At 70.0% G+C, this 227,727-nt stretch carries 194 protein-coding genes and 17 pseudogenes (1 of these 211 only partly in view); 109 read left to right on the forward strand and 102 right to left on the reverse strand.

The genetic code is table 11. From position 1 onward, the window contains the following. Positions 1-359, reverse strand: partial view of a CU044_5270 family protein gene (locus tag ACQF4J_RS05675; RefSeq protein ID WP_427164836.1) — the 5' portion only. It extends 787 nt beyond the left edge of the window; the window shows 359 of its 1,146 coding nt (coding positions 1-359); its start codon is at positions 357-359; its stop codon lies off the left edge, out of view. Continuing rightward, positions 352-900, reverse strand: a complete 549-nt coding sequence (locus ACQF4J_RS05680) for an RNA polymerase sigma factor (RefSeq protein WP_351584990.1) — start codon at positions 898-900, stop codon at positions 352-354. Before ACQF4J_RS05680 ends, ACQF4J_RS05675 begins: the two co-directional genes overlap by 8 nt. Positions 901-1,005: 105 nt before the next feature. Between ACQF4J_RS05680 and ctaD the strand changes: the two genes are divergently transcribed. Beyond that, positions 1,006-2,622 carry a cytochrome c oxidase subunit I gene (gene ctaD, locus ACQF4J_RS05685; protein WP_427164838.1) on the forward strand — a complete coding sequence of 539 codons (1,617 nt, stop codon included), beginning with the start codon at positions 1,006-1,008 and terminating at the stop codon, positions 2,620-2,622. Next, positions 2,619-2,954, forward strand: coding sequence for a hypothetical protein (locus ACQF4J_RS05690; RefSeq protein WP_427164840.1), 336 nt, complete (start codon positions 2,619-2,621; stop codon positions 2,952-2,954). Before ctaD ends, ACQF4J_RS05690 begins: the two co-directional genes overlap by 4 nt. Positions 2,955-2,960: 6 nt before the next feature. On the opposite strand, the gene ACQF4J_RS05695 is transcribed toward ACQF4J_RS05690, so the two are convergent. Next, positions 2,961-4,916 (reverse strand): ricin-type beta-trefoil lectin domain protein, encoded by a 1,956-nt coding sequence (locus ACQF4J_RS05695; protein WP_427164842.1) that lies wholly within the window; start codon positions 4,914-4,916, stop codon positions 2,961-2,963. Between the two features lie 209 nt (positions 4,917-5,125). Between ACQF4J_RS05695 and ACQF4J_RS05700 the strand changes: the two genes are divergently transcribed. Further along, the gene (locus ACQF4J_RS05700; protein WP_351584931.1) at positions 5,126-6,343 is read left to right on the forward strand and encodes a glycosyltransferase; all 1,218 of its coding nucleotides are present in this window, start codon (positions 5,126-5,128) and stop codon (positions 6,341-6,343) included. Positions 6,344-6,375: 32 nt separating this feature from the next. On the opposite strand, the gene ACQF4J_RS05705 is transcribed toward ACQF4J_RS05700, so the two are convergent. After that, positions 6,376-7,038, reverse strand: coding sequence for a TetR/AcrR family transcriptional regulator (locus ACQF4J_RS05705; protein WP_351584922.1), 663 nt, complete (start codon positions 7,036-7,038; stop codon positions 6,376-6,378). A 177-nt stretch (positions 7,039-7,215) separates the two neighbouring features. On the opposite strand from ACQF4J_RS05705, the gene ACQF4J_RS05710 reads away from it, so the two are divergent. From ACQF4J_RS05710 to ACQF4J_RS05745, 8 genes and pseudogenes are all read left to right on the forward strand, one after another. Beyond that, positions 7,216-8,463, forward strand: a complete 1,248-nt coding sequence (locus tag ACQF4J_RS05710) for a YncE family protein (RefSeq protein WP_351584920.1) — start codon at positions 7,216-7,218, stop codon at positions 8,461-8,463. A gap of 277 nt (positions 8,464-8,740) precedes the next feature. Then, positions 8,741-9,591 (forward strand): annotated as a pseudogene (gene tgmB / locus ACQF4J_RS05715) (ATP-grasp ribosomal peptide maturase); the annotation flags it as partial. A gap of 271 nt (positions 9,592-9,862) precedes the next feature. Further along, positions 9,863-10,141 carry a hypothetical protein gene (locus tag ACQF4J_RS05720; protein WP_427168568.1) on the forward strand — a complete coding sequence of 93 codons (279 nt, stop codon included), beginning with the start codon at positions 9,863-9,865 and terminating at the stop codon, positions 10,139-10,141. Beyond that, on the forward strand, positions 10,023-10,703 hold the full coding sequence (locus ACQF4J_RS05725; RefSeq protein ID WP_427168569.1) for a hypothetical protein: 681 nt from the start codon (positions 10,023-10,025) through the stop codon (positions 10,701-10,703). Before ACQF4J_RS05720 ends, ACQF4J_RS05725 begins: the two co-directional genes overlap by 119 nt. 286 nt (positions 10,704-10,989) lie before the next feature. Beyond that, positions 10,990-11,790: an aminoglycoside phosphotransferase gene (locus ACQF4J_RS05730; protein WP_427164845.1), complete on the forward strand. Its 801-nt coding sequence runs from the start codon at positions 10,990-10,992 to the stop codon at positions 11,788-11,790. Between the two features lie 541 nt (positions 11,791-12,331). Then, complete coding sequence (locus tag ACQF4J_RS05735) at positions 12,332-14,140, forward strand: NUDIX hydrolase (protein WP_427164847.1); 1,809 nt, start codon at positions 12,332-12,334, stop codon at positions 14,138-14,140. Between the two features lie 64 nt (positions 14,141-14,204). Beyond that, the gene (gene fxlM, locus ACQF4J_RS05740) at positions 14,205-16,562 is read left to right on the forward strand and encodes a methyltransferase, FxLD system (protein ID WP_427164849.1); all 2,358 of its coding nucleotides are present in this window, start codon (positions 14,205-14,207) and stop codon (positions 16,560-16,562) included. Positions 16,563-16,645: 83 nt separating this feature from the next. Further along, on the forward strand, positions 16,646-17,488 hold the full coding sequence (locus tag ACQF4J_RS05745) for a MazG-like family protein (RefSeq protein ID WP_427164851.1): 843 nt from the start codon (positions 16,646-16,648) through the stop codon (positions 17,486-17,488). Between the two features lie 175 nt (positions 17,489-17,663). Here the strand turns inward: ACQF4J_RS05745 and aspA are convergent, their stop codons facing one another. Beyond that, complete coding sequence (aspA, locus tag ACQF4J_RS05750; RefSeq protein WP_427164853.1) at positions 17,664-19,088, reverse strand: aspartate ammonia-lyase; 1,425 nt, start codon at positions 19,086-19,088, stop codon at positions 17,664-17,666. A 213-nt stretch (positions 19,089-19,301) separates the two neighbouring features. Here aspA and ACQF4J_RS05755 point away from each other — a divergent pair, with 213 nt between their 5' ends. Genes ACQF4J_RS05755 through ACQF4J_RS05765 form a run of 3 tightly spaced genes read left to right on the forward strand, consistent with a single transcriptional unit; the run spans position 19,302 to position 22,018 of the window. Next, the gene (locus ACQF4J_RS05755; protein WP_351579920.1) at positions 19,302-20,588 is read left to right on the forward strand and encodes a dicarboxylate/amino acid:cation symporter; all 1,287 of its coding nucleotides are present in this window, start codon (positions 19,302-19,304) and stop codon (positions 20,586-20,588) included. Next, on the forward strand, positions 20,585-21,307 hold the full coding sequence (locus ACQF4J_RS05760) for an aspartate/glutamate racemase family protein (protein WP_351579923.1): 723 nt from the start codon (positions 20,585-20,587) through the stop codon (positions 21,305-21,307). Before ACQF4J_RS05755 ends, ACQF4J_RS05760 begins: the two co-directional genes overlap by 4 nt. Positions 21,308-21,346: 39 nt before the next feature. Continuing rightward, entirely contained in the window at positions 21,347-22,018 is a 672-nt protein-coding gene (locus ACQF4J_RS05765; protein ID WP_351579926.1) for a GntR family transcriptional regulator, read from the forward strand. A 370-nt stretch (positions 22,019-22,388) separates the two neighbouring features. Here the strand turns inward: ACQF4J_RS05765 and ACQF4J_RS05770 are convergent, their stop codons facing one another. Next, positions 22,389-23,642: an IS701 family transposase gene (locus ACQF4J_RS05770; protein WP_351806977.1), complete on the reverse strand. Its 1,254-nt coding sequence runs from the start codon at positions 23,640-23,642 to the stop codon at positions 22,389-22,391. 62 nt (positions 23,643-23,704) lie between these two features. Next, a pseudogene (locus ACQF4J_RS05775) lies at positions 23,705-24,512 on the reverse strand (IS5 family transposase). Positions 24,513-25,105: 593 nt separating this feature from the next. Between ACQF4J_RS05775 and ACQF4J_RS05780 the strand changes: the two are divergent. From ACQF4J_RS05780 to ACQF4J_RS05805, 6 genes are all read left to right on the forward strand, one after another. Further along, a complete protein-coding gene (locus ACQF4J_RS05780) occupies positions 25,106-25,699 on the forward strand; it encodes a TetR/AcrR family transcriptional regulator (protein ID WP_351579929.1) in 594 nt (197 codons plus the stop codon). An 88-nt stretch (positions 25,700-25,787) separates the two neighbouring features. Then, complete coding sequence (locus ACQF4J_RS05785; RefSeq protein WP_351579932.1) at positions 25,788-26,477, forward strand: type 1 glutamine amidotransferase domain-containing protein; 690 nt, start codon at positions 25,788-25,790, stop codon at positions 26,475-26,477. Continuing rightward, a complete protein-coding gene (locus tag ACQF4J_RS05790; RefSeq protein WP_427164857.1) occupies positions 26,474-26,779 on the forward strand; it encodes a DUF1330 domain-containing protein in 306 nt (101 codons plus the stop codon). Before ACQF4J_RS05785 ends, ACQF4J_RS05790 begins: the two co-directional genes overlap by 4 nt. Positions 26,780-27,304: 525 nt before the next feature. Then, a complete protein-coding gene (locus ACQF4J_RS05795; protein ID WP_427164859.1) occupies positions 27,305-28,501 on the forward strand; it encodes a YbfB/YjiJ family MFS transporter in 1,197 nt (398 codons plus the stop codon). Positions 28,502-28,605: 104 nt separating this feature from the next. Beyond that, positions 28,606-29,064 (forward strand): GlcG/HbpS family heme-binding protein, encoded by a 459-nt coding sequence (locus ACQF4J_RS05800; protein ID WP_427164861.1) that lies wholly within the window; start codon positions 28,606-28,608, stop codon positions 29,062-29,064. 143 nt (positions 29,065-29,207) lie between these two features. After that, on the forward strand, positions 29,208-29,381 hold the full coding sequence (locus tag ACQF4J_RS05805) for an SDR family NAD(P)-dependent oxidoreductase (RefSeq protein ID WP_427164863.1): 174 nt from the start codon (positions 29,208-29,210) through the stop codon (positions 29,379-29,381). Here the strand turns inward: ACQF4J_RS05805 and ACQF4J_RS05810 are convergent. The 3 genes and pseudogenes from ACQF4J_RS05810 to ACQF4J_RS05820 form a co-directional block, all read right to left on the reverse strand. After that, complete coding sequence (locus ACQF4J_RS05810) at positions 29,363-29,632, reverse strand: dihydrofolate reductase family protein (RefSeq protein ID WP_427164865.1); 270 nt, start codon at positions 29,630-29,632, stop codon at positions 29,363-29,365. The two genes, ACQF4J_RS05805 and ACQF4J_RS05810, sit on opposite strands and share 19 nt — an antisense overlap. A 99-nt stretch (positions 29,633-29,731) precedes the next feature. Next, positions 29,732-30,892, reverse strand: coding sequence for an IS30 family transposase (locus ACQF4J_RS05815; RefSeq protein WP_427164867.1), 1,161 nt, complete (start codon positions 30,890-30,892; stop codon positions 29,732-29,734). A gap of 52 nt (positions 30,893-30,944) precedes the next feature. Further along, positions 30,945-31,487: pseudogene (locus ACQF4J_RS05820) on the reverse strand (transposase); the annotation flags it as partial. Between the two features lie 120 nt (positions 31,488-31,607). Here ACQF4J_RS05820 and ACQF4J_RS05825 point away from each other — a divergent pair. Continuing rightward, positions 31,608-32,413, forward strand: a protein-coding gene (locus ACQF4J_RS05825) for an IS5 family transposase (RefSeq protein WP_427168570.1) whose coding sequence is annotated in 2 segments (ribosomal slippage) — positions 31,608-31,941 and positions 31,941-32,413 — 807 coding nt in all. Because the reading frame shifts where the segments join, the coding sequence is not laid out codon by codon here. A gap of 42 nt (positions 32,414-32,455) precedes the next feature. Here the strand turns inward: ACQF4J_RS05825 and ACQF4J_RS05830 are convergent. The 3 genes and pseudogenes from ACQF4J_RS05830 to ACQF4J_RS05840 all read right to left on the reverse strand — a co-directional run. Continuing rightward, entirely contained in the window at positions 32,456-32,983 is a 528-nt protein-coding gene (locus ACQF4J_RS05830; protein WP_427164869.1) for a hypothetical protein, read from the reverse strand. Next, positions 32,983-33,879, reverse strand: a complete 897-nt coding sequence (locus ACQF4J_RS05835) for a hypothetical protein (RefSeq protein ID WP_351574957.1) — start codon at positions 33,877-33,879, stop codon at positions 32,983-32,985. Before ACQF4J_RS05835 ends, ACQF4J_RS05830 begins: the two co-directional genes overlap by 1 nt. Positions 33,880-34,238: 359 nt before the next feature. Beyond that, positions 34,239-34,424, reverse strand: a pseudogene (locus tag ACQF4J_RS05840) (flavoprotein); the annotation flags it as partial. A gap of 65 nt (positions 34,425-34,489) precedes the next feature. Between ACQF4J_RS05840 and ACQF4J_RS05845 the strand changes: the two are divergent. The 4 genes from ACQF4J_RS05845 (at position 34,490) to ACQF4J_RS05860 (ending at position 37,717) form a co-directional block, all read left to right on the forward strand. Beyond that, positions 34,490-34,864: an acyl carrier protein gene (locus ACQF4J_RS05845; RefSeq protein ID WP_427164871.1), complete on the forward strand. Its 375-nt coding sequence runs from the start codon at positions 34,490-34,492 to the stop codon at positions 34,862-34,864. Between the two features lie 81 nt (positions 34,865-34,945). After that, positions 34,946-35,668 carry a hypothetical protein gene (locus ACQF4J_RS05850; RefSeq protein ID WP_427164873.1) on the forward strand — a complete coding sequence of 241 codons (723 nt, stop codon included), beginning with the start codon at positions 34,946-34,948 and terminating at the stop codon, positions 35,666-35,668. Between the two features lie 433 nt (positions 35,669-36,101). Beyond that, entirely contained in the window at positions 36,102-36,986 is an 885-nt protein-coding gene (locus ACQF4J_RS05855) for an ArsR family transcriptional regulator (protein ID WP_351574966.1), read from the forward strand. Between the two features lie 353 nt (positions 36,987-37,339). Further along, complete coding sequence (locus ACQF4J_RS05860) at positions 37,340-37,717, forward strand: hypothetical protein (RefSeq protein WP_351574969.1); 378 nt, start codon at positions 37,340-37,342, stop codon at positions 37,715-37,717. Between the two features lie 167 nt (positions 37,718-37,884). Here the strand turns inward: ACQF4J_RS05860 and ACQF4J_RS05865 are convergent, their stop codons facing one another. Continuing rightward, positions 37,885-38,835 (reverse strand): hypothetical protein, encoded by a 951-nt coding sequence (locus tag ACQF4J_RS05865; protein WP_427164876.1) that lies wholly within the window; start codon positions 38,833-38,835, stop codon positions 37,885-37,887. Between the two features lie 188 nt (positions 38,836-39,023). Next, positions 39,024-40,478 (reverse strand): amino acid permease, encoded by a 1,455-nt coding sequence (locus tag ACQF4J_RS05870; protein ID WP_351804417.1) that lies wholly within the window; start codon positions 40,476-40,478, stop codon positions 39,024-39,026. 503 nt (positions 40,479-40,981) lie between these two features. Between ACQF4J_RS05870 and ACQF4J_RS05875 the strand changes: the two genes are divergently transcribed. The 3 genes and pseudogenes from ACQF4J_RS05875 to ACQF4J_RS05885 all read left to right on the forward strand — a co-directional run bounded on the left by ACQF4J_RS05875 (position 40,982) and on the right by ACQF4J_RS05885 (position 45,655). Further along, positions 40,982-41,485, forward strand: coding sequence for a transposase (locus tag ACQF4J_RS05875; RefSeq protein ID WP_427164878.1), 504 nt, complete (start codon positions 40,982-40,984; stop codon positions 41,483-41,485). Positions 41,486-42,877: 1,392 nt separating this feature from the next. Next, positions 42,878-45,310 carry a SpoIIE family protein phosphatase gene (locus tag ACQF4J_RS05880; RefSeq protein ID WP_427164880.1) on the forward strand — a complete coding sequence of 811 codons (2,433 nt, stop codon included), beginning with the start codon at positions 42,878-42,880 and terminating at the stop codon, positions 45,308-45,310. 87 nt (positions 45,311-45,397) lie between these two features. Continuing rightward, positions 45,398-45,655 (forward strand): annotated as a pseudogene (locus ACQF4J_RS05885) (DUF5302 domain-containing protein). On the opposite strand, the pseudogene ACQF4J_RS05890 reads toward ACQF4J_RS05885, so the two are convergent. Beyond that, a pseudogene (locus ACQF4J_RS05890) lies at positions 45,611-46,042 on the reverse strand (transposase); the annotation flags it as partial. The pseudogenes ACQF4J_RS05885 and ACQF4J_RS05890 overlap by 45 nt on opposite strands. A 47-nt stretch (positions 46,043-46,089) precedes the next feature. Between ACQF4J_RS05890 and ACQF4J_RS05895 the strand changes: the two are divergent. Then, a complete protein-coding gene (locus tag ACQF4J_RS05895; protein ID WP_427164882.1) occupies positions 46,090-48,174 on the forward strand; it encodes an ISAzo13 family transposase in 2,085 nt (694 codons plus the stop codon). A gap of 15 nt (positions 48,175-48,189) precedes the next feature. Here ACQF4J_RS05895 and ACQF4J_RS05900 read toward each other — a convergent pair. Continuing rightward, positions 48,190-48,378 (reverse strand): annotated as a pseudogene (locus ACQF4J_RS05900) (transposase); the annotation flags it as partial. 212 nt (positions 48,379-48,590) lie between these two features. Here ACQF4J_RS05900 and ACQF4J_RS05905 point away from each other — a divergent pair. From ACQF4J_RS05905 to ACQF4J_RS05915, 3 genes and pseudogenes are all read left to right on the forward strand, one after another. Beyond that, positions 48,591-50,528 (forward strand): diguanylate cyclase domain-containing protein, encoded by a 1,938-nt coding sequence (locus ACQF4J_RS05905; protein WP_427164884.1) that lies wholly within the window; start codon positions 48,591-48,593, stop codon positions 50,526-50,528. A 111-nt stretch (positions 50,529-50,639) separates the two neighbouring features. Next, entirely contained in the window at positions 50,640-51,071 is a 432-nt protein-coding gene (locus ACQF4J_RS05910; protein ID WP_351804412.1) for a Uma2 family endonuclease, read from the forward strand. 337 nt (positions 51,072-51,408) lie between these two features. Continuing rightward, positions 51,409-51,658 (forward strand): annotated as a pseudogene (locus ACQF4J_RS05915) (ATP-binding protein); the annotation flags it as partial. Between the two features lie 128 nt (positions 51,659-51,786). Here the strand turns inward: ACQF4J_RS05915 and ACQF4J_RS05920 are convergent. After that, positions 51,787-52,155 (reverse strand): VOC family protein, encoded by a 369-nt coding sequence (locus ACQF4J_RS05920; protein ID WP_351574990.1) that lies wholly within the window; start codon positions 52,153-52,155, stop codon positions 51,787-51,789. A gap of 63 nt (positions 52,156-52,218) precedes the next feature. Here ACQF4J_RS05920 and ACQF4J_RS05925 point away from each other — a divergent pair, with 63 nt between their 5' ends. After that, positions 52,219-52,677, forward strand: a complete 459-nt coding sequence (locus ACQF4J_RS05925) for a MarR family winged helix-turn-helix transcriptional regulator (protein ID WP_427164887.1) — start codon at positions 52,219-52,221, stop codon at positions 52,675-52,677. Between the two features lie 212 nt (positions 52,678-52,889). Next, positions 52,890-53,099, forward strand: a pseudogene (locus tag ACQF4J_RS05930) (alcohol dehydrogenase catalytic domain-containing protein); the annotation flags it as partial. A 30-nt stretch (positions 53,100-53,129) separates the two neighbouring features. Here ACQF4J_RS05930 and ACQF4J_RS05935 read toward each other — a convergent pair. Together ACQF4J_RS05935 and ACQF4J_RS05940 are read right to left on the reverse strand one after the other, a co-directional pair. Then, complete coding sequence (locus tag ACQF4J_RS05935; RefSeq protein ID WP_351574996.1) at positions 53,130-53,489, reverse strand: DoxX family protein; 360 nt, start codon at positions 53,487-53,489, stop codon at positions 53,130-53,132. Positions 53,490-53,650: 161 nt separating this feature from the next. Next, the gene (locus tag ACQF4J_RS05940) at positions 53,651-54,145 is read right to left on the reverse strand and encodes a cupin domain-containing protein (protein ID WP_351804408.1); all 495 of its coding nucleotides are present in this window, start codon (positions 54,143-54,145) and stop codon (positions 53,651-53,653) included. Positions 54,146-54,226: 81 nt separating this feature from the next. Here ACQF4J_RS05940 and ACQF4J_RS05945 point away from each other — a divergent pair, with 81 nt between their 5' ends. Together ACQF4J_RS05945 and ACQF4J_RS05950 are read left to right on the forward strand one after the other, a co-directional pair. Further along, on the forward strand, positions 54,227-55,078 hold the full coding sequence (locus ACQF4J_RS05945; protein WP_351804406.1) for a LysR family transcriptional regulator: 852 nt from the start codon (positions 54,227-54,229) through the stop codon (positions 55,076-55,078). 302 nt (positions 55,079-55,380) lie between these two features. After that, positions 55,381-56,805, forward strand: a pseudogene (locus ACQF4J_RS05950) (ISL3 family transposase); the annotation flags it as partial. Here the strand turns inward: ACQF4J_RS05950 and ACQF4J_RS05955 are convergent. Next, complete coding sequence (locus tag ACQF4J_RS05955) at positions 56,692-56,949, reverse strand: hypothetical protein (protein WP_427164890.1); 258 nt, start codon at positions 56,947-56,949, stop codon at positions 56,692-56,694. The pseudogene ACQF4J_RS05950 and the gene ACQF4J_RS05955 sit on opposite strands and share 114 nt — an antisense overlap. Before the next feature lie 67 nt (positions 56,950-57,016). On the opposite strand from ACQF4J_RS05955, the pseudogene ACQF4J_RS05960 reads away from it, so the two are divergent. After that, positions 57,017-57,430, forward strand: a pseudogene (locus tag ACQF4J_RS05960) (pentapeptide repeat-containing protein); the annotation flags it as partial. Between the two features lie 82 nt (positions 57,431-57,512). Here ACQF4J_RS05960 and ACQF4J_RS05965 read toward each other — a convergent pair. The 8 genes from ACQF4J_RS05965 to ACQF4J_RS06000 all read right to left on the reverse strand — a co-directional run bounded on the left by ACQF4J_RS05965 (position 57,513) and on the right by ACQF4J_RS06000 (position 63,140). Beyond that, positions 57,513-57,722 carry a hypothetical protein gene (locus ACQF4J_RS05965; protein WP_427164892.1) on the reverse strand — a complete coding sequence of 70 codons (210 nt, stop codon included), beginning with the start codon at positions 57,720-57,722 and terminating at the stop codon, positions 57,513-57,515. Positions 57,723-57,991: 269 nt separating this feature from the next. Then, a complete protein-coding gene (locus ACQF4J_RS05970) occupies positions 57,992-58,666 on the reverse strand; it encodes a GntR family transcriptional regulator (protein WP_351575010.1) in 675 nt (224 codons plus the stop codon). Positions 58,667-58,751: 85 nt separating this feature from the next. Then, the gene (locus ACQF4J_RS05975) at positions 58,752-59,423 is read right to left on the reverse strand and encodes an RraA family protein (protein ID WP_340384459.1); all 672 of its coding nucleotides are present in this window, start codon (positions 59,421-59,423) and stop codon (positions 58,752-58,754) included. A gap of 10 nt (positions 59,424-59,433) precedes the next feature. Next, entirely contained in the window at positions 59,434-60,123 is a 690-nt protein-coding gene (locus ACQF4J_RS05980) for an RraA family protein (RefSeq protein ID WP_351575013.1), read from the reverse strand. After that, positions 60,120-61,103 carry a hypothetical protein gene (locus ACQF4J_RS05985; protein WP_351575016.1) on the reverse strand — a complete coding sequence of 328 codons (984 nt, stop codon included), beginning with the start codon at positions 61,101-61,103 and terminating at the stop codon, positions 60,120-60,122. Before ACQF4J_RS05985 ends, ACQF4J_RS05980 begins: the two co-directional genes overlap by 4 nt. Beyond that, complete coding sequence (locus ACQF4J_RS05990) at positions 61,103-62,086, reverse strand: amidohydrolase family protein (RefSeq protein WP_427164896.1); 984 nt, start codon at positions 62,084-62,086, stop codon at positions 61,103-61,105. Before ACQF4J_RS05990 ends, ACQF4J_RS05985 begins: the two co-directional genes overlap by 1 nt. Beyond that, complete coding sequence (locus ACQF4J_RS05995) at positions 62,083-62,499, reverse strand: RidA family protein (protein WP_351575022.1); 417 nt, start codon at positions 62,497-62,499, stop codon at positions 62,083-62,085. Before ACQF4J_RS05995 ends, ACQF4J_RS05990 begins: the two co-directional genes overlap by 4 nt. A 20-nt stretch (positions 62,500-62,519) precedes the next feature. Beyond that, positions 62,520-63,140, reverse strand: coding sequence for an RraA family protein (locus tag ACQF4J_RS06000; protein WP_351575025.1), 621 nt, complete (start codon positions 63,138-63,140; stop codon positions 62,520-62,522). A 168-nt stretch (positions 63,141-63,308) separates the two neighbouring features. On the opposite strand from ACQF4J_RS06000, the gene ACQF4J_RS06005 reads away from it, so the two are divergent. The 5 genes from ACQF4J_RS06005 (at position 63,309) to ACQF4J_RS06025 (ending at position 67,391) form a co-directional block, all read left to right on the forward strand. Next, complete coding sequence (locus ACQF4J_RS06005) at positions 63,309-65,093, forward strand: FAD-dependent monooxygenase (protein ID WP_427164899.1); 1,785 nt, start codon at positions 63,309-63,311, stop codon at positions 65,091-65,093. Positions 65,094-65,135: 42 nt separating this feature from the next. Further along, positions 65,136-65,474, forward strand: coding sequence for an AMP-binding enzyme (locus tag ACQF4J_RS06010; RefSeq protein WP_427164901.1), 339 nt, complete (start codon positions 65,136-65,138; stop codon positions 65,472-65,474). Positions 65,475-65,476: 2 nt separating this feature from the next. Beyond that, the gene (locus ACQF4J_RS06015) at positions 65,477-66,343 is read left to right on the forward strand and encodes an alpha/beta fold hydrolase (protein ID WP_427164903.1); all 867 of its coding nucleotides are present in this window, start codon (positions 65,477-65,479) and stop codon (positions 66,341-66,343) included. 159 nt (positions 66,344-66,502) lie between these two features. After that, the gene (locus ACQF4J_RS06020) at positions 66,503-66,799 is read left to right on the forward strand and encodes a family 1 glycosylhydrolase (RefSeq protein ID WP_427164905.1); all 297 of its coding nucleotides are present in this window, start codon (positions 66,503-66,505) and stop codon (positions 66,797-66,799) included. Between the two features lie 31 nt (positions 66,800-66,830). Next, complete coding sequence (locus tag ACQF4J_RS06025) at positions 66,831-67,391, forward strand: CAT RNA binding domain-containing protein (protein WP_351575037.1); 561 nt, start codon at positions 66,831-66,833, stop codon at positions 67,389-67,391. Positions 67,392-67,400: 9 nt separating this feature from the next. Here the strand turns inward: ACQF4J_RS06025 and ACQF4J_RS06030 are convergent, their stop codons facing one another. Both ACQF4J_RS06030 and ACQF4J_RS06035 read right to left on the reverse strand, forming a co-directional pair. Beyond that, positions 67,401-67,637, reverse strand: coding sequence for a transposase (locus ACQF4J_RS06030; RefSeq protein WP_351804394.1), 237 nt, complete (start codon positions 67,635-67,637; stop codon positions 67,401-67,403). Between the two features lie 197 nt (positions 67,638-67,834). Continuing rightward, complete coding sequence (locus tag ACQF4J_RS06035) at positions 67,835-68,773, reverse strand: AraC family transcriptional regulator (protein ID WP_351575043.1); 939 nt, start codon at positions 68,771-68,773, stop codon at positions 67,835-67,837. Between the two features lie 115 nt (positions 68,774-68,888). On the opposite strand from ACQF4J_RS06035, the gene ACQF4J_RS06040 reads away from it, so the two are divergent. The 4 genes from ACQF4J_RS06040 (at position 68,889) to ACQF4J_RS06055 (ending at position 73,257) form a co-directional block, all read left to right on the forward strand. Continuing rightward, positions 68,889-69,917 carry an aldo/keto reductase gene (locus ACQF4J_RS06040; RefSeq protein ID WP_351575046.1) on the forward strand — a complete coding sequence of 343 codons (1,029 nt, stop codon included), beginning with the start codon at positions 68,889-68,891 and terminating at the stop codon, positions 69,915-69,917. A 251-nt stretch (positions 69,918-70,168) separates the two neighbouring features. Then, positions 70,169-71,311: an ABC transporter substrate-binding protein gene (locus ACQF4J_RS06045; protein WP_427164909.1), complete on the forward strand. Its 1,143-nt coding sequence runs from the start codon at positions 70,169-70,171 to the stop codon at positions 71,309-71,311. Positions 71,312-71,404: 93 nt separating this feature from the next. After that, positions 71,405-72,598 (forward strand): histidine kinase, encoded by a 1,194-nt coding sequence (locus ACQF4J_RS06050; protein WP_427164911.1) that lies wholly within the window; start codon positions 71,405-71,407, stop codon positions 72,596-72,598. Then, entirely contained in the window at positions 72,595-73,257 is a 663-nt protein-coding gene (locus tag ACQF4J_RS06055) for a response regulator (protein WP_427164913.1), read from the forward strand. Before ACQF4J_RS06050 ends, ACQF4J_RS06055 begins: the two co-directional genes overlap by 4 nt. 118 nt (positions 73,258-73,375) lie before the next feature. On the opposite strand, the gene ACQF4J_RS06060 is transcribed toward ACQF4J_RS06055, so the two are convergent. The 3 genes from ACQF4J_RS06060 to ACQF4J_RS06070 form a co-directional block, all read right to left on the reverse strand. After that, positions 73,376-73,705, reverse strand: coding sequence for a barstar family protein (locus ACQF4J_RS06060; RefSeq protein ID WP_351575058.1), 330 nt, complete (start codon positions 73,703-73,705; stop codon positions 73,376-73,378). A gap of 255 nt (positions 73,706-73,960) precedes the next feature. Continuing rightward, positions 73,961-75,406 carry a GntP family permease gene (locus tag ACQF4J_RS06065; protein WP_427164916.1) on the reverse strand — a complete coding sequence of 482 codons (1,446 nt, stop codon included), beginning with the start codon at positions 75,404-75,406 and terminating at the stop codon, positions 73,961-73,963. A gap of 102 nt (positions 75,407-75,508) precedes the next feature. Then, positions 75,509-76,495: a Bug family tripartite tricarboxylate transporter substrate binding protein gene (locus tag ACQF4J_RS06070; protein WP_427164918.1), complete on the reverse strand. Its 987-nt coding sequence runs from the start codon at positions 76,493-76,495 to the stop codon at positions 75,509-75,511. Positions 76,496-76,593: 98 nt separating this feature from the next. On the opposite strand from ACQF4J_RS06070, the gene ACQF4J_RS06075 reads away from it, so the two are divergent. Both ACQF4J_RS06075 and ACQF4J_RS06080 read left to right on the forward strand, forming a co-directional pair. Next, positions 76,594-78,243: an ATP-binding protein gene (locus ACQF4J_RS06075; protein ID WP_427164920.1), complete on the forward strand. Its 1,650-nt coding sequence runs from the start codon at positions 76,594-76,596 to the stop codon at positions 78,241-78,243. After that, positions 78,240-78,932, forward strand: coding sequence for a response regulator (locus tag ACQF4J_RS06080; RefSeq protein WP_351804379.1), 693 nt, complete (start codon positions 78,240-78,242; stop codon positions 78,930-78,932). The genes ACQF4J_RS06075 and ACQF4J_RS06080 overlap by 4 nt, the downstream gene beginning before the upstream one ends. A 336-nt stretch (positions 78,933-79,268) precedes the next feature. Here the strand turns inward: ACQF4J_RS06080 and ACQF4J_RS06085 are convergent, their stop codons facing one another. From ACQF4J_RS06085 to ACQF4J_RS06120, 8 genes are all read right to left on the reverse strand, one after another. Continuing rightward, the gene (locus ACQF4J_RS06085; protein WP_351575071.1) at positions 79,269-79,904 is read right to left on the reverse strand and encodes a LutC/YkgG family protein; all 636 of its coding nucleotides are present in this window, start codon (positions 79,902-79,904) and stop codon (positions 79,269-79,271) included. Beyond that, positions 79,901-81,385 (reverse strand): LutB/LldF family L-lactate oxidation iron-sulfur protein, encoded by a 1,485-nt coding sequence (locus ACQF4J_RS06090; protein ID WP_427164923.1) that lies wholly within the window; start codon positions 81,383-81,385, stop codon positions 79,901-79,903. Before ACQF4J_RS06090 ends, ACQF4J_RS06085 begins: the two co-directional genes overlap by 4 nt. Next, positions 81,382-82,122, reverse strand: a complete 741-nt coding sequence (locus ACQF4J_RS06095; protein ID WP_427164925.1) for a (Fe-S)-binding protein — start codon at positions 82,120-82,122, stop codon at positions 81,382-81,384. The genes ACQF4J_RS06090 and ACQF4J_RS06095 overlap by 4 nt, the downstream gene beginning before the upstream one ends. Next, a complete protein-coding gene (locus ACQF4J_RS06100) occupies positions 82,113-83,009 on the reverse strand; it encodes an amidohydrolase family protein (RefSeq protein WP_351575080.1) in 897 nt (298 codons plus the stop codon). The genes ACQF4J_RS06095 and ACQF4J_RS06100 overlap by 10 nt, the downstream gene beginning before the upstream one ends. Positions 83,010-83,020: 11 nt before the next feature. Beyond that, positions 83,021-84,028, reverse strand: a complete 1,008-nt coding sequence (locus ACQF4J_RS06105; protein WP_351575082.1) for an aldo/keto reductase — start codon at positions 84,026-84,028, stop codon at positions 83,021-83,023. Then, positions 84,025-84,783: an SDR family NAD(P)-dependent oxidoreductase gene (locus tag ACQF4J_RS06110; RefSeq protein WP_351575150.1), complete on the reverse strand. Its 759-nt coding sequence runs from the start codon at positions 84,781-84,783 to the stop codon at positions 84,025-84,027. The genes ACQF4J_RS06105 and ACQF4J_RS06110 overlap by 4 nt, the downstream gene beginning before the upstream one ends. 29 nt (positions 84,784-84,812) lie before the next feature. Continuing rightward, a complete protein-coding gene (locus ACQF4J_RS06115) occupies positions 84,813-85,664 on the reverse strand; it encodes a fumarylacetoacetate hydrolase family protein (protein WP_427164929.1) in 852 nt (283 codons plus the stop codon). Between the two features lie 460 nt (positions 85,665-86,124). Further along, positions 86,125-87,240 (reverse strand): enolase C-terminal domain-like protein, encoded by a 1,116-nt coding sequence (locus ACQF4J_RS06120; protein WP_427164931.1) that lies wholly within the window; start codon positions 87,238-87,240, stop codon positions 86,125-86,127. Between the two features lie 127 nt (positions 87,241-87,367). Between ACQF4J_RS06120 and ACQF4J_RS06125 the strand changes: the two genes are divergently transcribed. The 4 genes from ACQF4J_RS06125 to ACQF4J_RS06140 all read left to right on the forward strand — a co-directional run bounded on the left by ACQF4J_RS06125 (position 87,368) and on the right by ACQF4J_RS06140 (position 97,048). Next, positions 87,368-88,132: a FadR/GntR family transcriptional regulator gene (locus ACQF4J_RS06125; protein ID WP_427164933.1), complete on the forward strand. Its 765-nt coding sequence runs from the start codon at positions 87,368-87,370 to the stop codon at positions 88,130-88,132. 229 nt (positions 88,133-88,361) lie between these two features. Next, complete coding sequence (locus ACQF4J_RS06130) at positions 88,362-91,520, forward strand: DUF1349 domain-containing protein (RefSeq protein ID WP_427164935.1); 3,159 nt, start codon at positions 88,362-88,364, stop codon at positions 91,518-91,520. A gap of 344 nt (positions 91,521-91,864) precedes the next feature. Then, on the forward strand, positions 91,865-94,975 hold the full coding sequence (locus ACQF4J_RS06135; protein ID WP_427164937.1) for an RICIN domain-containing protein: 3,111 nt from the start codon (positions 91,865-91,867) through the stop codon (positions 94,973-94,975). 21 nt (positions 94,976-94,996) lie between these two features. Further along, positions 94,997-97,048 carry a family 43 glycosylhydrolase gene (locus ACQF4J_RS06140; RefSeq protein WP_351575100.1) on the forward strand — a complete coding sequence of 684 codons (2,052 nt, stop codon included), beginning with the start codon at positions 94,997-94,999 and terminating at the stop codon, positions 97,046-97,048. 218 nt (positions 97,049-97,266) lie between these two features. Here the strand turns inward: ACQF4J_RS06140 and ACQF4J_RS06145 are convergent, their stop codons facing one another. Continuing rightward, on the reverse strand, positions 97,267-100,449 hold the full coding sequence (locus tag ACQF4J_RS06145; protein WP_427164940.1) for a right-handed parallel beta-helix repeat-containing protein: 3,183 nt from the start codon (positions 100,447-100,449) through the stop codon (positions 97,267-97,269). A 343-nt stretch (positions 100,450-100,792) separates the two neighbouring features. On the opposite strand from ACQF4J_RS06145, the gene ACQF4J_RS06150 reads away from it, so the two are divergent. Further along, positions 100,793-100,924 carry a GntR family transcriptional regulator gene (locus ACQF4J_RS06150; RefSeq protein WP_351804362.1) on the forward strand — a complete coding sequence of 44 codons (132 nt, stop codon included), beginning with the start codon at positions 100,793-100,795 and terminating at the stop codon, positions 100,922-100,924. Here ACQF4J_RS06150 and ACQF4J_RS06155 read toward each other — a convergent pair. The 9 genes from ACQF4J_RS06155 to ACQF4J_RS06195 form a co-directional block, all read right to left on the reverse strand. After that, complete coding sequence (locus tag ACQF4J_RS06155; protein WP_427164942.1) at positions 100,869-101,138, reverse strand: hypothetical protein; 270 nt, start codon at positions 101,136-101,138, stop codon at positions 100,869-100,871. The genes ACQF4J_RS06150 and ACQF4J_RS06155 overlap by 56 nt on opposite strands. Continuing rightward, on the reverse strand, positions 101,135-101,896 hold the full coding sequence (locus tag ACQF4J_RS06160; protein ID WP_351804358.1) for an SDR family NAD(P)-dependent oxidoreductase: 762 nt from the start codon (positions 101,894-101,896) through the stop codon (positions 101,135-101,137). The genes ACQF4J_RS06155 and ACQF4J_RS06160 overlap by 4 nt, the downstream gene beginning before the upstream one ends. Further along, positions 101,893-102,945: a zinc-dependent alcohol dehydrogenase gene (locus tag ACQF4J_RS06165; RefSeq protein WP_427164945.1), complete on the reverse strand. Its 1,053-nt coding sequence runs from the start codon at positions 102,943-102,945 to the stop codon at positions 101,893-101,895. The genes ACQF4J_RS06160 and ACQF4J_RS06165 overlap by 4 nt, the downstream gene beginning before the upstream one ends. A 115-nt stretch (positions 102,946-103,060) precedes the next feature. After that, the gene (locus ACQF4J_RS06170; RefSeq protein WP_351804352.1) at positions 103,061-103,981 is read right to left on the reverse strand and encodes an amidohydrolase family protein; all 921 of its coding nucleotides are present in this window, start codon (positions 103,979-103,981) and stop codon (positions 103,061-103,063) included. A 38-nt stretch (positions 103,982-104,019) separates the two neighbouring features. Continuing rightward, positions 104,020-104,367: an L-rhamnose mutarotase gene (locus ACQF4J_RS06175; protein WP_427164947.1), complete on the reverse strand. Its 348-nt coding sequence runs from the start codon at positions 104,365-104,367 to the stop codon at positions 104,020-104,022. Further along, complete coding sequence (locus ACQF4J_RS06180; RefSeq protein WP_427164949.1) at positions 104,364-106,376, reverse strand: hypothetical protein; 2,013 nt, start codon at positions 106,374-106,376, stop codon at positions 104,364-104,366. The genes ACQF4J_RS06175 and ACQF4J_RS06180 overlap by 4 nt, the downstream gene beginning before the upstream one ends. A gap of 62 nt (positions 106,377-106,438) precedes the next feature. Next, positions 106,439-107,347: a carbohydrate ABC transporter permease gene (locus ACQF4J_RS06185; RefSeq protein ID WP_351575120.1), complete on the reverse strand. Its 909-nt coding sequence runs from the start codon at positions 107,345-107,347 to the stop codon at positions 106,439-106,441. A gap of 55 nt (positions 107,348-107,402) precedes the next feature. Then, positions 107,403-108,317, reverse strand: a complete 915-nt coding sequence (locus ACQF4J_RS06190) for a carbohydrate ABC transporter permease (RefSeq protein ID WP_351575123.1) — start codon at positions 108,315-108,317, stop codon at positions 107,403-107,405. Then, entirely contained in the window at positions 108,314-109,678 is a 1,365-nt protein-coding gene (locus ACQF4J_RS06195; protein ID WP_351804343.1) for an ABC transporter substrate-binding protein, read from the reverse strand. The genes ACQF4J_RS06190 and ACQF4J_RS06195 overlap by 4 nt, the downstream gene beginning before the upstream one ends. A 187-nt stretch (positions 109,679-109,865) precedes the next feature. On the opposite strand from ACQF4J_RS06195, the gene ACQF4J_RS06200 reads away from it, so the two are divergent. The 4 genes from ACQF4J_RS06200 (at position 109,866) to ACQF4J_RS06215 (ending at position 114,652) form a co-directional block, all read left to right on the forward strand. Then, the gene (locus tag ACQF4J_RS06200; RefSeq protein ID WP_351575136.1) at positions 109,866-110,633 is read left to right on the forward strand and encodes a FadR/GntR family transcriptional regulator; all 768 of its coding nucleotides are present in this window, start codon (positions 109,866-109,868) and stop codon (positions 110,631-110,633) included. Between the two features lie 455 nt (positions 110,634-111,088). Further along, positions 111,089-111,478: a hypothetical protein gene (locus ACQF4J_RS06205; RefSeq protein WP_427164953.1), complete on the forward strand. Its 390-nt coding sequence runs from the start codon at positions 111,089-111,091 to the stop codon at positions 111,476-111,478. A 15-nt stretch (positions 111,479-111,493) separates the two neighbouring features. Next, positions 111,494-111,832 carry a hypothetical protein gene (locus ACQF4J_RS06210; RefSeq protein WP_351575142.1) on the forward strand — a complete coding sequence of 113 codons (339 nt, stop codon included), beginning with the start codon at positions 111,494-111,496 and terminating at the stop codon, positions 111,830-111,832. Between the two features lie 756 nt (positions 111,833-112,588). Continuing rightward, positions 112,589-114,652, forward strand: a complete 2,064-nt coding sequence (locus ACQF4J_RS06215; protein WP_427164955.1) for an alpha-L-fucosidase — start codon at positions 112,589-112,591, stop codon at positions 114,650-114,652. Positions 114,653-114,860: 208 nt separating this feature from the next. Here ACQF4J_RS06215 and ACQF4J_RS06220 read toward each other — a convergent pair. The 3 genes and pseudogenes from ACQF4J_RS06220 to ACQF4J_RS06230 all read right to left on the reverse strand — a co-directional run. Next, positions 114,861-115,193, reverse strand: a pseudogene (locus tag ACQF4J_RS06220) (cyclic nucleotide-binding protein); the annotation flags it as partial. A 302-nt stretch (positions 115,194-115,495) separates the two neighbouring features. Further along, complete coding sequence (locus tag ACQF4J_RS06225; RefSeq protein ID WP_351579905.1) at positions 115,496-118,189, reverse strand: RICIN domain-containing protein; 2,694 nt, start codon at positions 118,187-118,189, stop codon at positions 115,496-115,498. 610 nt (positions 118,190-118,799) lie between these two features. Beyond that, complete coding sequence (locus tag ACQF4J_RS06230; protein ID WP_427164957.1) at positions 118,800-119,063, reverse strand: transposase; 264 nt, start codon at positions 119,061-119,063, stop codon at positions 118,800-118,802. A 397-nt stretch (positions 119,064-119,460) separates the two neighbouring features. Between ACQF4J_RS06230 and ACQF4J_RS06235 the strand changes: the two genes are divergently transcribed. The 7 genes from ACQF4J_RS06235 to ACQF4J_RS06265 all read left to right on the forward strand — a co-directional run bounded on the left by ACQF4J_RS06235 (position 119,461) and on the right by ACQF4J_RS06265 (position 125,780). Next, a complete protein-coding gene (locus ACQF4J_RS06235) occupies positions 119,461-119,967 on the forward strand; it encodes a flavin reductase family protein (protein WP_351804333.1) in 507 nt (168 codons plus the stop codon). A gap of 88 nt (positions 119,968-120,055) precedes the next feature. Further along, positions 120,056-120,817, forward strand: a complete 762-nt coding sequence (locus ACQF4J_RS06240; protein ID WP_351579900.1) for an IclR family transcriptional regulator — start codon at positions 120,056-120,058, stop codon at positions 120,815-120,817. Positions 120,818-120,924: 107 nt separating this feature from the next. After that, positions 120,925-121,995 carry an LLM class flavin-dependent oxidoreductase gene (locus ACQF4J_RS06245; RefSeq protein WP_351579897.1) on the forward strand — a complete coding sequence of 357 codons (1,071 nt, stop codon included), beginning with the start codon at positions 120,925-120,927 and terminating at the stop codon, positions 121,993-121,995. 14 nt (positions 121,996-122,009) lie between these two features. Then, positions 122,010-123,365: a carboxylesterase family protein gene (locus ACQF4J_RS06250; protein ID WP_427168571.1), complete on the forward strand. Its 1,356-nt coding sequence runs from the start codon at positions 122,010-122,012 to the stop codon at positions 123,363-123,365. Between the two features lie 170 nt (positions 123,366-123,535). Next, positions 123,536-124,291 carry an SDR family oxidoreductase gene (locus tag ACQF4J_RS06255; RefSeq protein ID WP_351579891.1) on the forward strand — a complete coding sequence of 252 codons (756 nt, stop codon included), beginning with the start codon at positions 123,536-123,538 and terminating at the stop codon, positions 124,289-124,291. Between the two features lie 83 nt (positions 124,292-124,374). Further along, positions 124,375-125,022, forward strand: coding sequence for a TetR/AcrR family transcriptional regulator (locus tag ACQF4J_RS06260; protein ID WP_427164961.1), 648 nt, complete (start codon positions 124,375-124,377; stop codon positions 125,020-125,022). A gap of 263 nt (positions 125,023-125,285) precedes the next feature. Then, positions 125,286-125,780 carry a GNAT family N-acetyltransferase gene (locus ACQF4J_RS06265; RefSeq protein ID WP_351804327.1) on the forward strand — a complete coding sequence of 165 codons (495 nt, stop codon included), beginning with the start codon at positions 125,286-125,288 and terminating at the stop codon, positions 125,778-125,780. A 33-nt stretch (positions 125,781-125,813) separates the two neighbouring features. Here the strand turns inward: ACQF4J_RS06265 and ACQF4J_RS06270 are convergent. Both ACQF4J_RS06270 and ACQF4J_RS06275 read right to left on the reverse strand, forming a co-directional pair. Further along, a pseudogene (locus tag ACQF4J_RS06270) lies at positions 125,814-126,947 on the reverse strand (IS630 family transposase). Between the two features lie 83 nt (positions 126,948-127,030). Next, positions 127,031-127,399: a PASTA domain-containing protein gene (locus tag ACQF4J_RS06275; protein ID WP_351579885.1), complete on the reverse strand. Its 369-nt coding sequence runs from the start codon at positions 127,397-127,399 to the stop codon at positions 127,031-127,033. Between the two features lie 185 nt (positions 127,400-127,584). On the opposite strand from ACQF4J_RS06275, the gene ACQF4J_RS06280 reads away from it, so the two are divergent. Continuing rightward, positions 127,585-128,517 (forward strand): aminoglycoside phosphotransferase family protein, encoded by a 933-nt coding sequence (locus ACQF4J_RS06280; protein ID WP_351579882.1) that lies wholly within the window; start codon positions 127,585-127,587, stop codon positions 128,515-128,517. A gap of 286 nt (positions 128,518-128,803) precedes the next feature. On the opposite strand, the gene ACQF4J_RS06285 is transcribed toward ACQF4J_RS06280, so the two are convergent. Both ACQF4J_RS06285 and ACQF4J_RS06290 read right to left on the reverse strand, forming a co-directional pair. After that, positions 128,804-130,498: a sensor histidine kinase gene (locus ACQF4J_RS06285; protein ID WP_427164964.1), complete on the reverse strand. Its 1,695-nt coding sequence runs from the start codon at positions 130,496-130,498 to the stop codon at positions 128,804-128,806. Then, positions 130,492-131,178, reverse strand: a complete 687-nt coding sequence (locus ACQF4J_RS06290) for a response regulator transcription factor (RefSeq protein WP_427164966.1) — start codon at positions 131,176-131,178, stop codon at positions 130,492-130,494. The genes ACQF4J_RS06285 and ACQF4J_RS06290 overlap by 7 nt, the downstream gene beginning before the upstream one ends. Positions 131,179-131,384: 206 nt before the next feature. Here ACQF4J_RS06290 and ACQF4J_RS06295 point away from each other — a divergent pair, with 206 nt between their 5' ends. From ACQF4J_RS06295 to ACQF4J_RS06305, 3 genes are all read left to right on the forward strand, one after another. After that, positions 131,385-131,894 carry a hypothetical protein gene (locus ACQF4J_RS06295; RefSeq protein ID WP_351804319.1) on the forward strand — a complete coding sequence of 170 codons (510 nt, stop codon included), beginning with the start codon at positions 131,385-131,387 and terminating at the stop codon, positions 131,892-131,894. Positions 131,895-132,354: 460 nt separating this feature from the next. Next, positions 132,355-132,885, forward strand: coding sequence for a SigE family RNA polymerase sigma factor (locus tag ACQF4J_RS06300; protein ID WP_427168572.1), 531 nt, complete (start codon positions 132,355-132,357; stop codon positions 132,883-132,885). Between the two features lie 688 nt (positions 132,886-133,573). Beyond that, positions 133,574-133,897 carry an integrase core domain-containing protein gene (locus tag ACQF4J_RS06305; RefSeq protein WP_427164969.1) on the forward strand — a complete coding sequence of 108 codons (324 nt, stop codon included), beginning with the start codon at positions 133,574-133,576 and terminating at the stop codon, positions 133,895-133,897. A 511-nt stretch (positions 133,898-134,408) separates the two neighbouring features. Here the strand turns inward: ACQF4J_RS06305 and ACQF4J_RS06310 are convergent. The 4 genes and pseudogenes from ACQF4J_RS06310 to ACQF4J_RS06325 all read right to left on the reverse strand — a co-directional run bounded on the left by ACQF4J_RS06310 (position 134,409) and on the right by ACQF4J_RS06325 (position 137,074). Continuing rightward, positions 134,409-135,062, reverse strand: coding sequence for a hypothetical protein (locus ACQF4J_RS06310; RefSeq protein WP_427164971.1), 654 nt, complete (start codon positions 135,060-135,062; stop codon positions 134,409-134,411). Between the two features lie 107 nt (positions 135,063-135,169). After that, positions 135,170-135,343: pseudogene (locus ACQF4J_RS06315) on the reverse strand (IS701 family transposase); the annotation flags it as partial. Positions 135,344-135,404: 61 nt separating this feature from the next. Then, complete coding sequence (locus ACQF4J_RS06320) at positions 135,405-135,842, reverse strand: hypothetical protein (protein WP_427164973.1); 438 nt, start codon at positions 135,840-135,842, stop codon at positions 135,405-135,407. Between the two features lie 221 nt (positions 135,843-136,063). Beyond that, positions 136,064-137,074, reverse strand: coding sequence for an aldo/keto reductase (locus tag ACQF4J_RS06325; RefSeq protein WP_351804313.1), 1,011 nt, complete (start codon positions 137,072-137,074; stop codon positions 136,064-136,066). Positions 137,075-137,589: 515 nt separating this feature from the next. Between ACQF4J_RS06325 and ACQF4J_RS06330 the strand changes: the two genes are divergently transcribed. After that, complete coding sequence (locus tag ACQF4J_RS06330; protein WP_427164975.1) at positions 137,590-138,366, forward strand: hypothetical protein; 777 nt, start codon at positions 137,590-137,592, stop codon at positions 138,364-138,366. A 283-nt stretch (positions 138,367-138,649) separates the two neighbouring features. Here the strand turns inward: ACQF4J_RS06330 and ACQF4J_RS06335 are convergent, their stop codons facing one another. The 8 genes from ACQF4J_RS06335 to ACQF4J_RS06370 all read right to left on the reverse strand — a co-directional run bounded on the left by ACQF4J_RS06335 (position 138,650) and on the right by ACQF4J_RS06370 (position 145,604). Next, positions 138,650-139,246: a hypothetical protein gene (locus tag ACQF4J_RS06335; protein WP_427164977.1), complete on the reverse strand. Its 597-nt coding sequence runs from the start codon at positions 139,244-139,246 to the stop codon at positions 138,650-138,652. Continuing rightward, positions 139,243-140,553, reverse strand: coding sequence for a hypothetical protein (locus ACQF4J_RS06340; protein WP_427164979.1), 1,311 nt, complete (start codon positions 140,551-140,553; stop codon positions 139,243-139,245). Before ACQF4J_RS06340 ends, ACQF4J_RS06335 begins: the two co-directional genes overlap by 4 nt. Then, entirely contained in the window at positions 140,550-141,344 is a 795-nt protein-coding gene (locus ACQF4J_RS06345) for an ABC transporter ATP-binding protein (protein WP_427164981.1), read from the reverse strand. The genes ACQF4J_RS06340 and ACQF4J_RS06345 overlap by 4 nt, the downstream gene beginning before the upstream one ends. A 49-nt stretch (positions 141,345-141,393) precedes the next feature. After that, positions 141,394-142,194 (reverse strand): hypothetical protein, encoded by an 801-nt coding sequence (locus tag ACQF4J_RS06350; RefSeq protein WP_427164983.1) that lies wholly within the window; start codon positions 142,192-142,194, stop codon positions 141,394-141,396. Beyond that, positions 142,191-142,730 carry an RNA polymerase sigma factor gene (locus ACQF4J_RS06355; protein ID WP_427164985.1) on the reverse strand — a complete coding sequence of 180 codons (540 nt, stop codon included), beginning with the start codon at positions 142,728-142,730 and terminating at the stop codon, positions 142,191-142,193. The genes ACQF4J_RS06350 and ACQF4J_RS06355 overlap by 4 nt, the downstream gene beginning before the upstream one ends. Positions 142,731-143,574: 844 nt before the next feature. Then, the gene (locus ACQF4J_RS06360) at positions 143,575-144,009 is read right to left on the reverse strand and encodes a hypothetical protein (RefSeq protein ID WP_351579834.1); all 435 of its coding nucleotides are present in this window, start codon (positions 144,007-144,009) and stop codon (positions 143,575-143,577) included. Positions 144,010-144,602: 593 nt separating this feature from the next. Next, complete coding sequence (locus tag ACQF4J_RS06365) at positions 144,603-145,436, reverse strand: serine hydrolase domain-containing protein (RefSeq protein ID WP_427164988.1); 834 nt, start codon at positions 145,434-145,436, stop codon at positions 144,603-144,605. 12 nt (positions 145,437-145,448) lie between these two features. Continuing rightward, positions 145,449-145,604: a hypothetical protein gene (locus ACQF4J_RS06370; RefSeq protein ID WP_427164990.1), complete on the reverse strand. Its 156-nt coding sequence runs from the start codon at positions 145,602-145,604 to the stop codon at positions 145,449-145,451. A gap of 202 nt (positions 145,605-145,806) precedes the next feature. Here ACQF4J_RS06370 and ACQF4J_RS06375 point away from each other — a divergent pair, with 202 nt between their 5' ends. Then, positions 145,807-146,061: a type II toxin-antitoxin system VapC family toxin gene (locus tag ACQF4J_RS06375; protein WP_427164992.1), complete on the forward strand. Its 255-nt coding sequence runs from the start codon at positions 145,807-145,809 to the stop codon at positions 146,059-146,061. Between the two features lie 424 nt (positions 146,062-146,485). After that, positions 146,486-147,235: pseudogene (locus ACQF4J_RS06380) on the forward strand (MFS transporter); the annotation flags it as partial. Between the two features lie 83 nt (positions 147,236-147,318). Here the strand turns inward: ACQF4J_RS06380 and ACQF4J_RS06385 are convergent. Continuing rightward, the gene (locus tag ACQF4J_RS06385) at positions 147,319-149,178 is read right to left on the reverse strand and encodes an endoglycosylceramidase (protein WP_427164994.1); all 1,860 of its coding nucleotides are present in this window, start codon (positions 149,176-149,178) and stop codon (positions 147,319-147,321) included. A 93-nt stretch (positions 149,179-149,271) separates the two neighbouring features. Beyond that, entirely contained in the window at positions 149,272-151,263 is a 1,992-nt protein-coding gene (locus ACQF4J_RS06390) for a GTP-binding protein (protein WP_427164996.1), read from the reverse strand. Between the two features lie 261 nt (positions 151,264-151,524). Between ACQF4J_RS06390 and ACQF4J_RS06395 the strand changes: the two genes are divergently transcribed. From ACQF4J_RS06395 to ACQF4J_RS06425, 7 genes are read left to right on the forward strand one after another with little or no spacing between them, the layout of a single operon-like run. Further along, positions 151,525-151,995: a (2Fe-2S)-binding protein gene (locus ACQF4J_RS06395; protein WP_351579820.1), complete on the forward strand. Its 471-nt coding sequence runs from the start codon at positions 151,525-151,527 to the stop codon at positions 151,993-151,995. Continuing rightward, the gene (locus ACQF4J_RS06400) at positions 151,992-154,364 is read left to right on the forward strand and encodes a xanthine dehydrogenase family protein molybdopterin-binding subunit (RefSeq protein WP_351579817.1); all 2,373 of its coding nucleotides are present in this window, start codon (positions 151,992-151,994) and stop codon (positions 154,362-154,364) included. Before ACQF4J_RS06395 ends, ACQF4J_RS06400 begins: the two co-directional genes overlap by 4 nt. Further along, positions 154,361-155,215 carry an FAD binding domain-containing protein gene (locus ACQF4J_RS06405; protein WP_351579809.1) on the forward strand — a complete coding sequence of 285 codons (855 nt, stop codon included), beginning with the start codon at positions 154,361-154,363 and terminating at the stop codon, positions 155,213-155,215. Before ACQF4J_RS06400 ends, ACQF4J_RS06405 begins: the two co-directional genes overlap by 4 nt. Before the next feature lie 24 nt (positions 155,216-155,239). Then, positions 155,240-156,115: an AAA family ATPase gene (locus ACQF4J_RS06410; RefSeq protein WP_351579806.1), complete on the forward strand. Its 876-nt coding sequence runs from the start codon at positions 155,240-155,242 to the stop codon at positions 156,113-156,115. 5 nt (positions 156,116-156,120) lie between these two features. Beyond that, positions 156,121-157,299, forward strand: a complete 1,179-nt coding sequence (locus ACQF4J_RS06415) for a vWA domain-containing protein (RefSeq protein WP_427164999.1) — start codon at positions 156,121-156,123, stop codon at positions 157,297-157,299. After that, on the forward strand, positions 157,292-158,392 hold the full coding sequence (locus ACQF4J_RS06420) for an XdhC family protein (protein ID WP_427165001.1): 1,101 nt from the start codon (positions 157,292-157,294) through the stop codon (positions 158,390-158,392). The genes ACQF4J_RS06415 and ACQF4J_RS06420 overlap by 8 nt, the downstream gene beginning before the upstream one ends. An 18-nt stretch (positions 158,393-158,410) precedes the next feature. After that, on the forward strand, positions 158,411-159,016 hold the full coding sequence (locus ACQF4J_RS06425) for an SRPBCC family protein (RefSeq protein ID WP_427165003.1): 606 nt from the start codon (positions 158,411-158,413) through the stop codon (positions 159,014-159,016). 195 nt (positions 159,017-159,211) lie between these two features. On the opposite strand, the gene ACQF4J_RS06430 is transcribed toward ACQF4J_RS06425, so the two are convergent. After that, complete coding sequence (locus ACQF4J_RS06430; protein WP_427165005.1) at positions 159,212-159,607, reverse strand: hypothetical protein; 396 nt, start codon at positions 159,605-159,607, stop codon at positions 159,212-159,214. Between the two features lie 102 nt (positions 159,608-159,709). Continuing rightward, the gene (locus ACQF4J_RS06435) at positions 159,710-160,210 is read right to left on the reverse strand and encodes a metallophosphoesterase family protein (RefSeq protein WP_351579791.1); all 501 of its coding nucleotides are present in this window, start codon (positions 160,208-160,210) and stop codon (positions 159,710-159,712) included. A gap of 193 nt (positions 160,211-160,403) precedes the next feature. Here ACQF4J_RS06435 and ACQF4J_RS06440 point away from each other — a divergent pair, with 193 nt between their 5' ends. After that, entirely contained in the window at positions 160,404-162,359 is a 1,956-nt protein-coding gene (locus ACQF4J_RS06440) for a glycosyltransferase family 2 protein (protein WP_427165007.1), read from the forward strand. 4 nt (positions 162,360-162,363) lie between these two features. Further along, positions 162,364-162,972 (forward strand): dTDP-4-dehydrorhamnose 3,5-epimerase, encoded by a 609-nt coding sequence (rfbC, locus tag ACQF4J_RS06445; protein ID WP_351579785.1) that lies wholly within the window; start codon positions 162,364-162,366, stop codon positions 162,970-162,972. Here rfbC and ACQF4J_RS06450 read toward each other — a convergent pair. The 7 genes from ACQF4J_RS06450 to ACQF4J_RS06480 all read right to left on the reverse strand — a co-directional run bounded on the left by ACQF4J_RS06450 (position 162,962) and on the right by ACQF4J_RS06480 (position 168,924). Continuing rightward, entirely contained in the window at positions 162,962-163,765 is an 804-nt protein-coding gene (locus ACQF4J_RS06450; protein WP_351579782.1) for a class I SAM-dependent methyltransferase, read from the reverse strand. The genes rfbC and ACQF4J_RS06450 overlap by 11 nt on opposite strands. Next, on the reverse strand, positions 163,762-164,634 hold the full coding sequence (rfbD, locus tag ACQF4J_RS06455) for a dTDP-4-dehydrorhamnose reductase (RefSeq protein WP_351579779.1): 873 nt from the start codon (positions 164,632-164,634) through the stop codon (positions 163,762-163,764). The genes ACQF4J_RS06450 and rfbD overlap by 4 nt, the downstream gene beginning before the upstream one ends. Further along, the gene (gene rfbB, locus ACQF4J_RS06460; RefSeq protein ID WP_351579776.1) at positions 164,631-165,599 is read right to left on the reverse strand and encodes a dTDP-glucose 4,6-dehydratase; all 969 of its coding nucleotides are present in this window, start codon (positions 165,597-165,599) and stop codon (positions 164,631-164,633) included. The genes rfbD and rfbB overlap by 4 nt, the downstream gene beginning before the upstream one ends. After that, positions 165,596-166,663, reverse strand: a complete 1,068-nt coding sequence (locus ACQF4J_RS06465; protein ID WP_351579773.1) for a glucose-1-phosphate thymidylyltransferase — start codon at positions 166,661-166,663, stop codon at positions 165,596-165,598. The genes rfbB and ACQF4J_RS06465 overlap by 4 nt, the downstream gene beginning before the upstream one ends. A gap of 128 nt (positions 166,664-166,791) precedes the next feature. Then, the gene (locus ACQF4J_RS06470) at positions 166,792-166,971 is read right to left on the reverse strand and encodes a hypothetical protein (protein ID WP_351579770.1); all 180 of its coding nucleotides are present in this window, start codon (positions 166,969-166,971) and stop codon (positions 166,792-166,794) included. A gap of 491 nt (positions 166,972-167,462) precedes the next feature. After that, positions 167,463-167,882: a CBS domain-containing protein gene (locus ACQF4J_RS06475; protein ID WP_351579767.1), complete on the reverse strand. Its 420-nt coding sequence runs from the start codon at positions 167,880-167,882 to the stop codon at positions 167,463-167,465. A 73-nt stretch (positions 167,883-167,955) separates the two neighbouring features. Next, positions 167,956-168,924, reverse strand: coding sequence for an alpha/beta hydrolase (locus ACQF4J_RS06480; RefSeq protein WP_427165030.1), 969 nt, complete (start codon positions 168,922-168,924; stop codon positions 167,956-167,958). A gap of 199 nt (positions 168,925-169,123) precedes the next feature. Here ACQF4J_RS06480 and ACQF4J_RS06485 point away from each other — a divergent pair, with 199 nt between their 5' ends. Then, complete coding sequence (locus ACQF4J_RS06485) at positions 169,124-169,579, forward strand: MarR family winged helix-turn-helix transcriptional regulator (protein ID WP_351581450.1); 456 nt, start codon at positions 169,124-169,126, stop codon at positions 169,577-169,579. Here the strand turns inward: ACQF4J_RS06485 and ACQF4J_RS06490 are convergent. Then, on the reverse strand, positions 169,566-172,025 hold the full coding sequence (locus tag ACQF4J_RS06490) for a SpoIIE family protein phosphatase (protein WP_427165032.1): 2,460 nt from the start codon (positions 172,023-172,025) through the stop codon (positions 169,566-169,568). The two genes, ACQF4J_RS06485 and ACQF4J_RS06490, sit on opposite strands and share 14 nt — an antisense overlap. A 187-nt stretch (positions 172,026-172,212) precedes the next feature. On the opposite strand from ACQF4J_RS06490, the gene lanKC reads away from it, so the two are divergent. The 4 genes and pseudogenes from lanKC (at position 172,213) to ACQF4J_RS06510 (ending at position 179,120) form a co-directional block, all read left to right on the forward strand. Next, positions 172,213-174,777 (forward strand): class III lanthionine synthetase LanKC, encoded by a 2,565-nt coding sequence (gene lanKC / locus ACQF4J_RS06495; protein ID WP_427165034.1) that lies wholly within the window; start codon positions 172,213-172,215, stop codon positions 174,775-174,777. 75 nt (positions 174,778-174,852) lie between these two features. Beyond that, complete coding sequence (locus tag ACQF4J_RS06500; RefSeq protein WP_030937754.1) at positions 174,853-174,969, forward strand: SapB/AmfS family lanthipeptide; 117 nt, start codon at positions 174,853-174,855, stop codon at positions 174,967-174,969. Between the two features lie 108 nt (positions 174,970-175,077). Further along, positions 175,078-176,778 (forward strand): annotated as a pseudogene (locus tag ACQF4J_RS06505) (ABC transporter ATP-binding protein); the annotation flags it as partial. Between the two features lie 467 nt (positions 176,779-177,245). Further along, complete coding sequence (locus tag ACQF4J_RS06510) at positions 177,246-179,120, forward strand: ATP-binding cassette domain-containing protein (RefSeq protein ID WP_427165037.1); 1,875 nt, start codon at positions 177,246-177,248, stop codon at positions 179,118-179,120. Here the strand turns inward: ACQF4J_RS06510 and ACQF4J_RS06515 are convergent. Both ACQF4J_RS06515 and ACQF4J_RS06520 read right to left on the reverse strand, forming a co-directional pair. After that, positions 179,043-179,567: pseudogene (locus tag ACQF4J_RS06515) on the reverse strand (LuxR C-terminal-related transcriptional regulator); the annotation flags it as partial. The gene ACQF4J_RS06510 and the pseudogene ACQF4J_RS06515 sit on opposite strands and share 78 nt — an antisense overlap. 551 nt (positions 179,568-180,118) lie before the next feature. Next, positions 180,119-181,573, reverse strand: coding sequence for a S1 family peptidase (locus ACQF4J_RS06520; protein ID WP_351805759.1), 1,455 nt, complete (start codon positions 181,571-181,573; stop codon positions 180,119-180,121). A 191-nt stretch (positions 181,574-181,764) separates the two neighbouring features. Between ACQF4J_RS06520 and ACQF4J_RS06525 the strand changes: the two genes are divergently transcribed. The 5 genes from ACQF4J_RS06525 to ACQF4J_RS06545 all read left to right on the forward strand — a co-directional run bounded on the left by ACQF4J_RS06525 (position 181,765) and on the right by ACQF4J_RS06545 (position 188,837). Continuing rightward, entirely contained in the window at positions 181,765-182,178 is a 414-nt protein-coding gene (locus tag ACQF4J_RS06525) for a PaaI family thioesterase (RefSeq protein ID WP_351581438.1), read from the forward strand. A gap of 479 nt (positions 182,179-182,657) precedes the next feature. Beyond that, complete coding sequence (locus ACQF4J_RS06530; RefSeq protein ID WP_058921350.1) at positions 182,658-182,873, forward strand: hypothetical protein; 216 nt, start codon at positions 182,658-182,660, stop codon at positions 182,871-182,873. 120 nt (positions 182,874-182,993) lie between these two features. Further along, positions 182,994-183,800 carry an HlyD family efflux transporter periplasmic adaptor subunit gene (locus ACQF4J_RS06535; protein WP_427165040.1) on the forward strand — a complete coding sequence of 269 codons (807 nt, stop codon included), beginning with the start codon at positions 182,994-182,996 and terminating at the stop codon, positions 183,798-183,800. After that, positions 183,797-186,019 (forward strand): NHLP family bacteriocin export ABC transporter peptidase/permease/ATPase subunit, encoded by a 2,223-nt coding sequence (locus ACQF4J_RS06540; protein WP_427165042.1) that lies wholly within the window; start codon positions 183,797-183,799, stop codon positions 186,017-186,019. The genes ACQF4J_RS06535 and ACQF4J_RS06540 overlap by 4 nt, the downstream gene beginning before the upstream one ends. Before the next feature lies 1 nt (position 186,020). Beyond that, a complete protein-coding gene (locus tag ACQF4J_RS06545) occupies positions 186,021-188,837 on the forward strand; it encodes an NHLP bacteriocin export ABC transporter permease/ATPase subunit (RefSeq protein WP_351805752.1) in 2,817 nt (938 codons plus the stop codon). A 7-nt stretch (positions 188,838-188,844) separates the two neighbouring features. On the opposite strand, the gene ACQF4J_RS06550 is transcribed toward ACQF4J_RS06545, so the two are convergent. Beyond that, positions 188,845-189,372 (reverse strand): SRPBCC family protein, encoded by a 528-nt coding sequence (locus ACQF4J_RS06550; RefSeq protein ID WP_427165045.1) that lies wholly within the window; start codon positions 189,370-189,372, stop codon positions 188,845-188,847. A gap of 187 nt (positions 189,373-189,559) precedes the next feature. Here ACQF4J_RS06550 and ACQF4J_RS06555 point away from each other — a divergent pair, with 187 nt between their 5' ends. The 7 genes from ACQF4J_RS06555 (at position 189,560) to ACQF4J_RS06585 (ending at position 194,896) form a co-directional block, all read left to right on the forward strand. Beyond that, positions 189,560-191,062: an MFS transporter gene (locus ACQF4J_RS06555; RefSeq protein WP_427165047.1), complete on the forward strand. Its 1,503-nt coding sequence runs from the start codon at positions 189,560-189,562 to the stop codon at positions 191,060-191,062. Between the two features lie 154 nt (positions 191,063-191,216). Continuing rightward, positions 191,217-192,224: a Ppx/GppA family phosphatase gene (locus ACQF4J_RS06560; protein ID WP_427165049.1), complete on the forward strand. Its 1,008-nt coding sequence runs from the start codon at positions 191,217-191,219 to the stop codon at positions 192,222-192,224. 15 nt (positions 192,225-192,239) lie between these two features. Continuing rightward, on the forward strand, positions 192,240-192,410 hold the full coding sequence (locus tag ACQF4J_RS06565; RefSeq protein WP_351805748.1) for a hypothetical protein: 171 nt from the start codon (positions 192,240-192,242) through the stop codon (positions 192,408-192,410). A gap of 97 nt (positions 192,411-192,507) precedes the next feature. Further along, a complete protein-coding gene (locus tag ACQF4J_RS06570) occupies positions 192,508-193,521 on the forward strand; it encodes an iron-containing redox enzyme family protein (RefSeq protein WP_351581451.1) in 1,014 nt (337 codons plus the stop codon). Between the two features lie 21 nt (positions 193,522-193,542). Next, a complete protein-coding gene (locus ACQF4J_RS06575) occupies positions 193,543-194,196 on the forward strand; it encodes a HemK2/MTQ2 family protein methyltransferase (RefSeq protein ID WP_427165051.1) in 654 nt (217 codons plus the stop codon). Beyond that, a complete protein-coding gene (locus ACQF4J_RS06580) occupies positions 194,177-194,374 on the forward strand; it encodes a CDGSH iron-sulfur domain-containing protein (RefSeq protein WP_351581421.1) in 198 nt (65 codons plus the stop codon). The genes ACQF4J_RS06575 and ACQF4J_RS06580 overlap by 20 nt, the downstream gene beginning before the upstream one ends. A gap of 144 nt (positions 194,375-194,518) precedes the next feature. Further along, positions 194,519-194,896 carry an STAS domain-containing protein gene (locus ACQF4J_RS06585; RefSeq protein WP_351581420.1) on the forward strand — a complete coding sequence of 126 codons (378 nt, stop codon included), beginning with the start codon at positions 194,519-194,521 and terminating at the stop codon, positions 194,894-194,896. A 136-nt stretch (positions 194,897-195,032) separates the two neighbouring features. Here ACQF4J_RS06585 and ACQF4J_RS06590 read toward each other — a convergent pair whose 3' ends face one another. Then, positions 195,033-195,452 carry a subtilase-type protease inhibitor gene (locus ACQF4J_RS06590; RefSeq protein ID WP_351581418.1) on the reverse strand — a complete coding sequence of 140 codons (420 nt, stop codon included), beginning with the start codon at positions 195,450-195,452 and terminating at the stop codon, positions 195,033-195,035. Between the two features lie 325 nt (positions 195,453-195,777). Between ACQF4J_RS06590 and ACQF4J_RS06595 the strand changes: the two genes are divergently transcribed. Continuing rightward, on the forward strand, positions 195,778-196,335 hold the full coding sequence (locus ACQF4J_RS06595) for a hypothetical protein (protein ID WP_427165054.1): 558 nt from the start codon (positions 195,778-195,780) through the stop codon (positions 196,333-196,335). Positions 196,336-196,622: 287 nt separating this feature from the next. Beyond that, complete coding sequence (locus tag ACQF4J_RS06600; RefSeq protein ID WP_427165056.1) at positions 196,623-197,792, forward strand: lactate 2-monooxygenase; 1,170 nt, start codon at positions 196,623-196,625, stop codon at positions 197,790-197,792. Positions 197,793-197,907: 115 nt separating this feature from the next. Here ACQF4J_RS06600 and ACQF4J_RS06605 read toward each other — a convergent pair whose 3' ends face one another. From ACQF4J_RS06605 to ACQF4J_RS06615, 3 genes are all read right to left on the reverse strand, one after another. After that, positions 197,908-199,509 carry an RICIN domain-containing protein gene (locus ACQF4J_RS06605; RefSeq protein WP_351805744.1) on the reverse strand — a complete coding sequence of 534 codons (1,602 nt, stop codon included), beginning with the start codon at positions 199,507-199,509 and terminating at the stop codon, positions 197,908-197,910. A gap of 481 nt (positions 199,510-199,990) precedes the next feature. Continuing rightward, positions 199,991-200,368: a toxin Doc gene (locus ACQF4J_RS06610; RefSeq protein ID WP_142145486.1), complete on the reverse strand. Its 378-nt coding sequence runs from the start codon at positions 200,366-200,368 to the stop codon at positions 199,991-199,993. A 3-nt stretch (positions 200,369-200,371) separates the two neighbouring features. Beyond that, positions 200,372-200,617, reverse strand: a complete 246-nt coding sequence (locus tag ACQF4J_RS06615) for a hypothetical protein (RefSeq protein ID WP_249840694.1) — start codon at positions 200,615-200,617, stop codon at positions 200,372-200,374. A 146-nt stretch (positions 200,618-200,763) separates the two neighbouring features. On the opposite strand from ACQF4J_RS06615, the gene ACQF4J_RS06620 reads away from it, so the two are divergent. Beyond that, positions 200,764-201,255 carry a methylated-DNA--[protein]-cysteine S-methyltransferase gene (locus ACQF4J_RS06620; RefSeq protein ID WP_351581410.1) on the forward strand — a complete coding sequence of 164 codons (492 nt, stop codon included), beginning with the start codon at positions 200,764-200,766 and terminating at the stop codon, positions 201,253-201,255. Between the two features lie 78 nt (positions 201,256-201,333). On the opposite strand, the gene ACQF4J_RS06625 is transcribed toward ACQF4J_RS06620, so the two are convergent. Continuing rightward, a complete protein-coding gene (locus tag ACQF4J_RS06625) occupies positions 201,334-201,945 on the reverse strand; it encodes a hemerythrin domain-containing protein (protein WP_427165060.1) in 612 nt (203 codons plus the stop codon). 170 nt (positions 201,946-202,115) lie between these two features. Here ACQF4J_RS06625 and sigJ point away from each other — a divergent pair, with 170 nt between their 5' ends. Both sigJ and ACQF4J_RS06635 read left to right on the forward strand, forming a co-directional pair. Next, the gene (gene sigJ, locus ACQF4J_RS06630; RefSeq protein WP_427165062.1) at positions 202,116-203,027 is read left to right on the forward strand and encodes an RNA polymerase sigma factor SigJ; all 912 of its coding nucleotides are present in this window, start codon (positions 202,116-202,118) and stop codon (positions 203,025-203,027) included. Beyond that, positions 203,024-204,496, forward strand: a complete 1,473-nt coding sequence (locus tag ACQF4J_RS06635) for a cytochrome b (protein ID WP_427165064.1) — start codon at positions 203,024-203,026, stop codon at positions 204,494-204,496. Before sigJ ends, ACQF4J_RS06635 begins: the two co-directional genes overlap by 4 nt. 6 nt (positions 204,497-204,502) lie before the next feature. On the opposite strand, the gene ACQF4J_RS06640 is transcribed toward ACQF4J_RS06635, so the two are convergent. Together ACQF4J_RS06640 and ACQF4J_RS06645 are read right to left on the reverse strand one after the other, a co-directional pair. After that, positions 204,503-206,746: a glycoside hydrolase family 9 protein gene (locus ACQF4J_RS06640; protein WP_427165066.1), complete on the reverse strand. Its 2,244-nt coding sequence runs from the start codon at positions 206,744-206,746 to the stop codon at positions 204,503-204,505. Between the two features lie 156 nt (positions 206,747-206,902). Further along, positions 206,903-210,001 (reverse strand): glycoside hydrolase family 2 TIM barrel-domain containing protein, encoded by a 3,099-nt coding sequence (locus ACQF4J_RS06645; protein ID WP_427165068.1) that lies wholly within the window; start codon positions 209,999-210,001, stop codon positions 206,903-206,905. 254 nt (positions 210,002-210,255) lie between these two features. Between ACQF4J_RS06645 and ACQF4J_RS06650 the strand changes: the two genes are divergently transcribed. Further along, positions 210,256-212,628, forward strand: a complete 2,373-nt coding sequence (locus tag ACQF4J_RS06650; protein ID WP_351805734.1) for a SpoIIE family protein phosphatase — start codon at positions 210,256-210,258, stop codon at positions 212,626-212,628. Positions 212,629-212,660: 32 nt separating this feature from the next. On the opposite strand, the gene ACQF4J_RS06655 is transcribed toward ACQF4J_RS06650, so the two are convergent. Then, positions 212,661-213,230: an RNA polymerase sigma factor gene (locus ACQF4J_RS06655; protein WP_351580608.1), complete on the reverse strand. Its 570-nt coding sequence runs from the start codon at positions 213,228-213,230 to the stop codon at positions 212,661-212,663. A 19-nt stretch (positions 213,231-213,249) separates the two neighbouring features. Here ACQF4J_RS06655 and ACQF4J_RS06660 point away from each other — a divergent pair, with 19 nt between their 5' ends. The 3 genes from ACQF4J_RS06660 (at position 213,250) to ACQF4J_RS06670 (ending at position 216,772) form a co-directional block, all read left to right on the forward strand. Further along, the gene (locus tag ACQF4J_RS06660) at positions 213,250-214,620 is read left to right on the forward strand and encodes a serine/threonine-protein kinase (protein ID WP_427165071.1); all 1,371 of its coding nucleotides are present in this window, start codon (positions 213,250-213,252) and stop codon (positions 214,618-214,620) included. Between the two features lie 127 nt (positions 214,621-214,747). Further along, on the forward strand, positions 214,748-215,437 hold the full coding sequence (locus ACQF4J_RS06665) for a DUF4232 domain-containing protein (protein WP_427165073.1): 690 nt from the start codon (positions 214,748-214,750) through the stop codon (positions 215,435-215,437). 81 nt (positions 215,438-215,518) lie between these two features. Then, complete coding sequence (locus ACQF4J_RS06670) at positions 215,519-216,772, forward strand: arsenic transporter (protein WP_427168573.1); 1,254 nt, start codon at positions 215,519-215,521, stop codon at positions 216,770-216,772. 16 nt (positions 216,773-216,788) lie between these two features. Here ACQF4J_RS06670 and ACQF4J_RS06675 read toward each other — a convergent pair whose 3' ends face one another. Both ACQF4J_RS06675 and ACQF4J_RS06680 read right to left on the reverse strand, forming a co-directional pair. Then, positions 216,789-218,678 carry a ricin-type beta-trefoil lectin domain protein gene (locus ACQF4J_RS06675; RefSeq protein ID WP_427165075.1) on the reverse strand — a complete coding sequence of 630 codons (1,890 nt, stop codon included), beginning with the start codon at positions 218,676-218,678 and terminating at the stop codon, positions 216,789-216,791. 394 nt (positions 218,679-219,072) lie between these two features. Beyond that, a complete protein-coding gene (locus tag ACQF4J_RS06680; protein ID WP_351805726.1) occupies positions 219,073-219,972 on the reverse strand; it encodes a helix-turn-helix domain-containing protein in 900 nt (299 codons plus the stop codon). Positions 219,973-220,041: 69 nt separating this feature from the next. On the opposite strand from ACQF4J_RS06680, the gene ACQF4J_RS06685 reads away from it, so the two are divergent. Beyond that, complete coding sequence (locus tag ACQF4J_RS06685; RefSeq protein WP_351580623.1) at positions 220,042-220,860, forward strand: phytanoyl-CoA dioxygenase family protein; 819 nt, start codon at positions 220,042-220,044, stop codon at positions 220,858-220,860. Positions 220,861-220,986: 126 nt separating this feature from the next. Here ACQF4J_RS06685 and ACQF4J_RS06690 read toward each other — a convergent pair whose 3' ends face one another. The 3 genes from ACQF4J_RS06690 to ACQF4J_RS06700 form a co-directional block, all read right to left on the reverse strand. Further along, on the reverse strand, positions 220,987-221,958 hold the full coding sequence (locus tag ACQF4J_RS06690) for an aldo/keto reductase (protein ID WP_351580626.1): 972 nt from the start codon (positions 221,956-221,958) through the stop codon (positions 220,987-220,989). Between the two features lie 77 nt (positions 221,959-222,035). Then, positions 222,036-222,569: a flavoprotein gene (locus tag ACQF4J_RS06695; RefSeq protein ID WP_427165078.1), complete on the reverse strand. Its 534-nt coding sequence runs from the start codon at positions 222,567-222,569 to the stop codon at positions 222,036-222,038. Positions 222,570-222,612: 43 nt separating this feature from the next. After that, complete coding sequence (locus tag ACQF4J_RS06700; protein WP_351580632.1) at positions 222,613-223,071, reverse strand: nuclear transport factor 2 family protein; 459 nt, start codon at positions 223,069-223,071, stop codon at positions 222,613-222,615. 116 nt (positions 223,072-223,187) lie between these two features. Between ACQF4J_RS06700 and ACQF4J_RS06705 the strand changes: the two genes are divergently transcribed. Next, a complete protein-coding gene (locus ACQF4J_RS06705) occupies positions 223,188-223,748 on the forward strand; it encodes a TetR/AcrR family transcriptional regulator (protein ID WP_351805767.1) in 561 nt (186 codons plus the stop codon). Positions 223,749-224,457: 709 nt separating this feature from the next. Here the strand turns inward: ACQF4J_RS06705 and ACQF4J_RS06710 are convergent. Together ACQF4J_RS06710 and ACQF4J_RS06715 are read right to left on the reverse strand one after the other, a co-directional pair. After that, positions 224,458-224,652: a ferredoxin gene (locus tag ACQF4J_RS06710; RefSeq protein WP_427165081.1), complete on the reverse strand. Its 195-nt coding sequence runs from the start codon at positions 224,650-224,652 to the stop codon at positions 224,458-224,460. 13 nt (positions 224,653-224,665) lie between these two features. Continuing rightward, the gene (locus ACQF4J_RS06715; RefSeq protein WP_427165083.1) at positions 224,666-225,865 is read right to left on the reverse strand and encodes a cytochrome P450; all 1,200 of its coding nucleotides are present in this window, start codon (positions 225,863-225,865) and stop codon (positions 224,666-224,668) included. A 260-nt stretch (positions 225,866-226,125) separates the two neighbouring features. Here ACQF4J_RS06715 and ACQF4J_RS06720 point away from each other — a divergent pair, with 260 nt between their 5' ends. Then, the gene (locus ACQF4J_RS06720) at positions 226,126-226,578 is read left to right on the forward strand and encodes a nitroreductase family deazaflavin-dependent oxidoreductase (protein WP_351580641.1); all 453 of its coding nucleotides are present in this window, start codon (positions 226,126-226,128) and stop codon (positions 226,576-226,578) included. A gap of 133 nt (positions 226,579-226,711) precedes the next feature. Here ACQF4J_RS06720 and ACQF4J_RS06725 read toward each other — a convergent pair whose 3' ends face one another. Then, positions 226,712-227,632, reverse strand: a complete 921-nt coding sequence (locus ACQF4J_RS06725; RefSeq protein WP_427168574.1) for a cation diffusion facilitator family transporter — start codon at positions 227,630-227,632, stop codon at positions 226,712-226,714. Positions 227,633-227,727: the final 95 nt, after the last annotated feature.

Consider the following 227,727-nt stretch of genomic DNA (forward strand, 5'->3'; position numbering starts at 1 on the left):
CAGGTCACGACGAGTGCGGCGACGAGCCCCCAGGCAAGCCTGGCCGGTCGGCCCCGCACGGAGGCTCCCGCCGACCGCAGGCGTGCCCCGACGGCCACAGGGCCCCCGGCGAGCCTCTCGCGGCGGCCCCACACGGGACGACGCGCCCGCGGCCCGCCGTCGGCCACAGAACCCGAGGCGCGCCTGTCCCGTCGGCCCCGCACGGGAGGGCGTGCCCGACCCCGGTGTTCTGCGTGGCCCTCGTCCAGCAGCTCCGCCAGCCGTCGCTCCGCCCGGTGGTCCAGCGGGCGGTCGCCGAAATGCGGTCCGTCGGCCGGCACCGGGTTGGCGCGGCGCAGGAGTTCGAGTTCGTCAGCCATGGCGGTGCTCCTTCGTGGCGGTCCCTCCGTCGGCGAACGCGGGGCGCATACGGTCGATCTCGGCTCTCAGCCGGCGCCTGGCGCGGTGCAGCCGCATCGCCGCCGCCCGCGTGCCGCAGCCGAGAGCGACGGCGAGATCGTCGACACCCAGTTCCTCCCACGCCGTCAGGCGCAGCACCTCCTGGTCGGCCTCGGAGAGGCGGCCCAGCGCGTCGTGCACCCAGGCGCCCGGCGCCTCCGTGTCAGGGCTGTCCACGATCTGCCGACCGTGCGCGGTCTCGTCGTTGCCCAGCCGGTCCAGCAGCCGGCGCCGCCGCCCGTACCCGCGCACCGTGTTGGCCAGACAGTTGCGTGCCACGCCGTACAGCCACGGCAGCGGGGACACCGGCAGGTCGGCCCGGCGCCGCCAGGCCACCGTGAACACCTCCGCCACCACTTCCTCCACCTCGCCGGCCCGCCCGCTCAGTCGACGCGCGACATAACGGCTGACCGCCCAGTAGTGCTCGCGATAGGCAGCGGCGAAGATCTCGTCGTTGCTCATGTTCGGTTCGTGTCCGGCACCTTCGGGATCGTCACACCCTTTTCCGTGATTCTCGTCGCGTCCGACGCGTGTGACCGCGCGGCCGGGTGCGGACACAGGCGGGGCGTGAGGAACCTCAAGAGCATCAAGTGGCTGACGACCACCGACCACAAGACGATCGGCACGCTGTACCTGGTCACGTCGTTCGCGTTCTTCCTGATCGGTGGTGTGATGGCGCTGCTGATGCGCGCCGAGCTCGCCCGCCCCGGTCTGCAGATCATGACGAACGAGCAGTTCAACCAGGCGTTCACGATGCACGGCACGATCATGCTGCTGATGTTCGCGACGCCGCTGTTCGCCGGTTTCACGAACTGGATCATGCCGCTGCAGATCGGCGCCCCGGACGTGGCCTTCCCCCGGCTGAACATGTTCGCCTACTGGCTGTACCTGTTCGGCTCGACCATCGCGGTGGGCGGCTTCCTGACCCCGCAGGGCGCGGCCGACTTCGGCTGGTTCGCCTACTCCCCGCTGTCGGACGCGGTCCGCTCGCCGGGCGTCGGCGCCGACATGTGGATCATGGGTCTGGCCTTCTCCGGCTTCGGCACCATCCTCGGCGCGGTCAACTTCATCACCACGATCATCTGCATGCGCGCGCCCGGCATGACGATGTTCCGCATGCCGATCTTCGTGTGGAACGTGCTGCTGACCGCGGTGCTGGTCCTGCTCGCCTTCCCCGTCCTGGCCGCCGCGCTGTTCGCGCTGGAGGCGGATCGGAAATTCGGGGCACACGTCTTCGACTCGGCCAACGGCGGAGCCCTGTTGTGGCAGCACCTCTTCTGGTTCTTCGGCCATCCAGAGGTGTACATCATCGCGCTGCCGTTCTTCGGCATCATCTCCGAGGTCATCCCGGTCTTCTCCCGCAAGCCGATGTTCGGCTACATGGGCCTGATCGGCGCGACCATCGCGATCGCGGGTCTGTCCGTGACGGTGTGGGCCCACCACATGTACGTCACCGGCGGTGTGCTGCTGCCGTTCTTCTCCTTCATGACCTTCCTCATCGCGGTCCCGACCGGCGTGAAGTTCTTCAACTGGATCGGCACGATGTGGAAGGGGTCCTTGAGTTTCGAGACACCGATGCTCTGGGCGACCGGCTTCCTGATCACCTTCACCTTCGGCGGCCTGACCGGCGTGATGCTCGCTTCCCCGCCGATCGACTTCCACATCTCGGACAGCTATTTCGTCGTCGCCCACTTCCACTACGTCGTCTTCGGCACCGTCGTTTTCGCGATGTTCGCGGGATTCCATTTCTGGTGGCCGAAGTTCACGGGCAAGATGCTCGACGAGCGCCTGGGAAAGATCACGTTCTGGACGCTGTTCACCGGCTTCCACGGCACGTTCCTGGTGCAGCACTGGCTGGGGGCCGAGGGCATGCAGCGCCGCATTCCCGACTATCTCGCGGCCGAGGGATTCAGCACGCTCAACACGGTGTCGTCGGTCTTCTCGTTCCTGCTGGGCATGTCGTTCCTGCCCTTCTTCTACAACGTGTGGAAGACGGCGAAGTACGGCGAGAAGGTCGAGGTGGACGACCCGTGGGGCTACGGCCGTTCGCTGGAGTGGGCGACCTCCTGCCCGCCCCCGCGCCACAATTTCGTGCAACTCCCCCGCATCCGGAGCGAATCCCCGGCCTTCGACCTGCACCACGGCCAAGTCGGCGCGTCGGAGAAGGAGTTGACGGCGCCATGAGGGGTGAGGACGCACGCGTGCTGGTCAACGAGATCGAGGGACACCTGCTGATCGCCGCCACCCGCCGCCACGGCCGCGCGGCCGCCGCGCGTTTCAGCGCCCCCCTCGACTGGCTGACCGGGGCCCAGCGGGAGGAGGTGGAGCGCCGTTTCGAGGCGGAGTACCTCGTACTCGCCCGTGCCTCCTGGGAGCACACGGCCGAGCGTGCCATGGAGGTGCGGGGCGAGTACGAGGAGATCTACCGCGGTCTGCGGCGCCGCCTGCTGGCCGGCTGGCTGCTGGCGTGCGCCGCGACCGTGGCCGTCACCGTGCTGGTGGCGCCGCTCCTGTAGCGGGACCTAGTTCAGCGTCCACTTCTGGTTGTCGCCGCCGTTGCAGCTCCACAGGACCAGCGACGTCCCGTTCGCGGTGCCGTTGTTGTACCCGTCCAGGCACAGCCCGGCGTTGACGTTGGTGATCGTGCCGTCGCTGTTGACGTTCCACTTCTGGTTGTTCTGGCCGTTGCAGTCCCAGATGACGACCTTGGTGCCGTTGGTCGTGCCGAGGTTGTAGGCGTCCAGGCACTTGTCGCCGTAGAGGACGAGTTCCTTGCGGGAGGTGTACGTCCAGGCCTGGTTCTGGCCGCCGTTGCAGTCCCACACCTCCGCCTGGGTGCCGTTGGTGATCGTGTTGTCGTAGATGTCGAGGCAGCGGCCGGACTGCTTGCCGACGACCTGGCTGCCGTCGGCGCCCGGCAGCGGGCGGACGGTGATGTCGGACAGGGTCGGTGCGCCGGAGAAGGCGAGGGTGTTCGAGGAGCCCTTGGCCAGGCCGACCATGACCGAGATCGTGCCCTGCGAGGAGCCGGTGGGCGGGAAGGAGACCGTCGCCGTGCCCTGTCCGTCGACCTTGAGGGTGGCGGTGCGGGCCGCGGACGTGCTGTTGGTGTAGGCGACGTCGACGACCTTCACGCCGGTGCTGCCGGCGACCACGCCGGAGAAGCTCGACGTGCCCGTGTAGGTGCTGCTCGACGCCTCGGTGCCGCCGGTGACGCCGAGCATGACCGAGCCGCCCGCGGGGACGCTTGTGGTGTAACTGGTGCCGTAGGAACCGATGTTGGAGCGGGACCACAGGTCACGGACGGTCGCGGAAGCGTTGGTCAGACCCAGGTCGGCCCAGCGGACGGTGATGTTCTGCGCGGAGGAGGTGCGGTTGAGCAGGACGACGGCGCGGTTGCCGGTACCGGACAGGACCTTGCCGTACACCTGCAGGCCGCTGGTGTCCTCGGCGACCTTGACTCCCTGCAGGCCGCGCGGGTCCTGGTCGACGGCGACGACCTCGGGGTTCTTGAGGATGCCCGCGGTCTCCGACGACATGGTGGCGAGGTTGTTGCCGGCGAGGAGAGGCGCGCCGGAGATCGCCCACAGGTTCATGTGGGTGCGGTTCTGGGCGGCCGTGAAGCCGTCCATGCCGACCATCAGCATGTCCGGGTCGTTGTAGTAGCCGGTGTGCTGGGCGAGCGGGTGCAGGGTCTGGTCGAAGTTGGACAGCAGGTTCGTCATCGACGGCGAGTTGCCGTAGTAGATGATGTCCGTGCTGGTGCGCCACATCGGGGCCTGGCCCGGCGCCCAGTTCCAGGGGTTCTGCTTGCCCCAGTTGCAGACGGAGAGGGTCAGGGCGCGGCCGGTGGTCGCCGCCGCCTTCGCCACCGCGTCGCTGATCGACTTGTACGTCGTCGCCGCGTCGAGTCCCTCGGCGTCGCCGCCGCACCAGTCGACCTTGACGAAGTCGAAGCCCCACTTGGAGAACTGCAGCATGTCCTGGTCGTAGTGGCCCTCGCTGCCGCTGCCAGGGGCGGCGGGCCGGCCGGTCGGGTAGTAGTAGCCGCAGCCGTCCTTGCCTGCGTCGGTGTAGATGCCAGCCTTGAGGCCCTTGCTGTGGATGTAGTCGGCGATGGCGCTCATGCCGCCGGGCCACTCACCGGTGTCGACGGTGATGTTGCCCGCGCTGTCGCGGGTGCCCTGCCACCAGCCCTCGTCGATGTTGATGTACTTGTACCCGGCCGCCGGCAGGCCCGCGGCGACGAAGGCGTCCACCTGCTGCTTGATGACGTTGTAGTCGATCTTGGAGGCGAAGCTGTTCCAGGAGGCCCAGCCCATCGGGGCGGTGGGCACCGGTATCTGACGGGCCGTCGCCGCATGTGCGGGAGCGGGCGCGACGAACAGCAGGGCGGCGGTGGCCGTCAGGGCGAGTGCGAGGAGACGTGCGGCGGCGGCTCTGAGACGCCGCACCGCCGTTCGCGGTGGGGGATACATGCGGCTCCTTCAGCGGGATGGCTCCGAGAGGGCATCCATTCGGTATCTCGAACGCAGATCGATGACTCGAACAGGCTGCGGCTGAACGTAGGGCTCCGGATGCGCGGAAGTCAACGGCCGTGACAGGGGTGAAGTGGCGGCCGTGGCCGGGTTGTTCGGCCCGGCCACGGCCTGTCGGCGCCATACTGGCCGTCGTGCGTGTAGCGATCATGACGGCGGGTTCCCGGGGCGACGTGGCCCCCTACACCGGACTCGGACACGGCCTCTTCCGTGCCGGGCACGAGGTCACCCTGGTCACGCATGCCCGGTTCGAACCGCTGGTCGCGGGCTCGGGCGTGCGCTTCCACCCGCTGCCGGTCGATCCCCGGGCGGAGTTGGAGTCCTCCCGCGGACGCGGACTGCACCGCAGCGCGACCGGAGTGGGCAAGCTGGTGCGGGTCGCCGCGATGGCACGGGCGCTGGCGGGGCGGATGACGGACGACCTCGTGGCGGCCGCCCGATCGAGCGACATGCTGCTGCTGTCCGCCTCGGTCGGGCCGCTGGGGCACACCATCGCCGAAGGCCTCGCCCTGCCCTGCCTGGACGTACCGCTCCAACCCCTGCTCCCCACACGGGAGTTCGGCCCCCCGATGCTGGGTGCCCGCTCGCTGGGGGCGCTGGGCAACCGGATCGCGGGGCACGGGGTGGGAAGGGCACTGGAGTACGTCTTCGCGGGCGCGCTGCCGGCGGCCCGGCAACGGCTCGGCATGCCCGACACCCGCACGACGACGCCACGCCGGGAGCGGCAGCCGGTGCTGCACGGTTTCAGCCCGATGGTGGTGCCGCGGCCGGGCGACTGGCCGGCCGGTGCGGACGTGACCGGCTACTGGTGGCCGTACGACGGTGACGCCCGACTCCCCCCAGTGCTGCGGGACTTCCTCGACGCGGGCCCGCCCCCGGTGTACGTCGGCCTGGGCAGCGCCACCGTGCCCGATCCCGCGCGGCTCAGTGCCGCCGTCGTACGGGCCCTGCGGCGGGCCGGGCTGCGGGGCGTCGTCCAGCGTGGCTGGGCCGGGCTGGAGGCCGCGGGCGACGACGTGCTGACGATCGACGAGGTACCGCACTCCGCCCTCTTCCCCCGCACGGCAGCCGTCGTCCATCACGCGGGGGCGGGCACCACCGCGGCGGGACTGCGCGCCGGGGTGCCGTCCGTGCCGGTGCCGGTCCAGTTCGACGAGGGCTTCTGGGCGGCGCGGCTGGTGCGCCTGGGCGTGGCTCCCCGTGCCCTGCCGCTGCGCGGACTGACCGCCGACTCCCTGGCCGCGGCCTTGACGCGAGCCACGCGCGACCCGGCCTTCGGGCGCCGCGCGGCGGGGCTGGGCGCTCGCATCCGGGCGGAGGACGGGGTGGCGCCGGTACTGGAGGCGATGGGCCGAGCGGGCGGATAGGGACCCCGTGCCGCGCCGGGGCGGCCCGGACATCACCCGGCGGCGGGCTCCCATCCCGGCGGCCGCAGGATGCCCAGCAGCTGCCGGACCAGTTCGTCCACGACCTCGTCGAGCGTCGCGTCCACCCACCCCGCGCTCCAGTCGTGCAGCAGACCGTTGACGCTGCCGATGAAGGCCGTCGCGGCGAGGCGGTAGTCGCGCGGGGCCGCCTCGCCGCGCGCGGCCAGCGTCTCGGCCTCGGCACAGATGAGGTCGACCCAGTGGGCGCGGCGGGCCAGGCGCTGCTCCTCCAGACGCGGACTGACGCCGATGATCTCGACGAAGGCGATCCGGATCCGGCGCGGGTCGCTGGTGACGTTCGCGGCGTAGGCGCGGAAGATCGCGGTCACGCGCTCGTCGATCGTACGGTCCCGGGCCTCGGCGAGCGCGGCCACCACGGCTTCCTCGGCCCAGCCGTTGACCTGCAGATGGAGGGCGGCCAGCACGTCCTCCAGGGTGCGGAACTCCTCGTAGAACTGCCGGGTGGACAGCCCGGCGGCCTCGCTGAGCGCCGCCACCGTCGTGGCCCGGTAACCGGGGTCGGCGCCGAACAGTTCGAGCGCGGCGTCCAGGAATCTGCCGCGCCGCTCGGCCTGCCGCTGAGCGGCGGTCTTGCCGCCGTACCTCCCGGTCGGCGCCCTGAGCCTCCCCGTCACGGGACCTCCCTTTCGCGTGATCCCTCGATTTTGTCGTGTACGCAGTCTTGTGGAGAAGGCCACCCCTTCCTTACTTTCCAGTAAGTAAGAAGTCTGAACGCCATCGTTTTCAGATTCCTCGAGCCGCTGTCGTTTGGCATGCCCCTGTCGCCACGTCTTCCAGAGGAGGGAGCAGTCATGCCTGCCCCCAGATCCAGGCACCTTTGCTCCGTAGCCGCCGCCCTCGCCCTGACCGTCTCCGTTCCCGCGACCGCCGCCACCGCGGACTCGTCCGCGGCGCTGCGCGAGGTGCTGTTCGTGGGCAACAACTGGGACGGCACCGCCACCGTCCTGAAGTCCTCCGGCGACTTCGCCAAGGTCGGGGAGATCAACGTCGTCCCCGACAAGGCGCAGCGCATCGCCGAGATCAACGCCGACCCCATCAAGTGGATCTACTACACGGCCATCCGCAACCAGGTCGGGCAGGGGCACGACCAGTACGTCGACGACATGTACTCCACGCCGGACGGCAGGTCGGTCGTCGTCTCCCGCCCCAGCTTCGCCGACGTCGTCTCCATCGACCTGGCCACCGACAAGATCAACTGGCGTTTCCCGGTGGCCGGTTACCGCGCCGACCACATGGCCGTCTCCCCCGACGGCACCCGGGTCGCGGTCTCCGCGTCCACCGCCAACAAGGTGCAGGTGCTGGACATCAACACCGGCAAGGAACTGGGCGAGTTCGACACCGGGGACAAGCCGCACGAGAACGTCTTCACCAACGGCGGCAAGTACATCTGGAACATGTCGATCGGCGAGGTCACCACCTCCCTCGACGACCCGTCGGCGGACTGGACCAAGGGCGACCGGCACATCACCGTCGTCGACGCGACCACGTACAAGACCGTCAAGACGATCGACATGCGCGACCGGCTGGACGCGATCGGCCTGAAGAACTTCTCCGACGCGGTGCGCCCGGCCGCGTTCACCCCCGACTGGTCGAAGATGTACTTCCAGGTGTCCTTCTTCAACGGCTTCCTGGAGTACGACATCGCCTCCGACAAGATCACCCGGGTCAAGACGCTGCCCGCGAACCCGGCGACCAGCACCGACCGCACCACCTGGCTGCTGGACTCGCGCCACCACGGCATCTCGATGAGCCCCGACGGCACCAAGCTGTGCGTGGCCGGGACGATGGACAACTACGCCACCGTCGTCGACCGGGCCACCCTCCAGGAGGGCCCCCTCGTCACGGCCTCGACCCCGTACTGGGCGACCGTGAGCGGGGACGGCAAGGACTGCATCATCTCCGAGAGCGGCGCCGACCAGGTCACGGCGATCGACTTCGCCACCGGCCAGAAGGTCACGTCCGTCGCCGTCGGCGACCACCCGCAGCGCGTGCGGCTGGGCCATGTCCAGGCCGACTGGACGGGACCGTCCGCGAGCTGACCGCCGTGCGACGGCGCCGGACCGTGCGGTCCGGCGCCGTCGCACGGGCGGGCCTGGTCACGAGATGCGCGGGCACGGGCGACCGCCGATCATCTGAGACGTGGTCGGGGGGATCGGACGCGCACCGAGCCGGCGTCGGCCCCGGGCGCCCGGACGGCAGAGCTGAGCGTGCCCATGACCCGCCCCACCGGCCCCACCGCGGCCGCCGAACGGCCCTCCGCCGCCGCCTGGCGCAACCTGGTGATGGCGACCGTCGGCTTCACTTAGCGGTCGCTGACTGCGGTTCGACTCGGGGGACTTCCCCGCCTCACTGTCGGTGGAAGCCGAGATCACCCAGGACGGCGTCCACGGGCGCCTGGAAACCCCCTCACGAACTGCTGACCTCGGCAACATCCGCGCCCTCTACTACCGACGTGCGAGGGGGTTCGCCTTCCCGACCTCGACGAGCAGGACGCACGGTTCGCCATCACCCAGGCCCGCTATGGCCTCGGGGGCGTGATCGCCTCGCTCCCGAACTGCCTATATGTGAACCATCCGCACTACACGGGCGACGCCGAATTCAAGCCGTCAGGTCTAGCCGTCGCCGTCAAAGCCGGCCTGCAGGTGCCGCGCACGCTCATCACGTCGAACCCCGACGCTGCCAGGGCCTTCATCAAGCAGCACCGCCCCACGATCTACAAGCCCCTGTCGAACCCCCCGTACCGGATGGACAACGTCTCCTGCGCCGTCCGAATCGCCGAGGTGACGGTCGAGGACATCGACGACACCGTCGCCGGCACCGCCCACCTGTTCCAGCAGCGCGTACAAAAGACGGCCGACATCCGCGTCACCGTCATCGGACGGCACACGTTCAGTGTCCAGATCGATTCCGATCTCCTGGACTGGCGGACCGACTACAGCCGCTTGCGCTACACCCCCATCACCACGCCCGCAGCCATCGAGCTGGCACTCCACGACTACCTGGACCACTTCGGGTTGCATTTCGGCGCGTTCGACTTCGCTCTGGACGCCGCCGGGCAATGGTGGTTCCTGGAATGCAACCCCTCCGGACAGTGGCACTGGCTGGAGCACGAGACCGGCCTGCCCCTGTGCGCGGCCCTGGCCGACCTGTTGGAAAGGAAGCCGTGACCGACCACGAACACCACCTCCGGCAGCTCATCGGCAGCATGACCGCCAGCGGTTCGCTGCGATCACAACCGTGGAAGGACGCTGCGGCCGCCGTACCGCGGCACGATTCCTCCGCAACGGCTTCTTCCGCAGGGTGCCCGGTACGACGCCGACCGCCTGGACTCCTGTTCGCCAAGGTGAAAAAGGTTGGCTCGAGACCTGCTACGCCGATGAATCCCTGGTCACACAGATCGCGGGCACGATCAAGCCGACGGACATCCACGGCGAGATCATGCGAGAGCCGACCAGCTCCAGCACACTGCCCTCCCTCGTCCTGCGCATGCTCGAAGACCTCCAGGTACAACCCGGCATGAAGGTCCTGGAGATCGGCACCGGCACCGGCTACTCCACCGCGATGCTCTGCGCGCCTAGGCGACAACAACGTCACCTCCATCGAATACGACGCCGAACTCGCGTCGCAGGCCCAGCAGGCCCTGGGCCGGCTCGACATGTACCCGACCCTGCTCACCGGCGACGGCCTCCACAGCGGAAGCCAAGGCGCACCGTATGACCGGATCATCGCCACCTGCGCGGTCCGCACTGTGCCCACGGCCTGGCTTCAGCAGACCCGGCCGGGCGGGCAGATCCTGACCACCATCGGCGGCTGGCTGAACGCCTCCGAACTGGTGCGCCTGACCGTCCACAAAGACGGCACAGCCTCCGGACCTGTCCTGGGAGGGCAGGTCAGCTTCATGCTCGCCCGACCTCACCAGGCACCACCACTGGGCATGCTTCCGGACCTCACTAGAGGCAAACAACGCGAGGCAACCATCGGCGCCGACGTCCTGGACGACTGGACGACCCGGTTCATCGCACAGTTCGCCATACCGACCGCACTGCACCTGAAACTGCACAACGACCAGCACGACACCGACGTCCTCAGCGACACCAAGACCGGATCATTCGCCGCACTCCACACAGAGGACGGCCACTGGATCGTCCGGCAAGACGGACCTGACCCACTCTGGGACGCCGTCGAGGATCAAATCAGCCGCTGGCATGCGGCCAGCACGCCAGCAGTGGAAGAGGCCACCATCCGCGTCACACCGGCAGGTCAGAGCATCAACTGGTAGACCCCACAATCGGTCTCGCTCACCCGTCGCCCCCAGTCGAAAGCGCTGCCAGGACGAGGGGAGATAGCGTCCATGGCCGCTGTGATGGTCGAACTGACCTTCGCCCTGCCAGCCTTACTCCCCCAGGACACTGAGGACGTCGTGCTCGTCGCTGACGTGGAGGCGCTCCTCGCCGATGCCCTGCCCGGGTGCGGCGACGACAACCCCTACAACCAGAAACACCCAGCCCCGTCGGGGCCGCGATCGCCCGAGGCCCCGGCACCACCCCGCAGGAAAGGCCCCACGAATGCCCACGCAGCGGCTCACCGAGCTGCCCGACGACGTGCTGCGACTGATCGAAAGGGCCAGCTGCAGCCCCGTTGTCGACATCGCCATGATCCGTGCCGGCCTGAACAGCGCCATCGCCGCCCGCGTAACCACCACCAGCCGCACCATGTTCGTCAAGGGCCTGCCCCTCAGCCATCCGCGCGTGTGGACCCAGACACGAGAAGCACACATCAGCTCCCACGTCCCGGGTATCGCCCCACGTCTGCTGTGGCACTGCGAAGCCGACGGCTGGAGCCTGCTGGCCTTCGAATACCTCGAAGGCCACCACGCCGACTACACACCTGCCTCCCCCGACCTGCCCGCCGTCATGGCCAGCATGATCCAGCTCCACCGCATCCCGTCCCCAGCCCTCGGCCTCAAGACCATGCCGCACCGCCTGCGCGGCTACGTCGACGATCCCGCAGACCTGGCCTGGTTCGCCGGCACCCACCTCCTGCACACCGAATGGAACCCCCACAACATCCTCGTCACCGGGCACCACGCCCACCTCGTGGACTGGGGGTGGGCCTCCACCGGCGCCCCATGGATCGACCCGGCCCTGTGGCTGCTCTGGCTCATCGCCCACGGCCACACCTGCCCCCAGGCCGAACAAACAGCCGCCGCACACCCCGCCTGGCAACAAGCCCCCACCGAAGGCCTCAACGCCCTCGCCCGCGCTCAACGACGCCTATGGGACTCCATCGCCGCCCAAAGCCCCGACGACTGGGCCAAACCCATGCAAGAAGCAGCCAACGCCTGGGAAGCCCACCGCACGCAATGACCTACGTCCTCCGGCCCGTCCCGCAACCTCCGCGTAGCGAGCGTTTCGTGTCCCTCTCCCCTCGTGCCCGCCCCCGGCCCCAGAGACTCGAGCCCAGCACCGGATCTACACCGGTCTACGCAAGATGGCCGACGACCGATCCTCCACCCCGGTCACTCACAACCATGGGACTGTCTCTGTGGCCGACCGGATGCTCGCCTTCCAGCGCGAGGCACCCAGGCACTCGGCGTTTCGGCCAAGATCGCTCTCATCTCAGGCCAGGCCGGGCAGGGGTCGTTGCATCCCACACGCCCCGCCGCCCCTGTCCTTTGGCGGAAGTGAGCGCGTCTTAAAAACGTGCGTTCGAAGAACCTTCTGCCTCGTTGAGCCAGACACACTCGAACTCATCACGCCACAGGAACAGGAGCAGCCGTTGCTCCCGGCACAGGACAGCACACCAGAACCCGCGAGGGGGCCGGCTGGTCCCGCCTCGCCCGGAGCAGCAGACCCGGCACGCACGTCGCTGCGCATCGTCCAGGAAACGGGCACAGCACGGGAGGCTATGGTCGCCCGGCTGGAGGAGGCTGGCGTTCTGCGGCCAGGCCCGGTGCGCAACGCCTTCCTCGCAATCCCGCGCGAGGTGTTGATTCCCCAGGCCTATGTGCGGCGCAGCCAGCCCGGCGAGAAGCCGCCACGGTGGGAACTGCTGGACTGGGCGGAGCCGGCCAACCGCGACGAGCTGCTCGCCGTTCGTACACCGCGCCCGCCCGTGTCTGTTCCCCGACCTTCGAGAGGTGCTGACATGCCGCCCGCCCGACCCGACATCAGCGCTCTCGTGCAGGTGTACCTGACGCGTCACCCCACCGAACACGGCGCCCTGGAAGCATTGTTGACGCTCCTTGAAGGAGCACAGGATCCGACGAGCCGCGCAACGATGCCAGCGCACATCACGTGCAGTGCCGTGGTGATCGACCGGGACCTGCGCGTGCTTCATGTCCTCCATAGGGCGAGCGGCCTGGTCCTCGTCCCCGGTGGTCATCCCGAACCGGGGGATCGCACGTTATGCGCCGCGGCGGTACGCGCGGTGGTCGAGGAGACCGGTATCAAGGCAGGCGAGCTGTGCCTCACCCCGCAGCTGCTCGGCGTCCCGATCGACATTGACTTTCACGACATCGAAGCCCGCCCGGACAAGGGCGAGCCGCCGCACCGCCACTACGACGTCCGGTTCGCCTTCTACCTGGTCGGAGAGCATCCCGAACTCGTTCTGCAGGATGCGGAGGTCGTAGGAGCCGAGTGGCGCGGATTCGACACGGTCAGCTCCCCGACACTGCGCGCCAAGCTGCTGGCTTCGGGGCTCGACGGCCGGCCGGAGGCGGTGAACGCCTCTGCGCTGATTTTCGATGACGCCGGCCGCTATCTGCTTCATCTGCGCGACGACCTGCCGGACATTTGGCAGCCAGGGGCATTCGACTTGCTCGGCGGCGGCAGCGAGCCGCAGGACGTGACGCTCGAAGACACGCTCCGGCGCGAACTCGGCGAGGAGGTCCCCGATCTTGTCATCCCGGACCTGGAGCCCTTCGCCGTGGAGAGGGCCACCGGCACCGACGGATTATGTGTGCCGATCCAGGTGTTCGCCGGGCGCTGGAACGGCGACCCCGACCGTCTGCGCCTCACCGAGGGCGTCTTGCTGCGCCGGTTCGCGCCCGAGATGCTGCACCGGCTGCGGCTGAGCCCGGCAACACGCGACCTGCTGCTCCCGCACGCGGCACACCGCGCCGCCTTCCTCGGCCAAGACCCCCGCTACGAGCGGCGGGACACTGGGCCAGGCATTCTGGTCGCCGACCACGCGCCCGTGGATGCCACCACCGTGCCGGGTCCCCGCGCGGAAGGAGTGCCGCGTCTGGCAGTTCTGGCCGATGCGGGCGAGATCGCCCGTCTGCGGTCCGAACTCATTTTGTCCGAGCCGCTGGACGAGGACTGGCTGTCCATCTGCCGCGATCACCTCGCCGCGCGCCTTGTCCCGGGCGGGGATGCCCTGGCCTACGTCGTCGACGCCCCGGAGGGTGGGCTCGCCTCCTGTGCTCTCGCCCTTGTCAACGCTGTACTGCCCGCTCCCCGGTACCCCAAGGGGCTGGCGGCGCGGATCCAGGCCGTCGCCACCGTTCCCAACTGCCGGCGCCGCGGCTACGCCAAGGCCGCGCTGACCGCGCTGCTCGCGCATCTGGAAAGGGAGGGCGTGACGCTCTACGAGCTGCACGCGTCCGAAGATTCCGCCCCGTTGTACGCCGCGCTCGGCTTCACGAGCGATCCCGCCCTGATGCGGATGACCCGGATCCCGTCCTCAGCTCACACAACCGCCCGCGGAACCTGACCGGCACCGAACCCAGCACCGCAGTGAAAGCCGATCGCCCCACCCATCTTCGAGGAGCAGAAACGTGGCTTATGTCCGCCGGGACCAGTGGGACCAGCACTATGCGCAGGACCGGTGCTTTCGCCGGGTCGGTCAAAGCGAGAAGGCTTCGCTGGCCGAGCACGTGCCCGCGCCGGCCAACGGCCGGGCACTGGATGTAGGTTGCGGCACCGGCGGACTCGCCTCCTACCTGAGTGAACTCGGCTACCTCGTTGATGCCGTCGACTTCGCCGGCAGCGCTCTGGCCCGTGCCCGGGTCGAGTGGGCGGACACGGTGGGCGTGCGCTGGATGTGCCTGGATGTCGCCCACGACGACGCGGGCGAGCTGTGCGACGACGGATATGACCTGATCACCCTGCGCCTGGTGTACCCCTTCCTCGGCGACCGGCAGCGGGTCATGGACACTCTCGCCGGGCGGCTGCGCCCGGGCGGCGCGATCGTTGTGATCACTCCCCTGGCCGCCGGCACCCCGGCCGACCGGCGCGACATCGCGCTGGACGAGGACGAGATCCAGCTGCTGACCGGGGGGTGGAAGAGAGCGGAGCGTTTCGACGCCGACGGTCTGGCGGTGCTCGTCCTGCGCGATGCTCTCCGGGAGTCCACCGTGGTGGAGAAGGAAGGGGCGCCGTCGGCGCAGGCGGTCGTCGGCGCGTGCATGGTGGTCACCGACGCCTTCGGGCGGGTGCTGCTCGGGCACTCACGCGACGGCATGTGGGAGCTCCCTGGAGGTGGCGTCGAGCCCGGCGAGGACCTCCCCACGGCGGCCGTGCGTGAACTGGCCGAGGAAGCCGGGCTGCACTGCCGTACCGAGGACGCCCGTCTGGTGGCGGTACTTCAGGACGACCGGGGCCTCTTGCGGCGGCTGTCCGGTGTGGTGCGCGCCGTCGCCTGGTCCGGTGCACCGGTCGTACCCGAACAGGAGCGCCACCGGTTCGAGCGGTGGGAGTGGCACGATCTGCACGCGCTGGCCGCTCTCGGCCGGGTCTTCGCGCCGTCCGCCCAGGCGCTGAATCGTGTGTGGCCGGGCGTGCTGCCCGGCCTGCCGCCCGTGCACGTCTACCCGGTGGCCGGTCGGCGGCCGCCGGTCACGGGTGAACCGCCGCAGGCTGCGCGGCTGCGGCGCCGGATGACCGAACAGATCCTCCGGCGCGGGTACAGCCTGTCGGCACCGGTCGTCGAAGCCCTGCGGAGCGTGCCCCGCCACCGGTTCGCGCCCGAGGTCCCCCTGGAGACGGCGTACGACGACGACCTCGCCGTGGTCACCGTCAGGAGCGAGGAGGGGCAGGCGGTCAGCAGCGTCTCCGCCCCGTGGTTGCAGGGCACCATGATCGACGGTCTACGCCCGCAGCCCGGCATGACGATGCTGGAGGTCGGGTCGGGCGGCTTCAACGCCGAGCTCCTCGCCCACGTCGTCGGCCGGCGCGGGCGCGTGGTCACGGTCGACCTCGACCCATATGTCGTGCACCGCACCCAGCAGTTGACGGCCGAGGCTGGCAGTGGCCGTGTCACCGCGGTCCTCGGCGACGGGGCCCTCGGCGCACCGGAGCATGTCCCCGCCGACGGCTTCGACGGCATGGTGATCACCTACAACGTGTGGGACCTCTCACCGGCGTGGCGCGAGCAGCTCGCCGAGGGCGGCTACCTCGTCATGCCGCTGGAAATGCACGGCTACACCCGGGCGATCGCCCTGCGAAAGCGCGGGAGCGTGCTGGAGGCAGGCCCCGGCGACTGGACGTTCTGCGGGTTCATCCGCGACAGGGGATCCGCGGCACACACGACCCCCACCGTCGATCTTCCCTGCGGGCTTCAACTCCGGTTCGAGGACGGGCTCCCCGCGGACACCACCGGCCTGGGCCAGGTACTGGGAGGGCCTCGCTACGAGCTCGGTACGGGCGTGAGTGTGGCTGGCGGCGAGTCGTTCGAGACCCTGCAGCTGCTCCTGGCGACCACGCTGGACGGGTTCTGCCCACTCGCGGTGGACGGCAAGCGCGACGGCGGCCTGGCGGCCGTGCCGCGCGGCGCAGACGCGGCCGCCCTGGTGAGAGAGGGGTCTCTGGCGTACCTGACCCACGTCCTGGTCAAGGACGGGGACACCCCTGCCGAGCGGCGCAGCGAGTTCATGATCCACGCCTTCGGCCCCGCCGGCGAAGGCCTCGCCGAGCAGATGGCCACGCGCGTCCGTACCTGGGACAGCTCCGTCCGCACCGCGGGATACCCGCACCTGACCGTGCACCCGGCCGGCACGGCGGACCGGGACCTGCCCGACGGCGCGGTGCTGGACAAGGAGAACTGCCGGCTGGTCTTCCACTGGCCCGACCAGGACGGCGACGCCCCGGTCACGGCGGCCACAGGTGCCCTGACGGTCTCCGGAGACGGCCGGTGATCGTGTGTGGATCAACGGTCCGTTCGGCGTGGGGAAGTCGACGCTCGCGGCCGACCTCGTACAGGCCCTGCCGGGGGCCGGTGGTGGCCGATCCTGAGGACATCGGGTCCGCCGGCCGCAGCACGTTGCGCGGTCCCCCACGCGAGCACCGGGACTGCCAGCCGTATCCCCCATGGGCGACCACCACGGTCTGCTTCATCAACTCCCTGCACGCGTACACCAAGGGCGTCATCGTGCCGATGACCGTGCTCGCCCGAGACCTTGCCACCAGCACAACTCTGCGCGGATGCGCGGCCGTCCGCCACCTCGTCCTGCACGCCACCGTCCAGGTACTCAAGGACCGCATCGGCCACGACCACCCTCCCGGCGAGGAGCCGGTACACGGCAAGGCGATCCGTGCCCACCGGAGCCGCCACCTGGGCGACTACCACCGGGCGGCCGCGCACTGGCTCCACGGCAGGCAGTCACGTCATCACCAATTGAACTCACCCGCGAACAGACCCTCACCTCCGCACTCGACCACCTCGACGCCCCAACCCGCGCCCCTGAAGGAGATACACGCCGTGGACGGCAAGACCTGGGACACCATCGATCAACTCGCCCGCCGCTTCAACGAACACGACACCGCGCTCGGCCTGGGCCAAGAGGAGCAGTGGAGCCTGCAAGTCCTCAAGATCGCGGAGGAGACCGGGGAAGCATCCCAAGCGGTCATCGGAGCCCGCGGCACCAACCCCCGCAAAGGGGCAGCCTCGTGGGACGAGGCTCATGCGGAAGTCGCGGATGTCGTCATCACCGCCCTGGTCGCCCTGGCCCGCATGCGCCCGGACGACGCCGCGGAGTACCTCGCCCGGCAGCTGGCCGCCAAGTCGGCGAAGTTCCTCTCCCCCAGTTCCGCAGCGATCCCGGCTCCGGCGGAGCCTGCATGAACAGCTCGGTTTGGTCGGTGATGGGTGGTTGCATGCTGGCCCCTTTTGTGTGGCGCCGCCTCGCTGGCTGCGGTCTGGGTGGCTGTTCGGAAACGCGTTGGTCTGCGTTCAGGCGGCTCGGAAGCGAATCTGGAAGCCGGTCCGCTCGTGGGGCCCGCTCACAACGGACGCATGGTTACGGAGTGGCTGGGGCTGTCGGCTGGGCGAAGGGCTGTGTGAGGTTTTCGGGGCGGAGGATCTTCTGCAGTTGTTCGGGGGTCAGCAGGCCGGCTTCGGCAGCTAGATCTTTGATGGTGCGGCCGGTGGTCAGCGCCTGGCGGGCGAGTGTCGTGCTGGCTGCGTAGCCGATGTGTGGTGCCAGTGCCGTGACCAGCCCGATTGACCGGTAGACGCTGTTGCGTAGGTGGTCTTGGTTGGCGGTGATACCGGGGATGCAGCGGGTGGCGAGGGTGTCGCAGGCAGCGCGCAGGTGTGTGAGGGAGCGCAGCAGGCTGTAGGCGATGACGGGTTCGAATGCGTTGAGCTGGAGTTGGCCGGCTTCGGCGGCCATGGTGACGGTCAGGTCGTTGCCGATGACCGAGAAGGCGACCTGGTTGACGACTTCGGGTATGACCGGGTTGACCTTGCCGGGCATGATGCTGGAACCGGCCTGTACCGGCGGCAGGTTGATCTCGCCGAGCCCGGCGGTCGGGCCGGATGACGTGAGGCGCAGGTCGTTGCAGGTCTTGGAGAGTTTGACGGCGACGCGCTTGAGGACGCCGGAGAGCTGGACGAAGGCTCCGCAGTCCTGGGTGGCCTCGATGAAGTCGCCTGCGGGTTGGACGGCCTCGCCGCTGATCTCGGCGAGGTGGGTGCAGGCGAGTTCGGCGTAGCCGGGGTGGCCGTTGATGCCGGTGCCGATGGCGGTACCGCCGAGGTTGCATTCCAGCAGCAGGGCGGCCGCTTCGGTCAGACGCTGGCAGTCTTCCTCGCTCATGACGGCGTAGGTGGTGAATTCCTGGCCGAGAGTCATGGGTACGGCGTCCTGGAGTTGGGTGCGGCCCATCTTGAGCACGTCGGCGAACTCCGCCGCCTTCGCGCTGAAGGAGGCGGCCAGGGTCTGCAGGGAGTCACCGAGCCGGCGCAGTGAGGTGACCAGGGCAAGACGGACGGCTGTGGGGTAGACGTCGTTGGTGCTCTGGCCGAGGTTGACGTGGTCGAGAGGGTGGATCACCTCGTAGAAGCCGCGGGGGTAGCCGAGGATTTCCAGCGCTCGGTTGGCGATGACCTCGTTGGCATTCATGTTTGTCGAGGTGCCCGCCCCGCCCTGGACGGGGTCGACCACGAACTGGTCGGTGAATCGGCCGGCTCGGATCTCCTGGCATGCGGTGGTGATCGCCTCGGCTATGTCCGGCGGAAGCAGGCCGAGATCGCGGTTGGCGCTCGCGGCGGCCTGCTTGACCGCCGCAAGGGAGGCAACCAGTTCCGGGAACTGGGCGATCGTCGATCCGGTGATCGCGAAGTTTTCCACGGCCCGCACTGTGTGCACTCCGTAGTAGGCGTCGGCCGGCACCTCTTTGTCTCCCACCAGGTCGTGCTCGATGCGTGTGGCCTGCGTCATTTCCTGCTCCTGTCTCGCCCTCTCGGTGTGCGTCGGGTGCCTGTGCTGGACCTCTTGACAGACCGCCGCCCTGGGACCAGTCTTACCGCCCAACACGCAGAGCGCAATATATCGCATGTCTTAGGAGCGAAAATGATCACTTCGCGTAAGCCCGCCGCTAACACGAGTAGCCCGAGATCCGGGCCCTCAGCTGTCCTTCGGCGGTGTCTGCGGATGCCTATCGGTGTGCAGTCGATCGTCGCTGTCGGAGTCGGCGCCCTGGTCGGCACTCTCGCGCCGAGCGCCGGCGAGCAGATGAAGGTCCTCGGGGACGTGTTCCTGAACCTGGTGCAGGTCGTGGTCCTGCCGCTGGTCTTCCCGCTCATCGTGCTGGGTATCGCCCGCATGGAGTCGGTCAAGAAGGTCGGCCGGATCGCAGGCAAGGCGATCCTCTACTTCGAGCTCGTCACCACCGTGATCCTGCTGATCGCGGTCGGCCTGGCCAAGTTCACGGGTATCGGCAAGGGCGCTCCCGTCCGGGGGGCCGACGCCAAGGACCTGGACGGACTGAGCCAGGGCATCGACTTCCACGAGCTGATCCTGCACGCCGTACCGAAGAACATCTTCGCTGCGTTCGGCGAGGGCAACCTGCTCGGCGCGATCACCTTCGCTCTGCTCGTGGGTGTGGCCATGGCCGCCATCGGGGAGAAGTCGGCCCCCTTCGCCTCCCTACTGGAGTCCGTCGCCGCTGTGATGTTCAAGGTCGTCGGCTACGTCATCCGCGTAGCCCCGCTCGGCGTGCTCGGTTTCATCTCCTACGACGTCGCCCACTACGGCTTCGGCAACCTGCGCAGCCTGCTGGGCTTCATCGCGGTCGTCTACGCGGGCCTGGCCATCGTCATCGGCATGCTCTTCCCGCTCATCGCCGCGCTATACCGCATCCGCTACGTCGAACTGCTGAAGTCGATCGCCGGGCTGGCCGGGATCGCCTTCGTCACCCGCAGCTCCGAGTCGGTACTGGCCCCGCTCATGGGCAAGTTGGAGGGATTCGGGATCAGCCGGTCGACCACCTCGTTCGTCGTCCCGCTCGGCTACTCCTTCAACACCGATGGCTCGGTCCTCTACCAGGCAGCCGCCCTGGTCTTCCTCGCCAACGCTTACGGCGCCGACACCTCCCTGCCCACCCTGCTCCTCATGGTCGGCGTGCTGGTGATCCTCTCCAAGGGCATGGCCGGCGTCGCCTCCGCCTCCATCGTCGTCCTCATCGCCGCCGGCAACACCGTAGGACTGCCCGCCCAAGGCATCGCCTTGCTCCTCGGCGTCGACTTCATTGTCGACATGGCCCGCACCGGCGTGAACGTCATCGGCAACTCCCTCGCCGCCGCCGTCGTCGACAGCTCCGAGAAGCGCCGGGAAGCCAAGTACGGCCGTAGCAACCTCGAAGCGTTGCAGGACGAGCACGACACCCCCGCCGGGGTCGCGGACGAGGCTCAGGCACTGCAGAAGGACACCGCACGGTGAACCACCCGACCGCTACGCAGGAGGTAATCGGCATCCTGGGCGGCATGGGACCAGCGGCCACCGCCGACTTCTACGCCAAACTGGTGTCGATGACCCCAGGGCGAAACGACCAGGACCACCTCAAGACGGTCATCTGGTCCGACCCCACCATCCCCGACAGGACCGAGGCACTCCTCGGCAATGGCCCTGACCCGACCCCCTGGCTCCTCAACGGCAGCCGGGTCCTGCGCGAGGCCGGTGCCACCGTCATCGCCATCCCCTGCAACACCGCCCACGCCTTTGTGCCCCGTATCGCCGGCCACGTCGGTCTGCCGATCGTCCACATGATCGGCGAAGTGGCCCATCACCTCACCACCCTGCGACCAGCCGTCCACACAGCCGGACTGCTGGCCACCACCGGCACTGTGCGCGCAGGCCTGTACCAGGAATGGCTCCACCGCTCCGGCATCCGACTCGTCCTACCCGATGCCGACACGCAGCGCGACGAGGTCATGGCCGCCATCCGCGCGGTAAAGGCGGGCGCGCGCGACGAGACGGTGACTGCGCCGCTGGTCCGGGTCGCCCACCAGTTGGCCGAGCATGGAGCGCAGGCGATTATTGCTGGCTGTACCGAGATCCCGCTCGGGCTTCCAAGCGACGCTGTCGATGTCCCTCTCATCGATCCGGCTGTCGTCCTTGCCCGGACGCTGGTTTGCAGGGCTCGCACGCCCGCTAGCTGAGGGGGTGGAGCCGCGCGTCAGCGATGTATCGTACGCAATATGTCACTAGACACTCCCGTCTCGCGCCGCCTTCTCAGTGAGGAAGTCTTCCACCGCCTGCGCGACTCCATCGTGCGGGGGGAACTGGCCCCTGGTGAGAAGGTCAAGGACGGTGACCTCGCCGAGCGCCTCGGCCTTAGCCGCACCCCGGTGCGCGAGGCGCTCACCCGGCTCGCCGATATCGGACTGGTCGAGGCCAAGCCCGGTGTCTACACCCGCATCACCACCCTCAACCGGCGTGACGTCGAAAAGACTCTCGCTGTCTTGCGCTCCCTCGATCAGCTCGCCATCAAGACGGCCGTACCACTCATGACGGAGCAGGACCTCCAGCGAATGCGTGCGGCCAACCGCGACTTCGAACGGGCCGTCACCGCCAACGACACTACGGCGGCACTGTCAGCCGACGACCGCTTCCACGCCGTCCCCATCACGGCCGCGGACAACCCCGTGCTCAGCCGGATCGTCGAGCAGCTCCATCCCCAAATTCACCGCATCCTCTACCGCAAGTTCTCCACCCTGCTCGGTGGTCGCAACACCATCGAACACCACGACAATCTCGTTGCGGTCTGCTCCACCCGCGACGCCGCGGCGGCGGCCGAACTATCCGGACAGCACTGGTCCGAGCTCGGCGGACATATAAACGAGCTCTTCGACACCAACCAGTTCACGTAGACAGCAACCGCTCACAACGGCTAGCACAACCGTTTGGCGCGTCGTGAGCACGTCGGGCTGGACCTCCGCGGCGACGACATCTTCTCCGCAGCCCCGGGTGACATTGGAGGCCCTGCACTCCTCGGCACTGGAACGGACGACGTGCTCGCTACACCGTCCTATCCCTTGGGAAGCGGCCATTCCGTCGGCTCGGCCACGTCCTCAGGGGCGTACAGCACCGACTGGGGCCGCTCCCCGCCAGGAACAGCGAACACCAGCTTGCCCGCGCACACTTAGTACTCCAGTCAGAAATCGTGTCCTGAGCTGCTTCTTCTTCGGTAGTGGCAGCGGCGGGCGATGGCTTGGTGGTGTCTGCGCCAGTGGGACCAGTTCAGCGCGTGCAGTTGTCGGTCCTGGTGGGGTCTGGGGTGGGGCAGGAGAGTGTCCAGTAGGCGCCGGATCTCAGCCACGGTGAGGGGGATGAGGTTGGTGGTGTCGTTTCTGCTGCCCCCTTTGCGGTGGCCACGGCCCGGGCTGCGAGGACAGCGAGGAAGGCATGGGCGAGCATGGCCAGGGTGATGTGGCGATACCAGCCCACGTAGCGTCGGACCTCGTACTCGTCCAGGCCGCACTGGTTCTTCGCGGCCTGGAAGCACTCCTCGATGGCCCAGCGTGAGCCGGCAACGCGGGCCAGTTCACCGACCTCGACACCGGCGGGTGCGTAGGCGAGGTAGTAGGCGAGCTCGCTGGGGTCGGACAGGCTGCGTCGGGCCATCACCCAGCGGTGATGGGTGGGTGGGTCCGGGTCGAAGATGATGTTGGCGGGCAGTTTGGCCGCGGCCCAGTCGTAGACGCGCGGGCCCTTGGCTCCGTCGCCGCAGGAGAGGGTCTGCCAGGCGTCGGCGGGTGCTTCCTCGATGAGCTGGTCGATGCGCCAGAAGCCCGCCAGGGACTTGATCTGCTGGGACTTCGGCACCGCAACGACATAGCCGACATCGAGCTGCTCGAGCAGGCGGCGGAAGGACCAGTCCTGTCCGTAGGCTTCATCGGCAGTCACCCACGCGGCGGGCAGGCCCGCGGCGAGGCAACGCCGGACCAGGCCCTTGGCCAGCTCGCCCTTGGTCGCGAAGGTGCGCTCGTCGGGGACCTTCGCTGCCCGGCACCGCTCTCGATCCTTGGTCCAGGACTTGGGCAGGTAGAGCTCGCGGTCGACGAGGGCTCTGCCATGGCCGGTGGCGTAGGCCGCGAAGACACCAATCTGGCAGTTGTCGATCTTTCCGGACGTGCCGGTGTACTGCCGGGACACCCCGGCCGACGTGGTGCCCTTCTTGATGAACCCGGTGTCATCGATGATCAGCACGCCGTCCGGGCCGAGCTGTTGTCCGACGTACTCGCGCAGGTCGTCTCGAACGGCGTCAGCGTCCCAGCGGGCACCGTTGAGCAGATGCTGCAGCCCAGCAGGGTCACGATGTCCTGCGTACTCGGCCAGTTGCCAGCCGTTCTTGCGGCCCACCGGCGCCAGCAGGCCGCGGACATAGTCCCGCATCCGCCACCGCAGATCCGCACGACCGAACCGGCCCGCCACCCGAGCGAAGACGGACTCCAACTCCCCAGCCCAGCCCTCGACTTCAGTAATCCCCTCCATGACCGGACAACGAGAAGAAGCAGCTCAGGACACGATTTCTGACTGGAGTATTAGACGTCATTTCATTTGGCCAGTCGGCGGTGACATATGAGGGTCGCGGCGATGGCGGTGAAGGCAAGGAAGTGTTCCGGCTTGCGCTCGTAGCGGCGGTGCAGGCGGCGGCAGTCGGACAGCCAGGACACGGTCCGCTCCACCACCCAGCGGTGCCGGCCCAGCCGCCGGGACCACTCGATGCCCCTGCGGGCAAGGCGGTGCAGGATGCCGCGGGAAGCGAGCCATCGCCGCAGGTGGCGGTAGTCGTATCCCTTGTCGCTGTGTAGCTTGGCGGGCCGTCGGCGTCGCGGGCCGCGACGTGAGCGGATGGGTGGGATGCCGCGGACCGGCGGGATGAGTGCTGGCTGTCGTGGAGGTTGGCGGCGGAGATGCCGATCGACAGAGGCAGGCCCTGGCGGTCGACGATGAGGTGGATTTTCGATCCCTTCTTGCCGCGGTCGGTCGGATTCGGTCCCGTCAGCTGCCCCCTTTGAGGGCCCGGACGCTGACCGAGTCGATCGCGCACCGCGACCAGTCCAGCTCACCTCGCGCACCGAGTTCATCCAGGACCAGGCGGTGAAGCTTGGCCCACACCCTGGCCTCGGTCCACTCGGTGAACCGGCGGAAGGCCGTCACACCCGACAGCCCGAAGCCTGGGGGCAGTTGGTTCCAGGTGCAGCCTGAGGTGGCCACGAAGATGATGGCAGCCAGTACCTCGCGGTCCCCTCGCCGCCGGTGCCCTCCCCCTTGAGGGCGGACCGGCGCCGGCGGTACCACCCGCTGGAACAACGTCCACAGGTCTTCCGGCGCCATCCGCTCGACAAGCGCAGCAGTCATCACCCCAGACTGCCGCAAGATCACGCCAACTGAAATAGCGTCTTAGGCGTACAGCTCTCGCCGCACCAGGCGCTGTCGCCGCCTACCTGCTCTCCACGTCGAAGGCTCCGACCCCGCGACCGTCGGAAGGGCCATCACCACTCTGGCTGTCCCCGACCGTCTGCCCGATCTGCCATGGGGGCAACCGGGCCCGCCGGCGTTCAACAACCCGTCGACCGGCTGATCATCTGATCAGGAATCTCCGGCTGGCGGCCAAGGCCGTCCTGACTGCCCCGCCATCCTGACCGGGAGCAGGCCGGGCGATGACCACAGCTGGCAGGCATCGTCCAGCCTGAGGGGTACAACCCAAAGCGCGGCGTCAACTTCGCCCCAACGCGCGAGCAGGACGCGACCACGGCAGGTTCGACCAGGCTGCCCGACCCGGCCCGTCCAGGGCCCCTCAAGCGGGGCGCGACCGCTGCCGATGCCGAAGAGCGCCCCTGGTGTCCGCCTGCTCGTTGGTGCACTCAGACGAGTACGCGGACACCCGTCAGATCGCGCGCCCGGCCGTGGAATTCTAGACGACTGGTCTACTCTGGTGCTACGGTTCTTGCATGCCAGTCGCCACGCGCACCACGGACACCCGTCGGATCATCCTCGATACCGCCCAGCGGATCATGGCCCGCAAGGGTTACTCGGCTGTCGGTATCAATGAGGTGCTCGCGGAGGCCGGCGTACCGAAGGGGTCCTTCTATCACTACTTCGCCTCGAAGGACGCCTTCGGTGAAGCGATCCTGAAGAGCTACTTCGCGGACTACCTCACGGACATGGACGGCATTCTCGCCCGCTCCGGCCAGTCGTCGGCCGAGCGACTGATGGCCTACTGGCAGCAGTGGCGGGAGACGCAGAGCATCGAGGACTGCCAGGGCAAGTGCCTGGCCGTGAAACTCGGCGCCGAGGTCGCGGACTTGTCCGAGTCGATGCGCTTGGCCCTGAAGGAAGGCACGAGCGCCATCGTCGACCGCATCGAGCGGACGATCGCCAGCGGCCTGGAGGACGGCTCTCTCTCGGTCGACGGTGAAGCCCGCGATGTCGCACAGGCCCTGTACGACATGTGGCTCGGCGCCAGCGTCATGGCCAAGATCCACCGCAGCCTGGCCCCGCTCGACACCGTCACAGCGACAACCCGCAGGCTTCTGCACCTGTAGAAGGCCCGTGCCTCATGCCCGGTCCGGTCATGGGGAACCCAGTTTCAGCGTTACTAGTAGACTGGTCTAATCACACAAGGAGTGTGTCATGAAGGTTCTGATCGTCCTCACCTCGCACGACGAGCTGGGAAACACCGGCCACAAGACCGGGTTCTGGCTGGAGGAGCTGGCGGCTCCGTACTACCGCTTCAAAGAGGCCGGCTGGGAGATCACCCTCGCCTCCCCGAAGGGCGGACAGCCGCCGCTGGACCCCAAGAGCAACGAACCCGGCTTCCAGACCGACGACACCCGGCGCTTCGAGGCCGACCCCGAGGCGACCAACGCGCTGGCCAACACCGTGCGCCTCGACGCGGTCTCGGCCGGCGACTTCGACACGGTCTTCTACCCCGGCGGACACGGGCCGCTGTGGGACCTGGCCGAGGACACCGTCTCCGCGCGGCTGATCGAAACCACTCTCCGCTCCGGCAAGCCGGTGGGACTCGTGTGCCACGCACCCGGCGTCCTGCGCCACACCGTCAACGAGGACGGCACCCCGCTGGTCTCGGGTAAGAAGGTCACCGGATTCACCAACTCCGAGGAGGAGGCCGTCCAGCTCACCCACGTCGTCCCCTTCCTGGTCGAGGACGAACTCACCAAGCTCGGTGGCCTCTACTCCAAGACCGGCGACTGGCAGCCCTACGTCCTGCAGGACGGTCTGCTGATCACCGGGCAGAACCCGGCGTCCTCGGCTCCCGCAGCCGACGCCCTGATCGAGTTGGTCAACAAGGGCGGCGTGTGAGCGCCTACGTGGTCATGCTCCGCGAGCGCGTGACCAACCCGGCCGAGCTGGCCCTCTACGCCGGCTCGGCCCGGGCGGCACGGGCAGGCCACGAGGTGACACCCCTCGTCGGGTACGGGGCGATCGAAACCCTGGAGGGTGCGCCGTTCGACGGTGTGCTGATCCATCGCTTCCCGAGCGTTGAGGACGCGCGGGCCTGGTACGAGAGCCCGGCCTACCAGGCAGCGCTGCCCCACCGCCGGGCCGGTGCGGACTACCGCGTGTTCATCGTCGAAGGAGTCGACGACACCCAGGCCCGCTGAGACGACAAGGTGTCCGTCTGCACCGCACTCCGACGCAGACGGACACCGTCCGGGCCGCAGGCGCCACACCGGTCAGCGGCGACCTGATCGCCGACGCGAACTCGCCGCCTGGCCGGCCATGACGCAGTCGTCGTCTTCCCCGGCGGCAGCCACGGCACGGGAGCGGACCGGACCACACTCATCGACGGCCGCGGCCCGCAGAAGGCCGCCGACGCAGCCCACTCGGCGCCCGCAACGGCTTCGGTCTGTCAGAAGACCCGAGGCGGGGAGCCCGCGGTCAACGCCGTGCCCCAGATGTCAGACACCCGGCCTTCAACCCTACTGAGCCCACCCGCGGGCCGCGGAGGGTCTGGGCGGCGATGCCGCCGCGGACCTGGCGCCGACGATGCCGCCGCCCGATCCGGCCGCACCGTGCCAGGCACTTCCAGAAAGGCCCCTTCCGTGACTCTCACCCTCGAACAGCCTCCTGCCGAACATCGGGTTCTCGTACCCGCTCCCTGGGCCATCGCGGTCCAGGGAGCCGCAGTGCTGGCCGCCAGCAACGGGGTCGGCCGCTTCGTCTACACCCCGATCCTGCCGTTGATGCACGACCAGGCCGGCCTCTCGGCCACGAGCGGGGCGAACCTGGCGACAGCCAACTACGTCGGCTACCTGGCCGGCGCGCTGGCCGGCAGCTTCGCACCCCGGCTGGTCCGCTCCCGCCTGGTGATGCGTGCCTCGATGATCGTGATGGCTGCCTCTCTCGCTCTGATGCCGCTCACGCAGGACGTCACCCTCTGGTCAGGGCTGCGCCTCATCGCCGGGTTCACCAGCGCGCTCGCCTTCGTCCATGCGGTCGGGGCGCTGTTGTCCGGCTTGCGCCGGTCGGCCCCGCACCTGGTCGGCTGGGGATTCGGTGGTATCGGCGCGGGCATCGTGTTCTCGGGACTGCTGGTCCTGGCCGTTCGCGAGGTGGCGACATGGCGTACGGCGTGGTGGATCGCCGTCGTCCTCACGCTGCTGTTGACCGCAGCCTCATGGAACCTCGCCCCGCCGGCCTCACCGGCGGCGGCCGGCGCGGCGAAGGCCCGCCCCCGTACTCACCGTTGGTTCGCCGCACTGGCGCTGAGCTACACCCTCGAAGGCATCGGCTACATCATCGCGGGCACCTTCCTCGTCGCCTCGATCACCCAGGACGCCCCCGGATGGGTCGGCGCAGGCGCGTGGGTCGTCGTCGGACTGGCCGCGATCCCCGGTTCGGCATTGTGGACGGCCCTGGCCCGGCGGTGGAGCCGCCCCACCCTGCTGGCGGTCGCCCTGCTGCTCCAGGCCGCCGGTATCGCCCTCACCGGGCTGGTTCCCGGCAACATCAGCGCGCTCGTCGCAGCGGCTGCCTTCGGCGGCACGTTCGTGGGCATCACCTCCCTGGCCCTCGCCCTCGGTGAGCACCTCCAAGTGCCGCGAGCCGTCGCACTGCTGACGGCGGGCTACGGAACCGGGCAGATCATCGGCCCCCTGATCTCCCGGCCCCTGCTGGGAACCGGCTACTCGGCACCCCTGCTGCTGGCCAGCACCGTCCTGGCCGCCGCGACGCTGGCGGCCGCGGTGCTCAGGATCCACTATCCGCACCGTGTGGGCCACATGATCGAACCGTCCCACCTGGCACGGAAGTCGTCCGCGTCGCGCCCCCCACACCTTCATGCTCCCTGGCCTCCCCACACCCTCCAGGACCGGAGCAACTGAGGAGAAAAAGCAGCTCTGGCCCCAACGTTCCTGCGGGTGGCGGCCCCAGGAACGTTGGGGTCGGCCACCGCGTGCAACGGCCCACCCCAACGAAAGGCCACACCATGTCCACCATCAGCCTGAATGTCGCGACTCGCCTCGCTGCCGCCGCCCAAAGCGCAGCTGAGGAGATGGGCACCGCGATGAACATCGCGATTGTCGATGCCGGCGGCCACCTGCTGCACTTCACGAGGATGGACGGCGCCTGGCTCGGCTCGATCGACCTGGCACTGAAGAAGGCCAAGACCTCAATACTCTTCCCGAAGCCCAGCGGGGCCCTGGGTGAGATCTCGCAGCCCGGCGGTCGTGTCTACGGTATCGAGCACAGCAACGGCGGTCTGATCTCTTTCGGTGGCGGGGTGCCGATCGTGGACGCGGACGGCCGCATGGTCGGTGCCGTCGGCGTCTCCGGCGGCACCGTCGACCAGGACGTCCACGTTGCCGAAGCCGCCGTCCAGGCGTACGGACCCTTTCACCGTCTGCCGCCGGCCCCCCAGGCAGTCCCGGCGATCGACGCACTGTAAACGGAGAAAAACGGAAAAACTGCCTCGCGTTGCGAATTGGCGACGCTCCGGGCTGGGCAGCATGCCGCCGTCGGCCCGAATGATCTCTGCAGCGGTGAATACCCGACCGCCGCACCCGACCGTGGTGAAGGAAATTTCGCCCCATGTCTGAACTGATCAACGACAGCACGCTTGCCGGCCGGATCGCCCTGGTCACGGGCGCCTCCAGCGGTATCGGTGAAGCCACCGCCAAGCGCCTGGCCGCCCGCGGCGCCAAGGTCGCGCTGCACCACAACCAAGAGGGTGCTGGTCGACCGGCTCAGCGACGGACGCTGTAGCGGATGTGAGTGGCCTCCGGCGTGTCGATCACCCGGATGATCTCCAACTCGATCTGCGACGGCAAGACGTCGAACAGGCGACGGCCATCACCGAGCAGCACCGGGATCTGATGGATCTGCACCTCATCCAGCACCCCGGCCTCAAGCGCCCGTTGCGCCGTGTACGCGCCACGCACCTGCACGTCCTTGTCCCCGGCGGCGGCCTTGGCCTGTGCCATCGCGCTTTCGATCCCGTCAATCACGTAGGTCACCAACGGATAGCCCCAACGGGCGGCGGGACCGGGCGGGCGGTGACTGGGCACGAAGATCGGGAGACCCCCGTGATGGCGGTTTCTATCAGTGGTTGCGAATCACCTGGTCAATGGGCCTGTGAGGCATTCTCGCATGACCTCGGCTGGGGTCCTGTCGCCAAGGACGAGTCGGGGGCGCCGGTTGAGCTGACGCGCGACTTCGCGGAGGTCTCGTGCAGTGTGGACGGACAGGTTGGTGCCCTTGGGAAAGTACTGCCGCAGCAGGCCGTTGGTGTTCTCGTTCGAGCCGCGCTGCCAGGGTGAGTGCGGGTCACAGAAGTAGATCCGAAACCCGGTCAGCGCCTCGATGTCCTCGTGCAGGGTCAGCTCACGGCCCTGATCCCAGGTCAGCGTCCGCCGCAACTGGGGCGGGATGTGCGCGGTCTGCGTGATGAGCGCGCTGCGGACCTGCGGGGCCTTCCAGCCGTGCGGCAGGTGGATCAGGTGCACGTAGCGGGTCGTGCGCTCGACGAGGGTGCCGATCGCGGAGCCCTGGCCGCGACCGATGATCAGGTCCCCTTCCCAATGCCCGGGAGTAGTACGGTCGTTGACCTCGATGGGCCGCTCGTGGATGAGCGTCATGTTCTTGATCTTGTTCAGTGTGGGGACACCACGGCGCTGCTTCTTGCGGCGGGTGCGGCCGGTGCGGAGCTTGGCTTCGCGGCGGCCGAGGAGGCCGGCGAACAGGGCCCGGTAGATCGTCTCCGGACAGGCCCGCATCGCCACGTCATTCGCGTACTCGCGGGCCAGGTAACGCGCGATCTGCTGCGGCGACCACTTTTCGGTGAGCTTCTCGCGCACGAGCGTCCGCAGCGGCTCGCTGCCGCGGATCTTCTCCTCCTTGGGACGGCGGCGCCGCAGCAGGGACTGGTTGTGGGCCCACCAGGGGTGGTAGCTGCCGTCCGGCTTCGCGTTGCGCTTGATCTCGCGGTAGACGGTCTGAAAGCTCTTCCCGATCGACGCGGCGATCTCCTTGACGGTCTGCTTGGCCTGGAGTCCGTCGGCGATGGCGATGCGGTCGTTCTGAGTCAGGAAGCGCGGCGATATCGGGCCGGCGTCGGGGACGATCATGCTTCCAGCTTCGATGAACCAGTTCGAACCGCAGCTGGCGGAGACCCCCACCACCCGAGCCGCCGCCGCACCCTTGTAGCCCTCCCTGAGCAACTCAAAGTACCGCTTCTTCACCGAGCTCGGCATCTTGTTGGGGGCGTACTTCGGCATCCGAACGCTCTCCTTCCGGGGCGTTCGCAATCACCGATAGAAGTCAAGCAGCGTCGAGGGGCCGGCTCTGCCATTCGGTCATGCCCTCGAGGACTTTGTCGGTGATGGTGGAGATGGTCTGGCGGGAGACGTCGGCGCCGTAGACCTCGGCCAGGTGGGCCTGGACCTCGCCGGTGGTCAGGCCCTTCGCGGCCAGTGAGATGACCATCTCGTCGACGCCGGTCAGGCGCTTCTGCCGCTTCTTGACGATCTTCGGTTCGAAGGAACCGTCGCGGTCGCGGGGCACGGTTATCTCCACCGGGCCGACATCGGTCAGGACGGTCTTGGTGCGTTTGCCGTTGCGGGAGTTGCCGCCGTTCTTCCCGGCTGCATCGTGCTTGTCGTATCCGAGGTGGTCGGTGATCTCGCCTTCCAGGGCGGACTCCAGCAGCCGCTTGGTCAGTTGCTGCAGCAGCCCGCCCTCGCCAGTCAGCTGCAGGCCCTCGGCCTGGGCCCGGCCCACCAGCTCGTCGATCAACTGGTCGTCCACGGCCTTCCCCGACGCAGCCTTCGTGGGCCGCACGGTCTCGGACTCGGACACGTTCTCACTGGTCATCGATGCATCTTCCATGATCGGGAGTTACACCGAACGTCTTACAACGGCTAACACAATGAGGTGGATCGGCGCTGATGGCCGTGGCTAGCAGGGCAGTTGAGCGTTCGGTCTGTCGTGGGGATGTCGCCGTGGATCGTGCCGGATGAGCTGTGGGACCGCTTGGAGCCGTTGCTGCCGCGGCGTGAGCGCCGCTTTCGATATCCGGGCCGCAAGCCGTTGCCGGACCGGGAGGTGCTGTGCGGGATCCTCTACGTGCTGCACACCGGCATCCAGTGGGAGTACCTGCCCCAGGAGCTTGGCTTCGGCTCGGGCATGACGTGCTGGAGACGCCTTCGGGACTGGAAGGAGGCCGGTGTGTGGCAGCGACTGCACGAGGTGCTGCTGGCTGAGCTGAACGCAGCGGCAAAGCTGGACTGGTCCCGCTGTGTGGTCGACTCCTCCCACGTCAGGGCGTTAAAAGGGGGAGCCACACGGGCCCGTCGCCGGTCGACCGGGGTCGGGCCGGCTCGAAGCATCACCTGATCACCGACGGACACGGCACCCCACTCGCGGTCCTGTTGGCCGGCGGCAACCGCAACGACGTCACCCAGCTCCTGCCCTTGCTCGATGCGATCCCGCCAGTCCGCGGCCGAGTGGGCCGTCCGCGCCGCAAGCCCGACTCACTGTTCGCCGACCGCGGCTACGACCACGACATCTACCGCGATCAGGTCCGCGAGCGCGGCATCGTGCCGGCCATCGCCCGCCGTGGCACCCGACACGGCACCGGGCTGGGTACTTACCGCTGGGTGATCGAGCGGAGCTTCGCGTGGCTGCACGGCTTTCGACGCCTGCGGATCAGGTGGGAACGACGGGCGGACATACACGAAGCGTTCCTCAAACTCGCCTGCTGCCTGATCGCTTACCGGCAACTCGGCTCATTGTGTTAGGCGTTGTTACAGTCCCCTTTTCCCTGGGCGCTCGCCGTCTCGTTACTGCTGTTTGGGCGGGTGAGGGTCCCATCCCACCGCGAAGGACCACGTGACCTTCGATTCCGCGGTGAATATCAGTGAGCTTTGTGGGTGATTCTTGCTCATGTGGATCTCGTTCATCGTGGGCAGCACCTTTCCCTTTTCGCACTGGAGAGGAAAGGAGATGCCGGTTGGCTTCACCTGCACGGTGAGCCGTCCTGGCCCCTGGCAATTGATCGCGATGGCGAGAGTTTTCTCAGCCTTGATACCGCCTGGAAGCGAGTAGGCGACATTCCCTTTGAGGGCGGTATCGGCGGTCAGGGGTGTAATGCCGTCCGAGGTGATCTTCGGAGGCTTTTTGACCGATGGCGCGTAAGGATCCGGACTCGGAGACGCGCCAGGTGTCGTGTTGGCCAGTGAGGCACTGGCAGTACGGCCTGCGCGGCTTGCTGAGGGGCTGTCATCGTGGTTGGCGCCACAGCCAACTACGGCCAGTGTAACGGCGATGACGCAGCCGGCCAGGCCGGCGGATCGCTCCATGGTCACCATCAGGCTTTCGTCTCCCAGATGTACCAGCCGATGTAGTGGGGCGTGTAGCTCGTGACGGTGCTCTTCGCGGACGTCTGGCAGTTGCTGTAGATGACGTAGCTCGTCCCCTTGTTCCGCAGTCGGTACACACCGTATTTGCCGTGGGTGACCTTGCCGGGAGGAGTGTCCACCGATATGGAGTTGCCCAGTTTGGCTGTGAGTGATGCGGACAGGCTCACGTCGTACTTGCCTTCGATCTTGACGATCATCACCGAGACGCTGGTGGACAGCGATCCGCTGAGCGAGACGCCGATGGTGCCTGACGTTTCCGCGGTGAAGGTCGTCCGGGCGGGGCGGCTGCCCTTGTTGGTGTTGCCCTGGGGTGCGCCGACCCCGTAGTGGTGGTCTGCCCCCTTGTAGTTGGGCGTATAGACGCTGTGGGGATCGCAGTACTCGCTGCCTGGGTGGTTGCCGGGGCCGCTGTCCCCGCTGCCCGGGATGTCAGGCTCCACATCCACCTGATCCGCAGGCACGTCCACGAGGCCCGTGTCAGCCGGATCGGTCTCCTGCGGCGGTTCCGCATGAATCGTGACACTGGTGTCCGTGGGCACGTCGTCGGCAACTGCCACGCCGCCCCCCATTCCCAGTGCAACCAGCAGTGCCGCAGTGGTCGTGGCTGCAGCACGCTTCGCACCAAGATGCATGTCCATCCCTTCACTGCCCCTCCCCCCGTGGGAGCTGACATGGTCAGAACATTCACCACGGCCGATCACCAGGTCAAGGCAATACATGCGAATTGAGCGAAGCCTGAGCTTGATAGTGACCGGCAGGAAAAGAGAAGACCGGGTATTGGCAAAACGACAGACAGGCAGCGCGATTTGACAGAAGTCCAGCTGACGCGGCGCGGTGTTGGGCATGCTGAGCGCCGTTCCCGTCCTGGCAGCCCCCGCTGGTCGACACCCTCCGCAACGGGCCCTCAACGTCCGTCTGGCGGCCCACCCAAGGCCCTGCGCAGAGAGCCGGCTGGGATGGACCACTACCGCCCGCCAGCAGCCCCGACACGGCCACCGCCCCGGAACCTGAGCGGTCCTGGCCCGCAACGCCATGGGAAACCGCCTACAGCTGAGGAGGGGTGTGTGCGCCCGCTCCCGTCCTGCGCTCGAGCGCGGAGGCCCCGCCGACGCGCAACCGGCAGCCGGCGCCCTCCGATCCCCCGAGGCGCGCCGCCGTCCCCGCCCGCCCTTCCCTTCTTTTCTTCTTATCTGGGAGTGGCGCGGAGGGGATGTCGGCCTGCCGGCGCTTGGAGGCGTTCGCCGACCCGCAGGCGCAGCTCGGCGAGGAAGGACAGGTCGGGGCGGAAACCGGTCAGCACGATCACCTCGTCGACCGGATCCAGGCGGCGGCCGTCCTCGCCGGCGAGGATCAGGCGGCCGTCGTCGGCCCGCTCAATCATCCGGAACCCCCGGCACTGCGCCAGCAGGTGGCACCCGCGACGGGCCCGCGCGGGAGGCCGGCGCAGCACCCGCCGTGGACGGAGCAGAGCTGTTCCTGGCCGAGGTCGCCGCCATCCTGCGTGTCGACTCCGCACACCTCGACCCGGACCGGGATCTGACCAGCCAGGGCCTCGACTCGCTGATGGCGGCCCAGCTCCGGCAGGAGGCGCAACGCTCACACGGGGTGCTGCTGCCGATCGGCAAGATCCTCAGCCGGGCGACGCTCAGCGAGCTGACGGACCAGCTGAACACCGCGAAGCAACCAGGTGATCCCAGGTCGTGGCAGACGCCTCGCCGACGGGTGCGACCACGGCCGTTTCTCCGGGCCGGAAGACGGACGAGACCTCGGCCGCGGAGCGACCGAACACCGCTACAACCAACACGGAATCCGACGAGTCTCCTCCCATAACGGGTGGAGGCGCAGATGGATGAGCGTAAGTCCTTATCGAGGGGCGTCCGGGACGAGTACCTCGCTCCCTCCGGGTGGGACGTGCCGGTGTTCCTCGTCGCCATCGTGGTGTGGTTCGCATTTGGGCCGTTCGGATCACTGTGGCTCTTTCTTCTCGGCTGTGCGATGGCGCTGACCGCAGCGAACGGTGTCTCCAGACTGCTGGTACGCCGTTGGCGCCGGACCCATCGCGGGGCCGTCCGAACTCCGCCGCCCGGCGGCCACGTGGCGGCACTGCTGCGGATCGATCCGCAGTCGTGGCTGCTGGCCCCTCGCTGGGCCAAAGCCCGCACGGCTGCGGCGGTCTTCCTGCTGTTCGCCATCCTTTCCGCAGTCCTGAGATGGAATGCCGGCCACGAGTACGAGCTGCTGGCGAACCTCCGGCACCACGGCCGGCAAACCGACGCGATCATCGTCAAGATCAGCAACCGGTCGGAGGAGGGCTCGATCATCGGCGTGACCGTACGCTTCGACGCATCGACCGGCCCCGTGCAGACCGATGTCGACATCCCGGGCAGCTCGACGACCGACCCGAAACCGGGAACGTACATACCCGTCGTGTTCAACCCGGAACACCCCACCCAGGTACGCCACACCGCCTACCTCGACGGCCGCGACGCCGACGGGATCCGCACGGGCTCGATCGTGAGCGGGCTGCTCGCGGCGGGCTTTCTGGTGGCCACCGTCAGCGTGGTGGTGCGGACCGCGCGGCAGCCGGAGACCGCCACCGCCACGATGCCGGACACCTCTTCCCCCGGGACGTGAACGGCCCGACGCGACGGCCGGTTGCCCGTTCATGTAGATCGGCAGGAACCCGTACTCGACGGATTCGCCGGCGTACCCACAGACACAGCCTCGTCCGGCCGTGGCGCGCCGCCCGCGGATCCCCGGGGCGCGTATGCCCTGGCCGTCACCGACGGTCGCCGTGCCCCAGGGGAGGCAGGTGGCGATCGTGGTGCACCACATCCTTCGCCCGCGAACCCGTGGTGCCGAAAGCAGCCGGGCGTCGTCCCACAGATGCATCAGCGCAACAGCACCCGCGTGCCACCACCATGGCGCGCCCGACCAGGTGCTGCCGTGTACGACCGGAGGGGGAACCGTGCTTCGTATCCACTTTGACAGCGCCGATCTCGGAAGACTGCGTCTGGCCACACAGCCGGACGTCATGTGGGAAACGGCTCTGAGCCTGCATCAGCTCGTGAGCCCGGACCCGTTCTTCGCCCCGTGGCGGCGTATCGCCTGCCAGGCACTGGCCAAGGCCAGGCTCGATCAGGACGTCCGGCTGCTCACCGCGATGGTGCCGATCAGCTCCTACTTTCCCGACTTCCTGACGCCGCCGGGACACACCACCGTGGTCGAGGTGGGGATCGACGTGGTTCTGTCCACGTGCAGGCGCCGGCTGCGGACCGAGATCGACCAACTCGTGCAGAATCGGCCCCGGCCGTCGTCCCAGCTCGATGCCATCGGCGCAGGCATCCCACCCGCGCTGCGCGGGCTCGGCGCGGCGCTGCGCCGTTACCACGCCGTCGCACTGGCACCGTACGCTCCCAGTGCGCTGGCATGCACCGTCCGGGACACGTGCCGCCGGAGCGAACTGCTGCTGAATCAGGGCAGCGAGGCCATGCTCAACAGCCTCGAACCCGGACTGCGATGGCACCCTCCGGTCCTGGAGGTCAGCTATCCGATCGACCGCGACCTCCATCTCGCCGGGCGCGGTCTGTGCCTGATCCCCAGCTTCTTCTGCCACAACCACCCGATCGCCTTCGCCGACCCCGAACTGCCACCCGTCCTCATCTACCCGGTCGCCCGCTCACCGCTGTGGATCCCGCGGCCGCCGCGGATCGGAGCGGGCGGCCATGGACTGGAAGAGCTGATCGGACCGACTCGTGCGGCCGCGCTGTATCTCCTCGACACCGGTCACAGCACCACCGCGCTCGCCACGGGACTCGGTGTCTCGGCGTCCGCGGCCAGCCGTCATGCCGCCGCGCTGCGCCGGGCCGGTCTGGTCGCCACCGAGCGGCTTGGCTCGTCCGTCCTGCACACCCGCACCCGGCTGGGAACCGCGTTGGTACACGGCGCCTGAGCCGCACACGATCCGCTACGGCGCAACGCCTTTGCTCATACGCGCAATAGGTACATCTGAGCGAGGAGCTTCCTTAGCATTTTTCTTGGCAGGGTCGCTTCATCCGCACGCGGACGTGGCAGCCCTCCGGAAGTGCGCATCACCGGACGCTCCTGATGTCACTTCTCGCCGAGAGCGTGCGTGACACCAAGCACATACTCCGCACGCTGCTCACCTCGCATTTCGTCCGACCAAGAACGGGGAGTAACCACATGCACGATTCGTTCACGCCTCAGGCCCGGAGGGCCTGGAGTGCCCGCACATGGGCAGGTCTCACCGCTCTGTTCGCAGCCTTCGCCGCTGCCGTGGCCTTCATGGCACCGACAGCGTCAGCGAGCGAATCGCTGGAGTCAGATCTCATCACCGCCAGCACCAGCTACGGCTACGCCGGAGCGACGTTCGACTGGACCGGCCCCGGCCAGGCATCGAACATCGACCTGCTGGTATCGGACTGGGGTTGCGACGCCAACCCGGTCTACGCGTACTTCGTCGTGACCCGGACCAACAACGAGACCTGGAGTACGTCCACCAAGCGGTGGGACTACAGCGGGTGCGACACCGGTGACTACACGAGTTACAACAATCTCTCCCTGTCCGACGGCTACAACATCGCCTACCTGCAAGTAGTGATCTGCGTCAGGAACGGCGGCTGCCACACGGGCGGGAAGTCTGGGCGGAACCCGTATGCCTGATCTTCCAACCGGGATCTGAAAGAGCGCGGACGGCTTCCCCCTTTGCTCCGTATGGGAAGCCGTCCGCGCTCCTGCTTTTCCGGACCGGTGAGCAGCGCAATGACACGTCGGCGCAGCCGAGCGCCCGTCCGGACGGTCGAGAAGCGCACTCCGACCTGCAGATGGTGTCACCGGCTGGCTTCGGCACGACTTTGCGCCCGTTGGAACGCGCTCAGCGGGTCTCCTTCGAACTGCCAGGGCCAGCTGGTGACCGCACCGCCGATGGCCCGAAAGACGGGACGGGCCTCACGAGGGCGATCGGCAGACGTCAGCGCGTAGGCGAGCGTATTGAGGTCGGCAAGCGCAGCTGCATGGCTGAGGAACGAGGGCTGTGTCCAGTGTCGCGAGGCGTGGTCGAGCGCGGCTGTGACATGGATATCCTTCCAGTAGTTGCGTGCCATGAGACCCTCCACTCCTCCGCGGGCTCGGATCGATTGATAGTGCAGCACTTGGGAGGTGAGCTCCGTCGCCGCGCAGGGCGCGTTCACGGGCATACGCGACCGGAGGGAGTCGACGAACTCCAGTACCTGCAGTCGCGAACCGGCCTCGTCCGGACTCAGGTAGCGCATCATGCTCAGATATGCCTCGCGGTTCCACCGGTCGCGTAGCAGTATCTCGTTCCAGACGTAGAAGGTGTCTGCTGTGCGGTAGCGCTCCAGGCGGGATACCGTCAGCAGGACGATCCACGGGGTGGGGTCCAGCGGGGCAAGATCCGCAGCGCGCAGGCAGTTCGTCCTCGCTCTGGAGACGCCTTCCGAGTTCCCCGTTGCACGCGCGCGGAAGAGCTCGGACCATGCGTGCAGAACCAGGGCGGTGGCGTTGTCCGGCTGCTGCTCAGCCCACTTCGAGGGTACCGGTGTATCCGCCAGGAAGTGCGCCAGGACCCCCAGATGGAAGGTGTGACGGTCCCAGTCCCGGCCCTTCAGGAAGTCGGCGATCTGCGACACGCGCAGATCCGTGCTCGCGATCGCGCCCGACCGCATCGTGGTGCGCAGCGACTTGAGAAGCTTCCCAAGGTGCACGTCGTCAAGTTCCAGCATGATGCGGGAGGCCTTGCGGCGAGTCGACAGGAATGACATGCAGGGCAACCTAGGAGAGTTGGGGCTCGGGCAGGACCTGCTCGGTGATCATCACGTGATGGGCAGGGATCGGTCCCGGGGGCAGTTCTGCATCAGCGGTCCCACCCATCCGGGCGGCGGCGGTGCTGGGGAGCGCACCACCGCCGCCGGTCGAGGCCGGGCGGCCGTTGGGCAGGACCCCGGCGGCTCTAGGAGGGGATGGCCTCGTTCTTGCGAGCTTTCCGCGCCAGCCGTTCGCGGAGCAGTGCGAAGGCCACCACACCGGCGGCCACCAGGGTGGACAGGACCACCTGGTCGCGTCCGCCGCCCTTGGCGGTGTCGGTGAGCATGTAGCCCAGCACGAAGGTGATCAGTGCGATGGTGATCCAGGTCAGGTAGGGGTAGAGCCACATCCTGACGACCAGTTTCTCTGGCGACTCCCGCTGGATGATCTTCCGCATGCGCAGCTGGGAGAAGCAGATCACCAGCCAGACGAACAGGGCGATCGCACCGGAGGAGTTGAGCAGGAACTGGAAGACGGTGTCCGGCCAGAGGTAGTTGAAGGCGACGGCGACGAAGCCGAAGACGACCGAGGCCAGGATGGCTGTCTGCGGCACTCCCCGTCCGGTGGTGCGGGCGAAGGCGGCCGGGGCGTCGCTGCGCCGGCCGAGGGAGAACGCCATGCGGGAGGCGGTGTAGAGGCCGGAGTTGAGGCAGGACAGCACGGAGGTGAGCACGATGGCGTTCATGATCTCGCCGGCGTGGGGGATGCCGATGGAGTCGAGCGCGGCGACGTAGCTGCCGTCCTTGAGGATGGCCGGGTCGTCCCAGCGCAGCAGCGACACCACGATCAGGATCGAGCCGAGGTAGAACACCGCGATCCGCCAGATCACGCTGTTGGTGGCCTTGGTGACCGCGCCCTGCGGGTCCTGGGACTCGCCTGCCGCGAGGGTGACGATCTCGCTGCCCATGAAGGAGAAGACCACCATCAGGATGCCGGTGAGGATCGCCCCGGGTCCGTGGGGCAGGAACCCGCCGTGCGCGGTCAGGTTGGAAAAGCCCGAGGCCGGGTGGTCGGAGCCGGGCAGCAGGCCGAAGATCGCGAGGGCGCCGATCACGATGAACGCGGCGATGGCGACGACCTTGATGCCGGCGAACCAGAATTCGAACTCGCCGTAGGAGCCTACGGAGGCGAGGTTGGTGGCGGTGAGGACCACCATGACGATCAGGGCCCAGCCCCATTGCGGGACCGCGGGGATCCAGCCGGCCAGGATCTTGGCTCCGGCGGTCGCCTCGACGGCGAGCACCACGACCCAGAAGAACCAGTACAGCCAGCCGATGGTGAGTCCGGCCCAGCGGCCCAGCGCGCGGTCCGCGTAGGCGGAGAACGATCCGGAGGTGGGGTTGGCCGCGGCCATCTCGCCGAGCATCCGCATGACGAGGACCACGAGGGCCCCCACGAGCAGGTAGGAGATCAGGATGCCGGGGCCGGCGGCGGCGATACCGGAACCGGAGCCGACGAACAGGCCGGCGCCGATGACACCGCCGATCGCGATCATCGACAGGTGGCGGTTCTTCAGGCCGGCTTGCAGGCCGGATCCTTGCGAGGCGCTGTCGGTGGTGGTCACCGGATCGGGAGCGGAAACAGGGGGGCGTGTGGTCATCTCGACTTCCAGGGACAGGTGGGGACGAGGGAAGGCGCCGGCGGGGTCGGGCGGGGTGGCCGCGCGGATTTCCCAGGGCAGGACATGCGAGGGTGCCAGGTCAGAGGGCGAGTGGCGGATCATGGTCGCGCAGCGGACATGGTGAATCGACCTCCGGGCCGGTGCCTGTGGGACCGATCACCCCGGCGGTGCCCAGGAAAATAGTTCAGGATGATCGAAAAACACAAGGGGTCCGAGCGCCCATCCCTCGCCTCCGCATGACGTTCCCCAGCGGGATCCACGCTTCGCGCACGCCCGGCCGCGCCGCAACGACAGGTCTCCCCGATCCCCCGCGGAGACACGAAGTCCCTGTTCAGGGGCATAACCAAGGACCTGCCGGACCAACCCTCGCACCCCGCCTGCGGCCCGGCCGAGTCGAGGTCTTGGTTAACTGTTGGTCTTGCTCTCATTTCTGCCACGAGGTGCGCATCCAGGTCCCGGCGTCGTGCAGCCAGTTGAGGACCGTGCCGTACGACCCCCCGCTCGCCGGACGCGACGAGTTCATCGACTGTGGCGCCGGGCTGGGCCCCAACGCGGAGCCGACCGCCGGGGGATTGACTCGCAGTCCGTCAAGGCGGACGCCGTCGTCGGCTCCGACAGCCGCGGGCTTCGACGGCGGCAAGCTGATCAACGGGCGCAAGCGACGCGTCCTGGTTGACACCCTCGGTCTGCTGCTGGACGTGATGCTCACCGCAGCGGACACCGGCGACCGCTCCGCCGCCCAGGTCCTGCTGGAACAAGTGACCGACGCGCGCCATCAGTTGGAGCTGGTCTGGGCCGACGGCGGCTACACCGGCAGCCTCGCCGAGTACTGCCTGGCCGCGCTCGCCCTGGTCCTGGCGATCGTCAAACGCAGCGACGACATACGCGGCTACGTGGTCCTGCCCAAGCGATGGATCCTCGAGCGCCTCTTCGCCCACCTCATGCGCACCCGCCGCCTGGCCCGGCCACACCCCGTGCGAGCGTGAACCGGCCCGGTTGCCGCTCGGTCAACCGGCCGCGCGCGACCAGGCGCTTCGCCTTCCACCGTGATACGCAGCAGTCGGCTGGTGACGGCGCTCAGCAGCAGGCCTGCGGTGACCAGCGCGGCTCCTCCCATGGGGAAGCCTTCTTGGGCGCCGCGATAGGGCCGACGCGGTACTCACCGGGCAACAGCGCGGCCGAAGTCACACCACAATGGCGGTAACTACTGCCTGTGGAGCGGCAGTTGGGCGCCCCTCGGTGTCAGTGGGTCCTGGCATGCGCTCGCCGGCACCCACGCCGCAAGCCATCACCGCGGAACGCTCGAGGGAGGGACGCATCATGGATGCAGCACTTCAGGCCCTATTCACCGCAGTCGCCATCGGCCTGGGCACCGCCGCCTGCAACCCCCTGTCCGCATCTCCCCAGCCAGCGAAGCCTTCAGCGCTCGCCCGCAGCCGCGCCGCCCGGCGGCCTGCACCAGCATCAGGCTGGGCAGGTCCGGGACGACAGCGCCGGACATGGCCCGCCCAGCTGCACCCAGGAAGCGGCCCCCGCCAACGCCCCCGCCGGCCCTAGCCGCACGGCACCGCGCCGCCCGCTCCTCCTGCTGAACCGGTCGCCACCGGGCTGCCCGACACCGAGCAGCCCCTCCCGCCGCAGAACACGCGCCCCGGGAACGCCGCCACCCCCGCACACCGTGCCTCCCCTGCGGCCGCGCACACCACAAACCCGGCGATCACACCGGAAAATCCCTGCTCAGGCACCCCGCGGCCTGCTCTCGCAGCGCCGTCACCGCTCTCACCCCAACCACGGTCACCCAAACGGTGCGTTGAACAACGCGCAGAGCGTATGAGCACACCCTCCACCCGCCCACGGCCCAGCGGCGGCCGCCCCGTCCCCTCCCCTAGCCCTGCGCCCGCTCTCCAGCGGCCGCAGCACCGTTCCCGCGGCTCGGCCCCCGCCCTCCAAAGAGACGCCGCCCATACGGGGACATGCGGCAGGACAGCCAGCCCCGCGCGCCTGCATCTCCCGGAGCAGCAGCACCGGGACACAGCGGCCGCCTCACCCCGCGCAGCTGGCATCCGAAGTGGCCCGAACACGTCCCGTCCCTCCCCGCCACGCAGCCCCACACGAGCCGGACAGCCCTGCGGCCACCACCTGCAGCCCTCCAACCCGTCACACCCTGTATTTCCACAGCCATCGCCCCGCTCGGCCCGGTTCGGAGCTGAGCTCTGCCTTCCGGCGACCCCAGACCGAGAGCGGACGTAAGGACGGCATCGGGTTGGCGGGGCGGCTCTCATGGGATGCTGGATGCAGTGCCGGTGGTCGGTGACGCTGCACCGAGCCGCGGCGCCATTCGTGCTGCGGCGCGAGAGGAACGATGCCGGACACCGCCCATGGACCAGGAACCCCACACGAGCGCGCCAGCGAGGGACTCGGGGACGCCCGAGGACTTCGCCGTCGTCATCGACGCCCGCGGAGCCGTCATGGCCTGGAGCGCCGGTGCGAGCAGACTGCTCGGGTACGAGGCCGATGAGGTCGTCGGCCGTCCCGCCGCCTCCTTGCTCGCCGCGAAGCTGCCTTTCGCGATGCGCCGCCGCGTGGCCGCGGGGGAAGCGTGGACGAGCGATCTGGCGCTGCGCAAACGCGACGGAGACCGCGTCAAGGTGCAGCTGCGGGGCCTGCCGCTGGCGGCCTCCGACGCCGGGACCCCTTGGGTCGTCGCCCCGGCGGCGATGACGTACCCCGCCGCACCGGCCGACGCGGAGACGGCCGAACTGTGGGACCTCACCCTCGCCCAGCTGCCCCTGCCCGTAGCCGTTTACGACCGAGAGGCCCGGTTCGTGGCCTGCAACCAGGTGATGAGCCGTGCCATGGGGCTCACGCAGGACGAGATGAGGGGCCTGACCCTGTGGGAGATCTACCCCGCCCCGCCCCTGGACGAGATCGACCGCCTCCAGCGCCAGGTCGTGCTCACCGGCGAGCAGATCTTCCGCGAGGAGCAGCCGTTCCGGGCCTCCGGCGAAGTCCGCGATCACGCCTGGTCGGTGTATCTGTCCCCGCTCAAGGACCGGGCCAGCGAGGTGCTCGGAGTGTCGGCCGTGGTGATCGACATCACCGAGCAGTACTGGGCCCGGCGCCGTTTGGCGGTGCTGAACGAGGCCGGCGCCCGCATCGGCAGCACCCTGGACGTGACCCGGACGGCGGAGGAGCTGACCGAGGTGGCGGTGGACGGGTTCGCCGACTTCGTCACCGTCGACCTGCTGGAGTCGGTCGTCCAGGGCCACGAGCCGCAGCCGATACCGCCCGGCGCACCGGTGCAGTGCCGGCGGACCGCGCAGCGGTCGGTGCTCTCCGGCTGCCCAGAATCCGCGGTCCGGGCGGGCGACATCGACGTCTACCCTCCCGGTACACCACCGGCACAGGCCCTCATCACCGGCCAGGGCGCCTACTACCCTGCGAGCGACCCGAAGCTGCGCGAGTGGACGACGGCCTCCCCGGCCCGTGCCGAAAGCATGCGCCGGTTCAGAATGCACTCGGTGATGATGGTGCCGCTGTGCGCGCGGGGCATCACCTTGGGCGTGATGCACCTCCTGCGGCACCGCACGGCGGAGACGTTCGGCGAGGACGATCTGGTGCTCGCCGAGGAGATCGCCGCCCGGGCGGCGGTGAGCATCGACAACGCCCGCCGCTATACCCGCGAACGCCGCACCGCGCTCGCCCTCCAGCGCAGTCTCCTGCCCGCGCGACTCCCCCGGGCGCAGGCCATGGACCTCGCCTACCGGTACATCCCCGCAGGTTCGGGGGAGGAGATCGGCGGCGACTGGTTCGACATCATCGCGCTGTCCGGAGGCCGGGTCGCGCTCGTGGTCGGGGACGTGGTGGGCCACGGCGTGCACGCCTCCGCGACGATGGGCCGCCTGCGCACCGCGGTACGGACCCTCGCGGACGCCGACTTCACGCCCGACGAGCTGCTCACCCGGCTGGACGACCTGGTCATCCGCCTCGACCGGGAGGAAGGCCCCGACGCGCGACGCGACACCGACGGGGCCTCCGGAGAGGTCGGTGCCACCTGCCTCTACGCCGTCTACGACCCCGTCGCCAGCGTCTGCGACCTGGCCCGCGCCGGACACCCGCCGCCCATCCTGGTCACAGCCGACGGCACCGTACAGCTCCTGGACCTGCCCGCCGGGCCACCCCTCGGCCTGGGCGGACTGCCCTTCGAGGCCACCCGGATCGACATGCGTGAGGGAAGCGTCCTCGCCTTCTACACCGACGGCCTGATCGAGACCCCCGGCCGCGACATCGACGTGGGACTGGAGCTGCTGACCGAGGCCCTACGCCGCCCGGCCTCCGACCTGGAGGAAGCCTGCGACGAGGTAATGCGCAAGGTACGGCCCGACCCGCCGACCGACGACATCGTCCTGCTGCTGGCCCGCACCTCCGGTCTCGGCGCGGACCGGGTGCGCACCTGGCAGCTGCCCGCCGACCCTGCCGCCGTGGCCGGCGCCCGCCGCATGGCGAGCGAACAGCTGACCGCCTGGGGCCTGGCCGAACTCGACTTCTCCACCGAGCTGATCGTCAGCGAACTGGTCACCAACGCCATCCGCTACGGCAGCGAGCCCATCGAGCTACGGCTGATCCGAGCCGACGTACTGATCTGCGAAGTCTCCGACTCCAGCAGCACCGCCCCGCACCTGCGACGGGCCCGCGTCTTCGACGAGGGCGGACGCGGACTGCTGCTCGTGGCCCAGGTCGCCGAGCGCTGGGGCAGTCGCCACACGTCCACCGGCAAGACCATCTGGGCCGAACAACCGCTGCCCGACTGAGCCTCCGGGAGACATGGCGTTGACGCCGCACGCGCCTCCCGGCATGACAAGCTGTGCTCGCAACAGCCCGAACCCCGGGAGGACACGATGACCGCAGAGTCCGCAGCCCAATAAGGTTCGGAGCCGGCTGGCGCGGGGACATCCGCTCTCGTTCCCGACAGCGACGGCCACGACGACATCAAGCGCAAGTTCCGCGAGGCTCTCGCACGCAAGTGCGGCGCGCAGGCGGACTCCGCCGAACGCCGGTCACGTCCGCGGGAGTGGTGTATCGACGGCCACTCGGTGATCTCTTCTTTGAGGCTATGCGGTGAGTTCGGCGGGCAGACCGGTGCCGTCGGTTTCTGACTCACTCGGGTGGAGGCGGGCCTCGGCGAGCAGGTCGAGTCCCATGTAGCGGCGGCTTCTGTCCACTCGTCGTTCTGCTCGGCCAGGACCGCGCCGACGAGGCGGATCAGGGCGGTGCGGTCGGGGAAGATACCGACCGTTGTACGACCAGATCTGCCGCCAGATCTCACGCGGGAACGCGGTGAACGCCAGCAGTTCGTGTTGGGCGGAGTCCAAGTGGGCTGCCACCTTGGGGAACTTGGCCTCCAGAGCGTCCAGTACATGTCGCATCTGGGCCTGGATGGCGTCGGCATCGGGCTGTTCGAAGACCGTCCGCAGCAGTGTGGCCACCCATGGCTGGGCGGACTTCGGAACCTGGCTCAGCAAATTCCGGGCGTAATGAAGCCGTCAAGAATCAACCTGTTGCTTCGCGGTCAGCGGCTCGTTGGCCTGGTATGGCGATCACGGAGGAGTTGCTGTCCCAACTCGACCACCGTTTCGCGGTGTTGCTACCGCATCTGAACGAGCGTCAGCGGCGTCTGATGTTGGCGCAGGAGGCGCGACTGCTCGGACACGGTGGGGTACGGGCCGTGGCGCGGCTGGCCGGAGTGAGCGAGACCACGGTCCGCAGCGGTGTGTTCGAGCTGGAAGCCGGTGAGGATCCACTGCGGGACGGCTGTGTCCGGCGCCCCGGGGGTGGCCGCAAGTTGGCCGAGGAACAGGATCCTTGCCTGGTTCCGGCGTTGCTGAAGCTGGTGGAGCCGGACGAACGGGGCGATCCGATGTCACCGCTGCGCTGGACCACCAAGTCCCTGCGCAACCTCGCCGAGGAGCTGACCAGGCAGGGGCACCCGATCTCCGCCCCGACGGTCGGCCGGCTGCTGAGAGAGCAGGGTTTCAGTCTGCAGACCAGCGCCAAGACGCTGGAGGGCAAGCAACACCCCGACCGGGACGCACAGTTCCATTACATCAACGAACAGGTCAAGGAGCACCAGTCCGGCGGTCAGCCGGTGATCAGCATCGACGCCAAGAAGAAGGAGCAGATAGGACAGCTGCCGAACCCCGGGCAGCAATGGCGCCCCGCAGGCGATCCCGTGCAGGTCGAGGACCACAGCTTCTACTTCATCGGCCCCGACGTCGAGGTGGCGATACCCTTCGGCATCTACGATCTGGCCCACGACAGCGGCTGGGTGAACGTCGGCACCGATCACGACACCTCGGTGTTCGCCGTCGAGTCGATCCGCCGCTGGTGGCAGGCCCGTGGCCGGGTGGACCACCCGGATGCCGACAGGTTGCTGATCACCGCGGACTGCGGAGGGTCCAACAGCTACCGCTACCGGTTGTGGAAGGCCGAACTCGCCGCGTTCGCCGCCCAGACGGGTCTCACGGTGAGCGTCTGCCACTTTCCGCCGGGCACTTCGAAATGGAACAAAATCGAGCACCGGCTGTTCTCCCACATCTCCATGAACTGGCGTGGCAGGCCCCTGACCAGCCACGAAGTCGTGGTCAACAGCATCGCGGCGACCCGCACCCGCACCGGCCTGAGCGTTCACGCCGAGTTGGACACCGGGTCCTACCCGGTGGGAATCTCCGTCAGCCGAGAGCACCTGCGCTCACTGCCGATCACACACCATGACCGGCACGGATCCTGGAACTACACGATCGCCTCGGTCAACACCACCGGCGACTGCGCGATCAACACCAGCGATCGCGACCACACCAGGTCGCAGGTCCTGGCGATGCTCGCCGACCCGCGTCTGAGCGGCATGACCCCACCTGAACTGGACGCGCTGTGCGCCCAGTTGGCTCCCGCGCAGGCCGCCCAGGCCGAACAGCGCAAGTTCCACCAGCGCGGCGGCCGACGCCTGCAGGCCCCCGGAGCACACGGCAAACCCCTGCTCTCGAACGCCGACCGCATCCTGATCACCGTGATCTACCTGCGCCGCGTCTGCTCCCAGAAGGTCCTGGTCGACCTGCTCGCCATCAACCCGGTCACCATCGGCAAGGCAATCGGCGAGACGCGCACACTCATGGACGCCCAGAAGATCACCGTCTCGCAGACCGCGCACTACTTCTCCTCCGCCCAGGAACTGCACGACTGGGCGCAGGACGGCGCGACCACCAGCCGAATGGATCTCTCCCAGACTCTGTCCCACCCCGCCCTCACCGGCATGCCCCGCCCGGACTTCCAGGCGCTGATCGAACGGATCACCGTGCCCTACCAGGCCTCACTCGAACGACGCCGGCACCACCAGCGCGGCGGTGATCGGCGTCCGGGAAGCCGTGGCGGCGTCTTCCGCCAAAAGATCACTGACGCGGACCGGATCCTGGCGACGGTCCTCTCGCAGCGAGATCTATGCAACCAGCAGACCCTGGCCGACTTGTTCGGTGTCAGCCGCGGCACCATCCGCAACGCCATCGAGGACGTCCGTCCCCTCCTCGAACAAGACCCGTACGTCCCGAGGCCCGCCGAACGACGCTTCGCCACAGCCGCCGACGTACTCGCATCCGTCACAGAAGACAGCGAAACACCATGTTGAATCCTTACGGCTTCAATGCGTGCGGCATCGCTGCCACGAGGCGCCGGGCAGGACCGCGCCGATCGCGTTCACCAGGCCGATGTGAGCGTCGGAGATGACCAGCTGGACGCCAGACAGGCCGCGGGCGATCAGCGAGCGTAGGAAGGCGAGCCAGCCAGCCCCGTCCTCGGCGGTAGCGACATCGAGGCCGAGGATCTCGCGGTGCAACTACTAACGATCAACTTGGCGCAGGACACCAGTTACCCGTATCCGGGCATCGTCATGCTCAACGGGCGGAGCTCTCGCTACTTCAGGTGAAACTTCTCAAGCCGCCTATGCGGCACACGAAAAGATCGTCCTACTCTCGTAACTGCCCGGGAAGTTCCGGACGTCGTGGGGCTCTGCTCCTCCGGGTTCGATCATCATCAGGGGTTTGCATGATCCAGGCGTCGGCCGGTCGTGACCGGACTGGCCGCACTGCTCGCACCGGCTGGCCGCGTGTCACGAAAGCCGGCAAGGCACTGTCTGAAGGCGCGGTGGTGGCCGTCGCCGTCGTAGCGGGCACGGTGGTGGCTGTCGTCGTGCCGACAGGCATCGCAGTGCCGGCGGCGCACGGGGCAGCCGCGGCCTCTCTCCTCGTTCGTGCCCGGACCGTCGGGGGACGAGTCCGGCTTCGCCTCGCGCTGTCCGCCATCTCGGTGGCCGCAGGCGGCCTGCACTATGTCCTCGTAGATGAGATGGGTGCGTCGAGCCCCGCTGTGGGCGTCTTCCCACCCATCGTCCGGGTGCTGGCATGCGTCGGGATCGCCGCATGCCTGGGGGGCGCTGTCGCCGCGCTGGTGATGGCGGCGACGGAGGACGGTACGACCCTGACCCGGCTACGGCGGCTGCTGGACGGCTGGCTGATCGCGGGGTCCCTGTTCACGGTGGGCTGGATCCTGCTGCTGCATCGCGCCGACCGGGGCGATGACGCATCGGCTTCATTCCTCGGCCTCGCCCGTGTGGTGGCGGACATCCTCGTGTTCGGGCTGCTGGTCGCCTTGCGGTTCTGCCTGCCGCACGCCCAGCGCACGGCGACCACCGTGGCCGTCCTGGCGCTCGTTGCTCTGGCCGCGGGTGACGTGCTTCGCATCCTGCCGCCAGAGCCGGGCTCATGGGACGGGATCCCCCTCAGCGCGGCAAGTTCGGCGGTCGGGCTGCTCCTCGTCGCCGTGGCGCCGTGGCTGCCCGGCGGGGTGAGCGTCGTGGGGTTCGGCCAGCGGATGATGCCCGTCATCGGTGTGGTGGCGGCGTTCGTGCCCGTGGTCTTTTGTGCGCTGGCCATCGCGGCCCACACCATCGCCGGCGGACCGACCGATACGGTGATGTCGGCATTGGCGGTTTCAGTGCTTCTCGCGCTCGGCGTCCGCCAGGGCGTCATCCACGCCGACCACCTCAGGATCACGCACGAGACCGCGGAGCGCGAGGATCGCTACCGAACGCTGGTCGACCGCACCTCCGACGTGATCACGATCGTCTCCCTGGACGAGCGTGTGCTCTACGTCAGCCCGGCCGCACGCTGGGTCTACGGCTACCCACCCGAGGACCTTGAGGGCGCTCGCCTGCCCCTATACACCCACCCGGACGACCGCGAGAAACTGATGCAAGCCGTCCAGACACTGCGGCAGGACGCCGAATCGGACATCCGCGGGCCGGGCCGCCGGGTGTCATGCCGGGTGCAGGCCGCCGACGGAAGCTGGCGCCACGTCGAATCGACGATCAACCACCACCCCGACGGACTGATCTTCATCAGTCGCGATGTCAGCGAGCGGGTTGCCCAGCAGGTGCAGCTGGAGCGCCTGGCCTACCACGACGCATTGACCGGCCTGCCCAACCGGGCTCTGTTCGCCGACAGGGTCGCCCATGCGCTGCGGAAGCGGATCACGGATGAAGCCCCGCCCGTGGTGCTCTTCATGGACCTGGACGGCTTCAAAGCGGTCAATGACTCGGCGGGGCACGCAGCCGGGGACACGGTCCTGAGGCATGCCGCGCGTCGGCTCCAGTCATCCGTACGGGCGGGGGACACGGTGGCCCGCCTCGGCGGCGACGAGTTCGCGGCCCTCCTCGAGTGGGAGGCGGGAGCACATCCCTCGAATGCTCAGGAGGTCGCCCAGCGGATCCTGACCGCGCTGACGCAGCCGTACCCGATCGGCACCATGAAGGCAGAGGTGTCGGCCTCCATCGGCATGGCCGTGGCCGTACCGGGCATCACACCGGACCAGCTGCTGCACCAGGCCGACCTGGCCATGTACGCGGCCAAAGCCGCCGGCAAGGGCCGCATCCGCCTGCACCACGCACAGCCCCCGCACGCTCACAGCGGCACACCGAACGGCTGACGAGACTCCGCTGCATGCGGATCGTGCTGCGGCCGGGGCGGTACCTCTAGGAACCGCTCAGCAGGGGAGCGATTAGCGCAGAGCGAAGAGCATTCCAGCACCATCAGGTCGATGCAGATCGACTCACTCGCTCTCGGTCGTCACGCGAAGGTCACCTCCGATGTCTACATCGACTTCCCCGCGGACGAGAACTCCGCTCCCGACCTGGCCATCCTGCGCGAGGACGCACGCAAAGAGGGCAAGCGCTACAGCTTCGAGGACATCCTGCTGATCTCCGAGGTCGTCTCCACCTCCTCCGCACGCAAGGACTACGACGACTGCACCGCCAAATACGGGCGCTACGGCATCCCGATCTACCTGGTCGTGGCCCCCTACGCAGGGAAAGTCGTCCTGCACACCGAGCCCACCGCGAACGGCTACAGCACGGCACTCAAGCGCGCATACGGCACGGGCAGACTCCCCATCCCCCTGGCCGACGGCCGCACCTTCACCCTCGACCTCGACGAACTCCCCCGGCCCGAGCCGGAAACCGACGCTCACTGAGAAGACCCTGCCCAGGCCAGGTCGAACAGGAAAGTCAGGACCGCTTCGACTCCCCGAGGCTGAGGTGGTGCAGGTGCACACGGTAGGCGGCGCAGTTGCAGGCGGCGAGTTGGCACCGCCTTGGACCTCGACGATTCATATTCGACCTGACGCGCCAAGCTGATCAGCTTGCCAGTCTGGGATACCGGTCCTGAGGCGGCAGACGTTTGTATGAACCGTCATGCCCGCTTGATCAGCATTGGCTCCCCCGTAGCTGTCAGGCGCTCTGGCACAGCGGCGGCAGGAGTCCATCGCCCGGCCAGAAGGGCCACTCGGCCATAAGGCCGGTGAGGAACATATCGACGAACTTGGCTACCTCGAACTCGACCGCCGCGGAGCCGAGACGCTATTGCAGATTGTGACCGAGCGGGAGGAGAAGAACAGCGTGGTCATCGCCTCGAACGATTCGCTCGGAGGCTGGACCAAGACGTTCACCGACCCCAGACTCCGCGCGGCCATCGTCGACCGGCTCACCTTCAACGCCACCCAAAGCCGGCACCGAGTCCTACCGGCTCGCCCGCACGAGGGCCAAGCAGCAGAACCGCGCACGCAGTCATGGCGAGCGAGCACGGGACGAGCCCGGGGAAGCAAGGTCACAACCTGTGGCCGGGAGTCGCACCGTCACGCACGAGCCCAGGGCACAACCGCTGATGGTCGTCCGGCGGCGTTGGGGCGATCAAGCGCGGTCGTGCAGCGTGACCTGGTAGCCGTCGGGGTCGGCGAAGGTGAAGGTCCGGCCGAAGGGGCCGTCGATCGGTGCAGAGACGATGGTGTGACCGTCTGCGACGAGCGCGTCGTGGATGGCCTGGACGTCGGTGGCGTGGAGCCAGATCGCGACACCGGCGCCGGGCTGAGCGAGGGATGCGAGGTCGGTGCCGGCAATGACGTCACGGAGTGCGAACGCGATCGGCTTCGTCTCGAGGACGACGGCGTGCGCAGGTCCGGCCGGCGAGCGGACGAGGCCCAGGTACCGCTCGTAGAACGCCTGTGAAGCGTCGAGGTCGCGCACTTGGAGCGAGATGAAGTCGGGGCCGGTGGCGGGCATGATGACGCTCCTTAGCTTCGTGTCAGTTTTCTGACACGCATCAACCTATGTCAGAATACTGACATGAGTCAAGAAGGTGTCGGCGTCGACCTGGAGACGTCACTGGGCTACCTGCTCAAAGAAGCGTCGAGCGCCCTGCGCGCGGCCATGGAGGAAGTACTGCGGCCGCTCGGGATGAGCGTGACGCACTACTCCTGCCTCGAGCTGCTGGCGCAACGACCCGGCTTGTCGAACTCCGAGCTTGCGCGGGGTGCGTTCGTGACCCGGCAGACGATGAACGTGCTGCTCCAGGCCCTGGAACGAGACGGCTACGTGACCAGGCCCGCTGAGGCAGCCGTCGGGAAAGTGCTTCCCGCGCGGCTCACGCCTCGCGGCCAGCGAAGCCTCGAGAAGGCGAGCGCAGCCGTCCGGTCCGTCGAGGCCCGAATGCTGGCCGGCCTGACCGAGACCGAGCAGTCAGGCGCGTTCCGGATCCTGCAGAGCATGATCCATTCCCTGCGCGGTGAGAACGAGGGTGCATAGCCCGCCTCCTCGGCGCACGTCTCCTCAGGCTCGCACTCGTCTCGATGGAGGTGAGGACGCTGGAGAGCAGTACGTCGTCGGGGCTGAGTCCGAGCAGGGTGTAGGACCAGCCCTTGTGTTCCTCCCAGTTCAGCCGTATCCCGCCGTGGCCGTGGGTGCGGCTGGCGTCCCACTGCAGGAGCATGTAGCCGGTCAGCCCCCACCGCAGACTCCTGGACAGCAGGAAGTTCGCCGTGGAAGAAGTCCCCGTCCCCGTACCCGGCCCGGGCGAAGTCCTCATCGAAGTCAAGGCCGCCGGCGTCTGCCTCTCGGACGTGCACCTGCTCGACGGCTCCCTGGTCCCGCTGTTCGCCACCTCCGACACGGTCACCGTCGGCCACGAGGTCTCCGGCATGATCCACACCCTCGGCCCCGACCTCAAGCGCCGGGCCAAGGTCTTACTGCCTGTCCCCTCACCGCGCGGTGGCCAGCCAGATGGTCACGGCCGCAGTGGCGGTGAGTCCGACGTTGAGTGCGATCCGGCGGTCTTCGCCGGTCAGGTGGACGGCGATCGCACCGATCTGCAGCAGGACGAAACCGATGGCCGCGGCCGGCGCCAGCGAGGGTGCGATGCCGGTCAGCGGCGGCAGGACCAAGCCGATCGCGCCGAGTATTTCGACCGCTCCCAGCGCCCTGAGGGCGGGCAAGGGTACGCGGTCGACCCAAGCCATCATCGGTCGGAGTTGATCGCGGCTGCGGCTCACCTTGAGCGTGCCGGAGTAGGAGTAGAAGAGGGCAAGCAGTCCCGCGACGATCCAATAGGCGATGTTCATAGTTCCCGTTCATGGGCCACCGGTTCGCGGGGCCCGTCGATTGACGATTTGCCAGGGAGCCCTGACAGGGCCCGGCTGCCGCCCGGGGGGGACCCGGACACTGGAATGCGGGAGCGCCACGGCCGCCGGGCCAGGCGGCCGGCCGTGCCGTCCCGTCGGCTTCAGATGAGGTCGGTGGCGGGCTCGGTCGCGTAGCGGCTCATCGCGTCGATATTGGCCTGTGGCGTCAGTGGCTGGCCGTCGGCGAGCACCTCCTGGAGGTCTCGGAAGTACTGCACGTACAGGTCGGGGGTGAATGTGCTGAGCATGACGGCGGGCTGGTCGGACAGGTTGGCGAAGGTGTGCGGCGTACCGGGCGGAACCATCACGAGCGTGCCCGCGGTGGCGTCGTAGTCGTCGTCCCCGACGGTGAACCGCACGGTGCCGGAGAGGATGTAGAAGCCCTCGTCGTGTCGGGCGTGGCGGTGCTGCGGCGGTCCCTGGGTGTGCGGGGCGAGGACGGACTCGGCGATCGCGAGGCGGTGCCCGGTGTGGCTGCCGTCCTCCAGAACGCGCATGTGCGTGGCGCCCAGAACGATCGTCTCACCGTCGCCGGGACCCACCACCGATACGGCGGGGTCGGCCTGCGGCTCGCTGGTCTTCGCTTCTTCGGTCATGCTCACGAGTGCACCGCCGACGTCCTGCCAGTGTCCAAGACCCATTCCGCAGCGCCGATACCTCATGGGTATCGTTGCAGCGTGGAACTACGGACCTTGCGCTACTTCGTGGCGGTCGCCGAGGAACTCCACTTCGGCCGGGCCGCCACCCGACTGCACATGAGCCAGCCGCCGCTGAGCCGGGCGATCAAGCAGTTGGAGGCCGATGTCGGAGCCTTGCTGCTCGCCCGCTCGTCTACCGGCGTCACGCTCACGCCGGTGGGCATGGTGCTGCTCGACGAGGCGCGGGCCCTGCTCGACCATGCCGACCGCGTCCGTGTACGCGTCAGCGCGGCGGCCGGCGCCGCGACCATCACCGTCGGTATCCTGGGCGACGGCACCGACCCGGGAGTGTCGAGGCTGGCCGCCGCCTACCGCCGAAACCACCCCGGCATCGACATCCGCATCCGCGACACCGACCTGACCGACCCAACGTGCGGGCTGCGCACCGGACTGGTGGACGTCGCCCTCACCCGGGCGCCATTCGACGAGACAGCCCTGATGGTGCGTGCGCTGCGAACCGACCCGGTCGGTGTGGTCCTGCGCGCCGACGATCCGCTGGCCCACCGCGAACGGCTGCAGCTGGCCGAGCTGAGCGACCGCCGCTGGTTCCAGTTCCCCCAGGGCACCGACCCCGTCTGGCAGTCGTACTGGAACGGCGGCAGGCCGCGCGAGGGACCAGTGGTGCGCGCCGTCCAGGAATGCCTGCAGGCCGTGTTGTGGACCGGCACGGTCGGCCTGGCCCCGCTCGGACACGACCTGCCCGCGGAGTTGGCCGTGGTACCCCTGATCGACATGGCGCCGAGCCGAGTGGTGGCGGTGTGGAACGAAGGTGACACCAACCCGTTGATCCGGTCCTTCATCGAGATCGCGACAGCCGCGTACCGCCACTGAGCACCGGCAACCGGTGCTGCCGCAGCTCGTGAACAATTCGAACGCTGCGGCCCTCGGGACCGCCTCCCGAAGCGGCGAACATCTGCTGCCCCTTCTCGGGCTCTGGTCCACTTCGTGTGGTCGCGTACGCAGCGTGACGGTCGATCTCCTCGTGAGGCTGGCTGAGATAGCCCGAAAATCGCCCGGCCGGTGTGCGGTGTGGCCGACAGTGCTGCGCCGTGAACGAAGTACAACCGGAACTCGATGAGTTGCTGTTCTCCTCGCTGGAGAACGTGTTGGTGGAGTCGGTCGAGGCAACCGACATGGTCGTCCGGATCGAGGCCCTGAGCACTGCTCGGCAGGCGACCTGCCCTGGCTGCGGGTACTTGTCGGGGCGAATACACGGCTCCTATCTGCGGTTTCCTCACGATCTACCGACGGCGGGCAAGTCCGTCGTAGTGGCATTGAGGGTGCGCCGGTTCGTCTGCGCGGAGGGCTCCTGTTCGCGCAAGACTTTCGCCGAGCAGGTGCCGGGGCTCACCCGCCGGTTCGGCCGGCGGACGGAACGGCTGCGATCGACGCTCATCTCGGTCGGCCTCGCGCTCACGGGCCGGGCCGGGGCTCGCATGACGGACGTCTTCGGGGCTCCGGTCAGCCGGAATACCCTGCTGAGGCTGATCGCCTCGCTGCCCGATCCTCCGGTCCCGGTGCCCCGCGTGGTCGGCGTGGACGAGTACGCCCAGCGCAAGGGCCGCATCTACGGAACTGTGCTCGTCGACGTCGAGACACGTCGCCCGATCGATGTCCTGCCGGACCGAGAGGCGGACACGCTGGCGGCCTGGCTCGCCAAGCGGCCCGGCATCGAGATCGTCTGCCGGGACCGAGCCCCCTTCTTCGCCGAGGGCGCGACCCGTGGCGCCCCACAAGCCATACAGACCGCGGACCGGTGGCACCTCTGGCACAACCTGGGCGAAGCCGCCGAGAAGTGCGTCTACCGACACCGCTGTTGCCTGCACCCCGCACCAGCACCGCCTGATGAACCACCAGAGCAGGCGGAGGCAGAGTCGGCCGCGTCATCGCCCTGGCCGACGGGCCACCGGTTCGCCGAACGCACCCGAGCAAAGCACGCCACCATCCACGCACTCTTGGAGGCCGGCCACAGCAAGCGGTCCGTCGCCCGGCAGCTCGGCATGACCCTCAACACGATCCTGCGCTTCTCCCGGGCCGCCACACCGGAGGAGCTGTTCACCGGCCAGTGGCAAAGCCGCGCGACCAAGCTCGACGCCTACAAGCCCTACCTCGACCTGCGCTGGCAGGAAGGCTGCACCAACGCCTGGAAGCTGTGGGAGGAGATCAGAGAGCAGGGCTACCCGGACGGCTACGGCAACGTCCGCAACCACGTGAGCAGGACTCTGCGCGGCAAACCCCAGCCGGTCGGCCCCCGGCCGCCATCGGCCCGCGCCGTGACCCGCTGGCTCCTGACCCACCCGGACGCCCTGGTCGAGAGCCACCGGATCCAGCTCAAGGCCGTGCTGGCCAACTGCCCCGAGCTGGACGTCCTCGCCAAGCACGTGCGGGCCTTCGCCCACATGGTCACCGACCTGCAAGGCGACCAACTGCCAGAGTGGATCGAATCAGCCAGAGCTGCTACCGGCCTGCCCAGTCTCAGCCGGTTCGCCCACCACCTCGAACGCGACCTTGACGCCGTCGTCGCTGGACTCTCCCAACCGTGGAACTCCGGTGTCGTCGAGGGCCATGTCAACCGAATCAAGATGCTCAAGCGCCAGATGTTCGGTCGCGCAGGCCGCGCCGTCCGGGACGGGCGGCTGCTGGACCGGGGCCTGGCGCGAGCGCGCACCACGAAGCCCATGTCCACATTGCTGAGTCAGCACGCCGCAACGCCCGGCTCCTTGTTCGAATGCTGTGCGATTTGCCGCTATGGTGGATACCTGCAGCGTGCGGGTCGAGCGCGGGTTGCTGCACGGCTACTGGCTCCTGTCCGGCCACGGCCTGCGCGCCTCGCGTGCCCTGGGCTGACTGGCCGTGGCCATGTTCGCCACCATCGTGTTGCTCATGGGCTTCGGCCTTGCGCAGGACAGTCCGAAGCAGCAGGCCACGGGGATCGTGCCGGCCGGCGGGGGGAAGGTCACCTTCACCATCGACCAAAACGACCCGCACAACCCGACCGGGCCGCGGTTCACCGGCGAGCGGTTCGACAAGGCCCTCAACACCACCCTCAACAGCGTGGTGTTCCGCTCCTCCGGCCAGGACCTGACCACCGCCGGCACCTACATCGAGATGGCCTCCCGCCTGACCGACCCCATCCTGCTCGGCCTGGCCGTCCTCGCCGTCCGCAACCGCGTCAAGCGCTGACCCCAACGCGGGCGCCGGCACGGCCGGTGCCCACCCCGACTACCAGGGCACCGGCCACGGCGAGGGCTGGCTTGATGCCGGTTCAGCCGTTGTCGTCGAAGCGGGCCACATCGTCCGTGGCCACGTCGGGCCGTAGGCGGTGCAGGCGTACGGGGTGCCGCCACCGGCCGAAGGCGACGCGGGCCACGTCGACGGCGACCTCCACGACCAGCTCCGGGCGGACCAGGACGGCGTCGAGCGGCTCGCGCGTGTGCCATCCGGCCGAGAAGAGAGTTGCAGTATTCGCCCGCAAGGTGGCTGCTACGTATGGTGCACGACATCTGCCGTGTGCTGACTCTGGGCCCGGCCCTCGTATCCGCGTCAGCCGCGTTGCCGGCGGGTGGGCCGCGACGGCGCCGAGCTCGTGTGCCGGGAGGTCCGCGAACGTATCCCCGAAGTCACCGATGGGGTGCGGGCACCGTCGAGTACGAGGATCTTCTGCTGCTGCGCCATGTACGGCGTCCTTCCGTTGCGTAGGCCGCGGAACGCCGTCGCCCCGGGGGGACCGAAGAGTCCGCTGCTTCACGTACTGCGGTGCGTCATGCCCGCCTCGGCTCCGATGCCGGTGGCATCACGGTGGTCGCGCATGCTCTTGAGGAGGCGGGCGCGGCTGCGGGCGGCCAGCGCCTTGATGATGCGCTCGTGCTGTGCGACGGTCTGCCGTCGCCGCTCGCGGGTCGCGTAGTTGATCGCGATGAACGCGTCGAGCATCAGCCAGAGCCGCCGTACCTCGTCGAGCAGGAGGTTGAGCGGAGAGAGGCCGAAGATACGCAGGTGGAAGTCATGGTTGATGGGCACCATGTCGGCCCACTCGGGCTCATCGACGAGTCGTGCCATCTCTTCGTTGAGCGAGCGCAGTTCGTTGAGGAACTCCTCGGTCGGCCAGACGATGGTGCGGGCCAGTTCCTCTTCCAGCAGGGCGAGCATCAGACCGATCTGGGCCAGTTCTTCAGGGGAGCGTTTGGTGACGAAGTACCCCTGGTGGCGACGGTGCGTCAGCAAACCCTCGCTCGTGAGGATGCCAAGTGCCTCTCGCACCGGAACCCGGCTGATGCGGAGCTGCTCCGCGATCTCCTCTTGTCGGATCTGTTCGCCGGGCAGGAGCCGCCCTTGCAGGATCTGGTTCCGGAGTTCGCGCACGGTCCGCTCCGCGCCGGCTCCTTCCTTGACAAGAGCGCGCCGATCGGAGCCAGCCACACCATCACTCCCTAGGTTGAATCCAATCTTGCAGGCAGTATAAGGACCACCTCTCCGGCCGACCGGCGCGTCTCGGGTCCGCCCGTCAGTCGTCCGAGCCGACCCGGGTCTGGAGCGTGTGGTAACCGGCCTTGGCGCGTGCGTCCGCAAGGCTCATGCCTTGTTCGACGTCGGCCCGGATGCGGTCCTCGGCGTCCCGGATCTCCTCGGCTGCAGCGATGACCTCGTCGGCTCGGGACGCCGGAATGGCCACGATGCCGTCGGCGTCGCCGAGGAGAAGGTCGCCCGGTTCCACGCGGACACCACCCACGGTGACCGGCACTTGGTAGCCGTCGACCTGGACGCGGTCCTTGCCGGTGCGCATCCAGCGGCCCCGGCTGTAGACGGGGTAGCCGAGTTCGAGGGCACGGTCGGAGTCCCGGCACACACCGTCGATGACGGTGCCGCCGATGCCGCGCCGCGCGGCGGTCGCGGTCAACAGGTCGCCCCAGACGGTGGCGTCCAGGCGTCCGGCGTTATCGAGTACGACGACCGAGCCCGGGGCGAGGTCGTCGATGTAGTCGCCGACGCTGCCCGGCTCGGTGCCGACCGGGCCGTAGCGGACCGTGAACGCGGGTCCGGCCAGGCGGAAGCCTCGGTCGAGCGGCATGATGCCCAGGCACTGCCCGGCGATGCCGAGGCGGTCCATGGCATCGCTGACATGACTGGTGTCGAGGTCCTTCAGGGCCTTCACCGTGCTGTTCGCGATATCCGTCATTGGGGGCTCCTCACCTGTCCAGCATGGTTTCGTAGTCGGTGGACATGACGTCGGCCATCGCGTGCCCGGCCCGTATCCGCTCGACCATCGCGCGTTCCTTCGCCGCGATCGCCTCGGCCGTGGCGAGCACCTCTTCGGCGCGCGTGTCGGGTACGAAAACGACTCCGCTGGCGTCCGCGATCACCAGATCGCCGGGGGCGACCGGGACACTGGCGATGTGGACGGGCACGTTCCAGGCGCGTTCGACGACCCGGCCGCGGGCGGTGACCGGCACTCCGGTCGTCGCGTAGAGGGGCAGGCCGAGCTCGCGGGCCTCGTCCACGTCCCGGCAGGCGCCGTGGACGACGACGCCCTCGACGCCGTTGCGCCGAGCGCCCGTGGAGAGGACGCCTCCCCAGCCGGCGGCGTGGGTCCGGCCGCCGTGGGCCACCACGATGACGTCGCCGGGGCCCGCAGCGTCCACGGCCGCCGTGCCGAGGTGGCGGCCGGAACCCGCCACCTCGGCGCTCGGCTCGGCCAGTTCCACGGTGACCGCACGGCCCGCGATGCGGCGTGGCGCGGCCAGCGCGGTCAGGCCCAGGACGGCCCCGGCCAGACCGAGGCTGTCCAGTGCGTCGGAGACCGCGCAGGCGTCCAGCCGGGCCAGCCGGGCGACTGCCTCGTCCCTCTCACGCCGCTCCCTCTGCGGGTCGGCGCTCATGCCCACAGCCCGAAGGCCAGGCCGATTCCGGTGCCACCGGGGGTGCGGTAGGCGGGCTGGTAGTCGACCCACTTGGTGTCCAGGTGGGCGCCCGCGCCGGCCGCGGTGATCCAGTTGCGGATCTCGGAGGTTCCGGAGTCCAGGCGGTGGGCGGGCAGGCCGCGCAGGGTGGCGGAGTCGTGGTCGCTCATGGCGTCGAGGAGGGCACGGTCCAGCTCGGTGTCCACCACGAAGTGGCTGAGCCCTCCGGAGGCCACCACACCGACCCGGGCGTTGCCGGGAGCGGCCTCGACGGCCTTGCGCAGCGCCACGCCGAGGTCGTAACACCGCGCGGGCGTCGGCTGGTTGGGCTTGAAGTAGGTGTTGAGGAGGATGGGCACGGCCGGGACCGTGTGTCCCTTGAGGAGGCGTCCGGTGACCCAGGCGAAGGCGTGTCCGAAGCCGCTGTCCGGTGCGGTGGAGTTGCTGGAGGAGACGTCGAAGCCCTGGTCGACGAGGCTCTCGATGATGTGCCGGCCCAGCTCGGCGTCGCACGGGTAGCTCTCCCCGTCCATCCCGAGCAGCCGTTGCACCTCCACCATCTCGGGACCCAGGCCCACCTCGATGGCGTGGTGGGTGGTCATCTCCGTACCGTGGTAGACGGCGATGGACGGCAGGTTCTGGTGGGAGAACAGCTCGTCCTGGTCGTCGCCGACGACGAGGACCGCGTCCAGGTCGAGGGCGATCAGGTCCTCGGCGAGCCGGGCGATGTCCGCCTGCGCCTGCTGGAACTTGCGGTCCCAGACCTCCGGCTTCAGCTCGGCCAGGTAGCGGTCCCCGGCCCGCTCGGCGAGTTCGTCGTAGGGGCGGACGACGCCGTCGGTGTCGTACAACTCCGGGTTGGACCTGTCGTGTTCGGCGCGCAGCTTCCACATCTTCTGCGGTTCCATGGCGAGTACGGGGCTGTGCGAGGTGCCCGCCACGGCGACGATGTCGGCCATCACCGCTCCTGGAGGTCGTCGAGCCGGGTGTAGACGCGGCGGGCGTTGCCCTCGTAGAGGGCCCGGCGGTCGTCGTCGGACAGGGACGGGAGCTTGTCGAGCACCGGCTTGAGGTCCTCCAGGCTGCCGCCGCTGCCGGGGCGTTCGGTGCCGAACAGGACGCGGTCCGCGCCGACCACGGCGAAGAGCAGCTCCAGGGCCTCCGGGGTGTAGAGGCAGGTGTCGAACCAGAACCGCTTGAGTGTCTCGGCGAAGGTCTCGCGGTCGCCGGACTTGGCGGTGATGAGTCCGCGGTCGTGGGCGATCCAGCGGCCCAGCTGGTAGGGGACCGAGCCGCCGCCGTGCGGGACGACGATCTTCAGGTCGGGGAAGTCGCGGAACACCCCGGCGCGGATCATGCTGTTGATCGCCAGGCTCTCCTCGGTGATGAAGTGCTCGCTGTAGCTCTCGCGGCCGTAGCAGGCGGCGGGGTGCAGCAGGGCCGGCACATCGCGTGCGACGAGCCGCTCATAGAGCGGGTACCAGTACTCGTCCCCCATCACCGGCGTGGTTCCGGCGCCCTCGCTGGGGTCGGGGTTGAGCAGCACCCCCACGAAGCCGCGCTCCAGGTTGCGGTCGATCTCGTCGAAGAGAGTGTTGACCGGTTCGCCCGCGACCTGCGGCAGGGCTGCGATGCCGCGCAGCCGGTCGGCGAAGGCTGCGGCCTGGACGGCGACGGCGTCGTTGTTCGCCTCGATCCACCAGTGCACGATCTTCGCCGGGCGGGCGGAGTGCTTGAGCACGTAGGGGCGCGGCGAGGTGAGCTGCACATCGGTGCCGACCTCGTCCATCAGGGTGATCTGATGCCGGGCGGAGGCGATGAGCTGCTCGTCGGTGGCCTTGGACGGGATCCGCCCGTGGTAGGTGCCGGCCGCCTCCAGCTGGGTCCACAGACCGTAGAAGGAGTCGGGCGCCACCAGGTGGGCGTGGCTGTCGATGATCACGGCTGCTCCTGGGGGGAGGGGGTGGGCAGTACGGCGGTGAACTCGCACTGGATCAGCAGGGAGGGCGGCAGGGCGCAGGGCACGGTGTGCCGTACCGGGCGGTCCTCGGCGTCCGGGAACATCGCCGACCACTCGGCGTTCAGGGGTTCGCGTGGCTGGCCCTCGGCGAGGAACACCGTGACCTTGGCGATGTCACCGGTCCCGGCACCGGCGGCGGCCAGGATGCGGCGGATGTTGGCGAAGACACCGGCGGTCTGCGCCTCCAGGGTCTCGGGGACCTTCCCGGTGTCGGGGTCCATGCCGTGCACGGCACTGGAGACCAGCAGGTCGCCGACCACGACGGCGAGCGGGAACGGAGCCCCGCCATGGTGCACTCCGGGTATCTCGATCGGTCGTCTACGGGGATCGGGCATCGGTGATCGCTCCTTCGGGGTCACTGCCAGCCATAGAGGTCGAGGGTCCGTTCGCCCGCGCGGATACGGCGCATCAGTGCGGCCTCCTTGGCATCACGCTCGGCGCCTGCCTTGAGCACGGCCTCGGCGTCAGCCCGCGGGATCACCACGACCCCGTCCGCGTCGCCGACCACCAGGTCCCCGCGCTCGATGAACACCTCGCCGATACGCACCCGTTCGCCCAGCGAACCGGCGGCGTCGAAGTCCTTGCCGGTGCCGCGGATGCACAGGCCGGTGGCGAAGACCGGCAGACCGAGGTCGGCGAGGGCGTCCCGGTCGCGGACCCCGCCGCTGATGACCAGGCCGGCCAGGCCGCGGGCGAGGGCGGCGGTGCTGAGGATCTCGCCCCAGTAGCCGAACTCCGTTCCGCCGCCCACGTCCACGGCGAGCACGTCGCCGGGCTCGGCCGCGTACACGGCGCGGTGGATCCACAGGTTGTCGCCGGGCGGCGAGGCGACAGGGAAGGCCGGTCCCGCGAGGCGGGCACCGGCGAAGGCGGGGCCGATGACCGATGGCAGCGCCCCCCTCCGGCCTGCCGCCTCGTGCAGAGTCGCCGAGGATGCCGAGGCCAGGGCCTCGGCAGGGGTGTCCCACTGGGTCACGGTGTGCCGTCCCTTCGTTGGTCGGCGGGATGGGGCCCACCGTAGATGGATGCAAGATTGAATGCAATCACCCACTCAAAGAAACCTCTTTGACGCCACTATTGCATTCAATCTTGGCTAGACCTACGGTCGAGCGGACCAGCCCGCTGTTGGCAAGGGAGCCAATCGATGAGCAGTCATCCCCACCGTGCGCCCGACGTCCTGATCGTCGGCGGCGGCCCGGCCGGACTCTCCGCGGCCGTCCTGCTCGGCCTGAGAGGCGTCGACGTCCTCCTGGTCGAGCGGCATCCGGCCGCCTCGCGGCTGCCCCGAGCGCATCTGCTCAACCAGCGCAGCATGGAGATCTTCACCGACATGGGCGTGGCCGACGCCGTCTACGACCTCTCCCCGCCTCAGGACCGCTGGCACAAGGTGGCCTGGCACACCACACTCGCCGGGGACGCGGTGCCCTTCGGACAGGTGGTCGGCGAGCTGCCCGCCTGGGGCGGCGGCCCGGACGCCGCGCGCTACGCCGCCGCCAGCCCCGCCCGCTACGCCAACGTGCCGCAGCTGCGCCTCGACCCGCTGCTGCGGACCCGGGCGGAGGAGGTGTGCGGAGCCGACAGCATCCGCTTCCACCACGAGCTGACGGCCCTTTCCGAGGACGGCTCCGGCCGGGGCGCGGTGGCGACCGTCCGGAACCGGGACAGCGGCGACACGTACGAGGTACGCGCCCGTTACGTCATCGCGGCCGACGGCGGACGGCTGTGCGCCGACCTGCTCGGCATCGAGATGGACGGCCCGACGGGGCTGCTCGACATGGTCACCCTGCACGCGACCATGGACCTGTCCAAGTGGATCTCCGACGACGAGGTCCTGCTCCGCTACTTCCTCGCACCCGAGGGGCGCGGCTCCTTCTCGGGCGTCCTGTGCGCGATGGGCCCCGACCGCTGGGGCGGCGACTCCACCGAGTGGGCCGCGCACGTCGGCTACCGCACCGACGATCCGGAACGCAACGACCTGACCGCCGTCCTCGACCGGGTCCGCCGGGTGCTCGGCCTGCCCGGCCTGGAGATCGAGGTGCACGCGGTCAGCCACTGGGAGTTCGAGGGCGTGGTGGCCCGGCGCCAGCGGCAGGGGCCGTTCTTCCTGGCCGGCAACGCGGCCCACCGACACCCGCCGACCGGCGGTCTCGGCCTGAACACGGCGGTCCAGGACATGCAGAACCTGGTCTGGAAACTCGACGCCGTCCTGTCCGGAAAGGCAGGCGACGCCCTCCTCGACACCTACGAGACCGAGCGCCGCCCGGTGGGCGAGTTCAACGTCCGGCACTGTCTCAACAACGCCGGCGGACACGCCCGTATCGCCGCCGCGCTCGGTCTGCGGGCAGACCAGAGCGAGACGGAGGGCTGGGACGCGGTCACCGAATGGTTCGCCGACACCCCGACGGGAGAGGCCAAGCGCGCCGCCGTCGCCGAGGCCGTCGCGAGCAACGCCGACGACTACAGCCAGCTCGGGGTGGAACTCGGCTACCACTACGAAACCGGCGCCCTGGTCCCCGACGGCACACCAGCCCCGAAGCTACGGGATCCCCTGCGCGACTACGTACCGACCACCCGCCCGGGCCACCCCCTCCCCCACGCGTGGCTCGACCACGGCGCATCCCGTGAGTCGGTGCACCAGCTGATCGCACCGCGCGGCCTGACCCTGCTGGTGGACGCCGAACACGCCCCCCGCTGGACCGCCGCCGCGCTCATGGCCGCCGCCACCGGAGCGACCGTGCGGGTCCGTGCCGTCGGCCCCGGCGCCGAGTGGACCGACCCCGAGGGGGAATGGGCCGCCGTCCGTGGTGTCGGCAGCGGCGGCGCCCTGCTGGTCCGCCCGGACCGACACATCGCCTGGCGTGCCCCCGACTGGACCGAGGACCGCCCCGCGGAACTCCGCCGGGCCGTTTCCTCCGTACTCGGCCTCTGACCCACCGCGTCGCGACAACCGCAGCAGCCCACGAGGAGCGGCATGTTCAACGACGAACTCCGCCGGCGGAAGAGCACGTCAGAAGCGCCTCACTCGGCGACCTGCTGCGCCGCTCGGCCGCCCGCGTACCCGACCGGACCGCGCTCGCAGTGGATCGAGGCGGTCACCGCCGTCGTCCTGCGCGACGGAGCGCCTGCCACCGCCGAAGAGCTCATCGCCCACTGCCGTGAAAGCCTCTCCGACTTCAGGTCGCCCAAACACATCGAGTTCGCCGGGCAGTTGCCCAAGAACGCCAGCGGCAAATTGCTCAAGCGTGAACTGCGCACCCGGGTGCGGGCCCCCTGGATGGCCCCCGCCGCGACCGACGAAACAAAGGAGTGATCATGTCCGCCGATTCAACGCCCGTGCTGTTCCTGCACGGCTTCTGGCATGGTTCCTGGTGCTGGAGCGAGGTGGCAACCCGGGTGGCCGGCACCGGCCGAACCGCGGTGGCCGTGGACATGGCAGGCCACGGGCTCCGGGCCCGTCGGCCGAGGTGTCTCACCGAACGCCCCTTCCCGCCCGAGTCGCTGGCCACGGAAGTGTCGCCGGTGGCGGACGTGGATCTCGATCAGGCCGGCGATCTGCTGCTGTCGCAGATAAAGGAGGTCGGCCGCGGCGGCCCGGTCACCGTGGTCGCGCACAGCATGGGCGGCACCGTCCTGACCCGGGTCGCGCAGATCGCACCCGACCTGGTGGCGCACGCGGTGTATGTGGCCGCGTTCATGCCGGGCTCCGGTATCCCGGCGGTCGCCTATGTGCAGCTGCCGGAGAACGCGGGAGAACTGGTGGGGCCTTCCCTGCGGGCCGACCCGGCCGTGGTCGGCGCGCTCCGGCTCGACCTCGCCTCCGACGACCCGGCCTACCGCGCTCAGCTGCGCGAGATGCTCTACGGAGATGTCACCGAGGCCGTCGCCGACGCCGCCCTCGCGCTGATGACACCCGACGCCCCGGCCGCCATCCCACTCGGCACCACCACGCTGACCCCGGACGGCTGGGGCTCGGTGCCCCGCACCTACATCACCTGCTCCAAGGACATGGCGCTCCGGCCGGCCCTCCAGCGGAAGTTCATCAGCGACGCGGACGCATTCCCCGGTAATCCGACCTCGGTGGTGGAACTGGACGCCTCCCACTCCCCCTTCCTGTCCATGCCCCGGCAGGTCGCGGACGTCGTCGGGCAACTCGGCAGACGTACCAGCTCCATGTGCTGACATGCCATGCCGTAGACCACCATCAGCAGAGGAGCAGACCTGCGCATCGGAATACAGCCGGACGGATCCACCTTCCCGCAGCCGGCCCCGCACATAGCGAAGTACGAGAAGGCCGGAGTCGAATGCGTTTCTGTCCTCGAGGCATACACCTTCGACGCGGTGAGCCAGTTCCGGGCCCACTTCGCGCAGATGATCCAGGCCGTCGACGAAGGCGTGGACCTGATGGGATACACCAGCTGGGCGCCGATCAACCTGATCAGCTCGTCCACCTCGCAGATGTCGAAGCGCTACGGGTTCATCCACGTCGACCAGGACGACGAGGCAACGGCAGCCTCAACCGCTACCGCAAGGACTCCTTCGACTGGTACCGCAAGGTCATCGCCACGAACGGAACCGACCCGGCCTGAACCGGACCCATCCCCGCCCGGCCCGTTCCGGCCGTTCCGGTGCGGGTAGGGCCGTCCCACCCGCTTTCACCCCGTTGAGGATGCAGACAGTGCCGTCTCGCCAGACCATCAAGAAGGTACTCAACTCCACCGTCGTGCTCGTGGAGCACGACGCCGGGGTGGAGCGGGTGCTGCTCGGCAAGGGCATCGGCTTCGGGCACAAACCGGGGACACGGTGGCCCCGAACGCACCCGCCCGGGTCTTCGTCCCCGTGCCGGACGACGACCGCCAGCACCTCACCGAGCGCATGGCCGCGCTACCGCCCGGCTACATCGAGCTCACCCCCGAGAACGTCGCGCTGGCCGAAGAGAACGGACTCGACCTCGACCCGCACATCTACCTGGCCCTCACCGGACCACCTCCACTTCGCGGCCGAACGGACCAGACAGGGACTGCGGGTCGCCAACCCCTTCACATGGGAGATGCGCACGCCCTACCCCGGACAATGGACGATCGGGGTGCGCGGTGCCGAACTGCTGCGGGAGCGACTGGGGGTGGAGCTGCCCGAGGACGAGGCGGCCAACGTCGCGTTCCACCTGGTCAATGCGGATACAGGGACCGAGCATGCCGACCCGATGCGGGGACTCTGTCGGGAATCTTGAGGACGGGCGTCACTTCCCTTGGCGCCACCACAGCGGCCGGGGTAAGTCGCGTGCGTCGAGGTACTGCTGGAATGCTGTGGGAGGGCGGGGCCGGTAAGAGCCGTCGGCGGGTTCTTGAAGGCTCAGCCGCTCGACGTTGATCGCGAGTGCGGTCAGGACGTGCTGGACGTGCGTCTTGGCCAGGCCGCGGTAGCGGCACCGGCGTCCGCGGTGGCCGTCCGCGAACTCCTCGCCGGGCGCGTTCACGGCGCTCTGTCGCCAGGACGTCCCGGTGGCCGGCCCGGCTTGGCCGGGCGGGTGGTGGCTGCCTGGACGACGAATTCCTCGTCGTCAGGACCGAGCAGGCGGGGACGGCCTCGCGCCCACTGTGCGACATCCCGCGAGCTCTCCTGAGCCCGGACAGGTACCCGAGGCGCGCTGGCTCCGCTCAGGGCTGATCTCCGTCACCGGCCCGGGATCGGAACGGCCTCTTGGCGCACGCGCGCCCGGTAGCGCTGCGGCGACTCCCCGATAACGCGCTTGAACGCCGTGCTGAACGCGCTCTCCGAGCCGTAGCCCAGCTCGGCGGCGAGCGCCGCGACGCGGGCGTCGCCGTTCCGCAGCGCGCGCTGGGCCAGCAGCATGCGCCACCGGCCCAGGTAAGTGAGCGGCGGTACACCGGCGGCCTCGCGAAACCGCTCCGCGAATGTGGTCCGGGACATCGCGGCGGCGCGCGCCAACTCCTCCAGTCCCCATGCGTGTTCGGGGCGGCCGTGGAGCAGGTCGACGGCGGGGCGCAGGCGCTCGTCGACGAGCAGGCGCAACCAGCCGGAGGGCAGGAGGGTCTGGTCGACGTAGCAGCGCAGCACCTCCAGCAGGAGCAGTTGGCTGTACTGCCGGATCGCGAAGGCCGAGCCGAGCCGGTCGTCGGTGGCCTCGTCGAAGAGCCGCAGCACGGCGGCGAGCAGCCGGTCCCCGTCTCCGGCGGCGGAGGACCGAATGTGGGCCACCGGCGGAAGCGACTCCAGCAGGAGCGTCCGCCCGGCCTCATTCACGCTGACGGCCCCGCCGATCACGACGTCGTCGACAGCAGGGTCCGAGCCCGCGAAGCGGGCGGTGGAGAAGTCCGACTCCGGCTGGACCTCGTGGCGCGGCGCCGCGCCGGCCTCGAAGGCCACCCACGAGCGCCCGGTGAGGATTGCCACGTCTCCCGCCACGAGGTCGATCGGTTCGGCGACGCCGTGGGTGGTGAGCCGGGCGCGCCCGCTCACCATCGCGAAGAACTTGACCGGATCGGCCAGCGGGCCGCGGGCCCACCAGCCGCCGCGGGCCGCGACGCCGCCGGTCAGCACGCTGCGCACCTCGACCAGATCGAGTGCCTCGGAGAGTCGGTCGGGATCCATGTCCGTACTCTCGCGCAAGAAATCCGGATTCACAAGTATTCATAGTCCGGCGAACGACAGACAGGCTGGTGTCAGCGACACAGCAGTAAGACCTGTAAGACCTGAAGGAGACACCATGCGCTACCGCAGCCTCGGCCGGACCGGGATCAAGGTCAGCCCCTACGCCCTCGGCGCGATGATGTTCGGCGCCCTCGGCAACCCCGACCACGACGACTGCGTCCGCATCATCCACCGAGCGCTCGACGCCGGCATCAATCTCGTCGACACCGCCGACATGTACGCGCACGGCGAGTCGGAGGAGATCGTCGGCCGGGCGCTGAAGGGGCGGCGGGACGACGTCGTACTCGCGACCAAGGCCTGGTTCCCGATGAGCGACGAGCCGAACCACCAGGGCTCGTCCCGGCGCTGGCTGGTGCGCGCGCTGGAGGACTCGCTGCGCCGCCTCGACACCGACTACGTGGACATCTACCAGATCCACCGCCCGGACCCCGACACGGACATCGAGGAGACCCTCTCGGTCCTCACCGATCTGCAGCGGGCCGGCAAGATCCGCACCTTCGGCACGTCGGCCATGCCGGCCTCCGACATCGTCCGGGCGCACTGGGTCGCCGAGCGGCGCGGGCTGGCCCGGCCGCGCACCGAGCAGCCGGTCTACTCGATCCTGAACCGGGGCATCGAGCGCGAGGTGCTCCCGGTGGCGCAGGAGTTCGGCATGGGCACCCTGGTCTGGTCGCCGCTCGGAGGCGGCCTGCTGACGGGGCGGTACCGCAAGGGCCAGGAGGCCGCGACGCATCGGTCGAAGTTCGGCTTCCGGCAGCACACGGACGACCGTCGGCTCGACGTGGTCGAGCAGCTCATCCCGCTGGCCGAGGAGGCCGGCCTGCCGCTCACGCACCTCGCGATGGGCTTCGTGCTCGCCCACCCGGGCGTGACGTCCGCCCTCCTCGGACCGCGGACCATGGAACACCTGGACGACCTGCTCGCGGGCGCCGACGTCACCCTCACCGACGATGTGCTGGACCGGATCGACGCGATCGCGCCGCCCGGCACCGACACCGGCACCCTCGACCACGCCTACCAGCCGCCGGCCATCGAGCGCCCCGAACTGCGCCGCCGACCGGCCGGCGAGCGCACGGCGGCATGACGCCGGCTCCGGCCGGAGCCCTGCCTGGCGGTTGGATGTGTGGTGGCGTGCGTGGGGTCCGGCCGTTGGGGGCGTGGTGGCTGAGCAGTGGAGTCCGGTCGGTAGAAGAGTTCGTGAGTCCATCGAACGGTTGAATGCGGTCCCGGCTTACGGGTGACGCGGAACAGAGCCTCCTCCCGCGAGACTTGCCAGATCGTCGAGCCTGAGTCGCCGATGAATCGCAGATCAGACACGAGGAGAGGATTCCCACCATGTCCAGGGACTTCAGCAGGCGCCGGCTGATCGCCGCAGGCGCGGGCGTCGCGTTCGCCGGGGCCGCCGCCGGGCAGGCGTCTGCCGCGCCCGGCGCCCGAAGCGCCGGGGCTTCCCTGTTCGGAGTCCGTGAGGAGCGGCGCTCCTTGGAAGAGCTGTACGAGGCCGCCGTCGCCGAGGGCGGCAAGCTCGTCCTCTACCAGGGCGGCGACGTCGACAGCCAGGCCGTCGGCGTTCGGACCGCATGGGCCGCTGCCTTCCCCGAGGTCGAGCTGACGGTCGCCGTCGACTACAGCAAGTACCACGACGTCCGGGTCGACAACCAGCTCGCGACCGGCACCCTGGTCCCCGACGTCGTCCAGTTGCAGACCCTCCAGGACTTCACCCGCTGGAAGCGTCAGGGCAAGCTGCTGCCCTACAAGCCGGCCGGTTTCTCCGAGGTGCACAAGGGCTTCAAGGACCCCGACGGCGCGTGGACGGCGCTGATGGTCATCGCCTTCAGCTTCATGTACGACATTCAGGCCGCCGGCGCCCACGGCCCGAAGACCGCCGCCGACCTGGTCGACGCCCGCTGGAGGAACGCCATCGCGTCCTCCTACCCCAACGACGACGACGCGGTTCTCTACCTCTACAGCCTCTACCAGCGCACCTACGGCTGGGACTGGGTGGCCGCCTTCGCGGCGCAGCAACCGCAGTTCGCGCGCGGCACCCACACCCCTGGCGCCGCGGTCACCGGCCGGCAGAAGACCATCGGCGTCGGTGGCTCCGGCAGCGCGGTCTCCACCTCGACCACACTGAAGTGGGTCCTCCCGGAGGATGCGCCCTTCATGGCCTGGGGCCAGCGCGCTGCGATCCTCAAGCAGGCCGCTCATCCGGCAGCGGCCAAGCTCTACATGAACTGGCAACTGTCCGAGGCTCGCCAGAAAGCGGCCTTCAACGGCTGGTCGGTCCGCGAGGACATCACTCCGAACGCGAGCCTCAAGCCCGTCTGGGACTTCCCGAACGCTCACGTCGACGACTTCCCGGAGTTCATGGAGGACCGGGCCGAGGTCGAGCGCCTGAAGCAGACCTTCGCCCTGTACTTCGGTGAGGTCAAGGGCGACCCGTCGCCGGGGTGGTTGGGCCTGCACCCGGGGCGGTGACCACGTGGAGGGCGGTTTACCGGGGGCACACAGACGCGTCCTACACTCCTGGCACCGTTGTCGACTGCGTTCCGCCCGCCGCAGGGAGCCCGTGTGTCCCCTTCCCATCCCGTCGCTCAGCGACGGCAGTTCCCGACCGTGCGGCACTTCGCGCACCTGGTCTTCCTGCTTCCGGTCGCGGGCACTCTCGTGCGGCTCGTCGAGCTGAACAGCGAGTTGTGCTGGAGGGTCGCACCGGCTACCGCCGCCCTCGGCCTGCTCTACATGGCCGGGCCGGCCCGCTGGGACCGTTTCGGTGCCGCGGGACGGCCGGTCTGGCTGTGGACGCTGGTACTTCTGTGGGCCTGGACCTCCTGGGAGATCCCGGTACCACTCGCCTTCGCCTACACATGGCTCGCTGTTCCGCTGGCGGTGCTGGCACTGCGGATGCCCGGGCGCGGGGTGACGGTCGCGACGGTGGGCGCGATCACGGCCGGGCTGCTCGCCTCGCTGGTACGGATCGGCGGCGTCGACGCCGATGTGCTGGGGCCCCCGCTCGCCGCCCTTGGCGCCACGGTCGTCCTCTACCGTTCCCAACAACGTTTGAACAGCCAACTGGAGTCCACACGCGGTGAGTTGGCGAACCGTCAGCGTGAGGCCGGACGGCTCGCCGAGCGGGCGCGAATCGCCCAGGACCTGCACGACACCCTCGCTCAGGAACTCGCGGGCAGCCGCATGCTCCTTCAGGCCGCCGAACGGGACTGGCAGCGCAACCCGGACGCCGCCCTGCGCCAGGTGCGTGCTGTCTCCCAGGCCCTCGGCGCGCACCTGGAGGAGACCCGGAGCATCATCAGCGACCTCACACCGCCCGCCCTGGAGCGGGACGACCTGGAAACCGCCCTGCGCGGGCTGTGCACCCGCCTGCAGTCCCCCACCACCGCACCGCACGTCGCCTTTCGTGCGGAAGGAGCACCTCACCTCCTACCCACCGAACGTGCCGTGACGCTGCTGCGCGTGGCTCAGGGCCTGCTCGCCAATGCCCGCGAACACGCCCGGGCGACCCACGTCCATGTCACTCTCACCCACGGGGACGGTTGGGCGGCTGTCGAAGTCCGTGACAACGGACGGGGCTTCGACCAACGGATCGCTCAACCCGTAAGCCCGAACCGGGGGTTCGGACTGGTCGCCGCCAGGGAACGCCTGAGCTCCCTCGGCGGCACGCTCACCGTCGACAGCACCCCGGGCCACGGCACCAGCGTCCGGGCCGTACTGCCGGTGGCCGACCGCGACCTGGTCGGCGCCTCGTGACCGAGAAGACGCTGCGGGTGCTGATCGTCGACGACCACACCGTTGTACGAGCCGGTCTGCGTGCTCTTTTGGAGGGCGAGCCAGGCCTCCATGTGATATCCGAGACGGGCGATGGCAGGGAGGCCGTACGGCTGGCCCAGCGACTGCGGCCCGACGTGGTGCTCATGGACCTGCGGCTGTCGGACGGCGCAACGTCGGACGACGGCTTCAGCGGGATCGAGGCGACACGCCGTATCACCGCCGCCGCACCGGGCGTCCATGTCGTCGTGCTGACCAGCTACAGCGGCCGTGGCGATGTCGTCCGCGCCGTCGAGGCAGGCGCCCGGGGCTACATCCTCAAGGCCGGCCCGCCCGAGGAGCTGTTCCGTGCCGTGCGCGCCGCGGCTGCCGGCGGCATGGGCTTGGCCCCCGAGGCGGCGGCTCGCCTCGTGGGGCGGCCCGCCGAACCGGGGCCCGTGTTCACCGATCGTGAGTCCGAGGTCGTTCGACTGCTCGCCGAGGGGCTCAGCAACCGGGCCATCGCCTCGGCCCTGTTCGTCACGGAAGCCACGGTCAAGACCCACCTGGTCAGGATCTATCGCAAGCTCGGCACCGAGAACCGGGCCGGCACGGTCAGTGAGGCTGTGCGGCTAGGACTGCTCGAACTGGACGTGGGCTGACCGTTCGGGGGGTACCGCGTGTCCGACCGTTGCATGCCGGAAGGGGCACCACTCTCGTGAGAGGCACCCCTTCGGCGTGAGTCCCGGCTCGCGCCGGTCAGCTCCGTGGCCGTGCTGATCAGAAGGACGCAGAAGCACTCCAGCCGCCGTCGAGATCCACGGAGCAGCCGGCCCCTGTCATGCGCCGTGCCAGACCGGACAGACGGTCGGAAGCGTCGGCCACGAGCAATGACGAGCCAGGTGCCGTGCCGGGCCGATCCCTCACCTGACTCAGGACGGCCAGAAGGATTCCCAGCACGCCCGGCTGCTCGTCGGTGAGCAACTCGCCGGCCTCTCGGACGACGACCGTCAGGTCGTGGTCCGCGTTGTCCACCACCGTGCGCAGGCAGTCGAGGAAGGCGTCCCAGTGGTGGCCGAACCAGTCCGGGAATCCGAGCCGGGCGCCCATTCGGGTCCTCGATCCGTTGATCAAGGCGTCGGACGGCTCAACTGCGATGCTCCGGAGCCACGTTGCTCATCTATCGAGCGGTGCTCGACCTGCCACGTGAACGTTGACAGGTTCGGTGGGAGGGCGGTGCCGGACTGTCATGGTCCGGCACCGCCCTCCTCGCTACGCGGCGCACTGAGAGCGGCTTTCGGTGCGCGGCGCGCCTCGCGGATTTCCCGACCCAGTGGGCCGACGCGGAGCGGGTCGGTCCACTTCCTACGCAAAGACGGACAACAGGAGGGCCATGCCCAAACCCAGCACGCTGACCAGGGTCTGAACCACCGTCTGCGTCTTGGTGGCTTGGGTGAGATCCATGCCGAAGGATTCCTTGACCAGCCAGAAGCCGGCGTGGTTCACGTAGTTCAGCCCGAGGGAGCCTGCCCCGATGGCCACCACGAGCAGCGATGCCTCCAGGCCGCCTCCGCTGACCATGGGGGCGATGATGCCGGTGGCGGAGACGATGCCGACGGTGGCGGAACCGGTGGTCAGCGACAGCAGGAGTGCGATCAGCCAGCCCAGCACGATGACGTTCAGATGCGCCCCCTCGGCGGCGGAGGCGATCGCGTCGCCGATGCCGGAGTCCTGGAGAACCTGCTTGAACGCACCACCGCCACCGATGATGAGCAGGATGGCGGCGATGGACTTCAGGCTGTCCGTCAGGGATGCGCGGGCCTCCTCGCCGGAGCGGCCCGTGCCCAGAGTGGTCACGCCGAGAGCGAAGAGCAGCCCGGCGAGCATCGCCACGACGGGTTCGCCCAGGAAGGTCAGCGCGGAACTCACGGTGCTCGTCTCGTCGAGCACCGTTTCGGCGAGGGTACGCAGCAGCATGAGGGCGACAGGGACGAGCACCGCGGTGATGGCCAGCCCGGTCGGTATCCGGGAACGGGAGGTGACGTCCGTATCCGCCGATGGCGCATGCGGAGCGCCGGCCGTCACGCTGACGGGCGACTTCTCTCGGACGGACTGCGACGCACCCGTGAACTGCGCGACAAGAGCCTCGTCCGGGCGGACCTCGGCAAGGCGCGGCGCGATCCACCGGGCGTAGACGGGGCCGGCCAGGATCACGGTGGGGACGGCGCAGACGAAGCCGACGACCATGGTGAGGCCCAGGTCGGCGTGGAGACCGGTCATGGCGGTGAGCGGCCCCGGGTGCGGCGGCAGCATGCCGTGCAGGGTGGACAGCGCGGCGATGGCCGGTACGCCGAGCAGGACGTAGGGGGAGCCCTTCGTGCCGCCCTGGGCCTCCAGCCGGCGCGCCACGCTGAAGATCAGCGGCAGCAGCACGATCAGGCCGACCTCGAAGAACATCGGGATGCCGATCACGAACGCCGCGGCCGTGACCAGCCAAGGCAGCCTTTGGGTACTGGAGCGGTCGATCAGGGCGTGGGCGAGGGCGTCGGTGGCGCCCGAGTCGGACAGCAGGCGCCCGAGCATGGCGCCCAGGGCCAGTGTGATGCCCACGTCCCCGAGGGTGCCGCCGGCACCGTCCTCAAGGGACTCCACCAGTTTGGCGGCGGGCTCACCGGCGGCGAGGCCGGTGCCGACAGCGACGACGATGAGCGCGACGAACGGATGGATGCGCAAGCGGGAGTTGATGAGGTAGATCAGGGCCGTGATCGCGATGGTGAGGATGAGCAGCAACCACCAGGTGTGCGTGGTCATGCGGGTGCCTTTCGACGGACAGGTGATGGGCATGGCGAAGTGAGCCGCAGCGCGGAAGGGTGTTTGTGCGGCTGGTGTCAGGAGGGGCGGGCGGTAGCCCGGTCAGTCCAGTCCGAGATCCCTGACGAGACGGGCCACAGATGTGTCCTGTTCGGACAGGTACGCGGCGAAGGCGTCGCCGGTGGTGAACGCGTCGGTCCAGCCATGGCGGCGGAGTTCCGCTTTCCATTGCCGGGACCGGTGCATCGCCGTCAGCGCTTCGATCCACCGCTTCCGGTCGGCGCCTTTGATGCCGGGCGGCGCCACGACTCCCCGCCAGTTGCTGAAGACCAGGTCGATGCCGGACGCCTTGAGGGTCGGTACTCCGGGCAGTGCGTCGATCGGTCGTGGGCTGGTCACCGCCAGGACCCTGAGCTGACTGGCGTCGATCTGGTAGAGGAACTCGCCGAACCCGGTGGTGGCGAAGTCGACCTTGCCGTCGAGGAGAGCGGGCAGCAGGTCGCCGCCACCGCCGCCATAGGCGACGTAGCCGACCCGATGCGGCTTGATACCGACGGCCTTGGCCAGCTCCATGGCCAGCAGGTGGTCCGGTCCGCCGGGTGAGGATCCGCCCCCGACCTTCAGGCTCGCGGGATTCCTCTTCCAGGCGGCGATCACATCGTCGATCGACCGGTAGGGCGAGTCACGGCGCACGACCACCGCGCCGGCCTCCTCGACCAGCCGGGCCAGCGGAGTGGTCTCGATGACGGACGCCTTCGCGTGTGCCACGTGCGACGCACCGATCACTCCGAGACCCATCTGCAGAACGAGCCGGCCGTTGCCCCGCTCGTTCACGATGCGCTGCAGGCCGACCGTGCCGCCTGCTCCCGGCAGGTTGAAGACCTGCACGCCGGAGTCCACACCGGTCTCCTGCAGCACGCGGGCCACTGTCCGGGCCGTGGTGTCGTAGCCGCCACCGGGGGTGTTCGGAACCATGATCCGCAGCCCGGTGTCGGCCCCTTCCCCGTCGGGCAGCACATGGCACCCGGTGACGAGAAACAGTGACAGCGCGAGGAGGGCGCCGCGAAGGGCGTGCGAGCGACCTCTCATGGCACCTCTCTTCCGCAGCCGTCGGGATGGACGTCATGATTGTGCGGCCCGTGGTGCGAGCCGCCCAGTTTGTGTCAGCAGTAGAGATTGAGTTCGTTGTGGTCACCAGTTTTCGGCGTCATACCCTCGCGGGCGAGATGCTGGCGCTGCAGCTCGCCATCGTCGTGGTCGTGCTGCTGGCGGTCGCGGCGCTCTCGCTCGCCCAGTCGGAGGCCACCTTCAGCCGGGTCGAGGGCCGCCGCGTGAGTGCGCTGGCCGAGCAGTTGGCCGCCAATCCACTGGTGCGCAACCAGCTCCCACGACCGGCGCCGGAGGAGACGCTGGCCCCGCTGACGCACTCCACGCTGGTGCAGTCCGGGATCACCTCCGTGACGATCGCCGACTCCTCCGGTCGCATCGTCAGTTCGACCAACCCGACGGTCATCGGTGACCGGCTGCGGCTCGGACCGGGGGTGGCCCGCGGACGGGGCTGGTCCGGCTCGCTCACCTGGGACGGCAGCCGCGAACTGGTGGCGCAGGTGCCGGTGCTCGGCGCGGCGAGCGGGGACATGGGGCGCACCCTGGGCACCGTCATGATCGGGGAGGCGTCCCCGACGGTGTGGCAGCGGCTCAGCGGTGCTTCTTCCTATCTCCTCGCCTACCTGGGCATCGCCAGCGGGCTGGGCCTCGCCGGCTCCTGGCTGCTGGCCCGACGGGTCAAACGGCAGACGCTCGGTCTGGAGCCGCGAGAGATCACCGGGCTCGCCGAACACCGCGAGGCCATGCTGTACGGGATTGCCGAGGGCGTGGTCGCCCTGGATCCCCAGCAGCGCCTCACCCTGGTGAACGAGGTGGGCAGACAGCTGCTCGACCTGCCCGAGGAGTGCGTGGGCCGTACGCTGGGCGAGCTCGGCATCGACGGCCGTCTTCACGACGTGCTCACCGGCACCCGGCCCGAAGCGGAGCACGGGCCCGACGAAGTGGTCATCCGGCACGGTCGCGTGCTGGTGATGAACAGGATGACCGTCACGAAGAACGACCGCCTGCTCGGCTCGGTCACCACGCTGCGGGACCGCACCGAACTGGCTCGGCTGGAACGCGAGATCGGCTCCTTCCGCAGCACGTCCGAGCTGCTACGGGCCCAGACACACGAGTTCGCCAACCAGCTGCACACCATCTCCGGACTCATCCAGATCGGCGAGCAGGACGAGGTCGTACGCTACGTCCGGGCGCTCACCCGGCGCCGCCAGTCCCTGGACATGACCATCGGCCGCCGCATCCACGATCCGGCCGTCGCCGCCCTCCTCATGGCGAAGGACTCCCTCGCGGCCGAACGCAGGATCACCCTGAAGATCTCGGACGTCACCTCCCTCGGCCGGCTCGCTTCGGAGGACGCCGCCGACGTGGCGACCGTGGTCGGCAACCTGGTCGACAACGCCATCGACGCCGCAGCCGGAAGCGGCCTCGACGACCGGGAACCCTGGATCGAGGTCGAACTCCGGCAGGACGCGTCCAGCGTGGAGATCGTGGTGTGCGACTCGGGCCCGGGCGTGGCTCCCGAACTCGCCCAGGAGGTCTTCCACCACGGTTTCACCACCAAGGCCGCCGCGGAGGGCGAGCGGGGCATCGGCCTTGCACTCACCCAGCTCGTCTGTGAACGACGGGGCGGGGAGATCAGGGTGACCAACACCGCCGAAGGCGCCCGGTTCACCGCGCGCATGTCCGTGAGCCACTCAACGGAAGCGATCGAGGAAGGAGCAGCACGTTGACGGACACCTCCGGCACGATCGACGTTCTCGTCGTCGACGACGACTTCATGGTGGCTCGGGTCCACCGCACCTTCGTCGAGCGGGTGCCTGGGTTCAGGGTCGTCGGCACCGCGGGCACGGGTGAGCAGGCCATCACCGCAGTCGACGAACTGCGCCCGGATCTCGTTCTCCTCGATCTTTATCTCCCCGATGTCTTCGGCCTGGACGTCATCCCGCGGCTGCGCACCGCGGGACACGACTGCGACATCATGGTCATCAGTGCCGCGCGCGAGGCCGACACCGTGCGCGGCGCGGTCCGCCACGGTGTCGTGGACTACCTCCTCAAACCCTTCGACTATGAGGACCTGAAGCCCCGCCTGGACCGGTACGCCGCACGGCGCGGCCGGCTTCTCACCACGGTGGTGCGCGGCCAGGCCGACATTGACCGGGCTCTGTCCGCAGGGTCTGTCCCCGCTGCTGTCGCCGGACTCCCGAAGGGCCTGAGCGTGGAGACCGCCGACCTCGTCCAACGCACGCTTCGCGATGCGGACGGCACCCTGTCGGCCGCCGAATGCGCGGCCGCCACCGGTATCTCCCGTGTCAGCGCCCGCCGTTACCTGGAGCACTTCCACACCACCGGCACGGCGGCCGTCGCCCTGCGCTACGGCGCGGCCGGCCGGCCCGAGCGGCGCTATGGCTGGCGAGGGTGAGAAAGAGAGTGTCCCTCCCATCATCGGAATCAGTCTGAAGTGCGACGTAGGGGGATTTTCGAATCAGACTCCGCCCCGAGTTCCGAGGCGGAGCCTCTGCGCGCTGGAAGGTGAATCCGCTGCGGGCGAGTTTCGAGGCGCGGAAGCTGGTTGGGTTCGTCCTTCCAGGACGCGTTCTGGACGCAGGTTGGACACAAGGATCGGAAAAGACCGACAAGGGCTGAGAAGGGGTGAGGTGTCAAACCGCTCCTGAGCTGGGAGCAGGCACGACGGCCACTCCGGTGGCGAAGCGCCCTGGCGCGCGTTCAAACCTGTGGATAGTCCCCTCTCCCGGACCTACTCGTCCACGACCACGACGATGTCGAGGATCCGCGGTCCGTGCACGCCCTCCACCCGGTCCAGTTCGATGTCGCTGGTGGCTGAGGGACCGGAGATCAGGGTCAGCGGCCGGTGTGGGTGGAGCAGGCTCAACGCGTCGGGTACATCAGCGGCGATCTGGCTCGCCCTGACCACGCAGACATGTTGATCCGGGAGCAAGGTCAGCACACGGCGTCCTTGTCCCGGCCCGCTGTCGAGGACGACGGTGCCGGTGAGGGCGATCGCTGCGGCGACGGTGGTGAGCACGGCGTCCGCCGCGTCGAGCTGTCGGACCGTGAGCGGCGGAGCGTCCTCCAGCCGGGACCAGGGTCCTTCGGGTACGAGGTCGTCGGGGAAACCCGGGGGCACCACGAGGGATTTCGCTCCGGTGCGGGTCAGCGCGCGAGCCACGGCGGCGACGGCGTCAGACGGTGGAACACGGACGACGGTGGCGCGGTAGTCGGCGGCGCGTTCGATGAACAGCTCGACGACGTCCAGCCCCGCCTGCTGGGAGCGCAGATCGTGCGGGGCGGGGTCGCCGTCGGGAACCTCGCCATCCGGCACGTCGACCAGCGCGCTGCGGATGTCGCCCAGTACGGTGTCGCGGCCGCTCATCGGCCCTTCCCTTCCGTCGTCGCAGGGCCTGCTTCCCTCGTCCGTCGCCACCAGGCGCGCAGGGACTCGTGGGCCGGCGCGGGGGTGTCACGGGTGCCTGACCAGCGGGCGAACGGGCCGGGCAGGGCTCCGATCCGGCCGTCGCGGGCCACCAGCCGGGCGCCGAGGGCGGCGAGTCGCTGGAGTACGGCCAGCCGCCTCGGGGAGGACAGCGCCGTGCCTGCGGCCTTCATGGCGAGCGCCTCGGGGGTGGGCAGCAGCCGGTCCCGGCGCTTGGCCTCCACGGCTTTCGCCCGCAGATGGACGAGCACCTCCGGAATGTCGATCTTGACCGGGCAGGCGTCGTAGCAGGCCCCGCACAGGGTGGAGGCGAAGGGCAGGGAGGCCGCGTTCTCCACGCCGACGAGCTGCGGGGTGAGCACGGCGCCGATGGGGCCGGGGTAGACCGACCCGTAGGCGTGGCCGCCGGTGCGCTCGTACACCGGGCAGACGTTCAGGCAGGCCGAGCAGCGGATGCAGGACAGCGCCTGCCGGCCCACCTCGTCGGCCAGGGTCGCGGTGCGGCCGTTGTCGAGGAGCACCAGATGGAAGTCCTGCGGCCCGTCTCCCTCGGTGACGCCGGTCCACAACGAGGTGTACGGGTTCATCCGCTCGCCCGTGGACGAGCGGGGCAGCAGCTGGAGGAAGACGTCCAGGTCGGTGAAGGAGGGCAGGACCTTCTCGATGCCCATGACGGTGATCAGGGTCTCCGGCAGGGTCAGGCACATCCGCCCGTTGCCCTCGGACTCCACGACCACCACCGTTCCGGTGTCGGCGGCGGCGAAGTTGGCCCCGGAGACGGCGACCTTGGCCCGCAGGAACTTCTCCCGCAGATGGAGCCGGGCCGCTTCGGCCAGGTCGCGCGGGTCGTCGGTGAGTCCCTCGGCGGCGGGCCGGCCCCACTTGCCCATCTCCCGCCGGAAGATCTCGCGGATCTCGGAGCGGCCCCGGTGGATGGCCGGTACGAGGATGTGCGACGGGCGGTCGCCGCCCAACTGCACGATCAGTTCGGCGAGATCGGTCTCGTACGCGCGGATGCCGGCCTCGGCGAGCGCCTCGTTGAGGCCGATCTCCTGGGTCGCCATCGACTTGACCTTGACGATCTCGCTCTCGCCGGTCGCCCGGACCAGCCGCGTGACGATGGCGTTCGCCTCGGCCGCGTCCGCCGCCCAGTGGACCGTGCCGCCGGCGGCGGTCACCGTCTCCTCCAGCCGCAGGAGATGGCGGTCGAGGTGACGCAGGGTGCGGCGCTTGACGGCCGCCGCCGTCTCCCGCAGGTCCTCCCAGTCGTCGAGCTCGGCGGTGACCGCCAGCCTCCGGTCCCGGATGGTGCCGGTGGCCCGGCGCAGGTTCGCGCGCAGCCGGGTGTCGGCGAGCGCGGTGCGCGCCGCCTCGGGGAAGGGCGGGGTGCCCAGCCATACGACGTTGTCGGCGCCGCTCACCGTACGTTCCCTTCAGTGGAGGCCAGGATCTCGGCCAGGTGCATCGTGCCGACGCCGGTCCGCAGCCGGGACAGGCCGCCGCCGATGTGGGTGAGGCAGGAGTTGTCGCCCGCGCACAGGAACTCGGCTCCGGTGTCCAGGACATGGCGCATCTTGTCGGCCAGCATCGCGTTGGACACGTCCGCGTTCTTCAGTGCGAAGGTTCCGCCGAAGCCGCAGCAGGACTCGGCGGCGGGCAGTTCGACGAGGTCGATGCCCTTCACCGCGCGCAGCAGCCTGAGCGGCCGGTCGCCGACCCGCAGCATGCGCAGCGAGTGGCAGGTCGGGTGGTAGGTGACCCGGTGCGGGAAGTGGGCGCCGACGTCGGTGACGCCGAGGACGTCGACGAGGAGTTCCGACAGCTCATACACCGTCGACACCACCCGCTCGACCGCCTCGACGAGCGCGGCGTCCCCCAACTGGGCTGCGACCACCCGGTGTTGGTCGCGGACCATGCCCGCGCAGGAGCCGGAAGGGGTCACCACGGCGTCGTAACCGGCGAAGACCTCCGCGAAACGGCGCACCATGGGCAGGGTCTCGGGGCGGTAGCCGGTGTTGAAGTGCATCTGGCCGCAGCAGGTCTGGCCCTGCGGGAACTCCACGGTGTGACCGAGCCGTTCCAGCAGTTCGGTCACCGCGCGGCCGGTGCGGGGGAACATCAGGTCGTTGAAGCAGGTGATGAAGAGAGCTATGCGCATGGTGCTTCCTGAGCGGCCGGGGAGACGGTGGCGGTCAGGCCGTAGGTCCGCAGTGCGGTTCCGGTGAAGACCTCACGGCGTTCGGTGAGGTGGAGTTCGGCCGTCAACTCCCTTGCTGAGGTGACTACTTCGGCATAGGTGGCGGCCAGTCGACAGACGGGCCAGTCGGAGCCGAACATCAGCCGCCGCGGGCCGAAGGCGTCCAGCACCGTGTCCGCGTACGGCCGGAGGTCCTCGACGCTCCACCGGTCCCAGTCGGCCTCGGTCACCATGCCGGAGAGCTTGCAGACGGTGTTGGGCAGTGCGGCCAGCAGACGCACCGCGCCCGCCCACGGCAGCAGCTCGCCCGAGGCGATGGGGGGCTTGCCCGCGTGATCGAGTACGAACGTGAGGTCGGGAAGCAGGCGGGCGGTCTCATACGCGGCCGCGAGCTGGCGGGGCCTGACGACCAGGTCGTACACGAGCCCTGCCTCGGCCACCGCCGCGAGCCCACGCAGCACGTCCGGCCGCATCAGCCAGCGAGGATCGGATTCGCCCTGTACCTGGTGGCGGATGCCCACCAGGTACTCGCCTCCCGGCCCCTCCCGCAGCACCGCGAGCGCGCGGGCGACATCCGGGGAGGTCAGGTCGGTCCAGCCCACGACGCCGGCCACCAGGTCGCTGCCCTGGGCCAACGCCAGGAACTCGGGTGTCTCCTCCGGCCCGTCGGTCGTCTGGACCAGGACGGTCGCCGTGACGCCGGCGGCCCGGGCCTCGGACTCCAGATCGGCGAGCAGGAAGTCGCGGCGCAGCAGGGCGAGTTCCCGTCCGGTGATCCAGTCCTGGTCGCGGGCGGAGAGGTCCCACACGTGGTGGTGTGCGTCGACGACGCCCTCAGCGATGCTCATCTCCATGGCGGTCACCCCCACGACTGAGGTGCGGCGGCGGGGACGGGGACGTGCGGGGGCAGCAGCTCCGCGGCACGTAGTTCGTCCCAGAGCGCGGCCGGTACCGTGCGCCGCATCTGGTCCACCGTGTCCCGGACCTCCCCGGCGGAACGCGCGCCGGACAGCACGCTCGCGACCGCCGGATGGCCGAGCGGGAAGCGCAGAGCGGCTGCGCGCAGCGGTACGCCGTGGCGGTCGGCGACCGCCTTGATGTGCAGCGCCCGGTCCAGTACATGGGGCGGGGCGGGCGCGTAGTCGTACATGGCCCCGGGTCTGGGGTCGGTGAGCAGACCCGAGTTGAACACCCCGCCGACGATGACACTTCTGCCACGGGCGGCGGCCTCCGGCAGTACCTCCGCGAGCCCCTCCTGCTCCAGGAGGGTGTAGCGGCCGGCGAGCAGCACGACGTCGATGTCGGTCTCGCGTAGGAAGCGGGCGGGGAGCGCGCACTGGTTGACGCCGAGGCCGATCGCCTTGACGACGCCTTCGGCGCGCAGCCGTTCCAGCGCCGGGTAGGCCTCGGTGAGGGCCTGCTCGGCGTGGTCGTCGGGGTCGTGGAGCAGGGCGATGTCCACCCGGTCCAGGCCGAGGCGGTCCAGGCTCGATTCCAGGGAGCGCAGGATGCCGTCGGCGCTGAAGTCCCAGACGCGGCGGTGGGTGTCGGGCACGGCGAAGCCCTGGGCGAGATCGTCGCCGCGGCCGCCCTCCGGGTCGGGTTCGAGCAGCCTTCCGACCTTGGTGGAGACGGTGTACGTGTCGCGGTCGCGTCCGCGCAGCGCGGCGCCCAGGCGGCGCTCGGACAGCCCGAGCCCGTAGTGCGGGGCGGTGTCGAAGGTGCGGATGCCCGCGTCCCAGGCCGCCTCCACGGCGGCGGACGCGGCCTCGTCGGTGACGGGGCGGAAGAGGTTGCCGATGCCTGCGGCGCCGAACGACAGCTCGGTGACCCTGACGTCGGTGCCGCCCAGCGTGGTCGTTCTCATGAGCCGGCCGCCGGGCGCAGCCGCAGCCCCTGCATGCCGCCGTCCACCGCGAGCGCGGTGCCGGTGACGGATGCCGCGGCGGGACTCGCGAGGTAGACCACGGCCGCTGCCACCTCGTCGGCGGTGACCAGGCGGCCCATGGGCTGGCGGGCGCTGAGCGCGGCACGCTCCGCCGCCGGGTCGTCGGCGGCGTCCAGCAGCCGGGTCACCCAGGGGGTGTCGGCGGTGCCGGGGTTGACGCAGTTGACGCGGATGCCCTCGCGGACGTGGTCGGCAGCCATGGCGAGGGTCAGCGACAGGACCGCGCCCTTGCTGGCGCAGTACAGGGCGCGCTGCGGGAGGCCCGCGGTGGCGCCGATCGAGCAGATGTTGACGACCGCCGCGTGCGACGAGCGCCGCAGATACGGCAGGGCGGCCCGGGTGGTGCGGACCGTCCCGAGGACGTTGATGTCGAGGACGCGGTGCCATTCCTCGTCGGGGTTGTCCTCGACGGTGCCGATGGCGCCGATGGCCGCGTTGTTGACGAGGATGTCCAGGCCACCGAGCCGCTCGGCGGCCTCCGCCACGGCCGGGCGCACCGAGGCGTCGTCGCCGAGGTCGGCCCTGATGGCGATCAGCGGCTCGGAGGCGACGGAGGGGTCGAGGTCGAGGACGGCCACCGTGGCGCCGTGCTCGGCCAGCATCCGGGACGTGGCCAGCCCGATGCCGGACGCACCGCCGGTGACGACGGCCTTCAGCCCGGACAGGCCGCTCAAGCTCCTCAAGCTGCTCACAGGGGTGCCTTTCACGCTTGGCCGAAGATCTGGCGCTGGGCGCCGAGACGGTCGACGGAGAGCTCGACGCTGTCGCCGGGGCGGAGATAGGGGGTGCCCGTCAGGCCGAGGGCCACCCCCGCCGGAGTACCGGTGTTGATCACGTCACCCGGCTCCAGGACCATGTACTGGCTCAGGTACGACACGATGTGGCCGACCGGGAAGATCATGTCGCTGGTGTGGCCCTCCTGCCGCTTCACGCCGTTGACGCTCAGGTGCAGAGCAAGGTCCTGCGGGTCGCCCACCTCGTCGGCGGTCACCAGCCACGGTCCGAGCGGGTTGAAGGTCTCGCAGGACTTGCCCAGGTCCCACTGTGAGGAGTACTCCAGCTGGAACTCCCGCTCCGAGACGTCATGGCTGATCGCGTACCCCGCGATCACGTCCCGCGCGACCTCGGGTCCGTCGAGGTAGCGGGACCGTCGTCCGATGACGACCGCCAGTTCGACCTCCCAGTCGGTCTTCACGGAGCCGCGGGGGATCAGCACCTCGTCGTACGGGCCGATCACGGTGCCTGGGTCCTTCATGAACACCACGGGCCGCGGAGGGATCGCCGCGCCGGTCTCGGCGGCGTGGTCGCGGTAGTTCAGGCCGACGCAGACGATCTTGCCAGGGCGGGCGAGAGGGGCACCGATGCGCAGACCGTCCGGGCTCAGCTCGGGCAGACTTCCCGCCGCGACCTCCGCCCGGGCCCGCTCGACACCGCCGGAGGCGAGAAAGGCGCCGTCGATGTCGGACGTCACGGAGGACAGGTCCAGCAGCCGGCCGTCCTCGGTGCGGACTGCGGGACGCTCCTCGCCGGACGCGCCGACTCGTAGAAGTTTCACTGGGTATTTCCTTGCGATGGGTGCGGATGTCAGATCTCGGTCTGGTCGGACCAGCGGCCCGGGGTGCCGGTATCGGCCCAGGCCTCCTGGCAGGGGGGTCGGTGAGCTTCCAGGCCTGGGTGGTCGCGTCGGTGCCGATCGCGGCCATGTCGGCCTCGAAGTCGTCTTGAAGGTCGCGGGGCAGGAGGACGCCCCCCGCGGTTGCGGGGTCCGCGCTGCCGCAGGCGGCGAGCGCGAGAGGGGAGAGACGGCGCCCAGGGCCGCACCGGCAACGCGTCTGACCTGGCGGCGGGAGGTGACGGGAACGTCGCTGTTCATGACTGACCTCATGTCAGCGTTCTGCGGAGATCCGCGGGATGTCGGCTCAAGCACCGGAGAGGAGGGGTGTGGAGGGATCAGTTACCGAAGGCGTGGAGGGGCGGGCACGGGGCGATCGTGAGAGTCGGGTGGACTGGGCGGATCAGGCCTTCGGCGGTGTCAAGGTCTCCTTGTCGACAAACCGCTGAAGGACGGGTGGGTAGTCCAGACCGGCGGGCAGCGCCACGCCGGGTCCTGTGGGGGCGTGGACGAGTCCTTGGGCGTCGATGCCGCTTTCGCGGCTGATGGGATTGCCCATGACCAGGGACTCGTAGTAGGTGGTGTTCGAGATGGCCATGCACAGGTGTCGGTTGGGGATCTCCGGCCCGTGCACCTCGGCGCGCAGCCGGTAGGCGTCGGCGAGGTGGGCGGTGCGCATGGCGCCGGTGAAGCCGCCGCGCAGTTGGGTGGAGGCGCGGACGCCGAAGGTGGCGGCGCCGGCCTGGATGAAGTCGGCCGAGTTCATGTGGGCCCCGTCGGAGGTCTCGGCCACCAGCAGGGGCACCGCCACCGCGTCGGCGAGGCGCTTGTACGCGGTGATGCTGAACTCCCGGATCGGCTCCTCGTACCAGAGGTAATCCGCGTCGGACAGGGCGTGTCCGAGGTAGATCGCGTCGGGGAGGTCGAATCCGGCGGACCCGTCGAACATCAGGGGGATCTCGTCCCCCAGGTGTTCCCGCAGGGCCGCCGACAGTCGGGCGTCGCGGCGTGCGTCGCCCCAGGCGTGGAGCTTGATGGCCGGGTATCCGAGCGCCAGGGCCTGGTCGGCGATGTCCAGGTACTCCTCCACTGAGGAGTAGGTGACAGTCGAGGCGTAGGCGGGGATCGAGGTGCGGAAACCGCCCAGCATCTGCCAGGTGGGCCGGTCGGCGAGCCGGCCGGCCAGGTCCCACAGCGCGGTGTCGACGAGGCCGAGCAGGTAGAGGGGCAGCTCCTCGGTGCGGTCCAGCTCCCACATGCGGTGCCACAGCCATTCCCGCTGCAGCGGGTCCTGGCCCACGAGTTCCTTGCGCAGGAAGCGGTCCAGCAGGTCCGCCAGGATGACGGCGCTGCCCCGGCGGGGGGCCATCGCGACGCCCTCGACTCCTTCGTCGGTGCAGATGCGCAGCACCGCGGCCTCGCCGTCCGGCGGGCTGCCCAGCAGCCCGTCACGCCAGACGAACGGCGGACTGGCGCCCGGAACCCGGACCGGATAGCTCTCCACGTCGGCAATGCGCACGGTCTTTACCCCTTGCAGTGGCACCTGCTGCTGCGAAATTTTCATGTAACGTAAGTCGTCATACGAATGCTGTCAAGGTGTTCGGAGCAGTAGACTCAGCGATCGTCCACACCGGTGAGGGGGCCATATGGCGAAGAGCAGTCGAAGCGGCGTCGAGGATCCGTCGGCCCTGAAACCCTGGCCCAAGCGCCCGGCGCGGCTGGCCCATGCGGTGGTGGAGTCCCTCACCGACAGCATTGTCTCGGGTGTCATTCCATCGGGCTCCACCCTGCCGGTCGAACCCGAACTGTGCGAGACGTTCGGCGTCAGCCGCATCACGATCCGTGAGGCGGTCAAGTCGCTGGAGGCCAAGGGGCTGGTTCGGGCGCGGCAGGGTTCCGGCACCACGGTCACCCCGTCCGAGGAGTGGAATCTCCTGGATCCCGTCGTGCTGGCGGCCACCGTCCGGCACGACGACGAACTCGTCGTACTGGACCAGCTCGTGGGCGTGCGTTCGGCCCTTGAGGCACAGATGGCGGCCCAGGCCGCCGAGGTCGCCACCGATGACGATCTCCGGGAGGTGGAGCGGCTGCTCGACCGCCTCGACGAGGAGATCGCCACTCCCGCCAGGTTCGTCGAGACCGATGTGCTCTTCCATGACCGGATCATGCAGGCGTCCCGGAACAGGCTGGGTCGTTCCATCATCCGGACCGTCCACACCCAGGCCCGCAGTACGTTCCTGTACACCGGCACTCCTGACGGCCACGCCTGCGAGCAGGCGAACGTCGAGCACCGCCGGATCGCCGAGCGGCTCCTGGCCCGCGACCCCCAGGGCGCGGCGCAGGCCATGACGGCCCATATCGAAGCAGCCTGGAGCCGCCGCCGTACCCCGCACACCGGTCTCACCAGCTGAGCGCATCCCGGCCGGCCCTTGCGCCCGTCGGAACCCGCCCCCCGAGCCGTCAGGCCGGGGGGCGGGTTTCTTTTGTGCTGCAGATCGATTCCTGCCGGACATATTGACAGCATACGTATGACGACTAACGTTACGTCGCCGTATCACCTCCGCAATCACCGCAGGGCTGTGTCCCCATGAGTGGGAGGACGCCCCGCGCATGCCCTCTTGCACCATCGGAAGGTCTCAGATGCGCCCAACCCGCTTCCGCCCCGCAGTGCGTGACCGGCTCAGACCATGTCTGGCCGCACTCGCGCTCCTCGCCGCCTCTGCCGGAGCTGTCGTCGCGCAGGCCGTGCCCGCGTTCGCCGCCACCGCCGCGACGCTCCATGTGTCCCCCGGCGGCACCGGTACCGCCTGCTCGACCAGCCAGCCGTGCTCCCTCACCCAGGCCAAGACCAACGTCCGGGCCATGAACAACTCCATGACGGGCGACATCGTCGTGGAGGTCGCCGACGGCACGTACCGGCTGACGGACCCCCTCACCTTCACCGCGGCGGACTCCGGCACCGGCGGTCACTCGGTGATCTGGAAGGCCGCGCTGGGCGCCCGTCCGGTCATCACCGGCGCGCAGCGGGCCACGGGCTGGACGCTGCACGACTCGGCGAAGAACATCTGGCAGGCCAACGTCGGGACCGGGTTCGACACCCGGCAGCTGTACGTCGACGGCGTCCTGGCGACCAGGGCCCGCTCCTCGATCAACCGCGCCGACCTGACCGCTACCACCAGCGGCTACACCTTCACCAACACCGCGCTGAACTACCTCAACAGCCTGGCCGCCCCGAGCCGCACCGAGATCCACGGCATCGGCTCCTTCACCGACCGCTACTCCCCGGTGTCCGGCATCAGCAACGGCACCATCACCATGGATCAGCCGGCCTGGGACGACAACACCTTCGGCTACGACACCCTGACCAAACCCTTCCGGTCGGCAGCGCTCTACATCGAGAACGCCTACGAACTCCTCGACACGGCCGGCGAGTGGTACCTCGACACGAGCTCCGGCACCCTGTACTACAAGCCGCTCGCGGGGCAGAACATGAGCACCGCGGACGTCGAGGTGCCGAAGCTGGAGTCACTCGTCGACGTCGGGGGTAACTATGCCTCTCCCGCCACCCACATCACGTTCTCGGGCCTGCAGTTCTCGGGCACCAGTTGGCTGGGCCCCAGCACGCACGGCTACGCCAGCCAGCAGACCGGCGCGTACCTGACCGGTACCTGGGACCGTCCCTCCGACGCGCTGACCTCCTGCCAGGGCGGCTGTCCGCTGTTCGAGGCGACCCGCCCCCACTGGGACCAGATGCCGGCCGCCGTCCAGGTGTCGGCGGCCGACAACATCACCTTCACCGGCAACCGGTTCACCAACCTCGGGCAGGTGGGCCTCGGCATCGGCGAGGACGCCAACGCCCACGCCACCGGGGTCGGTCTCGGTGCCGACACCGTCACCGCCACCGGCAACGTCTTCACCCAGGACGCGGGCGGAGGCATCATGGTCGGCGGGCTCCAGGCGGACGCGCATCACCCCAGTGACAGCCGGATGACCAACAAGAACATCACACTGAGCAACAACGTCATTCACGACGTGGCGATCGAGTACCGGGACATGTCGGCCATCCTGGTCACCTACGTCAACGGTGCCACGGTGTCGCACAACGAGGTGTACAACCTGCCCTACTCGGGGCTGACCATCGGTTACGGCTGGGGCGTCAACGACCCGGGCGGCAGCCAGGACTACGTGAACCGCGGTCTGTACGACTACCAGCCCGTCTACTCGACCCCCACCACCGCCGCGAACAACCACATCACCGACAACTACCTCCACGACGTCATGCAGCAGATGAACGACGGCGGCTGCATGTACACCCTGTCGGCGTCACCGGGCAGCACCTTCGATCGCAACTACTGCCACACCAACAACAACTACTACGGCTTCTACCACGACGAGGGATCCAGGTACTTCACGGACACCAACAACGTCTTCCGTAACGTGGGCCGGTATTCCCAGCAGAACGGCAACTCCAACAACAACACCAAGGACCTCACCCTCCGGGACAACTGGACGACCACGCCCTCGACCAACCTCTTCAACGGCAGCCGCGGATATGTGGTGAGCGGCACGGTGGTCGTCTCCGACGGCAACTGGCCCTCCGGCGCCCGCACGGTCATGGACAACGCAGGCGTCCAGCCCCAGTACCGGCCCCTGACCACGGACCCCGTCACGGCCCCCTACAGCGGCTACTCCTCCACTCCCGCCCTGACCGGCCAGAGCGGCAGTCGCTTCACCGTCACCGACGCGGGAGCCGACATCTGGGGTGCGGGCGGACAGCACGACGACGCCTACGGCACCGCCTACCTGGCGAACTCCGCTGTCAACGGCACCTCGGTGACCGCGCGGGTCGACAGCGTCGACAACACCAACGGCTGGGCCAAGGCGGGCGTCGTCCTGCGCAACAGCCTCACCGGCACCGGCTCTTCCCCGGGATACGCGGTCGCCACGGCGACCCCGAGCCACGGCGTGTGCTTCCAGTGGGACTCCACCGCGGACGGCTACCTGGACCAGATGTCGTGTACGTCCTCGACGGTCAAGGCGCCGGTGTGGGTGCGGCTCACCCGCACGGCCACCCAGGTGTCCGCCTTCTATTCCACCGACGGAGCCGGCTTCACGCAGATCGGCTCGGCGGTCACCCTGCCGTCCATGGCCGCCACTCAGGACGCCGGTGTCATCCACAGCGCCCACAGCACCACCGCCGGTAGCGCGGCCTTCAGCAACCTGCGGATCGTCACCTCCCCCTTCAAGGCCTACAGCTCCATCCCGGCCGCGGTGGGCCAGAGCCAGGGAGTGACCTCCCTGACCAACGCGGGCATCGACACATGGGCCTCGAGCACGCAACACGACGACGACTACTCCGCGGCCTACCAGTCCGGCGTGGCGGGAACGTCGTCGACCGTCACCGTCCATGTCGACAGCCAGGACAACACCAACGCCTGGGGCAAGGCCGGCCTGATGCTGCGCAACGACATCACCGGCACCGCTTCCTCCACCGGATACGTCAGCCTCGCCGCCACACCGAGCAAGGGTGTCACGATGTCATGGGACTCCAACAGCGACGGCTACGTGGACTCCGGCGCCACCAAGACCGGCACCGGCACCGTCGCCCCGGTCTGGCTCCGCCTGGTCAGGAGCGGCGACTCGGTCACCGGCTCCTACTCGGCCAACGGGACCACCTGGACCACGGTGGGCACCGCGACGCTGACCGGTGCCAACAGCACCGAGGATGCGGGCATGTTCTTCAATGCTCACACCGGAGCGCCCGGCACCGCGAAGTTCAGCCAGTTCTCCGTGAGCTGACGAAGCGGATCTGAGTGACCGTTGGCGGATCCCGCAACCGGTCCCGCGTGGTGGTGCTGCATCACCATCACGCGGGGCACCGCCGCGCCGCGATCAGTCCTTCCGAGGGCTGCCCGTGCCGGGCAGGCTCCCACTCCGCGTCCCTGACGAGGGAGGCTCGCACCACTTCTGTCGCTGCGAAGTCACTGCCCGATCCGCGAGGTTGTGCCGCTCACCGACGCTCCTGAGCCCTCGAAACGCTCAAGGGCCGAACGCTGAAGATCAACGTCAACCGCACTGACAACACCCCGGAGCCCCCACATGAACGCTTTCCCTACCGTCCGCACCAGCAGGAGGGAGAGACGATGAAGCCCGTCACCTCCACCGTCCGCAAGCTGTCAGCAGTGCTTGTGACGGCTCTCCCCGTGGTGCTGCTGACCTCCCTCACGACGGCGGTCCCGGCCTCGGCCGCGACCCAGGCGACCTACTACGTCGCCCCCAACGGTAACGACGGCAGCCCCGGGACGATCACCGCGCCGTTCAAGACCCTCCAGCACGCACGGGACGTCGTGCGAACGGTCAACGACAACATGACCGGAGACATCAACGTCTATCTCCGCGGCGGCACCTACCCGGTGAGCAGCACCATCGGCTTCACGTCGGCCGACTCCGGGACGAACGGCCACCATGTCGTGTACGCCGCCTACCAGAACGAGAAGCCGGTCCTGGACGGAGGCGTTCCGGTGACCGGCTGGACCCAGCACAGCGGGAACATCTGGAAAGCCACGCTCAACCGCGACACCAAGCTCCGCGCTCTCTACGTCAACGGCAAGCGTGCCCAGATGGCCTCGAAGACGGTCAACTCGGCCGGATGCTACGGGACCTACACCGTCACGGCCGGCCAGGCCCCCTGGGCCTGGGAGTCGGGTTCGCAGTGCGACGGGGCCAAGTACAGCCTCTCCGACCTGCCCGCCGTCGCCGCCAACCAGGACGACGTCGAGATCAAGTCGGCCACGACCTGGACCACGGCCATCGTGGGCGTCCGTCAGATCACCACGAGCTCGGACGGTGCCAACCGCGTGGCCCTGTTCCAGCAGCCGGGTGCGGCCATCGCCCAGGCAGCTCCTTACGGCCCGTTCAAAGCCGGCGGCAGTCATACGTTCATGAACGCGTACGAGTTCATGGACAAGCCGGGCGAGTTCTACTTCGACAAGACGAATCACGCGCTGTACTACTACAAGTCCAGCTCCGAGGACATGACCACGGCGAAGGTCTTCGCGCCGAACAGCGTGTCCACTCTCCTCAAGATCGCCGGTACGTCCAGGACCGACCACGCGCGGAACATCACGTTCTCCGGGCTCACGGTCGAGCACTCCGACTGGAACCTGGTCAACGTCGCGGGCTCCGCCTTCCGGCAGAGCCAGCAGGGCAACACCATCTCGACCGTGTACGCGAGGCAGAACTTCCACGCGTACACCTACCGCAACGTCGACCTGCCGCCGGCTGCCATACAGATGGAGAACGCCGACGGGATCGTCCTGCAGCGCAACACGGTGCAGCACACCGGCGCCGACGGAATCACCCTGGCCAACGACGTGACGGACTCGCAGTTGACCGGCAACGTCACGAATGACATCGCCGGGTCCGCCATCACTGTGGGACACCCGCAGCACGTGTACATCGGGGACTACACCTCGACCAACCACGAGAAGTACCCGGTGAACGTCGAGGGAGTCTGCAAGAACATATCGATCACGGACAACTACCTCTACGACAGCGCGGTGTTGTTCGAGGCGTCCAGCCCGGTGTCGGCGTACTTCGTCGATTCCCTTTCCGTGCAGCACAACCGGATCGAGAAGTCCCCGTGGGCGGGCATCACCCTCGGCTGGGGCTGGTGGAACTTCGACGGCTCGACGAACTCCATCAATCCCGGGAACCCGACCACCACGGCGAAGAACAACACCATCAAGTACAACCAGATCCTCGACACGATGCAGGTGCTCGGCGACTCCGCTCCCATCTACACGCTGGGCAGCCAGCCGGGCACCGAGATCAGCAACAACTACATCCAGGGCGTTCCGGCCGGCCACAAGTACGGACTCCACCCCGATGAAGGCTCCGCCTACCTCAACTTCCACGACAACGTGCTCGACGTGGACAAGGACGTGACGTCCACCATCCACTCCGGCACGTGGGGCCGCCAGCACGACCTGAACATCACCAACACTTACGGCACCGTCAACAAGATCTGGGACAAGAGCGTCCCGAACAGCACCATCCAGGACGTGCGCGCGTACGCGGACGATGTGTGGCCGTCGCAGGCGTACGGCATCGCCGTGAACGCGGGTCTGGAGGACGCCTACAAGGACATCGTCCCGTCCAGCAATCTGGCGCTTCAGGACTACGTGCTGCCCGCCGGCACGTTCACCGGCAAGGGCGTGACGACCATTCCGGTGCGAAGCCCCGGAGACGGGACCAAGACCCTCTGGCTGGCTCCCTCCGGTACGACGACGTTCGCCGCCGGTCCCACCAAGACCAGCGCGAGCGGCACCTCGACGAGCATCAGCGTCCCGCAGACGGCGGGTGACTACCGCCTCTACGTCGTGGACGCCCGCGGGAACGCGTCCGCCGCGTCGAAGGCGCTGGTGCGGCAGCGCTGGAACCACGTCGACGACAAGGCGGCCGGCGTGACCTACTCCGGCACGTGGTCGAACTGGAACGACACGAAGGACATGAACGGGTCCGAGAAGTACACGGGCACCGCGGGCAATTACGCCGAGTACTCGTTCACCGGCTCGGGCGTCCGGTACCTCAGCATGAAGCAGCCGAACATGGGCAAGGTGGACGTCTACCTCGACGGCACCCTCGCCCAGTCGGGCATCGACGCCTATGCCTCGACGGTGACGAAGCAGGTGCCGCTGTTCGAGAAGACGGATCTCGCCGCGGGCCCCCACACGATCAGGGTGGTGTGCACCGGCACGAAGAACGCGGCCTCTTCGAACACCGTCTGCGCGCTGGACGCGTTCGCCTCCATCTCGTTTCCCGCGACGAACGCCAACTACAAGTTGCTCAACAAGAACAGCGCCAAGGCGATCGATGTCTCAGGTGCGTCGATGACCGCCGGAGCCAACATCCTCCAGTGGAACGACACCGGAGCCGTGAACCAGAACTGGCGCTTCGTACCGGTGGGTGACGGCAGCTACGAGATCGTCAGCCGGAACAGCGCTCTGCTCATGGACGTCAGCGGTGCCGCCACCACGGACGGCGCGAACATCGTCCAGGCGACCGACAACAACTCCGCCAGCCAGCACTGGACCCTGGTCGCCACCGGAAACGGCTACTACAAGATCAAGAATGTGAACAGCGGCAAGCTGCTCGCGGTGTCCGGCTCGTCCACGACAGCAGGCGCCCAGCTCGTACAGACGACGGACACGAACGCCGCAAGCCAGCTGTGGCAAGCGGTCAACGTGGACTGACTCCCCCCAAGGACGGATATCGTGGACATCACCAGACGACAGCTCGGCCGGCTCGCGGTCGTGGGCGCCGGAGGGCTCCTGCTGCCGGGTCTGCTGCCGGCAGGCCAGGCGGCGGCAGCCGTACCTCCCGCGGGCACGTGGGGCGACCAGGGCGACGGCACCTACGCCAACCCCGTCCTCCCGGGCGACTTCAGCGACTGGGACTGCATCCGGGTCGGCAACGACTACTACGGCATCACCAGCACGTTCGGGTACTCGCCCGGCGTGGCCGTGCTGCACTCGAAGGACCTGGTCAACTGGCGCACTCTCGGCGGCGCGGTGAGTGATCTCACCCAGATCGGGCCGGCGCTGAACTGGGACCAGATGAACCGCTACGGCCGTGGTGTGTGGGCCGGGGCCATCCGCTATCACGCGGGCCGGTACTGGGTGTACTTCAACACCCCCGACGAAGGCTTCTTCATGACATCGGCCCCCTCGCCGTCCGGGCCGTGGGATCCACTGACGGCGGTGTGGCGGACCTCCGGCTGGGACGACCCGTGCCCGTTCTGGGACGACGACGGACAGGGCTACCTCGTCACCAGCCACTACTCGGACAGCTACAAGATCAACCTGTTCAAGCTGTCCGCGGACGGCAAGTCCCTGGTCGGCTCGCCCACGGTCATCCACCAGTCGCCGGGCAGCGAGGCCAACAAGCTGTACAAGATCAACGGTCTCTACTACCACCTGTACAGCGAGGTGAAGTCCGAGGGCCGGGTGCTGATGATGAACCGCAGCTCCAGCCTCTACGGCCCCTACGAGACCAAACAGCTCGAACACGTCAACGGCTCGGTGGACCGCGAACCCAACCAGGGCGGCCTGGTGCAGGCCCCCGACGGCACCTGGTACTTCGTCACCCACCACGGCCGCGGCGCCTGGGAGGGACGACCGCTGTCCCTGCTGCCCGTGACCTGGATCGACGGCTGGCCCATCCTGGGCCAGGTCGGCGCCGACGGCATCGGCAACATGGTCTGGACCGGCCAGGTGCCCGCCGGCGGCACACCCGGCCTGCCGGTCGACGCGCTGCCCCCCGTCGTCACCGGCGACCTGTTCACCGACAGCCGCCTCAAGCCGCAGTGGGAGTGGTACTACCAGCCCCGCGCGGACCACTGGTCACTGACCGAACGCCCCGGCCACCTCCGGCTCAAGGCGTTCGCACCGCTGGCGACCGACAACCTGACCAAGGTCGGCAACACCCTCACCCAGCGGGTGCTGCGCACCGCGGGCGGCGCGACGGTGACCGTCCGCCTCGAACTGGCCGGCCTCGCCGACGGCCAGCACGCCGGACTGTGCCACTACGCCGCCACCTACGCCGGACTGGGCGTGCGGCGCTCCGGGACCACCACCACGATCGCGTACAACTCCGGCGGCACCCTGACCAACGGTCCGACGATCACGCAGAACGCCGTATGGCTGCGCACCACCTGGGACGTCAACGGCGTCAGCCAGTTCTCCTACAGCCTCGACGGGACCACGTTCACCGCGTTCGGCGGCACCTACCAGCTGACGTGGGGCGGGTACCGCGGCGACCGGATCGGCCTGTACACCTACAACCCCAACAACACCGGCTACGTCGACTTCGACTCCATGCAGTACACCATCGCCCCCACCAGGGCCTACAAATGCGTCAGCGTGCGCAGCGGCAAGGTCGCCGATGTCTCCGGTGGGTCGACCGCGGACGGCGCCGGCGTCATCCAGTGGCCCGACACCGGCGCATCGAACCAGCACTGGACCTTCCAGTCCACAGCGGACGGCTACCACACCATCACCTGCGTCCGCAGCGGCAAGGTCCTCGACGTATCAGGCTCCTCGACCGCGGACGGCGCGCGGGTCGTGCAGGCGACCGCCGACGGCCGGACCAGCCAGCAGTGGCAGCTGCGTCCCGTGACCGGCGGCGTGTTCGTCGTGGTCAACCGCAACAGCGGCAAGGTGCTCGACGTCAGCGGAGGCAGCACGGCCGACGGCGCCGCGCTGATCCAGTACGCCGACAGGGGCAGCACCAACCAGCGATGGACCTTCCAACGCGTCACTGGCTAGCTGTATTGATCACGAGCGTTGTTGACACTGGCGTGTCTTGAACATGGCGAAGACCTCCGATGTGGTGGAGCTGCCCAGGAGCACACCGCACGGAGGTCTTCGTGTCCTACCACTCGAGGTTGAACACCAAGCTTACGGACGGTGTGGTCGAGAGGGTGTTCAAGTCTTGCGTCGCAAGATGATCTTGAACACCCTCTGCCCGACTGATGGAGAACTGGCTACGGAGACGTGGTGATGCTCAGGCCGCTGAAGTTGGCCGTACCCGAGATCTTGTTGTCGTGGGAGGTGTGGAAGACGCCCGCGTCCTCGGTCGCGTTCGCCCCGGACAGGTTCACCGCCGAGCCGACCTGGGTGAAGGTACTGCCGTTGGTGGAGTAGTAACCGCTGACCTGGCTGCCCGTGCGGGTGAGCCGCAACCAGACCGGCGCCCTGATGCCCGTGGTCCTCACGTTGGTGTCGAGGTATCCGTCACCGTTGGAGTCGTACCCGAGAACGACTCCATTGCCCGGTGTCACGGCCATGACCGCGTACCCCGCTGAACTGCCTGCGGCCGTCATGTCGTTACGCACCATGATGCCCGCCTTCGCCCAGGAGTTGGCGTCGTCCAACTGGTCCACCTTGGTGGTCACGGTGGTGCCGCTGCTGAACGCTTGGCTCTGGTAGACGGCCCCGTACTGGTCGTCGCGCTGCGGCGCGACACCCCAGACGTCGGCCCCGGCGCCGGTGATCGAGAGCTGGCTCTGGTGCTGGTCGAGGAGGGCCGGGATGTTCGCGTATCCGGCGAACGGGGACGTGGTGATGCTCAGGCTGCCGAAGGTGGCCGTGCCCGGGACGTTGACGTCGTGGGAGGTGTGGAAGACGCCCGCGTCCTCGGTCGCGTTGGCCCCGGACAGGCTCACCGCCGAGCCGACCTGGGTGAAGGTACTGCCGTTGGTGGAGTAGTACCCGCTGACCTGGCTGCCCGTGCGGGTGAGCCGCAACCAGACCGGCGCCTTGATGCCCGTGGTCCTCACGTTGGTGTCGAGGTATCCGTCACCGTTGGAGTCGTACCCGAGAACGACTCCATTGCCCGGTGTCACGGCCATGACCGCGTACCCCGCTGAACTGCCTGCGGCCGTCATGTCGTTACGCACCATGATGCCCGCCTTCGCCCAGGGGTTGGTGTTGTCCAGCTGGCTCACCTTGGTGGTCACGGTGGTGCCGTTGGTGAACGCTTGGCTCTGGTAGATGGCCCCGTACTGGTCGTCGTGCTGTCCGCCGGCACCCCAGACGTCGGCCCCGGCTTCGGTGATCGCGAACTGGCCGTTCGCCTGGCTGAAGGTGGCCGGCGAGTTCACCGCGAAGGTGGAGTAGGGAGCGGTCACCGGGTACTTGAGGTACTGGTACGCGGGTTCCAGACCGGCCGCGTTCATGACCGTTTGGGCGCCCGACGGCCAGGCACCGCCTGTGACGATCACCGTGCCGCTGACCACGCTGCCGCGGTTGCCGTCAGTGACGTCGCCGTCCTTCGTGGCCCAGTTGTTGGTCAGGGTGAAATTGCCGGTGTTGTTGGTGCTGGTGGCGTTCTGGTGGGCGTACGGTCCGACGTTGAAGACATTGTTGGTGGCGGAGATGTACCGCGATCCCTCGTCGAAGTACATGCCGTTGAAGTTGGGGCCGTTGGTGCAGTAGTTCTGGTCGATCACACTGGAGGGGTTCGCCGACAGCGTGTAGAAGCAGCCGCCGTCGTTCATCGACTGCAGGAAGTCGTGCACGTAGTTGGCCGTGACCGAGTTCCCCGTGGCTGTCGTCGGGGTGTTGTAGATCGGCTGGTAGTTGTACAGACCCCGGTTGACGTAGTCCTGGCTGCCGCCCGGGTCGTTGACTCCCCACCCCTCGCCGATGCTGATGCCGGTATAGGGCAGGTTGTACACCTCGTTGTGGCTGATCACGGCGTTGGTGGTGTATGTGGCGAGAATCGCGTCGTTGTCACGGTAGTCAAGCGCGACGTCGTGGATGAGGTTGTCCTTGATGGTGATGTTCTTGTTCGTCATCCGGACGTCACTGGGGTGGTGCGCGTCTGCCTGGTAGCCGCCGACGATGACGCCGCCGGCCGCGATCTGGTTGAAGAGCGAGCCTATGACGGTGATGTCGCCGGCTCCCAGGCCGACACCCGAGGTGTTCGCATTGGCGTCCTCGCCGATGCCGAGGCCTTCCTGGCCGAGGCCGATGAACTTGTCGGCGCTGAACGTCACGTGGTTCGCTGCGGACACCTGTACCGCCGCGGGCATCTGCAGCTGGTTCGGCCGGGTCGCCTCGAACAGGCTGCATCCGGCTTTGCAGGAGGTGAAGGCATCCGAGGGCCTGTTCCAGTTGCCCTGGATGTACCCGCCGGTCTGCTGGTCGGCCCAGCCCTCGTTGGTGCTCGGGTGCAGCCAGCTCGTGTGGGAGAACTGCACACCGACGAACGACAGGTCGTGGGCCGGCGCACTGTAGGTGCCGCCGACGCTGATGAGCGACTCCAGTCGCGGCAGCTCCACGTCAGCAGTGCTGAGGTCCTGGCCCGCCAGCGGCTTGTAGTAGAGGTAGCCGGTGGCGGTGTTCAGATACCACTCCCCTGCGGCATCGAGGAATTCGTAGGCGTTCTCCAGGTACGCCGGTCCCTTGCGGAACGGGGACTGGACGGTGTCCCAGCCCCAGGTGTTGTTGTCCCAGGCGGGCTGCTGCATGGTGAACGTGTTGTTGCTGATGCTCTGCACGGGCATGTAGCGGTCGGTCCAGCTGTTGAGCGTCTCGAGCTCCACCCGGCTCTGGTTGGCCAGCGTGTTCAGGTAGCTCAGTGCGGAATTGGTGAAGGTGAACCCGGTCGGGTTGAAGGTCAGGTCCGAGCGGGTGACCTGGGTGCGCGCCCGGGTGGCGAGCAGGCCGTCGACGTAGAGCTGGCGGGTGTCGAAGCCGGTGCCGACGTTGGCGCGCCAGATGTCCTTGGTCGTGTCGAACTGCGACCAGCCGGTTATCTTCCGCGCTCCCGAGATGATCGGGTTCGCGCCGGGGGCAGCCTTCCACACCACCGTGTGGCCGTTGTTGCCCGAGTCGGCGGCGGTGAAGGAGAGCGGGGCGGAGAGGCGGTAGGTACCGTCCGCCAACTGCACGACGATGTCGCCGGTCATGCCGGAGTTGATCGCACGCACCGAGGTCTGTGCCTGGGTGATCGAACACGGCTGGGAGGAGGAGCATGCGGTGCCGGTACCCGAGGGCGACGCGTAGAGCGTCGTCATGGCCGCCGCCTGCGCCGCTCCGGCGGACACGACCGCGGAGAGCAGGGCGCCGACGAGCGCCGTCGCCGCGGCCGCGGCGCGAATCCGCGGCCTGGGGCGGGGGCGGGAGCGGCGTGATGGGATCGTTCTTCGGAGTGAAAGCACGAGGGCTCCTTCGGTGATGCGCACCGTGCCTGGTCCCATCCCGGTCGCGACCCGGCGGGAATTCGGCCATGTTTCACCGGCGTTTCGCCGGGGCGGAGGAACTTCATCATACGAATGATGTAATCCGCAAGGTGTGGGTTGTCCCATTTGATGATCACAAGGAGCGGCACGCCCCCGGTACCCCGGCCCGTCGTCAACGACTGGCGCCTGCGCCCTAGGAGGGGTCGCTCGGAGCCGTTCCCCGACGGCAGACCGGCCGGCTCAGCGACACCGTGGTGACCTGTCTCGTCGACCGCATCGTGGGCGGGGCCTTTCCCCGACCTCCGCGCTGCCCATCGAGGCGGTGCTGTGCGAAGAGTTCGCCGTCAGTCGGGCCGTCGTGCGCGAGTCGGTGAAGGTACTCGAAGAAAAGGGGCTGGTCAGGGCGGCGCCCGGAAGCGGTACACGGGTGCCCGCTCCACCTGCTCGGGCGTGAGGACGGTGCCGGCGCCGACGGTCAGCCCACTATGGGCGGCCATCTCCTTGACCACCTGTTCGGTTCCCGGGGTGCGGAAGGTGACCTCCGCGCACCGGGCACCGCCCGTGGCGAGCGCGTCGGCCGGCGGGCCGGCGCTCGCGGTGGACGGCACGGTCAGCACGGGCAGGAGGCGGGATCCGGCCAGTACGGTGACCCGGGATGTGCCGCTCATCGGCCGAGCCATCCGCCGTCCACGGGCAGGACGACGCCGTGGACGTAGGCGGCGGCGTCCGAGGCGAGGAACACGGTGGCGCCCGCGAGGTCGTCGGCGCTGCCCCAGCGGGCGGCCGGGATGCGGTCCAGGATCGCCTTGCTGCGCACCGGGTCGTCCTGGAGGGCCTGGGTGTTGTCGGTGGCGATGTAGCCGGGGGCGATGGCGTTGACGTTCACACCGTGCGGCGCCCACTCGTTGGCCAGCGCTTTGGTCAGGCCCGCGATGCCGTGCTTGGCGGCGGTGTAGCCGGGCACGGTGATACCGCCCTGGAAGCTGAGCAGCGACGCCGTGAAGATGACCTTCCCCTGGCCGCGTGCGACCATCGCCGCGCCGACCGCACGGGACAGGACGAACTGGGCGTTGAGGTTGACCTGGAGCACCAACTCCCAGTCGGCGTCGGTGTGTTCGGCGGCCGGGGCACGGCGGATCGTCCCCGCGTTGTTGACCAGGATGTCCACCGGGCGTTCGCGCCCGGCGAGGTCCGCGCCCAGGGCCCGTACCGCCTCGGGGTCGGCGAAGTCGGTGCGAATCGCCTCGAACGTGCGGCCCGCGGCGAGGACGTCCCTCTCCACCGCGCTGCCGGACTCCTCCAACTGGGCGCTGACGCCGATGACGTCCGCGCCGGCACCGGCGAGCGCGCGGGCCATGGCCCGTCCGATGCCGCGCCGGGCTCCGGTGACGACGGCGAGCCGTCCGGTGAGGTCGAAGGCGGTCATACGGCGGCTCCCTGGGCGTCGTCGCTGTCGTCGGTGCAGTTCACGAGGATCTTCATCACGTCACCGCCGCCCTCCAGGGCCTCGAAGGCGGCAGGTGCCTGCGTGAGCGGCACGACCTTGCTGATCAGCCGCTCGGCCGGGATGGTGCCGTCCGCGACCAGGGCGACCGCCTTCTCGAAGTCGGAGCGGTCGTACAACCGGGCCCCGACCAGGGTCAGTTCACGCCAGAAGAAGCGGTGCAGATTGACCTCGCGGGGGCGGGGGTGGATCGCGACGAGGCAGAGCCGGCCGCGTACGCCGAGCACGTCGACCGCGGTGTCCACGCCGCCTTGCGCGCCGGAGACCTCGAAGGCGACGTGGGCACCCGCGTCCTCGGTCCACGTGCCGACCAGCGCCGGCACGTCGTCGGCGGCCGGGTCCCACACGGTCAGCCCCAACTCCTCGGCGAGCAGCCGCCGGTGCGCGCTCAACTCCACCACTCGCACATCGGCGCCCGCGGAGCGCGCGACCAGCGCGATCAGGACGCCGACCGGGCCGCAGCCGACCACCACGACCTTCTCACCCTCGCGAACCCGGGCCCGGCCCACATCGTGCACGGCCACCGCGGTCGGTTCGACGAGCGCGGCATGGTCCAGGGCGAGGGTGCCGGGCAGCCGGATGAGTGTCGAAGCGGGCACGGTCCAGAGCTGCTGCATCGCGCCCGGCGAGTCGATGCCGATGAAGTCCAGGTGCTGGCAGACGTGTTGGTGACCGGTGCGGCAGGCCGGGCAGGTGTCGTCCCAGCGCAGCGGCATCACGGTGACCGCGTCACCGGCTGCCCAGCCCTCCACGCCCGGGCCGACGCGCACGACTCTGCCGGACATCTCGTGGCCCAGGACGGCGGGCGCGGCCACCCGGGCGTCCATGTCGCCGTGGAAGATGTGCAGGTCGGTGCCGCAGATGCCGACATAGGCGGGGGCCAGCTCCACCTCGCCGGGACCGGGCGGCGCACTGAGTGCGGGAGCCGTGTCGAGGGTGCGGGCGGACGTGTAACGGACGGCGAGTGTCATTGTGTCGTCAGGGTCCCTTCAGCGCGGACGGCGATGGTCAGCAGAGGCGGATGCACGTCCCGCGCGGGTTCGTCGGCGTGCGCGATGGGTGCGCACGCCGGGGTGGGCGTGAGGGTCAGATGGTGCGCGTGGCGCTGTCCGCCGCGACGTCGGCTTCCTCTGACACGGAGGGGAGACGGTAGAAGGCGGTCGCGGTGCCGGCGAGGACCGCGTGGATCTCGGTGGCGGAACAGCCGTCGAGCAGCTCGTCCACAGTGGCGGCCCACCGGTTCCAGCCGCCCGCGAGGTTCGCGACCGGCCAGTCGGAACCGAACATCAGGCGGTCGGGGCCGAAGGCGGAGGCCAGTACGTCCCAGGCGGGGCGGATGTCGGCGGTGGTCCAACGGGTGTGGTCGGCCTCCGTGATCAGCCCCGACACCTTGCAGACCACCTGCGGGTGCGCGGCCAGCAGACGCACCTGCCGCCCCCAGTCGGCCAGGTCACCGTCGGCGATCGGCGGCTTGCCCGCGTGGTTCAGCACCTGGGGCAGGTCGGGCAAGCACTCGGCCAGCCGGGTCGCCTGGTCGAGCTGGTGGCTGCGGACCAGCACGTCGTAGCCGAGCCCGCGGTCCCGGGCCGCCGCCAATCCCCTTATCACCTCGGGGCGTTGCAGCCACCCCGGATCCGTCTCGCCCTGGACGAGGTGGCGCAGGGAGCGCAGATACGCACCGCCCGGTCCGGCAAGCAACCCGTCGAGCAGATCGCCGATGGCTGGTGAGGTCAGGTCTGCCCAGCCGACCACGGCCCCGATCAGGGTCTCCTGCTCCGCGAGGGCGAGGAGGTCCTCGGTCTCGGGCACGTCCGGGATGCACTGCACGACCACCGTGCGGTGCAGACGGCGGCCCGCGATGGGCTGGGTGGCGGTGGCACGCAGGTCCTCGGGCGTGAAGGTGCGGCGGATCGCCGTCACGTCGGGGTCGTCGAGCCAGGGTTGCGGACGGTTGGAGAGGTCCCACAGGTGGTGGTGGGCGTCGATGAGGACGGGGGCGGGGATCATGGCAGTTTCCAAGTCGGCTCGGTCTGGTACGGGCCGGGTCAGGCGGTGGTGTCTTCGCCTGACGGGTTCAGGTGCCAGATCTCGGTGAGTTCCGTCCACTGGCGGGAGTCGCCCCGGTCGGGCCAGGGTTCCTGGCAGGGGTCGGTGAGTTTCCACCACTCCTGGGTCTCGGGGTCGGCTTCGAGGGTGGCCATGTCGGCCTCGAAGTCGTCGCCGTGGTACTCGAGGTAGCCGAACAGCACGTCACCGTGGAGGAAGATGCCGAAGTTGCGGATGTTCGCCCGGTGCATGGCCGCCTCCACCCCGGGCCAGACGGCGGAGTGCAGTTCGAGGTATCTCTCCCGGTACTCGGGCCGGAGCCTGATGGTCTGGGCGATGCGCTTCACGCCGTGCTCTCTCCTGTGCCGGGGGCGGGCTCGTTGGCGTCGGTGTCGAACGGGGTGCGGTAGCTGGGGGTGTTGGCGCGCAGGTCCAGCCGCAGGACGAGCTTGATCCGGGTGGACGCGGGCAGCCGGACCGTCAGGAAGGGGCTGTCGCAGGACAGTTCTTCCTCGGTGACGACGGGCTCGGTGTGGCCGTAGTCGTACATGTCGCCGATCCAGCCGTCGTCCGCGCAGGTGGTGTAGCGGACGGTGGTGATGGTGTGCTCGGCGAAGGCGCCGGCCTGGACGATCACCGTGCGGCCGGTCTCGGGGGCGAGGTTGACCAGCTCGACGGTGGTCGCCTCGGGGTCGATGGAGGTGACCAGCGCGGCCACGTCCTGGGGGAGGCCGGCGCGGCGGGCGTCGGCGTCGTGGTAGCGCAGCCGGGCTTGCTGGAGGCCGCCGTTGTAGAGCACCTGGGGGCCGCCCCAGGTGAGCTGGACGAGGGCCTCGGTGGCGACGGGGTTTGACTGCTGCCAGACGTGGATGTCGGCCTCGGGGACGTCCAGGTCGCGGTAGCGGTCGATGCGCCGCAGGCGGTGGCGGATCTGTGCCTGGGCGGTGGCGAGGATGCGCTCGGGGTAGCCGGGGTCGTCGCCGGCGAGGAAGGCGAACCACGCCTTCTCGTGCCCGGACTCCTCCTTGGCGCGGAACGGCCGCAGGGTGCGCCAGTCGATCGCCTCGGCCTCGCGCAGGTCCTCCAGCCGCTCGCGGTCGGCGTCCGAGGCCGAGTGGTGCCACAGGGCCACCGGTACGGGCGGGGTGGTCGGGTTGTAGTCGAACCAGCCGGTGTCGTTGTGCCGGAACGGCACGTGGAGCGTGGGGATGTCGGCGTCCGGGCCGAGTTCGACCGCCCACTTGGCGGGCAGGCTGGAGTCGGATTCGGTGTGGCGCATCACCTTGCCGCGGGCGATGAGCGAGTCGAGCGTGGTGCGGACCATGGACAGGAAGTCGTCGTCCCCGGTGACCGTGGCCGCCGCGAGCGCCGCCACACAGGCCGCGGTTCCGATGCTGTGCCAGCCGTGGGGCCAGGACCAGCCGTAGTGGCCGCCGTACCAGCGGCCTTCAAGGAGGCCGCCGACGACTCCGTCCGGGCTGACGTTGTCGGGGATGACGCCGTCGTTCACCTCGGTGCGCTCCCGCCACGCGCCGACGTACTCGACGATCCAGTCGCGGTAGCGCTCGTCGCCGGTCAGGATCCAGGCGTTGAGGACCAGACCGGTGGCACCGAGGTTGAGCGCGGTGTCGCCGACGCCCATCCGGTCGCGCATCTGCGCGCCGAGCCGCGGGTCCGCGGAGAGCGGGTACGGGCCGCCGTCGGCCTCGGGGATCCAGTCGAGCGGGTACCCGTAGGTGTCGGCCTCCTTCTGGAGCCAGGGGTAGACGTCGCCGTCGAACAGGCCCGTGCGGTCGGGATCGCTGCCGTTGTGCGCGCGAGTGATGATGCGGTGGGCGGGGTCGTAGTTGCCCTTGGCCGGGTCGACATACAACTCGGCGAAGCGCAGGGCGCGTTCGGACCAGCGCTTGGGGTCGGCCATGCACAGGAAGTAGAGCAGCAGCAGGCTCTCACCCTGGTGGAACCAGTCGTAGCCGCGCTCGAACTCGTCGCGCAGCATGTCCAGTTCGGTGAGCTGCCGGGTCACGCCCTCCCAGTGCTTCTCACTGGCGGGCAGCAGATCGTCCGCGCCACCGAGCAGGTACAGCTGGGGCCAGTTGAAGAACACCTCGTAGAAGTCGTCCACGCCGTCGCGGGTGGTCAGCCGGCCGGAGTAGTTCAGCCGTCCGTCCGGGCCGGTGTAGTCACGGGCGAAGCGCCGCCAGGCGTGGTCGAGCAGGTCGAACAGGGACCGCTGGGCCACGGCCCAGCCCGGTGGTTCGAGCAGCGGCACCCCCGCCTCGATCTCGGGTGGGGGGACCCGACGGTCGCAGGGGGTGTCCTGTGCCGGGGTACGGTCGGCGGAGCTGTAGGGCATGGGGATCTCCGTTTGGGGTGGGCGGCGGGACGGCGCTCGAGGGCGACGGCCTGAACGGGCCGCTATTCCTTGGTGGCGCCGGCGAGCATTCCGCTGACCAGGAAGCGCTGCGCGAAGAGGAAGACGACCAGCACCGGTGTGATGGCCACCAGCGTGGCCAGCGCCAGCTGCGGGCGCTGGATCGCGAGGGCGCCGACCGCCGGGTTGAAGGACGGCACGTTGCTGAGCAGGCTTCCGACGCCCACCTGGATCGGCATCTGGTCGCTCTCGGGGAGCATCACGTACGGAAGGAAGTAGTTCGTCCAGTTGGCCACGAAACTGAAGAAGCCCACCAGCGCGATGACGGGGGTGGCCAGCGGCAGCGCGATGTGCCGGAAGACGCCGAACTCCGAGCAGCCGTCCATTCTCGCCGCCGCCAGCAGGTCCTTCGGCACGGCGGTGGTGAAGTAGATGTAGGTGAGGTACACGCCGAACGGGTAGAACGAGTAGGGCAGGATGATCGACCACATCGTGCCGATCAGGTGAGCCGCGTTGATCTCCAGGAACAGCGGCACCACCAGGGTGGCGGTCGGCATGAGCATCACGACGAGAGTCGAGACGAGCAGGGTGTGCCGTCCGCGGAACTCGGTCATGGCCAGGCCGTATCCCGCCGGCACCGCCACGCAGAGGGTGATGACCAGGGAGATCACCGCGTACAGCGTGGAGTTGCCGAGCCACTGCATGATGGCGTTGTCCTGGAACGCGGTGAGGCCGTCCCAGTTGGCCTTCAACGCGTGCCAGGAGCCGAAGGACAGCGGGTTGCCGTGGACGAGTTGCCGGTCGGTCTTGGTCGCCGCGAGGACGAGCCACAGCACCGGCAGCACGAAGAACACCGCGAACACGGCCAGTACGGTGCCGGTCAGCAGCCGGGATGTCACGCGCCGCTGGGGACGGGGACGCCGCTCCGGAGCCCGGTGGTGCCTGTGGCTCATGACGGATGATGCCCCTTTCGTACGTGGAGTGGCGGCGACCGGGATGGCAAAGGACTTAGTCGGCATCGAAGAACCCCGAGCGTGCGACGAAGACGGCGGCGGCCGACACGCTGACGACCAGGAGTTCCACCGAGACCGCGGCGGCGCCGTTGATGTTGTTCATCTGGAAGGCGAAGTCGTAGGTCAGCTGGTTGAGCGAGTAGTCGCGTCCGGCCACGCCCACACTGGCGAGGGACAGCAGTTGCGGCTCGACGAAGAGCTGCGCGCCGCCCGCGAAGGCCAGGATCGCCATGTACACGATCCACTTGCGGAGCATGGGGATCTGGATGTGCCAGGCGGTCTGCCAGGCGCCGGCGCCGTCGATGCGGGCGGCTTCCATGACGTCCGTGGGGATGTTGTTGAGCGCGCCGTACATGACGACGATCCAGCCGCCGGCGCCGGTCCAGAACGCGATGATCGTGAACAGCAGCGCCAGGTTGCCGGGGGCGATGACCTCACCGAAGGTGTGGAAGCCCAGGGAGCCCAGCAGCGAACTGACGGGGCTGACCGTCGGGTCGAGCATGAACAGCCACACCAGGACGCTGGCCGCGCCGGCGAGGGCTCCGGGGATGTAGAAGAGGAACCGCAGGGACTTGCTGACGGTGCCTGACGAGAGGCGGTGCAGGAGCAGGGCCAGGCCCACCACGAACACCACGAGGGAGGCCAGCCAGAACACCAGGTACAGCGCGACATGACTGACGGCGTCCATGAAGCGGAAGTCCTGCGCCGTGGTGACGAAGTTGTCGAGGCCGGTGAAGGTGCCCCCGGCGTCGGTGAAGGCGAAGTAGACGGCGTACCCGGTCGGCAGGATGCCGAACGCGATCAGCAGGAGCACGTACGCCGCGACGAAGGCGATGCCGGCCCGGCCCTGCCGGTCGGCGCCGCGGGGGCGCCGGCGGGCAGAGCCGGACGAGGAGTGGCTGAGCGTCACTGGGAGACCTTGTATCCGTTGGACTTGGCGTACTTGACGATGGAGTCCTGCCAGGCCGGCAGCATCGACTCGATGGACTTGCCCTGCGTCAGGCCGGGCTTGACGGTGGCCGCCCAGATCGCCTCCTGGCTGAACTGGCCCGAGCCCCACCCCGGCCAGACCTGGCTCGACGCGTCCTGCAGCGCGCTCAGGTCCCCGGTGAGGTAGCCGACGCCGCCCTGCGCCTTGAGCCACTTCTGGGCTGCGGGCCCGTAGGCCGGATAGCCGGGCGCCTTCTCTGCCTGGTAGGCGTCGTCGGTGGTGACCCACTTCAGGAAGTCGGTGGCCGCCTTGATGTGGGTGGAGTGCTTGGACAGCAGCCAGGTGCCGCCGCCGACGTTGCCGGTGGTGGGAGCGGGCTGCCCCTTCCACTGGGGGATGGGCGCCACGCCGATCTGCTTGGCCGGCACCTTGAGGGTGTCCTTGAACACCGCGCCGCCGTACCAGGCCGGGCCGGGCATGAGCAGCACCTTGTCGGCCTGGTTCTTGCCGAAGTCGGTGCTGAAGACGCCGCTGATGGACATGGACTTGTTCTTGATCAGCACGTCGAGGAGCTTGGCCATCTTGGTGCAGGCCTCGCTGGTGGTGTTCACCGAGACGGACTTGGGACCGGTGATGTCGTTGGCGCCGCACTGGCTCGCCCACAGGTAGATCTCGGGAGTGAACGAGTCGCCCGCGTCACCCACGAGGAAGCCCGGGTGCTCCTTCGCCACCTTCTCGCCGAGCGCCTGGTACTCCTCCCAGGTCGTCGGCACGGTGTAGCCGAACTTCTTCATCAGCGGAGCGTTGTACCAGAGCACCGCCTGGGAGAGGTCGTTGCGCAGGCAGTAGAGGGTGTCGTTCACCTGGCAGACGTCGTTGGCGCCCTTGGCGAACTGCGCCAGGGTGATCGCGGGCATCAGGCCCTTGTCGAGGGGGGCCGCGAACCCCGCGTCGACCGCCCACGTCACCTCGTTGTTCTGCGAGCTGAAGACGACGTCCGGCCAGCCCTTGCCGGTGCGGTTGAACAACTGGACCTTGGTCTGGAGGTAGTTCGAGCCGTTGGCGTCGCCGTCGTAGCTGACGATGTCCAGCTTCGCGTCCGGGTGGAGCTTCTGATACAGCTTCGCGGCGTCCATGCGGGTCGCGTCCACCCAGACGGTCAGCGCGCCGTCCTTTTGCGGCGCCTGGGCGAAGCCGTCCTTGGTCGTCGTACCGGTGCCGCTGCCGCCGCCACAGGCCGTCACGGTCAGCAGTACCGTGGCCGCGCAACCGGCCAGCAACGCCGCGCGCTTCTTGCTGATCACTCTCTTCGAGCTGGACGCAGGCTTGTCGACCGTCATGAGTGACTCCACTGGGTTCGCAGGTGCCCCGAGCAGTTCGGGGGCTTGGACAGGTCGACGCCGGGCCGTCCCGGGCGGGCGTCGGACCCTGAGGGGTGCATTTCGTGTAACATAAGTCGTCATACGAATGCCGTCAAGGTGTTGGCGAGTAGAGTCGCCCACCGTTCGCTGCAACGCAAGGGGGCCCATGGTCAGGAACGCCAGCGGCGCGGCCGAGGAATCGCCGGTCATCGAGCCCTGGCCCAAGCGCCCGGCCCGCCTGGCCCATGCCGTCGTGGAGTCCCTCACCGGCACCATCGTCTCGGGTGCCCTCCCGCCGGGCTCGACCCTGCCGGTCGAACCCGAACTGTGCGAGACGTTCGGCGTCAGCCGCATCACCGTCCGTGAGGCCGTCAAGTCTCTGGAGGCCAAGGGTCTGGTCCGCGCCCGGCAGGGCTCCGGCACCACGGTCACCCAGCCCGAGGAGTGGAACCTGCTGGACCCCGTCGTGCTGGCCGCCACCGTCCAGCACGACGGCACACTCGTCGTCCTCGACCAGCTCGTCGCCATCCGGTCGGCGCTCGAGGCCCAGATGGCCGCCCAGGCCGTCGAACTGGCCACCGACGAGGACCTGCAGGCCATCGAGCGGATGCTCGGCCGGCTCGACGAGAAGACCACGGCCCCGGCCCGGTTCGTCGAGATCGACGTCGCCTTCCACGACCGCATCATGCAGGCCTCCCGCAACCGGCTCGGCCGTTCCGTCATCCGCACCGTCCACGCCCAGGCCCGCACCACGCTGCTGTACACCGGCGCCCCCGACACCGCCGGGTGCCGACAGGCCAACGCGGAGCACCGGAAAGTGGTCGAGCGTCTCCTGGCCCGCGATCCCGAGGGCGCCGCGCAGGCCATGACCGATCACATCGAAGCAGCGTGGCGTCGCCGTCGCCCGCCCAGCGCGGCCCCGCCCGCTCCGTGAGCACAACCGCACCGACGCCCCCGAGCCGACAAGGCCGGGGGCGTTCGCACATGCCGCAGGCCCATCGGCCGAGTCGTCGCGACGAATCTATTGACGAAATTCATATGACGTCTAATGTTGCATCGATCTTTCCCGTTTGTGTCCGCGTCACCCGGCCAGCCCACTCCGGCGGCACATCGCGAGGCCTTCCGAGACAATCCACCGGCAGGTGCCATATGCGACCAAGCCGCAACCACGCCATATGCGACCAAACCACAACCAACCCATATCCGACCGTCTCAGATCATGGCTGGCCACAGGTGCCCTTTCACCGCCTCGGCCGCTGCGGTCCTCGTCCAGGCCAGCCCCGCGTTCGCCGCCACGACGACGCTCTACGCCACGCCGAACGGAACGGGCACCGCCTTCGCCTCGACCAGCCGACCTCCACGGCCACCTCGGTCAAGGCACCGGTCTGGGTGCGGCTCACCCGCACCGCCACCCGGGTGTCCGGCTACTACTGCACCGACGGATCCACCTTCACCCAGATCGGCTCGGCGGTCATCCTGCCGTCCATGGCCGCCGCCCAGGACGCCGGTGTCATCCACACCGCCCACAGCACCACAGCCGGCAGCGCGACCTTCAGCAAACTGCAGACCGTCACCTCGCCATGGCGTGCCTACAGCTCCATCCCCGCCGCGGTGGGCCAGAGCCAGGGAGTGACCTCCCTGACCAACGCGGGCATCGACACATGGGCCACGAGCATGCTGCACGACGACGACTACTCCGCCGCCCACCAGCCGGCCGCCGCGGGAACCTCCTCCACCGTCACCGTCCACGTCGACAGCCAGGACAACACCAACGCCTGAGGCAAGGCCGGCCTGATGCTGCGCAACAGCGTCACCGGAGCCGGCTCGTCCACCGGGTACGCCTCCCTCGCCGTCACTCCCGGCAACGGCGTCAGCCTGCAGTGGGACTCCGACAGCGACGGCTACGTCGACAAGATCACCACCAAGACCGCTGAATCCGCCCCGCTCTGGCTCCGGCTGGTCAGGAACGGCACATCGGTCACCGGTTCCTGCTCCACCGACAGCACCACCTGGACCACCGTCGGCACCGCCACGCCGACCGGAGCGAACAGCAGCCTGCACGCGGGCACGTTCTTCACGGCCCACAGCCCCACACCCGGCACCGCGAGCTTCAGCCAGTTCTCCATCAGCTGACGCAGCGGAAGGGGCACCCGTCGCCGATCCGGCAGGCCCCCTTCAGCCGGCGCCAACAACCAGCTGTGGTACCTCCAGCCGGCCACCGGCGGGTACCTCATCTGCAACCTGGAGAGCAGACAGATACCGGGGGTGAGCGGTGGATCAACGTCGAGCGGAGCCGCCATCGATGAGTGGATGGTGACGGTGCAACCGGAAGGCGAAGACTTTCCGGTTGCACCGACCCCCGCGCCGCATACGGGACCTCGGCCTCGAAGCCGAGCAGGTGCCCGATGCTCGCGCGGCGCAGTTCGGCGGCGTGGTCCTCCGCCGACCCCACGGCAACGTCAAGCGGCTCCGGGACGGCGAGACCAGACGGCACAGCCGTGCGCACCCGGCCGCGTTCTGCGGGCCGATGTCATCGACGCCGCCCGGCTGCTGCGGCCAGTCAAGCGGCGGGCCATGCCCGCCGGCTTCCCGCCGCCGAGCAGCAGGCTACGACCAAGATCAATAGTACGCGCAATGGCGGCGCTATAGATCCCATGTATAGCGCTCCACTCACCGAATGAGTGACCCTCAGGTCTAACGTACCCGCCCTGAATCTTCCTTTTCCTCCCGTGACTTGGACCGGTATCGCCTCAACCGTAGACGCGGCCCTCGCAGTTGTCCTATAAATCCATCCGATGTCTTCCAGAGGGTGAAGCGGAACATGGCCGCCATGCCGGTGTTCCGCTCGTAGCGCCCTGCCCTCCCTCCCCCAACACATGGAGCCGCACCATGTCCTCTGCATCCCTCAGCAGACGCTCTCTGATGAAGGCCGCCGCCCTTGCCGGAGGAGTGGCGGCCTTCGGGCTGCCGCAGGCCCTGTGGCCCGCCACCGCCGAGGCGTACACCGTCCCCTCGAAGATGGACTGGTGGTACGAGGCCCGGTTCGGGATGTTCATCCACTTCGGGTCCTACTCGTACCTCGGCCAGGGCGAGTGGGTGTTTGCGCAGCAGCGGTGGAGCAAGGCGAACTACCAGACGCAGGTCAGCCAGAAGTTCAATCCGACCCAGTTCAACGCGGCCGCCATCGCCGAACTCGCCAAGAACGCCGGCATGAAGTACCTCGTGATCACCGCCAAGCACCACGAGGGCTACGCAATGTGGGACTCCGACGTGGCGAGCTTCACCGACACCACCGGCACCAAGCTGTACAACCTGCACGACTACAGCGGCTTCCAGACCGACCTGCTCGGGGACCTCAAGAGGGAGTGCGAGAGCCGCGGGATCAAGTTCTGCCTGTACTACTCGATCCTCGACTGGAACCATCCTTCACAGACAGAGCGTCACGAGGGCGGTCTCACCACGATGTCCTCGCAGGCCGCCCGCACCGCCTACATCGCCGACATGAAGGCGCAGCTCCAGGAACTGCTGGACCGCTACGACCCGGCACTGCTGTGGTTCGACGGCGATTGGTCCGGCGAGCCCTCCAGCCCCACCCTGGAGGACTGGTGGCTGAAATCGGACGGCGTCGACCTCTACAACTGGCTGATCGCCCGCAAGCCCGGCCTCATCGTCAACGAACGGGTCAAGCGGGACCTCGGTCTCGGCGACTACGCGGTCGCGGAGTTCGGCATACCCGCCACGCCGATGAACCGGCAGTGGGAGAAGTGCGCCACCATGAACGGCTCCTGGGGTTACAACGCGGGCTTGGAGACCCGCTACAGGCCCTTGAAGGACCTCGTCCGGGAACTCGTCACGGTGGTCGCCCGGGACGGCAACTACCTGTTGAACATCGGCCCCACGGGCGAGGGCCTGGTCACCGCCGGAACCGAGTCCGTCCTGAACGGCCTGGCCTCATGGATGTCGACGTACAGCGACAGCATCCACGGGACCAGCGGCAGCCCGTTCACCTTCGAACCGGCGTGGGGGAAGGTCACCAAGAAGAGCGGCAAGCTCTTCGCCCATGTCTTCACCTGGCCCACGAACGGCCGGCTGGCGATCCCGGCGCTCGACAACACGATCAGCCGCGTCTACCTGCTGGACAACCCCTCGGTCTCGCTCTCGTACACCGTCAGCGGCGGCACCATCGACGTCACCGTGCCGGCCACCGCGCCGAACGCCAACGTCTCCGTGGTGTGCGTCGAGGTCCTGGGCATGCCCATCGGGGTTTCCACGTCAGCGACGGTGTTCCAGAACGTCAACTACCAAGGCAACAGCGCCATTCTGCCGCTGGGCAGCTACACGTCCTCCCAACTGGCCGCCGCCGGCCTGGGGGCCGCCATGGCCTCCTCCATCCTGGTACCCGACGGCTACCAGGTGACGGGCTACTCCGGCGACAACTTCACCGGCACCGTCTGGACGTTCACCTCGAACGCCCCCGACCTCGTGGCGACCGGCAACAACGACGCGATCAGATCACTGAAGGTGACGTTCAGGCCCGACAAGTACTTCCGCCTGACCAATGTCACCAGCCGCTTGGTGCTGGACAGCGGCGGCGATGTCGCCAGCGGCTCGAACCTGAAGCAGTGGTCGCCGGTAAACAGCTCCAATCTCCAGTGGCAGGCAGTGGAACTCGGCGATGGTTACTACAAGCTCGTCAACCGCACCAACGGCATGGTCGCCGACGGCTGGGGCTCCACCGCCAACGGCGATCCGGCCCGGCAGAAGGCATGGGACGGTGGCGACACGCAGCAGTGGCTGATCACCCCCCGCGGCCGGGGCCAGTACTCGATCGCCAACCGCAGCACGGGACTGGTCCTCGACAGCGGCGGAAGAGTTGCCTCCGGGTCCGTGGCCAAGCAGTGGACGTGGCAGCAGAGCACCAACCTGCTGTGGACGTTCAGCCCGGTCGCCTGACCGGCGCCACCCCGGTGGCCCACCTTCCCGCCCGGTCGGGGCTGCGGCACACGACCGGGCGGGAAGCGTCGCAGGACGGCAAGCCGGTTCCCTGCCCAAGAACAGCGGGGGCACTGGCTCGTGCGCTGCATCTGCGAGTCGAGGAGTTACCGAAGTCGCGGCAGCAGGCGGGGGCGGGACGCGGTCGGCACCGGAACGTCCAACCGTAGAGGCCCTCGGAGGCGGCGTACACCGCGGCAGCGAGGCCGGCGGGTCCGGAGCCGACGATGAGGACGTCACCGTGACGGATTCCGGCGGGCAGTTGCGGCAGGCCGATGAGCCGGGCCAGTTCCGCGTTGCTGGGGTTGCGCAACAGGGTGGTGTCCCGCCAGATGACGAGCGGTGTCTCCTCCGGGCCGACGCCGAAGCGGCGCAGCAGCTCCTCGGCCTCCTCGTCGGTCTCCAGGTCGATCCAGCGGTGCGGCAGCCGGTTGCGGACGGCGAACTCGCGCAGCCGCCGGGTGTCGGGCGAGCAGCGCGAGCCGATGATGCGGAAGCCGGCCATCCTCGGTGCGGACCGCGGGACGCTCCTCGCCGGGCGCGCCGACTCGTACAAGTTTCACTGGGCTTTTCCTTGCGATGGGTGGTGGTCAGGTGGCTCGGGCGAGGGATGGGGGATGACCGTCACGGTGTGCCGGACTCACTCGGATGCCAGATCTCGGTCAGGTCCGCCCAGCTGCCCGGTGCCTCACTCCTTGGTGGCGCCGGCGAGCATGCCGGCCACGAGGGCGCGCTGGGTACGGTGCGGCCGGAAAGCCTTCGTCTTCCGGCCGCGCCGTCACCGTCCTGCGCTGGGTCACCCGGTCACTGGATCGTCCATGCCTGGTACAGGTGGTTCAGGGGCATCCACTGGCTGATGGCGGCTCCGTTCGTCATCGATCCGGCACCGACCTCCAGGACCTGCCCGCTCTCGAAGTTGCGGATGAGGTATCCGCCGCTGGTCGGCTCGAAGTACCACAGCTGGTTGTTGCCGCCGCTGTAGGTGTACTGCTGCAGCGCGGTCCCCCTCCAGTGACTGGAGCCGTTGATGTCGAGGGCCTTGCCGCTGTTCCTGTTCACGATCTTGTAGAGCTGACCGCTGACCGGGACGATGTTCCACTGCTGGTTGGTACCGCCGTTGCTCGGCCACTGGACGACGCTCCCGCCGTCGGCGGTGGAGGCCTGGTTCACGTCCATCAGCTGTCCGCTGTTGGCGTTCTTGATCGTGTAGTACGTCGACGGGTTGGTGTTCGGCGTACTGGTCGCGTCCTCCAGCGCGCCGCCGGCCTGCTGGACACTGAAGTCGGCGATGAAGAAGTACGCGCCGTCGGTCTTGGCGACCCGCAGGTAGCGGAACTTCTGGCGGACGTCGATGTTGCCCGTGAGCGTCGAGGCGAGCGGCAGGGTGGTGGCGCCCTGGCGTCCCAGCACGGTGTAGGTGGCGAAGGACGGGTCGTTGGAGCCACGGATCTCGAAGTTGCTGCGCGTCTCGGGCTGGTCGAGGTCCTGGCGCGTCGTCAGGGAGTACTGGCCGAGCTGGTAGGCCTGGCCGAGGTCGACCTGCCACCAGGCCGAGGTGTCGCTGCCGGTCGGCGACCAGCCGGTCGAGCCGTTGTTGTCGTTGGCCTTGGCCGCCACCCAGGCTGAGCTGTACACCGAGGAGGAGGATGCCGGCTTGTTGTAGGCGAGGTTGAGCTTCGTGGCCAGCCCCTGGTAGGCGGACTCCAGGCCGGATGCCTTGATCACTGAGTCACCGGACGTGGTGTTGTTGGTGAGCGTGACGTTGGTTCCGTTGTTGTTCTGGTGGACGGATTCGTCGGTGTGCGACAGCACGTTGTTCGAGACGGTCATGTTGTTCGACCCCTCGTCCAGGTAGATGCCGCTGACCGCGGAAGTGCAGGCGGCCGGTCCCCGCACCACGTCGTGGATGTAGTTGCCGTTGATGACCGTGCCCGGGTCGTTGGAGAGGTGGTAGATACCGGCGGAGTCGCACAGCCGGTTCATCACGTTGCCGATGCGGTTGTAGCTGATGCTGTTGTTGCCTTCGGCGTTGGTCGCCGACTGCCAGCCCCAGCCGAGTGAGATGGCGGCCCATGGGGTGTCGCTGATGTCGTTGTGGTCGATGGTGGTGCTGTTGACGAAGCCCGCGTCGATGCCGGCGGTGCCCAGGTAGTCCTCGCCGATGCGGGTGATCAGGTTGTTCTTGACGGTGACGTTCTTGACCACCTCCCGGGCGTCCTCACCGGCCGGTGACGTGGGCGGGTTGTAGACGGTGTGGTACTCCACCGTCGGGTCGGAGAACTTGCCGACCATGATTCCGTTACCGGCGATGTCGGAGATGAGGTTGCCGGTCACCGTACTGTCGTGCACGCCGTGGGACAGGTCCAGGGCGCTGGCGCCCATCTGTGTGAAGGTGTTGCCGGTGAAGGAGAGGCGGTCGGCGTCCGCGGCCTGGACCCCGGCCGGTGGACGGCCGACGTACTGCTGGTTGGAGGTGTTGGCCGAGATGTTGTAGTTGCCGCCCTGGGCGTTGAGGTAGCCGTTGTTCGTCGCTTCCATCCAGGTGGTCTGGGTGAAGGTGAGTCCGGAGAAGCGCAGGTCGTGGGCGGGACTGTCGAGGCTCGTGCCCTTGATGTCGAAGAGCGTGGGCAGCGTGGGTGCCTGCACGGTGGCCGTGGACATGTCCTCGCCGGGGCGGGGCTTGTAGTAGACGGTCTGCGCGGCGGTGTCGACGTAGAACTCGCCCGGTTCGTTGAGGAACTCGTGGGCGTTCTCGAAGTGCAGCGGAGAGCCGTTGGCGAGGTTCGGGTTGGGGCGCTGGAAGAGGATGCCCGCCTCGTGGTCCTGGATCGACACGTTGGCGGTGCCGTTGGCGGAGCTGATCGACTTCAGCCGCAGGTAGCTCTCGCCCCACTGCGTTTCCAGCATCATCTCGACCTGGCTGAGGTTGTTCCAGTTGGAGACCTGGGAGCTGAGCACCTTCAGGAGCTTGTTGGTCTTGTCGCTGCCATCCAGCTGGAAGTCCGTGCCGAGGTCGGGGTAGCGGGCGCGGGTGGCGCGGACGCCGTTGACGTAGAGCTGCCGGAAGTTGAGGCTGCCCACGGACGCCTTGTACTCGCCGTTGGTGGCCGCGGTCCAGCCGGTGATCGCCTTGCCGCCGCTGATCACGGGCGTCTCGCCGTTGTACGCCTGGTAGACGACCGTGTGGCCGTTCGTGCCCGAGTCGCTGGTGCCGAAGCTGACCGGGCTGGTGAGGGAGTAGGTGCCGCCGCGCAGGTTCACCACGATGTCGTCGGACATGTTCGCGTTCACGGACCGCACCGCGTCCTGGGCGGCCTGGATGGTCTTGAACGCCGCGGCGGTGCTGGTTCCCGAGTTGCTGTCACTGCCGTTGACAGGGTCGACGTAGAAGTTGGTCGTGGCCGCGTAGGCGGGCGTAGCGGGCAGCACGGCCGCGAAGACGACAGCCGCCGTTGCGAGCGCCTTGACCGTCCCCGCGCCGATGCGTGGAGGTCTCATCTGTGGTGTCCTTCCTGGAACCCCCGCTGCTTCCTATGAGTTGCATTTATCGGGGCAAGAAGGCACGTCAGTCAAGACGATAGGCACACCTATTTCCTGAGGACGTAACACCGATGACATATGGACCAACCGAGGTCGGTGTCACTCAGACGACTACAGCAGAGTGATCATCCCAGGTGAGTGGGCATCAAATCGGGAACGGTCATCCGCCGACCCACCCCTTCCAGCCCCCTGTCAAACCGGCGGCTGCAAAATGAGTAGTATTCATTTGGGATCCCGTCGCGGTCGATATCTCGCACAGCACGTGGGACGCTGAGCGACCGCGCCTGGCCTGCTTCGCGGAATTGCACCGGTGGCGGAGATCCTTGAGCGACGCTTCCCGCCGCAGCGCCCGGCCCTGGCCCCGCCACCGATTTGAGCTGTACAAAGTGGCGTAACCGGCGTTCGACGCTTCGTTCGCTGTGATCAAGCCACGTCCTGATCCACAAGAAGCGCCCCAGTAGTGCTTCGTGTGGGTTCTGGTTCTGCGGGGGCGAGAAGGGGGCGGCCGCAGGCGGTGCAGGTGCCGTCCCAGCACCACAGAAGGTCCTGTAACGCGTCGAGGACTTGGTCACCCAGCCGCGCCAGGTGACCGTCTCGACGCAGGCACCCGCCACGACCAGCTGAGGCAGGGGACGGGCCGGCTCGCGGTAGCGGGGCAACGTAGGCGGGCCCAGGCCCTGGTAGGGCGGCAAGTACGGGACGGCTCAGCCGGGCGGGCGGTCTCTTTGGGCTCGACAGCCATGACGTAGGAACAGCTGCGTTCCTCCAGGGCCAGACGGAAGTGGACACCGCGGCCGTAGCCGGCATCGGCCACGGGCACCGGCACCGGCACCGAGCCCAGCCGGCCAGCCTCTCCAACAGCCCCACGCCAGGCGGGGCTTGGTCACATGCCCCCACCTCCTCGGGCACTCCCGCAGCCGTGCGCCGTGGGACGTCGTGGGCCCATTCCTCGGGCAAAGGCGCCGAACTCGTCTGGCAGGTCTCGGCGAGCTTCACCCTCCCGGTGAAGGGGGGCGACGCCCTGACCTCTGACGGGCCGGTCTGCGGGGCTACTCCAGCCCTACCCGCCTATGCGGGGTCTGCAGGCAGATGCTGTCCTGGCCTGCTGTCGCCGACGACGGACGGGCCCCTGGCCGGGCCTTCCAATCCGTGGAAGGAATTCTTCGACAGGCGCCTGACGGGCGGTGACAGTGGAGATCACAGTGTCAGTGATTCCGAGGTGAGCAGCAATGACGACTCAGGCAACAGCACCAGTCGGGGCAGCCGAACACAAAGAACTCCGCCGCGCGTTCTCGCTGTTCCCCTCCGGGGTCACCGCGGTCGCCGCGCTCGTCGACGGGTCTCCGGTCGGTCTGGCCGCGAGTTCGTTCACGACTGTCTCCCTGGCCCCGCCACTGGTGAGCGTCGCGTTCGGGAACCAGTCGCGGACCTGGGCGCGGCTGCGCGAGGTGAGGCAACTCGGCATCAGCGTCCTGGCGGACCAGCACGGGGACTACGCGCGCGTGCTGGCCGGGCCCGGCGACCGGTTCGCCGGCGCCGACTGGACCGCCACACCCGAGGGCGCGGTGCACATCGGAGGCAGCGCACTGATGCTGAGCTGCTCGATCGCCGAACTCACCACGATCGGGGACCACGAGGTCGCGTTCCTCCTCGTGGAAGACACGCATGCGCAGTCGGCCGTCGAACCGCTGCTGTTCCACCACAGCAGGTTCCGCCGCGTGACCGACCGCATGTAGTGAATACGCGTGACCGACCGCATGGGGTGAACGCCCGATTTCCTGGTTAACATCGGGGATATCTGAGGTGGACGTACTTGGAGTCTCGATGGCGCAGAAGCCCGGCGGCGAGTCCAACAGCCACGTCGGGCGCGTGTTCGGCCTGATGGATCTCCTCGGCGCGGAAACCTCGCCGCTCACGCTCAGCGAGCTGGCGCGCCGCGCGGACCTGCCGATTTCGACGGCGCATCGGCTGCTGGGCGAGCTCGTCGCGTGGGGCGGCGTGGAGCGGACCGAGTCGGGGACGTACCGGCTGGGAGAGAAGATCTGGCGCCTGGGCGTGTCCTCGGCCTGGGAGCGCGAGCTGCGCAGGACCGCCCTCCCGTTCGCCAATGAACTCGCCGCGCGCACCGGGGCGGCCGTCGCGCTGAGCACGATGATCGGCGACCGGCTCGTGTGTATCGACACCGTGCGCGGCAAGCTCGACAGCATCCGCCTGACGCACGCGGGCGACGAACTCCCGCTGTTCGCGACCAGCGCGGGCAAGCTGTTGATGTCGACAGTGGACAAGACCGCGCTCTCCGAAGCGCTCCGTACGCGCCTGGAGAGGCACACCCCGTACACGCAGGTCCTGCCCCGCCTCGTCGTGGCGCAAGTCGAAGCTGCCCGACAGGCCGGGTACGCCATCGCCCGCGCGGAGAGCTCCCCCGGGCAGTCCTCGCTCTCCGTGCCCGTGGCGACCGGGATCGACCGCACTCCGATGGCGCTGACGGCGCTGGTCCCCGCGTCTGACGCGAACCTCCCGCGGCTGATCCCCCCGCTGCGGGAGTACGCCCAGCTGATCTCCCGGGAGATCGCGAACCCCGGCTGATCATCCGGGGCGTTTCCGCATACTGGAAAGATCTCCTCGACCGCCCTCCCGCCTCCCGCGCATAGTGATCGAAAGGTCACGAACACCGGGAAGCGGAAGGCCGTCTCATGTCTTTGGAACTAGGCATCTTCGACTCGTTCGATCTCGCCCACGGCAGTGTCGGGGAACTGCTCGACGACCGGTTCCGCTTCGCTCAGGAGGTCGAGCGGCTGGGGTTCGCGCACTATCACGTGACCGAGCACCACGGCACGCCGCTCTCGGTCGTCCCGTCGCCCAACCTCTTCGTCGCGGCCCTGAGCCGGATCACCAGCACGCTGCGCATCGGCACCCTGGTGAACGTCCTGCCCGCCTACGAGCCGTTCCGCCTGGCCGAGGAGATCGCCACGCTGGACCAACTCTCGCACGGCAGGCTCGACTTCGGCGTCGGCCCCGGTGTCAGCCCACTGGAACTCGGCATCCTGGGCGTCCAAGGCGATCAGGCCCGTGAGATCTACGAGGAGACGCTCACGGCGGTGACGACGGCGCTGCGCACCGGCCGGATGAAGCATCGGGGAACCCTGCTGCGCGATTACGACGCGGCGCTGTCCGTGCTCCCGGTCCAGAGCCCGTACCCGCAACTGTGGTACGCCTCCGGCAGCGCGGCCACCGCGGAGTGGGCGGCATCCAACGGCATCAACTTCGTCACGCGCTGGGAGAACGGCCGGGTCGCCGAGGTGGGCAACACCTTCTGGACGACCTGGGAGAAGCACCGCGCCGACGAGGACCGGCTCAATCCCATCACCGGCCGGCCGCGTCTGGGCATCTCCAGCCCGGTCGTGATCGCGGGCAGCCGGGCCGAGGCGGAGGACGTCTTCCACCGCGCGAGCGACCTGTTCCAGCAGCGCATCCTGCACCTGTGGCACGAGAACGACGACCACCGGCTGGACGGTGTCTTCTCCGCTGAGAAGCTCCTCGCCAAGGGCAACGCGTTCGTCGGCACCGCGGACTCCGTGCGCGACGAGATCGTGGCGCAGATCGAGGCGTCCGGCATCAACTACCTCGAACTGTCGATCATCTTCGGCGACATCGGGCTCGCCGAAGCCACCGCCACCGCCAGGGCCGTCGCCGACCACGTCGCCCCGGCAGCCCGCGAGGCCGCACAGAAGACGCTGAGCCGCCGAGGAGTCCCGGTCGCATGACGAAAGGCACCACGATGCGTGTGCGCGTCGAATCAGGAGAGCTCGAAGGGACCGTCGAGGACGGTGTGGCCGCGTTCCTCGGTGTTCCCTATGCCGCCGGTCCTACGGGCGGGTCGCGATTCCTCCCGCCCACCCTGCCCCCCAGGTGGGCGGGTGTCAGGCCGGCGACCCGATTCGGGGCGACCGCACCGCAGCCGGGAAGCCTTCGAGCTCGGATGGTCCTCGGCCGGTCCGGACCGTCCGGCCCCGACTACCTCGTACTCAACGTATGGACACCACAGTCGGACCGGCGAGCGAATCTGCCGGTGCTCGTATGGATTCACGGCGGCGCGTTCACCAACGGATCGGGCGACGTGCCCGCACTGCGTGGAGCGACGCTCGCCAAAGACACCGAAACCGTCGTCGTCACCGTCAACTACCGGCTCGGCCCGCTCGGCTTCGCCTCGCACCCCGAACTGACCGGCGACCACGCCAACCTCGGCCTGCTCGACCAGAGGGCCGCGCTCGACTGGGTCGGCCGCAACATCACCGCGTTCGGCGGCGATCCCAGCCGTGTCACCCTGGCCGGGGATTCGGCAGGCGCGATGAGCGCGGCCATACAGTCCGTACTGCCCGGCGCCGACACACCAATCGCCGCACTGTCCCTGCACAGCGGAGTCCCCCGCCTCACCGAACCGGACTCCGCAGCCGACGTCGTACAGCGCCTGGCCGCACAGCTCGACGTACCTGTCCGACAGCTGGCAGAGCTCGATGACAGTGCTCTGATCGCCGCCGCGTCCGCGATCGCCCCGACCCACCGCTTCGGCCCTGTCGCCGCGGGCGAACTCGCAAACGGCCTCCCCGCGCCCTCCGCGATCCCGACCAGGCTCAACACGACGTCCGACGAGGGCACGTTCTTCGTGCTCGACGAACGCTCCCCGCGCCGGCTGACGTCGACCGAGGCCGAAGCCCTGGCCGCGGCGATGCTGCCCGGCGACGGCCACCGCCGCTACAAGGAAGCAGCCCTCTCACTCCCGCCGGCCAGAGCAGACGACCCGCACTGGGCGCTGTCCGCCGCCGTGACCAGCGCCCTTTTCGAAGAACCCGCCGACGCCTGGGCCGGCGCCGCACCAAGCCGCGTCTGGCGCACCCGCTACAGCCGCCCCGCGACCCTGTGGGACGGCTGGCTCGGCGCCACCCACACCCTCGACGTGCCCGTACTGTTCGGCAACCATCGCCACCCCGAACTCGCCCGCCTCTACGCAGGCGATGAAGGAATCGACGAAGTCTCCATCCGCCTACGACGCGACATCCGAGCCTTCCTCTACGGTCACCCGCCGACGACAGAGCGACCGGACGAGGATCACAGCGGAACCTGTCAAGTCAGCTGAAGTCGTGGGTTCCGGCAGCTCACGCATGCGCGGCACCTCACCCACGTTCACGTGATCAACAATTCCCCCCTCGATGGCAAGTGGATCCACTTACCAAGAGGGGAGTGCAGCAGCTACCCCCAGTTGGTAAGTCCATCGACCTACCTCACGTCTCGACAGGGAACAGACACATGAATCGTCTTGCGGGCAAGCGCGCCCTCATCACCGGCGGCACGAGCGGGATCGGTCTGGAGACCGCGCAGCGTTTTGTCGCGGAGGGGGCGGACGTGCTGGTCACAGGCGTAACCCCGGCCAGCATCGACAAGGCGCGACAGGTCCTCGGGGACAAGGTGCCGGTGGTCCGGGCGGATGCGCGCGATCTCGATGCGCAGCGCGGCCTGGCGGAGCGGGTGCGTGAGCACTTCGGAGAGCTGGACGTGGCCTTTTTGAACGCCGGCGTCTCGGACTGGCGGCCGTTCGAGGACCACACGGAGGACAGTTTCGACCGGCTCTTCGACATCAACGTCAAGAGCGTCTTCTTCCTCACGCAGGCCCTGGTACCCGTGCTGGCCAACTCGTCCTCGGTCATCCTCAACGCGTCCAACAGCGCGCACGGCGGCTACGGGCGGTCGAACGCCTACGCCGCGACGAAGGCGGCTGTCAGCTCCCTGATGCGGTCGTGGAACGCGGACCTGCTCAAGTCGCACGGCATCCGGTTCAACGCGATCAGCCCTGGCCCGGTGGACACCCCGCTGTACTCCAAGTTCGGAGTCGAGGGTTCCGCGCAGCGCGCGGCGATGCTGGAGGCGATCAGCTCCGGCATCCCTGTGGGACGCATGGGTATGCCCGGAGAGATCGCGGAAGCCGTCGTCTACCTGGCCTCCGATGCCTCAGCCTTCACTGTGGGCCAGGACCTTGTCCTGGACGGCGGCCAGACGGTCCTCTGACAGCGAGGATGCGCTGGGAGACGGGCGAGGGGCGCAGGAATGTCGGTGGCGGACCGTGACCGAGTGAAAACCGGTGGCGATACGTGCGAGGCTATCACGCGCAGATCAAAGCGGAGAACCGCGCGCGCATCATCCGCGCCGCCCGCGACCTCTTCCTCGCCCAGGGATACGACAAGACCTCCCTGGCCCAGATCGCCAGGGAGGCCCGCGTCTCCACCGGCACCCTCTTCAAGAGGTACCCCTCCAAGGCTGCGCTGTTCGCGGCCGTCACCTCCGAGCAGTGGCAGCTGGATGTGCAGTACGTCGAGTCGCCTCCGCCCGGCGATCTCCGGAACGGCCTGACTCACATCGGCCGCGACTACGCCTGCCTGGTCTCACGGCCCGGCACGGCGGCGCTGTGCCGCCTCATCATCACCGAGCTTCCCCAGATGCCGGAACTCGCTGACATCGTCGGCACCGGCTTCGCCGTCGATCGCGGCCCCTTCTTCGACCGGCTCCGCGACTACCTCGAGGCCGAAGTGCAAGCCGGCACCCTCATCTTCCGTTCTGCCGACGGACAGACGCAGACGGCATCCGCAGTGGCCGAACAGTTCCTCGGCATGATCTGCGGCCAGCTCCTGTGGCCCCAACTCGTACGGACCGACTTCGTCCCTCCCGTCGACCCAGTCGACAGCACGGTCGTGGACGAAGCCGTCGCCCTCATGCTCACCCGCTATCGCGCTCGATCCTGAACCCAGCACGCTGCGGCTACTGCTGGCCGACCGCAGAAGCGTCTGACGCAGAGTGGCGGCGCGCACGTGAGTCAGCCGGTCTAGCGGAGCGCCCGGAGTCAACAGTTGAGTCCGCAGCCGGACGAAACCACCGACCAGGACAATGATCAGACTCGGAACACGCCTTGCTCACTTCCAGTGCCGCATCAGGCCATGTTCGCCCTGTCTTGAGTTGGCCTGTGCGCCTTGTGGTTTTGGCAGGCCGGGTGGAAGGCTCTTGACCTATGTCGATCTTGGTCAGGGCTGCCGAGCGGGACGACGTGCCCGCACTTGTCCGCCTGCGTCTCGCGAATGCTGAAAGGCATGTCCAACTCGATGCGGCCGTCTACCGCGTGCCCGACACCGAGGCCGTGCGAAGGCACTTCGAGGAGGTGCTTTCGGTCGAGTCCAAGGTAGTGATCCTCGTCGCCGAGGTGGTGGGTGAGGTGGTGGGCATGGTGGAGGTGGTCCTGCTGGCCGATCCCCCGGACCATCAGATTCTGGCTCCCTGCCGCGCGGCTGACATCCACACCGTCGTCCTGGATGGGCATCGCGGCGAGGGTGTTGGGTCGGCCTTGCTGATCGCGGCGGAGCAGGCCGCCGCGGAGCGCGGTGTCTCGATCATCTACGCAGGCATCTTCGCGCCGAACAAGGGAGCCGTCGGCTTCTACACTTCGGCTGGCTTCAGGCCACGCGGAACCTTGCTGAGCAAGGAACAGGTGGCGCCCTCAGCAAGTTGATGAGCCTGAGGCGGGAGAGCGGGTGACCAGCGGCTATGCGACGTTCGCCCGGGTCACGATGTCGCGGAGGCGTTCGTCTGCTGCGTGCTTGTTCCGCCAGATCATGTAGCGGCGGATCATGCTGCCCTGCTCCTTATGACTGGCGTGGTCGGTGCCGTTCAACGCGAAGTAGCGCAGGGCGGTGAACTGGGCCTCGATCCGGTTCAGCCAGGAGGAGTTGGTCGGCGTGTAGGCGAGCTCGACGTTGTTCGCCTCGGCCCAGTCGCCGACCCGGGTGTCCCTCTTCGTGGTCAGATGCGGGGAGAAGTTGTCGAGCACGATCGCGATCCGCATCTCCGGCGGGTAGAGGCTGCGCAGGTAACGGCAGAACTCCAGGAACTTCGGCCGGTTCTTCTTTTGCTTGATGTGGCCGTAGAGCTGGTCCTTGGTCAGGTCGTAGGCGGCGAACAGGTGCCGGACACCATGCGGGCGGGTGTAGGTCGCCCGCCTCGGGGCCGGGACTCCCGGTCGGGGTCCTTATGCCGTCCCCCCCGCTCGGCCCACTGCCGTCCCGGGTGGGGCTGGAGGTTCAGCGGGCCGAACTCGGTCCAGGCAAAACACGATGTCGGGCTCGTCCTCTTCAGGTATGACCTCGTTGTCGGCGATCGCGTACAGGTGCTCGACGCGGGCCTTCTTGGCCTCGTAGTCGGGATCGCGGGAGGTTTTCCAGGTCTTCACGCCTTGAAATGAGACGCCCTCCTCGCGGAGCAGGACCCGAAGACCCTCGTGACTGATGTCGTCAACCACCCCCTCGGCGACCAGGAAGTCGGCTAGCTTGGCCAGGCTCCAGGTCGAAAACGGCAGGCCCTGCTCGGCCGGCTTGGACTTGGCGATCTTCTTGATCTCGCGGCGCTCGGGCAGCGTGAAGGTCTTCGGGCGCCTGCCCTTGTACTTCGGGTAGAGCGAGTCGAAGCCGTCGGCGTTGAAGTTGTGGACCACGTCGCGGACCCGGTCCGCGCTGGTGAACGTCACCGTGGCGATCTTCGCAACGGGCAGGCCCTGGGCGGACAGCAACACTATCTGGGCCCGCCGCCAGGTCACCACCGATCCGGTGCCCCGGCGGATGATCCGCAGCAGGCGCCGTCCCTCGTCGTCATCGATCTCACGGACCCGCACGCGTTCAGCCACGCGATCATTCTGACCGTCTGGTGCCGCAGGGCGCAGCAACCGGACGACACGTCACAACGAGGCGAACTTTGCCTGATGCGGCACTAGTGCGGTGGCCACAAACGTTCACCGGGTTGGTCGGGACCTGCTTCAGGGTCTAGCTCGGCAGTGAGTCCGTCCGGATAGGGCAGCGGACGGCGTGGTTCCCGATCCCCGGCGTTGCCGCCAGGCAGTTCCTTGAAGTAGATCACCAGGGAGCCCCGGCGGCGCATCCGGGAGCCGGGGGCGGGATGCTGGGCTGTGACCACCCAGACTCCTGGCCAGGTCAGCGCCCCGACCGGTGGCCCGTCTGGATCGTCAGCGGCGACAACCAGGCCCGCCTGCCACGCAACGGCCCGTGCCTGGGTCACGATCAGCCCGACCACGTCCGGAACCGTCACCTCGTCGGCGTTGCTGGGACCAATCCATGTCATGCCACCCTCCTGCGTACAGCGTCTCGCTGATCTCTGGCAGAGAGAAGACCTGGGCCCAGCCCGGCGAACGTATGTGGTCACCGCACTAGCCAGCTGTAGATCGCGATTTTCGTAGTGCGCGGTCTGCCGGGCGGCGGCCAGCTTGGGCTTGGTGGCTGCGGCAGGCTGGCGCGTAGGGTGCCGGGATGATCGCGATGCCAGAGGAGTTCGCACAGAGCACCGTCGACCGCGAGGGGGAGGCTGGGGCGGCGTGGCTCGCCGAGTTGCCGGGGATGGTGGACGAGTTGCTGGCGCGCTGGGCGTGCGTGCCGGATGGCGAGGTCATGCATGGGGGTGTCGGCGTCATCGTTCCGGTACGGCGGCGGGCTGAGGAGAGCGCCGTGCTGAAGGTGTCGTTTCCGCATCCCGGCAACGTCCATGAGCCGGATGCGTTCGTTGCGTGGGGCGGATGCGGCGCCGTCCTGCTCCATGGGCGCGACGACAAGCGGTTCGCGATGCTGCTGGAGAGAGTTCAGCCGTCGACCCTGGCGGAGGTCGAGGACGGCGACGAGGTGGTGACGGTCGCCGGGCGGCTCAATCGCCGCTTGGCCATCCCCGCACCGCCTGGCCTGCCCCGGCTGCGTGAGCAGGCCGATGCCTGGGAGGAGCAGCTGCGCAAGGACGCCGAGGAGCTGACGCATGCGCTGCCGCGCCAGGTGCTGGATGCCGCCGTGGCGACCGTTCGGGAGCTGGGTCGGGCTCAGCCGGACACCCTCATCCATGGCGACCTACATGCCCGGAACATCCTGCGTGCCGGCCGAGAGCCGTGGCTGGCTGTCGACCCCAAGGGGTACGTGGGAGATCCCGCCTACGACGGCGGCACACTTCTGAAGTCACGTGCGCTGACGCTCCTCGAAGAGGATGACCTGCGCAAGGCTGTCCACCGCCTCTTGGACGTTTTCGCCGAGGCTGCGGAACTCGACCGTGAACGCGTGCAGCGTTGGGCCCAGTTCCATGCCGTCCAGGCAGCGTTCTGGGGCCGCCGCCACGGTTTTCGTATCGCCCGCAGCGGACCACGGCTGGACTGGCTCACTGAATTCGCCGACCGACTGGCGGAGTTGCTCACCGAACGTTCGTAGAGCGTGATGGGTGCTGGCCGGGTCCGGTGGGTGGCCGAGTGCGGCCACCGTTGATCATCGTGAGCTGTGTGGATTATGGAGGCGGTCAGGTACGCCTCTTGAGTGGATTTTTCCATGCGCGTCAGCTCTGATCATCGCCGCGGTTGGACGGCGCATTGAAACCCGGGCAGTGAGCTGCTGGATGCGGTGAGCCCCGATCTGGTGCTCAACTATCCAGGCGGTGCGCTCCAGTCCGTCGACGCGCTCGCCGTCGGGGCAAACGCGATGACCTCGTGTTCATACGGGTTCAACGAACACGGGCGCCCCGGACGGACCTGCGGCGCTGCGCGGTGCGGGCGGCGAGCAGTTCCTCGGCGGCTGCGGGCATGCCTTCGTCCCGGAGGATGTCGGCCAGGCCGGTGACTTCCCAGGCGGGTGCCTGCCGTGCGACGTGGCGGAGCAGTGCACGGAGGTGGTGGTCGCGTCCGGCTGTGATGAGGGCGCGTGCCAGGTCGGGCACGACGTCTTCGAGGGGCCGGTGTCCGGCATTGTGAGTGAGAAGCGCGGGGATGTCGTCGGGCTCGTCCCAGGCCTGCAGGATTTCGGTGACCAGCGGCCGGGCGTCCTCGTGGGTCAGGGGCAGTCGTACGGTGAACCGGGCCCCCGACTGCTCTTCCCGGCTGGGAGCCAGGGTGAGGGTGCCGTGGTGGAGTGTGGTGATGCGGCGCGCGATGGCCAGGCCGAGGCCGGTGCCCCCGGCGTCACGTGTGCGGGCGTCGTCGAGCCGGCTGAAACGCTCGAAGATCGTCTCCCGGTGTTCGGGCGGGATGGGCGGCCCGTCATTGGCCACGTCCACTACGGCTTGCCGACGTGCGCGGTCCACAGTGAGCGTGACGGTGATCGTGGTGGCCGCGTGACGTTCGGCGTTGTCGAGAAGGTTGGCCACGACGCGGGCCAGCAGGCCAGGGTGGCCGGTCACCGGCGCGGGTTCGTCGGGTGCGGTGACGACCAGGCTCAGGTGGTCGGCTACGTCACGGCGGACGACGGCGTCGCGGATCAGGTCGGGCAGGTCGACCTGCTTGGTCAGGAGGGTTTTGCGGTGGGAGGCCTGGGCGTCGAGGCGGGCCAGGAGCAACAGGTTCGTGGTGATGTCCTGGACATGAAGAGTGTCGTGCAGGGCATCACGGGCGGCATCGGGCCAGCGGGCGGTCCCGGAGCCGGTCAGCGCGAGTTCGAGTTCGGCGCGCAAGCAGGCGATCGGCGTGCGCAGTTCGTGGGCTACGTCGGAGGTGAACTGCCGCTGCCGGGCAGCCGCCGCCTCAAGGCGGTCCAGGGCCCTGTTCATCGTCTCCACCAGCCGTGTGAACTCCCGGCCGCCGCGCGGCGTCGGAATGCGCTGATCGAGGCGGCTCAGGCTCAGCGCGGCGAACTGCGTCCGGATACCCTCCACCGGTTTGAGGACCCGGCCCAGGAGAAGCCATGTCCCGCCGGCGGCCAGCAGGGTGAGCCCCAGCGTGCCGCCGGCCAGCCACCACACGGTGGTGTTCAGCCGCTGCTGGTCCATCCAGTAGCCGGGGCGGGAGGCGTCGTCGTCCCAGTCCCAGAACTCCAAGGCCGTCCCGGGGGCCGTGAGCACCGCCGCGGGCTGCGCGTCGTCCGGGTCGGTCCACGGCCACAGGGACAGGTGTTCGCTGCGGATCGGGGGCAGCGTGTCGCGCTGCCTGATGTACCGGGTCAGCTGATCGGTGTACGACTCGGTCGTCACCTCGCAGGTGTCGTCCGCATCGCACAGCGGCGCCTCCGCCACCTCGGAAACAGTGCCGTCCGTGACTCGCTGATACGCCGAGGCGACCAGTTCGTTGCGCATCGCGACGGCCGAGACACCGGCGGCCAGGGTCAGCAGGACGGCGGCGAGGGCGGTCGCGGCCAGGGTCAACCGCAACCGCACACTGCTCGCCCGCTGGCCGCGCCCCTTCCGCCGCCGCCAGCCCCGCCTCAGCATGCCCTCTCCGCCGCAACGTCGAGGCGGTAGCCGATCCCCCGGACGGTGCGGATGGACCGCCGTCCGAAGGGGATGTCGATCTTTCGGCGCAGCGCGCTGACGTAGACCTCCACCACGTTGACGTCTCCGTCGAACCGGTCGTCCCAGACGTGCTCCAGGATCTCCGTCTTCGTGACCGTCTGGCCGCCGCGCCGCGCCAGGTACTCCAGGACCGAGAACTCCCGCGCCGTCAGGGTCACCGGCACCGAACCGCGGCGGCAGTGCCGGGCCGCGGGATCCACCACCAGGTCGCCGACGCGCAGTACGGCGGGGCGTTGCGGCTGTCCGCGCCGCATCAGCGCCCGCAGCCGGGCCAGGAGGGTCACGAACGAAAACGGCTTGGTCACGTAGTCGTCGGCACCGACGTCCACGCCTTCCGCCTCGTCGTACTCGCCGTCCATCGCGGTCAGCATCAGCACCGGCGCCCAGACGCCCGCCTCCCGCAGCCGGCCGCACACCCCGTATCCGTTCAGCCCCGGCAGCATCACATCCAGCACGATCGCGTCATACGGGTTCTCGCCCGCCCGCTCGAGCCCTGACGGCCCGTCGTACACGACGTCGACCGCCCATCCCTCACCGACCAGGCCGCGCCGCAGCAACTCCGCCATCCGCCGGTCATCCTCAACCACCAGTAAGCGCATGCCTCAAGCATGCGGGAGAGGACCTGTGGCCAACCTGAAGAACCGCACAGCGCAGCAGAGTTGACGCACGGACCTTTCAGGAACCTTCAGCTTCCCCACAGCCCCTCGCTGCCACAGTCGTCGCCTGGCACCGGCTCAAGGCCGCCTCAGGGCACGTGCACCGGCCGGTGCCCTCCCATCCGTTTGCCTGGAAGGAAGAGTTGATCATGACTGCACTCAGGCGCTCTGCACTCGCACTCGGTACCGCCGTATGCGCCCTCACGATGGCTTCGGCATCCGCCGCAGGCGCCTTCGCGACCACCGCACCGCAGGCATCCGAGCACACCGTCACCCAGCAGCACGCCGCGACTCACGAAGCCGGCACGCCGGCGCAGGGGGTGGTTTCCGCGCAGTCGGCCCTCCACCGTCAGTGGGGACCGAGCTGGGTCTCCGGGGACTACCTCACTCACCACGGCAAGAAGTGGGTCTCCCAGCCCTACCGGTCGAAGGGCAGGAGTGCGTACGCGTACCTGCAGTGCTACAACACCAACGCCAAGATGAGGGTGCGCATCTACAACGTCGAAGCCGGGAGCTACATCGCGGACAGCGGCAAGGTCACGTGCAACCCCTACAAGGCCTTCCACACCAAGACCAGGGCGTTCCAGCGCCTCGACCACCTGCGCATCGTCGTCAACGGCGACCAGGGCTCCAAGGTCTGGGCCTCCTACAAGCGGTGATCAACACGTGACGCCGGGCGGGGCAGCCGAGGGGGATGTCCCGCCCGGGCCTCTCCCCCGCTCACGGGGCACCGGGGGTCGATGTCTCACGGGGGTATTCATCGGCCCACCGCACCCCGTTGCCTGCCCTGCGCTGTCAGCGGCGGCGCGCAGGTGACCTGCCCCTGCCCTGACGTCGCCGTAAGGGCGGGCACCGCCTGCTTGATGCCCGTGCGGTGAAGACGGCCACGCCAGCGGCAGGGGCGAGCAGGGCCCGTCTGGGCCTCTCCCAGCGATGGCCGCACAACGGGCACTGGGCGGGCGGCCGTTGCCCCGGGCCCGAGCGGTGTCATGTCCGCCCGCCCGTTCCGCACCGCGGTTCACGCCCACTCAGAAGGGAATCCGACACGTGTCTGCGCACACGCACCATGACCAAGGGCTGCGCTTCGAGGACTACGTCCGCATCCGGCATGACACTCTGATGCGCAGCGCCCTGCGCCTGGTCGCCGACCCACTCGACGCTCAGGACCTGCTCCAGACCGCGCTCCTGCGCACGTACCGGCACTGGGACCGTATAGCGGACAAGCGGCTCGCGGACGCCTACCTGCGCCGCGTCATGATCAACACCCGGACGGAGTGGTGGCGGGCCCGAAAACTGCAAGAACTCCCCACAGAGCAGGTGCCGGAGACCTCCGTCGAGGACTTGACCGAGCAGCACGCCGATCACGCGCTGCTGATGGACAGCATGCGAGCGCTGACGCCGCAGCAGCGCAGTGTCGTGGTGCTGCGGTACTGGGAGCGCATGTCCACCGACGCGACGGCCACCGCCCTCGGCATGGCGCCCGGAACGGTCAAGAGCACTCTGCACCGGGCGCTCGCGCGACTGCGTGAGGAGGTGCAGCGCCGCGATGATCAAGACCCTCATGGCGCACATCGACAGGGCAGCCCACTCCCGCCCAGGCAGGTCGCCCGGGCCTCAGCAAACTTGTCATGTGGGGCTGCTTCTGAGTAACCCACGAGCTTGCGCACCACGGCCCTGGCTCCTTTCCTTCCGGCGGAGGCCGAGTGTTCGGCGCGGATCGGCTGGCTGGGGGCCGCCGGCCGGGGCAGCGCGGCTGCCCCACCGCCAGGTGTAAGGGCCCCCGCCGTCTTCCGCGGCGGGGATCCTTTACACGTGCGGGTGGGGACTCCGGGACTCCGCCTGGGAGTCGGCAGTATCGACTACTTCGACCGCTACATGATCTTCGGCGTTCCCGACGGCGACCTGCCAAAGGCAGCCTTCGAACTCGGTCTGCCACAGCTCGCCGCCGATACGGCCGGCTCGGAGAGACGAACTGGTCTTGCGCCCTCGAGAAGGCACCCACCGCATCGTCCGTCGTATCGACTTCCGACGCGCCGCCGGCCGCCCGGTTCCTACAGCGACACTCCTGACAACCGTCGCGTTAGGTTGGTCAACTGGAGGCTGCCGCCGAAGAAATGGTCCTACTCACCGCGGACATCATGGCCGCGCTGCGGCGGCCGCCCAAGCGTCAGCGTGCGGTGATCGTGCTGCGCTACTTCGAGGACCGGCGCCCCGGCGCTTGCGGTTGCGGACCTGGTCGGCCACTGGGCCATCGCGGACCACATGCTCACCGGCCTCGTCACCGACGCGCCGGCCGAGGTCTTCGAAGAGCAGCTACGCTCGTTGCAACAGCCCAGTGTTGCAACGACTGGTTGAACTCGCCCAGTACACCGGCCGGGCCTTCGCCGACGCCTGCCGTCAGGCCGGCGTCCGCCAGTCCATGAGCGCGATCGGCTCCAGCGCGGACAACGCACTCGCCGAGTCCTTCAACGCGACCTTCAAACGCGAGACGCTCCAGGGCCGCAAGACCTGTCCCAGCGAACGCGAGGCCCGACTCGACGCGTTCGGCTGGCTCAACCGCTACAACACCCGACGCCGTCACTCCCGCCTCGGACAACGCAGTCCTATCGCCTACGAGACGGCACTCGCCACGACAGCAACTACCCTGGCCCAAGCCGCATAGCCCGTGTCCAAGAATCCGGGTCAGGCCCCCGTTGTCGACGACATAGCGGACCGCATCCAGCATGACGCGGTGGCAATAGCCCTCCGGCCTGCCGCCCCGCCCCTGAAGCCACGCGGGGACCGGCAGCAGCGGCCGGATATCCTGCCATTCCGCCTCCGTCAGGTCAAAGCCGTAACACGGAACGCGGTCCGGCCCGTCCGCCGCGTTGCCGAACCTGTGCACGAGACAGTCACACGCCGGCAGACGGCACGTTGGACTCCACGGACGCAAACGCGACAGGCTGCGACACAGGGCCTCCTGGTGCTGCTCGGTTGGGATCGCAACCCCGAGCTACCAGGAGGCCCTGCAGTTATGCCCCGACCACCGAGAGATCATCCGAACAGGAACCGTGTTCGACTGATCAAGCCTGCCCAGCGGTAAGCGGATGGCGTCTCACCATGACGACATCACGCCGGCAAGGTCACTAGCCGGAACCGAGCAGGAGGGCCGGGTCACGGACAGTCCGGCCGGGTCAGCACTTCCACGTCTCCCACTTCAGCTCGCCCTTGAGGGAGCCGTCCGACCAGGCGACCGGGGTGTCGATACGGAAGCCGTCGGAACCCTGGCCGGGGTAGTACCAGTAGTAGTGGCCGTCGACGCGCTTGCCGTAGTGCACCTCGATCCAGCCCTGCGAGTGCCGGACGAGCGGACGGAACGAGTAACCGCCCTTGTATCCGGGGCGGACGGTGCTGGTGACGGTCTGCGTGTTGGTGCGGGTGTCCCCGAGGGTCCAGGTCTCGGAGGTCTCCGTGCTGGCCTTCATGCCCAGCTCGATCGTGTCGCTGAATCCCGCGCTGACCTCGACGCTCGTGGACTGCTGGTACGAGTACGAGGTGTTCGTCGCGTAGGCGCTGGCGATCTGGAACGTGGCGTTGTCGGTGCCCGAGCAGTTCGAGAACACGTTGCTCGACTCGTGCCAGTCGCCGTACGAGGTCCAAGCGTTGATCTCATGGTACTGGCACAGGTCGGCGTTGCCCTGGTTGCAGTCTGAGAGTACGTCGGGCTTGTCGTCACCCCAGCCGGGGCTGGAGTTCGCGCTAGCCGTACCTGCGGACGCCAAGAGCATCAGGGTGGCGGCAGGCGCCAGCAGGGCCGCTCGGGCGCGGCTCCGCTTTAACACGTTCATCAAGGTCTCCTCGTGGGGGGATGTAGGGGTCGGATGTGACTGATGTGCCTCAAGTATCCACACCTACCGAGGAGTTGACCGTCAGACCGTTCCGCCGCACCGATCCGCCATTCGCCTTCACGCGGACTGTGAGCGCGCGGCAGCTCCGCGAGCAGGCCCAGAAAGAACGCCCGTGCCATGCGTCGCGGCTCCACCTGGGAGAAACGGCCCGCCACCCGCGCCATCAGGCCCTCGAACATCGGCTGCCACCGGGCAGGGTCTACGCTGTGGCCCACGGCCACCGGCGGCTGATCTTCATTTGGCCGCACAACCGACGATGATCAACGGTGGCCGTGTCCGCTTCTATGCCATCCAGCAGTACAGGCTCCCCTCCTGCTCGCCGATGGCCCGCGCCAGGTCGGCCAGGCCGCTCAGGACCTCAGTTGCCCTCTCCAGGCCGAATACCTCGCCGTCTGCCGCTCGCTCCCGCACCCACAACTGGCTGACCTCGACAAGCCGGTGCTCATCGGCAGCGGCAAGGGCATACTGAAGCACCCGGGAAGCAGCGAGGACAACCGGGCCCTCGCCATCGCCTGGGTCGGCAACGACTTCGGGCTCATCAGCGGCGACGAGTTCTTCGAAGCCCCGACCGGTGAAGATGCTCTCCCACTCGATCAGCGCCTCTTCGGCATCGAAGTTGCCGTACGTCAGCGCCTCGAAAACCCCGTCGGGACCGCCTTCCACGACGGCAGCGGCAGCATCGCGGTCCGGCGCCACGAAAAACTTGATGATGATGCTCACCGGGGCATAGTGCCTGCTCAACAGGCCCGGGTCTACCTGCCGGAAGCCGGCAGAACGTGATCAGCCAAACCGGGACGGCACCCGCTCAAGCCTGCTCACCGCGCTGGCGGGCAGCGCGGATCATGCAGTTGCGCGCGACCGCCCGCAAGCGCCGCCGGGCCGACCACAGGGCTGTGAAGGCCGGGGCCAAGGACTCGTCGAAGGCCCGGCGGTAGCCCGGACTACCGGGAGCCCGCCACAGGCTGCCGCTTGTAGAAGGACTCCTCCAGGTAGGCCACCTCGTGCGGCTGGTAGGGCTCCTCCAAGTAGGCGGCCTCGTCTTCGTCGAGTTCGACGTCCACCGCGGCGACCGCGTCGGCCAGCTGGGCCGGCTTGGTGACCCCGACGATGGGCGAGGTCACCGCCGGGTTGCGCATGACCCAGGCCAGGGCGACCTGGGCCGGGGACAGACCCCGCTTGCCCGCGATCTCGTGGACGCGCTCGGCCACCGCCTGGTCCTCGTCGCGGTAGAGGATTTTGCCGCCCGCGTCGGTCTCGGCCCGCGCCGTGGCGGTGTCCCGGGCCCGCGTCAGCCTGCCCCGCGCCAGCGGGCTCCACGGGATCACGCCGATGCCCTGGTCGGCGCAGAGCGGGATCATCTCCCGCTCTGCTTCCCGGTGGATGAGGTTGTAGTGGTCCTGCATCGACACGAACCGGGTCCAGCCGTTCAGGTCAGCCAGGTACAGGGCCTTGGCGAACTGCCAGGCGTGCATGGAAGAGGCTCCGATGTAGCGGACCTTCCCGGACTTGACCGCGTCGTGCAGCGCCTCGAGGGTTTCCTCGATCGGGGTGTCGTAGTCCCAGCGGTGGATCTGGTACAGGTCGATGTAGTCGGTCCCCAGTCGCTTCAGGGAGGCGTCGAGCTCGGCGAAGATCGCCTTGCGGGACAGCCCGGCGCCGTTCGGGCCGGGACGCATCCGCATCCAGACCTTGGTGGAGAGAACGACCTCCTCGCGCCGGGTGAAGTCCTTGACCGCCTGACCGACGATCTCCTCGCTGCTTCCGGCGCTGTACCCATTGGCCGTGTCGAGGAAGTTGACGCCGCCCTCGAGGGCCTGCTTGATGATGTCCCGGCTGGCGTCCGCGCCCAGCGACCAGGGCTCCCCGCCCCGGTCCGGCTCGCCGAAGCTCATACAGCCGAGGGTGATGGCGGAGACTTCCAGTCCGGTCGTTCCGAGTTTGATGTATCGCATGCCTTCGAACCTAGGAATTGGAGTTCGCTCTAACGCAAATACGTCTCAGTCCGGAATTCACAGGCGGGCAGCATGTGCGCCTTGTCAGCTTTCGACCGTTTCGGCCAGCCGCACCAGAGAACCCAGTGCTAGCGAGTAACAAACTGTCACTTCTCAGCCGAGCGCGTGGGGCAGGCACTACTCAGCTCCCCGACGACAAACCCCCCTCGCAGGTCCGTCGCCACAACCGGTCATCGCTCGCTCACTAAGAGATTCCGCCGGTCCGGGCGATGGTATCGCGGCGCTCGCGACGGCGCCCCTCCCTACCCGCGGGATCTCTTGTTGAGCGAAGCCTGAGCTTGATGATGATCGACAGGAAAAGAAAATGCCGGGTGTTGGCAAAGGGTGCCGGTGCCCGGACAGGCCCGGCCCGTCTTTCAGCGTTCCGTGTCGGCGCTGCGCGGGGTTTCTGTACGGTCCCAACGTCGGTGCGATCATGAGGGGGATGGGTGAAAGGTGCAGGCACGCAGGCGGGGATGCCTGAGTCGAGCTGTCTGGTCGGCAGCTGGCTGGTCGGGCGCAAGAATCCGATGCAGGTCGTGATGAGCGAAACGGTGGCACTTGCCGAGGACGGCTATCTGCGAGTGACGGCGGACGAAGACGGCTACGTGATACGTCCCGGCACCCGGTCCGCGGCCGGGCTCCCCCCGGACCGGGCCGCCCTGCTGGACGCGATTCTTGGCAGGGAAGGTGAGCTGCGGCTCCGGCGCGAACCCGGTCCGCCGGCTTCCCTCCGCGGTACCAGGATCAGCCTCGCGCAGATTCAGAAGAGCGTTACCAAGGCTGCCCGTGAGCGCGGCTACTTGGCCCGACCGTATTACGTGCTGTTCAGCATGGCGATCGCCGTACTGTCCGGTGGGTTCCTGCTGTGGAGGGGGAACACTGCCACGGCTCTCCTGCTGTGCATGGCAGCGGCCTTGCTCGGCGCGTGGTCGCTCCGGGAGACTCATATCAGCAAGGCCGGTGCCGCCGAGCAACGACGTCTCCTCGCGCTGCAGGACAGTCTCCGGCATCCGAGCCGGCCCGCACATCCAGAGCCGGAACCATCGCTCGGCTATCGTCTGCTGCCCTGGGCCACTCTTCTGCTCGACGGCGAGGATTACGGCCGTTGGTACGCCGACAACCTGCTCGACGTCGAGTTGCCCCGGTGGTGGGCGCAGGAACCGGACGGCCAGGACCCAACCTTGCGGTTCGCCTCCCAGGAAGGGATGAAGGGGCTCCTGCATTCACTGCTGCACCACGTCGGCCCGTAGTCCGATGCGCGCATCTTGGTACCCGGCTGGTTCAGGCTGGGGAGGCGTCCATTTCACGGATGCCGCCTCCGGGGCCGGTTGCGAGGTACTCCAGGAGCAGAGTGAGGGCGCAGCGGTCATCCGCGCGGCGTGGGCGGGAGGGAAGAACACGGCGGTCGTACCAGGAGGCTGGTGCGGGGACGGGCCGTGCCCCGGGGGGACGCCCGCTGTCGATGGGCGCAGTAGGTCACTCTCGACGACGGCCACAACCCGGCCCGGAGGACGAGCGTCGGACCGGCCCTGCTCAGAGGGGTTCCGGCGATGTTCGCTGACGTGGGCCTCGGCTGACGTAGGCGGCGGTTCCGGCGGTGGTGAGAAGGGCCGCGACCATGGCCGCCGGTCGGCTGTCGGGGGCCTGTGTCTGCCAGGTCAGCGTCTCCCCCACCGTGCCCGTGGCCGGGAACACCACCGCGCCGAGTGTCCACCCGAGGGGAAGGAACCATGACCGAGCGGTGCCGGCCGCGGCCGCCCCCAGGGCGGTCAGTCCCAGCAGGCCGGCCGTGTCACGGAAGACGCATCCAACGGGACCGAACCGCGTGCCGGTCAACAGCGTGACCAGCAGGAGCATGAGGACGCAGGTCAGGGCGGCGGCCAGGTGGGACATCCGCAGACTTGCCCATGGCCTCGCCGCCGTACGGTCCAGGGTGTCGTCGGGGCCGCCGAGGGTGGTGGTGACGACGGAGACCACAAGCAGGACTGTCAGGACGAGTACGGCCCGCCCGACCTCGCCCTGGCCGCCGAAGACGGTGGCCAGCAGCCATGCGACGACTGTTCCCGCGGTCGCCGCGCCCAGCGCCGTCGGCACCTGGCGTGAGCGGACGTAGAGCGTCACCCCTGTCATCGGGCACCTCGGGTCAGAAGGTCGGTGGCGACCTGGCATTTCTGGGCAGCCTGATAGACGGCGGTCACCCGGGCTTTGGCCTCGGCCCGCGGCAGGGTCCGCAGTGCCGTCCAGAGCTTGACGGCGTCCGGGTCGACGTATTCGAGGCCATCGGGACCGGCGGTCGGCTTCCGGTCGAGCAGCCAGAAGGCCGCGGCGGTGGCGACGGGGACGTTCGGCATGTCACCGCAGTGGTCAGGGCCGGTGAACGCGCCAGTGAGCATGGCCGGTTCGAGCCGGCCCGGCTGGGCGAGGCGGCCGTGGGCGTCCACCGTGATCCTCATCAGCACGGTGTCGGCCCGCGACTTCGGTGAGGTGGGCGGGAAGAGTGTGGTGGTGTCCTCGTGTGCCTGGACGGCCGATGTCCTCGAAAGGAGGGCCAGGGCCCGCCGTGCCTTGGGGGCGACCTCGGGCAGCAACGCTTCGTGGGCCCTGCTGAGGCAGACTCGTGGGGCGTCGGCGGTGCACACCAGTTCCTGGGCGGCGGGGTCGAGCCTCCCGCGCTCGTAGGCATCGCCGGTCGGCACGAGCAGGGCCGTGGCGGTCGCCCCGAGGGCCAGCGGCACCAGCGCGGCGAACGCGAGCGTACGGTCCTTGACGGCCAAGAGCACGGCGGCGGCCACCGCGATCGCGGCCATCCAGAGCCCCTGGGCAGCGCTGACTTGGCCGTCGACGGTGTCGTAGTCGCTGAAGACGCTCATTCCCATGCTCGGGGAGAACGCCGCCGTCATTCCGCCGTCCGGAAGGGCATGGGGGGCGAAGATGAGCAGCGCGAAGCCGATCACGGCCAGCGCGGGCGCGGTGGCGAGCGCCGGCACCTGCCGTCCGACGGCCAGCCCGAGCCAGACGGAGGCGATCATCGCGGCCAGTCCGACGGCTACGACGACATACGCGGCCGGCGGCAGGTAGCGTGCCGTGTCGAGGATCCGTGGTGCCGCCGTGAGGAGCGTGACCAGGTACGCGACGATCACCGCCAGGCCGGTCGTGACCAGGATCGGCACCATGCGTTGCGGTCGCGGGCGGGACGCGCTGGCGAACAGTTCGTCGACGTTGGCCCGGTGCACGCGATAGGACTGCCAGGCACCGGCGGCCATCGCGAGGGGCGAGAGCAGCGCGAGGTATTCGCGCTGCGTCATGGCCAGCGCCATCCACCCGGTGGACCATCGTGATGCGGTCGCCTGGAGGAGGATCGTACCGGCGATGGTGATCAGGAACGCTGCGCCGAGAGCGGCAGAGCGCCGGAACTCGATGCCGAGGATACGGTTCACGCGTTGCTCCGGTGCCGGCGCAGGAGGGCGGAGTAGCCGCGTTCCGCCGGGCTGTCGCCCGCATCGCCCTGGCCGCCGCGGGCGATCAGGTCGTCGGGGGTGCCCTGGAAGAGAAGTCGGCCTTCATTCATGAGGATGACGTCGGTGCAGGCGGCGACGACATCCTCGACAAGGTGGGTGGAGACCAGCACACAGCTCTGGGCACCCAGGTCACGCAGCAAGTCGCGGAAGTCGAGACGCTGTTCCGGGTCGAGTCCGACGGTCGGCTCGTCGAGCAGCAGCAGCTCGGGGTCGTTCACGACGGCCTGGGCGATGCCGGCCCGGCGCACCATGCCGCCGGACAGCGTCTTCATCTTCTTGTCGGCCTTGGTCGTCAGACCCACCCGGTCGATCGCGCGTTGCACGGCGTCGGGGATCGCGGTCTTCGGCATTTCCTTGAGCCAGGCCATGTACGCAACGAACTCGCGGACGGTGAACCGCGGGTAGAAGCCGAACTGCTGCGGCAGATACCCCAGTCTGCGGCGTATCCCGCGCAGGTCGGCACGGCCGTCGGCCTGCGCGCCGAGCAGCGTCAACGAGCCGGCGGCGGGCTTGACGACGGTGGACAACGCGCGCATCAGTGTGGTCTTGCCGGCGCCGTTCGGGCCGAGCACACCATGCACTCCGGCGCTCAACGCCAAATCGAGTCCGTCGACGGCCAGATGTCGGCCGGCCCGGACCCGCAGGCCTTTCGCGTGGACTGGCCAGGGATGAAGGGTGGGGGCCGTTTCGGCAGCGCTCATCGCCCGCATGGGTCTCTCCTGATGGTCCTGTTGATGCTGTGATCTCGTTGACGGGAAGTCAGTTGCCGCTACGCAGGCGGCGGAAGGGGGAAGCAGCGAGCGGGGTGAGCGCGGCAAAAGCCACCGTGGTCACCGCCCAGACGGCGGTGCTGCCCGGCTGCAGTGCCGGTGACAGGGACCGCGCCGCCACGCTCGGCAGCAGGACGGCCGCACACCAGGTCAACGCAAGGGCGATCGCCGCGCGTTGTACACCGATGAGGGCGCCGAGCACGAGGGTGGCCGCCGTGAACGCCAGGCACGGCAGGAGGCTGAGAGCCAGCGAGCATCCGGTACTCACCCCCGCCACCAGCAACGCCGGAAGCACGACGAGGAGCACCGCGAGCGTCCGCCGTAGAACCATGGCCAGGCCGGCCGCGGGTGTGGCGGCGATCAGTTCCCAGGCCGGATCGGTCCGGCGGCTCCAGGCCACCGCGACGCCGGGCAGCGGGGCCACCGGAGCCAGCAGCAGCACGAGCGACGGCAGGCTCGGCTCGACGGCATCGAGGAGCATGCCGCAGCCCAGTACCGCGGCGGTCACCGCGAGCCACGGCAGCAGCGTCCAGGCGAGCCACCGTCGGTGGACGGCCCCTGCGCGAGTACGCTGCCGGGCCGGCGACGGGCTCGCTTCGAGCGCCCGGTCGAGCGAGACGGCGACACGATCGAGCAGATCCCTCGTGGCAGGGGTGGCCTCGGCGGCCAGTTGCGCACGGCAGTCGGCGCACCCGTCGAGATGGACCTCGATCGACCAGAGCGCGGCGTCGTCGAGCCCCGGGCCGCCGTCCGCGTAGCGGGCCAGAAGCATGGTGGTGGGATGAGTCATGACAGCGCCTCCCGCAGCGCGATCCGGGCCCGGCGTGCGCGAGTCTTGACCGTGCCCTCCGGCACGCTGAGGAGCACCGCCGTCTGTCGCACCGACAGGTCGTCCAGCACCATGGCCTGCAGCACCTGCCGCAACTCCGGCGGCAGCCGCAGCAGCGCCTGTTCGAAGTTCTGGTCGACGCGGGTCGCCATCACCTCGTCCTCGGCGGCCGGAGCGGTCGTCTCGAGCAGGGCGACGGTCGGCACCCGCTCCTGGCGGGCGCGCCGACGGAAGGCGTCGACGAGTCGGTTCGCGGCGATCGACCAGAGCCAGCCGACCGCGCTGCTCTCGGTCACGGAACCGGCATAGCTGCCGGCCGCGCGCCACACCGCCAGATAGGTCTCCTGGAGCACGTCGGCGACGACGTCCTCGTCCGCGCACCGACGGCGCAGCCGCACCGCCAACCAGGGTGAGGTACGCCGATACAACTCGTCGAACGCCGCCCGGTCACCGTCGGCGACGCGACGCACGAGTTCCGCCTCTTCGAGGCCTGCCATGCCTTTCACGATCAGGGAGACGAAACGACCGTCCATTCAGGTTCTCGCACGCCTCGCCGCCCTGGCGAGGACAACAGCGCTTGACCCGGGCGCCGTTCACACCCGGACGTCAGCCGGCCTGCTGGTCGACCGGCTCCGGCTCGTTGCTGCGGGGCGGCGAACCCGCGGTCGTGGACCTGTGCGGGGGCCATCAGACCGAACGCCAGCAGTACGGCCGAAGAAGCCGGAACGCGATCCGGAACAGCAGCACGTTCGGCACCGTCGGCATCTTCAGGGCGACGAGGACGTCCAGCGGGGCTGTCACGAGCAGCGCGCGGCCGCCGTACCGAGGCCGGAGCTGTCGGAGGGGAGGCGCCCATGGAGGTGCCGAGGGTGTTGGAGACGAGGACCGCCGGCCGGAACAGGGCCCAAGCCCAGGGAAGTCGCGCTGTTCGAGAGGTACTTGTCGAACGGCAGGGCGCCCGCCCCTCGATGGGGACGAGCACCCTGTGACGTGAGTCGATCGCACAACGGCGATCGCCGTGATCGACCTTGGCCAGCGTCTACCTGAACGCATCCTGAACACCTGACAGTTGATCAGGCCGCTTGATGTGGAACCTGCTGAGGCACCGGCACGTCCTTCCGGGGCGCGGACAGGTGGATGGCCGGGCCGAGGACGACGCGAGCGCGACGGCGGTGATGGCCAGACCGAACAGCATCGCGGAGAGCCAGTAGCCGAGGTTCATGCGCTCGGAGAGGAGGCCTGCGGCCGAGGTGCCGGCGAAGGTGAACCTACCCCTGCGGCCGTTGCAGCACGACCGCGGGGACAGGGCCCGGCGACCTTGGGCCGCCGGGCCCCTCGCGGCTACTTGTACGTGGCGATCACACAGTGCCGTGCTACGTAAACCCGCTTGCCGTTGGAGGCGGCCACCGGCAGCCAGTCGCGGTACTTCGGTGCCCCCGCGTAGCAGCGATAGCTGCCCCCGTTGACGTAGTCACCGCAGTTCGTCTCCTGGTGCCAGCACCAGGCGCCCTTCGGTGCCTTGACCGACCCCACGGCCGCGCTCCCGGTGGAAGCGCCGGCCCGCAGCGTGACCTTGCCGGGGTTGCCTCCGCCGGTCCGCGGCACCGCGTACCAGGCGCCCTGTGCGTGCACAGAGCCCGTGCCGTGCGCGGCCGGGTCGGCGGACGCGCCCGGTGCCGAGGCCAGCAGCGCGGCGGCAAGCCCCAGGCCCGCCAGGCCACCTACGGCCGACCCGCGCAGCCACGAGCGTTGCCCGAGCCGAGTCCCTGTCCTCATGTTTCCCCCTTCGGTGGTTGGTTCCGGCTCGTGGTCGGCGAGTCGGGCGTGCGGGCACTTCCGTGGCGGGGGATTCGCGCCCTGTTCGGGCCGTACCGAGGCCGGGTCACCCGCCGCCGTGTGGTGCCGGAGCAAGAAGTTACGCACGAGAGCGCGCCGGGTCGTCACACGCAGGGTTGAATCCCAACCCCGCCCACGGCAGTACGCCGACGGTTCCTGCAACCTGCGCGGTACCGCGGAAGGTTGACGCAGTGATTCTTAATGCGGTCCATCCTGCAACCTGAAGATGATCATGTACGCCGTTTCCGCCGCGTGCGGCCGCAGGAAAGGCCACTCATAGGTTTTGGCTCCGCAGACCCGCGCGAAGCCTCGGAAGGCATGCGCAGCTGGCCGCCGAACGGGCCGCCGAGGTGCCACCTCACCCTGGCGCGGAGCGCCGCGGTGAGGTGGATCCACCCTTGTCCGCCCCAGCACCGCGGATCGGTACCCTCCCGCAGGGAGGCCGCGTCGCCCTTCGTCCACCCCGCCAGGCAGGGCGTCTGCATGGTTCAGCTCCCCGCATCGACGACGCGTGCGCATTCGTTCCGGTGTGGTCAGAGAGTCTTGCGGCCTCGCCTTAGCACTTCAATGCCGGCTTGGTCCGTTTCCTCGGGTGCCCCGCCAAGGCGGTGGATCATGACCCAGCGGCCGTCGTCGATTGCGCCGGCGAACAGCGAGGCGTCGCGCGTGGCGCCGTTGTGCCAGCGCAGGGAGCCTGCCGTCTGCCAGGACGGCGCGGGATCGCCCAACCTGCGTTCTATGAGGAGTCGTACGACCAGGTCGGCAGCCGCGCGGGGGGTGGCCCACAGGCCCCCTGCGGGCAGGATCGCGCCGTGCATGGTCCACGGCTGACGGGCCCTTCCCAAGCGGCTCCGGGCCAGTAGGTACGTGCCCGGGTCCGGGGTCGCGGTCACTTCGGTGATGTCCAGCGGACGCAGGACGTACTTGGTCACCAACTCCTCATAGGTGGTGCCGGCCGCAGCGGTCAGGGCTTCACCGAGGACGGCGTACCCGAGATTGGAGTACTCCTCTCGTTGGCCGGGGGGGCAGGTGGCGATGGTGTCGAGCCGACTCAGCAACTGGTGCACGGTACGACGGTCGAACCTGGCGTATGGGTCACGACGCGCGATCCGAGGTGGCAGACGCGGAAGGCCGGACGTGTGCCGGGCCAGGTCGAGGAGCGTGATCCCGGTTCCGGGAGTCGCCGGAAGCCATCGCTCAAGGGGGTCGTCGAGCGCGAGCATTCCGGCCTCGGCCATGCAGGTCAGCGCAGTGCCCGTGATGACCTTGGTGAACGAGCCGATCTCGACAAAACGGTCCACGGCATGACCATCACTGACTGCCGGTGGAGCGGCGTTGCTCAGGACACAGGTGGGGATACGGCGCACCGCGGGCCTTTCTCAAACGGGCTGGCTTTCAACTGTTGCGGGTGGCAGGGCACATGCCGCCGTGCTTCCTGGCATGCGGTGACGGTTGCGCGACACGCAGCGGTACACCGCCCAGGCGTCGGTGAGTGTCGTCGTCATGATGTCATCCCGCAGCCAGAAGATGATCATGTACGCCGTTTCCCGCCGCGTGCGGCCGCACGAAGGGCCACTCAATCGCCCTCCAGCCCCGGCACTCCTGGAAGTCACCCCACACGATCTGTTGGCTCCGGACCACCACAAGCGATGCTCACGGGCCCCCGCAGTGCACTCGCAAGGAGGGCAAGCTCTACAGCTTCGAGGACGTCCTGCTGATCTCCGAGGTCGTCTGGGGATGCAGCGCGGCGGCAAGCTCACCGACAAACAGGTGACCAAGGCCCTGGCCGACTTCACGTCGCTGTCCCTGGACAAGCAGGACACCCTCGCACTGTGGGAGCGGGTCCGCGCCCTCCATGCCAACGTGAGCGCCTATGACGCCCAGTACGTCGCGCTCGCCGAATCCCTCGGCGGGCCCCTGATCACCCGCGACGGACGAATCCAGCGCAGCGGCGCAGCCAAGTGCACCATCGAGGTCTTCGCCGCGAACTGAACCCGCCGGCGTCGGCGCGGCACACCTGCCCGCCCGCGTTGCCCTTTGCCCCCGCCACTGACCTGATGGCCGCCGACCCGACGTTCCGGCATGGCGCATGGTCGGCGGCCAGCAGGAGCAGGAATCCCCTGCCCGAGGAAGCCCTGCGTCTTCCGTTCCTCCAACCCGCTCTTTTGACCGCCCGGCTCATCTCCTCGTTCCGCACCCCCCGCACTCGCCGCTAAGCAGGGCTGGTCATCTGACCGACGTAGGGGCGGACCATGACCATGCGGTGCCGGCGACGCGACGGGCGGTGTTCTCGCTGCAGTCGGGCGTGGCCGACTCAGGGGTCGGCCGCGCCGGCAGCCCGCTTGGTCAGGGGCACAGGCCCCGGCCGGAGTTGTAGTAGATGTCGATCGAACCGCTCCAGGTCATGCACTGGCCGGGCATGGGCGGTGTGGCCCTGTCCGGGTACTTCACGCCGCGCATGCACCAGCACAGCGAGAACCTGCCGTTCCTGGTACTCGCGGTGGCCCTGGCCGGCTACGCGGTGCTCGCGGTCTTCCTGATCAACGACGAGCCCGGACGTCCGGTCCCCTCCACCCCGCTCACGCAGCGGCTCGCGCGGGCCGGACGGCTGCGGGTCACCTGGGAACTGTCCGCGCTCTACGCGATCGGTTTCGGCGGCATCGTCGCCTTCGGTGTCCATCTGCCCACCTACCTCAAGACCTGGTACGGGCTCGGCGCCACCGACGCGGGCAGCAGGGCGGCCGGTTTCGCCCTGGTCACCGTGGTGTTCCGGCCGATCGGCGGCCGGCTCGCCGACCGGGTCCATCCGGCCGTGGTCACCGCCTGGGCGCTGGGCGTGGTGGCGGCCCTGGCCGTCGTCCAGGCCTTCGACCCCTCGCTCACGCCCGGGGCGACGATCTGTCTGCTGGTGATGGCCGCGGGTCTGGGCACGGCGAGCGGTTCGGTGTTCGCCCTGGTGGCCCGGGTCGCCCCGCAGCCGCAGGTCGGCGGCGTGACCGGCATCGTCGGGGCGATGGGCGGGCTCGGCGGGTTCGTCCCGCCGCTGGTGACGGGCGCGGTGTACAGCGCGAAGAACTCCTACTCCATCGGTTTCATGCTGCTGTCCGCCCTCGCCCTCGCCGGATGCGTCTACGCCTACGGCCGTATGCGCACCGCCGGCCGCGACGCCGGGGGCGGCCTCCCGGGCGGACGTGACGCAGAAGGTCCCCGGCTGAGGGGTTCCGCGCGCCGCCCGCCCGGGCCGGCCGGTCAGAACCGCGCCGCAGCCCAGGACGCCAGCTCGGACTTCGCCGCGGCCAGCAGGGACGCCGACGGTGCCGTCGCCCCGTTGGTGATCAGCGCGTAGTGCAGGACTCCGGAGTCCGAGTCGGTGAGCAGCAGCCGCCGGCTGCCCGTGCCGCCCGGTTCGGGCGCCGCCGCGACCGGGGTGGAGGCCGTGTACGCCGGCGGTCCGTAGACCGTGCCGAGGTCGGAGACGACGGTGGTGCCGGCGGACGGGAAGGAGGCGGGCAGGTGCAGCTCGGTGGGCGCCGAGCCGCTGCCCGACCTCCACACGAGCAGTCCGTACTGGCCGGAGCCGACGAGCTGGGCCACGTTCGGCAGCGAGCCGGGCACCGGGTTCCAGGTCAGGGTCGTCGAACCGTCGCGGGAGCGGTCCTCGTAGGTGAAGGCGAGTGTCGTGCCGGCGGTGGCAGCGGGGTAGACGCGGTCGAGGAGCCGGGCGTCCTGACGGAGCGTCACCGCGCCTGAGTCGTCGAGCTTCACGGCCGAGAGGTCCTCGTCGTTCCAGGCGTCGCCGGAGGTCTGCACCTTGCCGGAGTTGCCGTTCATGAGCTCGTGGTGGCGGCCGTTGTAGATGTCCCACTGCCACTGGTTGCCGGAGAGCACCGGACCGGACGCGGACGGGTTGCTCCACCAACCGGAGCCCGGCAGGCGGGAGTCGAGGGCCTGGTACATCGCCTTGTCGACCGTCGGGGCCTTGCCGGCCACCGATCCCGACAGCGGATGGCCGAACTCGCTGACCACGGCGGCGGTCCCCGCGGCCGAGGCCCGGTCCCGGACCGTGCCGAAGTCGCCCGCGTACTGCCCGTCGGAGGCGTTGCCCCACATCAGGATGCCGGAGATGGCCTTCTGGTCGTAGAAGTGGGTGTTGAAGACGTACCGCGGGCCGAGGGTGCCGGCGTCGAGCAGGCCGCCCTCCTGCTTCTGGGAGTCGATGTTGGAGTTCCAGAAGAGGTTCGGCTCGACGAAGGCGGGCTTGTCCTGCCAGCCGGCGGCGTCCATCCGGGCACGGAACTTCTGATAGAAGGGCCACAGCAGGTTCTGTTCCCAGGAGCGGCTGGTCTGGCCCGAGTCGTAGCTGCCGGCGTACGGCTCGTTGTAGGGGTCGAAGCCCACCACGCCCGCGAACTCCGCGCCATTGAGGTGCTGTTGGACGTAGGCCATGGTCTTCTGGGCGGTGTCCAGGAAGGAGTCCTGCAGGCCGTAGGTGTTGTGCCAGAAGTCGTACTGCGCCTTGGTGACGGCCTGGTTCTGGGTGATGTTCTGCCCCCAGAACAGACAGATGCCGCACGACTCCTGCGGATAACTCCCGAGGGTGACGGCCCACTTGGGGGCGCCGTCGCCGGTGTACCAGCTGCCCGAGTTGAACAGGTAGCGGGAGTAGAGGTCCTGGTGGAAGTCGGGGTAGACGCGGATGCCGGCGTCGAGGAAGGCCCGCATCTGGTCGGTGGCGGCGGCCAGGTAGGCCGTGTCGACCGTGCCCCGGGTGGGCTCGGCGTGCGCCCAGGACAGCAGGAAGCGGACGGAGTTGCCGCCGCCGAGGGCGCGCAGCGCGGTGGCCGACTTCCTGGCGTCGGCGACCGAGGCGAAGGGCAGGCCGCTGTTCTCCTCCAGCTTGGTCTCGCCGGAGACGTTGTAGCCGCGCAGCACGACCTCGCGGCCGTTTCCGTCGACGAACCGGCCGTTCTGCACGGTCAGGGGGGACTCGTCGAACCACAGGGAGTCGGGGAGGGTGGCGGCGGCGGTGGCGGACGGCGCGCCCGTCACCGCCAGGGATCCGAAGAGGACAACCAGGACAACGAGCAGACGCGTCCGGATATTCGGCATGTCCACTACAGTCTGGCCATTTCCGGACACCGTCAATACTTCTGACTCTTGAGTAAGTTTCAGTTTTTGCCCGTACGTTCTTTCCCAGCCACCTCAACTGCCCACTCGACGCGTCACGTTCAACAGGTACTCCCTGCGGTTGAGGGGGTTGTGGTCGGTGCGCGGGCGTTCCGGAACGGTTCCGTGGGCGATCCGTGCGTAGTGGTCGAAGGCACTCTCCAACTCGCCCTCCCCGCGGGTGATTCCGGGCAGCCGGCGCCCGAGCGCGTGCACCTGTCCCGCCGGGACGTCGCCCTCCAGCACACAGGTCGCCCCGCGCGTCTCGGTCGTACGGGGCACGGCCCGCAGGGCGGCCAGCACGGGCAGCAGGGCGCCCAGGGTGTCGGCCGGGGCCTCGACGCGGAAACGGTGCATCGGCTCCAGGACGCGGGTGCCGGCCCGCCGCAGCGCCGCCATCAGGACGAGCGGGGTCAGCCCGCGGAAGTCGGCGCCGGTGCTCGACATGCTCTTGTCGAAGCCCTGGTGGGCGTGGCTCTGCCGGGGCGAGTAGCCGCAGTGGGTCATGGTGACCGTGCAGTCGCCGACCTGCCAGCCGTGCAGCCCCTGCCCGAGGGTTTCGCGGACGGTGTCCTCGACGGCCTTGAAGAAGGCGTACGGCATGGAGCCGAGCTCCACCTCCAGCCGAAAGCCGACGCCCGAGCCGGCCGGGGCGGGATCGACGCGCAGTCCGACGGTGGCGAGGAAGGGGTTGGCGCCCTTCTTGTTGAACTCGACGGCCGCGCCGGACCCGGCCGGCCGCTCGACGCAGATGACCGTGGTCTCGCGGAAGTCGACGTCGAGGCCGAACTCGTCGGCCAGGGTGGCCTGGACGACCTCCTTCTGCACCTCGCCGTAGAGGGACACGGACAGCTCCTGGCGCACCTCGTCGTGGCGCAGGCCGATCAGCGGGTCCTGTTCGGCCAGTTGGGTGAGCGCGGTGTGGAGCCGGCGCGGGTCCACACCGGGGCCCGGCACGACGACCGTCTCCAGGGTGGGCGGCGCGAAGAAGTGCTCGTACGCCTTGCGGGGTTCGCCGAGCGCGTCGCCGATCCGGATGTCGGCCAGTCCCCACAACCGGGCGATCCGGCCGGCCGGGACGGCGTCGTCCCGGACGTCGGTGCCGTGGTCGAAGACGCTGATCGCGGTGACCCGGCCCTCCTCGCGGTCCGCGCCGTTCTCATGGCCCTCCCCGAAGGGGACGCGGTCGCGGACGCGCAGGGTGCCGGAGAACATCCGGGCGTACGCCACCTTCTCCCCCGCCGGACCCCGTTCGACCTTGAAGACGGTCCCCGAGACCGGTCCGTCGGGGTCGCCGCCGGCCGACGGCAGCAGGTCCCGGATGCCGGTGATCAGGGCGTCGACGCCCGCGCCGGTGATGGCGGAGCCGAAGTAGACGGGGTGGACGAGGGCGGAGCGGGACTGGGCGGCGAGGGCCGCGCGGACGGTGGAATGTGACATACCACCGTGCTCGACGTACTCCTCCAGCAGCCTCTCGTCATGGTCGGCGAGCACATCCGCCGCCTCCGCCACGAGCCCCGCGTCGAAGCGCGCCCCGGGCGTGCCGAGACCGTGCGCCATACCCATGGGCACGATCGCCGGCGTGAGCCGCTCCCGGATCGCGCGCAGGACACCCTCGCCACGGGCCCCGCGACGGTCGATCTTGTTGACGAACAGCAGGGTCGGGATGCGCAGCCGCTGCAGGGTCCGCATCAGGACGCGGGTCTGCGCCTGGACGCCCTCGACGGCGGAGACGACCAGCACGGCACCGTCGAGCACACCGAGGACGCGCTCCACCTCGGCGATGAAGTCGGGGTGGCCGGGGGTGTCGATGAGGTTGACCGTGACGCCGTCGACCGGGAACGAGACGACGGCGGACTTGATGGTGATGCCGCGCTGCCGCTCCAGCGCGAGGGTGTCGGTCCGGGTGCTGCCGTGATCGACGCTGCCGATCTCGTCGATCACCCCGACCGAGTGCAGCAGCCTCTCGGTGAGGCTGGTCTTACCTGCGTCGACGTGCGCGAGGATTCCGAGGTTGAGCAGATGCACCGAGCGTCATGTCCTTCGTCATGGGAGGGATTCCTTCCTGGGTGGACATGGACGCAGTGCGCATGAGTGCTCCTCGCGGTGGGACGACGGGACCCCACGAGTGCAGCAGAGCCGGTACGGCACCGGCAATGGATTAACGCTCAACGAACCGTGCCGGAGCACTCGCCGCGTCACGCGAGCGGTCTTAGAGTGACGTACATCACGATCGGGCGATGTTTCCCCCTGCTCCCTCTCTCGGCCCGCTCAGTCCCTGGAGGGCATATGACCCACATCTCGGTGAAGGTGGACGGCACGACGTACGAGGACGACGTGGAACCCCGCCTCCTCCTCGTCCACTACCTGCGCGACCGTCTCGGTCTGACCGGTACCCCGATCGGCTGCGACACCTCCAACTGCGGGGCCTGCACCGTCGAGCTGGACGGCGTCAGCGTCAAGAGCTGCTCGGTGCTCGCCGTCCAGGCCGACGGCAGCGAGGTGACGACGGTCGAGGGGCTGGCCCGCGACGGCGAGCTGACCGCCCTCCAGCGGGCCTTCCACGAGAAGCACGCCCTGCAGTGCGGCTACTGCACTCCGGGGATGCTGATGGCCGCCCGCGACCTGCTGCGCGAACACCCGCACCCCACCACGGACGAGATCCGGCAGGCCCTGGAGGGCAACCTGTGCCGGTGCACCGGCTACCAGAACATCGTGCGCGCCGTGCAGGCCGTGTCCGAAGAGGAGGTCCCGGCATGACCGACCAGGCCGTGCAGGGCGAGGTCGGCCGCGCCCGGCCCCGCAAGGAGGACGCCCGGCTGATCACCGGCCAGACCAACTGGACCGACAACATCAGTGTCAACGGCATGCTGCACATGGCGATCCTGCGCAGCCCGATGGCCCACGCCCGCATCACCCGCGTGGACGTATCACCCGCGCTCGAACGCCCCGGTGTCGTGGCCGCGTTCAGCGGCGCCGACCTCGCCGAGGGGCTCGGCTCGCTGCCGTGCGCGTGGCCGGTGACCGAGGACATCGTGCTGCCCGACCACCCGCCCATCGCCGTCGACGAGGTGCGCCACGCCGGCGACCCGGTGGCCCTCGTCGTGGCCCGCGACCGGTACGCGGCCGCGGACGCGCTGGAGGCCGTCGAGGTCGACTACGAGCCGCTGCCGCCGGTGCTGGACCTGGAGGCCGCGCTCGCGGACGACGCCCCGCTGGTCCACTCGGACAAGGGCACCAACCGCTGCTACGTCTGGCCGCTGAAGACCGGCGAGGACTTCGACTCGGTACGGGAACGCGCCGAGGTGACGGTCAAGCGCCGTTACCACCACCAGCGGCTCATCCCGAACGCGATGGAGCCGCGCGCGGTCGTCGTCACCCCGCTCGCCGCCTCCGGGGAGTACACGCTGTACTCGGCGACGCAGATCCCGCACATCCTGCGGGTGATGATGGCGGTGGTCACCGGCATCCCCGAGCACAAGATCCGCGTGATCGCCCCCGACGTCGGCGGCGGCTTCGGCTCCAAGCTCCAGGTGTACGGCGAGGAGGCCCTGGCGCTCGCGGTCGCCCGCCGGATCGGCCGCCCCGTGAAGTGGACCGAGTCCCGCTCCGAGGGATACCTGGCCACGCACCACGGCCGCGGCATGATCCAGGACATCGAGATCGCCGCGAACCGGGACGGCAAGCTGCTCGGCCTCAAGGTCGACCTGCTGACCGACATGGGCGCCTACCTGATGCTGGTCACGCCGGGCATCCCGATCCTCGGCGCCTTCATGTACCCGGCGATCTACAAGATGGACTCCTACGACTTCACCTGCACCGGCGTCTTCACGACCCGGACGCCGACCGACGCCTACCGCGGCGCCGGACGCCCGGAGGCGACGTACGCCATCGAACGGATCATGGACGAGCTCGCGCACGAACTCGGCCTGGACCCGGTGGAGTTGCGGCGCCGCAACTGGATCGGCCACGAGGAGTTCCCGTACACCTCGATCGCCGGCCTGACCTACGACAGCGGCAACTACGAGGCGGCGACCGAGAAGGCGCTCGCGCTGTTCGACTACGACAAGCTCCGGGCCGAGCAGGCCGACCGCAACAACCGGGGCGACACCGTACGGCTCGGCATCGGCGTGTCGACGTACACCGAGATGTGCGGCCTGGCGCCGAGCCGGGTGCTGCGCGACCTGAGGTACGCGGCCGGCGGCTGGGAGGCGGCGAGCATCCGCATGCTGCCCACCGGCAAGGTCGAGGTGATCACCGGCACCAGCCCGCACGGCCAGGGCCATGTGACCAGCTGGAGCCAGATCGCCGCCGACGTGCTGGGCGTGCCGTTCGAGGACATCGAGGTCGTGCACGGCGACACCAAGGCTTCCCCGCAGGGCATGGACACCTACGGCTCGCGCTCCCTCGTGGTGGGCGGATCGGCCGTGCACCACGCTGCGGTGAAGGTGGTCGACAAGGCCCGGAAGATCGCCGCGCACCTGCTGGAGGCGAGCGAGCAGGACCTGGAGTTCTCCGGCGGGGTGTTCTCCGTGAAGGGCTCCCCGGACGCCCGCAAGACCATCCAGGAGATCGCCTTCGAGACGTTCACCTCGCACGATCTCCCGGACGGCCTGGAACCCAGCATCAACGCCGAGCACCTGCTCGAACCGGAGAACTTCTCCTACCCGCACGGCACCCACCTGTGCGCCGTCGAGGTCGACACCGAGACCGGGCAGACCCGGATCAGGTCGTACGTCTGCGTCGACGACGTCGGCAAGGTCGTCAACCCGACCATCGTCGAAGGACAGGTGCACGGTGGGCTCGCGCAGGGCATCGCGCAGGCCCTGTACGAGGAGGCCGTCTACGACGACGAGGGCAACCTGGTCTCCGGCACGATGGCCGACTACCTCGTGCCCTCGGCGCCGGACCTGCCCGAGTTCACCACCGAGCGGACCGAGACGCCGTCCACCACCAACCCCCTCGGGGTCAAGGGCGTCGGCGAGGCGGGCACCATCGCGTCGACCCCGGCCGTGGTCAACGCGATCGTGGACGCCCTGCGGCCGTTCGGCGTCGACGACATCCGGATGCCCTGCACCCCCGAGCGGGTGTGGCGGGCGGTCCGGTCCCAGAAGGAGGCCTCCGCATGATCCCTCCGGCATTCGACTACGTCCGGCCGACCAGCGTCGACGAGGCGGTGCGCGCGCTCGCCGAGGGCGGCGAGGAGGCCAAGGTGCTGGCCGGCGGGCAGAGCCTGCTGCCGCTGCTCAGGCTCAGGCTGGCCTTCCCCGAGCTGGTCGTGGACGTCGGCCGCATCCCCGGGCTGCGCGGCGTGCGGGAGGACGGCGACACGCTGGTCATCGGCGCGATGACCACGCATCACGACGTCGTCCACGACCCGCTGGTGCGCCGCCACGCCGGTCTGCTGGCGGCCGCCACGGCGACCGTCGCGGATCCCGCCGTACGGCACCGGGGCACCCTCGCCGGCTCGCTCGCCCACGCCGACCCGGCCGGCGACCTGCCCGCGGTGGTGCTGGCGCTGGACGGCGAACTGGTGGCGCAGGGGCCGCGGGGCCGGCGGGCGATCGCGGCACGCGACTTCTTCGTCGACTACCTGCAGTCCTCGCTCGAACCGGACGAACTCCTGGTGGAGGTGCGGCTGCCGAAGTCGGACGGCTGGGGCTTCCACTACGAGAAGTTCCACCGGGTCTCGCAGTCCTGGGCGATGGTCGGCGTGGCCGCACTGGTGCGGCGCGACGACGGGCACATCGCCGAGGCCCGGATCGGCCTGACCAACATGGGCGCGGTCCCGCTGCGGGCCACCGCGGCCGAGCAGGCGCTGACCGGCGCCGGGGACGCGGAGGCCGTCGCGCGGGCCGCGGAGTCGGCGGCGGAGGGTACCCGTCCCTCGCAGGACGCGTCGGCCTCGCCCGAGTACCGGGAGCACCTGGCACGGGTGCTCACCCGGCGAGCGGTGCTGGCGGCGGCCGGAATGGGGTGAGGACAGATCACGCACACGCACGGCATGAGCGGCCCGGAGCAGGTGCGGGCCAGGCTGGAGGAGACGGGCTACCTCGTCGACGACGGACTGGCCATCGCCTGTTTCCTGGCGCTCCGGCTGCATCGGCCGATCTTCTGCGAGGGCGACGCGGGCGTCGGCAAGACCGCGCTCGCCTCCGCCCTCGCCGAGGCGCTCGGCGCGCCGCTGATCCGGCTGCAGTGCCATGAGGGCATCGACGCCTCGCAGGCCCTGTACGACTGGGACTTCCCTCGTCAGCTGCTGCACCTGCGGGCCGCGGAGGCGGCCGGGGTGCAGGACGCCGAACGGCTGGAGGGCGAGCTGTACGACCGGCGCTTCCTGGTCGCCCGGCCGCTGCTGAAGGCCCTGGAGACCCAGCCGTCGGTCCTGCTGGTCGACGAGATCGACCGGGCCGACGACGAGTTCGAGGCGTTCCTGCTGGAACTGCTGTCGGAGTTCTCGGTCACGATCCCGGAGCTGGGCACGCTGCGCGCCGAGGTGCCGCCGGTGGTCGTGCTGACGTCCAACCGCACGCGCGAGGTGCACGACGCCCTCAAGCGGCGCTGCCTGTACCACTGGTTCGACCACCCCGGCTTCGCCCGCGAACTGGCCATCGTAAGGCGGCGGTTGCCCGGCGTCTCGGCCCGGCTGGCGGAACAGGTGACCGCACTGGTGCAGGCACTGCGGGCGCAGGACCTGCTCAAGCCGCCCGGCGTGGCCGAGACCCTCGACTGGGCGCAGGCCCTGGACGCCCTCGGCGCCGACGAGGTCGACGCGGAACTGGCGGTCGCGACCCTGGGTTCGGTCCTGAAGTACCGCGAGGACGCGGACCGGGCACGAGGCCTCGATCTGGCGGCGGTACTCGCGGCACGGGGGGCGTGACCGGTATGACGGAGAGCCGGCGGCGCGAGGCGGAGACCAGGGATGCGCCCGGCGGGGATGCCGCCCTCCTCGGGTTCGCCCGAGCGCTGCGGGCCGCCGGTGTGGATGCCAGTGCCGAGCGTGTGCATGCCTATCTGCGGGCGGTGGACCAGCTGCGGCCGGGGATGCGGGGCGACGTGTACTGGGCGGGGCGCCTGACGTTGTGCGGGGGGCGTGACGACCTGGAGCGCTACGAGCGGGTGTTCGCCGCCTACTTCGGCTCCGCCGAGCCCGCCGGACACGCGGTCGCCGCCGCTGCCCGCCCCCGGCTGCGGCTCCTCACCCGGGAAGGCGCCGTGCCACGTCCGGGCGCCGGGCCGGAACGGCACCCGGGTCCGCCCGCGGCCACCCTGGCCAGCTCCACGGAGGTTCTGCGACATCGCGACGTCGGCGGTCTCGACGCCGCAGAGCGCGAGCAACTGCGGCGCCTGCTGGCCGCGTTCACGCTGCGCGGCGAGACGCGCCGCAGCGCGCGCCGGCGGCCGGCCAGACGCGGCCAGGTCGATCCGCACCGGACGGTGCGGGAACTGCTGCGGCGCGGCGGCGAGCCCGCCCGGCTGCGGCGGAACGCGCGCGCCGAACGGCCCCGCCGGCTCGTCCTGCTCGTGGACGTCAGCGGTTCCATGACACCGTACGCGGACGCGCTGCTGCGCTTCGCGCACGCCGCGGCCCGCGGCGCCCCGACGGAGGTCTTCACGATCGGCACCCGCCTGACCCGGGTGACCCGTGAACTCTCCCACCGGGACCCCGACCTGGCGATGGCGGCGCTCGCGGCGGCCGTGCCCGACTGGCGCGGCGGCACCCGGCTCGGGGAGCTGCTGCGCGAGTTCCTCGACCGGTGGGGGCAGCGGGGCATGGCGCGCGGGGCGGTCGTGGTGATCCTCTCGGACGGGTGGGAGCGCGGGGATCCGGAGCTGCTCGGCACCCAGATGCGCCGCCTGCACCGGCTGACGCACCGGGTGATCTGGGCCAACCCGCGCAAGGCGCGGCCCGGTTACGCGCCGTTGGCGGCGGGGATGGCGGCGGCGCTGCCGAGCGTGGACGCGTTCGTCGAGGGCCACAGCCTGGCGGCGCTGGAGCGGCTGGCCGCGGTGGTGCGCGGGGACGGGGCGGCGGACCTCGTGGAAGGAGCGGATCGTGCGTGACATCCTCCCGGTACTCGGCGACTGGTACACGGCGGGTCATCCCTTCGGGCTCGCGACGGTCGTCGCGGTCAGCCGCAGCGCGCCGCGCGATCCCGGGGCGGCGATGGCGGTGGGACCGGGCGACGAGGCCGTGGGCAGCGTGTCCGGCGGCTGCGTGGAGGGAGCGGTCTTCGAGCTCGCCAAGGAGGTCGTGGAGAGCGGGCGGGCCCGGCTGGAGACCTTCGGCTACAGCGACGAGGACGCGTTCGCCGTCGGGCTCACCTGCGGCGGCGAGATCACCCTGCTGGTGCGGCCCGTCACCCGGGAGACCGACCCGGCCTTCGCGGCCGTCGCCGAGTCGGTCGCGGCGGGCCGGCCGGTGACTGTGGCGACGGTGACGGACGGACCCGCCCGCGTCGGGGCCACCCTGGCCGTCTGGCCCGACGAGGTGTCCGGCACCCTGGGCACCACCGGCCTGGACGTGGCCGTCACGGCCGACGCGCGCGGCGAACTCGCCCTCGGCGCCACGGGGTTGCGGCACTACGGCCCGCACGGCGAGCGTCGCGAGGACGCGGTCACCGTCTTCCTGCACTCCTTCGCCCCTCCCCCGCGCATGCTCGTCTTCGGCGCCATCGACTACGCGGCCGCGGTCGCCCGCATCGGCGGCTTCCTCGGCTACCGGGTCACGGTGTGCGACGCCCGCCCGGTCTTCGCCACCCCCAAACGCTTCCCCGAGGCGGTCGAGGTGGTCGTCGACTGGCCGCACCGCTATCTGCGCGGCACCGACACCGACGAGCGCACGGTGATCTGCGTGCTGACCCACGACCCGAAGTTCGACGTGCCGCTGCTGGAGGAGGCGCTGCGCCGGCCGGCCGCCTACATCGGGGCGATGGGCAGTCGCCGTACGCACGACGACCGTATGGAGCGCCTGGTCGAGTCGGGGCTCACCGAGTCCGAACTCTCCCGGCTGCGCTCGCCGGTCGGCCTCGACCTGGGCGCGCGGACGCCCGAGGAGGTCGCCGTGTCCGTCGCCGCCGAGATCGTCGCGCTGCGCTGGGGCGGCAGCGGCGCCCCGCTGACGGTCACCGGGGGGACGATCCACCCGTCGACGTAACGCCCACTGGAGGAAGTCATGGAACTGCACCACGAGTTCACCGTGCCGGTCCTGGTCGATGACGCCTGGCGGACGCTCCTGGACGTCGAGCGGATCGCACCGTGCATGCCCGGGGCGAGTGTCGAGGAGTACGACGGCAAGACCGTCGCGGGCTCGGTGAAGGTGAAAGTGGGTCCGATCACCGTGACCTACAAGGGCACCGCCGTCTTCGAGGAGCAGGACGACACCGCGCACCGCATGGTGCTGACCGCCAGCGGCAGGGAGACGCGTGGCCAGGGCACCGCCCGGGCCACGGTCACCAGCACCCTGACCGAGCGCGACGGCGGCACGGCCGTGTCGGTGCGCACCGACCTGACGGTGACCGGGCGTCCGGCGCAGTTCGGGCGCGGGGTGATGTCGGAGGTGGGCGACCGGATCATCGGCCAGTTCGCTGAATGTCTGTCCCAGCGGCTGGGCGAACCGGCACAGCCGCCCTCGGCCGAGGAGGAGCCGAAGGAGACCGAACCGCTCGACCTGTTCCGTACGGCGGGGGTGCCGGTGGCCAAACGGGCGGCGGTGGGCGTCGCGGCGGCCCTGGTGGTGGCCGTGGTGTACGCGGGGCTGCGGCGACGGAGGGGGCACTGAGCGACCCGCTCGGCCCGCTCTCATCGGCGCTCGGAAGAAAAGGTGTGAAAATGCCACGAAAGGGGTAGGCGGCAACAACGAGGCAGGACTGCAGGACTGCCTCACCACAGCGTCTCTGTGGGAAGGAGGTCCGTGAAAGCGCACACTCGAAGCACCGGGCCGCTTGCCGCAACTGCAGCGGCCCGGACCCATGAGTCACGCCGATCGGATCACCTCGCCCCGGGGACGCCTCCCGGGCAGCAGCGAACCGGGCAGCACGACCAGCGCGAGCACCGCGGCGGCCGCGTAGAGGCCCGCGGCGCCGAGCGCGACCGCATGGAACCCCCGTACGAAACGCGCGCCGTCGGCGGGCTGTCCGGCGACCGCTCCCGCCACCGCGATGCCGATCGCGCCCCCGGTCTGACGTGCGGTGTTGTCCACGGCCGAGGCCGGCCCCGAGCGATGTGCCGGCACGGCGGCGATGGCCGCGGCGACGACCGCCGGGGTCAGGAAGCCCATGCCGCTGCCCCACGGCAGGAACGCGGGCAACAGCACCGCGTGGCCCGTGTGCGCCCCGGCGCGGACCAGCAGCGCCGGACCGGCCGTGGCCACGAGCAGTCCCGCGGCGGCCGGCAGACGCGCACCGACGCGGCTGGTGATCCGGCCGGTGACGGCGGTGCCGGGTGCCCGGGGCGGCTTCGGTGAAACCGGCCTCTACCGCGGTGGCAGCCGGTGCAGCAGCACGTCCGTCAGCCGCCCCTCCTCGACTCCGGCGGTCATGTACGTGCAGTGCGGCTGGCGTCGGCGGTCGGTGGGCGAGCCGGGGTTGAGCAGGCGCAGGCCCCCGGGGGCGGTGGTGTCCCACGGGATGTGGCTGTGCCCGAACACGAGCACGTCGAGGTCCGGGAACCGGGCGGCGCAGCGCGCCTCACGGCCCTGCGCGGCTCCCGTCTCGTGCACGACGCCGAACCGCAGCCCGCCGATCTCGGCGTGGGCGACCTCGGGCAGCCGGGCCCGCAGATCGGGCCCGTCGTTGTTGCCGTGGACGCCGACGAGCCAGCGGCACCGGCTCTCCAGCAGGTCGAGGGTGGCGGTGTCGACCCAGTCGCCGGCGTGGAAGACGACGTCGGCGCGCGGGAGTTCGGCCAGCAGCGGCGCGGGCAGTTCCCTGGCCCGCTTGGGGAGGTGGGTGTCGGCGATCAGGAGCAGGCGCACATGGCCAGCCTACGACCTGCTGGATCTGCATCGCGGAGATCGCGGAGGACGACGAGCCCAGGACGCACGACTGACCGGCACGCGACGGCACTTGCGCGGGCGGGGCGGAGTGGGACAGAGCACCCGGCCGGGTTAGCATCTGGCCACCGCCCGAACACTTACGGCAAGCGAACCGAGGGGGCTCGGAAGCCCGATGCCGGTCAAGGTCAGCGTCATCGTCCCGGTCTACAACCCGGGTCCGTACATCGAGGACTGCGTCACCTCGCTGCTCGAGCAGTCCCTGCCGCCCGACGAGTACGAGGCGATCTTCGTCGATGACGGCTCCACCGACGGCACCCCGGCCCGGCTCGACGAACTCGCCGCCAAGGAGCCCCGGGTCCGCGTGATCCACCAGGAGAACTCCGGCTGGTCCGGCAAGCCGCGCAACGTCGGCATCGCCGCCGCCCGCGGGGAGTACGTCATGCTCGTCGACAACGACGACAGCCTCGGCACCGAGGCCCTGGAACGGATGTACGGCTACGGGAAGGCCAACGGCGCGGACGTCGTCGTCGGCAAGATGGCCGGCCGCGGCCGCTCGGTGCCGGTGGAGCTGTTCCGCCGCAACCGGCCGCGGGCCTCCGTCGAGGACGCCCCGCTCATCGACAGCCTCACCCCCCACAAGATGTTCCGCAAGGCGTTCCTCGACGAGACCGGCCTGCGCTTCCCGGAGGGCAGGCGGCGTCTGGAGGACCACGTCTTCGTGGTCGAGGCGTACCTGCGCGCCGCCAACGTCTCCGTGATCGGCGACTACGTCTGCTACTACCACATCCGCCGCGACGACGCGGCCAACGCCGGCATCCAGCAGTTCGACCCCGTCGGGTACTTCCAGAACCTGCGCGAGGCGCTCGACGTCGTAGAGCGGTACACCGAGCCGGGACCGGTCCGCGACTCCCTCCACCGCCGCTGGCTGCGGGTGGAGATGGTGGAGCGGCTGCGCGGCAGGCGCTTTTTGAAGCTGGCCGAGGACTACCGGCGCAAGCTGTTCGAGCAGATCCACCACATCACGACCGAGCGCTTCGGCCCCGGTGTGGCCGCGGGTCTGCAGCCGACCCAGCAGGTGGTCGCCGCGCTGATCGCGGCGAACCGGTACGACGACGTGGTGGCCTTCGCCGAGTGGGAGGCCGGCCTCTCGCTGCGGGCTCTGCCCGGCGAGGTCGAGTGGCGCGACGGCACCCTGCGCGTCGAGATCGCCGCGGAGTTCACCGCGGGCGGCGCGCCGCTGACGTTCCCCGGCGGCGGGGTCCGGGCCCCGCTCGACGGGCCGCCCCCGAACATCGCCGAGGCGGTGGCCTGGGTGGGCTCCGACACCGTCGCCCGGTTCGGCAAGGCGGCCGTGGACCTGCTGGTGCGCGAACGGTCCACCGCCGCCCAGTACTTCCAGCCGGTCGAGGTCATCCGGGAGATCGTGCCCGTCGGGGACAGCGGGAACGTGCGGCTGGTGCTGCGGGCCACGGCGACCGTCGACCCGGCCGGCGCGGTGGACGGCGGGCCGCTGCGCGCGGGGCTGTGGGACACCTACGCCCGCGTCAGGATGGGCGGCTGGAGCAAGGAGGCCCGGATCGGTCCGGGCCCGCGCAGGGCCCGTGCCGCCGCCCCCGCCGCCGTCGTCGGCGGGCACGTGGTGCTGCCGTACTGGACGGACCAGCACGACAACCTCTCCCTCGATGTCGACCGCGCGAACAAGCGCCTGGGCCTGGACCGCCTCGACCCCGAGAAGGTCACCGTCTCCGGCGACCGGGTGCGGGTGCCCCTGCCGCTGTACGTCCCCGGCGAGAGCCCGGTGCTGCTACGGCTGACCTCGCAGGGCCGGTCGGTGGACACACCCGGCACGCTGGCCCCGGCCGGCGACGGCGCCGTGCTGGAGGCCTCCCTGTCCCTCGGGGAACTGGGCGGCGGAACCTGGCGGACGGCGCTGTGCCCGGCGCCCGCCGACGCGGACGCGCGGTACCTGCCGCTGCCCCTCACCCTGCGGACGGCCAACGGCTCGGTCAAGGTGGTCCGCACTCCACGGCCCTCGGCCGTGGGCCGGCTGGCCCGCAGGGCGCGGCGTGCGCTCGCCGCGATCCTCGGACGGCGTACGGCATCGGCTTCCAAGGCTCGAAAGGCGTGACAGCGTGCGATCACTGGGTATAGAAGGCGCCTGGGCGCTCGAACCGAAGATCTTCCACGACGAGCGGGGCAGCTTTCACGAGTGGTTCCGCGACGCCCAGTTCCGCGAGGCCACCGGGTACGACCTGCCGCTGCGGCAGGCCAACCTCTCGGTGTCCCGCTGGGGCGTGGTGCGCGGCGTGCACTTCGCGGACGTGCCGCCCGGGCAGGCCAAGTACATCACCTGCGTGCGCGGGGCCGTCCTGGACGTGGTGGTCGACCTGCGCGTCGGCTCGCCGACCTTCGCGCAGTGGGAGGCGGTGCGCCTCGACGACGACGCCCGGCACGCCCTGTTCATCGCGGAGGGGCTCGGCCACGCCTTCATGGCCCTGACCGAAGACGCGACCGTGGTGTACCTGACGTCCGAGGGCTACGCGCCCGAGCGGGAACACGGCGTGCACGCCCTCGACCCGGAGCTGGGCATCACCTGGCCCGAGGGCATCCGTCCGGTGCTCTCCCCGAAGGACGAGCAGGCTCCGTCGCTGGCCGAGGCCCGGGAGGCCGGGCTGCTGCCGTCGTACGAAGCCTGCACCGCCCACTACGAGAGGCTGCGCGGCCGCCCGGTCAGCGACTGACGGCGAGCGGCTGCAGCGCTGTCCTCAGCGGTTCCCAGCCCCGGGAGCGGCTGAGGCCGCGGTTGCGGGCGCGCACCAGCGGGCGCCAGAAGTCGGCCTCCAGCAGGGTCTCCGGCGTGACCGCCTTCACCCGCTCCAGGACCGACTCGGGCACCTTCTGCGGGTCGGGCACCTCGAACTCCGCCATGATGTCGTCGTACTTGTCCTTCAGCACGGTGTTCTTGGGATCGGCGCCGAAGACGATGAGCTGGCCGGTGGGCTGGGTGTCCACGAGGACCGTCACCAGGTCCGGACGGTAGCGCTCCAGGATCTCGATGATCTTGTAGACGTCTCCGGTCCAGGCGGTGGTGTGCCGGTCGCGGGCCGCCTCGTCGATGCTGCGCGGCAGCATGTCGTCGAAGACGATCACGCTGGACCAGTCGGAGTGCTTCTCGATGTTGATGAAGTCCCGCAGCGCGTACTCGAACAGGTGCATGCCGTCGATGAACGACAGGTCGAGCGTGGTGCGCCGCCAGTGGCCCAGGGGGCTGCGGCCCCGGCGCAGGTTGCGCAGCGGGTGACGTCCGCCCTTGAGATGTGCGAGGGGGTTGTCGCGGGCGAAGAAGTCGTCGCTGGTGGCCTTCACCAGGTGGACGTCGCACTTGATCTCCGTGACCACCTTGAAGGCCGGGTCGACGGCGATGCTGGGCACGCGCGACAGCTTCAGGCTGCGGCCGTCGTTGACTCCGATCTCCAGGTAGTTTCGGTTGGCGGTGGCCTTGTGCAGGCCCCGCAGGAACTCGTGGCGTTTCACGAAGGGGACTCCTTGCGGATCAGTGGAAGTGCCTCGTGCAGGGCGGCGCGCCAGTCGCGCAGCGGCGGCAGGCCCAGCTGCCGCCAGCGGTCCTGGCCGAGGACGCTGTACGCGGGCCGGGGCGCCGGGCGGGGGAAGGCCCCGCTGCCGACAGGCCGCACCCGGTCGGGGTCGGCGCCGAGGCCGCGGAAGACCTCGCGGGCCAGTTCGTACCAGGTGGTCTCGCCGGAGCCGGTGGCGTGCAGGACACCGCTCGCGCCCCGGCCCACGTGGGGGCCGAGGTCGGCGACGCGTGCGGCGACGTCCGCGCTCCAGGTCGGCTGCCCGTGCTGGTCGTCGACGACGTCGAGGGTGTCGCGGCGGGACTCCAGGTCGATCATCGTGCGGACGAAACTACGCCCGTGGACCCCGTAGAGCCAAGCGGTTCGCAGGATCGCGCTCGATGCGGGGAGCTCCTCGGCCACGGCCCGCTCCCCGGCCAGCTTGGTGCGGCCGTAGGCGGTGCGCGGGTCCGCGGGGTGGTCCTCCGGATAGGGGGTGCGGGCGTCGCCCGCGAAGACGTAGTCGGTGGAGACTTGGATCAGTCGGGCGCCGAGGGCCGAGCAGGCGCGGGCGAGGTTGCGGGGCCCGTCGCCGTTGATCGCGAGGGCCCGTTCCTCGTCGGTCTCCGCGTCGTCGACGGCCGTGTACGCGGCGCAGTTGACGACCAGCTCGGGGCGGTGCTCGGCCAGCGCGGCCTGGACCGCGTCCGGCCGGGTGATGTCCAGGGCCGCGCGGTCGAGGCCGGTGACGTCCTCGCCGCGCCGGGCCAGTTCCTCGACGGTGTCCCGGCCGAGCATGCCGCCGGCACCCGTGACCAGCCACCTCATGCCGACCGCCGCTTCAGGGGCTCCCACCAGGCGCGGTTGTCGCGATACCAGGCGATCGTCTCGGCGAGGCCGGTGGTGAAGTCGTGGCGGGGGCGGTAGCCGAGCTCGTCGCGGGACTTGCTCCAGTCGACGGAGTAGCGCAGGTCGTGTCCCTTGCGGTCCTCGACGTGCTCCACCCTGTCCCAGCCGGCCCCGCAGGCCTCCAGCAGCAGACCGGTGAGCTCCTTGTTGCTCAGCTCGGTGCCGCCGCCGATGTTGTAGACCTCGCCGGGGCGGCCCTTGGTGCGCACCAGGTCGACGCCGAGGCAGTGGTCCTCGACGTGCAGCCAGTCGCGGACGTTGAGGCCCTCGCCGTAGAGCGGGACCTTCCTGCCGTCCAGGAGGTTGGTCACGAACAGCGGGATGACCTTCTCGGGGTACTGGTGCGGGCCGTAGTTGTTGGAGCAGCGGGTGACGCGGACGTCCAGGCCGTGGGTGCGGTGGTAGGCGAGGGCCAGCAGGTCGGAGGAGGCCTTGGAGGCGGAGTAGGGCGAGTTGGGCCGCAGCGGGTGGTCCTCGGGCCAGGAGCCCTGCTCGATGGAGCCGTAGACCTCGTCGGTGGAGATGTGCACGAAGGGGCCCACCCGGTGGCGCAGCGCGGCGTCCAGCAGGGTCTGGGTGCCGACGACGTTGGTGAGGACGAAGTCGGTCGCGCCGGTGATCGAGCGGTCCACGTGGGACTCGGCCGCGAAGTGCACCACCTGGTCCGCCTCGGCGACGAGCTTGTCGACGAGTTCGGCGTCGCGGATGTCGCCCTGCACGAACTCCAGCCGCGGATGGTCGAGTTCGAGGTTGTCGAGGTTGCCGGCGTAGGTGAGCTTGTCCAGCACGGTGATCCGGGGCGCGTCGGGCGCTCCGGGGGCCAGCAGCATGCGGACGTAGGCGGAGCCGATGAATCCGGCGGCGCCGGTGACGAGGAGATTCATGTATGGATCTGCACCTTGCTGTGGTCGCCGAGGACAAGACGGTGGGCGCTGGGGACACTGGGGGCCGGTGTCACCTCGACGTGCCGGCCGATGAGGGAGTTCTCGATGCGTCCCACGCCGAGGATGGAGGAGTCGCGCAGGACGATGGAGAACTCCAGCTCGCTGTCGGTGATCCGGCAGTTCTCCGCGACGGAGGTGAAGGGACCGACGTAGGAGTCCTCGACGACGGTGCCGGCACCGATGACGACGGGCCCCACGATCCGTGAGCGCTCCACCCGTGCGCCCTCCTCGATCACGACGCGCCCTATCGTCTCGGACTCCTCGTCGACCTCGCCGTCGATACGACGGTCCAGGCCCTCCAGGACGGTCCGGTTGACCTCGAGCATGTCGACGACGTTCCCGGTGTCCTTCCAGTAGCCCTTGATGACCGTGCAGCGCACGTCGGCGCGGGCGTCGATGAGGTGCTGGATGGCGTGGGTGATCTCCAGTTCGCCCCGCCAGGAGGGGCGGATGGCGCGGACCGCCTCGTGGATGAGCGGCGTGAACAGGTAGACACCCACGAGGGCGAGGTCGCTCTTGGGGTGTTCGGGCTTCTCCTCCAGCCCGATGACCTGCCCGGAGGCGTCGAGTTCGGCGACACCGAAGGAACGGGGGTCGGCCACCTGGGTGAGCAGGATCTGGGCGTCGGGTCGGTTTCGGCGGAACTCGTCGACGAGGCCGCTGATGCCTCCGACGATGAAGTTGTCGCCGAGGTACATGACGAAGTCGTCGTCGCCGAGCCAGTCCCGCGCGATCAGCACCGCGTGGGCCAGCCCGAGGGGCCGCTCCTGGGGGATGTAGGTGATCTCAAGGCCGAACTTCGATCCGTCGCCGACCGCTTCCTGGATCTCCTCGGCGGTGTCTCCCACGATGACACCGACCTCGGTGATGCCGGCAGCGGCGATGGACTCCAGGCCGTAGAAGAGCACGGCCTTGTTGGCCACGGGCACGAGCTGCTTGGCCGACGTGTGGGTGATCGGCCTCAATCGAGTTCCGGCGCCGCCGGACAGCACGAGAGCCTTCATCTGCTTCACCCTAGCGTCGATCGCCATAAAGAGGGCGTTCGGTCAGGGCTTCCGGGTGACGAAAGCGCTGCGCCGCCTCTTGGGCGGCGCAGCGGGTGTCCTGGTGCGGGCGGGCGGTCGGGGGACCGTCAGTCCTCGCCCCGCACGATGTTCCATTCGCCGTCCGGCAGGGCCGTTCGGGTGGTGCTCGCGTCCACGACGGCAGGCAGGCAGGTCCTTACGACACCCTCGCCGCGCAGGTGCTGTGCCTTCAACGAGCCGGTGTCCGGCCTGGCGAGGGTGGGTTTCTCACTGGTGTGCGACGTCACGGCGGCTCATCTTCCTTCTGCCTCGATCTGCCTCGATGCTCCGCGTTCGGGTCCCCCGCCGGGGCTTCGTCAAACGCCGTTCACGGCCGGCCCCGCCTCCCCTGACGGCAGACATCAGGGCGTGGCGCGACGGGGTGCCGGGGTGCCGGGGTCGCGGCGGTAGCGTCGCCGCGGTTCGTGGAGGTCGGGCTGCCGGCGCTCGCCATAAGGGCCGAACTGGCCCGGCCGGGGCTGCAGTTCATGAACGAGCACACCTACAGGCGCACGCCCCGAAGGGGGACGTAGGAGCCGTCGTGGACGACCTCGCGCATGTCCTCGTGGAAGAGGAACGTCAGCCAGACCCCGGTCAGGACCAGGACGAGGAGGCGGTAGAGGGCCAGTTCGCCCAGGAGGAAGGACCAGTGGTCTCCCTGGCCAGTGTCGCCGTGCTGTCCATCCCACGGGGCGGGGAGCGGGCAGTGCCGGGGAGGCGGAAAACCTCGTTCGCGTGGTCAGCCGTTGGGCCGGGCCACGCTGATGTCGCCCAGTGCGGACTCCGGGTCGCGTTCCATGGCGAGGTCGCCGAGGGAGAGGATGCCGACGGGCCGGCCGTGGTCGACGACCGGAATCCGGCGTACGGCGTGCTCGCGCATCAGCCCGATCGCGCGGTCGAGGTCGTCGTCGGGGGCGACGGTGACCAGGTCGTCGCTGCAGGCGCCGGAGACGGTCCTCTCCTCGGGATCGCCGCCCTCGGCGAGGGACCGCACCACGAGGTCGCGGTCGGTGACCAGACCGCGCAGCCGGTCGCCGTCCGTCACGAGCACGGCGCCGAGGTCCTGGTCGCGCATGATGCGGGCCACGGCGGTCACCGAGGTCTGCGGGCCGACCGTCGTCGGGTCGCCGGTCATGATGTCGCTGACGTGCTGGGGCATGGCGTGCCCTCCCGGGTGCCGGACGGCGGCGCAGGTCGCCGCCGTCCGTTCCGGGTACCCGGGGCAGCGCCGGTCAGGCGGTGCCCAGCGCGGTGCGCAGGGTGGTGACGGCCTGGTTGATGGCGGCCTCGGCGGCGTGGGTGCCGCGCAGGGCGTTGAGCATCACGAAGTCGTGGATGATGCCCTGGTAGCGAACGGCGGTGACGGGGACGCCGGCCGCGCGCAGCTTGTTGGCGTAGGCCTCGCCCTCGTCGCGCAGGACGTCGGCCTCGCCGGTGATGACCAGGGCCGGGGGCAGTCCGGTCAGCTGTTCGGTGGAGGCGCGCAGCGGGGAGGCGGTGATCTGGGCCCGCTCGGCGGCGTCCGTCGTGTACTGGTCCCAGAACCACTGCATGCCGTCGCGGCGCAGGAAGTAGCCGGTGGCGAACTGGTGGTAGGAGGCGGTGTCGAAGCCGGCGTCGGTCACCGGGTAGAACAGCACCTGCTGCACCAGCGGGACGTCCCCGCGCTCCTTGGCCATCAGGGTCAGCGCCGCGGTCATGTTGCCGCCGACCGAGTCACCGGCCACCGCCAGCCGCGAGGCGTCCAGTCCCTTGCCGGCACCCTCCCGGACGATCCACTGGGCGACGGCGTAGTTCTGCTCGATGGCGACCGGGTAGCGCGCCTCGGGTGAGAGGTCGTACTCGGGGAAGACCACCGCGGCGTTCGCGCCGACGGCGAGTTCGCGGACCAGGCGGTCGTGGGTGTGGGCGTTGCCGAACACCCAGCCCGCGCCGTGGATGTAGAGGATCACCGGGAGGGTGCCGGTGGCGCCCGCGGGGCGGACGAGACGTGCCCGGACGCTGCCCGTCGGGCCGCCGGAGACGGTGATCCACTCCTCGTCGACGGCCGGCTTGTCGATCTCGCCGGACTGCACCTCGTCGACCGTCTTGCGGCCTTCGACCGGGCCGAGGTCGAACAGGTAGGGCGGGTTGGCGGTGGCCTCGACGAAGGCCTGGGCGGCGGGTTCGAGGACGGGGCGGGGTGCGGTGCTGTCGGTCATGACGGCCTCCTCCGGTCGGGTGCCGCGGGCGCGCCCCGGCAGGGACACCGGGCGGGTGCGGCACGAGAAGAAGAGTAGCGCTCGATTAAGTCGTACACAACTTAATCGAGACCGACATGTTCGTAGTCGATTCAGTCGAACGGACTGGAACGGTAGACTCGGTGATCGCCGTGGACAGCACGCACTCGGGAGCCGCACCGTGAGCCCAGCCGCAGTGGAGCCGAGCGAGGGATCGCTCCTCCTGGACGACCAGCTCTGTTTCGCGCTCTACGCCGCCTCGCGCGCCGTCACCGCGCGCTACCGCCCCCTGCTCGACGAACTCGGCCTGACCTACCCGCAGTACCTGGTCATGCTCGTCCTGTGGGAGCAGGACTCGATCTCCGTGCGCGATCTCGGGGCCTCGCTGCAGCTGGAGTCCAGCACCCTGTCGCCCCTGCTCAAGCGTCTGGAGGCGAACGGGCTGCTGCGCCGGGAGCGGCGCGCGGAGGACGAACGGTCCGTCGCGATCCGGCTCACCGAGGCGGGCGCGGCCCTACGGGAGCGGGCCCTGGCCGTCCCGCTCGCCATCGGCGACGCCATGGGCCTGACACCCGAACAGGACGCCCTGGCCAAGCAGTTGCTGCGGCTGATCACGGCCAACGTCAGCCACCGCTGAGCGCGATCTCGGCCCACACCTGCTTGCCCCCGCTGACCGGCACGGTCCCCCAGGTGTCCGACATGGCCTCCACCAGGAGGATGCCGCGGCCGCCGGTCGCATCCCAGCTGATGCTCGTCGGCTTGACCGGGGTGCGGGGCGAGGCGTCGGAGACCGCGACGCGCAGCCGGTTGTCGAGGAGGGTGAGGTCGAGGCGGACGCGGCCGTCGGTGTGCACGAGGGCGTTGGTGACCAGTTCGGAGACGATCAGCAGGGTGGCGTCCCGGTTGACCGCGGGCACGCCCCAGGAGCGCAGGGTGCGCCGGGTGAAGCGGCGGGCGTGCCCGACGGCCTCGGGGACCCGCCACACCGTCCAGCCCTCGCGCAGCGGGCGCAGGGCCATGCCGTCGTAGCGCAGCAGGAGCAGGGCGACGTCGTCGCCGCGGTGGGCGTTGCCGAGCAGGGCGTCGGCGACCAGGCCGAGGTGGGCGGGGTCGGAGACGGCGAGTTCGTGGGCCAGGCGGTCCAGGCCGGTGTCGATGTCGGCCTCGGCGGACTCCACCAGCCCGTCGGTGGTCAGCGCGATGATGGTGCCGGGGCGCAGGCGCAGCACGCCCATCGGGAAGTCCGCCCGCTCCATCACGCCCAGCGGGGGCCCGCTGTCGGACTCGTGGATCTCCGTACCGCCGTCCGGGTGACGCAGCACGGGCGGCAGGTGGCCGGCGCGGACGTACCAGGCGGAGCCCTCCTCCATGTCGACGTCGACGTAGCAGCAGGTGGCGAAGAGGTCGGTCTCGATGTCGAGCAGGAGGCGGTTGGCGTGGGAGACGACGACGTCCGGCGGGTGGCCCTCGACGGCGTAGGCGCGCAGCGCGGTGCGCATCTGGCCCATCAGGGTGGCGGCCGCGGTGCTGTGGCCCTGGACGTCCCCGATGACGAGGGCCACGTGGTTGTCGGGCAGCGGGATCACGTCGTACCAGTCGCCGCCCACGTCCAGGCCGGCGGTGGCGGGCAGGTAACGGGCGACGGCGACCGCGCCGGGCAGCGTGGGCAGCCGCCGCGGAAGCAGCTGGCGCTGGAGCATGCCGACCAGCTCGTGCTCGGCGTCGAAGGCGTGGGCGCGCATCAGGGCCTGTCCGGCGAGGCCCGCGGAGGCGGTGAGCAGGGCACGCTCGTCCGGCCCGAAGTCGTGCGGGGTGTCCCAGCCGATCAGGCAGGCGCCGGCCATGCGGCCCGCGGCGGGCAGCGGCAGCACGGCGAGGCCGCCGGGACCGACCTCGGCCAGCGCGGGCTCCAGGGCGGTGTCGGCGGGCCAGATCTGGGCGCGTCCCTCGCGCAGCGCGGCGGCGAGGGTCGGCATGGCGCGCACCGGGGCGTCCGGCCACTCCGAGCGCCACTCCAGCTGCCACAGCTCCGGCCAGGACTCCGGCTCGGGCGGGTCGAGGACCGTGACGACGAGCCGCTCGCCCTCCAGCTCGGCCAGCGCGATCCGGTCGGCCCGCAGCGGCTTGCGCAGGGCGGAGACCACGGCCTGGCTGACGTCCCGGACGGTGCCCGCGGTGGCCAGGGCGGAGGCCAGGCGCTGCACCCGCGCCACGTCCGTGACGTCGGAGCGCAGCGAGGAGGCGTCGGCGACCGTGCCCACGAGCCGGGCCGGGCGGCCCTCGCCTCCGGGCAGCAGGCGGCCGCGCAGCCGCAGCCACTTCGGCGGGCCCGCGGGCTGCAGCACCCGGAACTCCAGCTCGCGCTCGCCGATGGACATGTGGTCGGCCTCGACGACGGACATCAGCGACGGCAGGTCCTCGGGCACGGTCAGGCCCAGCAGGGTCTCCACCTTGCCGTCGAACTCGGTGCGGGTGAGGGCGAACAGGTCGAGGATGTCGTCGCCGATCTCGACCCGGCCGCTGTCCATGGCCAGGCTGAAGGAGCCCGCGGGCAGCTCCCCGCCCTCGGCGGTGCGGACCGGGGCGGGCGCGCCGACGGCGTCGGCGATCAGCTCCAGGCACTTGCGGTCGTCGGTGTCGAAGCCCTCGCGGCGCTCGCTCACCGCCAGCAGACAGCCGCCGCCGTCGTCGCCGCGGGCCGGCAGCGCCGCCACGAAGAAGTCCCCCGACGGCGTCCGCCGGGCCTCGGCGTGCTCGGCGAGCTGTTCGGGCCCGAGCCACACCGCTCTGCCCGAGCGATGGGCGTCGGCCACCGCGGAGTGGCCGGAGCGGGGATAGCTGTCCCGCAGCCCGAACAGGGTGCGCGGTACCCCCGCCGACTCCAGCAGGCACAGCACGTCCGGGTCCTGGCCCGGGGCGTACACGGCGGCACAGGCCGCACCGGCGTAGACGAGCGCCTGCTCAAGGACGCGCCGCACCCGTTCGAGCGAGGCCGGACCACTCATAAGCGCTTTCAGGGCGACTTCGGCACGCAGGAGTCGCGTTCTGCGTCCCTCCGTGCCCTCACTGACCACGTCCGTCATTACAGCGCGTATGAGCCGCCCGCGCAGCCCCTGTGTGCGTTCCGTGGAGGTCAGAAGGCGTGTCCGCTCGAAACGCGCCGAACATGACTTGACCCATGCGTACCGCACGGTGGTCTCGTGACACACGTGACTGTCCGGGGCCGCCGCCCGGCTGGAAGTCTCGAAGGCGGGCCACGGAGGGGGTTCGATGGACAAGCGGTACGAGGTGTACGCGCTGGCGGACAGACACTTCTACGAGACGCCGGACCGGCTCTCGGCGAGCGGTGAGCAGTCCGCACCGGAGTTCGACACGGCGCGCCGGGCGATACCCGAGGGCTGGGACGCGGCACGGATCGGCGACTGGCTGACGCTGACGCCGCTGGAGGCGGACGGCAGTGTGGTGGCCGGCCCCTCGCAGGGCTGGAAGATCCACGCCTCGGCCACCCGGGCGAACGCCGAGCGCGTCGCCGCGATCGTGTGGGACTACTGCGTGCCGCGCCGCATCCCGTTCAAGTTCGTGCCGGCGCCGCATCTGCTGCATCTGCGCAACACCAAGTACGCGGGCCGCGACAACAGCGGCAAGTTCGTCACCCTCTACCCGGCCGACGAGGAACAGCTCCACCTCGTGCTGCGCGAGCTGGGCGAGCTGCTGAAGGGGTTCGAGGGGCCGTACATCCTCACCGACCTGCGCTGGCACGACGGTCCGCTCTACGTCCGCTACGGCGCCTTCGCTCGCGCCTTCACCGTCGACGAGCGCGGCTCGCTGGTGCCGGCGGTGCGCGACGGCGAGGGGCGGCTGGTGCCGGACCGGCGGGCGCCTTCCTTCCAGGTGCCGGAGTGGGTCACTCTGCCGGCCTTCCTCGAACCGCATCTGGCGGCCCGCAACACCACGACGGTGGGCGACCTGCCGTACCGCATCGAGAAGGCGCTGCACTTCTCCAACGGCGGCGGGGTGTACGCGGGCACGGACACCCGCAGCGGGCGCAAGGTCGTGCTGAAGGAGGGGCGGCCGCACGCGGGGCTGGCCTCCGACGGGGCGGACGCGATCGCCCGGCTGGAGCGGGAGAGGCGGGCCCTGGAGCAGGTGGCCGGGACCGGTGTGGTGCCGGAGGTGCGGGACTGGTTCACGCTGGGCGACCACCGGTTCCTTGTCATGGACTTCGTCGAGGGACGCCCGCTCAACTCCTTCTTCGCCGAACGCCATCCGCTGCTGTCGCCCGACCCCGATCCGGACGCCGTGGCCGCCTACGCGCGGTGGGCGGTGCGCATCCACGGGGCCGTGGAACGCGCGGTGGAGGCGGTGCACGCGCGCGGGATCGTCTTCAACGACCTGCACGTCTTCAACATCATGGTGGCGCCGGACGAGGAGTCGGTCTTCCTGATCGACTTCGAGGCGGCGGCGCCGGTCGAGGAGGGCGGCCGCCAGGTCGTCGCCCACCCCGGCTTCTTCGCACCGCCCGACCGCACCGGCGTGGACGTCGACCGGTACGCGCTGGCCTGTCTGCGCCTCGCCCTGTTCCTGCCCGTGACCACGCTGTTCGTGGTCGACCGGGGCAAGGCGGCCCACCTCGCCGAGGTGATCGCCGAGCAGTTCCCGGACGTGCCGCGCGCGTTCCTGGACGAGGCGGTCGCCGAGATCACGCGTGGCGTTCGGGCTCCGGCCCTCGTACGGCCCGACGACTGGCCGCACAGCCGGGAGTCGATGATCGAGGCGATCCTCGCCTCGGCCACACCCGACCGCGACGACCGGCTCTTCCCGGGCGACATCGCCCAGTTCTCCGACGGCGGTGGGCTCGGCCTCGCCCACGGCGCGGCCGGGGTGCTGTACACGCTCGCCGCGGCGAGCGCCGAACGCTACGAGCAGGGCGAGCGCTGGCTGCTCGCCCACACGGACCCGGCACCTGCGGGCACCCCGCTCGGGCTCTACGACGGCCTGGCCGGCGTCGCCCACGTCCTGGACCGCCTCGGCCACCGGCAGCGCGCCCTCGATCTGGTCGAGGGCATCCTGGCCGAGAACTGGCAGCGGCTGTCCTCCGACCTGAACGGCGGACTGGCCGGCCTGGGCCTGGTCCTGGGCGAACTGGCCCGCGCCACGGGCGAGTCGGAGCTGCGCGAACGGGCGGCCGAGGCCGCGGACATCCTCGTACGACGGCTGGCCGAACCGCTGCCCGAGACACGCGCACGGCGCCGGGCCGGGCTGCTGCGGGGCGCGAGCGGGCCCGCGCTGCTCCTGCTGCGGCAGTACGAGTGGACCGGCGACGAGCGGCTCCTCGACGCGGCCGGCGCCGCCCTCCGCCGCGACCTGGACTGCTGTGTCGTCCAGCGGAGCACCGGCGGACTGGAGGTCGACGAGGGCTGGCGGACCCTGCCCTACCTCGGCGACGGCGGCGTCGGCATCGGCATGGTGCTCGACGACTACCTCGCACACGCCTGCGACCCGGAGTTCGAGAAGGCGCGGGCGGGCATCCTCACCGCCGCCACCTCCCGCTTCTACGCCCAGCCCGGCCTCTTCCAGGGCCGCGCCGGAATGATCCTGCACCTCGCCCGCACCACCGAACCGGGCGCGACCGGGCGGCAGTTGACCGAACAGACCGCCGCACTCGGCTGGTACGCGATGGCGTACGAGGGCCGACTGGCCTTCCCCGGGCACCAGATGATGCGGCTCTCCATGGACCTCTCGACCGGAACGGCGGGCTGTCTGCTCGCGCTGGACGCGGCTGCCTCGGGCACCGCCCACCTGCCGTTCCTTCCGCCGCCACGGCGGCCCTCATGACGCGGCTCCGCAAGCTGACGGAGTCGTGACCCAACCCCGTCCCCACGGGTGGACAGAGAAGGAAAGGGAAAAGAAATGGCACTGCTCGACCTGCAGACCATGGAATCCGACGAGCACACGGGCGGCGGCGGCGCCAGCACGGCCAGCCTGCTGTCCTGCATCAGCGCCGCGAGCGTTCTGCTCTGTCTCTGACGCTCTGAACACCGTGCGCACACGGCCCCGGGCGGTCCGCTCCCACCAGGGAGGGGCCGCCCGCGGTCCGTGGCGCCCCCTCGACCCTGGATGCGAGGCCGCGGCCGTATGACGACTGGCGCCGCCACCGGACAAGCACCGCCGCTGACGAGGCTCGCCACCCGGCACAGCCGGGGCCGGTGCGCGGCCCTGTGCCTGGTGGGCACGGCCTCGACCGGGGCCGGCCTGCTGCTGCCCGCGGCACTCGGCCGCACCCTCGACCTGCTGCTCGCCGACGCCCCCGCGACCCGCTGGGTGCTGTGCTGCGCGGCACTGATCCTGCTGACGGCCCTGTTCGACTCCGTCGAGACGGTGCTCACCGGCACCGTCGACGCCCGGACGACCGCGTGGCTGCGGCGCCGGCTGACCGGCCATGTGCTCGCCCTCGGCCCCCGCGCCACCGACCGCTTCGGACCCGGCGACCTCATCGCCCGCCTCGTCGGCAACGCGGCGCAGTCCGGTACGGCCCCGGCCGCCCGGGCCGCACTGCTCGCCGCCCTCGCCGGACCCGTCGGAGGCGTCGTGGCGCTCGGTCTGGTGGACCCCTGGCTGGCGGTCGTCCTGCTCGCCGGCGCTCCCGTGCTGACGCTGCTGCTGCGCGCGTTCACCCGGGACACGACCCGGTGCGTGGCCGAGTACCAGCGGGTGCAGGGGCGCATCGCGGGCGCCCTGTCGGAGGCGGTGGACGGCCACCGCACCGTCCGTGCGGCGGGTACGGCGGACAAGGAGACGGCGCGGATCCTGCGCCCCCTGCCGGAGCTGTCCCGCGCCGGTCACCGCATGTGGCGGGTGCAGGGGCGGGCCGCCGGCCAGGCCTCCGCCGTGGCGCCGCTGCTGCAGCTCGGCGTGGTCGCCGTCGCCGGAGTGCTGCTCCTGCGGCACCGGCTCACCGTGGGCGAGGTGCTCGCGGCGTCCCGGTACGCGGTGCTGGCGACCGGGGTGGGCGTCCTGGTCGGCCAGTTCGCGAGCCTGGCCCGGGCCCGTGCCGCCACCGACCGCCTCGCCGAGGTGCTGACGCGGCCGGCCCCGGTCCACGGCGACCGCAGGCTGCCCGCCGGGCCCGGCAGGCTGGAGTTCCGTGCCGTGTCGGCGCGCCGGGGCGACCGCGCCGTGCTCGACGGCCTCGACCTCGTCGTCCCCGGCGGCTCGACCCTCGCCGTGGTCGGCCGCTCCGGCAGCGGCAAGTCGTTGCTCGCCGCACTCGCCGGCCGGCTCACCGACCCCGACGCCGGCGAGGTCCTCCTCGACGGCGTCCCGCTGCGCGAGCTGTCCCACGACCAGCTGCGCCGAGCCGTCGGGTACGCCTTCGAACGCCCCGCCCTGCTCGGCACCACCATCGAGGACACCATCGCCCTGGGCCGGTCCTCCCCCTCCCCCGCGCGCGTCCGCGAGGCGGCCCGTACCGCCCACGCCGACGAGTTCGTCCGCCGCCTGCCGCAGGGCTACGGCACCCGGTGCGCCGACGCCCCCCGTTCCGGCGGCGAGTCCCAACGCCTCGGCCTTGCACGGGCGTTCGCGCACGACGGTCGGCTGCTCGTCCTCGACGACGCCCTCTCCAGCCTCGACACGGTGACGGAGGCCCGGATCGCGCGGGCGCTGTCCGCCCACGGCTCGGGCGGCACCCGCCTCCTGATCGCCCACCGAGCGGCGACGGCGGCCCGCGCCGACGCGGTGGCGTGGCTGGACGGAGGGAGGGTTCGGGCGGTCGGACCGCACGCGCGGCTGTGGCGGGAGGCCGGGTACCGGGCGGTGTTCGGCGACGGCGGCGATACGACCCCCCAGGAGGCCGAGTCGGCCGGCGGCACGGCGGACGCCGAATCGGCCGGGAGCACGGTGGACGCCGACACGACCGGGATGGCGGCGGCCGCCGACACGACCGGGATGGCGGCCGCCGAATCGGCTGGGGGCATGGCGGCCGCCGAATCGACCGGGAGCACGACGGACGCCGACTGGACCAGGAGCACGACGGACGCCGACACGACCAGGAACACGGCAGACGCCGACACGACCAGGAACACGACGGACGCCCACACGACCAGGAACATGGCAGACGCCCACACGACCAGGAACACGGCAGACGCCCACACGACCAGGAACACGACGGACGCCCACACGACCAGGAACACGGCAGACGCCCACACGACCAGGAGCACGACGGACGCCCACACGACCGGGGGCGCGGCGGACGTCGAGTCGGCCGGGGGCGCGGCGTGAGTGGCGGGCTTCGGTCACGAGGGGTGCGATTCCTGCGGGCCCGCCGACGGGTCGTCGTACGGCTCGCCTGCTGGTCCGTGCTGGAGACCGGACAGACCTTCCTCACCGGGTACGCCCCGGCGCGCGCGCTCGACGAGGGGTTCCTGGCCGGCCGGGCCGGGGCCGGACTGGCCTGGCTCGCGGTGGCCGGCATCGGCGTGGTCCTGGGCGCCTACGGCACCGCGCGGGTGTACGCGACCGTCGCCGACCTGGTGGAACCCCTGCGGGACCGGCTGGTGGAGGGCGTGGTCCGGCGGGGGGTGCGGGAGGCCGACCGGGGGACGCTGTCCGGGCTCACCCAGCAGGTGGAGATCGCGCGGGACACCTTCGCCGGACTGGTGATGGTCTCGCGGTCGTTCGTGTTCACCGCGGTCGGGGCGCTCGTCGGGCTGTTCTCGCTCGCCCCGCTCCTGCTGCTCGTCGTAGGACCGCCGCTCCTGGCCGGAGTGGCCCTGTTCGTGGCGACGCTGCGGCCCCTGGCCCGCCGGCAGGAGGCGTTCCTGGTGGCCGACGAGGCGCTGGCCGACCGGCTCGGCGAGGTGTGCCCGGGGCTCCGGGACGTCACGGCGACCGGAGCGGAGGAGCGTATCGCCGAGGACTGCGGACGCCTCGTCGACGCCGAGTTCGGCGCCGCCCGCTCCCTCGCCCACTGGAGCGTGCTGCGCGTCGCATCCCTCGCCGTCGGCGGACAGCTCCCCATCGTCCTGCTGTTGGCCGCCGCCCCCTGGCTCCTCACCCGCGGCGTCACCACCGGCGCCCTGGTCGGCGCCCTCGCCTACGTCACCCAGTCCCTCCTCCCGGCCCTGCACAACCTGGTCCACGGCCTGGGCACCAGCGGCTCCCGCCTGACGGTGGTACTGCGCCGCCTGACGTCGGCCGGGGCGGAGGACGTCGGGGGTGGTGAAGTCGCCCTTCGGCGAGGTGAGTTGATCGGCCGGCCGACCCAAGGGGCACCCCCGCAAGGGGAGACGGCCACTGCTCCCGCCCTCTCCCTCTCCGGCGTCACCTTCGCCTACGGCGCCGGTTCCACGCCGGTCGTCGAGGAGTTGGACCTCGTCCTCGCGGCCGGGTCGCATTTGGCCGTCGTCGGGCCCAGTGGCATCGGGAAGTCGACGCTGACGGGCCTGGTCGCGGGGTTGCTGCGGCCGGCGAAGGGGCGAATCGAGGTGTACGGGCAGGCGGTGCCCTCGGCGGCGGCAGCGGCGCGGCGTGTGCTGATCCCGCAGGAGGCCTACGTCTTCAGCGGCACCGTCGCCGACAACCTGGGCCACTTCCGGGCGGACCCGGTGCCGGAGGCGGAACTGCTCGCCGCGGCGGAGGCGGTCGGCCTGGGGCCGCTGCTCGAACGGCTCGGCGGGCCCGACGCGGTCGTCGATCCGGCGGCCCTGTCGGCAGGTGAGCGGCAGCTCGTCGCGCTGGCCCGGGCCTACCTGTCGTACGCCCCGCTCGCCCTGCTCGACGAGGCGACCTGCCATCTCGACCCGTCGGCTGAGGTACGCGCCGAGCGGGCCTTCGCGGCACGGCCCGGCGGCACGCTGGTCGTCGTCGCCCACCGCATCAGCTCGGCCCGGCGGGCGGACCGGGTGCTGGTGATGGACGGCACGGGTACGGCGTTCGGCACGCACGACGAACTGCTGGACGTCTCGCCGCTGTACCGGGATCTGGTCGGCAGCTGGGCGCCCGTACCGGCCCGGCGCTCAGAGCCAGCCCTCGCCCTGCGAGATGCGGATGGCGTCGATGCGGTTGCGCGCCCCGGTCTTGCGGGTGATGGCCGCCATGTAGTTGCGCACGGTCCCGTTGGACAGGTGCAGGCTTCCGGCGATCTCGGCGACGGAGGCTCCCTCCGCCGCCAGCGATAACACGCTCAACTCGCGGCGCGTCAACGGCATTTCCGCGGCCTTGAGGAAACCGAAGCCGAGCGAGTCGTCGACGAAACGTTTTCCCTCCGCAACGCGGCGAATGCCGCGCACCAGCAGCTCGGGCGAACCCTCCTTGCCGACGTAGCCGAGCGCCCCCGCCTCCAGCGCGCGCTTCAGCAGGCCCGGCCTGTTCGCGCCGGCAAGCACCAGAAGTCTGGGTGGGACCGGACTTGGGCTGCGCGGGCACAGCTCGCCCAACGGCGGCATGCCGTAGGCGTCCGCGCATTCCAGGTCCACCGCGCAGACGTCGGGTCGCATCGCCCTCGCCCTGCCCAGCGCGCTCCGCCACGGCGTGTCCTCCACCCGCAGATCGGGTTCCCGGCGGAGCCACTCCGCCAGGACCGACCGCACCAGACACTCGTCGTGCACCAGAAGTACCCGGATCACTCCCCGCCCCCTCAATTCGCGTACGCCGGTTCATGGTGTTGAGCGCGTGCCCATTGTTGGCGCCCGTCATCACCTGTGGGCGCGAAGAACCGGCCATCGGGTTGCGCGGGGGCGCACGCAAGGCGCCCGCACGCTGCGGCGCGCATCGGCTGGGGTGGCATGGGTCCGGGGCGGCTGGGTACCCGCTGCTCTTCGGCGGAGGGCGGTGACGCCTGCCCGCGTACGGGCCACTATGCGGCGGCGAGGACTCCGTTTACTCGTTGCCGGCCGTGCGGGTCGGGTGGCCGGGGGGCGCATCCGGTTTCCCTCACTCGGTCTCCCGGCCGTCCGACGAAGCTGACGGCATGCCCGCCGGGCACATGTCGGCGCACGTCCCGGTGGCCTTGAGGGGGCGGACGGGACTCCGGCGGCGCCGTCGGCGCGGCCGGTCACAGTTGACCGAAACCGGTGGCGGAGACGACGCGGTCCGGCCCTCCCGCCGGAGGGCCGGACCGTCCACCGTCGACCGGAACCGCGTGCGAGGCCGATCAGTGGGTCTGGGTGAGCGAGGACTAGCCGTTGTCCTGTGCGCCGGTCCCGGACTGGTCGCCGGCACCCGCGCCCGACTGGTCGCCCACACCCGCACCCGACTGGTCGCCGACGCCGGACTGGTCACCCGCGCCCGCACCCGACTGGTCGCCCACACCCGCACCGGACTGATCGCCCGTGCCGTCGGTCGCGCTCGCCGACGGGTCGGCGCTGCCGCCCACCGCGTCGCCGCCGCCGGCCTGGTCACCGGCGCCCGCACCGTCACTGGCGGAGGCCGACGGGTCGGCCGAGCCGCCCTGGTCGCCCGCGCCCGCACCGGCGCCCGCGCCGCCGTCGCCCAGCGTGGCACCCGTGGCCTGCAGGGCCGTGGTCACCGGCTGGAAGAAGGTCTCGCCGCCCGCGGTGCAGTCGCCGCTGCCGCCCGAGGTCATGCCGACCGCGCTGCCGTCCTGGGTGAACAGGGAGCCGCCGCTGTCGCCCGCCTCGGCGCAGACGTTGGTCTGGATGAGGCCGGTGACGGTGTCGACGCCGTTCGGGTCGGTCTCGCTCTGGAAGTTGACCGTGGCGTCCAGGCCGGTGACCTGGCCGTTGTGCAGACCCGTGGTGCTGCCCATCCGGAACACCTGCTCGCCGACGGTGGCGTCGGCGGCACCGGTGATCTGGACGGTCTGTCCGTTGCCGACGTTGACCTCGCTCGCCGCCTGGGTGTTCGGGTCGTCGTACTTGACCAGGGAGAAGTCACCGGCGCCGGGGAAGGTGGCCTGGTCGACCGTGGCGATGGGCTGGCCGGTCTCGGAGTCGGACCACTGCTTGGCGGCCACACCGCAGTGACCGGCGGTCAGGAACGCCGGACTGCCGTCGGAGGCCTTGACGTTGAATCCGAGGGAGCAGCGGACCGTGCCGCCCTGCGCCTGGGCGAAGATGGCGTCGCCGCCCGACACGAGGGTCTTGAAGGTGCCGGAGGACCGCTTCACCGTCGCCATGTCGGCGCCGAGGCTCTTCACCGTCGACGTCAGTCTGTTCCAGTCGGTGGCGCTGACGGTGGAGTCGGCGGTGACGGCGAGCTTGTTGGTCTTCGGGTCCATCGCCCAGGCCGTGCCCGGTATGGTCGCCTTGGCCTTCAGGGTCTGGGCACCCGTCTTCAGCGCCGCGAGGCTGTTCTTGACCTCACGGACCTTCGCCCCCGCCTTCTTCGCCTCGACGACCACCTTGTTGTTGTCGCCGGGCACGACGTTCACGACGAGCTGCTGCGCGGCCGAGTCGTAGTAGGAACCTGCGAAGGCCTGGCCGAGCAGGTTCTGAAGCTGCGCGGCGAGATCCGAGGCGTCCGTGGCCTTCAGGGTCTTGGGGGCGGCGCCGGCCGACGAGCCGTCCTGGGAGGCGTTGGCGTTCGGCAGCAGGATTGCGGCCGCGCCGAGCGCCACGACGCTGCCCGCCGCGATAGCGGCCTTGCGCTTCGGAATTCGCTTGTGACTCAAACTTCTCGACCTCCTGGGGGACCGGAGTGTGTGCCGCCGTTCGGCAGCTGTTGTCGTTCTGGGCGCCTGGATGGCTGTTGGTACGCAGGGGCCGCGCGGTGCGTTCAATTCCGTTTGCCAACTCGCTTTGCCGGATGCGGAATCGGCCATGACCGGCGTCCGACGCGACGGCGCGGGGAACAATCGCCCATATGACGATGACGACCGCCGAAGGCGACAAGATCCTCTCCGCCTGCTTCGCCCCTTGGGTTCTCGAACTCGGCCTCGCCGTGGAGGCGGTGGGCGAGGACCGCGCGACACTGCGTCTTCCCTGGTCGGACCGGCTGGCGCGGGAGGGCGGCGGTCTGTCGGGGCAGGCGCTGATGGCCGCCGCGGACACGGCGACCGTGATCGCGGTGTCGGCGGCGCGCGGGGCGTACGGGCCCATGACGACGGTTCAGCAGTCGACGTCGTTCCAGCGCGCGGTGACAGGATCGGATGTCCTGATCGAGGCGGTGGTCACCAGGCTGGGGCGCCGCATGGCGTTCGCGAACATCACGATGACCGAGGAGAGGTCGGGGGAGGTCGCGGCGACGGCGAGCACGGTCTACGCGCTTCTGGGCTGACACGGCCCGCCCGCGCACTTCCGGTCCGGCACGTTCCGCAGCCGGTCGGCTACTTTCCGCTGCGAACACCGCACTCAATCCCGGCTCCTGAGAATCTGCACATTGAATACTCAACGAAGTCACGGGGTGCGGGGGTTCTGCACAAGCGGCCGGCCACCCCCACGCCATTGCGGCAGGAGTGTCGGATTCGCGCGACGATCAGCAAGCGCTCGGACGAGCCGATGCCGTGACGCATGTGAAGAAGCTGCCACCGGCGCGTGCAGAGTCCTGCACGCATCGGTACCTCAGCGACGCAAGTTGCCTGGTGAGACGGTGGTTGATTGGAAGGGCGGACCGGCGGCGTGCTTTGATCCATCGCACTGCGGGGGCCGCGGGGCTTCGGAGACGGAGCCCGGGTGCCTGCGGTCGCGGTGCCGCTCTGTCCCCCAGAGGGGGCCGCTCCCCCCTTGTGAAATATCCATATGAAGGGAAGTTCCATCATGAACTCCACCCCCCAGGTTGAGACCGTCGAGATCTCCGACGCCGAGCTCGACAACGTCTCCGGCGGCCTGGCCGTGAACGCCCTCGGCACCGTCACCGGCCTGGTGGACGGCGTCGCCCCGGTTTCCGGCCTGGTCGACACGGCTGTCGGCACCGTCGAGGGTGTCACCGGTCTGAACACCGCCCCGGTCACCAACCTGGTCGCCGGTCTCTGATCGCACCCTTTGTGATCGTTGAGTCCCGGAGCCTCTTGCCGGCTCCGGGGCTTGTCGATGCCGTGAACCAGCCGGCTCGCGCGAGCCGGTCCTTCCTCGTTTTCAGGTGAGGGAATTTCCGTGCAGTTCCGCCAACAGGCCCTCGCCAAGCTGCAGTCGCCGGAGGAGCTCGACCTTCCGGTGCGCTTCGCCCGTCCCCAGGGCTGGCTGGTCCTCTCCGTGACCGTGGTCGCGGTGGCCGCCGCCTCGGTGTGGGCGGTGACCGGCTCGGTGGCCTCCACGGTCAGCGCGCCCGCCATCCTCACCCACGGCGAGGGCAGTTACATCCTGCAGAGCCCGGTCGCGGGCCAGGTCACCGCGGTCCTCGCCAAGCAGGGCGAGCGGCTGCCGGCCGACGCCCCCGTCCTGAAGGTCCGTACGGCCCAGGGCGACTCCGTCGTGCGCACGGTCGCAGCGGGCCGCATCACCGGACTCGCCGCCACCATCGGCCAGATCATCCAGACCGGCGCGAACGTCGCCGCGGTCGAGAAGGTCGCCCATGCCTCGGACCCGCTGTACGCCACGGTGTACGTGCCCGCCGAGAACGCGGCCGCCATCCCGGAGAACGCCGCGGTCGACCTGACCGTCTCCTCCGTTCCCACGCAGGAGTACGGCGTGCTGCGCGGCCATGTGAAGTCGGTCGACCGCTCCGCCGAATCCGCCCAGCAGATCGCCGCGTTCCTCGGGGACAGCCAGCTGGGCGAGCAGTTCACCAAGAAGGGCCGCCCGGTGGCCGTGACGGTGAAGCTGGACAAGTCGTCCTCCACGAAGAGCGGCTACAAGTGGTCGTCCAAGGACGGCCCGCCCTTCGATCTCACCTCCATGACGACGGCCTCGGGCTCGATCCGGCTGGCCGACCAGCGTCCCGTCGATTGGCTGCTGCCGTGAGTGTCACCCAGGAGACGCGGAGCAGGCGCCGCGCCGCCCCGCCCAAGCGTCCGGTCCCGACCGGGAAGGCGAAGACCGTCCGCACACCGACGGTGCTTCAGATGGAGGCCGTCGAGTGCGGCGCCGCCTCCCTGGCCATAGTCCTCGGCCACTACGGCAAGCACGTCCCGCTGGAGGAGCTGCGCATCGCCTGCGGCGTCTCGCGGGACGGCTCGCGCGCCAGCAACCTGCTGAAGGCGGCCCGTAGTTACGGTCTGACGGCCAAGGGCATGCAGATGGACACGGCCGCCCTCGCCGAGGTGAAGACGCCGGCCGTGCTGTTCTGGGAGTTCAACCACTACGTCGTCTACGACGGTATGGGGCGCCGCTTCGGCCGGCGCGGCGTGTACATCAACGACCCCGGCAAGGGCCGCCGGTTCGTGCCCATGGAGGACTTCGACGGCAGCTTCACCGGTGTCGTGCTGGTGATGGAGCCCGGCGAGGGCTTCACCAAGGGCGGCCGCAAGCCCGGCGTGCTGGGCGCGATGCCGGCGCGGCTGCGCGGCACGGCGGGCACGATGCCGGCCGCGGTGCTGGCGAGCCTGCTGCTCGTGCTGGTCGGCGCGGCGGTGCCGGCGCTCGGCCGCACCTACATCGACTTGTTCCTGATCGGCGGTCAGACCTCGCTGCTGGGCGTGCTGTTCGCGTCGATGGGCGCGTGCGTGCTGCTCACCGTGCTGCTGACCTGGCTGCAGCAGGCGAACCTGCTGCGCGGCCGCATCATCTCCTCCACCCTCTCCAGCGCGCGCTTCCTGCGCCATCTGCTGCGGCTGCCGGTGACGTTCTTCGCCCAGCGCAGCCCGGCCGACCTGGTGCAGCGGCTGCAGTCCAACGACCAGGTCGCCGAGACTCTGGCCCGCGACCTCGCGGCGGCGGGCGTGGACGCGGTGGTCGTCGTGCTCTACGCCGTACTCCTCTACACCTACGACCCCCAGCTCACCTTCGTCGGCATCGGCGTCGCCCTGCTGAACATCGTCGCCATGCGCGTGGTCATCCGGCTGCGCGCCACCCGCACGGCCAAGCTGCGCGCCGACAGCGCCCGTCTCACCAACACGGCCTACACGGGACTGCAGTTGATCGAGACGATGAAGGCGACCGGCGGCGAGGACGGCTACTTCCGCAAGTGGGCCGGGCAGCACGCCACCACGCTGGAGGAGCAGCAGCGGCTGGGTGTGCCGAGCGCCTGGCTGGGCGTGGTCGCGCCGACGCTGGCCTCGCTCAACAGCGCGGTGATCCTGTGGATCGGCGGTATGCGCGCGGTCGAGGGCGGCATCTCGGTGGGCCTGCTGGTCGCCTTCCAGTCGCTGGTCACGCGCTTCACCGCCCCGATCACCCGTCTCAACGGCGTGGCGGGCCGCATCCAGGACTTCGCGGCCGACGTGGCCCGCTTGAAGGACGTCGAGAACTTCCAGGCCGACCCGCTCTACGGGCGCCCCGGCGCCGGTGACTCCACGCGCCGTCTGCACGGCCACGTCGAGCTGCAGAACATCACGTTCGGCTACAACCCGTTGGACAAGCCCCTGCTCACCGGCTTCGACCTGACCGTCGGCCCCGGTCAGCAGGTCGCGCTGGTCGGTGGCTCCGGCAGCGGCAAGTCCACGGTCTCCAGGCTCATTTCGGGTCTGTACTCGCCGTGGGAGGGCGTGATCCGCATCGACGGGCAGCGCCTGGACGACATCCCGCGCGGGGCGCTGGCCGCCTCCGTCTCCTTCGTGGACCAGGAGGTCTTCCTCTTCGAGGGGTCGGTGCGCGACAACGTGGCGCTGTGGGATCCGTCGATCCCGGACGACGCGGTGGTGGACGCGCTGCGCGACGCGGCGCTCTACGACGTCGTGATGCGCCGCCCCGGCGGCATCCACAGCAAGGTCGAGCAGGACGGCCGCAACTTCTCCGGCGGTCAGCGTCAACGGCTGGAGATCGCGAGGGCGTTGGTGCGCAGGCCGAGCATCCTGGTGCTCGACGAGGTGACCAGCGCGCTGGACGCGGAGACCGAGCAGGTCGTCATGGACAACCTGCGCAGGCGCGGCTGCGCGTGTGTCGTGATCGCACACCGGCTCAGCACCGTGCGCGACAGCGACGAGATCGTGGTACTGCAGCACGGCACGATCGTGGAACGCGGGCGGCACGAGGACCTGGTGGCGCGCGGCGGCGCGTACGCGGCGCTGGTCAGGGAGCGATGAGATGACGACACCGCACGAGGGCGACCTCGTTCTCGGCGCCCTCGGGTCCATGGGCACGCTGGTCGACTGCTCCGGCCTGACCCGGCTGGACCTGGAGGGCCCGCAGGTGCTGTGGCTGGTCGCGGCCGGCAGCCTGGACCTGTTCGCGGTGGACGCCGCGCAGCAGGGCCACTGGCACCACCTCGGCCGGCTGGAGGCGGGCTCACTGCTGCTGGGACCCGTCGCCGGGCCGCAACACACCCTGGTGGCACGCCCGTTGCGCGACTGCGTGGTGCACCGCATCGGCCTGCGCGAGCTGTACCAGACGGCCGACACCCAGACCTGGTCCTACGACGAGTACGGCAACCCGCAGTACGTGCCGCCGACCACGAGCCCGCTGGAGTACGCCCTCGCTCTCGGCGTCGGCCGCAGCCTGTCCGTCCTCTTCCAGGCGCCGATGGCGACCGAACGGGCGGCCGAGGTCACGGATGACGACGTGTTCTGGATGCAGGTGCCGCCCGGCAGCGTGCAGTACGGCTCGCTGTACGGCGCAGAGGCCGCCGCCGACCTGCTGATGGACCCCGCGGTCTGGCAGAGCATGGTCGACCAGCAGTACCGGCTGCTGACCACGCTGGACCGCTGGATCGAGCAGCTGGAGCGGACGCACGAGACGCGCACGGCGGCCGGCATCAAGGCCGGTGAGGCGGTCCGCGCCCAGGCCGACCGGACGCTGCTGGCCTCCATCGGCAAGTCCTCGTCCCAGCGCGCGACCGCCGCCGACGCGGACGCGACGTACGCGGCCTGCAAGCTCGTCGCCGAGGCGGCCGGCATCCGGCTCGCCGACCGCACGCAGGCCGGCACCGGCAGCGACCGGCTCGACCCGGTGGAACAGGTGGCCGTCGCCTCCCGTGTCCGGACCAGGGCGGTGCGCCTGGACGGCCACTGGTGGCGGGACGACGTCGGCCCGCTCGTCGGTCACCGGGCGCTGTCGGGTGCGCCGGTCGCGCTGCTGTGGCGGCGCGGCGGCTATGTGGCCGTGCATCCGGCGACCGGCCGGGAGACTCCGGTCGAGAAGGCCAACGCCGAGGAGTTCGAGCCGCGCGCGGTGATGTTCTACCGGCCGTTGCCGGACCGGACGCTGAGTCCGCTGCGGCTGCTGCGGTTCAGCATGCAGGGCACCGGAAGCGACCTCGTGAACCTGCTCCTGAGCGGTCTCGTCACGGTCGCCATCGGCGCGCTGGTGCCGATCGCGACCGGCAAGGTGCTCGGCGAGTTCGTGCCGAGGGCGCAGACGAACCTGATCGGGCAGGTCTGTCTGGCGGTAATGGTGACGAGCCTCGTCGCGGCGGCCTTCATGCTGCTGGAGAACCTCACCATCCTGCGGCTGGAGGGCCGTATCGAGGCCACGCTGCAGCCGGCCGTCTGGGACCGGCTGCTGAGGCTGCCCACGAAGTTCTTCACCGAGCGCTCCACCGGTGAGCTGGCGAGCGCGGCGATGGGCATCAGCGCGATGCGCCGCATGATGGCGGGCATCGGCCCGGTCGTCGCCCAGTCGGTGACGGTCGGCGCGATGAACCTGGGGCTGCTGTTCTGGTACAGCCCGTCGATGGCGCTGGCGGCGATCGGCATGCTCGTCGTCATCGCGGGCGCGTTCCTGGGGCTCGGCCTGTGGCAGGTGCGCTGGCAGCGCAAGCTGGTGGTGCTCGGCAACAAGCTGAACAACCAGGCGTTCCAGACCCTGCGCGGGCTGCCGAAGCTGCGGGTGGCGGCGGCCGAGAACTACGCCTACGCGGCCTGGGCGTCGGAGTTCGCGCGCAGCCGTGAACTGCAGCAGAAGGTCGGCCGCATCAAGAACCTCACGACGGTCATGGGCGCGGTCTACCTTCCCCTGTGCACCCTGCTGATGTTCATGTTGCTGGCCGGTCCGGCGCGCGGTTCGATGTCGGCGGCGAGCTTCCTGACGTTCAACACCTCTGTCACGATGCTGCTGACCTCGGTCACCCAGCTGACCGGCGCGTTCGTCTCGGCGGTGGCCGCTCTCCCGCTGTTCGAGGAGATCAAGCCGGTGCTGGAGGCGACGCCGGAGGTGCGCACGGCGAGCACCCGGCCGGGTCCGCTGTCGGGCGCGATCGAGGCGCGCCGGCTGTCCTTCCGGTACGCCGACGACGGGCCGCTGGTCCTGGACGACGTGTCCTTCGAGGTGCGCCCGGGCGAGTTCGTGGCGATCGTCGGCCCCAGCGGCTGCGGCAAGTCCACGCTGCTCAGGCTGCTGATCGGCTTCGACAAGCCGGTCTCGGGCAGTGTCCTGTACGACGGCCAGGACCTGGCCGCCCTGGACCAGTCGGCGGTGCGCCGTCAGTGCGGTGTCGTGCTGCAGCACGCGCAGCCGTTCACCGGCTCCGTCCTGGACGTCATCTGCGGCACCGAGCCGTACACGCCGGAGGAGGCGATGGCGGCGGCCGAGATGGCGGGGCTGGCCGAGGACATCAAGCGGATGCCGATGGGGCTGCACACGATCGTCTCGGGCAGCGGTGCCGTCTCCGGCGGCCAGCGCCAGCGCCTCATGATCGCCCAGGCGCTGATCCGCCGGCCGCGGATCCTGTTCTTCGACGAGGCCACCAGCGCCCTCGACAACGAGACCCAGCGCACGGTGATCGAGTCGACCAAGGCACTCAACGCCACCCGGATCGTCATCGCCCACCGCCTGTCGACGGTCCTCGACGCCGACCGCGTGATCGTCATGGAGGACGGCAAGGTCGCCCAGCAGGGCCCGCCGGCGCAGCTGCTGGCGGACACGGGCGGTCGGCTGCACGAGCTGGTGCGGCGCCAGATGGCGTGAGCGGCGGTCAGTCCAGGCCCGGGACCGGCGCCCCGGAGGGCACACCGGCCTCGACGTAGGCGTCGTAGAACTCCTTCCACAGCGCGCTCGGCCCGGCGTGCGGTTCCTCGAACCGCTCGCCGCGCGCGTGTGCGTCGAGTGCGGCCAGGCACACCTCCCAGCCGGCGGCGTTGCGGGCGGCGGTGTCGGCGGCCCGCAGGACGTTGGTCAGGGTGAAGCGGGTGCGTCCTTCGTCCAGTGCCTCGAGGTCGAAGCGGAGCTCGTCGCCGCCCCACTCGAAGGACAGGTGGCGGGGTTCGTCCAGGCCGAGCACCCGGCCGGTGGACTCCGGCATGTTCGGGTCCGCGCCGAAGGTGATGGTGCCGCCGGGGCGCGGGTCGATCTCGGCGCGGAAGGGGAACCAGTGGGCGAGTTCCCCGGCGTCGGTGACGAACTGCCAGACCCGCTCGACCGGCAGCTCGTAGGTGCGGGCGAAGCGGACGGCCCGGCGGCCGTCGTCGAGGGTCGGGCAGGTACCGGTGAGAGCAACGGCCATGGTGATCAGTCCTCCAGGGACAGCGTGGCACGGCGCGGAGGGGACCGGCACCGACGAGACGGACGCCACACCTAGCGAAACGTTGCCGTTTCGCTAGGGCAGGGTCTAGGCTGCATCTGTACGAAACAGTTTCGTTCTTGGCTTCGTGCTTCCGCATTCCGAACGGCTTCCCTGGAGTGGTTCCCCCATGACCCAGAAGACCCTCACCGACAGCACCTCCACGGGTGCCGTCGAGGCGCCCGGCGCGCCCTCCTCGAAGCGATGGTGGATCCTCGCCGTCGTCGCGGTCGCCCAGCTGATGGTGGTGCTCGACGCGACCATCGTGAACATCGCCCTGCCCTCCGCCCAGGCCGACCTCGGGTTCTCCGACGGCAACCGGCAGTGGATCGTCACCGCCTACGCCCTGGCGTTCGCCTCGCTGCTGCTGCTCGGCGACCGGATAGCCGACCTGTTCGGGCGCAAGACGGCCTTCCTGGTCGGCGTGGTCGGCTTCGCCGCCGTCTCCGCGCTGGGCGGAGCCGCCAACGGCTTCGGAATGCTCGTCACCGCGCGCGCCCTGCAGGGTGCCTTCGGCGCGCTGCTCGCGCCGGCCGCGCTGTCCCTGCTGAACACGACGTTCACCGACGCCCGGGAACGCGCCCGGGCCTTCAGCGTGTACGGCGCCATCGCCGGCGCCGGCGGTGCCGTGGGCCTGCTGCTCGGCGGTGTGCTGACCGACGCCTTCGACTGGCGCTGGACGCTGTACGTGAACGTTCTGATCGCCGTCGTCGCCTTCGTGGGCGGCTGGATGCTGCTGACCAACCACCGCGACGCCGAGAACGGCAAGCTGGACGTGCCCGGCACGATCCTGGTCGCCTCCGGACTGTTCTCGCTGGTCTACGGCTTCTCCAACGCCGAGACGCACGACTGGGGCTCGGCCCTCACCTGGGGCTTCCTGACCGCGGGCGGGCTGCTGCTGGCGGCCTTCGCCTGGTGGCAGACCCGGGCCGCGCACCCGCTGCTGCCGCTGCGCATCCTGCTCGACCGCAATCGGGCGGCCTCCTTCCTCGCGGTGCTGATCTCCGCCGGCGGCATGTTCGGCGTGTTCCTCTTCCTCACCTACTACCTGCAGCTGAACCTCGGCTTCAGCCCGACGAAGACCGGTGTGGCGTTCCTGCCGATGGTGGGCGCGCTGATGGTGGCCGCGCAGCTCGGCACCACGGTCCTGCTGCCGCGCATCGGGCCGAAGGTGGCCGTCCCGTTGGGCTTCGCGGTGGCCGCGGTCGGCATGGCCTGGCTGACCGGCATCGGCGTCGGCTCCAGCTACGTCAGCGCGGTGCTCCCCCAGCTGATCGTGACCGGCATCGGTCTGGGCCTGGTCATGCCGGCCTCCATGCAGCTGGCCACCGGCGGGGTGACCGCCGAGGACGCGGGCGTCGCCTCCGCGACGGTCAACGCCATGCAGCAGGTGGGCGGTTCGATCGGTACGGCGCTGCTGAACACCCTTGCAGCGAGCGCCGCGACCGACTACCTGGCCGGCCGGGACGCGACCAGCAAGCTGGTGCAGGCCCAGGCGACCATCGAGAGCTACACCACGGCCTTCTGGTGGTCGGCGGGCATGTTCGCCGCGGGCGCGGTGATCGCCTTCCTGCTCTTCCGGCGCGGGGTGCCGGAGCAGGACCCGGAGGCCGCGCCGGTCGTCCACATGTGATCGACCGGTAGGAGCCGCCCGGTCCCAGGGGCCGCCGTCCGCAGGGAGACGGCGGCCCCTCCGCGCGCCACGGCGACGGCGGGAACCGGCCAGGGTGGGGCCGCCGGGCACGTGGTGCGCGTTGGTGTGTCCGGAAGTGGGTACCCACCGGCCCATGCGGATCAGCGTCGTGGATGTGGGGTCGAACACGGTACGTCTGGTGGTTTCGGACGCCGACGGCGGGGTGCCCCTGCCCGTCCACACGGCCAAGTGGCGACTGCGGCTGTCGGAGCATGTACGGCCCGGGAACGACATCCCGGAGGAGGACATCGAGCGGCTCGTCGTGGCGGTCACCGAGGCCAGCCGGACCGCGGCCCGCTGGGGCGCGGCCGGTCCGCTGGCCTTCGCGACCGCCGTGGTGCGCAGCGCCCCGAACCGCCTGGAGGTCCTGCGCGCCGTCCGCTCCCGGACCGGTGTCCAGCTGTGCACCCTGCCCGGCGAACTGGAGGCGGAGCTCACCTTTCTCGGGGCGCGGCGCTGGATGGGCTGGCGGTCGGGACCGCTGGCGCTGCTGGACATCGGCGGTGGTTCCCTCGAAGTCGCCTTCGGCCGCGGCCGGTTGCCGGACTTCGTGGCCTCGCTGCCGCTGGGCGCGGGCCGGCTGACCCATGAGTTCCTCCACGGCGAGGACCCGCCCAGCCGGGAGCAGGTGCGGGCGCTGCGCCGCAAGGTCCGCCACCAACTGCGGGACGTGGCGGCGCGGATCCGCTGGGAGGGCCCGCGCACCGCGGTCGCCACCTCCCGGACGTTCCAGCAGCTGGGCCGGCTGTGCGGCGCCGCCCCGGGGCGGCACGGGCCGTTCGTGGAGCGGCAGCTGCGCCGCGCCGACCTACGGCTGGCCGTCGACCGGCTGGCCGCGCTGTCCGCGGCCGAACGCTCCCGGCTGCCCGGCATCTCCGCGCCGCGCGCCGCGCAGAGCCTGGCCGGCGCGCTGGTCGGGCACACCGCCATGAAACTGACCGGCCTCAGCGCGGTCACCGTCTGCCCCTGGGCGATCCGCGAGGGCGTCCTGCTGCGCCACATCGAGGACGGCCCGGCCTGGTGGGCGGAGGTCAACCGGCTCGACGAGTCGCCCGCGGCCCCCGAACCGCTGCCCCTGCGGATCGCCACCGCCGGCCACTGAAGCAAGGGAGCCATCGTGCCCGAGAACCACGAGAACGCCGAGCGGCCGCCGAAGACCGCCCTGGAGGAGGTCCTGCGGGAGGCCGAGGACGCCGAGGTGCCCGGCGAGCAACGGGACGACGAGGGCGAGGCGGCGGACGCGATCACGCCCAGCAGGCGCGCGCAGGAGGAGTCCGGGGGCGAGTGAGACCGCTCTGCGCCCACGGGGCCGTCGTAGCTGGTCGCGCGCTCGCCCGGGGCGAGGAAGGACGTTGGTGACGGCCATCCCGGGGTACCCGGCCGGCATGTCGTACGACCATGATGGGCCGCTGTTTCCGTCGCCCCGAGGGCCGGTCTCGGCCGGTGTGAAGGGCTACCTGCTGAACAACGGCCCACTGCCCCGGCCAGAGACCGTCGCCGCCGCCGACCCGTACGGGGACGACCTCCAGATCGCCCTGTACCTCTGCTACGAACTGCACTACCGGGGTCTGGCGGGCGTGCCCCCGGAGCGCGAGTGGGACACCGACCTGCTGCGCACCCGGGCCGCGCTGGAGCACCGCTTCCTGACCACTCTGCGCGCCGACACCACGGTGCACGACAGTGTCGAGGACGCGCTGGGCGACCTGCTCGTCGAGCCCGTCGAGGGCAGCGGCGTCAGCCACTTCCTGCGGGAGCAGGGCGAGTTGTGGCAGGTGCGCGAGTACGCCACCCACCGCTCGCTGTACCACCTCAAGGAGGCCGACCCGCACGCCTGGGTGCTGCCGCGGCTCACCGGGCGGGCCAAGGTGGCCATGGCGGCGGTGGAGTTCGACGAGTTCGGCGGCGGCCGCCCCGACCGGCTGCACGCGCGCCTGTTCGCGAACCTGATGACGGACCTGGGCCTCGACACGACGTACGGCCGCTATGTCGACGCGGCGAGCGCGGAGATGCTCGCCACCGTCAACCTCATGTCCCTCTTCGGCCTGCACCGGGCGCTGCGCGGCGCCCTGGTCGGTCACTTCGCCGCCGTCGAGATCACCTCGTCGCCGGGGTCCCGGCGACTGGCCGACGCGATGCGCCGCACGGGAGCGGGGCCGGCCGCCGAGCACTTCTACGACGAACACGTGGAGGCCGACGCCGTCCACGAGCAGGTCGTACGACACGACGTCATCGGCGGTCTGCTGGAGGAGCAGCCGCATCTGGCACCGGACGTGGTGTTCGGCATCGATGCCACAGGACATGTCGAGGACCGGTTCGCCGCCCGGCTGCTCGAGGACTGGCGGGCGGGCCGTTCCTCCCTGCGCTCTTGCGATATTTCCGAAATCTCCCATACTTCCTGATTGCCTGGGTACTTGGCTCGGGTGAATCCACTGGTACCGCCGGGTGTCTACTCCCCGCAGGAAGACACCGATCTGCTGACCGAAGCCCTGTTCGAAGAACCGTTGCCGCCGGGCGCGGACGTCCTCGACGTGGGGACCGGCACCGGCGCCCTGGCCCTGGCCGCGGCGCGCCGCGGCACGCGGGTGACCGCCGTGGACGTCTCCTGGCGGGCGGTGTACGCCGCGCGTCTGAACGCCCGGATGGCGGGGCTTCCGCTGCGCATCCGGCGCGGGGACCTGTTCGCGCCGGTCCGCGGCCAGCGGTTCGACCTGATCCTGTCCAACCCGCCCTACGTGCCCGCGCCCGCCGAGCGCGACCGGCCGCGCGGAGCGGCCCGCGCCTGGGACGCGGGCGGGGACGGCCGGCTCATCCTGAACCGGATCTGCCGCGAGGCCCCGGATCTGCTGCGGCCCGGCGGCGTCCTGCTGATGATCCACTCCGCGCTCAGCGGCCCGGAGGAGACCCTTGCCCATCTGCACGACGCGGGCCTGCGAGCATCGGTGACGCAACGTCACTTCATCCCGTTCGGCCCGGTGCTGCGGCAGCGCGCCGGCTGGCTGCGCGGACAGGGCCTGCTGGCCGCCGACGACGAGAAGGAAGAGCTGGTGATCGTCCGTGCCGAACTCCCCGTCTGACAGCGCGCGCCGCATCACGGTCCAGCGCCGCGGCCCCCTTCTCGTCGAGGGTCCGGTCGAGGTGGAACTGGAGGACGGCAGCACCGTCCGCTCCGACCGCTTCCGGGTCGCCCTGTGCACCTGCCGCCGGAGCCGCCGGTTCCCATGGTGCGACACAAGCCATCGCGACCGCGCATAGCCACCCTCCGGCCAGTCAAGCGCTTTCGCTTCAATTCACCAGGTCGGGTGAACCAGCTCTTGCGTGCCGCTCTCCAGGGATGTTCGCCGTCGCACCGGGGTAACTACCGAGACCGAATGGGCCCCTTGCCGAGGTGGAGCGGCCATGACCCCGGATGCGGACGAACGTGCGGGCGAACCGCCTGCGGCGAACCACAACGCTCGCACTCGGTTCGAGGGCCGGTTCACCGTGGTCGAGGCGGTCGGCGAGATCGATCTGGCGACGGCGGGGGCGCTCGCGGAGCATCTGGACGCCGCCACCGCCGGGCCACGGCCGGACGTGCTGGTGGATCTGCGGTACGTCGAGTTCTTCGACTGCTCGGGGCTGCGTGTGCTCTGCCGGGCCGAGGCGCGGGCGAGGGAGCGCGGCGGACGCCTGCGCGTCGTCTCCGACCAGCCGCGCATCCGCAGGCTGCTGGCCGGCACCGGGCTGCTGAAACGCTTTCCGCCCCTCCCCGGTACATCCGGGGAGGGGCGGTGGTGACCCGGGGATCGGCGGGCGGCCCCACTCCGCCCGTCCGACCCCCGGGGCGAGATCGTCGTCGCCCCGCGGCGAGGGCCCGCACTCCCCATCCGCGAACCGCTCAGGTTGACCACGAGGTCCACGCGATCCCGGTCTCTCAGAACTCGAAGACGTCGGCTCCGTAGGCGTACTTCAGGCAGGAGTTGGCGAAGGTGCGCTCATAGGAGACGCGCTTGCCCTGCCAGACGCCGTCGACGGTGACCACGACGGGGTCGTACTGCTTGGTGCACAGCACGTCGGATCTCGGCGCCAGTCCCTCCGGGCCGCCCGCGGCGCGCAGTTCGGCGCAGGCCGGGCCCGCCGCCGGGTGGGTTCCGGAGGGCGTGGGCGCGCAGCTGAGGGTGACCGCCCGCAGCGGGGTCGCGGTGGCGGCGCTGTCGCCGTGACCGACGGTCAGGACCAGGGCCGAGGGGGCGTACAGGGAGGCCGGCGTGGCGAGGGCGGCCCCGGTGAGGGGTCCGCAGACGGCGGTGGCGGTGAGGGCGAGGGTCGCTGCCCAGCGCGCGGTGTTCCGCATCGTGTGCATCCTTCCGCAGGATTCGAGGGTGTGCCGGACCGTTCAGGGGTGGTGCCGGAACCGGCGACCGCGAGTCTGCCGAGTCCGCGACGGAAACACACCTCGACCCCACGCGATTCAGTAACCTTGCGTGTTGAATCAGTGGCGTGAAGTCACAGAATTCGAACACGTCGAGCCCGTAACTGAGCGGTTCTTGATCGCCCGAAGCAGCCAAGTGGCTGGTTTCCACCGCTTCGTTAATAGGCCTGAAACATTCCGGTTGAGCTCTCGGCTGACTCCTCCACACCCCCTTGCGTTCATGAAGCAGTCGAGTAATCGTCATTACATGATTACGAACGAGCAGCGAGAGAATCTGCGCGGCTGGCTCACCGGCCGGCTGCCCGAAGACCTCTTCGAGGAGCCTGTCGAGGTCACGGTCGACCGCGAGGAGATCACCGTGATCGGCCGGATCCCCGCGCCCCGGCTCGCCGAGGACGCCTCGGACGCCGAGCGGGAGGCCGCGGTGGAGGGCCGGATCCAGGAGTTCCGCGAACGGACCCGCGAGGCCCGGATCGAGGTGGCCCGCGAGGCGGAGCACCGCTATCGCCGGAAGGTGTCCTGGGGTGTGGTGTGCGACGGCCGGCGCGCCCTGTTCACCCATGTCGCCGCGCCCGTCATGACCCGGCTGCGCCAGCCCGAGCGGCAGGTCCTCGACACCCTCATCGCCGGCGGGGTCGCCCGCAGCCGCAGTGACGCCCTCGCCTGGTGCGTGCGCCTGGTGCAGCGTCACACCGACGACTGGCTCACCGAACTGCGCGAGTCCCTCGAACACGTCCAGCGGGTCCGGGCACAGGGTCCGGACGCCGAGCCGGAGCCGGAGGACGCGCCGACGGACGAGGAGTGATGGAGGTTTCGTACACCTGGGGGCCGCAGGCGGGCTGAAACGTCCTCTGGTGCGGGTCCTGCGCCCGGCCGTACGGTCGACGGACCGCCGAGAGGACGGCCGTCACGCCCCCCGCGCACCCCAGCGGTGGCGACCGGCCGTCCGCCCCGCAGCACTCACCCGCCCCTTCCTCGATCCTGCCCCCTTGTCCTCGCGCTCCCCCGCCGACGGCCGGTGTGCGGCCCCGCGCATACCGCCGAGTATGGTCACCACGGCGCGTACTCGACGAGGAGAGGCGGGACGTACGGATGGGCAAGCACTGGGCGGACTTCCAGTACGAGATCTATCTCAACGGGCTGTCAGGTGCCGTGCCGCGCCTGCCGACCGATCTGACGCGGCTGGAGGAACTGACCGAGCGGCGCCTCGGCCCCGGACCTGTCGGCTACGTGGCCGGCAGCGCGGGCGACGGCAGCACGGCACGCGCGAACCGTGCGGCCCTGGAGCGGCGCCGGATCGTGCCGCGCATGCTGCGGGACGTCCACGAGCGGGACCTGTCGGTCGAGGTGCTCGGCCGGTCCCTGCCCGCCCCGCTGGCCCTGGCCCCGGTCGGCGTGCTGTCGATCATGCACCCGGAGGCGGAGTCGGCCGCCGCCCGGGCCGCCGCCGCGCAGGGCGTGCCGTACATCCTCTCCTCCGCCTCCAGCACCCCGATGGAGCAGGTCGCGGAGGCGATGGGGGACGCCGAGCGCTGGTTCCAGCTGTACTGGCCCAAGGACGTCGAAGTGGCCCGGAGCTTCCTGAACCGGGCCAGGGCCATCGGGTTCACCGCGCTGGTCGTCACCCTGGACACGCCGTTGCTGGCCTGGCGCCCCCGCGATCTCGACCAGGCGTACCTGCCCTTCCTGCACGGCGTGGGTACCGCCAACTACTTCTCCGACCCGGCCTTCCAGGCGGCCCTGGCCAAGCCGGTGCACGAGGACCCGAACGCGGCCGTGCTGCACTTCGTCGGCATGTTCGCGGACCCGGCCAAAACGTGGCCGGACCTGGCGTTCCTGCGGGAGAACTGGGACGGCCCGATCGTCCTGAAGGGCATCCTGCACCCCGACGACGCCCGGCTCGCCGCCGACGCGGGGATGGACGGAGTCGTCGTCTCCAACCACGGCGGCCGTCAGGTCGCGGGTTCCGTGGCCGCCGCCGACGCGCTCCCCCGCGTCGCCGAAGCCGTCGGCGACCGGCTGACGGTCCTGTTCGACAGCGGCGTCCGCACCGGCGACGACATCTTCAAGGCACTCGCGCTCGGCGCGCGGGCGGTCCTCGTGGGACGGCCCTACGTCTACGGGCTCGGCCTCGACGGACAGCCGGGCGTGGAGCACGTGATCCGCTGTCTGCTGGCCGAACTGGACCTCACCCTCGCCCTGTCGGGACACGCCACTCCCGCCACGATCGGCCCCGCCGACCTGGTCGAGGAATCCGTGTGAGGAGCAGCTCGGCACGATCGCCGCGCAGGGCGGCCGGGGAAGGCCCCGCCGCCCTGCCCGACCGCCGAACACCCGCTTGACACAGGGTTGTTGTGATGCGCACGCCCGGCAGCGGTCAGGCGCCCCGCCCCGCCGCCCACCGCACCTGGGGGCGCTCCGTGCGGGTGATCGACAGCGACCCCGGGCTCGCCGAGGCCCCCGGATCGGCCAGCCACCGCTGGGCCGGGGAGCCGTCCCGGACCTTGACGACGATGTCGGCGTCCGTGCCGGCCGTCGTGGCCGCCAGCGCGAGCCGCTGGTCCCAGCGGGGCAGCAACTCCCCCTGCACGGTCAGGTCGTAGCGCACGTCGTTGCGCCGCGTCCCCTTGTCCCCGGCGCACTCGCCCAGCACGACCACACCGGCGTCGACGTGCGAGTCCAGGCACAGATCCGGGTCCGCCTCGCTGCGCAACAGCCCGTCACTCTCGTACGACCACTGCTGGGTCACCGCGCGGGAACACTGCGCCAGCCCGGTATTGGCCCCTGCCTTCACCTCGCCCTCGATGTCCAGGCACAGGCCGGCCCCGGTGTTGCGCAGCCGGGAGGTTCCCGGGGCGGAGGGAAGGTGTGCGGTGCCGGGTGTGGGTCCGGCCCCGGTGCCCGGCGTCGCCCCGTCGCTCGCGCTGTTGGACGCGGCCGGGTCGACGCCGTCGTCGTGGGACCACAGGCCGACGACGGCGAACACGGCGATGAGCCCGGCCGAGGCGACGCCCACGCCGGTCAGCAGTGCCCGCGACGCGCGGGGGAAGCCCTCGGGTCCGCGGCCGGGCATCGGGATGCGGGGCAGGATGCGCTGACGGTCGCCGCCGTGCCGGGCGGAGCCCCGAGTGCGCGCCGGCAGGTTCGCGCGGCCCGGTCTGGAGTCGAGATAGCGGCGCGCGCCCCAGCCGAGCACCGCCTCGGCGAGAAGCACTCCCAACCCGCCTTCGAAATGGCCCAGTTGTTCCGCGGCGAAACGGCAGTAGCGGCACTCCGTCAGATGGTGCTGCACATCGGGCAGCAACGCCCCGCCCCGCCGAATCGGAACGTCGAGGAGACGGTTGTAGAACCGGCAATCCTTGGTCGGCGCCAGTTCCCGGTGGGCCTGTACACAACCTTCGCGGAATTTCTCCCGCGCCTGTTCGAGCGCGGCCGTCGCGGTCTCGGTATCCATGCCCAGCAGGTCGGCGGGTACGGATATCGGCTCCGCCTCCACCTCGGTGTGCCAGAGCAAACACCGGCCGACTCCAGGAAGAGCCTGGAAAGAACGGTCGGCCAGCTTTCGGTTCTCGGGCGTCATGAACTTCGCCGAACGCATGCCGCGCGCTCCGGAGGGCTTCCGCAGCTCCGGCAGAACGGCGGCCAGCCGGTCCTCCGCGGACCACGTCCGCACCGTGTCGCGCACGGCGACGAGTAAGCGGGGGCGCAGGGCGACGCACGGCTCTCCCAGCGCCAGCCGGTCGAGCACCTGGTGGAAGGCTGCGGACGTCGCCATGGCGGCGGGTTCGCCGCGGGTGGACAGACAGATGGCCGCGTAGTCGCGGGCCGGTTTCCAGTGGCGCGTCATGAGCAGCGCCACGGAATGGGACACCTCTCCGTCGGGGCGGCCCCGGAGCCGGGCGGCGACGTGCTCGTCGGATTCTCCGGGAACCCCGCCGACGGGCGGGTGAGGCTGACGAGGGGGGTGGGGGGTGGGCACTGAGCGGAATCCTTCCCAGGCGCATAGGAAACTCGGGCACAGTGGCCGCCGCAAAGGCCCCCTGGATGGTGCACACCTTCTGGACGGCGGGCGCGCGGAGCGTGAATTCGGGTACGACCGTCCGACCCGGCTCCCCCTGGATTGGACGAACGAGACCCGGACATTCCCCCCGCACGGCTAGCTCACCCTTGCACAACGCACCGAAGCCAACAAGGCACTTGAGCAACATCCGTCTCGTTGAAAGAAAGTCAGATACGAGGGCGACACGCCGCGCCCACTGGAGCTTTCCGCATTCCATGCGCCCCGTGTGAAACAGGCGCACGCGCCGGCGCCCCGCGCACGCTCCCGGCGCGCACCACCCCGTAGTGCACTGGGAAGCGGCCCCTTCGTGAAGGCCACGCGCAGGACGGCGGCTCTCCTGCGCCGCACGGGCCGCCGACCTTGTTCCTCCCGCCCTCGGTCGGCGGCCCAGAAGGGCGTCTCAGATCTGCCAGGAGCGCAGCCGGTCGGCCGCGCCGTAGACGTCGGCCTTGCCGGAGATCAGGTCGCGGGCGAGGTCGACGAGGGCGCCGTAGGGCGGGTCGATGCCGGCGCCGCTGACGAACATGTAGGCCACCGCGGTCGCGCAGGCGAACCGGGCGTTGGCCGACGGCAGCGGCTTGAGCAGCGCGAGGGTGTGCAGCAGGGCCGCGGCACGCCAGGCCGGGTCGGAGTCCACGCCGAGGCGCGGCGGGTCGACGCGGTGGCGGGCGACGGCGGCGACGAGCGCCGAGAAGTCGTTGACGGTGGGCTGGTCCGGCAGTACCTCTTCGTGGCGCTGGAGCAGCCAGGGCACGTCGATGTGGATGACGGATGCCATCGGTCAGGCGACCCGCCCCTCGCCCGCGGCGGGTGGTTCGTCGTCGGGGAAGGCGGCCGCGAATTCGTCGGCATGGGAGGCGAAGAAGCGACGAAACGCTTCTGCACCCTCTTGCAGGGCCCGGTGCCGGGCTATGTCTGCGGCGGCGGCCTCCCGCACGAGCGCCTTCATCGACGTACCGCGTTCCTTGGCGATCTGCCGCAGGTCCTCGAGCTCCCGATCGCTGAACTCCACATTCAGTGCTGGCATGTCCTCACGGTACCGCCGGGGTACTGGATCGTAAATACCTCCTGCTCAGAGCACCTGCGAGGTGGTACCTTCCGGCACCCGGCCGGGTCGAGTCTGCCGTCCGATTCCCGCCGGTCGCAGGCCGTACGGCCCAGCAGACTGGAGGCATGACCACGTACACGAGGATCGACAGTCCACTGGGCGAGCTGCTGCTGGGCGGCGACGGAACCGCCCTCACCTCCGTGTCCCTGCCGGGGCAGCGCAACGCGCCACGCGTGCGTGCCGAGCGGCTGCGCGACGGCAGCCCCCTCGGCGAGGCGGCGCGGCAGCTCGACGCCTACTTCGCCGGCCGCCTCACCCGGTTCGCACTGGATCTCGCGCCCGAGGGCACGGACTTCCAGCTCAGGGTGTGGCGGGCGCTCGACGACATCCCCCACGGCAGCACGACCACGTACGGAGAGCTCGCCGCCCGGCTGGACGTGCCGCGCGCCGAGATCCGCGCCGTGGGTGCCGCGATCGGCGCCAACCCCTTGCTGATCGTCCGCCCGTGCCACCGGGTGATCGGCGCCGACGGCTCGATGCGCGGCTACGCGGGCGGCGTCGAGAACAAGGTGCGGCTCCTCACGCACGAGGGCGCGCTGCAGCCGATGCTCGCGTGAGGGACGGGGCCGCCATGCCACTCTCCACGGGTACGGCACCGACTGCACCCGGGACCGGCCGCTGCCCCACGACGCGGCCTAGACACCCGCCCACAGCCCCCTGCGCCGGTAACTCCCCTGCCACAGCAGTCGGTTGAGGATCCGGACGGGCGGCGGTACGGCTCCGAGGAAGGCCGCGCGGTCGGCGGGCGGGGCGCCGTCGACGATCCACGGCACGAACACAGAGGCCCCGCGCAGCCCCTGCGTCTGCCGCATACGGCCGGTGAAGGCGGCCCAGTCCGCGACCGTGAGGACGTCCTGCATCAACGGCAGCGCACTGTCCTCCTCGTGCTTCAGGTGGTCGTCGAGGGTGGCCCGCAGTGCCGCCACCAGGTCGGGCAGTTCCGGTGCCCGGTCCGTCAGGGCGGTGTCCACGGCCGCGAGCAGCGGGTCGATGCGGGAGTGCTCCTCCTCCATCTCGTCGAGCAGGGCGAGGTCGCGCGGGCGGCCGGCGGCGCGCTCCCTGACCCGGGGCCACAGCTCGCCGTCCTCGGCGGTGTGGTGGATGTGCAGCTGGCGGGTGAAGTTCTCCCAGCCGGCCCGGACGCCGGGTGTGTCCGCCCGGCCGGCGGCGACGGCCCGCGCGAGCCGCTCCAGGTCGCGGCGGAAGGCGTCGTGGGAGGCGTACATGGCGGTGAAGTCGATGTTCATCGGATCGCTCGTCTCCTTGCGTCGGACTCGCGTTCCAGAGGCCGGCGCGGGCAGGGAGTGTGACGCGACCGCCGTGTTCTGAGAGCTGGGTCACATTCCGGCCTCCCGATGTCACATTCGGCCCCCTCCCGGGCCTCGCAGTAGTGAGCACGCCGACGGGGAGGCCCCATATGACACAGAACTCGGGAAGTCCGGCCACGGACGAGGCGACCGATGTCTACCTGGCTCATCGGGAGCTGTTGTTCAGTCTCGTCTACAACGTGCTGGGCAGTGTCGCCGACACCGAGGACGTGCTGCAGGAGACCTGGCTGTCATGGACCGGCCGCGGTCCCGCCGGGATCGCCAACCCGCGCGCCTACCTGGTCCGCATCGCCGTCAACCACGCATTGCAGCGCCGCACCGCGATCAGCCGCCGGCGCGAGACCTACGTAGGCCCGTGGCTGCCCGAGCCCCTGGTCGCCGACCCCGACGGCACCGAGGACCCGGCCCTGCGCACCGAGTCCGTGTCACTGGCGATGCTGGTGGTCCTGGAGTCACTGACCCCGCTGGAGCGGGCCGTGTTCGTCCTCAACGAGGTCTTCGGCTACCCCCACACCGAGATCGCGGAGATCATCGGCCGCACCCCGGCGGCCGTACGCCAGCTCGCGCACCGCGCCCGGGCCCACGTGCACGCGCGGCGGCCGCTGTACCCAGCCCATCCACGGGTGCGCCGGGAGGCGACCGAACGCTTCGTGCGGGCCGCGCTCGGCGGGGACATCGGGGAGCTGATGGAGATCCTGGCACCGGACGTCACGGTGTGGACGGACGGCGGCGGCAAGCGCAGGACGGCCGGTCTGCGCCCGGTGCACGGCCGGGACAAGGCGGTCCGCCTCATCGCGTCCTACGCCGGCCGGCGCGACGCACAGGGCCTGGAGGTGCGCTACCGCCGGGTGAACGGCGACGAGGCTGCCGTGGTGTTCCAGGGCGACTCCCCGTACGCCGTGATGGTCATGGACCTCACGCCCGAGGGCGACCGGGTCAGCGGCCTCTACATCGTCACCAACCCCGACAAGCTCACGCACGTGCACAAGGAGGAGGAGTGACCGACATCCGCACGCCCGGCAGGGGCGAGCGCGTCGCCGACTGGCTCGACGGCCGGCTCGGCATCCACACGCTCGGCCGGAAGTACCTGCGCAAGGTCTTCCCGGACCACTGGTCCTTCCTGCTCGGCGAGATCTGCCTGTACAGCTTCGTCGTCCTCGTCCTGACCGGCGTCTACCTCACCCTCTTCTTCCACCCGTCGATGAACGAGGTGACCTACCACGGCAGTTACGTCCCCCTCAACGGCGTCCGCATGTCCGAGGCGTACGCCTCCACGCTGCACATCAGCTTCGACGTGCGCGGCGGGCTGCTGATCCGGCAGCTGCACCACTGGGCGGCGCTCGTCTTCGTCGCCGGGATGCTGACGCACATGATGCGGCACTTCTTCACCGGCTCGTTCCGCAGGCCGCGCGAGGTCAACTGGGCGTTCGGCTGGCTGCTGCTGTTCCTCGGCCTGTTCGAGGGCCTGTTCGGCTACTCGCTGCCGGACGACCTGCTGTCGGGCACGGGCCTGAGGTTCGTCAACGGGGCGCTGCTGTCGGTGCCGGTCGTCGGGACGTACCTGTCGATGTTCCTCTTCGGCGGCGAGTTCCCGGGCCACGACATCGTGGCGCACTTCTACTCGCTGCACGTCCTGCTGATCCCGGGCATCATGGCGGCGCTCGTGGTGGCGCACCTCATCCTGGTCGTCCACCACAAGCACACCCAGTTCGCGGGTCCCGGGCGGACCGAACGCAACGTGATCGGCACCCCGTTCATGCCGGTGTACCTGGCGAAGGCGGGCGGTTTCTTCTTCCTCGTCTTCGGCGCGCTCTCGCTCGTCGCGGCGGTGGCGACGATCAACCCGGTCTGGGTCTACGGCCCCTTCCGCCCCGACCAGGTCTCCACGGGCGCCCAGCCGGACTGGTACCTGGGCTTCGCGGAGGGCCTGGTGCGGGTGATGCCGGGCTGGGAGATCACGCTGTGGGGTCACACCCTGGTCCTCGGGGTGCTGATCCCCATCGTGGTGTTCCCGCTGCTGCTGGTCTTCATCGGCGTCTACCCGTTCCTGGAGGCCCGGATCACCGGTGACCGGCGCGAGCACCATCTGCTGGACCGCCCGCGCAACCGACCGGTCCGCACCGCCATCGGCGCGGCCTGGATCAGCCTCTATCTGGTCCTGCTCGCGGGCGGCGGCAACGACATCGTCGCCACCCGGCTCCACCTGTCCATCAACACGGTCACCTGGACGGTGCGCGTCGCCTTCTTCGTGCTCCCGGCGGTCGTCTTCCTCGCCACCCGGCGCATCTGCCTCGGTCTTCAACTGCGTGATCAGGAGCTGGTGTCGCACGGCCGGGAGACCGGCGTGATCAAGCGGCTGCCGCACGGGGAGTACGTCGAGGTGCACCAGCCGCTCGACCAGGCCGAACTGCACACCCTCACCGCCCACCGGCGGCAGAGGGAACTCGTGGAGCACGAGCCTCGGCCCTGAGGGACCTCAGCCCTGGTCCGCCACGAAGGAGGACATCCGGGCCAGGGCCGCGTTCCAGTTGATGGCCGTCTCGTTCGTCGACCAGGACTGGATGTCGTCGATGTAGCAGAACTGACCGACGCAGCCCTGGAGCTTGCTCTGTGCGTAGGGGTCCTGGATGGAGGAGTTGGCGCCGCCGGCCAGGGTCCCGCTCGGCGGGTTCGGAAGGTTCGGGTCGAGTTCGTGGGCGTACCAACGGCTGTGCTGGTTGTGGGAGTTGACCTCGCCGTAGCCGGTGACGTACGAGATGTTCAGCGCGTTGCGGCCGAGGATGTAGTCCATGGTCTGGACCGCGCCGTCGCGGTACTTCGACGCGCCGGTGATGTCGTAGGCGGTGGCCAGGACGACCCCGTTGTTGAGGACCTGGTGGCTGGAGCCCCAGTCGTAGAGGTTGTTGTCGGGGGCGTACGGCATTCCGTACGGCTGTGCGGTGAGCGTGGCCAGGTAGCGGTCGGCGCCCTGGACGACGGACCGGCGGATCTTGTCGCGGCCGGGCAGCTTGCTGGGCACGGTCGCCAGGTCCAGGCGTCCGGCGGCCGCCGTCCTGCCCCAGTCGAAGCCGAGGGGGCCGAAGATGTCGGCCGTGTTCTCGGGCGAGTTCAGGACGTAGTCGGCGAACTGCTTCTCCCCGGTGGTGAGATACAGCTCCGCCGCCGCCCAGTAGAACTCGTCGGTGGCGTGGGTGTCGTCGTACGCGCCGCCTCCGGTGCCGTCGCTCGGCGAGGCGTACATGGCCGGGTGGGCGAGCGCGGCGGACCAGGCCTTGCGGGCGGCGGTCAGGGCCTTCGCCGCGAAGGCGCGGTCGTAGGGCCGGTACAGGCGGGCGGCCTGCGCCGCGGTGGCGGCCAGGTTCAGGGTGGCCTGGGTGGACGGCGGGTGCAGTTCCCGCCTCTGCGGGTCGTCACTGGGCAGCAGGGGCAGGCCCGTCCACTGCGCGTCGTGGATCTTGTGGTGGGCCATGCCGGCCAGCGGCTGTCCGTCCGGGACCTGCATCTTCAGCAGGAAGTCCAGCTCCCAGCGGGCCTCGTCGAGGATGTCGGGCACCTTGTTGCCGCTCTCCGGGATGGCCAGCGTGCCGTCGCCCAGTCTCTCCGACTCCCCTGTGCGGGCCAGGCGTTCGCGCTCGTAGGTGCTCAGCAGCTCCCAGGTCGCGATGCCGCCGTTGACGACGTACTTGCCGTGGTCACCCGCGTCGTACCAGCCGCCGGTGACGTCGAGGGTGTAGTCGCACACGCCGGGCTGGCAGGGCACCTTCGCGTCGCCCTGGTTGGGTGCCACGCCGACGTGGCCTGCGGGGCGGCCGTATCCCGGGCGCAGGTCGTCGCGGATCGCGATGCCGCTGCGCTGTGTGTAGTAGTACTTCACGGAGTCCAGCCGCAGGCGCTCGTAAGCGCTCCTGCCGATGTCGAACGGCCGGCTGGTCTCGCCGTCCGCGACCAGCGTGAAGCCCTTGCCCGCCTTGCGGTAGCCGCCGAAGTCGATCGAGTGGACGTTCTGACCGGAGGAGGCGTCGGTGCCGCGCGGCACGGTCCAGCCGCGGGCCACCGTGGTGCCACCGGCGTTCTTGAGCTGCCAGGGCAGTTTCGTGACGGCGTCGGTGACCAGGGTGGCGTTCTTGGGGCCTGCGGGCAGATAGGCGACCTGGTTGACGCGCACCCGTGGGCCGGTGTCGGGGTGGTACACCTCCGGCGGGACCCCGCCCAGCAGCGAGACGTCGTCCATGCACAGCCGCCAGGCGTCCGCGCTGCCGCCGGCCTGGAAGGCGACCTGTGCCTGCGTGGTGTCGACGGGCGAGGTGAAGGTGTACGAGTAGGTGTCGCCGGACACGCTGAGCTGCGGGCTCACCTCGAAGTAGGTGTCGTACGGCGACACCTGCAGCCCCACGATCGCCCGCACCACATGTCCCTCGGGCGAGCCGGACGCCTTGAAACCGAACTTGTACGACTCCCCTTTCACCAGGGTGACGTCGTTCTGGCCGACGGCCGCGTCCCAGCGGTTGGTCGTGCCGCCGGGCACGTCCGCGCAGAGCTGCCCGCCGGACAGTCCCGCGCTGACGTTGGTCGTCGTCCACCAGGGGTCGGTGGTGGTGTCGAAGGTGCCGTTCTTGAGCTGCTCGACCTCGTCGGCGGCGGCCGGCCCGGCGGGCACTCCGGTCAGCACCGCGCCCAGCAGGGCGGTCAGGGTCAGCGGGACGGTTCTGCGTCGTTTCACGTCTGGGCTCCTCGGGCGGAGGTGCGGGTGACGCCCCCACCACCGAGTGATGGGAGCGCTCCCAGATGCGGACGCAGCTCATGCTTGTTGGCGCCATGACACCGCGTCAACGGTCCGGACGGCACTGGTTTGCCGTCCGGGCCGTCGGCCGGCATTTCAGCCGGCGGGCACCTCCAGCTTGCTGATCCGCACCGCGCCGGCGGCCTCACCGGGGTGGCGGCTGGTCAGGGTGAGCCGCAGCCGGGAGCCGCTCACCGCGTCGAAGGTGATGACGCTCGGCGCGTCCGAGGCGGTGGCCCAGTCGACGGAAACCCCCTTGACCGGCACGAACGTGTCGCCGTCCCACACGGCCGCCTCCACGGACGCCGGCAGGCCGTGCGCCGCGTCCACGGTGAAGGAGACCTCCACCCGGCTCATGCTCCGGCGCCGCCCGAAGTCCACGGACACCCAGTCCTTCGGTCGGGCCCCGCTGAACGCGGGCAGCAGGGCGGTGGCCGACTTGGCGAAGGCGTTGGACCAGCCGGTGGCCGTGTCGCCGTCGAGCATCGCGGCGGGCAGGGTGTCCGGGCGTCCGGAGTAACTGGCGTCCGCGAACGGGTAGTTCCGGGCAGCAGGCTGCTCGGGGGCGAACTTCGGCGCGGGCGTCGTCGCGGCCGAGCGGGCGGGGGTGGTGCGCACCGTCGCCGTACCGGCCCGCAGGCCCTGTGCCCGCGCGGTCACCTTCAGCCGGCCGGCCTTGGTGCCCGAACGCACGATGGCGAGCGCCTTGCCGTGGAAGGCGGTCCGGGTGGTGGCCTGGTAGCGCTCGGCGCTCTCCTCGCGGCCGTTGTCGAGTCCGGCGAGGGAGCCGCCGTCGACGTCGAAGGTGATCAGGTCCTCGGCGTCGGGCACGACCACCCCGCGCGCGTCGACGATCTCGGCGGTCACGAACAGCAGCGAACGCCCGTCCGCAGCCACGGACTTGCGGTCGGCGGTGAGCCGTACGGCGTGCGCCCTGCCCGCCGTCCGCAGCACGTCGGTCGCGACCGCCTTGCCGTCCCGTCGGGCCACCGCCTTCAACTCGCCCGGTGCGAACGGCACTTCCCAGATCAGGTGGAGCTTGCCCGCGCTGCCGTTCGGGCTGGTGTAACTGCCGGGGTACGGGCCGCCGGTGAAGGTCTTGTCGTCGCCGGTCGCCTCGGTGGTCTCCAGGTACGTGCGGCCGTCAACGGTCTTCTTGGTGTCGAACGAACGGGTGCCCAGGGACTTCCCGTTGAGGAACAGCTCGACGGTCCCGACGTTGGAGTACGCCCACACCTCGACCGTGTCGCCCTCCTCGTGGTTCCAGCTCATGGGCAACAGGTGCACCATCGGCTCGGCCGTCCACTGGCTGCGGAAGAGGTGGTACATGTCCTTCGGGAAGCCGGCCGTGTCCACCGCGCCGAAGAAGGAGGCCTTCACCGGGAAGACGTTGTACGGCGTCGGCTCCCCGATGTAGTCGATGCCGGACCACAGGAACTGCCCGGCGAACCAATTCCGGTCCCGGTCCTTCTTGTGGCCGTACTCGCCACTCATGGTCCAGGAGGCGAGGTTGTTGTCGTACGAGGAGGTCGCGCGTCCGCCCGGGGTGTGGTTCTCGCCGGTGTTGAGGTGTTCGGGCTCCTGGTACGTCGAGCGGGTCGAGGTCTCCGACGACGACTCGGACTCGAAGAGGAACAGGTGCGGGTAGGCCGCGTGCAGCGCGTCGACCGACTTGGCGGTGTTGTAGTTGAGACCGAGCCCGTCGAGCTTGGCCAGCATCAGGTCGGCCGCGGAGCCCTTGGCCGGCGGGTTGTGGTACTTGTTGGAGCCGATCACCAGCGGCCGGGTGTCGTCGGCGGCCTTGATGGCGCCGATGATCCGGTCGGCCATGGCGAGGCCGGCGGTCGAGGTCGAGTCGGGGATCTCGTTGCCGATGGACCACAGCACCACCGCGGGCGAGTTGCGGGCGGCGAGGACCATCTCCGTGGCGTCCTTCTCGCACCACTCGTCGAAGAAGCGCCCGTAGTCGTACTTGGTCTTGCCGGTCCTCCAGCAGTCGAAGGCCTCGACCATCATCACGATGCCCAGTTCCTCGCAGACCTCGATCATCTGCGGCGAGGGCGGGTTGTGGGAGGTGCGGAAGGCGTTGACGCCCATCGACTTCATGATGGTCATCTGCCGGCGGACCGCGTCGAGGCTGACGGCGGCGCCGAGGGCGCCCTGGTCGTGGTGGAGGTCGACGCCCTTGATCTTGGCGGGGGTGCCGTTGAGGGAGAAGCCCTCGTCGGGGTCGAAGCGGTAGCCGCGGATGCCGAAGGTGGTGCGGCAGGCGTCGACGGGCTTCCCGCCGACGCGAAGCTCGGTCACCAGGGTGTAGCGGTGCTCCGGGGTCGCGAAGTCCCACAACAGGGGCTTCGGCACGGCCAGTTCATGGGTGCCGGCCGCCCGGTCGGTGACCGTGACGGTGGTCGCCGCGCGGGCCACCGTACGGCCGGCGGGGTCCTGCACGGCCGACCTGATCTCCACCGGGCCCGCGGCGCCCGACTCGTTCACCACCGCGGTCCGCACCCGGACCACGGCCCGTTCCGCCGTGATGTCGGGCGTGGTGACGTACGTGCCCCAGCGCTCCACGTGCACCGGATCGGTGATCACCAGACGGGCTTCGCGGTAGATGCCGCTGCCGGAGTACCAGCGGCTGCTGGGGAGCTGGTTCTGGACCCTGACGGCGATCACGTTCGTGGTCGTGCCGTCGGTGTGCACGAGGTCGGTGAGGTCGAGGGCGAAGCCGGTGTAGCCGTAGGGATGCCGGCCCACCTGGGTGCCGTTGCAGTAGACGTAGGAGTCCATGTAGACGCCGTCGAACTCCACCGAGATCCGCTTGCCTGCCAGCGCGGGCGGCAGGGTGAAGGCCAGGCGGTACCAGCCGAGGCCGCCGGGGAAGAAGCCGGTGCCGCTGGTGGTGCCGTGCTCGGTGGTGGGGGTCTGCTCGATGCTCCAGTCGTGCGGGACGGCGACCTCGCGCCACGCCGAGTCGTCGTATCCGGGGTCGGGGGCGTTCGCGTAGGCACCGGTCGGATCGGTGATCCCGCCCGGGTCGACCAGGGCGAAGCGCCAGCCGTCACGCAGGGCGACCGTCAGCCGCCCGGACCCGCTCCCGGCGGCCTCGGCGGCCCGGGCCGCCGGAGTGGCGAGGAGCACTCCGGCCGCCGGCGCGGCGGTGGAGGCGAGCAAAACCGATCTGCGAGTGACCGTCATGGCGGCTCTCCCTCATCAGGGCCCAGAAGTACTCACAACTGATCGTGAACAAACAGATTCTGACGGTGGCCCACGCGGCGGCGTCAAGGGTGCGGCGAGCCCCTTCTGCCTCAGCGGCCACAACGTCCGGATTTCCCCCTTGACCCGCCCGCCGCGCGGGCGACGGGGTTCGACGTCCGCGTCGGACGCCGACGGACTAGTCTGGAACCGAAGTGACCCAGCGGTTCACTGTGAGTGTTCGCGATGGAGTGGCGATGAGCCCGGAGTATCCGTTCGACGATGCCGCGACGGCTCGGGCCGTCGTCGACGACTCCGGCACGCTCGTCGAGTGGAACGCGGGCGCCGAGCTCCTGCTGGGCTGGCCCGCCGCCGACGTCCTGGGGCGCCCCGCCCGGGGCCTGCTGGCCGAGGTGGACGTCACCGTTCCGCTCGGCCCCCGCTGGGACGGCACCGTCACGCTGCGCCACCGCGACGGCCACGAGGTCTCCACCTGGCTGCTCGCCCATCACCGGCCCGCCCGGCTCGGCGATGCCGGCCGCTGGCTGCTGTTCAGCCCACTGGACGGCGGCGGCCCGCCCGCCGAGGACGACCCGCTGGCCACCGCGGCGCTCACCCAGTCGCCCTGCGCCGTCGCCGTCTACGACGACCGGCTGCGGCTGCGCCGGGTCAACGACGCCATGGCCGAGGTGATCGGGCTGCCCGAGCACCTCATGCAGGGACTGCGGCTGCCCGAGATCGGCGGCAAGCCCGAGAGCGAGGACCTGGAGCGGCACATGCTCCGGGTGCTCACCAGCGGCCGGTCACTGGACGTCCAGACGTGGATGCGCACCGGCGGTGAGGACGGCGCGCACGCCTGGCTCGCCCGGATGGCCCCGGTCACGGACGCCGCGGGACGGGTGCGGGGCGTGTGCCTGGCCGCGCACGACTTCACCGACAACTACCTCGCCCGGGAGCGGCTGCAACTGGTCAACGAGGCGAGCGTGCGCATCGGCTCCACCCTCGACGTCCCCCGTACGGCGCAGGAGCTGGCCGACGTCCTGGTCCCGGCGCTGGCCGACCTGGTCAGCGTGGACCTGCTGGACTCGACGGAGCACGGTGAGCTCGCGCCCCGGCTGAGCGCGCCGATCGGCCTGCGCCGCGCCGCGCACGGCTCGGTGAACCCCGGCACCCCGGAGGCCGTCCTCAAGCCCGGGCAGATCGAGCACTACCCCGCGGGCTCCCCCCAGGCCGACTCGCTGGTGGCGGGCCGCACCATCGTCGCCTCGGTCGCCCGGGGCGACATCGACCAGTGGCTGAGCTGGCACAAGGCGCGCGCCGACCGGGTCAAGGAGTACGGCATCCACTCCACGATGTCGGTGCCCATCCAGGCCCGCGGGCTCACCCTCGGGGTCGCGGTCCTGACCCGGTTCCGGCGGCCCGACCCGTTCACCGCGGACGACGTGCTGCTGGCGGAGGAGATCACCGCGCGGGCCGGCGTGTGCATCGACAACGCCCGCCGCTTCTCCCGGGAGCGGGAGACCGCCCTCGCCCTGCAGCGCAGCCTGCTGCCCCGCTCGCTGCCCCGCACGGCCGCCGTGGACGCCGCCTCGCGCTACCTCCCGGCGGCGCGCGCCGGGGTGGGCGGCGACTGGTTCGACGTGATCCCGCTGTCCGGGATGCGGGTGGCCATGGTCGTCGGGGACGTCGTCGGCCACGGCATCCAGGCCTCGGCCACCATGGGCCGGCTGCGCACCGCCGTACGCACCCTCGCCGACATCGACCTCGCTCCGGACGAGCTCCTGACCCACCTGGACGACCTGGTGGTGCGGCTGTCCGACGAGGCGGGAGGCGACGGCAGCCCCGGCGAGGTCGGCGCCACCTGCCTGTACGCGGTCTACGACCCGGTGTCGCGGCGCTGCACGCTCGCCCGCGCGGGCCATCCGCCGCCCGTGGTGGTCCCGCCCGGAGGCGCGCCCGAGCAGGTCGAGCTGCCGGCCGGGCCGCCGCTGGGCCTGGGCGGGCTGCCGTTCGAGAGCGCCGAGCTGGAACTGCGCGAGGGCAGCATGCTGTCGTTCTACACGGACGGTCTGATCGAGACCCGCGAGCGGGACGTGGACGCCGCCCACCGCCTGCTGTGCGACTCCCTGGCGACGGACTCCGAGTCGCTGGACGAGACCTGCGACCGGATACTGCACGCCCTGCTGCCGCCGGGCGGTGCCCAGGACGACGTGGCGCTGCTGCTGGCCCGCACCCGCGGGCTGCCCGCCTCCCAGGTGGCGACCTGGCACATCCCCGCCGACCCGGCGCTGGTGGCCCCGATCCGCAAGCAGGTCGTCGAGCAGCTGGACACCTGGAGTCTTCAGGAGGCCGCGTTCACGGCCGAGCTGGTGGTGAGCGAGCTGGTCACCAACGCGATCCGGTACGGCGCCCACCCCATCCGGCTGCGGCTCATCCACGACGCGGCCACGCTGATCTGCGAGGTGTCCGACACCAGTCACACGGCCCCGCACCTGCGCCGTGCCAAGACGTGGGACGAGGGCGGCCGCGGGCTGCTGCTGGTCGCGCAGCTCACCGAGCGCTGGGGCAGCCGGCACACGGGGGAGGGCAAGACGATCTGGGCGGAGATCGGACTCCTCGACGCGGACTGACGTGCGCCGGCGGCGCGGTCACCGCCGCCCGCTCAGGACATGTCCGTCAGCCAGGGCCTGACCTGTCGGCGGGCCTCGTGCAGCCGCGACTTGAACGTGCCCAGCGGAATCCCGGCGCGCTCGGCGGCCTCGGCGTACTCCAGCTGGCAGATGTCCCGGTAGACCAACGGCTCGACGAGCTGCGGGTGTTCGCGCTCCAGCCGCTCCAGCGCCTCCAGCAGGTCGACGCGGGAGCCGGCGATGACGCTGGTGGTGCGCGGGTCGGCCCGCGGCGCCTCGTCCGCCGGTGCGGGCACCTCGGCGGAGCGCCGTTTGAGCTCGCGGTACTTCTGCCGGCAGCAGTTGGCCACGACGGTGTGCAGCCAGGTGCCGAAGCGGCTGCGCCCCTCGAACGTGCCGATCTTCCGCGCGAGTTGCAGCAGGACGTCCTGGGCCGCCTCCTCGGCGTCCTCCCGGCAGGGCAGGAAGCGGCCGCAGCGCCGGAGGACCTCGGGCCGGACCGTCCGCAGCAGTTCCTCCAGTGCCGCGCGGTCCCCGGCCGCCGCGTGCCGGGCGAGGTCCTCGACGGGCGCGACCAGGTGCTCTGCTCGGGATCGGTCCACGGCCAGGCATGATAGTCGTATGCACTCCGTCGAGCGGATCGGGCGCTACCGGCTCGAAAGGCGCCTTGGCGCGGGCGCGTTCGGCACCGTCTGGCTCGCGCACGACGACGAGCTGCGGGCGCCGGTGGCGGTCAAGGTCCTCGCCGACAACTGGTCCCACCGCCTGGACGTCCGCGAGCGGTTCCTGGCGGAGGCGCGGATGCTTCGGCAGGCCGGCTCCAAGCGGGTGGTGCAGGTCCACGACATCGGTGAACTCCCCGACGGACGGCCGTACTTCGTCATGGAGTACGCCGACGGCGGCACCCTCGCCGACCTGGTCGCCGACGGTCCGCCGCCGGTGCCCGAGGCGCTGCGGCTGACGGCGGCGGCCGCCCGCGGCGCGGCCGCGCTGCACGAGGCGGGGATCGTGCACCGGGACATCAAACCGAGCAACGTGCTGCTGTGCTCCTCCCCCGGCGGCGGCTCGCGGGTACTGCTGGCCGACCTGGGGCTCGCGAAGAGCCTGGCACAGGCGTCCGGCCTCACCCAGGCCGCCGGGTCGGCGGGCTACCGGCCGCCGGAGCAGGCCACCGCGGGCAGCGGCATCGACGCCCGGGCCGATGTGTACAGCCTGGGGGCGCTCGGATACCACCTGGTCACCGGCGCCGTCCCGGGCGAGCCGGGCAGGATCGTACGGCCCGACCGGCTGCGTCCGGGCCTGGACCCGGCAGTGCGGCGGGCCCTGCTGCGGGCGCTGGAAACGGACCGGGAACGGCGCTGGCCCGGCGCGCGGGCCTTCGCCGAGGAACTGGAGCGGCTCGCCGCGCCCGGGTACCGACCCCGGCCGCGCCGCGCGGCCCTCGCACTGGCCGGCGCCCTGGCGGTGTGCGCCACGGCCGTCGCCGTACCGCTGGCGCTGTCTCACCGCTCCCCCGCCCCGCCCGCCGACGTCCGCGCGACGGACACGACGGGCCGGCTCGCGGCCGAGGTGCCCCGCGGCTGGGGCCGTCAGCTGCGCGGCTCGGGCTGGGACCCGCGCGTGCTGGGACTGCCCGCGGGGCACCAGCCGGCGTTCGTCGTCGCGGACGACCTGGCGAAGTGGCAGGACCTGACGGCGGACGTGAACGGCGTGTTCGTGGGCCGGACCGGCGACGGGGACCTCGCGGCCGCCGTGGACGCCCTCACCCACCCCGGCTGCCACTACGACGGCGCCCGCGCCTACACGGGCGCCGTGTGGCACGGCAGGGTCCGCGCGTGGAGCGGCTGCCGGGACTCCGGCGGATCCGTCACCGAGGCCGCGCTCGCCCCCGCCCACGGCGCGGGGCGGCCACGGGTGTACGTGCAGATCCGCGAGCGGGGCAGGGCGACGGCAACCGATCATGTCCTGACTTCGGTACACCTCGGAAACTGACCCGGAACACTCTTTTCGCGCCAGAACTTTTTCGTCCCGGCGCGCATCGGACATACATGACGGGGCACAGAGCGCCGTACGCACCCGCCGCGGCGGGTGCGTGAAGAGACTGGGAGTGCTGAGAACCATGGCGAAGAAGTCCCCCTCCGTCCACCGGACGGCCCTGCTCGCGGGCACGGCCGCGCTGCTCGGCCTGCTGACGGCCTGCGGCAGCGGCGGCAACGGCACGGCGAGCTCTCCGACGACCCTGCCCGGTACGGCCGCGCCCGCCACGGACGGCTCCACGAGCGCGCCCGCGACGGCGACGGACTCCGCGACCCAGTCGACGGGCCCCTCGGGCGAGGCCGCGGCCACCAAGTCCTCCGGGACCACGTCCTCGGCCGCAGCGGGCACCTCCGGCCGGTGCCACACCTCCGAGTTGCGGGCCACCGTCGGGCGCAACGACCCGGGGGCCGGGCAGGAGAACTTCCCGATCGTGCTGACCAACGCCTCGTCCCGTACCTGCACGGTGCGCGGCTTCCCCGGCGCCGCGTTCGTCGACGCGTCGGGCAAGCAGCTGGGACCGGACCCCAAGCGCGAGTCGGGGAGCACTCCGACGACCGTGACGCTGGCCCCGGGCCACAGTGCCTGGGCGGGGCTGACGTTCTCCAACCCTGAGGTCAGCGGCGCGCACCCGGCCACCCCGGCGGCGCTGCTCGTGACCCCGCCGGACGAGCGCGCCTCCCTGAAGGTGACGTGGACGGGCGGTCAGGTGCCCGTGTCGGGGAACTCCTCCTCGGTGTTCCTGACGGTCTTCAACCCGGGCACGGGCGCCTGAGAGGCGGGGGCGGGAGCGGTTTCTTACTGTGAGCTGCTTTGATGGATCATCCCGCCTCTGTCCGCTCCGAAGGACCCTGCCCTGAACACCCCGCTCGCCGAGACGCTGTCCGTCCTCCTGCTCGTCGCCGTCCTCGCCTTCGCCGTCCTGCGGCCGAAGGGCCTGCCGGAGGCGGTGCTGGCCGTTCCCGCCGCGGGGCTCGTCATCGCCACCGGCGCGATCTCGCTCGACCACGCGCGGGAGGAGGCCGCGCGGCTCGGGCCCGTCGTCGGCTTTCTCGCGGCGGTGCTGGTGCTGGCCCACTTCTGCGACGTCGAGGGGCTCTTCCAGGCGTGCGGGGCCTGGATGGCCCGCCGGGCCACGGGCTCGCCGGGGCGGCTCTTGGGCGCGGTGTTCGTGCTGGCCTCGGTGATCACGGCCGTGCTCAGCCTGGACGCCACGGTGGTGCTGCTGACGCCGGTGGTGTTCGCCACCGCGGCCCGGGCCGGAGTGCGGGCCAGGCCGCACCTGTACGCGTGTGCCCATCTGTCGAACACGGCCTCGCTGCTGCTGCCCGTGTCCAACCTGACGAACCTGCTGGCGTTCGAGACGAGCGGGCTGAGCTTCACCCGGTTCGCCCTGCTGATGACGTTGCCGTGGCTGGTCGCGATCGGCGCCGAGTACCTGGTGTTCCGTCGCTTCTTCGCGGACGACCTGCGGATCGCCGCCCAGCCCTCCGAGCCGGGCGAGACACCCGAGCTGCCCCTGTTCGCGCTCATCACCGTGGGGTGCACGCTGGCCGGTTTCGCCGTGGCGTCCGCGGTGGGCGTGGAGCCGGCCTGGGTGGCCGCCGCGGGCGCGCTGGTGCTGGCCGCCCGCTCGCTCGTACGGCGGAAGGCGACGCCGCTGACAGTGGTGCGGGCCTCGGCTCCGGCCTTCCTGGCGTTCGTGCTGGCGCTGGGCATCGTGGTGCGGGCGGTCGTCGACAATGGGCTGGCCGACGCCCTCGACCGCATCGTGCCCTCGGGCTCCGGCCTGCTCGCGCTGTTCGGCGTCGCCGTGCTGGCCGCCGTCCTGGCGAACCTGATCAACAACCTGCCCGCGGTGCTGGTCCTGCTGCCGCTGACCGCCGCGGCCGGGCCGGGCGCCGTGCTGGCGGTGCTGCTCGGGGTGAACATCGGCCCCAACCTGACGTACGCCGGTTCGCTGGCCACGCTGCTGTGGCGGCGGATCGTGCACCGGCACGAACACGACGTGGGGCTCGGGGAGTTCACCCGGCTGGGCCTGCTGGCCACCCCGGCCGCGCTGGTGCCGGCCGTGGCGGCCCTGTGGCTGTCGCTGCAGGTCGTCGGCTGAGCCGGAGACCGTCGCGTCAGTGACGGCCTCCGCCGTAGCCGCCACCGCCGTAGCCGCCTCCATAGCCGCCGCCGTACCCGCCGCCGTACCCGCCCCCGCCGCAGTAGTACGGGTTGTAGTAGCAGTACGGGTTCGTCGGGTACCCGCTCGACGCCGTCGGTGCGGGCCGCGCGGTCGTCGGCATCGCGGAGGGAGTCGGCCTGCCGGCCGCCTTGGGAGTGGGCCTGGGTGTTGCCTTGCGGGTGGAGGTCGGGACGGGTGTGGTGTCCTCGTCCCAGTTGACGACCTGCATCTGGAGGTCGGCCTTCGTGGTGTCGAACGCCCAGCGCTGCACGCCGCTGTCCTCGCGGGTCTTGAGCACCAGGGCGCCCGAGCCGTCGGTGGCGGCGGGCGCCAGGGCCAGGTCCTGGTTCCAGCGCGGCACCAGGGCGCCGCGCAGCGTGAAGTCGTAGCGGATGTTCTTCTGGACGCCGCCCGTGCAGGGGGCGAGCACCACCGAGTAGCCGAGGTGGGAGTCGAGGCAGAGTTCGGGGTCGGCGACGCTGCGCAGCCGGCCGTCGGTCTCGTAGCGCCACTGCTGGGTACTGGCCGAGGAGCAGGAGGCCAGTTCGGTCTCGGCGCCCTTGACGGCCTTCTTGCCGACGACCGACACGCACAGGCCGGAGCCGACGTTGTGCAGCCGCCCCTGGACGTTGCCCTGGGACGCCTCGCTCGCGCTGATCCAGGACGGGTTGCCGGTCGGGGTGCTCTTCGACGGGCCGGGCGTCTCGGAGGGGTGGGCGCCGCCGACCGACGTGGAGTGGTCGCCGCTGCCGAGGACGGCCCACAGGACGAGCGGAAGGACGATCAGTCCGCTCACCGTGAGAACGGCCGCGGTGAGGTTGCGGCGGCGGGCCGCGGCGCGCCGGGCGGCCTTGCGGTCCGAGCGGCGGGAGGCGGTACGGCCGCCGGGGCGCGGTCCGGCGCCGGCGACGGTTCGCGCGGGGGCCGGGGGCGCACCGGGCGGCGCGAAGAAGGGCTCGCCCGCCATCACGCGGGGGCGGAGTTCCTCGGGCAGCGCGCTGCCCTCGACGGGGCCCGCGAGTCTGGACTCCACATAGGCCTGGGCGCCCCAGCCCAGGACCGCCTCGGCCAGGGCGAGGCCGATCGCCTGGTTGAACTGGGCGAGTTGGTCGGCGGTGTACCGGCAGTGCCTGCAGCGGGCGAGGTGCGCGGCCAGATCGGGGTCGACGTCGGCTCCGCCGCGCCGGTAGGTCACGTCGAGCATGCGCAGATAGCGCCGGCACTCCTGCTCGGGCGCGAGCTCGCGGTGGACCTGGAGGCACTCCTCGCGCAGCCGCTCGCGGGCCCGTCCGAGTTCGACGCCGGCGTCCTCGGCGTCCAGGCCCAGCAGTCCGCCGGGTATCTCGATGGGCTCGGCCTCGACCTCGACGTGCCACAGCAGGCAGCGGGACGACTGGGGCAGCCGCTGGAACGCCCCGGACAGCAGGCGCCGGTGGGGCGGCGGCAGCAGCCGGGCCGCCACGCGCTCCCCGCCGTCCGCCTCGGAGCGCAGGTGCGGGTGGAGGTGTTCGCGCCGGTGGTCGTTGTCCCACTCGGCGGCGATACGGCGCACGGTGACGAGGAGTTGGGGGCGCCAGGCGGAGGTGGGGCCGTTCTGCCGGAGCGTCTCGCCGAAGAGCCGGGTGAACGCGGCGGTGGTGAGCATTCCCGCGGAAGGCGTGCCGTCGGTGCACAGCCGGGCGTAGGCGAACCCCGCTTCCCAGTGCCGGTCCAGGAGTTCACCGACGGGCTGCAGCGCGGGCGACGATCCCGTCCACTTCTTGAGTTCGGCACTCAGTTGCTCGTCCGTCACCTCGAACCGGCGGGCAGATGTGGGGGAATTCGACAGGCCGGCGTCGTTCACGGCTGCATTCCTCTCGGGGCATGCGCATAAAGTCCATACCAAGTGGTATGGGGATCCGCCGACAAGGCGACCGGATCCGCTCGTACAAGGTTCGGCATCTCGAACATCCGACGGAGACGGCTCTTTTGGAGCCCGGGGACGAACGAGAGAGGCCTCGCGCGCACAGTGTGAACACATGTATTTTCTGTGCGCCGCCGACGCACACCTTTGCACAGGTCAGCGAGGCGGAACAAGGGATCTCGCGGTTTTGTGCATTCCGCGCCCGGGACGCGATATTGACGAAACGTCAATGCCGGGGAACGTAATTCGCGTCACGCGACCGGGACACCGAGCGACAACCATTGGGCGACCCGCCCCACCACATGCGCCGTCTGTCGCTCCGGCGCACGCCTGCTCACTCGCCAACCATTGAGCCGCGCGCCCGGTACACGCCGGGCGGCACCCCGTACCGGTCGCGGAAGACCCGGTTGAAGTGGAACGGGCTGGCGAACCCCGAGGCCGCCGCCACGCGCTCGACGGACAGGTCGCTGCCCTCCAGCAGCCGGGCCGCGTGCCGCAGCCGCGCCTCGCGCAGCGCACGCATCGGGGACCGGCCCAGCTGCTCGGCGAACAGGTGGGCGAAGCGGGAGGGCGACAGGGAGACACGCGCGGCGAGCGAGCGGACGGTGTGCGGGGCGGCCGGGTCGGCGGCGATGAGCGCCTCCGCCCGGCGTACCCGCTCGTCGATGCCGGGCCGCGCCCCGGGCGGCCGGGCCGTGGCCGCCGTGAGCAGGACGATCTCCTCCAGCGAGGACAGGGCGAGTTCGCGGGCGGCGGTCCCGTGCGCCACGGCCACGCGGTCGTGGCGGGGTGCGGTCGCGGGCGGCGGTTCGGTTCCGGTCCAGCGCGCGTCGGCGAGCATCCGGCCGAAGGCGGTCTCCACCCTGCCGTGCACGGCGGCGGGCGTCGGTGTGACGGCGTACAGGCCCTCGCCGGCGTCGTACGGGCGCAGCCACGGTGTCCAGCTCGGCCGGGCCTGGCAGTGGACCCACCAGAACCGCCAGCCGGCGGCGCCCGGTTCGACGGCGTACTGGTGCGGTGCCCCGGGTGCCAGCACGACCAGGTCGCCGGTGCCGGCCGAGGCTTCCGCCCGTCCCTGGCGCACCCGGGCGCGGCCACCGGTGGTCCACAGGAAGAGCCAGCTCTCGGCTCCGCCGGGGCGGCTGATCCCGTACCCGGGGAGCTCGTCGTAGTGGCCGATCACGACCAGGCCCGGCGGCGGCGCAGCAGCCTCGGGCAATCGGTCAGCGTTCATGGGCATCCTCCGGCGCACGGCAGCCGCCTAGCTTAGACGGCGGATGACACCACAAGAAGGAGGAGTGGGATGACAGCCACGGATATCGACGCCGCCGGCGGTTCGCTGCTGACCGCGGACGGGCTGCGGCAGTTCCGGGAGGACGGGTTCACCGTCCTGCGTGGCCTGTTCGGGCACGACGAGATCGACCGGTTGCGCGCGGAGTTCACGGCGCTGCACGCGGCGGGCCCGGTGCCGGGGCACTTCCAGCCGCGGACGGGCACGGATCCGCTGGCCGCCTACCCGAGGGTGATGCAGCCGCACGAGATCAACGAGCGGGCGCGCCGCGTCCTGCTCGACGCGCGGCTGCGCTCGGTGCTGGAGGTGCTGCTCGGCGAGGAGGTGCTGGCCGCGCAGAGCATGTTCTACTTCAAGCCGCCCGGCGCCCGGGGCCAGGCGCTGCACCAGGACAACTTCTATCTGCGGGTGGAGCCCGGCACCTGTGTGGCGGCATGGGTGGCCTGCGACGTGATCGACCGCGACAACGGCGGCCTGGAGGTGGTGCCCGGCACGCACCTGATGGACCTGTTCTGCCCGGAGGAGGCGGACGCGGACGTGTCCTTCGCGCGGGAGTACGTCGCGCCGCCCGAGGGGCTGACCGCCGTGCCGGTCGACATGGCGCCGGGCGACGTCCTGTTCTTCAACGGCAGCGTGGTGCACGGCTCGCAGCCCAACCGCACGGCCGACCGCTTCCGGCGGTCGTTCATCGGGCACTACGTGGGCCGGTCTGCCGAGCGGATCGGCGCCTACTACCGGACGATGGCGATGAGCGGCGAGCGGATCGTGCTGCCGGAGAGCGAGGGGGCGGGCCCGTGCGGCACGGAGTTCGCGCCGCAGGGGCCCCACTGAGCGCTCCGCTGGATGTGCGGGACTGGGCCGTCGGGCGGCTGCGGGTCCATCGTGGCTGGTCGCTCAGTTCCCCGCGCCCCTTCAGGGCGCGACCGACCCGCAGCGGACTTCACCAAGTCCGCTCAGTCAGCCGTGGCCCACGATCGGGTGCGGGGTGTACGGCCGCTCCAGTTCCTCGATCTCCTTCTCGCTGAGCCGGAGTTCGACGGCGGCCACGGCGTCCTCGATGTGGTGCGGCTTGGCGGCTCCGATGATCGGGGCCACCACCGTCTCCTGGTGCAGCAGCCAGGCGAGGGCCACCTGGGCACGGGGGACGCCCCGGTCACCGGCGATGCGGGTGACCGCCTCGACGATGCTGCGGTCGCCCTCCGGGTAGAGGCGGCTGCCGAAGTCGTCGTTGGCGCTGCGGTCGGTCACCGTGCCCCAGTCACGGGTGAGCCGGCCGCGGGCCAGCGGGCTCCAGGGCAGGACGCCGACGCCCTGGTCTGCGCAGAGCGGCAGCATCTCCCGTTCCTCCTCGCGGTAGAGGAGGTTGTAGTGGTTCTGCATGGACACGAACTTGGTCCAGCCGTGCCGCTCGGCGGTGTACTGCATCTTGGAGAACTGCCAGGCGTACATCGAACTCGCCCCGATGTAGCGCACCTTGCCCGCCTTCACCAGGTCGTGCAGGGCCTCCATGGTCTCCTCGACCGGAGTGTGCGGGTCGAAACGGTGGATCTGGTAGAGGTCGACGTAGTCCGTGCCCAGGCGCCCGAGACTGTGGTCGATCTCGGTCATGATGGCCTTGCGGGACAGTCCGGCGCCGTTGGGGCCGGGCCGCGTCCGGCCGTGCGCCTTGGTCGCGAGGACGATCTCGTCGCGGTTGGCGTACTCGCGCAGTGCCTTGCCGACGATCTCCTCGCTGGTGCCGTCGGAGTACACGTTCGCCGTGTCGAAGAAGTTGATCCCGGCCTCCAGCGCCTGCCGGATCAGCGGTCGCGAATCCTCCTCGCCGAGGGTCCATTCGTGCACGCCTCGGTCGGGCAGGCCGTAGGTCATGCAGCCCAGACAGATCCGCGACACGTCCAGGCCCGTCGAACCGAGCTTCACGTACTGCATCGTTGCTGCTCCTGCCTTCGGGTGGGGTACGAGGGGAGCGTACGGGTTCGCGCGCGCTCCATGTCCGCTCCGGGACGTCAGCCGAGGTCCAGCAGGTCCAGCGCCCGCTCCCAGCCGAACTCCGGCCGCGCGCCGTCCTCCCCCGGTTCCCCGGTGTACCGCTCGCCGAACCTGACGCCCATCCCGCGCAGCCGTACGAGGCTGTCCCGGTAGGCGGGGTGGGCGGCCAGGGCGTCGGCCACGCACGGCAGGACGGCGACCGGGACGCCCAGGCCCGAGGCCTCGCACAGGGTCGCCACGGCGAGGGTGTCGGCGAGGCCCGCCGCCCACTTGTTGACCGTGTTGAAGGTGGCGGGCGCTGCCACGACCGCGTCGGGCGGCGGGAAGGGGCGCGGATCGCCCGGGGTGCGCCAGGCGGAGCGTATGGGGCGGCCGGTCTGCGCGCCGACGGCCTCGGTGTCGAAGAAGCCGTTCGTCGCGACGGGCGTAGCGATCACGCCGACCTCCCAGTCCCGCTGCTGCGCGGCGGTGATCAGCCGGCCCACGTCCGCCGCGATGCCGGCGGCGCAGACGACGACGTAGAGGAAGGGTTTCCCGGCCTGTTCGGTCATCCGGGAACCCTACTGATCCAGGAATCCCCGTGCTCCGGGGACCCTACTGAAGGGGGAAGGAGCGCCCGCGTTCGGCTTCCGGCCGCGGGCCGTGGATGCGCCGTTCGCCCTCCTCGATCGGCATGTCGTTGATGCTGGCCTCGCGGCGGGTCATCAGGCCGTGCTCGTCGAACTCCCACAGTTCGTTGCCGTAGGAGCGCCACCAGCGGCCGTCGGCGTCGTGGCACTCGTACTGGAAGCGGACGGCGATGCGGTTGCCGTCGAAGGCCCACAGGTCCTTGCGCAGCGCGTAGTCCAGCTCGCGGCGCCACTTGCGGGTCAGGAACGCGACGATCTCCTCGCGGCCGGTGACGAAGGTGTCGCGGTTGCGCCAGACCGAGTCCTCGGAGTAGGCGAGCGCCACCTTGTGCGGGTCACGGGTGTTCCAGGCGTCCTCGGCCGCCTGCACCTTCTGCGCTGCGGTCTCGCGGGTGAAGGGGGGAAGGGGCGGTCGGTCGGCCATGGTGCCTCCTCGGCGGGCGGTACGACAGCGGAGAACGAGCGTTCTCCGTTCGGCTGCTACCATAGGAGAACGCTCGTTCTCACGTCAAGGAAGAGGTCGTGTCCGGCATGGTCGTCATGGACAGCTCCGCCGCCCGTGAGCAGGTGCTGGACGCGGCCGAGGAGTTGTTCTACGGGCGGGGCATCCAGTCCGTCGGCATGGACGACATCCGGGGGGCCTCGGGCGTCTCGCTCAAGCGGCTCTACCGGCTGTTCCCGGCGAAGGAGCAGTTGGTGGAGGCCTATCTGGAGCGGCGCGACGCGCGCTGGCGCGGGCGGCTCGCCGAGTTCGTGGCGCGCCGGGAGGATCCCGAGGAGCGCGTCCTGGCGGTCTTCGACTGGCTGGAGGACTGGTTCGGCGAGGACGGCTTCCGCGGGTGCGCGTGGATCAACTCCTACGGCGAGCTGGGGGCCACGTCGGAGCGCGTAGTGGCCCAAGTACGCCTGCACAAGGGGGCGTTCGGGAAGTACGTCGAGGGGCTGGTGGCCGACGCCGGGCTGCCCGGCTCGCTGGCCGGGCAGCTGTTCCTGCTGGCGGAGGGCGCCATGGTCACCGCCGGGATCACCCGAAGCACCGAGCCCGCACGCCAGGCCCGCGCAGCGGCGAAGCTACTGCTGCGGGCCTGTCGCGCGGGCTGAGCGACCGCCTGCTGATCTCTCGCGCCGGGCGAGGAACCGGCGTCGGCCCCGCACCGGGCGAACAACCGGCCGCCGGCCCCCCACCGGGCGAACAACCGACCGCGAGGCCGCCGCACAGCGCGGGCGACCGACTGCGAGACCGCCGCACAGCGCGGGCCACCAACTGCGGACCCGCCACGCCAGGCGAACAACCGACCGCCGCCCCCCCCCACCGGGCGAACGACCCACCGCGAGACCGCCGCACAGCGCGGGCGACCCGCCGCGAACCCGCCACGCCAGACGAACAACCGACCGCCGGCCCCCCACCGGGCGAACGACCGGCTGCGAGGCCCCCGCACGGCGCGGGCCACCAACTGCGGACCCGCCACGCCAGACGAACAACCAGCCGCCGGCCCCCCACCGGGCGAACGACCGGCTGCGAGGCCCCCGCACAGCGCGGGCCACCAACTGCGGACCCGCCACGCCAGACGAACAACCAGCCGCCGGCCCCCCACCGGGCGAACGACCGGCTGCGAGGCCCCCGCACAGCGCGGGCCACCAACTGTGGACCCGCCACGCCAGACGAACAACCGACCGCCGACCCCCCACCGGGCGAACGACCCACTGCGAGACCGCCGCACAGCGCGGGCCACCAACTGCGGACCCGCCACGCCAGGCGAACAACCGGCGTCGGGCCCGCGCCGGGGGGAGTCGGCGCGGGCCGTGCGCCTCAGGTGTCGGTCACGGCGATGGCGCCCACCGGGCAGGCGCGCGCCGCCTCCCGGACCATCAGGTCGCCGCCGCCGTCCTCGCGGCCCGGCAGCAGCGTGCTGAATCCGTCGTCGTCCTGGGTGAAGACGCCCGGGGCGGACAGGGCGCACTGGCCGGCGCCGATGCAGACGTCCTTGTCGATGTCGATGCGCATGGACTCGAGCCTCTTACCAGGTCACGGGGAGTTCCAGCATCCCCTGGATCGTGTCGCCGGGCTTGAAGGGGATCTCGTCCGCCGGGGCGGCCAGGCGCAGGGCGGGCAGTCGGTCGAAGAGGGCGCGCAGGGCGATGTCGAGTTCGGCGCGGGCCAGGTTCTGGCCGAGGCACTGGTGGATGCCGAAGCCGAAGGCCACGTGGTGGCGGGCCGGGCGGTGCCAGTCAAGGGTGTCGGCGTCGGCGTAGACGTCCTCGTCCCGGTTGATGACGGAGGTCGAGAAGAGCACCCCGTCGCCGGACCGGATGGTCGTGTCGCCCACCCGGATGTCCTCCGTGGCCCTGCGCAGCAGACCGTCCGCGATCGACAGCACGCGCATGAGCTCCTCGACCGCCTGGGGCATCAGCTCCGGATCGGCCCGCAACTCGGCCAGCTTCTCGGGGTGCTGGAGGAGGGTGAAGGTGCCGAGGGAGATCATGTTGGCGGTGGTCTCGTGGCCGGCGACCAGGAGGATGGTGGCGAACGCGATGACGTCCTGCCGGTCCAGCACGCCCTCGCGCAGCTGCCCGTGGACGAGTTCGTCGAGCACGCCGTCGCCGGGCTCGGGCTGTTTCAGTTTGCGGTCGATCAAATCCTCGAAGTAGGCGTCCAGTTGATCGCGGGCGTCCTGCACGTCCGTCACCGCCGGGCCGCGCAGCAGCCGGCGGGACTGCCCCTCGAAGAAGTCATGGTCGGCGTAGGGGACACCGAGCAGCGCGCAGATCACCATCGACGGCACGGGCAGCGCGAAGGCGCTCACCAGTTCGGCGGGCGGCCCCTGGGCGATCATGTCGTCGAGCAGACCGTCCACGATCCGCTGGATCTGCGGGCGCAGGTCGACGGCCCGCCGGAGGGTGAAGCTGGGGACCATCATGCGCCGCTGGACACGGTGCTCGGGGTCGTCGACGCCGAGCAGGGCGAGCCTCCGGTTGCGCACCGAGGCGAAGCGTTCGGTGGGCGCCGGGAAGTCGGGGTGGTTGCGGTCGGTGGACAGGCGCTGGTCTGCGAGCAGTTCGCGGGCGAGGGCGTGACCCGTCACCAACCAGGCAGGACGGCCGTCGTAGAGGGTGATCCGGGCCAGTGGGCGGGTGGCACGCAGGGGGTCGTAGGCGGTCGGCGGGTGGTAGGGGCAGGTGCGGTCCTGAGGGAAGGCCACGGGTTCCGCTTGCGTCATGGAAGACCTCGCAGACGAAGAGTGCGTCGTGCAGATCTTCATTAGATGCCCGGGGCATCTATAGGGCGACGGGAAGTTCGGCCACATCGGCGGCGGGGGCATTCTGGCCGGAGTTGGTCGCACATGATTCGAAAACCCGCGACGGGAACCGACCCCTCCGCTTGCGGGCGGCGGGGTGTGCGGTAGGGATGATTCCGGCACCGGTCGGTGTTGAAGCCGCGTGCCGGCAACTCGTAGGACTCGACGATGGGACGGATGTCATGCCTCTTGAGGGCGAGTACGAACCCAGCCCGGAGCAGTGGGTGCGCGATCAGGTGGAGCTGTACGAGAGCTCCGGCGGTACGAAGGGGACGACGCTGCGGGACACCGGCCTGCCCGTCGTCGTGCTCACCACCCGCGGCGCGAAGAGCGGGAAGATCCGCAAGTCACCGCTGATGCGAGTCGAGCACGAGGGGCGGTACGCGGTCGTGGCCTCGCAGGGCGGGGCGCCCAAGCACCCGGTCTGGTACCACAACGTCAAGGCCGATCCGCATGTGGAGCTGCAGGACGGCCCCGGCAAGCGGGACATGACGGCGCGTGAGGTCACCGGCGCGGAGAAGGCCGAGTGGTGGCAGCGGGCGGTCGATGCGTATCCGCCGTACGCCGACTACCAGAAGAGGACCGACCGGCAGATCCCCGTCTTCGTGCTGGAACCGGCAGACGGCGACAGCTGATCGGGCCGGCTGATCCGGGCCCCGATGATCGGTTCTCGGCTGATCCGCGACTGGCCGGATCAGCCGTGAACCGCCCTTCCGAAAAATCTCTGGTTCCCGACGCATGAACCGGTGCCCCTCGGGAACGCGTCCGTCAGGCCCCGCCGCGTTCCCCCGTCGCGGCGGGGCTTTCCTTTGCCTCCTGCGCCGGCCGGTCGGTGATGTCCAGGAAGATCTGGTCGGCCTCCGGGACGGAGTCCGCGACCGTCCGCTTGATCCTGACGGCGACCTCCTCGACCTGTTCGCTGTCCAGGCCCGGCACGAGGTCGACGCGGGCGGCCACCAGGGCCTGGTCCAGGCCGGTCTTCATGGTGAACAGCGCCTCCACGCTGTCGATCTCCGGCTGCTCCCGCAGCACGTCCCGGATGCGGTCGGCCGCCTCGGGGTCGGCGGCCTCGCCGATCAGCTGGTCGCGTGCCTCGCGGCCCAGGTGGAAGGCGACGAACACCAGCAGGGCACCGATCCCGAAGGAGGCGGACGCCTCCCACACCACCTGACCGGTGACCATGTGCAGCGCCATGCCGATGGCCGCGAGAGTCACGCCCAGCACCGCCGTGCCGTCCTCGGCGACCACGGTGCGCAGCGCCGGGTCACGCAGGGCGCCGCCGGTCCCGCCCTGCCGGCGCACCTGGTGCAGGGCCCGCAGCAGCGACACTCCCTCGGCGAGGAAGGAGACACCGAGCACGATCAGTCCGGCCACATAGCCGCTGGTCTTCTCCTCTGCGCCGTTGCGCAGGGCCTCCAAGCCCTGGAAGAAGGAGAAGCAGCCGCCCATCACGAAGATGCCCACGGCCGCGAGCAGCGACCAGAAGAAACGCTCCTTGCCGTAACCGAAGGGGTGGCGTTTGTCGGCCGGACGGCGGCTGCGGCGCAGAGCGGCCAGCAGGAACACCTCGTTCATGCTGTCCGCCACCGAGTGCGCCGCCTCCGACATCAGGGCCGGTGATCCGGCGGCCAGGCCGCCCACCGCCTTCGCCGCCGCGATCACCAGATTCGCCGCGAGCGCCACCAGCACGGTGACGCGGGTCCGCCTGTCAGCTTGGTTGTCCGAGGTTGTCCTGCTCACGTACGCCGACTGCCCGTACGGAGTCGACTCATACCGTGCGGGGC

Source organism: Streptomyces sp. C1-1, from assembly GCF_050214755.1.
GTDB lineage: Bacteria > Actinomycetota > Actinomycetes > Streptomycetales > Streptomycetaceae > Streptomyces.

What these genes read in the sequence shown, in the direction of transcription:
- ACQF4J_RS06375 (WP_427164992.1), top strand. Translation starts at nt 145,807, where the DNA reads ATGCAGCGCGGCGGCAAGCTCACCGACAAACAGGTGACCAAGGCCCTG.
- ACQF4J_RS05920 (WP_351574990.1), bottom strand. Translation starts at nt 52,155, where the DNA reads ATGCCCGCCACCGGCCCCGACTTCATCTCGCTCCAAGTGCGCGACCTC.
- ACQF4J_RS06685 (WP_351580623.1), top strand. Translation starts at nt 220,042, where the DNA reads ATGACAGCCACGGATATCGACGCCGCCGGCGGTTCGCTGCTGACCGCG.
- ACQF4J_RS06100 (WP_351575080.1), bottom strand. Translation starts at nt 83,009, where the DNA reads ATGAGCATCGCTGAGGGCGTCGTCGACGCACACCACCACGTGTGGGAC.
- ACQF4J_RS06185 (WP_351575120.1), bottom strand. Translation starts at nt 107,347, where the DNA reads ATGAGCCACAGGCACCACCGGGCTCCGGAGCGGCGTCCCCGTCCCCAG.
- ACQF4J_RS05720 (WP_427168568.1), top strand. Translation starts at nt 9,863, where the DNA reads ATGCGAGAGCCGACCAGCTCCAGCACACTGCCCTCCCTCGTCCTGCGC.
- ACQF4J_RS06525 (WP_351581438.1), top strand. Translation starts at nt 181,765, where the DNA reads ATGACGATGACGACCGCCGAAGGCGACAAGATCCTCTCCGCCTGCTTC.
- ACQF4J_RS06615 (WP_249840694.1), bottom strand. Translation starts at nt 200,617, where the DNA reads ATGCCAGCACTGAATGTGGAGTTCAGCGATCGGGAGCTCGAGGACCTG.
- ACQF4J_RS06015 (WP_427164903.1), top strand. Translation starts at nt 65,477, where the DNA reads ATGTCCGCCGATTCAACGCCCGTGCTGTTCCTGCACGGCTTCTGGCAT.
- ACQF4J_RS05980 (WP_351575013.1), bottom strand. Translation starts at nt 60,123, where the DNA reads ATGAGCGCCGACCCGCAGAGGGAGCGGCGTGAGAGGGACGAGGCAGTC.
- ACQF4J_RS06555 (WP_427165047.1), top strand. Translation starts at nt 189,560, where the DNA reads ATGACCCAGAAGACCCTCACCGACAGCACCTCCACGGGTGCCGTCGAG.
- ACQF4J_RS06195 (WP_351804343.1), bottom strand. Translation starts at nt 109,678, where the DNA reads ATGACGGTCGACAAGCCTGCGTCCAGCTCGAAGAGAGTGATCAGCAAG.
- ACQF4J_RS06465 (WP_351579773.1), bottom strand. Translation starts at nt 166,663, where the DNA reads ATGAAGGCTCTCGTGCTGTCCGGCGGCGCCGGAACTCGATTGAGGCCG.
- ACQF4J_RS06410 (WP_351579806.1), top strand. Translation starts at nt 155,240, where the DNA reads ATGAGCGGCCCGGAGCAGGTGCGGGCCAGGCTGGAGGAGACGGGCTAC.
- ACQF4J_RS06215 (WP_427164955.1), top strand. Translation starts at nt 112,589, where the DNA reads ATGTCCTCTGCATCCCTCAGCAGACGCTCTCTGATGAAGGCCGCCGCC.
- ACQF4J_RS06415 (WP_427164999.1), top strand. Translation starts at nt 156,121, where the DNA reads ATGACGGAGAGCCGGCGGCGCGAGGCGGAGACCAGGGATGCGCCCGGC.
- ACQF4J_RS06170 (WP_351804352.1), bottom strand. Translation starts at nt 103,981, where the DNA reads ATGATCCCCGCCCCCGTCCTCATCGACGCCCACCACCACCTGTGGGAC.
- ACQF4J_RS06280 (WP_351579882.1), top strand. Translation starts at nt 127,585, where the DNA reads ATGATCGCGATGCCAGAGGAGTTCGCACAGAGCACCGTCGACCGCGAG.
- ACQF4J_RS06695 (WP_427165078.1), bottom strand. Translation starts at nt 222,569, where the DNA reads ATGACCGAACAGGCCGGGAAACCCTTCCTCTACGTCGTCGTCTGCGCC.
- ACQF4J_RS06275 (WP_351579885.1), bottom strand. Translation starts at nt 127,399, where the DNA reads ATGACATGGATTGGTCCCAGCAACGCCGACGAGGTGACGGTTCCGGAC.
- ACQF4J_RS06590 (WP_351581418.1), bottom strand. Translation starts at nt 195,452, where the DNA reads ATGCGGAACACCGCGCGCTGGGCAGCGACCCTCGCCCTCACCGCCACC.
- ACQF4J_RS06300 (WP_427168572.1), top strand. Translation starts at nt 132,355, where the DNA reads ATGCGCAGCGCCCTGCGCCTGGTCGCCGACCCACTCGACGCTCAGGAC.
- ACQF4J_RS05765 (WP_351579926.1), top strand. Translation starts at nt 21,347, where the DNA reads ATGTCACTAGACACTCCCGTCTCGCGCCGCCTTCTCAGTGAGGAAGTC.
- ACQF4J_RS05690 (WP_427164840.1), top strand. Translation starts at nt 2,619, where the DNA reads ATGAGGGGTGAGGACGCACGCGTGCTGGTCAACGAGATCGAGGGACAC.
- ACQF4J_RS05780 (WP_351579929.1), top strand. Translation starts at nt 25,106, where the DNA reads ATGCCAGTCGCCACGCGCACCACGGACACCCGTCGGATCATCCTCGAT.
- ACQF4J_RS05870 (WP_351804417.1), bottom strand. Translation starts at nt 40,478, where the DNA reads ATGACCACACGCCCCCCTGTTTCCGCTCCCGATCCGGTGACCACCACC.
- ACQF4J_RS05700 (WP_351584931.1), top strand. Translation starts at nt 5,126, where the DNA reads ATGACGGCGGGTTCCCGGGGCGACGTGGCCCCCTACACCGGACTCGGA.
- ACQF4J_RS06045 (WP_427164909.1), top strand. Translation starts at nt 70,169, where the DNA reads ATGTCCAGGGACTTCAGCAGGCGCCGGCTGATCGCCGCAGGCGCGGGC.
- ACQF4J_RS05755 (WP_351579920.1), top strand. Translation starts at nt 19,302, where the DNA reads ATGCCTATCGGTGTGCAGTCGATCGTCGCTGTCGGAGTCGGCGCCCTG.
- ACQF4J_RS05735 (WP_427164847.1), top strand. Translation starts at nt 12,332, where the DNA reads ATGGTCGCCCGGCTGGAGGAGGCTGGCGTTCTGCGGCCAGGCCCGGTG.
- ACQF4J_RS06715 (WP_427165083.1), bottom strand. Translation starts at nt 225,865, where the DNA reads ATGACGCAAGCGGAACCCGTGGCCTTCCCTCAGGACCGCACCTGCCCC.
- ACQF4J_RS05895 (WP_427164882.1), top strand. Translation starts at nt 46,090, where the DNA reads ATGGCGATCACGGAGGAGTTGCTGTCCCAACTCGACCACCGTTTCGCG.
- ACQF4J_RS06350 (WP_427164983.1), bottom strand. Translation starts at nt 142,194, where the DNA reads ATGACTCATCCCACCACCATGCTTCTGGCCCGCTACGCGGACGGCGGC.
- ACQF4J_RS06095 (WP_427164925.1), bottom strand. Translation starts at nt 82,122, where the DNA reads ATGCGCATAGCTCTCTTCATCACCTGCTTCAACGACCTGATGTTCCCC.
- ACQF4J_RS05835 (WP_351574957.1), bottom strand. Translation starts at nt 33,879, where the DNA reads ATGCCCAACACCGCGCCGCGTCAGCTGGACTTCTGTCAAATCGCGCTG.
- ACQF4J_RS06165 (WP_427164945.1), bottom strand. Translation starts at nt 102,945, where the DNA reads ATGACACTCGCCGTCCGTTACACGTCCGCCCGCACCCTCGACACGGCT.
- ACQF4J_RS06245 (WP_351579897.1), top strand. Translation starts at nt 120,925, where the DNA reads ATGTCTTTGGAACTAGGCATCTTCGACTCGTTCGATCTCGCCCACGGC.
- ACQF4J_RS06700 (WP_351580632.1), bottom strand. Translation starts at nt 223,071, where the DNA reads ATGGCCGACCGACCGCCCCTTCCCCCCTTCACCCGCGAGACCGCAGCG.
- ACQF4J_RS06395 (WP_351579820.1), top strand. Translation starts at nt 151,525, where the DNA reads ATGACCCACATCTCGGTGAAGGTGGACGGCACGACGTACGAGGACGAC.
- ACQF4J_RS06235 (WP_351804333.1), top strand. Translation starts at nt 119,461, where the DNA reads ATGACGACTCAGGCAACAGCACCAGTCGGGGCAGCCGAACACAAAGAA.
- ACQF4J_RS05935 (WP_351574996.1), bottom strand. Translation starts at nt 53,489, where the DNA reads ATGAACATCGCCTATTGGATCGTCGCGGGACTGCTTGCCCTCTTCTAC.
- ACQF4J_RS06005 (WP_427164899.1), top strand. Translation starts at nt 63,309, where the DNA reads ATGAGCAGTCATCCCCACCGTGCGCCCGACGTCCTGATCGTCGGCGGC.
- ACQF4J_RS05905 (WP_427164884.1), top strand. Translation starts at nt 48,591, where the DNA reads ATGATCCAGGCGTCGGCCGGTCGTGACCGGACTGGCCGCACTGCTCGC.
- ACQF4J_RS06085 (WP_351575071.1), bottom strand. Translation starts at nt 79,904, where the DNA reads ATGAGCGGCCGCGACACCGTACTGGGCGACATCCGCAGCGCGCTGGTC.
- ACQF4J_RS06155 (WP_427164942.1), bottom strand. Translation starts at nt 101,138, where the DNA reads ATGAGCGGCACATCCCGGGTCACCGTACTGGCCGGATCCCGCCTCCTG.
- ACQF4J_RS06405 (WP_351579809.1), top strand. Translation starts at nt 154,361, where the DNA reads ATGATCCCTCCGGCATTCGACTACGTCCGGCCGACCAGCGTCGACGAG.
- rfbD (WP_351579779.1), bottom strand. Translation starts at nt 164,634, where the DNA reads ATGAGGTGGCTGGTCACGGGTGCCGGCGGCATGCTCGGCCGGGACACC.
- ACQF4J_RS06160 (WP_351804358.1), bottom strand. Translation starts at nt 101,896, where the DNA reads ATGACCGCCTTCGACCTCACCGGACGGCTCGCCGTCGTCACCGGAGCC.
- ACQF4J_RS05830 (WP_427164869.1), bottom strand. Translation starts at nt 32,983, where the DNA reads ATGGTGACCATGGAGCGATCCGCCGGCCTGGCCGGCTGCGTCATCGCC.
- ACQF4J_RS06010 (WP_427164901.1), top strand. Translation starts at nt 65,136, where the DNA reads ATGTTCAACGACGAACTCCGCCGGCGGAAGAGCACGTCAGAAGCGCCT.
- ACQF4J_RS06125 (WP_427164933.1), top strand. Translation starts at nt 87,368, where the DNA reads ATGGCGAAGAGCAGTCGAAGCGGCGTCGAGGATCCGTCGGCCCTGAAA.
- ACQF4J_RS06355 (WP_427164985.1), bottom strand. Translation starts at nt 142,730, where the DNA reads ATGGCAGGCCTCGAAGAGGCGGAACTCGTGCGTCGCGTCGCCGACGGT.
- ACQF4J_RS05940 (WP_351804408.1), bottom strand. Translation starts at nt 54,145, where the DNA reads ATGACCGAAGAAGCGAAGACCAGCGAGCCGCAGGCCGACCCCGCCGTA.
- ACQF4J_RS06035 (WP_351575043.1), bottom strand. Translation starts at nt 68,773, where the DNA reads ATGGATCCCGACCGACTCTCCGAGGCACTCGATCTGGTCGAGGTGCGC.
- ACQF4J_RS06490 (WP_427165032.1), bottom strand. Translation starts at nt 172,025, where the DNA reads ATGACGGACGTGGTCAGTGAGGGCACGGAGGGACGCAGAACGCGACTC.
- ACQF4J_RS06210 (WP_351575142.1), top strand. Translation starts at nt 111,494, where the DNA reads ATGCTGCGCAACAGCGTCACCGGAGCCGGCTCGTCCACCGGGTACGCC.
- ACQF4J_RS06710 (WP_427165081.1), bottom strand. Translation starts at nt 224,652, where the DNA reads ATGCGCATCGACATCGACAAGGACGTCTGCATCGGCGCCGGCCAGTGC.
- ACQF4J_RS06690 (WP_351580626.1), bottom strand. Translation starts at nt 221,958, where the DNA reads ATGCAGTACGTGAAGCTCGGTTCGACGGGCCTGGACGTGTCGCGGATC.
- ACQF4J_RS06335 (WP_427164977.1), bottom strand. Translation starts at nt 139,246, where the DNA reads ATGACAGGGGTGACGCTCTACGTCCGCTCACGCCAGGTGCCGACGGCG.
- ACQF4J_RS06070 (WP_427164918.1), bottom strand. Translation starts at nt 76,495, where the DNA reads ATGAGAGGTCGCTCGCACGCCCTTCGCGGCGCCCTCCTCGCGCTGTCA.
- ACQF4J_RS06665 (WP_427165073.1), top strand. Translation starts at nt 214,748, where the DNA reads ATGGCGAAGAAGTCCCCCTCCGTCCACCGGACGGCCCTGCTCGCGGGC.
- ACQF4J_RS06585 (WP_351581420.1), top strand. Translation starts at nt 194,519, where the DNA reads ATGACCCCGGATGCGGACGAACGTGCGGGCGAACCGCCTGCGGCGAAC.
- ACQF4J_RS05730 (WP_427164845.1), top strand. Translation starts at nt 10,990, where the DNA reads ATGCCCACGCAGCGGCTCACCGAGCTGCCCGACGACGTGCTGCGACTG.
- ACQF4J_RS06240 (WP_351579900.1), top strand. Translation starts at nt 120,056, where the DNA reads ATGGCGCAGAAGCCCGGCGGCGAGTCCAACAGCCACGTCGGGCGCGTG.
- ACQF4J_RS06720 (WP_351580641.1), top strand. Translation starts at nt 226,126, where the DNA reads ATGCCTCTTGAGGGCGAGTACGAACCCAGCCCGGAGCAGTGGGTGCGC.
- ACQF4J_RS06425 (WP_427165003.1), top strand. Translation starts at nt 158,411, where the DNA reads ATGGAACTGCACCACGAGTTCACCGTGCCGGTCCTGGTCGATGACGCC.
- ACQF4J_RS06285 (WP_427164964.1), bottom strand. Translation starts at nt 130,498, where the DNA reads ATGCTGAGGCGGGGCTGGCGGCGGCGGAAGGGGCGCGGCCAGCGGGCG.
- ACQF4J_RS06440 (WP_427165007.1), top strand. Translation starts at nt 160,404, where the DNA reads ATGCCGGTCAAGGTCAGCGTCATCGTCCCGGTCTACAACCCGGGTCCG.
- ACQF4J_RS06200 (WP_351575136.1), top strand. Translation starts at nt 109,866, where the DNA reads ATGGTCAGGAACGCCAGCGGCGCGGCCGAGGAATCGCCGGTCATCGAG.
- ACQF4J_RS06475 (WP_351579767.1), bottom strand. Translation starts at nt 167,882, where the DNA reads ATGCCCCAGCACGTCAGCGACATCATGACCGGCGACCCGACGACGGTC.
- lanKC (WP_427165034.1), top strand. Translation starts at nt 172,213, where the DNA reads ATGGACAAGCGGTACGAGGTGTACGCGCTGGCGGACAGACACTTCTAC.
- ACQF4J_RS06625 (WP_427165060.1), bottom strand. Translation starts at nt 201,945, where the DNA reads ATGAACATCGACTTCACCGCCATGTACGCCTCCCACGACGCCTTCCGC.
- ACQF4J_RS06570 (WP_351581451.1), top strand. Translation starts at nt 192,508, where the DNA reads ATGTCGTACGACCATGATGGGCCGCTGTTTCCGTCGCCCCGAGGGCCG.
- ACQF4J_RS05785 (WP_351579932.1), top strand. Translation starts at nt 25,788, where the DNA reads ATGAAGGTTCTGATCGTCCTCACCTCGCACGACGAGCTGGGAAACACC.
- ACQF4J_RS06060 (WP_351575058.1), bottom strand. Translation starts at nt 73,705, where the DNA reads ATGGGCGCCCGGCTCGGATTCCCGGACTGGTTCGGCCACCACTGGGAC.
- ACQF4J_RS06620 (WP_351581410.1), top strand. Translation starts at nt 200,764, where the DNA reads ATGACCACGTACACGAGGATCGACAGTCCACTGGGCGAGCTGCTGCTG.
- ACQF4J_RS06600 (WP_427165056.1), top strand. Translation starts at nt 196,623, where the DNA reads ATGGGCAAGCACTGGGCGGACTTCCAGTACGAGATCTATCTCAACGGG.
- ACQF4J_RS05695 (WP_427164842.1), bottom strand. Translation starts at nt 4,916, where the DNA reads ATGTATCCCCCACCGCGAACGGCGGTGCGGCGTCTCAGAGCCGCCGCC.
- ACQF4J_RS06660 (WP_427165071.1), top strand. Translation starts at nt 213,250, where the DNA reads ATGCACTCCGTCGAGCGGATCGGGCGCTACCGGCTCGAAAGGCGCCTT.
- ACQF4J_RS06265 (WP_351804327.1), top strand. Translation starts at nt 125,286, where the DNA reads ATGTCGATCTTGGTCAGGGCTGCCGAGCGGGACGACGTGCCCGCACTT.
- ACQF4J_RS06255 (WP_351579891.1), top strand. Translation starts at nt 123,536, where the DNA reads ATGAATCGTCTTGCGGGCAAGCGCGCCCTCATCACCGGCGGCACGAGC.
- ACQF4J_RS06530 (WP_058921350.1), top strand. Translation starts at nt 182,658, where the DNA reads ATGAACTCCACCCCCCAGGTTGAGACCGTCGAGATCTCCGACGCCGAG.
- ACQF4J_RS06065 (WP_427164916.1), bottom strand. Translation starts at nt 75,406, where the DNA reads ATGACCACGCACACCTGGTGGTTGCTGCTCATCCTCACCATCGCGATC.
- ACQF4J_RS06360 (WP_351579834.1), bottom strand. Translation starts at nt 144,009, where the DNA reads ATGAGGACAGGGACTCGGCTCGGGCAACGCTCGTGGCTGCGCGGGTCG.
- ACQF4J_RS05975 (WP_340384459.1), bottom strand. Translation starts at nt 59,423, where the DNA reads ATGACGGATATCGCGAACAGCACGGTGAAGGCCCTGAAGGACCTCGAC.
- ACQF4J_RS06105 (WP_351575082.1), bottom strand. Translation starts at nt 84,028, where the DNA reads ATGAGAACGACCACGCTGGGCGGCACCGACGTCAGGGTCACCGAGCTG.
- ACQF4J_RS06705 (WP_351805767.1), top strand. Translation starts at nt 223,188, where the DNA reads ATGGACAGCTCCGCCGCCCGTGAGCAGGTGCTGGACGCGGCCGAGGAG.
- ACQF4J_RS06040 (WP_351575046.1), top strand. Translation starts at nt 68,889, where the DNA reads ATGCGCTACCGCAGCCTCGGCCGGACCGGGATCAAGGTCAGCCCCTAC.
- ACQF4J_RS05800 (WP_427164861.1), top strand. Translation starts at nt 28,606, where the DNA reads ATGTCCACCATCAGCCTGAATGTCGCGACTCGCCTCGCTGCCGCCGCC.
- ACQF4J_RS06610 (WP_142145486.1), bottom strand. Translation starts at nt 200,368, where the DNA reads ATGGCATCCGTCATCCACATCGACGTGCCCTGGCTGCTCCAGCGCCAC.
- ACQF4J_RS06130 (WP_427164935.1), top strand. Translation starts at nt 88,362, where the DNA reads ATGCGCCCAACCCGCTTCCGCCCCGCAGTGCGTGACCGGCTCAGACCA.
- ACQF4J_RS06025 (WP_351575037.1), top strand. Translation starts at nt 66,831, where the DNA reads ATGCAGACAGTGCCGTCTCGCCAGACCATCAAGAAGGTACTCAACTCC.
- ACQF4J_RS05995 (WP_351575022.1), bottom strand. Translation starts at nt 62,499, where the DNA reads ATGCCCGATCCCCGTAGACGACCGATCGAGATACCCGGAGTGCACCAT.
- ACQF4J_RS05770 (WP_351806977.1), bottom strand. Translation starts at nt 23,642, where the DNA reads ATGGAGGGGATTACTGAAGTCGAGGGCTGGGCTGGGGAGTTGGAGTCC.
- ACQF4J_RS06330 (WP_427164975.1), top strand. Translation starts at nt 137,590, where the DNA reads ATGCCTGAGTCGAGCTGTCTGGTCGGCAGCTGGCTGGTCGGGCGCAAG.
- ACQF4J_RS05805 (WP_427164863.1), top strand. Translation starts at nt 29,208, where the DNA reads ATGTCTGAACTGATCAACGACAGCACGCTTGCCGGCCGGATCGCCCTG.
- ACQF4J_RS06480 (WP_427165030.1), bottom strand. Translation starts at nt 168,924, where the DNA reads ATGACCGACAGCACCGCACCCCGCCCCGTCCTCGAACCCGCCGCCCAG.
- ACQF4J_RS06545 (WP_351805752.1), top strand. Translation starts at nt 186,021, where the DNA reads ATGACGACACCGCACGAGGGCGACCTCGTTCTCGGCGCCCTCGGGTCC.
- ACQF4J_RS05925 (WP_427164887.1), top strand. Translation starts at nt 52,219, where the DNA reads ATGAGTCAAGAAGGTGTCGGCGTCGACCTGGAGACGTCACTGGGCTAC.
- ACQF4J_RS05880 (WP_427164880.1), top strand. Translation starts at nt 42,878, where the DNA reads ATGGACCAGGAACCCCACACGAGCGCGCCAGCGAGGGACTCGGGGACG.
- ACQF4J_RS06595 (WP_427165054.1), top strand. Translation starts at nt 195,778, where the DNA reads ATGATTACGAACGAGCAGCGAGAGAATCTGCGCGGCTGGCTCACCGGC.
- ACQF4J_RS06290 (WP_427164966.1), bottom strand. Translation starts at nt 131,178, where the DNA reads ATGCGCTTACTGGTGGTTGAGGATGACCGGCGGATGGCGGAGTTGCTG.
- ACQF4J_RS06645 (WP_427165068.1), bottom strand. Translation starts at nt 210,001, where the DNA reads ATGACGGTCACTCGCAGATCGGTTTTGCTCGCCTCCACCGCCGCGCCG.
- ACQF4J_RS06180 (WP_427164949.1), bottom strand. Translation starts at nt 106,376, where the DNA reads ATGCCCTACAGCTCCGCCGACCGTACCCCGGCACAGGACACCCCCTGC.
- ACQF4J_RS06295 (WP_351804319.1), top strand. Translation starts at nt 131,385, where the DNA reads ATGACTGCACTCAGGCGCTCTGCACTCGCACTCGGTACCGCCGTATGC.
- ACQF4J_RS06385 (WP_427164994.1), bottom strand. Translation starts at nt 149,178, where the DNA reads ATGCCGAATATCCGGACGCGTCTGCTCGTTGTCCTGGTTGTCCTCTTC.
- ACQF4J_RS05815 (WP_427164867.1), bottom strand. Translation starts at nt 30,892, where the DNA reads ATGCCGAAGTACGCCCCCAACAAGATGCCGAGCTCGGTGAAGAAGCGG.
- ACQF4J_RS06310 (WP_427164971.1), bottom strand. Translation starts at nt 135,062, where the DNA reads ATGAACGTGTTAAAGCGGAGCCGCGCCCGAGCGGCCCTGCTGGCGCCT.
- ACQF4J_RS06400 (WP_351579817.1), top strand. Translation starts at nt 151,992, where the DNA reads ATGACCGACCAGGCCGTGCAGGGCGAGGTCGGCCGCGCCCGGCCCCGC.
- ACQF4J_RS06370 (WP_427164990.1), bottom strand. Translation starts at nt 145,604, where the DNA reads ATGATCATCTTCTGGCTGCGGGATGACATCATGACGACGACACTCACC.
- ACQF4J_RS06550 (WP_427165045.1), bottom strand. Translation starts at nt 189,372, where the DNA reads ATGGCCGTTGCTCTCACCGGTACCTGCCCGACCCTCGACGACGGCCGC.
- ACQF4J_RS06135 (WP_427164937.1), top strand. Translation starts at nt 91,865, where the DNA reads ATGAAGCCCGTCACCTCCACCGTCCGCAAGCTGTCAGCAGTGCTTGTG.
- ACQF4J_RS06560 (WP_427165049.1), top strand. Translation starts at nt 191,217, where the DNA reads ATGCGGATCAGCGTCGTGGATGTGGGGTCGAACACGGTACGTCTGGTG.
- ACQF4J_RS05860 (WP_351574969.1), top strand. Translation starts at nt 37,340, where the DNA reads ATGGCACCGACAGCGTCAGCGAGCGAATCGCTGGAGTCAGATCTCATC.
- ACQF4J_RS06500 (WP_030937754.1), top strand. Translation starts at nt 174,853, where the DNA reads ATGGCACTGCTCGACCTGCAGACCATGGAATCCGACGAGCACACGGGC.
- ACQF4J_RS05710 (WP_351584920.1), top strand. Translation starts at nt 7,216, where the DNA reads ATGCCTGCCCCCAGATCCAGGCACCTTTGCTCCGTAGCCGCCGCCCTC.
- rfbB (WP_351579776.1), bottom strand. Translation starts at nt 165,599, where the DNA reads ATGAATCTCCTCGTCACCGGCGCCGCCGGATTCATCGGCTCCGCCTAC.
- ACQF4J_RS06225 (WP_351579905.1), bottom strand. Translation starts at nt 118,189, where the DNA reads ATGAGACCTCCACGCATCGGCGCGGGGACGGTCAAGGCGCTCGCAACG.
- ACQF4J_RS06325 (WP_351804313.1), bottom strand. Translation starts at nt 137,074, where the DNA reads ATGCGATACATCAAACTCGGAACGACCGGACTGGAAGTCTCCGCCATC.
- ACQF4J_RS05985 (WP_351575016.1), bottom strand. Translation starts at nt 61,103, where the DNA reads ATGGCCGACATCGTCGCCGTGGCGGGCACCTCGCACAGCCCCGTACTC.
- ACQF4J_RS05910 (WP_351804412.1), top strand. Translation starts at nt 50,640, where the DNA reads ATGCAGATCGACTCACTCGCTCTCGGTCGTCACGCGAAGGTCACCTCC.
- aspA (WP_427164853.1), bottom strand. Translation starts at nt 19,088, where the DNA reads ATGACGCAGGCCACACGCATCGAGCACGACCTGGTGGGAGACAAAGAG.
- ACQF4J_RS06345 (WP_427164981.1), bottom strand. Translation starts at nt 141,344, where the DNA reads ATGCGGGCGATGAGCGCTGCCGAAACGGCCCCCACCCTTCATCCCTGG.
- ACQF4J_RS05865 (WP_427164876.1), bottom strand. Translation starts at nt 38,835, where the DNA reads ATGTCATTCCTGTCGACTCGCCGCAAGGCCTCCCGCATCATGCTGGAA.
- ACQF4J_RS06650 (WP_351805734.1), top strand. Translation starts at nt 210,256, where the DNA reads ATGAGCCCGGAGTATCCGTTCGACGATGCCGCGACGGCTCGGGCCGTC.
- ACQF4J_RS06250 (WP_427168571.1), top strand. Translation starts at nt 122,010, where the DNA reads ATGCGTGTGCGCGTCGAATCAGGAGAGCTCGAAGGGACCGTCGAGGAC.
- ACQF4J_RS05680 (WP_351584990.1), bottom strand. Translation starts at nt 900, where the DNA reads ATGAGCAACGACGAGATCTTCGCCGCTGCCTATCGCGAGCACTACTGG.
- sigJ (WP_427165062.1), top strand. Translation starts at nt 202,116, where the DNA reads ATGACACAGAACTCGGGAAGTCCGGCCACGGACGAGGCGACCGATGTC.
- ACQF4J_RS06680 (WP_351805726.1), bottom strand. Translation starts at nt 219,972, where the DNA reads ATGAACGCTGACCGATTGCCCGAGGCTGCTGCGCCGCCGCCGGGCCTG.